The 224,981-nt window shown below is 64.5% G+C and carries 215 protein-coding genes, 1 tRNA gene, 1 other RNA gene, 6 pseudogenes and 1 riboswitch (1 of these 224 running past the window's edge); of the genes and pseudogenes, 125 read left to right on the top strand and 98 right to left on the bottom strand.

From position 1 onward, the window contains the following. Together KZZ07_RS07995 and KZZ07_RS07990 are read left to right on the top strand one after the other, a co-directional pair. Nucleotides 1-336, top strand: the end of a protein-coding gene (locus tag KZZ07_RS07995) for a circularly permuted type 2 ATP-grasp protein (RefSeq protein WP_219513379.1). 2,064 nt of this gene lie to the left of the window's left edge; the window shows 336 of its 2,400 coding nt (coding positions 2,065-2,400); the start codon falls outside the window, past its left edge; it ends in the stop codon at nt 334-336. Between the two features lie 3 nt (nt 337-339). Then, nucleotides 340-1,257, top strand: coding sequence for a transglutaminase family protein (locus tag KZZ07_RS07990; protein ID WP_219513378.1), 918 nt, complete (start codon nt 340-342; stop codon nt 1,255-1,257). Between the two features lie 18 nt (nt 1,258-1,275). On the opposite strand, the gene KZZ07_RS07985 is transcribed toward KZZ07_RS07990, so the two are convergent. Both KZZ07_RS07985 and KZZ07_RS07980 read right to left on the bottom strand, forming a co-directional pair. Then, nucleotides 1,276-3,444: a M10 family metallopeptidase C-terminal domain-containing protein gene (locus tag KZZ07_RS07985; RefSeq protein WP_219513377.1), complete on the bottom strand. Its 2,169-nt coding sequence runs from the start codon at nt 3,442-3,444 to the stop codon at nt 1,276-1,278. A 17-nt stretch (nt 3,445-3,461) separates the two neighbouring features. After that, on the bottom strand, nt 3,462-3,752 hold the full coding sequence (locus tag KZZ07_RS07980; protein WP_219513375.1) for a hypothetical protein: 291 nt from the start codon (nt 3,750-3,752) through the stop codon (nt 3,462-3,464). A 367-nt stretch (nt 3,753-4,119) separates the two neighbouring features. Between KZZ07_RS07980 and KZZ07_RS07975 the strand changes: the two genes are divergently transcribed. The 17 genes from KZZ07_RS07975 to KZZ07_RS07895 all read left to right on the top strand — a co-directional run bounded on the left by KZZ07_RS07975 (nt 4,120) and on the right by KZZ07_RS07895 (nt 21,818). Then, entirely contained in the window at nt 4,120-5,211 is a 1,092-nt protein-coding gene (locus tag KZZ07_RS07975; RefSeq protein ID WP_300532183.1) for an MHYT domain-containing protein, read from the top strand. 212 nt (nt 5,212-5,423) lie between these two features. Next, nucleotides 5,424-6,269 (top strand): FAD binding domain-containing protein, encoded by an 846-nt coding sequence (locus tag KZZ07_RS07970; protein ID WP_219513373.1) that lies wholly within the window; start codon nt 5,424-5,426, stop codon nt 6,267-6,269. Then, on the top strand, nt 6,266-6,799 hold the full coding sequence (locus KZZ07_RS07965) for a (2Fe-2S)-binding protein (protein WP_219513371.1): 534 nt from the start codon (nt 6,266-6,268) through the stop codon (nt 6,797-6,799). Before KZZ07_RS07970 ends, KZZ07_RS07965 begins: the two co-directional genes overlap by 4 nt. Then, nucleotides 6,796-9,213: an aerobic carbon-monoxide dehydrogenase large subunit gene (locus KZZ07_RS07960; protein WP_219513369.1), complete on the top strand. Its 2,418-nt coding sequence runs from the start codon at nt 6,796-6,798 to the stop codon at nt 9,211-9,213. Before KZZ07_RS07965 ends, KZZ07_RS07960 begins: the two co-directional genes overlap by 4 nt. A gap of 84 nt (nt 9,214-9,297) precedes the next feature. After that, on the top strand, nt 9,298-9,777 hold the full coding sequence (locus KZZ07_RS07955) for a RidA family protein (protein WP_219513367.1): 480 nt from the start codon (nt 9,298-9,300) through the stop codon (nt 9,775-9,777). Next, on the top strand, nt 9,774-10,634 hold the full coding sequence (locus KZZ07_RS07950; protein ID WP_219513365.1) for an AAA family ATPase: 861 nt from the start codon (nt 9,774-9,776) through the stop codon (nt 10,632-10,634). The genes KZZ07_RS07955 and KZZ07_RS07950 overlap by 4 nt, the downstream gene beginning before the upstream one ends. Continuing rightward, nucleotides 10,631-11,818 (top strand): vWA domain-containing protein, encoded by a 1,188-nt coding sequence (locus tag KZZ07_RS07945; protein ID WP_219513363.1) that lies wholly within the window; start codon nt 10,631-10,633, stop codon nt 11,816-11,818. Before KZZ07_RS07950 ends, KZZ07_RS07945 begins: the two co-directional genes overlap by 4 nt. Nucleotides 11,819-11,829: 11 nt before the next feature. After that, complete coding sequence (locus KZZ07_RS07940) at nt 11,830-12,639, top strand: XdhC family protein (protein WP_219513360.1); 810 nt, start codon at nt 11,830-11,832, stop codon at nt 12,637-12,639. A 319-nt stretch (nt 12,640-12,958) separates the two neighbouring features. After that, nucleotides 12,959-13,690, top strand: coding sequence for a PIG-L deacetylase family protein (locus tag KZZ07_RS07935; protein WP_219513358.1), 732 nt, complete (start codon nt 12,959-12,961; stop codon nt 13,688-13,690). A gap of 8 nt (nt 13,691-13,698) precedes the next feature. Then, the gene (locus tag KZZ07_RS07930) at nt 13,699-14,664 is read left to right on the top strand and encodes a VOC family protein (RefSeq protein WP_219513356.1); all 966 of its coding nucleotides are present in this window, start codon (nt 13,699-13,701) and stop codon (nt 14,662-14,664) included. 59 nt (nt 14,665-14,723) lie between these two features. Then, nucleotides 14,724-15,395, top strand: a complete 672-nt coding sequence (locus tag KZZ07_RS07925; protein WP_219513354.1) for a 4-carboxy-4-hydroxy-2-oxoadipate aldolase/oxaloacetate decarboxylase — start codon at nt 14,724-14,726, stop codon at nt 15,393-15,395. After that, on the top strand, nt 15,388-16,455 hold the full coding sequence (locus KZZ07_RS07920; RefSeq protein ID WP_219513348.1) for a 4-oxalomesaconate tautomerase: 1,068 nt from the start codon (nt 15,388-15,390) through the stop codon (nt 16,453-16,455). Before KZZ07_RS07925 ends, KZZ07_RS07920 begins: the two co-directional genes overlap by 8 nt. Continuing rightward, nucleotides 16,452-17,339, top strand: coding sequence for an amidohydrolase family protein (locus KZZ07_RS07915; protein WP_255564220.1), 888 nt, complete (start codon nt 16,452-16,454; stop codon nt 17,337-17,339). Before KZZ07_RS07920 ends, KZZ07_RS07915 begins: the two co-directional genes overlap by 4 nt. Further along, on the top strand, nt 17,336-19,252 hold the full coding sequence (locus KZZ07_RS07910; protein WP_219513346.1) for a TRAP transporter permease: 1,917 nt from the start codon (nt 17,336-17,338) through the stop codon (nt 19,250-19,252). Before KZZ07_RS07915 ends, KZZ07_RS07910 begins: the two co-directional genes overlap by 4 nt. Continuing rightward, complete coding sequence (locus KZZ07_RS07905; RefSeq protein ID WP_219513345.1) at nt 19,249-20,223, top strand: TAXI family TRAP transporter solute-binding subunit; 975 nt, start codon at nt 19,249-19,251, stop codon at nt 20,221-20,223. The genes KZZ07_RS07910 and KZZ07_RS07905 overlap by 4 nt, the downstream gene beginning before the upstream one ends. Before the next feature lie 55 nt (nt 20,224-20,278). Beyond that, nucleotides 20,279-20,938: a dienelactone hydrolase family protein gene (locus KZZ07_RS07900; protein WP_219513344.1), complete on the top strand. Its 660-nt coding sequence runs from the start codon at nt 20,279-20,281 to the stop codon at nt 20,936-20,938. After that, a complete protein-coding gene (locus KZZ07_RS07895) occupies nt 20,931-21,818 on the top strand; it encodes an NAD(P)-dependent oxidoreductase (RefSeq protein WP_219513343.1) in 888 nt (295 codons plus the stop codon). Before KZZ07_RS07900 ends, KZZ07_RS07895 begins: the two co-directional genes overlap by 8 nt. A 33-nt stretch (nt 21,819-21,851) precedes the next feature. On the opposite strand, the gene KZZ07_RS07890 is transcribed toward KZZ07_RS07895, so the two are convergent. Next, on the bottom strand, nt 21,852-23,420 hold the full coding sequence (locus KZZ07_RS07890; protein WP_219513342.1) for a 4-hydroxyphenylacetate 3-hydroxylase N-terminal domain-containing protein: 1,569 nt from the start codon (nt 23,418-23,420) through the stop codon (nt 21,852-21,854). A 216-nt stretch (nt 23,421-23,636) separates the two neighbouring features. Between KZZ07_RS07890 and KZZ07_RS07885 the strand changes: the two genes are divergently transcribed. From KZZ07_RS07885 to KZZ07_RS07865, 5 genes are read left to right on the top strand one after another with little or no spacing between them, the layout of a single operon-like run. Continuing rightward, nucleotides 23,637-24,206, top strand: coding sequence for an FAD synthetase family protein (locus KZZ07_RS07885; RefSeq protein WP_219513341.1), 570 nt, complete (start codon nt 23,637-23,639; stop codon nt 24,204-24,206). Further along, nucleotides 24,203-24,724, top strand: coding sequence for a flavin reductase family protein (locus KZZ07_RS07880; protein ID WP_219513340.1), 522 nt, complete (start codon nt 24,203-24,205; stop codon nt 24,722-24,724). Before KZZ07_RS07885 ends, KZZ07_RS07880 begins: the two co-directional genes overlap by 4 nt. Before the next feature lie 39 nt (nt 24,725-24,763). Continuing rightward, nucleotides 24,764-25,633 carry a dioxygenase family protein gene (locus KZZ07_RS07875; protein ID WP_219513338.1) on the top strand — a complete coding sequence of 290 codons (870 nt, stop codon included), beginning with the start codon at nt 24,764-24,766 and terminating at the stop codon, nt 25,631-25,633. Between the two features lie 60 nt (nt 25,634-25,693). Next, nucleotides 25,694-26,872: a muconate/chloromuconate family cycloisomerase gene (locus KZZ07_RS07870; protein WP_219513337.1), complete on the top strand. Its 1,179-nt coding sequence runs from the start codon at nt 25,694-25,696 to the stop codon at nt 26,870-26,872. Between the two features lie 55 nt (nt 26,873-26,927). Then, nucleotides 26,928-27,830 carry a LysR family transcriptional regulator gene (locus KZZ07_RS07865; protein ID WP_219513336.1) on the top strand — a complete coding sequence of 301 codons (903 nt, stop codon included), beginning with the start codon at nt 26,928-26,930 and terminating at the stop codon, nt 27,828-27,830. 5 nt (nt 27,831-27,835) lie between these two features. Here KZZ07_RS07865 and KZZ07_RS07860 read toward each other — a convergent pair whose 3' ends face one another. Continuing rightward, a complete protein-coding gene (locus KZZ07_RS07860; protein WP_219513335.1) occupies nt 27,836-28,693 on the bottom strand; it encodes an alpha/beta fold hydrolase in 858 nt (285 codons plus the stop codon). Continuing rightward, nucleotides 28,690-29,064 (bottom strand): hypothetical protein, encoded by a 375-nt coding sequence (locus tag KZZ07_RS07855; protein WP_219513334.1) that lies wholly within the window; start codon nt 29,062-29,064, stop codon nt 28,690-28,692. Before KZZ07_RS07855 ends, KZZ07_RS07860 begins: the two co-directional genes overlap by 4 nt. A 267-nt stretch (nt 29,065-29,331) precedes the next feature. Here KZZ07_RS07855 and KZZ07_RS07850 point away from each other — a divergent pair, with 267 nt between their 5' ends. Continuing rightward, nucleotides 29,332-29,805 (top strand): M10 family metallopeptidase C-terminal domain-containing protein, encoded by a 474-nt coding sequence (locus KZZ07_RS07850; protein WP_219513333.1) that lies wholly within the window; start codon nt 29,332-29,334, stop codon nt 29,803-29,805. 23 nt (nt 29,806-29,828) lie between these two features. Here the strand turns inward: KZZ07_RS07850 and KZZ07_RS07845 are convergent, their stop codons facing one another. The 9 genes from KZZ07_RS07845 to KZZ07_RS07805 all read right to left on the bottom strand — a co-directional run bounded on the left by KZZ07_RS07845 (nt 29,829) and on the right by KZZ07_RS07805 (nt 40,038). Further along, nucleotides 29,829-30,224, bottom strand: coding sequence for a hypothetical protein (locus KZZ07_RS07845; protein WP_219513332.1), 396 nt, complete (start codon nt 30,222-30,224; stop codon nt 29,829-29,831). A 173-nt stretch (nt 30,225-30,397) separates the two neighbouring features. Beyond that, on the bottom strand, nt 30,398-31,276 hold the full coding sequence (locus KZZ07_RS07840) for a 2-oxo acid dehydrogenase subunit E2 (RefSeq protein ID WP_219513331.1): 879 nt from the start codon (nt 31,274-31,276) through the stop codon (nt 30,398-30,400). A gap of 11 nt (nt 31,277-31,287) precedes the next feature. After that, nucleotides 31,288-32,718, bottom strand: coding sequence for an NAD-dependent succinate-semialdehyde dehydrogenase (locus KZZ07_RS07835; protein WP_219513330.1), 1,431 nt, complete (start codon nt 32,716-32,718; stop codon nt 31,288-31,290). A gap of 15 nt (nt 32,719-32,733) precedes the next feature. Continuing rightward, nucleotides 32,734-34,029: a biotin/lipoyl-containing protein gene (locus KZZ07_RS07830; RefSeq protein WP_219513329.1), complete on the bottom strand. Its 1,296-nt coding sequence runs from the start codon at nt 34,027-34,029 to the stop codon at nt 32,734-32,736. Next, a complete protein-coding gene (locus KZZ07_RS07825; RefSeq protein WP_219513328.1) occupies nt 34,019-35,014 on the bottom strand; it encodes an alpha-ketoacid dehydrogenase subunit beta in 996 nt (331 codons plus the stop codon). Before KZZ07_RS07825 ends, KZZ07_RS07830 begins: the two co-directional genes overlap by 11 nt. A gap of 12 nt (nt 35,015-35,026) precedes the next feature. Continuing rightward, on the bottom strand, nt 35,027-36,022 hold the full coding sequence (locus KZZ07_RS07820; RefSeq protein ID WP_219513327.1) for a thiamine pyrophosphate-dependent dehydrogenase E1 component subunit alpha: 996 nt from the start codon (nt 36,020-36,022) through the stop codon (nt 35,027-35,029). A 73-nt stretch (nt 36,023-36,095) separates the two neighbouring features. Next, nucleotides 36,096-37,394, bottom strand: a complete 1,299-nt coding sequence (locus tag KZZ07_RS07815) for a M24 family metallopeptidase (RefSeq protein WP_219513326.1) — start codon at nt 37,392-37,394, stop codon at nt 36,096-36,098. Between the two features lie 67 nt (nt 37,395-37,461). After that, complete coding sequence (locus KZZ07_RS07810; RefSeq protein WP_219513325.1) at nt 37,462-38,271, bottom strand: SDR family NAD(P)-dependent oxidoreductase; 810 nt, start codon at nt 38,269-38,271, stop codon at nt 37,462-37,464. 33 nt (nt 38,272-38,304) lie between these two features. Continuing rightward, nucleotides 38,305-40,038, bottom strand: a complete 1,734-nt coding sequence (locus KZZ07_RS07805; protein WP_219513425.1) for an ABC transporter substrate-binding protein — start codon at nt 40,036-40,038, stop codon at nt 38,305-38,307. Nucleotides 40,039-40,332: 294 nt separating this feature from the next. Here KZZ07_RS07805 and KZZ07_RS07800 point away from each other — a divergent pair, with 294 nt between their 5' ends. The 5 genes from KZZ07_RS07800 (at nt 40,333) to KZZ07_RS07780 (ending at nt 45,739) form a co-directional block, all read left to right on the top strand. Next, the gene (locus tag KZZ07_RS07800; RefSeq protein ID WP_219513324.1) at nt 40,333-41,283 is read left to right on the top strand and encodes a sugar ABC transporter substrate-binding protein; all 951 of its coding nucleotides are present in this window, start codon (nt 40,333-40,335) and stop codon (nt 41,281-41,283) included. A gap of 76 nt (nt 41,284-41,359) precedes the next feature. Next, complete coding sequence (locus tag KZZ07_RS07795) at nt 41,360-42,157, top strand: SDR family oxidoreductase (RefSeq protein ID WP_219513322.1); 798 nt, start codon at nt 41,360-41,362, stop codon at nt 42,155-42,157. Between the two features lie 82 nt (nt 42,158-42,239). Further along, nucleotides 42,240-43,214 carry an ABC transporter permease gene (locus tag KZZ07_RS07790; RefSeq protein WP_219513320.1) on the top strand — a complete coding sequence of 325 codons (975 nt, stop codon included), beginning with the start codon at nt 42,240-42,242 and terminating at the stop codon, nt 43,212-43,214. Nucleotides 43,215-43,226: 12 nt separating this feature from the next. Then, the gene (locus tag KZZ07_RS07785) at nt 43,227-44,228 is read left to right on the top strand and encodes an ABC transporter permease (RefSeq protein ID WP_219513318.1); all 1,002 of its coding nucleotides are present in this window, start codon (nt 43,227-43,229) and stop codon (nt 44,226-44,228) included. Then, nucleotides 44,225-45,739 carry a sugar ABC transporter ATP-binding protein gene (locus tag KZZ07_RS07780; RefSeq protein ID WP_219513317.1) on the top strand — a complete coding sequence of 505 codons (1,515 nt, stop codon included), beginning with the start codon at nt 44,225-44,227 and terminating at the stop codon, nt 45,737-45,739. The genes KZZ07_RS07785 and KZZ07_RS07780 overlap by 4 nt, the downstream gene beginning before the upstream one ends. Nucleotides 45,740-45,751: 12 nt before the next feature. Here KZZ07_RS07780 and KZZ07_RS07775 read toward each other — a convergent pair whose 3' ends face one another. Beyond that, entirely contained in the window at nt 45,752-47,584 is a 1,833-nt protein-coding gene (locus tag KZZ07_RS07775) for a tetratricopeptide repeat-containing sulfotransferase family protein (protein WP_219513316.1), read from the bottom strand. Between the two features lie 108 nt (nt 47,585-47,692). Then, nucleotides 47,693-48,754, bottom strand: coding sequence for a Hint domain-containing protein (locus KZZ07_RS07770; protein WP_219513315.1), 1,062 nt, complete (start codon nt 48,752-48,754; stop codon nt 47,693-47,695). Nucleotides 48,755-48,905: 151 nt separating this feature from the next. Between KZZ07_RS07770 and KZZ07_RS07765 the strand changes: the two genes are divergently transcribed. Further along, the gene (locus KZZ07_RS07765; RefSeq protein ID WP_219513314.1) at nt 48,906-49,202 is read left to right on the top strand and encodes a DUF6916 family protein; all 297 of its coding nucleotides are present in this window, start codon (nt 48,906-48,908) and stop codon (nt 49,200-49,202) included. Here KZZ07_RS07765 and KZZ07_RS07760 read toward each other — a convergent pair. The 4 genes from KZZ07_RS07760 to KZZ07_RS07745 form a co-directional block, all read right to left on the bottom strand. Next, nucleotides 49,195-49,662, bottom strand: coding sequence for a GNAT family N-acetyltransferase (locus KZZ07_RS07760; protein WP_219513313.1), 468 nt, complete (start codon nt 49,660-49,662; stop codon nt 49,195-49,197). The genes KZZ07_RS07765 and KZZ07_RS07760 overlap by 8 nt on opposite strands. A 23-nt stretch (nt 49,663-49,685) precedes the next feature. Beyond that, the gene (locus KZZ07_RS07755; RefSeq protein WP_219513312.1) at nt 49,686-50,171 is read right to left on the bottom strand and encodes a DUF6916 family protein; all 486 of its coding nucleotides are present in this window, start codon (nt 50,169-50,171) and stop codon (nt 49,686-49,688) included. Between the two features lie 28 nt (nt 50,172-50,199). Next, the gene (locus KZZ07_RS07750) at nt 50,200-50,742 is read right to left on the bottom strand and encodes a phage tail protein (RefSeq protein ID WP_219513311.1); all 543 of its coding nucleotides are present in this window, start codon (nt 50,740-50,742) and stop codon (nt 50,200-50,202) included. Nucleotides 50,743-51,003: 261 nt separating this feature from the next. Next, the gene (locus KZZ07_RS07745) at nt 51,004-52,194 is read right to left on the bottom strand and encodes a benzoate/H(+) symporter BenE family transporter (RefSeq protein ID WP_219513310.1); all 1,191 of its coding nucleotides are present in this window, start codon (nt 52,192-52,194) and stop codon (nt 51,004-51,006) included. Nucleotides 52,195-52,400: 206 nt separating this feature from the next. Then, nucleotides 52,401-52,612: riboswitch (cobalamin riboswitch) on the top strand. Between the two features lie 91 nt (nt 52,613-52,703). Here KZZ07_RS07745 and KZZ07_RS07740 point away from each other — a divergent pair. The 4 genes from KZZ07_RS07740 to KZZ07_RS07725 are packed head-to-tail and all read left to right on the top strand — an operon-like array spanning nt 52,704 to nt 56,104. Next, on the top strand, nt 52,704-53,423 hold the full coding sequence (locus tag KZZ07_RS07740) for a (2Fe-2S) ferredoxin domain-containing protein (RefSeq protein ID WP_219513309.1): 720 nt from the start codon (nt 52,704-52,706) through the stop codon (nt 53,421-53,423). Continuing rightward, a complete protein-coding gene (locus KZZ07_RS07735; protein ID WP_219513308.1) occupies nt 53,410-54,342 on the top strand; it encodes an ABC transporter substrate-binding protein in 933 nt (310 codons plus the stop codon). Before KZZ07_RS07740 ends, KZZ07_RS07735 begins: the two co-directional genes overlap by 14 nt. Then, nucleotides 54,343-55,350: a FecCD family ABC transporter permease gene (locus KZZ07_RS07730; protein ID WP_219513307.1), complete on the top strand. Its 1,008-nt coding sequence runs from the start codon at nt 54,343-54,345 to the stop codon at nt 55,348-55,350. Beyond that, nucleotides 55,340-56,104 (top strand): ABC transporter ATP-binding protein, encoded by a 765-nt coding sequence (locus KZZ07_RS07725; protein WP_370631082.1) that lies wholly within the window; start codon nt 55,340-55,342, stop codon nt 56,102-56,104. The genes KZZ07_RS07730 and KZZ07_RS07725 overlap by 11 nt, the downstream gene beginning before the upstream one ends. Before the next feature lie 222 nt (nt 56,105-56,326). On the opposite strand, the gene KZZ07_RS07720 is transcribed toward KZZ07_RS07725, so the two are convergent. The 6 genes from KZZ07_RS07720 to KZZ07_RS07695 form a co-directional block, all read right to left on the bottom strand. Continuing rightward, entirely contained in the window at nt 56,327-58,573 is a 2,247-nt protein-coding gene (locus KZZ07_RS07720) for a molybdopterin-dependent oxidoreductase (RefSeq protein WP_219513306.1), read from the bottom strand. Between the two features lie 492 nt (nt 58,574-59,065). Continuing rightward, on the bottom strand, nt 59,066-59,644 hold the full coding sequence (locus KZZ07_RS07715; protein ID WP_255564232.1) for a LysR family transcriptional regulator: 579 nt from the start codon (nt 59,642-59,644) through the stop codon (nt 59,066-59,068). A 433-nt stretch (nt 59,645-60,077) separates the two neighbouring features. Then, nucleotides 60,078-62,078, bottom strand: coding sequence for a hypothetical protein (locus KZZ07_RS07710; RefSeq protein ID WP_219513304.1), 2,001 nt, complete (start codon nt 62,076-62,078; stop codon nt 60,078-60,080). A gap of 200 nt (nt 62,079-62,278) precedes the next feature. Further along, on the bottom strand, nt 62,279-64,216 hold the full coding sequence (locus KZZ07_RS07705) for a GSCFA domain-containing protein (protein WP_219513303.1): 1,938 nt from the start codon (nt 64,214-64,216) through the stop codon (nt 62,279-62,281). Nucleotides 64,217-65,124: 908 nt separating this feature from the next. Beyond that, nucleotides 65,125-65,316 carry a hypothetical protein gene (locus KZZ07_RS07700; RefSeq protein WP_219513302.1) on the bottom strand — a complete coding sequence of 64 codons (192 nt, stop codon included), beginning with the start codon at nt 65,314-65,316 and terminating at the stop codon, nt 65,125-65,127. 395 nt (nt 65,317-65,711) lie between these two features. Further along, nucleotides 65,712-65,801 (bottom strand) — tRNA-Ser (locus tag KZZ07_RS07695). Nucleotides 65,802-66,002: 201 nt separating this feature from the next. On the opposite strand from KZZ07_RS07695, the gene KZZ07_RS07690 reads away from it, so the two are divergent. The 7 genes from KZZ07_RS07690 to KZZ07_RS07660 all read left to right on the top strand — a co-directional run bounded on the left by KZZ07_RS07690 (nt 66,003) and on the right by KZZ07_RS07660 (nt 72,223). Next, a complete protein-coding gene (locus KZZ07_RS07690) occupies nt 66,003-66,857 on the top strand; it encodes a DUF2059 domain-containing protein (protein WP_219513301.1) in 855 nt (284 codons plus the stop codon). A gap of 213 nt (nt 66,858-67,070) precedes the next feature. Then, nucleotides 67,071-67,658: a 50S ribosomal protein L21 gene (locus tag KZZ07_RS07685; protein ID WP_219513300.1), complete on the top strand. Its 588-nt coding sequence runs from the start codon at nt 67,071-67,073 to the stop codon at nt 67,656-67,658. A 21-nt stretch (nt 67,659-67,679) separates the two neighbouring features. Further along, on the top strand, nt 67,680-67,949 hold the full coding sequence (rpmA, locus tag KZZ07_RS07680; RefSeq protein ID WP_219513299.1) for a 50S ribosomal protein L27: 270 nt from the start codon (nt 67,680-67,682) through the stop codon (nt 67,947-67,949). Nucleotides 67,950-68,132: 183 nt separating this feature from the next. Then, nucleotides 68,133-68,672 carry a GNAT family N-acetyltransferase gene (locus KZZ07_RS07675; RefSeq protein ID WP_219513298.1) on the top strand — a complete coding sequence of 180 codons (540 nt, stop codon included), beginning with the start codon at nt 68,133-68,135 and terminating at the stop codon, nt 68,670-68,672. Between the two features lie 78 nt (nt 68,673-68,750). Next, the gene (gene obgE, locus KZZ07_RS07670; RefSeq protein ID WP_219513297.1) at nt 68,751-69,791 is read left to right on the top strand and encodes a GTPase ObgE; all 1,041 of its coding nucleotides are present in this window, start codon (nt 68,751-68,753) and stop codon (nt 69,789-69,791) included. After that, nucleotides 69,779-70,885, top strand: a complete 1,107-nt coding sequence (gene proB, locus KZZ07_RS07665) for a glutamate 5-kinase (RefSeq protein ID WP_219513296.1) — start codon at nt 69,779-69,781, stop codon at nt 70,883-70,885. Before obgE ends, proB begins: the two co-directional genes overlap by 13 nt. Nucleotides 70,886-70,957: 72 nt before the next feature. After that, a complete protein-coding gene (locus KZZ07_RS07660; RefSeq protein WP_219513295.1) occupies nt 70,958-72,223 on the top strand; it encodes a glutamate-5-semialdehyde dehydrogenase in 1,266 nt (421 codons plus the stop codon). 21 nt (nt 72,224-72,244) lie between these two features. On the opposite strand, the gene KZZ07_RS07655 is transcribed toward KZZ07_RS07660, so the two are convergent. Further along, on the bottom strand, nt 72,245-72,850 hold the full coding sequence (locus tag KZZ07_RS07655; RefSeq protein WP_219513294.1) for a histidine phosphotransferase family protein: 606 nt from the start codon (nt 72,848-72,850) through the stop codon (nt 72,245-72,247). 28 nt (nt 72,851-72,878) lie between these two features. Here KZZ07_RS07655 and KZZ07_RS07650 point away from each other — a divergent pair, with 28 nt between their 5' ends. The 3 genes from KZZ07_RS07650 to olsA all read left to right on the top strand — a co-directional run bounded on the left by KZZ07_RS07650 (nt 72,879) and on the right by olsA (nt 74,805). Next, nucleotides 72,879-73,061, top strand: coding sequence for a DUF3553 domain-containing protein (locus KZZ07_RS07650; protein ID WP_219513293.1), 183 nt, complete (start codon nt 72,879-72,881; stop codon nt 73,059-73,061). A 120-nt stretch (nt 73,062-73,181) separates the two neighbouring features. Then, complete coding sequence (gene olsB, locus KZZ07_RS07645; protein ID WP_219513292.1) at nt 73,182-73,940, top strand: L-ornithine N(alpha)-acyltransferase; 759 nt, start codon at nt 73,182-73,184, stop codon at nt 73,938-73,940. A gap of 7 nt (nt 73,941-73,947) precedes the next feature. Then, nucleotides 73,948-74,805: a lyso-ornithine lipid O-acyltransferase gene (gene olsA / locus KZZ07_RS07640; protein ID WP_219513291.1), complete on the top strand. Its 858-nt coding sequence runs from the start codon at nt 73,948-73,950 to the stop codon at nt 74,803-74,805. Nucleotides 74,806-74,962: 157 nt separating this feature from the next. Here the strand turns inward: olsA and KZZ07_RS07635 are convergent, their stop codons facing one another. After that, nucleotides 74,963-75,589: a thiamine phosphate synthase gene (locus KZZ07_RS07635; RefSeq protein WP_219513289.1), complete on the bottom strand. Its 627-nt coding sequence runs from the start codon at nt 75,587-75,589 to the stop codon at nt 74,963-74,965. A gap of 134 nt (nt 75,590-75,723) precedes the next feature. Between KZZ07_RS07635 and KZZ07_RS07630 the strand changes: the two genes are divergently transcribed. Further along, the gene (locus KZZ07_RS07630) at nt 75,724-76,473 is read left to right on the top strand and encodes an RNA methyltransferase (protein ID WP_219513287.1); all 750 of its coding nucleotides are present in this window, start codon (nt 75,724-75,726) and stop codon (nt 76,471-76,473) included. A 71-nt stretch (nt 76,474-76,544) separates the two neighbouring features. Here the strand turns inward: KZZ07_RS07630 and KZZ07_RS07625 are convergent, their stop codons facing one another. The 3 genes from KZZ07_RS07625 to KZZ07_RS07615 form a co-directional block, all read right to left on the bottom strand. After that, complete coding sequence (locus tag KZZ07_RS07625) at nt 76,545-76,904, bottom strand: SH3 domain-containing protein (RefSeq protein ID WP_219513285.1); 360 nt, start codon at nt 76,902-76,904, stop codon at nt 76,545-76,547. 247 nt (nt 76,905-77,151) lie between these two features. Further along, nucleotides 77,152-77,466, bottom strand: coding sequence for an SH3 domain-containing protein (locus KZZ07_RS07620; protein ID WP_219513283.1), 315 nt, complete (start codon nt 77,464-77,466; stop codon nt 77,152-77,154). 283 nt (nt 77,467-77,749) lie between these two features. Beyond that, complete coding sequence (locus KZZ07_RS07615; protein WP_219513282.1) at nt 77,750-78,100, bottom strand: SH3 domain-containing protein; 351 nt, start codon at nt 78,098-78,100, stop codon at nt 77,750-77,752. A gap of 201 nt (nt 78,101-78,301) precedes the next feature. On the opposite strand from KZZ07_RS07615, the gene ctaA reads away from it, so the two are divergent. The 3 genes from ctaA to KZZ07_RS07600 all read left to right on the top strand — a co-directional run bounded on the left by ctaA (nt 78,302) and on the right by KZZ07_RS07600 (nt 81,392). Further along, nucleotides 78,302-79,447 (top strand): heme A synthase, encoded by a 1,146-nt coding sequence (gene ctaA, locus KZZ07_RS07610; RefSeq protein ID WP_219513281.1) that lies wholly within the window; start codon nt 78,302-78,304, stop codon nt 79,445-79,447. Then, on the top strand, nt 79,448-80,923 hold the full coding sequence (locus tag KZZ07_RS07605) for a carboxypeptidase M32 (protein ID WP_219513280.1): 1,476 nt from the start codon (nt 79,448-79,450) through the stop codon (nt 80,921-80,923). A gap of 145 nt (nt 80,924-81,068) precedes the next feature. Then, a complete protein-coding gene (locus KZZ07_RS07600) occupies nt 81,069-81,392 on the top strand; it encodes a hypothetical protein (protein WP_219513278.1) in 324 nt (107 codons plus the stop codon). Between the two features lie 69 nt (nt 81,393-81,461). On the opposite strand, the gene KZZ07_RS07595 is transcribed toward KZZ07_RS07600, so the two are convergent. Next, nucleotides 81,462-82,037, bottom strand: a complete 576-nt coding sequence (locus tag KZZ07_RS07595) for a hypothetical protein (RefSeq protein ID WP_219513277.1) — start codon at nt 82,035-82,037, stop codon at nt 81,462-81,464. A gap of 24 nt (nt 82,038-82,061) precedes the next feature. Beyond that, nucleotides 82,062-84,791: a DNA gyrase subunit A gene (gyrA, locus tag KZZ07_RS07590; protein ID WP_219513269.1), complete on the bottom strand. Its 2,730-nt coding sequence runs from the start codon at nt 84,789-84,791 to the stop codon at nt 82,062-82,064. A gap of 196 nt (nt 84,792-84,987) precedes the next feature. On the opposite strand from gyrA, the gene KZZ07_RS07585 reads away from it, so the two are divergent. Further along, entirely contained in the window at nt 84,988-85,257 is a 270-nt protein-coding gene (locus KZZ07_RS07585; RefSeq protein ID WP_219513268.1) for an usg protein, read from the top strand. Nucleotides 85,258-85,397: 140 nt separating this feature from the next. Here KZZ07_RS07585 and KZZ07_RS07580 read toward each other — a convergent pair whose 3' ends face one another. Continuing rightward, complete coding sequence (locus KZZ07_RS07580; RefSeq protein ID WP_219513267.1) at nt 85,398-85,949, bottom strand: lipid-binding SYLF domain-containing protein; 552 nt, start codon at nt 85,947-85,949, stop codon at nt 85,398-85,400. 147 nt (nt 85,950-86,096) lie between these two features. Continuing rightward, on the bottom strand, nt 86,097-87,095 hold the full coding sequence (gene hemB, locus KZZ07_RS07575; protein ID WP_219513422.1) for a porphobilinogen synthase: 999 nt from the start codon (nt 87,093-87,095) through the stop codon (nt 86,097-86,099). Between the two features lie 120 nt (nt 87,096-87,215). On the opposite strand from hemB, the gene KZZ07_RS07570 reads away from it, so the two are divergent. The 4 genes from KZZ07_RS07570 (at nt 87,216) to KZZ07_RS07555 (ending at nt 93,407) form a co-directional block, all read left to right on the top strand. Beyond that, nucleotides 87,216-87,743 carry a component of SufBCD complex gene (locus KZZ07_RS07570; protein ID WP_219513266.1) on the top strand — a complete coding sequence of 176 codons (528 nt, stop codon included), beginning with the start codon at nt 87,216-87,218 and terminating at the stop codon, nt 87,741-87,743. A gap of 67 nt (nt 87,744-87,810) precedes the next feature. After that, the gene (gene mfd / locus KZZ07_RS07565; RefSeq protein ID WP_219513265.1) at nt 87,811-91,290 is read left to right on the top strand and encodes a transcription-repair coupling factor; all 3,480 of its coding nucleotides are present in this window, start codon (nt 87,811-87,813) and stop codon (nt 91,288-91,290) included. A gap of 175 nt (nt 91,291-91,465) precedes the next feature. After that, nucleotides 91,466-91,918: a TadE/TadG family type IV pilus assembly protein gene (locus tag KZZ07_RS07560; RefSeq protein WP_219513264.1), complete on the top strand. Its 453-nt coding sequence runs from the start codon at nt 91,466-91,468 to the stop codon at nt 91,916-91,918. Between the two features lies 1 nt (nt 91,919). Then, the gene (locus tag KZZ07_RS07555; RefSeq protein WP_219513263.1) at nt 91,920-93,407 is read left to right on the top strand and encodes a pilus assembly protein TadG-related protein; all 1,488 of its coding nucleotides are present in this window, start codon (nt 91,920-91,922) and stop codon (nt 93,405-93,407) included. Between the two features lie 53 nt (nt 93,408-93,460). Here KZZ07_RS07555 and KZZ07_RS07550 read toward each other — a convergent pair whose 3' ends face one another. Next, nucleotides 93,461-94,462 carry a COG3904 family protein gene (locus KZZ07_RS07550; protein ID WP_219513262.1) on the bottom strand — a complete coding sequence of 334 codons (1,002 nt, stop codon included), beginning with the start codon at nt 94,460-94,462 and terminating at the stop codon, nt 93,461-93,463. A 110-nt stretch (nt 94,463-94,572) separates the two neighbouring features. On the opposite strand from KZZ07_RS07550, the gene KZZ07_RS07545 reads away from it, so the two are divergent. Both KZZ07_RS07545 and KZZ07_RS07540 read left to right on the top strand, forming a co-directional pair. Then, the gene (locus tag KZZ07_RS07545) at nt 94,573-95,487 is read left to right on the top strand and encodes an endonuclease/exonuclease/phosphatase family protein (protein WP_219513261.1); all 915 of its coding nucleotides are present in this window, start codon (nt 94,573-94,575) and stop codon (nt 95,485-95,487) included. A gap of 406 nt (nt 95,488-95,893) precedes the next feature. Next, nucleotides 95,894-96,448, top strand: a complete 555-nt coding sequence (locus tag KZZ07_RS07540) for a hypothetical protein (protein ID WP_219513259.1) — start codon at nt 95,894-95,896, stop codon at nt 96,446-96,448. Nucleotides 96,449-96,851: 403 nt separating this feature from the next. On the opposite strand, the gene KZZ07_RS07530 is transcribed toward KZZ07_RS07540, so the two are convergent. Genes KZZ07_RS07530 through KZZ07_RS07515 form a run of 4 tightly spaced genes read right to left on the bottom strand, consistent with a single transcriptional unit; the run spans nt 96,852 to nt 99,865 of the window. After that, nucleotides 96,852-97,934: a methyltetrahydrofolate cobalamin methyltransferase gene (locus tag KZZ07_RS07530; RefSeq protein ID WP_219513257.1), complete on the bottom strand. Its 1,083-nt coding sequence runs from the start codon at nt 97,932-97,934 to the stop codon at nt 96,852-96,854. Further along, complete coding sequence (locus KZZ07_RS07525) at nt 97,931-98,599, bottom strand: HAD family hydrolase (protein ID WP_219513256.1); 669 nt, start codon at nt 98,597-98,599, stop codon at nt 97,931-97,933. Before KZZ07_RS07525 ends, KZZ07_RS07530 begins: the two co-directional genes overlap by 4 nt. 3 nt (nt 98,600-98,602) lie before the next feature. Next, nucleotides 98,603-99,532: a methylenetetrahydrofolate reductase gene (locus KZZ07_RS07520; RefSeq protein WP_219513255.1), complete on the bottom strand. Its 930-nt coding sequence runs from the start codon at nt 99,530-99,532 to the stop codon at nt 98,603-98,605. Nucleotides 99,533-99,568: 36 nt separating this feature from the next. Then, nucleotides 99,569-99,865, bottom strand: a complete 297-nt coding sequence (locus KZZ07_RS07515) for a virulence factor (RefSeq protein ID WP_219513254.1) — start codon at nt 99,863-99,865, stop codon at nt 99,569-99,571. A 234-nt stretch (nt 99,866-100,099) separates the two neighbouring features. Between KZZ07_RS07515 and KZZ07_RS07510 the strand changes: the two genes are divergently transcribed. After that, the gene (locus KZZ07_RS07510) at nt 100,100-100,792 is read left to right on the top strand and encodes a sulfotransferase family 2 domain-containing protein (RefSeq protein WP_219513253.1); all 693 of its coding nucleotides are present in this window, start codon (nt 100,100-100,102) and stop codon (nt 100,790-100,792) included. A gap of 32 nt (nt 100,793-100,824) precedes the next feature. Then, on the top strand, nt 100,825-101,937 hold the full coding sequence (locus KZZ07_RS07505) for a Ppx/GppA phosphatase family protein (protein WP_219513252.1): 1,113 nt from the start codon (nt 100,825-100,827) through the stop codon (nt 101,935-101,937). Between the two features lie 10 nt (nt 101,938-101,947). Here the strand turns inward: KZZ07_RS07505 and KZZ07_RS07500 are convergent, their stop codons facing one another. After that, nucleotides 101,948-102,295: a DUF1428 domain-containing protein gene (locus KZZ07_RS07500; RefSeq protein WP_219513251.1), complete on the bottom strand. Its 348-nt coding sequence runs from the start codon at nt 102,293-102,295 to the stop codon at nt 101,948-101,950. Between the two features lie 143 nt (nt 102,296-102,438). Between KZZ07_RS07500 and KZZ07_RS07495 the strand changes: the two genes are divergently transcribed. Beyond that, nucleotides 102,439-103,170 (top strand): RlmE family RNA methyltransferase, encoded by a 732-nt coding sequence (locus KZZ07_RS07495; protein ID WP_219513250.1) that lies wholly within the window; start codon nt 102,439-102,441, stop codon nt 103,168-103,170. Here KZZ07_RS07495 and KZZ07_RS07490 read toward each other — a convergent pair. Next, a complete protein-coding gene (locus KZZ07_RS07490; protein WP_219513248.1) occupies nt 103,103-103,345 on the bottom strand; it encodes a hypothetical protein in 243 nt (80 codons plus the stop codon). The genes KZZ07_RS07495 and KZZ07_RS07490 overlap by 68 nt on opposite strands. A 159-nt stretch (nt 103,346-103,504) precedes the next feature. Here KZZ07_RS07490 and KZZ07_RS07485 point away from each other — a divergent pair, with 159 nt between their 5' ends. From KZZ07_RS07485 to KZZ07_RS07465, 5 genes are all read left to right on the top strand, one after another. Beyond that, complete coding sequence (locus KZZ07_RS07485; RefSeq protein WP_219513246.1) at nt 103,505-104,131, top strand: SGNH/GDSL hydrolase family protein; 627 nt, start codon at nt 103,505-103,507, stop codon at nt 104,129-104,131. 23 nt (nt 104,132-104,154) lie between these two features. Further along, entirely contained in the window at nt 104,155-104,568 is a 414-nt protein-coding gene (locus KZZ07_RS07480) for a lipocalin family protein (protein ID WP_255564219.1), read from the top strand. Then, complete coding sequence (locus tag KZZ07_RS07475) at nt 104,565-105,326, top strand: SDR family oxidoreductase (RefSeq protein ID WP_219513243.1); 762 nt, start codon at nt 104,565-104,567, stop codon at nt 105,324-105,326. The genes KZZ07_RS07480 and KZZ07_RS07475 overlap by 4 nt, the downstream gene beginning before the upstream one ends. A 74-nt stretch (nt 105,327-105,400) precedes the next feature. Next, nucleotides 105,401-106,810, top strand: coding sequence for a carnitine 3-dehydrogenase (locus KZZ07_RS07470; RefSeq protein ID WP_219513240.1), 1,410 nt, complete (start codon nt 105,401-105,403; stop codon nt 106,808-106,810). Between the two features lie 58 nt (nt 106,811-106,868). Next, complete coding sequence (locus tag KZZ07_RS07465; protein WP_219513238.1) at nt 106,869-108,137, top strand: glycerate kinase type-2 family protein; 1,269 nt, start codon at nt 106,869-106,871, stop codon at nt 108,135-108,137. Here the strand turns inward: KZZ07_RS07465 and KZZ07_RS07460 are convergent. Continuing rightward, nucleotides 108,128-108,877: a hypothetical protein gene (locus KZZ07_RS07460; protein ID WP_219513237.1), complete on the bottom strand. Its 750-nt coding sequence runs from the start codon at nt 108,875-108,877 to the stop codon at nt 108,128-108,130. The genes KZZ07_RS07465 and KZZ07_RS07460 overlap by 10 nt on opposite strands. A gap of 118 nt (nt 108,878-108,995) precedes the next feature. Here KZZ07_RS07460 and KZZ07_RS07455 point away from each other — a divergent pair, with 118 nt between their 5' ends. Next, nucleotides 108,996-109,871 carry a glycosyltransferase family protein gene (locus KZZ07_RS07455; RefSeq protein ID WP_219513236.1) on the top strand — a complete coding sequence of 292 codons (876 nt, stop codon included), beginning with the start codon at nt 108,996-108,998 and terminating at the stop codon, nt 109,869-109,871. Nucleotide 109,872: 1 nt separating this feature from the next. Here KZZ07_RS07455 and KZZ07_RS07450 read toward each other — a convergent pair whose 3' ends face one another. The 4 genes from KZZ07_RS07450 to KZZ07_RS07435 form a co-directional block, all read right to left on the bottom strand. Continuing rightward, a complete protein-coding gene (locus KZZ07_RS07450) occupies nt 109,873-110,412 on the bottom strand; it encodes a hypothetical protein (RefSeq protein WP_219513235.1) in 540 nt (179 codons plus the stop codon). A 147-nt stretch (nt 110,413-110,559) separates the two neighbouring features. After that, a complete protein-coding gene (locus tag KZZ07_RS07445; protein WP_219513234.1) occupies nt 110,560-111,930 on the bottom strand; it encodes a M20/M25/M40 family metallo-hydrolase in 1,371 nt (456 codons plus the stop codon). Between the two features lie 56 nt (nt 111,931-111,986). Further along, entirely contained in the window at nt 111,987-112,661 is a 675-nt protein-coding gene (locus tag KZZ07_RS07440) for an anti-sigma factor (RefSeq protein WP_219513233.1), read from the bottom strand. Beyond that, nucleotides 112,658-113,206 carry a sigma-70 family RNA polymerase sigma factor gene (locus KZZ07_RS07435; protein WP_219513232.1) on the bottom strand — a complete coding sequence of 183 codons (549 nt, stop codon included), beginning with the start codon at nt 113,204-113,206 and terminating at the stop codon, nt 112,658-112,660. Before KZZ07_RS07435 ends, KZZ07_RS07440 begins: the two co-directional genes overlap by 4 nt. 266 nt (nt 113,207-113,472) lie before the next feature. Here KZZ07_RS07435 and hemA point away from each other — a divergent pair, with 266 nt between their 5' ends. The 3 genes from hemA to ispG all read left to right on the top strand — a co-directional run bounded on the left by hemA (nt 113,473) and on the right by ispG (nt 117,865). After that, nucleotides 113,473-114,696, top strand: a complete 1,224-nt coding sequence (gene hemA, locus KZZ07_RS07430; RefSeq protein WP_219513231.1) for a 5-aminolevulinate synthase — start codon at nt 113,473-113,475, stop codon at nt 114,694-114,696. A 125-nt stretch (nt 114,697-114,821) separates the two neighbouring features. Then, on the top strand, nt 114,822-116,648 hold the full coding sequence (locus KZZ07_RS07425) for a helix-turn-helix domain-containing protein (protein WP_219513229.1): 1,827 nt from the start codon (nt 114,822-114,824) through the stop codon (nt 116,646-116,648). A gap of 92 nt (nt 116,649-116,740) precedes the next feature. Then, nucleotides 116,741-117,865 (top strand): flavodoxin-dependent (E)-4-hydroxy-3-methylbut-2-enyl-diphosphate synthase, encoded by a 1,125-nt coding sequence (gene ispG, locus KZZ07_RS07420; protein WP_219513228.1) that lies wholly within the window; start codon nt 116,741-116,743, stop codon nt 117,863-117,865. A gap of 6 nt (nt 117,866-117,871) precedes the next feature. On the opposite strand, the gene KZZ07_RS07415 is transcribed toward ispG, so the two are convergent. The 3 genes from KZZ07_RS07415 to KZZ07_RS07405 are packed head-to-tail and all read right to left on the bottom strand — an operon-like array spanning nt 117,872 to nt 120,427. After that, entirely contained in the window at nt 117,872-118,297 is a 426-nt protein-coding gene (locus KZZ07_RS07415) for a hypothetical protein (RefSeq protein ID WP_219513227.1), read from the bottom strand. After that, complete coding sequence (locus KZZ07_RS07410; protein ID WP_219513226.1) at nt 118,294-119,073, bottom strand: DsbA family protein; 780 nt, start codon at nt 119,071-119,073, stop codon at nt 118,294-118,296. Before KZZ07_RS07410 ends, KZZ07_RS07415 begins: the two co-directional genes overlap by 4 nt. A gap of 25 nt (nt 119,074-119,098) precedes the next feature. After that, on the bottom strand, nt 119,099-120,427 hold the full coding sequence (locus KZZ07_RS07405) for a M48 family metalloprotease (RefSeq protein WP_219513225.1): 1,329 nt from the start codon (nt 120,425-120,427) through the stop codon (nt 119,099-119,101). Between the two features lie 57 nt (nt 120,428-120,484). On the opposite strand from KZZ07_RS07405, the gene KZZ07_RS07400 reads away from it, so the two are divergent. From KZZ07_RS07400 to KZZ07_RS07390, 3 genes are all read left to right on the top strand, one after another. Continuing rightward, nucleotides 120,485-121,642: a pyridoxal phosphate-dependent aminotransferase gene (locus KZZ07_RS07400; protein WP_219513224.1), complete on the top strand. Its 1,158-nt coding sequence runs from the start codon at nt 120,485-120,487 to the stop codon at nt 121,640-121,642. A 72-nt stretch (nt 121,643-121,714) separates the two neighbouring features. Continuing rightward, nucleotides 121,715-122,920: an N-acetylmuramoyl-L-alanine amidase gene (locus tag KZZ07_RS07395; protein WP_219513223.1), complete on the top strand. Its 1,206-nt coding sequence runs from the start codon at nt 121,715-121,717 to the stop codon at nt 122,918-122,920. A gap of 102 nt (nt 122,921-123,022) precedes the next feature. Continuing rightward, nucleotides 123,023-125,551, top strand: a complete 2,529-nt coding sequence (locus KZZ07_RS07390; protein ID WP_219513222.1) for a penicillin-binding protein 1A — start codon at nt 123,023-123,025, stop codon at nt 125,549-125,551. On the opposite strand, the gene KZZ07_RS07385 is transcribed toward KZZ07_RS07390, so the two are convergent. Continuing rightward, nucleotides 125,545-126,384 carry an aminoglycoside phosphotransferase family protein gene (locus KZZ07_RS07385; RefSeq protein WP_219513221.1) on the bottom strand — a complete coding sequence of 280 codons (840 nt, stop codon included), beginning with the start codon at nt 126,382-126,384 and terminating at the stop codon, nt 125,545-125,547. The genes KZZ07_RS07390 and KZZ07_RS07385 overlap by 7 nt on opposite strands. Before the next feature lie 78 nt (nt 126,385-126,462). Here KZZ07_RS07385 and prfB point away from each other — a divergent pair, with 78 nt between their 5' ends. Together prfB and KZZ07_RS07375 are read left to right on the top strand one after the other, a co-directional pair. Continuing rightward, nucleotides 126,463-127,587 carry a peptide chain release factor 2 gene (gene prfB, locus KZZ07_RS07380; RefSeq protein WP_219513220.1) on the top strand — a complete coding sequence of 375 codons (1,125 nt, stop codon included), beginning with the start codon at nt 126,463-126,465 and terminating at the stop codon, nt 127,585-127,587. Between the two features lie 325 nt (nt 127,588-127,912). Further along, nucleotides 127,913-128,716: a DUF2189 domain-containing protein gene (locus KZZ07_RS07375; RefSeq protein ID WP_219513219.1), complete on the top strand. Its 804-nt coding sequence runs from the start codon at nt 127,913-127,915 to the stop codon at nt 128,714-128,716. Nucleotides 128,717-128,748: 32 nt separating this feature from the next. Here KZZ07_RS07375 and KZZ07_RS07370 read toward each other — a convergent pair whose 3' ends face one another. From KZZ07_RS07370 to KZZ07_RS07360, 3 genes are all read right to left on the bottom strand, one after another. Beyond that, the gene (locus KZZ07_RS07370; protein WP_219513218.1) at nt 128,749-128,961 is read right to left on the bottom strand and encodes a hypothetical protein; all 213 of its coding nucleotides are present in this window, start codon (nt 128,959-128,961) and stop codon (nt 128,749-128,751) included. After that, nucleotides 128,958-130,118: an aromatic ring-hydroxylating oxygenase subunit alpha gene (locus KZZ07_RS07365; RefSeq protein ID WP_219513217.1), complete on the bottom strand. Its 1,161-nt coding sequence runs from the start codon at nt 130,116-130,118 to the stop codon at nt 128,958-128,960. Before KZZ07_RS07365 ends, KZZ07_RS07370 begins: the two co-directional genes overlap by 4 nt. A gap of 117 nt (nt 130,119-130,235) precedes the next feature. Then, nucleotides 130,236-130,997, bottom strand: coding sequence for a helix-turn-helix domain-containing protein (locus KZZ07_RS07360; protein WP_219513216.1), 762 nt, complete (start codon nt 130,995-130,997; stop codon nt 130,236-130,238). 286 nt (nt 130,998-131,283) lie between these two features. Here KZZ07_RS07360 and KZZ07_RS07355 point away from each other — a divergent pair, with 286 nt between their 5' ends. Next, a complete protein-coding gene (locus KZZ07_RS07355) occupies nt 131,284-131,604 on the top strand; it encodes a hypothetical protein (protein ID WP_219513215.1) in 321 nt (106 codons plus the stop codon). Nucleotides 131,605-131,652: 48 nt separating this feature from the next. Here the strand turns inward: KZZ07_RS07355 and ilvN are convergent, their stop codons facing one another. After that, the gene (gene ilvN / locus KZZ07_RS07350; RefSeq protein WP_219513213.1) at nt 131,653-132,213 is read right to left on the bottom strand and encodes an acetolactate synthase small subunit; all 561 of its coding nucleotides are present in this window, start codon (nt 132,211-132,213) and stop codon (nt 131,653-131,655) included. A gap of 192 nt (nt 132,214-132,405) precedes the next feature. Between ilvN and KZZ07_RS07345 the strand changes: the two genes are divergently transcribed. Then, entirely contained in the window at nt 132,406-134,445 is a 2,040-nt protein-coding gene (locus KZZ07_RS07345; protein WP_219513211.1) for an ATP-binding protein, read from the top strand. Nucleotides 134,446-134,457: 12 nt separating this feature from the next. On the opposite strand, the gene KZZ07_RS07340 is transcribed toward KZZ07_RS07345, so the two are convergent. After that, complete coding sequence (locus KZZ07_RS07340; protein WP_219513209.1) at nt 134,458-135,438, bottom strand: acyltransferase family protein; 981 nt, start codon at nt 135,436-135,438, stop codon at nt 134,458-134,460. A gap of 276 nt (nt 135,439-135,714) precedes the next feature. Beyond that, nucleotides 135,715-137,469, bottom strand: coding sequence for an acetolactate synthase 3 large subunit (locus KZZ07_RS07335; RefSeq protein ID WP_219513207.1), 1,755 nt, complete (start codon nt 137,467-137,469; stop codon nt 135,715-135,717). Nucleotides 137,470-138,107: 638 nt separating this feature from the next. On the opposite strand from KZZ07_RS07335, the gene KZZ07_RS07330 reads away from it, so the two are divergent. Beyond that, nucleotides 138,108-138,317 (top strand): hypothetical protein, encoded by a 210-nt coding sequence (locus tag KZZ07_RS07330; protein ID WP_219513205.1) that lies wholly within the window; start codon nt 138,108-138,110, stop codon nt 138,315-138,317. Nucleotides 138,318-138,356: 39 nt separating this feature from the next. Here KZZ07_RS07330 and KZZ07_RS07325 read toward each other — a convergent pair whose 3' ends face one another. Continuing rightward, a complete protein-coding gene (locus KZZ07_RS07325) occupies nt 138,357-139,001 on the bottom strand; it encodes a response regulator transcription factor (protein ID WP_219513203.1) in 645 nt (214 codons plus the stop codon). Beyond that, nucleotides 138,998-140,407 (bottom strand): cache domain-containing protein, encoded by a 1,410-nt coding sequence (locus KZZ07_RS07320; protein ID WP_219513201.1) that lies wholly within the window; start codon nt 140,405-140,407, stop codon nt 138,998-139,000. The genes KZZ07_RS07325 and KZZ07_RS07320 overlap by 4 nt, the downstream gene beginning before the upstream one ends. A 241-nt stretch (nt 140,408-140,648) precedes the next feature. Between KZZ07_RS07320 and KZZ07_RS07315 the strand changes: the two are divergent. The 3 genes and pseudogenes from KZZ07_RS07315 to KZZ07_RS07305 all read left to right on the top strand — a co-directional run bounded on the left by KZZ07_RS07315 (nt 140,649) and on the right by KZZ07_RS07305 (nt 145,207). Next, a pseudogene (locus KZZ07_RS07315) lies at nt 140,649-141,731 on the top strand (TRAP transporter substrate-binding protein). 156 nt (nt 141,732-141,887) lie between these two features. Beyond that, a complete protein-coding gene (locus KZZ07_RS07310) occupies nt 141,888-142,841 on the top strand; it encodes a TRAP transporter small permease subunit (protein WP_219513420.1) in 954 nt (317 codons plus the stop codon). Between the two features lie 11 nt (nt 142,842-142,852). Next, the gene (locus tag KZZ07_RS07305) at nt 142,853-145,207 is read left to right on the top strand and encodes a TRAP transporter large permease subunit (RefSeq protein ID WP_219513200.1); all 2,355 of its coding nucleotides are present in this window, start codon (nt 142,853-142,855) and stop codon (nt 145,205-145,207) included. Between the two features lie 87 nt (nt 145,208-145,294). Here the strand turns inward: KZZ07_RS07305 and KZZ07_RS07300 are convergent, their stop codons facing one another. The 5 genes from KZZ07_RS07300 to KZZ07_RS07280 all read right to left on the bottom strand — a co-directional run bounded on the left by KZZ07_RS07300 (nt 145,295) and on the right by KZZ07_RS07280 (nt 148,299). Continuing rightward, complete coding sequence (locus KZZ07_RS07300) at nt 145,295-145,528, bottom strand: hypothetical protein (protein ID WP_219513199.1); 234 nt, start codon at nt 145,526-145,528, stop codon at nt 145,295-145,297. A 166-nt stretch (nt 145,529-145,694) separates the two neighbouring features. Next, nucleotides 145,695-146,507 carry an arginyltransferase gene (locus KZZ07_RS07295; RefSeq protein ID WP_219513198.1) on the bottom strand — a complete coding sequence of 271 codons (813 nt, stop codon included), beginning with the start codon at nt 146,505-146,507 and terminating at the stop codon, nt 145,695-145,697. Between the two features lie 164 nt (nt 146,508-146,671). Beyond that, nucleotides 146,672-147,115 carry an RDD family protein gene (locus KZZ07_RS07290; protein WP_255564218.1) on the bottom strand — a complete coding sequence of 148 codons (444 nt, stop codon included), beginning with the start codon at nt 147,113-147,115 and terminating at the stop codon, nt 146,672-146,674. Between the two features lie 59 nt (nt 147,116-147,174). Next, entirely contained in the window at nt 147,175-147,612 is a 438-nt protein-coding gene (locus KZZ07_RS07285) for a DUF2852 domain-containing protein (protein WP_219513197.1), read from the bottom strand. A gap of 219 nt (nt 147,613-147,831) precedes the next feature. Then, on the bottom strand, nt 147,832-148,299 hold the full coding sequence (locus KZZ07_RS07280) for a YbaK/EbsC family protein (RefSeq protein WP_219513196.1): 468 nt from the start codon (nt 148,297-148,299) through the stop codon (nt 147,832-147,834). A 97-nt stretch (nt 148,300-148,396) separates the two neighbouring features. Between KZZ07_RS07280 and KZZ07_RS07275 the strand changes: the two genes are divergently transcribed. Continuing rightward, nucleotides 148,397-151,174: a [protein-PII] uridylyltransferase family protein gene (locus tag KZZ07_RS07275; RefSeq protein ID WP_219513195.1), complete on the top strand. Its 2,778-nt coding sequence runs from the start codon at nt 148,397-148,399 to the stop codon at nt 151,172-151,174. Beyond that, on the top strand, nt 151,171-151,443 hold the full coding sequence (locus tag KZZ07_RS07270) for a hypothetical protein (RefSeq protein ID WP_219513194.1): 273 nt from the start codon (nt 151,171-151,173) through the stop codon (nt 151,441-151,443). Before KZZ07_RS07275 ends, KZZ07_RS07270 begins: the two co-directional genes overlap by 4 nt. Before the next feature lie 18 nt (nt 151,444-151,461). Here KZZ07_RS07270 and KZZ07_RS07265 read toward each other — a convergent pair whose 3' ends face one another. Both KZZ07_RS07265 and edd read right to left on the bottom strand, forming a co-directional pair. Beyond that, the gene (locus tag KZZ07_RS07265; protein ID WP_219513193.1) at nt 151,462-152,106 is read right to left on the bottom strand and encodes a bifunctional 4-hydroxy-2-oxoglutarate aldolase/2-dehydro-3-deoxy-phosphogluconate aldolase; all 645 of its coding nucleotides are present in this window, start codon (nt 152,104-152,106) and stop codon (nt 151,462-151,464) included. Between the two features lie 58 nt (nt 152,107-152,164). Beyond that, nucleotides 152,165-153,970 carry a phosphogluconate dehydratase gene (gene edd, locus KZZ07_RS07260; protein WP_219513191.1) on the bottom strand — a complete coding sequence of 602 codons (1,806 nt, stop codon included), beginning with the start codon at nt 153,968-153,970 and terminating at the stop codon, nt 152,165-152,167. 162 nt (nt 153,971-154,132) lie between these two features. On the opposite strand from edd, the gene KZZ07_RS07255 reads away from it, so the two are divergent. From KZZ07_RS07255 to KZZ07_RS07245, 3 genes are all read left to right on the top strand, one after another. Further along, complete coding sequence (locus KZZ07_RS07255) at nt 154,133-155,341, top strand: RSP_2647 family RNA methyltransferase (protein WP_219513189.1); 1,209 nt, start codon at nt 154,133-154,135, stop codon at nt 155,339-155,341. Next, on the top strand, nt 155,338-155,880 hold the full coding sequence (locus KZZ07_RS07250; protein WP_219513188.1) for an RSP_2648 family PIN domain-containing protein: 543 nt from the start codon (nt 155,338-155,340) through the stop codon (nt 155,878-155,880). Before KZZ07_RS07255 ends, KZZ07_RS07250 begins: the two co-directional genes overlap by 4 nt. 78 nt (nt 155,881-155,958) lie before the next feature. After that, nucleotides 155,959-157,035, top strand: coding sequence for an ABC transporter ATP-binding protein (locus KZZ07_RS07245; protein ID WP_370631081.1), 1,077 nt, complete (start codon nt 155,959-155,961; stop codon nt 157,033-157,035). A 29-nt stretch (nt 157,036-157,064) separates the two neighbouring features. On the opposite strand, the gene KZZ07_RS07240 is transcribed toward KZZ07_RS07245, so the two are convergent. From KZZ07_RS07240 to chrA, 6 genes are all read right to left on the bottom strand, one after another. Then, nucleotides 157,065-157,292, bottom strand: coding sequence for a ribbon-helix-helix domain-containing protein (locus tag KZZ07_RS07240; RefSeq protein WP_219513184.1), 228 nt, complete (start codon nt 157,290-157,292; stop codon nt 157,065-157,067). Continuing rightward, complete coding sequence (locus KZZ07_RS07235) at nt 157,289-157,462, bottom strand: DUF4169 family protein (RefSeq protein ID WP_219513182.1); 174 nt, start codon at nt 157,460-157,462, stop codon at nt 157,289-157,291. The genes KZZ07_RS07240 and KZZ07_RS07235 overlap by 4 nt, the downstream gene beginning before the upstream one ends. A gap of 72 nt (nt 157,463-157,534) precedes the next feature. Then, the gene (locus KZZ07_RS07230; protein WP_219513180.1) at nt 157,535-158,137 is read right to left on the bottom strand and encodes a protein-methionine-sulfoxide reductase heme-binding subunit MsrQ; all 603 of its coding nucleotides are present in this window, start codon (nt 158,135-158,137) and stop codon (nt 157,535-157,537) included. A gap of 180 nt (nt 158,138-158,317) precedes the next feature. Continuing rightward, nucleotides 158,318-159,712, bottom strand: a complete 1,395-nt coding sequence (gene fumC, locus KZZ07_RS07225; RefSeq protein ID WP_219513179.1) for a class II fumarate hydratase — start codon at nt 159,710-159,712, stop codon at nt 158,318-158,320. 156 nt (nt 159,713-159,868) lie between these two features. Then, a complete protein-coding gene (locus KZZ07_RS07220; RefSeq protein WP_219513178.1) occupies nt 159,869-160,339 on the bottom strand; it encodes an SspB family protein in 471 nt (156 codons plus the stop codon). Between the two features lie 64 nt (nt 160,340-160,403). Then, entirely contained in the window at nt 160,404-161,648 is a 1,245-nt protein-coding gene (gene chrA / locus KZZ07_RS07215; RefSeq protein WP_219513177.1) for a chromate efflux transporter, read from the bottom strand. A 127-nt stretch (nt 161,649-161,775) separates the two neighbouring features. Between chrA and KZZ07_RS07210 the strand changes: the two genes are divergently transcribed. Beyond that, nucleotides 161,776-163,407, top strand: a complete 1,632-nt coding sequence (locus KZZ07_RS07210; RefSeq protein ID WP_219513176.1) for a tryptophan halogenase family protein — start codon at nt 161,776-161,778, stop codon at nt 163,405-163,407. A 181-nt stretch (nt 163,408-163,588) separates the two neighbouring features. On the opposite strand, the gene ssrA is transcribed toward KZZ07_RS07210, so the two are convergent. The 4 genes from ssrA to KZZ07_RS07190 all read right to left on the bottom strand — a co-directional run bounded on the left by ssrA (nt 163,589) and on the right by KZZ07_RS07190 (nt 168,190). Beyond that, nucleotides 163,589-163,938: a transfer-messenger RNA gene (gene ssrA, locus KZZ07_RS07205) on the bottom strand. A 66-nt stretch (nt 163,939-164,004) separates the two neighbouring features. Beyond that, on the bottom strand, nt 164,005-166,620 hold the full coding sequence (locus KZZ07_RS07200) for an AAA family ATPase (RefSeq protein ID WP_219513175.1): 2,616 nt from the start codon (nt 166,618-166,620) through the stop codon (nt 164,005-164,007). Beyond that, complete coding sequence (locus tag KZZ07_RS07195) at nt 166,617-167,750, bottom strand: metallophosphoesterase family protein (protein WP_219513174.1); 1,134 nt, start codon at nt 167,748-167,750, stop codon at nt 166,617-166,619. The genes KZZ07_RS07200 and KZZ07_RS07195 overlap by 4 nt, the downstream gene beginning before the upstream one ends. Before the next feature lie 53 nt (nt 167,751-167,803). Continuing rightward, on the bottom strand, nt 167,804-168,190 hold the full coding sequence (locus KZZ07_RS07190) for a RidA family protein (protein WP_219513172.1): 387 nt from the start codon (nt 168,188-168,190) through the stop codon (nt 167,804-167,806). Nucleotides 168,191-168,425: 235 nt separating this feature from the next. Here KZZ07_RS07190 and KZZ07_RS07185 point away from each other — a divergent pair, with 235 nt between their 5' ends. The 9 genes from KZZ07_RS07185 to KZZ07_RS07145 all read left to right on the top strand — a co-directional run bounded on the left by KZZ07_RS07185 (nt 168,426) and on the right by KZZ07_RS07145 (nt 176,916). Beyond that, nucleotides 168,426-169,415: an ABC transporter substrate-binding protein gene (locus KZZ07_RS07185; protein ID WP_219513171.1), complete on the top strand. Its 990-nt coding sequence runs from the start codon at nt 168,426-168,428 to the stop codon at nt 169,413-169,415. Nucleotides 169,416-169,510: 95 nt separating this feature from the next. Continuing rightward, a complete protein-coding gene (locus KZZ07_RS07180) occupies nt 169,511-170,248 on the top strand; it encodes an ABC transporter ATP-binding protein (RefSeq protein WP_219513418.1) in 738 nt (245 codons plus the stop codon). A gap of 178 nt (nt 170,249-170,426) precedes the next feature. Continuing rightward, the gene (locus KZZ07_RS07175; protein ID WP_219513170.1) at nt 170,427-171,278 is read left to right on the top strand and encodes an ABC transporter permease; all 852 of its coding nucleotides are present in this window, start codon (nt 170,427-170,429) and stop codon (nt 171,276-171,278) included. After that, the gene (locus KZZ07_RS07170) at nt 171,278-172,534 is read left to right on the top strand and encodes a cytosine deaminase (RefSeq protein WP_219513169.1); all 1,257 of its coding nucleotides are present in this window, start codon (nt 171,278-171,280) and stop codon (nt 172,532-172,534) included. Before KZZ07_RS07175 ends, KZZ07_RS07170 begins: the two co-directional genes overlap by 1 nt. After that, on the top strand, nt 172,531-173,928 hold the full coding sequence (locus tag KZZ07_RS07165) for an FAD-binding oxidoreductase (RefSeq protein ID WP_219513168.1): 1,398 nt from the start codon (nt 172,531-172,533) through the stop codon (nt 173,926-173,928). The genes KZZ07_RS07170 and KZZ07_RS07165 overlap by 4 nt, the downstream gene beginning before the upstream one ends. Before the next feature lie 99 nt (nt 173,929-174,027). Further along, nucleotides 174,028-174,606 carry an NAD(P)H-dependent oxidoreductase gene (locus tag KZZ07_RS07160; protein WP_219513167.1) on the top strand — a complete coding sequence of 193 codons (579 nt, stop codon included), beginning with the start codon at nt 174,028-174,030 and terminating at the stop codon, nt 174,604-174,606. 1 nt (nt 174,607) lies between these two features. Beyond that, the gene (locus KZZ07_RS07155; protein ID WP_219513166.1) at nt 174,608-175,204 is read left to right on the top strand and encodes an NAD(P)H-dependent oxidoreductase; all 597 of its coding nucleotides are present in this window, start codon (nt 174,608-174,610) and stop codon (nt 175,202-175,204) included. A gap of 14 nt (nt 175,205-175,218) precedes the next feature. Then, entirely contained in the window at nt 175,219-176,130 is a 912-nt protein-coding gene (locus KZZ07_RS07150) for an isopenicillin N synthase family dioxygenase (protein WP_219513165.1), read from the top strand. Nucleotides 176,131-176,133: 3 nt separating this feature from the next. Further along, complete coding sequence (locus KZZ07_RS07145; RefSeq protein ID WP_255564217.1) at nt 176,134-176,916, top strand: creatininase family protein; 783 nt, start codon at nt 176,134-176,136, stop codon at nt 176,914-176,916. Between the two features lie 42 nt (nt 176,917-176,958). Here the strand turns inward: KZZ07_RS07145 and KZZ07_RS07140 are convergent, their stop codons facing one another. The 5 genes from KZZ07_RS07140 to KZZ07_RS07120 all read right to left on the bottom strand — a co-directional run bounded on the left by KZZ07_RS07140 (nt 176,959) and on the right by KZZ07_RS07120 (nt 181,793). Beyond that, nucleotides 176,959-177,795, bottom strand: a complete 837-nt coding sequence (locus tag KZZ07_RS07140) for an amidohydrolase family protein (protein WP_219513163.1) — start codon at nt 177,793-177,795, stop codon at nt 176,959-176,961. 11 nt (nt 177,796-177,806) lie between these two features. Continuing rightward, on the bottom strand, nt 177,807-178,886 hold the full coding sequence (locus KZZ07_RS07135) for a Gfo/Idh/MocA family protein (RefSeq protein WP_219513161.1): 1,080 nt from the start codon (nt 178,884-178,886) through the stop codon (nt 177,807-177,809). 85 nt (nt 178,887-178,971) lie between these two features. Next, nucleotides 178,972-179,964 carry a sugar-binding protein gene (locus KZZ07_RS07130; RefSeq protein ID WP_219513159.1) on the bottom strand — a complete coding sequence of 331 codons (993 nt, stop codon included), beginning with the start codon at nt 179,962-179,964 and terminating at the stop codon, nt 178,972-178,974. Nucleotides 179,965-180,000: 36 nt separating this feature from the next. Next, entirely contained in the window at nt 180,001-181,056 is a 1,056-nt protein-coding gene (locus KZZ07_RS07125) for an ABC transporter permease (RefSeq protein ID WP_219513157.1), read from the bottom strand. Then, nucleotides 181,053-181,793: an ATP-binding cassette domain-containing protein gene (locus KZZ07_RS07120; protein ID WP_219513154.1), complete on the bottom strand. Its 741-nt coding sequence runs from the start codon at nt 181,791-181,793 to the stop codon at nt 181,053-181,055. Before KZZ07_RS07120 ends, KZZ07_RS07125 begins: the two co-directional genes overlap by 4 nt. 223 nt (nt 181,794-182,016) lie before the next feature. Here KZZ07_RS07120 and KZZ07_RS07115 point away from each other — a divergent pair, with 223 nt between their 5' ends. After that, nucleotides 182,017-183,099 carry a LacI family DNA-binding transcriptional regulator gene (locus tag KZZ07_RS07115; protein WP_219513152.1) on the top strand — a complete coding sequence of 361 codons (1,083 nt, stop codon included), beginning with the start codon at nt 182,017-182,019 and terminating at the stop codon, nt 183,097-183,099. A 226-nt stretch (nt 183,100-183,325) separates the two neighbouring features. Further along, nucleotides 183,326-186,403 (top strand): DUF4214 domain-containing protein, encoded by a 3,078-nt coding sequence (locus tag KZZ07_RS07110; RefSeq protein ID WP_219513150.1) that lies wholly within the window; start codon nt 183,326-183,328, stop codon nt 186,401-186,403. 133 nt (nt 186,404-186,536) lie between these two features. On the opposite strand, the gene KZZ07_RS07105 is transcribed toward KZZ07_RS07110, so the two are convergent. Beyond that, nucleotides 186,537-186,926 carry a winged helix-turn-helix transcriptional regulator gene (locus tag KZZ07_RS07105; RefSeq protein WP_219513149.1) on the bottom strand — a complete coding sequence of 130 codons (390 nt, stop codon included), beginning with the start codon at nt 186,924-186,926 and terminating at the stop codon, nt 186,537-186,539. 110 nt (nt 186,927-187,036) lie between these two features. On the opposite strand from KZZ07_RS07105, the gene KZZ07_RS07100 reads away from it, so the two are divergent. Next, a complete protein-coding gene (locus tag KZZ07_RS07100; RefSeq protein ID WP_219513148.1) occupies nt 187,037-187,894 on the top strand; it encodes an SDR family oxidoreductase in 858 nt (285 codons plus the stop codon). 40 nt (nt 187,895-187,934) lie between these two features. Here the strand turns inward: KZZ07_RS07100 and KZZ07_RS07095 are convergent, their stop codons facing one another. Continuing rightward, nucleotides 187,935-188,831 (bottom strand): LysR family transcriptional regulator, encoded by an 897-nt coding sequence (locus KZZ07_RS07095; RefSeq protein WP_219513147.1) that lies wholly within the window; start codon nt 188,829-188,831, stop codon nt 187,935-187,937. Nucleotides 188,832-188,977: 146 nt separating this feature from the next. On the opposite strand from KZZ07_RS07095, the gene KZZ07_RS07090 reads away from it, so the two are divergent. The 3 genes and pseudogenes from KZZ07_RS07090 to KZZ07_RS07080 all read left to right on the top strand — a co-directional run. Further along, entirely contained in the window at nt 188,978-189,394 is a 417-nt protein-coding gene (locus tag KZZ07_RS07090; protein ID WP_219513146.1) for a DoxX family protein, read from the top strand. A gap of 121 nt (nt 189,395-189,515) precedes the next feature. After that, a complete protein-coding gene (gene ygiD, locus KZZ07_RS07085; protein ID WP_219513145.1) occupies nt 189,516-190,346 on the top strand; it encodes a 4,5-DOPA-extradiol-dioxygenase in 831 nt (276 codons plus the stop codon). 88 nt (nt 190,347-190,434) lie between these two features. Further along, nucleotides 190,435-190,575, top strand: a pseudogene (locus tag KZZ07_RS07080) (IS3 family transposase); the annotation flags it as partial. Nucleotides 190,576-190,697: 122 nt separating this feature from the next. On the opposite strand, the gene KZZ07_RS07075 reads toward KZZ07_RS07080, so the two are convergent. Beyond that, complete coding sequence (locus KZZ07_RS07075) at nt 190,698-191,114, bottom strand: RrF2 family transcriptional regulator (protein ID WP_219513144.1); 417 nt, start codon at nt 191,112-191,114, stop codon at nt 190,698-190,700. Between the two features lie 127 nt (nt 191,115-191,241). Between KZZ07_RS07075 and KZZ07_RS07070 the strand changes: the two genes are divergently transcribed. Continuing rightward, complete coding sequence (locus KZZ07_RS07070; protein WP_219513143.1) at nt 191,242-191,946, top strand: 5-formyltetrahydrofolate cyclo-ligase; 705 nt, start codon at nt 191,242-191,244, stop codon at nt 191,944-191,946. 71 nt (nt 191,947-192,017) lie between these two features. Here KZZ07_RS07070 and KZZ07_RS07065 read toward each other — a convergent pair whose 3' ends face one another. After that, nucleotides 192,018-192,473 (bottom strand): group III truncated hemoglobin, encoded by a 456-nt coding sequence (locus KZZ07_RS07065; RefSeq protein ID WP_255564215.1) that lies wholly within the window; start codon nt 192,471-192,473, stop codon nt 192,018-192,020. Nucleotides 192,474-192,601: 128 nt separating this feature from the next. Here KZZ07_RS07065 and KZZ07_RS28055 point away from each other — a divergent pair, with 128 nt between their 5' ends. The 18 genes and pseudogenes from KZZ07_RS28055 (at nt 192,602) to KZZ07_RS06980 (ending at nt 208,835) form a co-directional block, all read left to right on the top strand. Next, nucleotides 192,602-192,751, top strand: a complete 150-nt coding sequence (locus tag KZZ07_RS28055) for a DUF6522 family protein (RefSeq protein WP_370631080.1) — start codon at nt 192,602-192,604, stop codon at nt 192,749-192,751. 13 nt (nt 192,752-192,764) lie between these two features. Continuing rightward, entirely contained in the window at nt 192,765-192,869 is a 105-nt protein-coding gene (locus KZZ07_RS27635) for a DUF6522 family protein (protein ID WP_255564214.1), read from the top strand. Between the two features lie 253 nt (nt 192,870-193,122). Further along, a complete protein-coding gene (gene napE / locus KZZ07_RS07055) occupies nt 193,123-193,314 on the top strand; it encodes a periplasmic nitrate reductase, NapE protein (protein ID WP_219513142.1) in 192 nt (63 codons plus the stop codon). 4 nt (nt 193,315-193,318) lie between these two features. Beyond that, a complete protein-coding gene (locus tag KZZ07_RS07050) occupies nt 193,319-193,810 on the top strand; it encodes a 4Fe-4S binding protein (RefSeq protein ID WP_219513141.1) in 492 nt (163 codons plus the stop codon). Then, the gene (locus KZZ07_RS07045; protein ID WP_219513139.1) at nt 193,803-194,093 is read left to right on the top strand and encodes a chaperone NapD; all 291 of its coding nucleotides are present in this window, start codon (nt 193,803-193,805) and stop codon (nt 194,091-194,093) included. The genes KZZ07_RS07050 and KZZ07_RS07045 overlap by 8 nt, the downstream gene beginning before the upstream one ends. Next, nucleotides 194,078-196,585: a periplasmic nitrate reductase subunit alpha gene (gene napA / locus KZZ07_RS07040; protein WP_219513137.1), complete on the top strand. Its 2,508-nt coding sequence runs from the start codon at nt 194,078-194,080 to the stop codon at nt 196,583-196,585. The genes KZZ07_RS07045 and napA overlap by 16 nt, the downstream gene beginning before the upstream one ends. Beyond that, the gene (locus KZZ07_RS07035) at nt 196,585-197,043 is read left to right on the top strand and encodes a nitrate reductase cytochrome c-type subunit (RefSeq protein WP_255564213.1); all 459 of its coding nucleotides are present in this window, start codon (nt 196,585-196,587) and stop codon (nt 197,041-197,043) included. Before napA ends, KZZ07_RS07035 begins: the two co-directional genes overlap by 1 nt. Nucleotide 197,044: 1 nt before the next feature. After that, nucleotides 197,045-197,725, top strand: a complete 681-nt coding sequence (locus KZZ07_RS07030) for a NapC/NirT family cytochrome c (RefSeq protein WP_219513135.1) — start codon at nt 197,045-197,047, stop codon at nt 197,723-197,725. Nucleotides 197,726-197,867: 142 nt separating this feature from the next. Beyond that, nucleotides 197,868-198,038 carry a twin-arginine translocase TatA/TatE family subunit gene (locus tag KZZ07_RS07025; RefSeq protein ID WP_219513133.1) on the top strand — a complete coding sequence of 57 codons (171 nt, stop codon included), beginning with the start codon at nt 197,868-197,870 and terminating at the stop codon, nt 198,036-198,038. A 185-nt stretch (nt 198,039-198,223) separates the two neighbouring features. Beyond that, nucleotides 198,224-200,404 carry a NosR/NirI family protein gene (locus tag KZZ07_RS07020; protein WP_219513132.1) on the top strand — a complete coding sequence of 727 codons (2,181 nt, stop codon included), beginning with the start codon at nt 198,224-198,226 and terminating at the stop codon, nt 200,402-200,404. 13 nt (nt 200,405-200,417) lie between these two features. Next, a complete protein-coding gene (nosZ, locus tag KZZ07_RS07015; protein WP_219513131.1) occupies nt 200,418-202,316 on the top strand; it encodes a TAT-dependent nitrous-oxide reductase in 1,899 nt (632 codons plus the stop codon). A 14-nt stretch (nt 202,317-202,330) separates the two neighbouring features. Then, nucleotides 202,331-203,584 carry a nitrous oxide reductase family maturation protein NosD gene (locus KZZ07_RS07010; protein ID WP_219513130.1) on the top strand — a complete coding sequence of 418 codons (1,254 nt, stop codon included), beginning with the start codon at nt 202,331-202,333 and terminating at the stop codon, nt 203,582-203,584. Continuing rightward, nucleotides 203,581-204,492: an ABC transporter ATP-binding protein gene (locus KZZ07_RS07005; protein WP_219513129.1), complete on the top strand. Its 912-nt coding sequence runs from the start codon at nt 203,581-203,583 to the stop codon at nt 204,490-204,492. Before KZZ07_RS07010 ends, KZZ07_RS07005 begins: the two co-directional genes overlap by 4 nt. Continuing rightward, a complete protein-coding gene (locus KZZ07_RS07000; RefSeq protein WP_219513128.1) occupies nt 204,489-205,316 on the top strand; it encodes an ABC transporter permease in 828 nt (275 codons plus the stop codon). Before KZZ07_RS07005 ends, KZZ07_RS07000 begins: the two co-directional genes overlap by 4 nt. Then, nucleotides 205,313-205,843, top strand: coding sequence for a nitrous oxide reductase accessory protein NosL (locus KZZ07_RS06995; protein ID WP_219513127.1), 531 nt, complete (start codon nt 205,313-205,315; stop codon nt 205,841-205,843). The genes KZZ07_RS07000 and KZZ07_RS06995 overlap by 4 nt, the downstream gene beginning before the upstream one ends. After that, entirely contained in the window at nt 205,840-206,763 is a 924-nt protein-coding gene (locus KZZ07_RS06990; RefSeq protein ID WP_255564212.1) for an FAD:protein FMN transferase, read from the top strand. The genes KZZ07_RS06995 and KZZ07_RS06990 overlap by 4 nt, the downstream gene beginning before the upstream one ends. A gap of 83 nt (nt 206,764-206,846) precedes the next feature. Beyond that, the gene (gene nirK / locus KZZ07_RS06985) at nt 206,847-207,968 is read left to right on the top strand and encodes a copper-containing nitrite reductase (RefSeq protein ID WP_219513126.1); all 1,122 of its coding nucleotides are present in this window, start codon (nt 206,847-206,849) and stop codon (nt 207,966-207,968) included. Nucleotides 207,969-208,046: 78 nt separating this feature from the next. Then, nucleotides 208,047-208,835, top strand: a pseudogene (locus KZZ07_RS06980) (formylglycine-generating enzyme family protein). Between the two features lie 15 nt (nt 208,836-208,850). Here the strand turns inward: KZZ07_RS06980 and KZZ07_RS06975 are convergent. The 8 genes from KZZ07_RS06975 to KZZ07_RS06940 form a co-directional block, all read right to left on the bottom strand. Beyond that, complete coding sequence (locus KZZ07_RS06975) at nt 208,851-208,994, bottom strand: hypothetical protein (protein ID WP_219513125.1); 144 nt, start codon at nt 208,992-208,994, stop codon at nt 208,851-208,853. Nucleotides 208,995-209,138: 144 nt separating this feature from the next. Further along, on the bottom strand, nt 209,139-209,831 hold the full coding sequence (locus tag KZZ07_RS06970; protein ID WP_219513123.1) for an NnrU family protein: 693 nt from the start codon (nt 209,829-209,831) through the stop codon (nt 209,139-209,141). Beyond that, nucleotides 209,828-210,046, bottom strand: coding sequence for an NnrT protein (locus KZZ07_RS06965; protein WP_219513121.1), 219 nt, complete (start codon nt 210,044-210,046; stop codon nt 209,828-209,830). The genes KZZ07_RS06970 and KZZ07_RS06965 overlap by 4 nt, the downstream gene beginning before the upstream one ends. Then, nucleotides 210,043-210,210 carry a hypothetical protein gene (locus KZZ07_RS06960; RefSeq protein WP_219513120.1) on the bottom strand — a complete coding sequence of 56 codons (168 nt, stop codon included), beginning with the start codon at nt 210,208-210,210 and terminating at the stop codon, nt 210,043-210,045. The genes KZZ07_RS06965 and KZZ07_RS06960 overlap by 4 nt, the downstream gene beginning before the upstream one ends. Nucleotide 210,211: 1 nt before the next feature. Continuing rightward, a complete protein-coding gene (locus tag KZZ07_RS06955) occupies nt 210,212-212,089 on the bottom strand; it encodes a nitric oxide reductase activation protein NorD (RefSeq protein ID WP_219513119.1) in 1,878 nt (625 codons plus the stop codon). Nucleotides 212,090-212,094: 5 nt separating this feature from the next. Next, nucleotides 212,095-212,889: a CbbQ/NirQ/NorQ/GpvN family protein gene (locus KZZ07_RS06950; RefSeq protein ID WP_219513118.1), complete on the bottom strand. Its 795-nt coding sequence runs from the start codon at nt 212,887-212,889 to the stop codon at nt 212,095-212,097. 3 nt (nt 212,890-212,892) lie between these two features. Next, on the bottom strand, nt 212,893-214,236 hold the full coding sequence (locus KZZ07_RS06945; protein WP_219513117.1) for a cbb3-type cytochrome c oxidase subunit I: 1,344 nt from the start codon (nt 214,234-214,236) through the stop codon (nt 212,893-212,895). 77 nt (nt 214,237-214,313) lie between these two features. Further along, on the bottom strand, nt 214,314-214,766 hold the full coding sequence (locus KZZ07_RS06940) for a c-type cytochrome (RefSeq protein WP_219513116.1): 453 nt from the start codon (nt 214,764-214,766) through the stop codon (nt 214,314-214,316). A 125-nt stretch (nt 214,767-214,891) separates the two neighbouring features. Between KZZ07_RS06940 and KZZ07_RS06935 the strand changes: the two genes are divergently transcribed. After that, nucleotides 214,892-215,155, top strand: a complete 264-nt coding sequence (locus KZZ07_RS06935; RefSeq protein ID WP_219513115.1) for a hypothetical protein — start codon at nt 214,892-214,894, stop codon at nt 215,153-215,155. Here KZZ07_RS06935 and KZZ07_RS06930 read toward each other — a convergent pair. Further along, nucleotides 215,146-215,841 (bottom strand): Crp/Fnr family transcriptional regulator, encoded by a 696-nt coding sequence (locus KZZ07_RS06930; RefSeq protein WP_219513114.1) that lies wholly within the window; start codon nt 215,839-215,841, stop codon nt 215,146-215,148. The two genes, KZZ07_RS06935 and KZZ07_RS06930, sit on opposite strands and share 10 nt — an antisense overlap. Before the next feature lie 101 nt (nt 215,842-215,942). Between KZZ07_RS06930 and KZZ07_RS06925 the strand changes: the two genes are divergently transcribed. From KZZ07_RS06925 to KZZ07_RS06915, 3 genes and pseudogenes are all read left to right on the top strand, one after another. Further along, complete coding sequence (locus KZZ07_RS06925) at nt 215,943-216,371, top strand: pseudoazurin (protein ID WP_219513112.1); 429 nt, start codon at nt 215,943-215,945, stop codon at nt 216,369-216,371. A gap of 81 nt (nt 216,372-216,452) precedes the next feature. Then, entirely contained in the window at nt 216,453-217,652 is a 1,200-nt protein-coding gene (locus tag KZZ07_RS06920; protein WP_219513111.1) for an NnrS family protein, read from the top strand. Between the two features lie 140 nt (nt 217,653-217,792). Then, a pseudogene (locus tag KZZ07_RS06915) lies at nt 217,793-218,759 on the top strand (transposase family protein). Here the strand turns inward: KZZ07_RS06915 and KZZ07_RS27630 are convergent. From KZZ07_RS27630 to KZZ07_RS27615, 4 genes and pseudogenes are all read right to left on the bottom strand, one after another. Next, complete coding sequence (locus tag KZZ07_RS27630; RefSeq protein WP_255564223.1) at nt 218,709-219,155, bottom strand: vitamin K epoxide reductase family protein; 447 nt, start codon at nt 219,153-219,155, stop codon at nt 218,709-218,711. The pseudogene KZZ07_RS06915 and the gene KZZ07_RS27630 overlap by 51 nt on opposite strands. A 309-nt stretch (nt 219,156-219,464) precedes the next feature. Next, nucleotides 219,465-220,232: pseudogene (locus KZZ07_RS27625) on the bottom strand (cbb3-type cytochrome c oxidase subunit I); the annotation flags it as partial. Between the two features lie 310 nt (nt 220,233-220,542). Then, nucleotides 220,543-220,593 (bottom strand): annotated as a pseudogene (locus KZZ07_RS27620) (hypothetical protein); the annotation flags it as partial. Between the two features lie 158 nt (nt 220,594-220,751). Then, entirely contained in the window at nt 220,752-221,078 is a 327-nt protein-coding gene (locus KZZ07_RS27615; protein WP_255564210.1) for a hypothetical protein, read from the bottom strand. Nucleotides 221,079-221,387: 309 nt separating this feature from the next. Between KZZ07_RS27615 and ku the strand changes: the two genes are divergently transcribed. Both ku and ligD read left to right on the top strand, forming a co-directional pair. Beyond that, entirely contained in the window at nt 221,388-222,215 is an 828-nt protein-coding gene (gene ku, locus KZZ07_RS06895) for a non-homologous end joining protein Ku (protein ID WP_219513110.1), read from the top strand. Further along, on the top strand, nt 222,212-224,656 hold the full coding sequence (gene ligD / locus KZZ07_RS06890) for a DNA ligase D (protein WP_219513109.1): 2,445 nt from the start codon (nt 222,212-222,214) through the stop codon (nt 224,654-224,656). Before ku ends, ligD begins: the two co-directional genes overlap by 4 nt. Nucleotides 224,657-224,981 lie beyond the last annotated feature (325 nt).

Raw genomic sequence — 224,981 nt, 5'->3', positions numbered from 1 at the left:
CTGGATGCGGCGCTGGAGATCGGCGACAGCGTCATGACCCACCGCCGCCGCTACTCGGTCGAGACCAACCGCAACACGGTTGTCGACCTGCTGGCGCTGGACCCGGAAAACCCGCGTTCGGTGATCTATCAGGCCGGCGTGCTGCTGGACCAACAGGGGAAACTGCCCCGGCAGGGCAAGTCCAGCCAGCTGACAGAGGTCGGGCGCCGTATCCTGCGGGTCCACACCGATCTTTCCGTCGCCACGCCCGAGGTGCTGGACAGCGCCGCGCTGGCGAAACTGGCGGATGATCTGCAGGCGGTGTCGGATGCGATCCACACCCAGTACATGGGGTAGGGGATGCTCTACGACGTCACGCTTTCGGTTCGCTACGCCTACGCGCTTTCCGCGGCGGCGGCGCGGATGCACCTGCGGATGATGCCCGGCAACGGGCCGGCACAGCGCCTGGTTTCAGGCCTCTTGCAGGCCGATCCCGCGCCGGCCTTTCGCCGCGACCGGGTGGATTTCTTTGGCAACGCGTTGACAGAGATAGCTTATGACGCGCCGCTGGACACGGTCGATTTCCGCTTTACCGGGCGTATCCGGCGCGACGACCTGCCCAAGGAGCTGGACCTCTCCTGCGCGCTAGCCGACATGCGCCGCGAACTGGCCGAGGTGCCCTCGCTGGCGCCCGAAGCCCCGCATCATTTCCTGGGTGCCTCGGACCGGGTGGTGCCCGTGCCCTCGATCACCGCATTTTCGCGGGGCATCACGCGGCTTGACCAGCCGGTACTGACGGTGGTCGAGGCGATTTCCCGGGCGCTGCACGAGGAAATCACCTTTGATTCCACCGCAACCGATGTGACCACCGATCCGGCCACGGCCTTTGCCAACCGGCGCGGGGTTTGCCAGGACATCAGCCATATCATGATCGCCGCGCTGCGCGGGATCGGCATTCCGGCGGGCTATGTCTCGGGCTTTCTGCGGACCGAACCGCCAGAGGGCCAGCCCCGACTTGCGGGGGCGGATGCGATGCACGCCTGGGTCCGTGCCTGGTGCGGCAACGAGGTCGGCTGGATCGAGATCGACCCGACCAACGACATGCGCGTTGGCGCCGACCATATCAGCGTGGCCATCGGGCGGGACTACGCGGATGTGGCCCCGGTCAAGGGATCGCTGCGCAGCTCGGGCTTTCACAGCACCCGCCATAGCGTCGACATGGTGCCGGTGGAAGAGCGCGCGCCGGTCGAGGCGGTCGGGCGCAGCAATATTGACTAGGCCGCGCCCGGATGCGGATCAGACCACCGGGCTGTCTCCATAGGTGACGACATCCTGGCTGCCGTCATCCCAGATCGTCACCCGCTCGACCAGCGTGCCGCTGGCGTCGTAGGTCTCTGTCGCGCTGGTCCAGGCATAGGCATCCTGCGTGTCGGTCAGGACCGAACTGCTGCGGATTCCGCCGGTGTAGTCGATCTCGTGCACGCGCCCGTCGTCATAGGTGTTTGTCTGACTGTCGAGGTTCCCCTCGGCATCCCAGGTGCGCGCGATCGAGGACCAGACGAAATCATCCGCCCCGTCTGTCAGCAGGTGCGAGACCATGCGCCCGCCGTCAAAGCCGACCTCGATCTCGCGCCCGTCGTCATATGTCATCTGCCGCGAGGTGCGGGCGCCCGTGGCGGTGTCGTAGAAATCGCTGTAGCTTGTCCAGCTTGTGACGTCGCCACCGTCGGTCATGTGGATCGCCGAGCGCGCGCCCCCGGTGTAGATAATCTGCTGGACGCCGCCATCGTCATAGGTGTTGATCTGGTCTGTCAGCACGCCCGCACCGTCGTAGACCCGTTCGATGGTGTGCCAGCCATAGACGTCGCCGCCATCCGTCACCAGCGAACTGGTGCGCGCGCCATTTTCGTCAAAATAGGTCTCGACCAGCTTGCCGCCGTCCCAGGTGATGCCATTGTAGATCCGCGCGCCGCTGGTGTCGTAGCCATCGGTATAGCTGTCCCAGGCATAGACATCGGCCCCGTCGGTCATGGTCGAGGAGTTGCGCAGCCCGTCCGAGTAGAAGATTTCCAGCACGCGGCCATTGTCATAGATGTTGGTCTGTTTCGCCCATTGGCCGGAGGCGGTGAAGTCGCGGGCAATCGACTCCCATTCGTGGGTGTTGTCGACGTCGATTTCCAGCGTCGCGGCGGTCAGGTTGCTGCCGGTCTGGTAGAGCCGGACAAGCGTGGTCGTGCCATTGGCCTGCACCGTCCCGAAGGCGCCATCGGTAAAGCTGAGCGTCTCGACCCCCAAAAGCGTGTCCGTGCCATCGTCGCCGCCGTCGGTCAGGTCGATGTCGGTGACCATCAACGCCCCGTTCCAGGACAGGGCAAAACCCTCGGAGGCGCCTTCAAAGACCACCACGTCCTCACCCGCGCCGGCGTCGATTGTGTCGTCGCCTTCGCCACCCTTGATGGTATCCGCGCCGGCGCCGCTCTGGATGTCGTTCGCGACGGCATTGCCGGTGATGTGGTCGTCGCCGGTGCCGGTGATGGCGTTCTCGATAATCGCGCCCCGGGCAATGGCAAAGTTCCAGGCATAGCCGTCCAAGTCCGACCAGGTTTCGTCCACCAGGCTGAGACGCTGGTCATGCCCGCGCGCGCCGAGGTCGATCAGGTCGACCCCCGAGCTGTCAAAGATCGTGACGGCGCGGCCCGGCGTCAGGTCCATGCCTGTTGCGGTCAGGGTGGTGTTGTCGCCGTAGACGGTGTTGCCCGTGTGGACATTGTCGGGCGTGCCGTAAAGGTTCTGGATCGCAAGGATATCCGCCATCTGCGGCGTCGCCAGATACATGCCCGAAGCGTCGATGTTCGGGTTCTCCCACTGGGCAAAGTAGGACATGATCGACATCTGCCAGCTGTCGTTGGCGTAATGCGCGTCCGTGCCGAAACTGGCGGCGCCGTTGTAATTCCCGCCGTGACCCAGCCCGAGGGCATGACCGATCTCATGGATGTAGGTCTGGTAATAGTAGTCACCGTAGCTTTGCCAGCTGGGGTTCACGTTGACGAAGGACTCTGCGATCTGGTTCAAGGACGTGTAGATGCTGGAATAGGCGTAGGCGCCGCTTTCGGTGTCGTCGAAGGTGATATCAGCGGTGCCCGAGGTCAGGGTGAACTGGAGGCCCGAGACGGCGGTCCATGCCTCCAGCGCGGCAAGCGCCGCGGCCTGTCCCGGCGCGTCCAGCGCGTCGATGTTGACGGTGATCTCTCCACCGGCCTGAACGTCGAAGGCGCGCCAGTCGCCGCCGCCGTCCTGCCAGTAGCCATGCGTCAGCTGATAGGCCACCTGGTCCAGCGTGAAGACCGGCAAGGCTGCGCTTGTGGTGCTGCCGTCACCGCCCGAGGGCGCCGCCGTCGGGCCGGTCAGACTGTGGCTGTCGTAGATTTCGATGGTCGGGTCGAGGCTTTGGCAGAGAAAGCACATAAGTCAGGTCCTGTCTGTCAGGTGCGACGGGGCGCGGGGCAGCGGTCGAGGAGGGCTTGGGCGAAGATGTCCAGCAGAGCTTCGGTGATGGCGGCATCGCTGACCGAGAATTCCAGCTTCGGACCGGCAAGGAAGGTCCCGTCGGCGGTCTGGTACAGAAGCTGCGCCCGCAGGGCCGATCGGCCATGAGCGGCAATCCGAGCCCTTGGACAGGGCACGCCCCGGTCCGCCGCGTGGTGGCGCAACCGCTCACGCAGGAGTTCGGCCAGATGCGTATCGCCGGAGGATGTGCGAGACCCGGAAGACAACGGTTTTCGCGCCGCCGAAGGGTGTGGGGGGAGGGCATGCAGATGCCTGGGGCGGGCGTTCATTGCGGTCTTCCTGTGGCAGTCTATCGGGCAGCGGACCAAGAGCAGATCGGTCGCATGCTCGACTGTGGCCCCGGGAATTGGAGGTCCGAAGGGCCGGAAAATGTTAATATCAGGTCATTGGTGCACGTTAAGAAACCGTCAACAATTGTGGCAGGAACTGTTTCCCGAAACGTCGTAGGGTGTCGTTACAACTTTCGGAAACTCTCCTTAAAATTGTATCACAGGGTGTCTCTCGACGCCATGCGCCCGCTTGCGCGACCGGGGGCCATGTGCCTAAATCCCGCCCATCTGAAGGAGCGGTGGCGTGCTTGAATTCTCGCATCACCCGGCGCTTGTGGCCGCATCTCTGGCAGTGGCGCTAATGGCCGGGTTCAGCGGGCTTTCCCTGACGCGGGGGGCCTCGGCGCTGCCGCTGGCCCGGCGCAAGCTGGTGGTGGCGATATCGGCGGTGGCGCTGGGGGGCGGCATCTGGTCGATGCATTTTGTGGCTATGCTGGGGCTGCAACTGCCGATCCTCTTCTACTACGACGGGCTGGTGACGCTGATCTCTGCGCTGATCGCGATCCTGATGGTCGGCCTGGCGCTGTTGATCCTGCATTTCCGCGATCGCGGCCCGCTGACGCTGACCCTGTCGGGCGGGATCGTCGGCTGCGGGATCGTGGCCATGCATTACGTCGGCATGAGCGGGATGGAACTGTGCCGCCCGGTCTACAGCATCGGTGGACTGGCAGTGGCCCTGGTCGCGGCGCTGGCCCTGTCGGTTGCGGCGATCTGGATCGCATATGGCGAGCGTACGCGGGGCAGCATCCTGCTGGGCACGCTGGTCTTTGGCCTCTCGGTCTTCGCGGTGCATTTCATCGCGATGGCGGGCACCGGGTTCATCGGGCTGGACGGGGGCGACAGCGCCGGCCCGGCCTTGTCGAACGAAACGCTGGCGATGGGCGTTGCGCTCAGCTCCTTTGCGATCTGCGGCGCCTTCCTGCTGAGCGGCGTGACCTTCTTTGCCGCCCCGGCGGACCAGGCCCCGGAGACCGAAGAGCCGGTGTCGGGAGCGACGCCTGGCCGGGTGCCGGTGCCCTATGAGAAAGAGGGGCGCACCCAGTTTGTCGACGCGGGGGCCATCGCGGCGGTCCGGGCCGAGGGACATTACACGGTCCTCTACTCTGGCGCGGACAAGCTGTTCTGTCCCTGGTCCATCTCCGAGGCGGCGCGGCGGCTGGCACCGGCGGGGCTGATCCGGGCGCATCGCAGCTACCTGGTCAATCCCGCCCTGGTGACGGAATTCCGCCGCACCAAGGATACGGGCGTCTGTCATTTCGACGGAGTCGCGGCCCTGGGCAAGGTGCCGGTCAGCCGGTCGCGCCTGGCAGAGGTCCGCAGCGTGCTGGGCGTCTGAGGCGCGGACGCCGGGACGGCGCTGGTGCCGGCCATGCGACCGTCGCCTCGCCCCGCCCACCGTCCCCGGCGACCGGGCGTTTCGCCACCCGTGCAGCCATTTCGCATTTCGTGCGCGAATGCCTGTCTTTTATGGCTCTGACGTTGGTTCCGACGCAAACGCGGGGAACCGTCCTGCCAGCGGCGCAAGACCGCGGGGGAGGACAATCACAGATGATACCGGCGGGATTCGACTATCACAGGCCAGCGGACCTGAGCGCGGCCATAGGGGTGTTGCAGGAACATGGCGACGAGGCGCGGGTGATCGCGGGCGGGCACAGCCTGGTCCCGATGATGAAGCTGCGCATGGCGGTGCTGTCGCATCTGGTTGATCTGCGGGACATCCCGGATCTGCGGGGGATCGAGATCGGGTCTGACAGTGTCTCGATGGGCGCGATGGTCACGCAGCATGAACTCATCTCGCACGAAGGACTGGCCCAGGCTGTCCCGCTCCTGCGGGAAGCAGCCTTGCAGATCGCGGACCCGCAGGTGCGCTACCTGGGGACACTGGGGGGCAATGTGGCCAATGGCGACCCAGGCAACGACATGCCGGGGCTGATGCAATGCCTCGACGCGACGTACCGGGTCACGGGACCGGAAGGCACTCGGGATATCCGGGCGCGGGACTTCTACGAAAGCGCCTATTTCACTGCCCGGGCCGATGACGAGATCCTGACACGGATCACGGTGCCCCTGCCCGCGACGGGCACGGGCTACGCCTACGAAAAGCAGAAACGCAAGATCGGCGACTATGCCACCGCGGCGGCGGCTGTGTTGGTCGGCGAGGGCTTTGCCTCGATTGCCATGACCAACCTGGCCGATGTGCCGGTCTGGTCGGCAGAGGCGGGCGCGGCGCTGGCGGCCGGAGACAGGGAGGGGGCCGTCAAAGCCGCGCTCGCAGCTATCGATCCGCAGGAGGACATGCGCGGGCCGGTGGAGTTCAAGACACATGTGGCGGGCGTGGTGCTGCGCCGCGCCATCGACCGCGCCTTGGCGCGCGTTGCAGGGGGGAACTCATGAGCAAGATGCATGTGAAATTGACGGTAAACGGCGAGGCGGTCGAAGGGCTGGCCGAACCGCGCACCCTGTTGATCCATTTCCTGCGGGAGAACCTGGGCGTGACCGGGCCGCACGTGGGCTGTGAGACCTCGCATTGCGGGGCGTGCACGGTCGACATGGACGGGCGGTCGGTCAAATCCTGCACGGTCTTCGTGGCGCAGGCGCAAGGCGCGGATGTGACCACGGTCGAAGGGCTGGTGAATGCCGACGGGTCCTTGTCCGTTCTGCAAGAGATGTTCCGCGAACATCACGGCCTTCAGTGCGGCTTTTGCACGCCGGGCATGATCACCCGCGCGCATCGCTTTCTGATGGAGAACCCGACGCCCACCGAGGAAGAGGTGCGCTTTGGCATGGCGGGTAACCTCTGTCGCTGCACTGGCTACCAGAACATCGTCAAGGCGATCCTCGCGGCCGCCGAGATGATGAAGGCTGAGGACACGCCCTCAAGTACCGAAGGGGTAGGGCAACAAAAGGTGGAGGCCGCGGAATGAAGGACGAGGTGCAAACCCCCGAAGAACGTTCCGCGGGCCTCAAGGGCATGGGCTGCTCGCGCAAGCGGGTGGAGGACGTGCGGTTCACGCAAGGCAAAGGCAATTACGTCGACGACATCAAGCTGCCGGGAATGCTGTTTGGCGATTTCGTCCGCTCTCCCTATGCCCATGCCAAGGTCGTCTCGATCAACACCGAGGAGGCCCTGAAGGTGCCCGGTGTGCTGGCGGTGCTGACGGCGGCGGATCTTGAGCCGCTGGGCCTGCACTGGATGCCGACGCTGGCCGGTGACAAGCAGATGGTGCTGGCGGACGGCAAGGTGCTGTTCCAGGGGCAGGAGGTGGCCTATGTCGTCGCCACCGACCGCTACGCCGCCGCCGATGGTGTCGAGGCGGTCGAGGTCGAATATGAAGACCTGCCGGTTCTGACCGACCCTTTCGAGGCGCTGCAATCGGACGTGGTGCTGCGCGAGGATCTGGCAGGCCAGACCGAAGGCGCGCATGGCCCCCGCAAGCATCACAACCACATCTTCACCTGGGAACAGGGTGACAAGGAGGCGACAGAGGCGGTGCTGTCCGAGGCCGATGTAGTGGCCGAGGAGATGGTCTATTACCACCGCACGCATCCCTGTCCGTTGGAGACCTGCGGCTGCGTCGCCAGCATGGACAAGGTGACGGGCAAGCTGACGCTGCACGGCACCTTTCAGGCGCCACATGCGATTCGCACCGTTGTCAGCCTGATTTCAGGGATTGCCGAGCACAATATCCGCGTGATCTCGCCTGATATCGGCGGCGGGTTCGGCAACAAGGTGGGGGCCTATTCCGGCTATGTCTGTTCGGTCGTGGCCTCCATCGTCACCGGCAAGCCGGTGAAATGGGTCGAGGACCGGATGGACAACCTCATGTCCACCGCATTCGCCCGCGATTACTGGATGCAGGGCAAGATCGCCGCAACGAAAGAGGGCAAGATCACCGGGCTGTGGTGCCATACCACGGCGGATCACGGCGGGTTTGACGCCTGCGCCGATCCGACGAAGTTCCCGGCGGGCTTCATGAACATCTGCACCGGGTCTTATGACATCCCGACGGCCTACCTCTCGGTGGACGGGGTTTATACCAACAAGGCACCGGGCGGCGTGGCCTATCGCTGTTCCTTCCGCGTGACAGAGGCCGCCTATTTCATCGAACGCATGATCGAGGTGCTGGCGATCAAGCTGAACATGGACGCCGCCGAGTTGCGGCGCATCAATTTCATCCGCAAGGACCAGTTCCCCTACCAGAGCGCGCTGGGGTGGGAGTATGACTCGGGCGACTATCACACCGCCTGGGACAAGGCGCTGGCCGCCGTGGGCTATGACGATCTTCGCAAGGAACAGGCGCAGCGGCTGGAAGATTTCAAGGCCGGCAAGACGCGAAAGCTCATGGGCATCGGTCTGACCCATTTCACAGAGATCGTCGGCGCCGGTCCGGTCAAGAATTGCGATATCCTTGGGCTCGGCATGTTCGACAGTTGCGAAATCCGCATCCACCCGACAGGCAGCGCCATTGCCCGGCTGGGCACCATCAGCCAGGGGCAGGGGCACGCGACGACCTTTGCCCAGATCATCGCGTCCGAGATTGGCCTGCCTGCGGATGACATCACGCTGGAAGAGGGCGACACCGATACCGCGCCTTACGGGCTGGGCACCTATGGGTCTCGCTCGACGCCGGTCGCCGGGGCGGCCACGGCGATGGCCGCGCGCAAGATCCGCGCCAAGGCCCAGATGATCGCCGCTTATCTGTTGGAGGTGCATGACGGCGACGTGGAATGGGACGTGGACCGTTTCGTGGTCAAGGGCGACGAGAGCCGTTTCAAGACCATGAAGGAAATCGCCTTTGCCTCTTATAACCAGGCGATCCCGGGTCTGGAACCGGGGCTGGAGGCGGTCAGCTACTACGACCCGCCCAACATGACCTATCCCTTTGGAGCCTATATCTGCGTGATGGAAATCGATGTCGACACCGGCGAACACGAGGTCCGCAAGTTCTACGCGCTGGACGATTGCGGCACCCGGATCAACCCGATGATCATCGAGGGGCAGGTGCACGGTGGCGCGACCGAGGGCTACGCCATCGCGATGGGGCAAGAGATTGCCTACGACGACATGGGCAACCACAAATCCGCGACGCTGATGGATTTCTTCCTGCCGACCTCGTGGGAGACACCGACCTACCAGACCGATCACACGGTCACGCCCAGTCCTCACCACCCGATCGGCGCCAAGGGCGTGGGCGAAAGCCCCAACGTCGGGTCCGTGCCCTGTTTCTCGAACGCCGTTCACGATGCCTTTCGGCCCTTTGGCCTGACGCAAAGCCACATGCCGCACGATCACTGGCGGGTATGGAAGATCGCGCGGGACCTTGGGCTGCACCGGTGAGCGAGGGGGCGGGGCGTCGGCCAACCATCTGGACCGGGTGGCGGGCGCCCTGCAGTTTTCTGCCAGCCACGGGGGTGATGCGGGATGACACCTGAAGACAGGCTGGCAGAGTTGGGATTGACGCTGCCAGCGCCGGTCAAGCTGCCCGAAGGGGTTCACCTGCCGTTCTCGCTGATCACGGTGCGCGGCGACCGGGTGCTGATCTCGGGCCATCCGGCGCAGGACCGGGCGGGACGGCTGATTGGCCCCTATGGCCAGTTGGGCCGGGATCTGACCACCGAACAGGGTTACGACGCCGCCCGGGCGGTTGCCCTGTCCGTCATGGCCAACCTGCGCGACAGCATCGGCCCGCTTGAGCAAGTGGCAGGCTGGACGCGGGTACTGGGGATGGTGAACTCGGTCCCGGGCTACACCGAACAGCATCTGGTGATGAACGGGTTCAGCGACCTGGTGCTGGATGTCTTCGGGCCGGAGGTCGGACGGCATTCGCGCTCGGCGATGGGGGCTGCGGGCATGCCGATGAATTTCGCCATCGAGGTCGAAGCCGAGGTGCTGTTGCGATGACCACGCCACAGGACAAGCTGGCTGCCGATCTGGCCGCGACCGGCTATGTCGCGGACGAGACGCTGGTCATGGCGCTGCACCTGGCCCGGACGCTGGGGCGACCGCTGCTGCTGGAAGGGCCGGCGGGCGTCGGCAAGACCGAGATCGCAAGGGCGCTGTCCGAGGTACTGAAGACCCGCCTGATCCGGTTGCAGTGTTATGAAGGGCTGGACGCAGGGCACGCCATCTACGAATGGAACTACCAGCGGCAACTGCTGGCGATCCGGGCCGAGGGGACGGGGGAAGAGGCGCTGTTCTCCGAGAAATACCTGCTGCAACGCCCCTTGCTCGAGGCGATCCGTCAGGAGGTGCCGCCGGTTCTGCTGATCGACGAGATCGACCGCGCGGATGAGGAATTCGAGGCGTACCTGCTGGAGATCCTGTCGGAGTTCCAGATCACCATCCCGGAACTCGGCACGATTTCCGCCCGGTCGCGGCCGCTTGTCATCCTGACCGCCAATGGCACGCGGGATCTGTCGGATGCGCTGCGGCGGCGCTGTCTTTATGCCTATGTCGACTATCCCGACCGTGACACCGAACTTGCGATCCTGTCGCGCCGGGCTCCGGGGATCGAGGCGCGGCTGGCTCGTCAGGTCATTGGCGTCGTGCAGGAATTGCGACGCGAGGACCTGGAAAAGAAGCCGGGCATCGCCGAAATGCTGGATTGGGCTGCGGCCCTGTCCGGGCTTGGGATAAACGACCTGGCCGCAGAGCCAGCGCAGGTTCAGGCGACGCTGGTCTGCCTGCTCAAGACCGCCGCAGACCGCGACGCGCTGCCGCCCGAAGTGCTGGCGCGCCTTTTGGGCAAGGTTGCATGAGCGCCGTCACAGGCTTTCCGGCGCGGGCAGAGGGGCTGGCCGACCGCATGGCCGGCTTCATCGCACATCTGCGCATGAACGGGTTGGCGCTTGGGCCGGCGGAAACGGCGGCGGCGCTGGCCGCCCTGGCGCAGGTGCGGGCCACCGATACGGCAGAGGCCCGGCGCGCGCTCAAGGTCGTTCTGGTCCCGGATGCCGAAGGCTGGCGGCGCTTCGACGATCTCTTTGACGGCTACTGGTTCAACACCGGCCGCACGGCGCGGCGCGACACCCCGGCCCATGTCCGGGTTCAAAGCGCGAAACCCGCGCTCTGGCAGGCACATCTTGGGGAGGATGGACCAGACGGCGGGCAGGATGGAGACAGCAGTCCTGACGACGATGGCACGGGCGAGGCCGAGGGCACAGAAGGGCGCTTGATCGCCACGCGGACAGAGGCGCTGAGCCGCCGCGACCTGCGCGACCTGATGGATGAGGACAGCCTACGCGCCGCCGAGCGTGTGGCGCGCGACCTGGCCCGGGCGATCCGCGACCGCCGCTCACGCCGCCGCAAGCGGGCGCTGCGGGGCCAGGAGCCGGACATGCGGCGGCTGATGCGCGCCAGCCTTGCGCGCGGCGGTGAACCGCTGGACCTGCCGCGTCGCAGCCGCCCGGATCGGCCCGTCAGGATCGTCGCGCTTTGCGATGTCAGCGGCTCGATGACGGTGGTCTCCCGGGTGTTCCTCGCCTTCCTCAAGGGCCTGATCGGCGCGGACTTGCGGGCAGAGGCCTATCTGTTTCACACCCGTCTGATGCGCATCACCGATGCGTTGCGCGACCGGGACACGCTGCGGGCGGCGGGGCGGCTCAGCCTCATGGCCGAGGGGTTTGGCGGCGGAACCGACATCGGCGGCGCGCTGCGGGCTTTCAACCAGGGGTACGGGGCGCGCGCCCTGAACGGGCGGACCGTCGTGCTGATCCTCAGCGACGGCTATTGCACCGGCCCGCCAGAGGCGGTGGCCGAGGGGTTGGCGAGGCTGCGGCGGCGGGCGCGCCGGATCGTCTGGCTGACGCCACTGCCCGGCTGGCGCGATCACGCGCCCGTGGCCCGTGCGATGGCGGCGGCGCGCCCGCACCTCGACGCGGTCTTGCCCGCAAATACCATCGCGGCGCTGGCGGCATTGGAACAGGACCTGGCTAGGCTTTAATGGAGGAGGCGATGGACGGTTTCGACATTTTCGACAGGATCGCGGATCTGCGGGCAACGGGGCGCCCCTTTTGCGTGGCGACCGTGGTGCGCACGGCAGAGGTGACATCGGCCCGGCCCGGCGCCAAGGCGGCGGTGACCGAGACGGGCGAGATGATCGGCCACCTCGGCGGGGCCTGCGTGACACGGGCGGTCCAAAAGGCCGCCCTGGTGGCCCTGGCCGAGGGCGACCCCCAGGTGATCCGGGTCAAGCCCAAGGACAAGGTCGTCGCGCTGCGCGATGCGGATGGCACCCAGGTTTACAAGAGCGGCTGTCCCTCTGGCGGCACCGTGGAACTGCTGATCGAACCCTATTCGCGTGCGCCGATGCTTTGCATCCTTGGGGACACGCCCATCGCGCGGGCGGTGGCGGCCCATGGCGCTTTGGCAGGCTTTCGGATCGCCCTGCACGAGGAGGTGCCCTTTGACGGCACCTGCCAGCGGTTCGAGGGGGCCGACCTGGATGCCCTGGACCTGGGAGAGCGCGACGTGATCGTGGTGGCCACGCAGGGGCAGGGCGATCTCACCTGTCTCAAGGCGGCTCTGCAAAGCGCGGCAGGCATCGTGACGATGGTGGCCTCGCGCCGAAAGGCCGCCGTGCTGTGCAAACGCCTGCTGGAAGAGGGGATGTCCGGCGAACGGGCCGGGCGGCTCAAGGCGCCGGCCGGGCTGGACATCGGCGCGGTCGAACCCGGCGAGATTGCACTGTCGATCCTGGCCGAGGTGGTCATGTGGCGAAACCGGCACCGGCTGGCGGGCTCTGCCCAGACTGGGCTGGCTTGACCCCAGCTGGTACCGGCTTTGGCCGCGTCCATCGGCAGGCCTGCTGACCTATCCGCCGTCAAGATGGCTGATGACCCTCTTTGGCGCTGGCCGCGCCGGCCCGACACCCTGCCGCCGGACCAGTCACATCTACTGGGCCACCGGGAACACACCCACGCGCCGGTCATCGACGATCTGCACCCTTGCAGGGGCGCCAAGTTCGGATCGCCGCGCGTCTTCATGCTATAGCAAAAATTCATGATCCCGCCGGCTTTCGAATTGGCGGTCCGTCCCAATTGGGGGCAGACTGTGCGCCACAAGCGGAGGAGGAACGGACGGCATGAGCGGGAAGAAGACGGCGCTGGTGATTTCGGCCCATGCGGCGGATTTTGTCTGGCGGTGTGGTGGCGCGATCGCCCTGCATGCAGAGATGGGCTACGAGGTGACGGTGGCCTGCCTATCCTTCGGCGAAAGGGGCGAAAGCGCCCGGCTCTGGAAGGAAGGCAAGAGCCTGCAGGAGGTCAAGGACATCCGCCGGGTCGAGGCCGAAGCCGCGGCAGAGGCGCTTGGGGCGCATGATCTGGTCTGCTACGATCTGGGCGACTATCCCCTTCACCTGGAGCGGGAGGACAAGTTCGCGCTTGTGGACCTGATCCGCAAGGTTCAGCCGAACTTCATGATGAGCCATTCGCAATACGACCCCTACAACACCGACCACATGTACATGACGCAGGTGGCGCTGGAGGCGCGCATGATTGCGCAGGCCTGGGGCCACAATCCGGGCGAAAAGGTGCTGGGTGCGCCGCAACTCTACCTGTTCGAACCTCATCAGACCGAGCAAATGGGATGGAAGCCCGATGTCTTTCTCGACATCACCCCGGTTTGGGCGAAAAAGCGCGCGGCGATGGAATGCATGCAGGGGCAGGTCCACCTGTGGGACTATTACACCCGCGTCGCGCAGCAGCGCGCCAATCATTTCAAGCGCAACTCGGGCGGGCAGTCCGGCGGGCGTGACTGCCAGTACGCGGAAGGGTTCCAGTCGATCTTTCCGCGCACCGTGGATGAATTGTGAGGCCCGCCATGACCCAGCCCACAAATCCGAATTTCGACATCGCCCATCTTGGGCATGTCGAGGTCTACACCGACAGGTTCGACGAGAGCCTTGATTTCTTCACCCGTGTCTTTGGCCTGAAACTCTCGGGACGCGAAGGCAATAGCGCTTACCTGCGCGCCTGGGACGATTACGAGTTCCACTCGATGAAGCTCACCGCGCATGAGACGACGGGCGTGGGCCATGTCGCCTATCGCTGTTCCTCGCCAGAGGCGCTGAAACGCCGGGTCGCGGCGATCGAGGCCTCGGAGTACAAGGTGCTGGGCTGGACCGAGGGCGATATGGGCCACGGGCCGTCCTTCCGGTTCGAGGATCCGTTCGGCCATGTCTTCGAGCTTTACTGGGAGACGGTGAAATACCAGGCCCCGCCCGAGGATGCATCGGCGCTCAAAAACCTGTCCAGCCGGTTTCATGCGCAAGGGATTTCGCCCCGGCGGATCGACCATGTGAACCTGCTGGGCGAGGACGTCAGCGAGTTTCGCCGCTTCGTCGAAACCTGCCTGGGCCATCGCGTGACCGAACTGATCCAGCTGGACAACGGGCGGATGGGCGGGTGCTGGTTCACCTGCAACAACAAGACCTACGATCTGGTCTGTTCCGAGGAACGCGGCGGTGGGCAGAAGCGGCTGCACCATGTCACCTATGCCACCGACCAGCGCGAGGACATCCTGCGCGCCGCCGACATCTACCTGGAAAACGGCGTGCACATCGAGACCGGCCCGCACAAGCACGCGATTCAGGGGTCGTTCTTCCTCTACGCCTGGGAGCCGGCGGGCAACCGGATCGAACTGGCCAATGCCGGGGCGCGGCTGATGCTGGCCCCCGACTGGGAGCCGGTGGTCTGGACCGAGGCGGACCGCAAGAAGGGCCAGGCCTGGGGGCTGAAGACGATCGAGACCTTCCACACGCATGGCACGCCGCCTGTCGAGCGGTGAGTCGGGGCTGCGCCCCGTTTTGAGTATTTTGAGAGAGAAGAAACAGGGAGGCGCGCGTCATGGGTGTCGTTGTGCAGAACGTCGAGCGGTGTGAGCCGGAGCTGATCGCGCGGTTGGGGGCGGCCGGTGTCGCCACGGTGCACGAGGCGATGGGGCGGCGGGGGCTGATGTCCTCGGCCATGCGGCCGATCCAGCAGGACAAGGGGACCGCCGGGTCGGCGGTGACGATCAGCGCGCCGCCCGGCGACAACTGGATGGTGCATGTGGCCATCGAGCAGTTGCGGGAGGGGAACGTGCTGGTGCTGGCGCCGACGGCCCCCTGCGACATGGGCTATTTCGGCGACCTGCTGGCGACGAGCGCGATGGCGCGGGGGTGCCGGGCGTTGGTGATCGACGCGGGCGTGCGGGACACGAAGGACCTGCGGGCGATGGGGTTTGCCGTCTGGTCGACGGCGGTCTCGGCGCAGGGGACGGTGAAGGAGACGGTCGGATCGGTGAATGTGCCGGTGGTCTGCGCGGGCGCGCTGGTGAACCCCGGCGACGTGGTGGTGGCCGACGATGACGGCGTCTGCGTCGTGCCGCGCGCCGAGGCGGCTGAGGTCATGCAGAAGGCGCAGGCGCGGCTGGACGCGGAAGAGGCCAAGCGGCAGCGCCTGGCCGCGGGCGAGCTGGGGCTGGACATCTACGACATGCGTGCCCGGCTGGCCGAGAAGGGCCTGCGCTATGAGTGAGGGCCTGCCGGTCATGTGGATGCGCGGCGGGACCTCGAAGGGGGGCTATTTCCTGGCCTCGGACTTGCCCCGGGACGTGTCGGCGCGGGACGCGGTTTTGCTGGGGGTCATGGGCTCTCCCGATCCGCGGCAGATCGACGGCATGGGCGGCGCTGATCCTTTGACCTCGAAGGTCGCTGTGCTTCGTCCCTCCGAGCGCGAGGGGATCGACGTGGAGTACCTGTTCCTGCAGGTTTTCGTGGATCGGGCGCTGGTCACGGATGCGCAGAACTGCGGCAATATCCTGGCCGGTGTCGGCCCTTTTGCCATCGAACGCGGGCTGGTGCCCGTGCGGGGCGCGGAGACGCCGGTGACGATCTGGATGGAGAACACCGGCCAGGTGGCGGTGGCGCGGGTGGCGACTCCGGGCGGGCGCGTGGACTATGCGGGAGATGCCCGGATCGACGGGGTGCCGGGAACAGCGGCGCCGGTGCCGATTGCCTTTCGCGACACCGCCGGGTCCAGTTGCGGGGCGTTGTTCCCCAGTGGCCGGGTCGCGGACGTGATCGACGGTGTCGAGGTGACATTGATCGACAACGGCATGCCCTGCGTCATGCTGCGGGCTGCGGACCTTGGGATCGCGGGCGACGAGGCGCCGGAGGCGCTGGAGGCGGACGAGGCCCTGCGCGCACGGCTGGAGGCGATCCGCCTGGCGGCGGGGCCGATGATGAGCCTTGGCGACGTGGCCGAGAAATCCGTGCCCAAGATGACGCTGGTGAGCGCGCCGCGCGCGGGCGGGGCGATTGCGACGCGGACCTTCATCCCGCACCGCTGCCACAAGGCGATTGGCGTGCTGGGGGCGGTCAGCGTTGCGACCGCCTGCCTGACAGAGGGGGCCGTGGGCCATGACCTGTCGGTCTTGCCCAAGGGCGACCCCAAGGCGCTGTCGGTGGAACACCCGACCGGCGAGATGACGGTGGTCGGGCATCTGGAAAACGGCGAGGTCGTGCGCGCCGAGGTGCTGCGCACCGCGCGCAAGCTGATGGATGGCATTGTCTTTCCAAAGGAGATCGAGGCATGAGCGAGATGACACCGGGTTACCTGCCGTTTCACCCGTCGCCGAAGCAGCCGGAGTATCACCCGCCCCAGGGGGCGGTGGACGCGCATTGCCATGTCTTCGGTCCCGGGGCGGAGTTTCCCTACGCGCCAGAGCGGAAGTACACGCCCTGCGACGCGCCCAAGGAAAAGCTGTTCGAGCTGCGCGATGACCTGGGATTCGCGCGCAATGTGATCGTTCAGGCCAGCTGCCACGGCAAGGACAACGCGGCGCTTGTCGATGCGCTTGAGGCCTCGGGCGGGCTGGCGCGCGGTGTTGCCATCGTGGGGGCCGATGTCCAGGACGCGGAATTGCAGGCGCTGCATGCGGCGGGTGTGCGCGGTGTGCGCTTCAATTTCGTCAAGCGGCTGGTCGATGCGACGCCGCACGAGGTCTTTGAACGGATCGCGGCCAAGGTCGCGCGGCTGGGCTGGCACATCGTGGTCTATTTCGAGGGACCGGACCTTGAAGAGGTGGCGCCGCTGGTGCGACGCCTGCCGGGGATCGTCGTTGTCGATCACATGGGCCGACCCGATGTCGCCGAAGGGATCGAGGGCGCGGGCTTTCGCGCCTTCATGGAATTTCTGGCAGAGGACACGCGGTACTGGGTCAAGGTGTCCTGCCCGGAGCGGCTGACCGTGGCGGGGCCGCCCTATGACGACGTGGTGCCCTTTGCGCGCGCACTGGTGGAACGGTTTCCGGACCGGGTGCTTTGGGGCACCGATTGGCCGCATCCCAACATGAAAAGCCATGTGCCCGACGATGGCGCGCTGGTCGATGTCATCCCGCGCATCGCGGTGACAGAGGGCCTGCGGCAGCGGTTGCTGGTGGACAACCCGATGCGGCTTTACTGGCCGGAAGAGGCATGATGCGCGCGACGGGCATCCGCGCGGCCCTTGTGGCAGGCCTGGCGACGGTGATGGTTGTGGCCTGCATCCTGTGGAACATCGAGGCGCCGACACGGCTGGGTTTCGCCGTCCTGACGCAGCAGTACATGGCGCTGCAACTGGGGCTGGCGCTGACCATCGCCTACCTGAACTTCGACTTTCGTGGGCAGGAAAAGGAGCGTGTGGGCTGGATCGACGGCGGCATCGCCCTGATCGCCTTCGGGGTGCTGATGTATGCCGCCTGGAATTTCGTCTGGCTGCTGAAGGAACAGCCCTACCGGCCCTGGCAGATCACGCTGGTCGGAACCGTCGTCGTGATCGCCGTGATGGAGGGCGTGCGGCGGCGGGCGGGCTGGATGCTCTTCGGGATCGTGGGCGTGTTTCTGGTGTATGCCCTGTTCGCGGACAAGGTGCCGGGGCGGCTGATCGGCAAGGAGCTGTCGCCGGTGCGACTGGTGCAATACGTCGGCTTTGACCCGAACGCGGTCTTTTCCACGCCGCTGGCGGTGGGGACGATCATCGTTCTGCTGTTTGTCTTTTTCGGCAAGCTGCTGTTCGCCGCCGGGGGTGGGGCCTTTTTCACGGATCTCGCGATGGCGGCCACGGGGCGGTCACGCGGGGGCAGCGCCAAGATCTCCGTGGTGGGCTCGGCGCTCTTTGGCTCGATCTCAGGGTCTGCGGTGTCCAACGTGGTGACGACCGGGGTCGTCACCATTCCCTTGATGCAGCGTGGCGGATACACGAAACGTGACGCGGGTGCGATCGAGGCGGTGGCCTCGACCGGCGGTCAGCTAACGCCGCCGATCATGGGGGCCGCGGCCTTTCTGATGGCCGAGTTCCTGGACATTTCCTATTTCACCGTGGCGGGAGCGGCCTTGTTGCCCGCGGCGCTGTATTATTTCAGCGTCTTCCTTCAGGTGGACCTGATTGCGGGACGTGACCGGATCGCGCCTTCGGACGTGGACGGGCTGACCGTGCGCCAGGTGCTGCGCGAGGGCTGGCATTTCGTGATCCCCTTTGGGGTGCTGCTGGGCGCACTGTTCTGGCGACGGATGGACCCGGCGGATTCCGCGTTGCTTTCTGCGGTGGCCATCGTGCTGGTCAGTTTCCTGCGCAGCTATCGCGGCCAGCGGCTGACGCTGAAAACCCTGGGTCAGACCTTCGTCGAAACCGGCACCGGCATTGTGGACCTGATCCTGGTGGTGGCGGCGGCGGGATTTGTCATCGGCATCCTGAACATCACGGGTCTGGGCTTTGCGCTGACATTGGTTCTTGTGGATGCGGTCGGGGCCAACGTGGTGCTGCTGCTCGGGATCTCGGCAGTGATCTGCATCGTGCTGGGCATGGGGATGCCGACTTCGGGTGTCTATGTCCTGCTGGCGGCGCTGGTGGCGCCCTCGCTGGTCGAGGCGGGGATCGACCAGATCGCGGCGCATCTGTTCATTCTGTATTTCGGCATGATGTCGATGATCACGCCCCCCGTGGCGCTGGCCGCCTTTGCGGCGGCGACGATCACCAAGGACGATCCGCTGGGCACCGGCCTGGCGGCGATGCGGGTGGGCTGGGCGGCCTTCATCCTGCCCTTTGTCTTTGTCGCCACGCCCGAGATCCTGATGCAGGGCAGTTGGACCGGGATCGTGCTGAACCTGGGGCTTGCGCTGATCGGGGTCGGGGCGGTGACGACCGGGATCGTGGGGTTCTGGGGCAACCGCCTGTCGGCGGTCCTGCGGCTGGGGGTGGTGGCGCTGGGGATCGTCACGCTGCCGCTGGGCTTTCTGCCCGGGGCGGCGGCCTGGCACATACCGGCGGCGCTGATGATCCTGGCGCTGGCCGTCATTCTGAGACTGCGCGCCCGCGCAGGTGAAAAAACAAATCAAGGGAGGAGAACGACATGACATGTCTCAAGGCAACGATCCTGGGTGGCGCGCTTGCGCTGACACTGGGGGCCGGGGCGGCGACAGCACAGGTGGTGACCGTGGCCAGCGGGGCACAAGGCTCGCTGGCCTACAACACCGGGCAGGCGGTGGCCAAGGTGGCGAACGAGGCGGGCATCATCGCCCGGACGCAGCCGCTGGTGGGCTACCTGCCGCTGATCAACTCGGGCGAGGTGGACTTCGGGTTCTCGAACGGGGTCGAGGCGGAATACGCCTATACGGGCACCGGCAATTATGACCGCGCCCATCCCAACATGCGGCTGGTGGGCACGATGTTCCCGCTGACCACCTCGATCATGGCGCCCTGCGACCTGGGCCTGACCTCTGTCGCCGAGTTGAAGGATAAGGCGGGGGACCTGCGCATCGCGTCGGAATACACCTCGTCCACCATCATTCCCTTCTACATCGCCGGAGGCCTCGCCAATGCTGGCCTCAGCTATGACGATTTCCAGAAGGTTCCGGTGGCCAGTTTCGTGGCGGGCATCAACGCGCTGGGGGATGAGCTGGTCGACGTGGCGCTGGTCAGCCTGAACTCCGGTGCCGGTCAGCAGGCGGCGGTCAAGCTGCAGGATCGCGGCGGGCTCTGCTACATCTCGCTGGACAATTCCGAGGCGGGGCAGGCGGCCTTCAAGGAGTTCCTGCCGGCGGGCAACATCGTGTCCCTGCCGCAGAACGACAAGATCAACGGGCTGCAGGACTATGGCGCCAACCTGATGGCGATCCCGTGGGTGCTGCTGACCAATGGCGACGTGGACGATGACCTTGTCTACGAGATGACCAAGGCCGTGGTCGAGGGCAAGGAGGCGCTCAAGGCCAGCTTTGGCGCCTTTGCCCGTGCCGATGCGGCGACGATGGCCCCGGCCTCGGAGGTGCCCTACCACCCCGGCGCGCTGAAATACTTCGAAGAAGCCGGGATCGCGGTCGGCCAATGAAGAGGGCGGCGCGCGGGCACGCCCCGCGCGCCGATCACAGAGGAAGGTGACGGGCATGATGACCCAAGTGACGGCCGGGGACGGCCATGTGCTGGAGTGCTGGCTGGCAGAGGCCGAGGGCCAGCGAAAGGGCGGGGTCGTGGTCCTGCAAGAGATCTTTGGCGTGACGGACCAGCTGAAGGCGGTTGCGGCGCGCTACGCGGCGCAGGGCTATGACGTGGCGGTGCCCGCGCTTTTCGACCGCCAGGCCAAGGGCATGGTGATCCCCTTTTCAGAGGCTCCCCGGGGGCGTGACCTGATGCTGGCCTCTGACCCCGAGCAGGTGATGATGGACGTCGAGGCAACCGTGGCGATGCTGGCGGCGCGTGGTGGCAAGGTGGCTGTGATCGGCTTTTGCTGGGGCGGCGGGCTGGCATTGCGCGTGGCGCAGGTCTTGCCCGTGGCCTGTGCGGTGTCCTTTTACGGCACCCGGCTGGATGCCTACCAGACCGCCCCCTTGGCGGCGCCGGTGCAGGGGCACTGGGGGACAGAGGACAGCCATGTCCCGCCCGAGATGCTGGAGGCCGCGCGGGCCTACTGGCCGGGGATGGAGGTCTTTACCTACGAGGACGCCGGCCATGCCTTTGCCAACGAGGCGCGGCCTGCCGATCATGTCCCCGAGGCCGCCGAGCTGGCCCATGACCGAACAGCGGAGTTCATTGCGCGCCATGTCTGAACGTATCGCCTTCATCGGGCTTGGAGAGGCGGCCACGGCTTTTGTCGAAGGTTGGGGCGCAGGGCGCGCGGCGTCGGTCCGGGCCTATGACATCAAGTCGGCCTCCGCCGACACCGCGCAGGAGATCACCGACCGTGCCGCACGGCTGGGTGTCACTGCCTGCGCGAGTGCCGCCGAGGCGCTGGAAGGGGCCGACCTGGTCTTTTGCACCGTGACCGCGGATCAGGCCGTCGCGGCGGCAGAGGCCTATGCGCCGGACCTGCCAAAGGGCACGCTTTGGTGCGATCTGAACAGCTGTGCGCCGGCCTCCAAGGCGCGCGCCTCCGAGGCCGTGATCGCGGCGGGCGGGCGTTATCTGGACGTGGCGGTCATGGCGCCGGTCTATCCCAAACGCAACACGGTGCCCTGCCTGCTGGCCGGGCCGGAGGCCGAGACGGTTGCCCCCATGCTGCAGGCCCTGCCGATGAACGTGAAGGTGGCGGGGGATACGGTCGGCCGGGCCTCCTCGATCAAGCTGGTGCGCTCGATCATGGTCAAGGGGATGGAGGCGCTGACGGCGGAATGCGTGCTGGCGGCGGTGGCCGCCGGGGTCGAGGACGAGGTCTTTCCCTCATTGAAGGAGGGGCATCCCCAGATCGACGTGCCCAGCCGCGCGGCCTACAATTTCGAACGCAGCCTGGTGCATGGCGTGCGGCGCGGGGCGGAAATGGACGAGGCGGCCCAGATGCTGTCCGACATGGGGCTGGACGGGGGCATGTCCGCCTCCGCGGCGAACTGGCAGCGGGCGCTGGCCACCACCGGTCTGGAACTGCCCGAGGGCGACATTCCGGATCACCTTTGGTTTGCGCGGGAATACCTGAAACGCTTGCAAAAGGGGTAGGTGCGGGCCGCGACGGCCCGCACCCCGTATGTATCAGCCGAAGCTCTGCGTCATGCCGCGCCCGACAAGGTTGATGTCATCGGGATTGATAAGGTCGTTGCCCGTCCAGCCGGACAGGTCGTATTCGCCCATGCATTCCGCGACAAAGCCTTGCAGGTTGGCCAGGTCGCCCGTGGCGGTGGCGGTCAACAGGGTTTCGATGCGGATATTCTCGTAGTTGCCGGCATAGTTGCGCTCATAGAGCTCGTGCCGCCCGCCGAACTCTGTCCCGATCGCGTCCCAGAGCAGTTTCAGCAGCTTGACCCGGTCGATGGCGGCATAGCCGTTCGATCCGCGCACGAAACGGTCCAGGTAGGGGCGGATCGCATCGCTTTCAAAGTCCGCCGCCGAGGAGGGCAGGTAAATCAGGCCAGAGGCCACGTGGCGTTCGATCAACTCCTTGATGCGGCCATAGGCCATCGGCGCAAAGACCCGGTAGGCCAGGCCGGTGTTGGTGTTGGGCAGGTTGTACCCATCCGTGCCGTCCCAGGGGATCGGCGATTTGACCATCGCATCGGACAGGCCGTGGAACAGGTTGCGCCAGGCCAAGACCTCGCCCACCGCCGTCTGCACGCCGCGAAAGTCCTTGGAGCCGGTCGCCTCGACCGCCATCGAAAAGAGCCCGGCGATGAAGTCCAGCTTGACCGACAGCCGGGTCAGACCGTGCAGGGTAAAGCGCGGGACAAAGCCCGAGGCCGGGAAGAAGTTGTTGATCTTGTCCGTGTCGCCGTAGACGAAAATGTTTTTCCAGGGCACCAGCACCTTGTCGAAAACCAGGATCGAGTCGTTCTCGTCCATCCGTGACGACAGCGGGTAGTCGAAGGGCGAGCCGGTGGCGGCGGCGTTGAATTCGTAGGAGGACCGGGCGATCAGCTTGACGCCTTCGGCATCCATCGGCGCGGTGAAGATCAGGGCGAATTCCTTGTCCTTCACCGGGATGCCGTAATGCGCGATAAAGTTGTAGTGCGTCAGGGCAGACCCTGTCGCCACCACCTTGGCGCCCGAGACCACCAGACCCGCGTCGGTTTCCTTTTCCACATGCATGAAGACGTCGCGCACCTCTTCGATGGCGCGGTCACGGTCGATGGGCGGGTTGACGATGGCGTGGTTCCAATAGTCCAGACGGTTCTGGGTCTTGTGATACCAGTTCAGCGCGTTCTGGGCATATTCCCCGTAAAAGCCGGAATTCGCCCCCAGCGTGCCGAGGAAGGAGGCCTTGTAATCCGGCGACCGGCCCATCCAGCCATAAGACACCTTTTGCAACTCGGCGATGGCGTCGCGGCTCTTGATCAGGTCGCCGCTGGTCTTGGACCCCAGAAAGAAGGGGTGCGTGACGTTTTCGGAGCCGTTGTCGGTCTGCACGCCGATCATGTCCCGCTTGGCGTGGAACGTGTCGTACCAGCGCGCTACCATCCGCGCCGAATTGCGGAAGGCGGGGTGTTCGGTGACGTTCCTGACCCGCTCTCCGTAGATGTAGATTTCGCGGCTGTCCTGGATGCTTTCCAGGAATTCCTGTCCGGTAAAGACCTCTGTTGCGCCTCCGGCGATGGCATCTCTGGGCATGGCGTTTCCTCCTCCAAATGCACCTGATGTGATCTGTGCAGGGCCGCGCGTCGATCGTGCCCTGCCGCACAGACAGCCTGCGCATCGCGGGGCCGACCGGCTAGGTATCACCGGATACCGGGCCGGGTATCGCCTGAACGAGGCTGGCGCGGCTAGGGTGGGATCAACGCGAAAGGGTGCGTGCCGGGGAGGACCGCACAGGAGGAGGAAACCAGGATGTTCGATCTGATCCCGACAACGCAGTGCCACACCGCGATGCCGTGCCTCGGGGCCAGCGTGGTCACCATCGGGGCCTTCGACGGGGTGCACGCGGGCCATCAACAGTTGATCACGGGCACGGTGCGGCGGGCGCAGGAACTGGGGGTTGCCTCTGTCGTCTGCACCTTCGATCCGCCGCCCAAGGTGTTTTTCGGGCGCGCCGCCCAGCTTTGCCCGCTGGAGGTAAAGCTGGCGCGGTTAACGTCGCTGGGCTCGGATCACCTTGTCGTCCTGCCCTTCGACGAAACGCTGCGCGGCCTGTCTGCGCAGGCCTTCATGGATTGTCTGGCCCGGCTTCGCCCGCTGGAAATCCGCGTCGGCGGCGACTTTCGCTTTGGCCGGAAGCAGGCCGGGGATGTGGGGCTGCTGGCTACCCGGTTCGACGTCCACCTGCAAACCCCTGTCCGCTGCGCGGCGGGAGAGGTTGTCTCCAGCACCCGTATCCGGGGCCTGCGCGCCGCGGGGGACAATGCCGCCGCCGAGACGCTGTTGCGCCCCATGTCGGCGCCGCGGGAGGTGCGGGCATGAGCGCGCTTGACCCCCGCCAGTTACGCGATGCCTGCGGTCTGTTCGGCACCGGCGTCAACGTCATCGCCACGCGGCACGCCGACGGCGACCACGGCATGACCGCCAATGCCTTCATGTCGATCTCGCTCGATCCGCCGCTGATCGCCATTTCCATCGGCGAGCGGGCCAGGATCCTGCCGCTGCTGCAGCAAGCAGGGCATTTCAGTGTCAGCACCCTGGCCGAGGGGCAGGAGCCTTTGGCCTGGCACTTTGCGGGCCGTCCCGCCACGGGTCTGGAAAATCCCTTTGACTCGCTGGGCGGGCTGCCGGTGATCCGTGGCGCGCTGGCCCATTACGCCTGTGAGATCGCCAACGAGATCCGGGCAGGGGACCACACGATTTTCCTGGGCCATGTCCGGCACCTCGCCACCGATGCCGGTGCGCGCCCGCTGATCTTTTACAAGGGGCGTTTCGGCGCCGTTGCCGGGCAGACCCCGGCGCCAGAGCTTTGCGACCCGGTGGCCGAGGCGATCTGGTGAGCAGGACTATGACTATCATCACGCAATGGGAGGACCGACATGCGTAATATCTCACTCGACAACATCACCGATGCCGTCACCGGGGCGATGAAGCCCGACATCCCCGACCGCAACCGCGAGATCATGGTGGCGGCGATCAAGCATTTTCACGCCTTCGCCAAGGAGGTGAACCTGACACATGGCGAGTGGCTGGAAGGCTGCGAATGGATGCGCCGCGCGGGCGAGATTTCCAGCGAGGCACGCAACGAATTCATCCTGATCAGCGACATCCTCGGGGTCGAGGTGCTGGTGGACATGCTGGACAACGCGGTGACGGATGGCGAAAGCGAATCCACCGTTCTGGGACCGTTCTACCGAGAAAATCCTCCGGTTCTGCCCAAGGGCGCCAGCATCATCCAGAAGGATTTCGACAACCAGAAGACGGTGCGCGTCTCTGGCCGGATCGTGGATGTTGCCGGAAACCCGATCGAGGGTGTGCAGATCGACGTCTGGGAGGACGCGCCGAACGGGCTTTACGAACAGCAGGACCCGGACCAGCCGGACTACAACCTGCGCGGCCGTTTCGTCACGGATGCCGATGGCAGCTATGAATTCGTGGGCCTGCGTCCGGAACCCTATCCGATCCCCTATGACGGCGCGGCGGGTGAGCTGCTCAATTACATGGGCCACCACCCGATGCGGCCCGGGCACATCCACTTCATGATCTCGAAAGAGGGCTACAAGCCGCTCATCAGCCAGATCTACGACAGCGAGACCGATTTCCTGGACAACGATGCGGTCTTTGCGGTCAAGGAAAGCCTGATCGGCGACATGACCCCGGCGCCCGAAGGCGCGGATACGGATCTGGTCATGCAGTTCGATTTCCGCCTGAAACCGGCGGCTGCGGTCAAGGCGGTTGCCGCCGAATGATCCTCCCCACCTCGGGCGCTCTGCGGAGCGCCCGTTTCTTGCCAGTAGAAGGAACCTGAAATGGCGCAAACCGCTGCCCAGATCGTCGACACTCTTGCCGCCGGGCGCGACCTGGCCCACGAGACGGCCATCCGCGAGATCCGGGCCGAGATCCTGGCCCTGCCCAGCATCCGCAAGCACCGCCTGTCCAACACCGAGTTCTCGACCCGGGAATTCGTGCTGGTCCGGGTGCGGCTGGAAAACGGCATCGAGGGGATCGGCGAGGCGGCGGTGCTGGGCGGGCCCCGTTGGGCCGAGGAGTCGGTGGAATCCATCCAGGCGGTGATCCTGCGCTATCTGGCCCCCGCGCTGGAGGGCTGTTCCGCATCGAACCCGGCAGAGGCGGCGGCGCGCATGGGACGTGCGGCCTTTCGCAACAATTCCGCCAAGGGCGCTTTGGAAACCGCCATTTTCGACGCGCTGGCCCGCACGCTGGATGTGCCGCTGGCCACGCTCTTTGGCGGTGCGCTGCGGTCGCGGGTGCCGGTGCTCTGGGCGCTGGCCTCGGGCGATGCCGATCAGGAGGTGGCCGAGGCGCAAGACAAGCTGGCCCGCCGCGAACACCGGGATTTCAAGATCAAGCTGGGGTTTGCCAGTCCCGAAGAGGACATGCGCCGCCTGACACATCTGCGCGAAGGCGTGCCGGGGATGCGGCGGCTGGTGGTCGATGTGAACCAGGGCTGGACCGAGGCCACCTTCCGCCGCTACCTGCCGCAGCTGCAGGAACTGGGGGTGGACCTGATCGAACAGCCCCTGCCGGGCGATGATTTCGAGGGCATGGCCCGGGTCGCGGCGCTGAGCCCGATTCCGCTGATGGTGGACGAGGCCGCCTTTACCCACCGTGAAATCGCGCGGGCGGGCAACATGGGCTGCGGCAGCGTCTATTCGCTGAAACTGGTCAAGAGCGGCGGGCTGATGGCGCTGGGGCAGGCCGCGCGTGTGGCCGAGGCCTCGGGGATGGAGCTGTATGGCGGATGCCTTCTCGAAGGGTCCATCGGGGCGGCGGCGCATCTGGCGGTCTTTGCCAGCCTGCCGCGCCTGCACTGGGGCTGCGAGCATTTCGGCCCGCGCCTGCATGTCTCCGAGATCGTGAGAGATCCGCTGAAATTCGAGAACTTTGAACTGTGCCTGCCCGAGGGGCCGGGCCTGGGCGTGCACCTGGACGAGGACCGCCTGCGCGAGGCGGTGCGCGCCGGATGATCCCTTGTCGGCACGCCCCGCCGGGCCGATGATGACGGTCCAAGGGGGGAGTGCCGTGGACTTCAAGCGTCTGACTTATTTCGTGGCCGTGGCCGAGGAACTGCACTTTGGCCGCGCCGCCACGCGGCTGGGCATCGCCCAACCGCCGCTGAGCCGCCAGATCGCCCAGCTGGAGGCGGAACTGGGCGTCACGCTGTTCGACCGGTCGCGCAGCGCTATCCGGCGCACTCAGGCGGGGGACGCGCTGCTGACCCGCGCGCGCGACATCCTCGACCGCATGGAACAGGCCGAACGCGAGGTGCGCCGCATCGGAGAGGGCGCGGCGGGCCGGTTGCGCATCGCCTTTATCGGGTCGGCCAGTCACGGTGTCCTGCCCGAGTTGATCCGCGAGTTCCGCAACCTTTACCCCGATATCGAACTGGCGCTCTCGGCGATGAACAACGCCGAGCTGAAGACCGCCCTGATCGAACGCCAGATCGACGTGGCCTTTGCCCGCCCGGCACTGGAGGACGACGAGATCCGCTGTTTCCCGATCCATGAAGAACCGCTGATCCTGGCCGTTCCGGCGGAATCCGACCTCGCCCGGCAGGACCGCATCGCCCTTGCAGAGCTCAAGCGCGAGACATTCGTCCTGTATCCGCGTCGCCCGAGGCCCAGCTTTGCCGACCACATCATCGAGATCTGCAAGAAAGAAGGGTTCATTCCCGCCGCCGAGGTGCTGGCGCAGGATTACCAGACGGCGGTGTCGCTGGTTTCGGTCGGGGTGGGGATCTCTGTCGTGCCGCGTTCGGTTTCGCAATCGGACCGGCATGGGGTGGTGTTTCGAAACTACGAGGGGTTCAACCCCGGGACGGCGATTTCCTTTGCCGTGCGCGGCGATAACCAGGGGGTGCATACCCGCAACTTCCAGACCCTGGCGCAGAAATTCGCGCGCAGGGTCCGGACCGATGCGGGCTGAGGGGATCAGGCGGCGTCGGTCTGCCGGGCCTTCATGCGGGCCAGCGCATCGACGAAGAAGGGGCGAAAGCCCTCGGGATGTTCGCTCATCGGGAAATGGCCCAGCTCTTCCATGACCTCTATCGTGGCGCCGGGGATGGAATCGGCCGTTCGGCGGGCATCCTCTGGTGTGCAGGTCAGATCATAGGCGCCGACCAGCAGGTGCACCGGCGTGCGCGCCGTGTCGATCCGGTCCAGCCGTCCGATCAGACTGTCGTCGCGGGTGTAAAAGCTCAGGTCGCCGCGAAAGACGCCGGGACCGCTCATCATGAACATCCACAGCGTGTTCCAGCGCTCTGATTTGGGCGCATGAGGAGAGATATTGGCCGAGACCAGCGCGGCCCCCATCTGCCCGCCGTGGGCGTCGGGCCGGTCGAACCAGTCGATGTCATACCAGGCCGGTTGAAAGTCCGAGGCCTCGATGGCGATGAAGCCGCCAAACCGCTCGCCATGCAGCGCCGCCAGTTGCAGCGCGATGCGCCCGCCCATCGAACAGCCGGCAAGGATCGGTCGGTCCAGACCCAGCGCCTCCATGAGGGCCAGAACGGTGTCGATATAGGTCTCTGTCGTCAGCAGGTATTCCTCGCGCTCGAACCCCTCGGGCGGCAGGGACTTGCCGTGCCAGGGCATGTCGAAGGCGATCAGGCGATGGGTGTCGGTCACGCCTGTGTCGGTCATCAGATGGCGCCACTGGCGCGTGTCGGCGCCTGCCGTGTGCAGGCACAGGACGGGTGTGCCCTGTCCGGCCTCTTCGAAATAGATCCGCTGGGGGCGGCCGGCGATGGTCACGGTGACATAGCGCCCGGTGATGGCCTCGATGCTCATGCTGCCACCTCCACCCGTCCGAGGGCCAGGAACTCCTTGAAGAAGCGCAGGTTCTTGACCAGCATCAGGATGTCTCCGTCGATCCGCGCACGCCCGATTTTGACCAGGCCAAAGATGTCGTGAAAGCCCGGGCGAGGGAGCGGTTCCCAGAAGGCGGCCAGCACCTCGGCATCGGTGCGCAGGGCAAAGCGCCAGGGGGTCTTGCGGCTGGGTCCGGGGGTGATCTCGGCCAGCTGGCCCTTGTCGAAGCTCAGGTAGTATTCCGCCGCGTCCACTTCCAGCAGCACGGTTTCCGAGAAGAGCGCACCCAGGCGCAAGAGATCGGGCCGCGCGGCCAGCTCTTGTCGCATGTGTTCCAGTTTGTCCTGCATCGTGACCCTCCTCTGCCGTTTGCGACTATGTCGGACCTTGGCGGGGAGAAGGCAATGCTGGCCGCGGTATGGCGCGATACCGGGGGTGGCCGAACCGCTTTGCCCCAAGGCGAAAACAGCATTGGCCATTTCCCAGAGCACTGGGGCGGATGGGCCATCCGCACATCACTTCCGACCGAGGCATTTTCGTTTCCGATGGCGGGCCAGTGCTGTGTTTGAAGAGTGAAAAAAGGAATTGATATCAGGTCTATCATTCTACCCAACAGCGTGAATTCCTCAGCCGATGACACGCTGGTCGGTCAGGATGGCGCCGACAACCTTGACGGCGGCGATGGCGCGGACACGCTGGACGGCGGTTCGGGCAACGACATCCTGCGCGGCCGTGCGGGGGAGGATGAGCTTGCCGGGGGTGCGGGAGGCGAGTTCCGGACCGGGGGCGAGGGCGCGGACCATGTCGTGTTCCGTGCGGCGGCCAACACCGCGCCGGGCGCGACCCGGAATCAGATCCTCGACTTCGAGCGGGGTGTCGACCTGATCGCGGTTGCCGGCCTAGCCCCCGGTGTCTTCGAGTTCCGCGGCACCAGGGCCTTTGCCCCCTCGGGCAACCCCGAGCTGCGCCTGGTCGAGACGTCCGCCGGCTGGACCATCGTGCAGTTCGATATCGACGGAAGCGGGTTGGTCGATGCAGAGATCCGCGTGGCCAATGTCACCGGTCTGACGGCGGATGACTTCACGCTCTGACCGGTCGCCTTCGCCGGGCGGGACTAGGCGGCGGCGCGCAGGGGCGCCGCTGCTTCGGGGCCGGTCGTCCGGGCCGCCCGCCTTGCACGGGCCTGCAGGCGCTCGATCTCGGCGTCCGCGTCCCAGAGGTCGATGGCCCAGGTGCGCCGGACCTCATCCTCGGTCGGCCTGTGCCAGGGCAGGATGGCCCGCAGAGAAGCGACGGGCAGCAGGGCGATCAGGATGGAAACACTGACCATGGTTGCGACCGCTCCGGCGGCGATGCCCACGGCCAGTGACCAGCCCCAGCTCATGCCGGTTGCATGCGCCCCCAGCGTGATACCGGCAACGCCGACGGCATCCAGCAGAATGACAAAAAGGGCATTCTTCAACGGGGCCTCTTCTTGAAGGATCGGGTCGGTATCCAGGACAACAGTCATCTCTCACCTCATGGTCTTTGGCAAACCGGCGTTTTGCCGTGTGAGCGGTCCGCTCATGAGCTGCCGTTCTGGCCTCTGACCTGCTGTACCATGTGGCGGCACATCGGGGCATCCAGACATCCGGACGGGCACCGGTCGTGAAGGGAGAGGAGGCCTATCCGTCGGGATAGGGGTCAGATCATCATGTGCCGGGGATCGGAGAGCAGCCGCACCAGGCAGGCCATGAAGCGCGCGGCATCCGCGCCATTGATGACCCGGTGGTCATAACTCAGGTCCAGCGGCAGCATCTGAACCGGGCGGGGGCTGTCGCCGTCCCAGGCTGTCGCAGTCTCGATCCGCGTGATCCCCAGGATGGCCAGTTCAGGCGGGTTGACGATGGGGGTGAAGCCGATGCCGCCGATCCCACCCAGTGAGGAAATCGTCATCGAGGCGCCGCCCATGTCGGCGGGCCCCAGCTTGCGGTCCTGCGCCCGCGCGGCGAGATCGGAGATCTCGGCCGCGATCTGCCAGAGCCCCTTCTTGTCCGCGTTCCGGATCACCGGCACCAGCAGCCCCTGTGCGGTGTCCACGGCGATGCCGACATGGACATAGTCCTTGAGGATCAGTCGCTTGCCATCGGCGCTGAGCGAGGCGTTGAAGCGGGGAAACTCCCGCAGGGCACGGGCCAGAGCCTTGACGTGAAAGGCCAGCGAGGTCAGCTTGACGCCCCGCGCCTGCGCCTCTGAGCGCAGGGTTTTGCGGAAGGCCTCCAGCGCGCCGATCTCGGCCCGGTCATGGTGCGTGACCTGCGGGATCAGGCTGTTGGCGGCGGCAAGATTGGCTGCCGCGACCTGGCCCATGCGGCTCATCGGCTCTTCCTCGACCGGGCCATACTGGCCGTGATCCACCTCCCAGTAGGCGCTGTTCCCGGCGGGCGCGGGCGCCGGGGCCTCCCGTTCCAGATCCTCGCGCGCGATGGTGGTCCGGCCCAAGTCGCGGGCCAGTTTCTCCAGGTCGATCCCCTTTTCCCCGGCAAGCGTACGTACCGAAGGGGCTGCGATCACATTGGTCATTCCTGTCCCCTTTACCAGCTTGCCGAGATGTACTGGGTTTCCATGAACTCCAGCATGCCTTCGTGCCCGCCTTCGCGGCCAAGGCCGGATTGCTTGGTGCCGCCAAAGGGCGCCGCCGGGTCCGAGACCAGCCCGCGGTTCAGACCGACCATGCCGTAATCCAGCCGCTCGCAGACCTGCAGGGCGCGTTTGAAATCCTCGGAAAACACATAGGCGACAAGCCCGTATTCGGTGTCGTTCGCGCGGCGGATCACCTCGTCCTGGTCGGTAAAGGTTTGCAGCGCGGCCACGGGGCCAAAGATCTCGTCATGGACGCAGTCGGCGGTCTCCGGCACGTTCGAAAGGACCGTGGGCGGGTAGTAATAGCCCGGTCCCTCGGGCGCCTCGCCGCCACATTCGATCCGCGCGCCTTTGGCGACGGCATCGGCGACGAAGGCGGCCACCTTGTCGCGGGTTTCGGCATTGACCAGCGGGCCGACATCGACTGAGGGATCGGTGCCGTCGCCCAGTTTCAGCGCGCTCATGGCGGCGGACAGGCGGCGGGTGAACTCCGCCGCGACGTTTTCGTGGACATAGATGCGGTTGGCGGCGGTGCAGGCCTCGCCCAGGTTGCGCATCTTGGCCAGCATCGTGCCCTCGACAGCCACATCGAGATCGGCATCGTCAAAGACGATCAGCGGCGCGTTGCCGCCCAGTTCCATCGCCGGTTTCAGCACCTGGTCGGCGGCAGAGTGCAGCAGCTTGCGCCCGACCCCGGTCGAGCCGGTAAAGCTGACCACGCGGACACGCGGATCGTGCAGCATGTGATCGACCAGCGCGCCGGTGCGTTTCGAGGGCAGGACATTGACCAGCCCGGGCGGCACGCCGGCCTCTTCCAGAAGCGGCATCAGCGCCAGCATCGTCAGTGGCGTTTCCGAGGCGGGCTTGATGATGACGGCACAGCCCGCAGCCAGGGCCGGGGCGATCTTGCGCGTGCCCATCGCCGCCGGGTAGTTCCAGGGTGTGACCAGCACCGCCAGCCCGGCGGGCTTGTGCTGGACCATGATCCGCGCGCCGCTGGCGGGCGCATGGGTGATCATCCCGTCCGCGCGCACGGCCTCTTCGGCGAACCAGCGAAAGAACTCGGCGGCATAGGTCGCCTCGCCCATCGCGTCGGCGCGGGCCTTGCCGTTTTCGAGCGTGATGAGATGGGCAAAGTGATCGAGCCGCGCGGTCATCAGCTCCCATGCCTTGCGCAGAACCTCTGAGCGCTGGCGCGGGGTGCGGGCGGCCCAGTCCTTCATGGCCGTCTCGGCGGCATCCAGTGCCGCATCCGCATCGGCGATCCCGGCAGAGGCCACGGTGGCGAGGGGGGCTTCGGTGGCGGGGTTGATCACCTCGAACCGCTCCTGGTCCGCGCCCTCGCGCCATGTGCCGTTGATATAAAGATTGGTGAATTCCATGAGGGTCTCCATGCGTCAGAGCAGGTGGCGGAGCGGTTGCTCCATCCGGCCCGCGAAACCGGAGAGCAGGGCGATGGCCTGCGGCGCGGTCAGCGCGTCTCCGGTGCATTCCAGGGTGAGGGTGAGGCCGCTTGCATGCGCGGTCAGGGTCAGGACCGGCTGGGCTTCGGCCCCAAGGACAAGGCTGCTGATCCGGGTCTGGCGCAGGTCGCGCAGGGTCAGGTCAACGGGCACATCGGTGTCCGCCCGGGTGATCCCACCCAGAGGCCCGGCGGGGACATGGTAGGTGGTGGCATTTGCCTCGGTTTCGACACGGATGGTGGTGGTGTCGTGGTCAAGGCTGGCGGCTGCAAGACCCGCCAGCAGGGCGTTGGTATCTGTCAGGCCCGCCTCGGCGGCGGCCCAGGCAGCAAACTCCGTGAACCCTTCGTCCGGCAGATCCGCCGTCAGGTGCCGCGTGGCCTGCGCCGGGGCTGTCGCCGCTTCATCGGGGAGGGCACGCAGCACCTCCAGGTCCGCCACATGATAGGGTTGCGGGTGCCCCGCCGCCACGAGGCGGTTCAGATCCAACCCCTGTTCCAGTGCCAGCCGTCGCGCCTTGGGTGAGGCCAGGATGCGCCCGTCTGCCCGCGCTTGTGGCGCGGCAGCGGTACGGGGCGCGGGTTTCTCGGGCTCGGGGGCCGGGGTCGTGGGTGGGGCGGCAGGGGCCGGGGCCGTCGCTCCGGACCGGCTTCTCCGGACCGGGGCCGCAGGTTTCTCGGCAGAGATCACGGCAATGGTTTCCCCCACCGGCGCCTCTTCGCCCGCCTCGGCCAGCACGGCGGCAAGATAGCCATCATGCCCGGCCTCGACCTCGACCGTGGACTTGTCGGTTTCGACCTCGAAGAGGATATCCGTGGAGGCAACGGCATCGCCCGGCGCCTTGTGCCAGGCGACGATCAATCCACTGTCCTGTGCCATGCCCAGGGCGGGCATGATCACGCCCGCGCCCTCCGGTATGGCATCGGTTTCCGTCGGGCTGTCGTTGTCCCCCGGCGCGGCCTCGCCGGGGGCGTCGTGGGGCACCTCCTCGGCGCTGTCGCCGATCACGGCGATCACGTTGCCCACGGGCACCTCTTCGCCCGCCTGCGCGCGCACGCCGTTCAGGAAACCGTCGGCCTGGGCCTCGACCTCCATCGTCGCCTTGTCGGTTTCGACCTCGAAGAGGACATCGCCCTTGGCCACCGCATCGCCCGCCGCCTTGTGCCAGGCGACGATCAGGCCGCTGTCCTGCGCCATGCCCAGGGCGGGCATGATGACGTCATGCCGCATGGATCATCTCCCCCGACATCAGCCGGCGCGCGTTTTCGGCCACGCCTTCGGGCGTCGGCACGGTGATATCCTCGAGCGCCGGCGAGAAAGGCACGGGCACGTCCATCGCCCCCATCCGCAGTGCCGGGGCGTCGAGGTGGTAAAAGGCCTTTTCGTTGATCCGGCTGGCGATTTCCCCGGTGATGCCAAAGCTCTGGTGACCCTCGTCCACGACGATGACGCGGCTGGTCTTTTTCGCGGAGGCCAGCAGCGTCGCCTCGTCCAGCGGCACGATGGTGCGCGGGTCGATGACCTCGGCGTCGATGCCTTCGCCCGACAGGATCTCGGCGGCCTTCTGGCAGACCTGAACCATCGAGGAGGTGCCGATCAAGGTGATGTCGCGCCCCTCGCGAAGGACATTCGCCTGGCCCAGCGGGATCAGGAAGTCCTCTTCGGGGACGGGCGCCTTGTCGTTGTACATCAGCTTGTCTTCGAAGATCACCACCGGGTTGTCGTCGCGGATGGCACTCTTCATCAGGCCCTTGGCCTCGTAGGCGGAGGATGGCATTGCAACCTTCAGTCCCGGGATATGGGCAACCAATGCATGCAGCGACTGTGAGTGCTGGGCGGCCGAGCGCCGAGTGGCGCCCAGGTTGGTGCGCAGCACCAGCGGCACCTTCAGCTTGCCGCCCGACATGTAGTGCGCCTTGGCCGCCTGGTTGCAGAGCTGGTCCATGATCAGGAAGATGAAATCGCCGAACATGAGATCGACAACGGGCCGCGCGCCGGTCAGGGCGGCGCCCACGGCCAGTCCCATGAAGCCGGGTTCGGCGATGGGTGTGTCGATCACGCGGTCCGTGCCGAATTCCTCGACAAGGCCGGACAGCACCTTGAAGGGCGTACCGGCCTCGGCCACGTCCTCGCCGATGATGAAGACGGTGTCGTCGCGGCGCATTTCCTCGGCCAGGGCCTCGTTGACGGCCTGCGACAGTGTGATGTTTCGCATCTCTCTTCTCCCTCAGGCGCAGGCGTGTTCGATGTCGGTAAAGACATGCATGTCCACTTCGGACACATCGGGGTATTTCGCCGCCAGCGCGTAATCGACGGCGGCAGAGGCATCCTCTGCGATCTCGGCATTCATCGCCTCGATCTCGTCCTCGCTCGCGATGCCCTCGCTGACCAGCCAGGCCCGGAACCGGGTGATCGGGTCGCGGTTCTCGCGCCAGTCCTTTTCCTCGTCCTTGGAACGGTAGTATTCGCGGTTGATGTCGCCGACATGGTGCCCGTGATAGCGATAGGTCATCAGTTCGACGAAGAAGGGGCCTTCGCCCTTGCGGGCCCGTGCGACCAGTTTCTGCGTCAGGTCGTTGACCGCCAGCACGTCCTGCCCATCGACCTGATGCGCCTCGATGCCAAAGGCCTCGGCCCGCGCGGTGATCGACCCGGCGGCGATCTCGTCGGTGCGCGTATACTCGGAATAGCCGTTGTTCTCACACGCGTAGATCACCGGCAGGTGCCACAGCGCGGCCATGTTCATGACCTCGTAGAGCAGCCCCTGTGCCGTGGCCCCGTCACCAAAGAAACAGACGGTCACGTCGTCCGCGCCCTGCAGCTTGGCCCGAAGCGCCGATCCGGTCGCGATGCCCATTGAGCCACCGACGATGGCATTGGCGCCCAGGTTGCCGTGGCCCTGGTCGGCAATATGCATCGAGCCACCCTTGCCCCGGCAATAGCCTTCCTCTTTCCCCAGGAGTTCGCAGAACATCTCCTTGAAATTGGCGCCCTTGGCGACGCAATGGCCGTGGCCACGATGGGTCGAGGTGATGCGGTCATCGTCAGTCAGCGCCTCGCAGATGCCCACGGCGACCGCCTCTTCGCCGGAATACATATGCGTCAGCCCCGGCATCTTGGCCGAAAGGTAAAGCTGGTTCGCGTTGTCCTCGAAGGTGCGGATGCGCACCATCTGGCGGTACATGCGCAGGTAGTCTTCGGTGTTTGTCTTGGTGTCGGCCATGATGTCCTCCGGGGACGGCGGGGTGAACCCCGCCCTACGTGAACCCGTAGGGCGGGGTTTGCCCCGCCGCGCCTCAATAACGGTTGGCGATGGGCAGGTCTTCGGCGGGGAAGAGGCTGATCACCTCGCAGCCGGTTTCCGTCACCACCACTTCCTCTTCGATCCGGGCGGCCGAATAGCCGTCCGTCGCCGGGCAGTAGGTTTCCAGCGCAAAGACCATGCCGGTCTTGATCTCCATCGGGTGATCCAGGCTAATCGCGCGGCTGATGATCGGGCGTTCGTGCAGCGCAAGCCCCAGGCCGTGGCCGAACTGCAGGCCAAAGGCGGCATCCTCATTCGGGAAGCCGAGCGATTCCGCCGTCGGCCAGACCGCGGCCACCTTGTCGGTGGTCACGCCCGGCTTGATCATCGCGATGGAGGCGTCGATCCATTCCCGCGCCTTCACGTAGGCGTCGTTCTGCGACGGCGTCGCGCGGCCCACGTTGAAGGTGCGGTAGTAGCAGGTGCGATAGCCCTGGTACGACTGCAGAATGTCAAAGAACGCCTGGTCCCCGGGCCGGATCAGCCGGTCGGTGAAGTTGTGCGGATGCGGGTTGCAGCGTTCGCCAGAGATGGCGTTGATCGCCTCGACGTCGTCCGAGCCCATCTCGTAGAGCATCTTGTTGGACAGGGCGACGATATCGTTCTCACGCACGCCCGGCTTCAGCTCTTCGTAGATCATGTGGTAGACGCCATCGACCATGCTGGCCGCCTGGGTCAGCAGCTGGATCTCGTCCCAGTTCTTGATCTCGCGCGCCGCCAGCATGATCTGCTGGCCGTCGACCACGTTGATGCCCTCTTCCTTGAGGGCGTGGAACATCGCGGTTTCGGCGTAATCGACCCCCACCGGCATGCCTGCCATGCCCGCATCCTTGATCAGCTGGGCGATCATCTTGGCGTATTTCTGCATCAGGCCGAAATCGGGCGGGATGGTGCCGCGCATGCCGACCACGCCGGCCAGGCAGTGATCGGGCTCCAGCCAGTCGGAGTGCCGCTTGTGGTGCACCGCGGCGGAGCCGAAATCCCAGACATAGGGGCTGTCGTCCCCGGTGAGCAGGCAGAAGCGGCACATCTTGTCCCGCTCCCATTCGCCGATCTTGGTGGCGGTGACGTAGCGAATGTTGTTCACGTCGAAGAGCAGCAGCGACCCGGCCTGCGAGTTCTGCAGCGATTGGCGCGTGCGGGCCAGGCGATAGCGGCGCAGGCGGTCATGGTCGATCCGACGTTCGAAATCCACCGAGGTGTGTCCCCAGGCGGGCAGGCGTTCGCGCCATTCCCAGTTGGGTTCAAGGTCCTTGGGGGTCAGCAGGTTCGGCATCAGGGCGCGTGACATGAGTGGCTCCTTCGGGTCGCGCGGGCGGCCCGTTCATCAGGGTGAAAATTGCTGGAAAAGGGTGGCGTTACTGGATGCACCAACCGCCGTCGACATGGACCATCTGGCCCGTCATGTAGTCGCTGTCGTCACTGGCAAGGAAGGATGCGGTGCCGGTGATGTCCTTGGGATAGGAGACGCGCTTGATCTGCAGGGCGTCGCGGACAATGTCATCGTAGGCCTGTCCTTCGCGCTGCTTGAAGCCGATATCGACAAGGTCCTTGTCCAGTTGCTCCCACAGCGGCGTGACCACGACGCCGGGCGCATAGCCGTTGACGGTGATATTGTGCTCGGCCAGCCCCAGTGCGCCGCAATGGGTCAGCGCAAGGCAGCCGTATTTCGAGGTGCAATAGACGGTCACATCGACCAGCGGTTTGCGCGAGGCGATGCTGCCGACGTTGATGATCTTGTAAGGGTGATCCTCCATCGGGCCCTGTGCGATCATCTGGCGGGCGGTTTCCTGCATGCCCAGCCACATCGCCTTGGTGTTCACGTTCATGATCATGTCCCAATTGTCTTCGTCGATATCCATGAAGAACCGGGGCTTGTTGAGGCCGGCGTTGAACAGGCCGACATTGATCGAGCCGAAGGCCTCGACCGTTGCGGCAACGGCAGCGGCGTTGTCCTCGCGCTTGGTCACGTCCATCCTGACGCCGATGGCCGTGCCGTTTCCTGCCGCGTTGATCTTGGCGGCCATGTCCTGCGCGGCGTCGCCGTCAAGGTCGCCCAGGCAGACGTTGGCGCCCTGGGCGGCAAAGGCTTCGGCATTGGCGGCACCCATGCCGCGCGCGGCGCCGGTGATCAGGATGTTCTTGCCCTTCAGGCGGTTGGGGTCCATGAGTCTCTCCTCCTCGGATCATGTTGTCCCGCGTCATGCAAACAGCGCCTCGGCCCTTTGCTGGGCCCGTTGCAACGCCTCGCGCGGGGGGATCAGACCGCGCAGCATGTCGTGGAATTCCTCGCCGCAGACCTGGATGATCCCGGTGATCTGGGGCACCGGCGGTCGCGGCCAGAACTGCAGCTCGTCGCGCCAGGACATGGCGTCCACCGCCTCGAAGATGGGCGAGGCGCGGCGCACCTCGGCATCGGCGGCGACGGAATAGCGCGGGTTGGTGCGGCTGCCGTTCTGAACGTAAAGCTTCTGTGCCTCGGCGCTGGTAAAGACGCGCAGCGCCTCGGCGGCGGCGGGCAGGCGGTCGGGCGCGATATTGGCGGGTATGCCCATGACATAGCCGCCAACGGGCGCCACGTTCGCGGCACCGGGCCCGTGCGGATGCGGCAGATAGCCGGTCTGGCCGAAGGCGGGCGAGGACGGGTCCAGTTCAAAGTAGGGCGCCAGCAGCGTATAACCGTAGGCCATCGCGATCTTGCCCGCTGCGAAGGGCCGGACCCGTTCGTACCAGGACATGGACAGGATGTCGGGCGGGGAATAGCGCAAGAGCTCTAGCAGGTATTCCGCGGCCATGAGCCCCTTGTCGGTGTCGATGGTGATCCGATACCGGCGTGTGGCCAGATCGTCTGTGTCAAAGCCACCCGCCACCTCTGGCAGGTCCAGCACCGGTTGGCCGAAATCGGCCAGCGTCATCAGAAAGGTATGTCCCAGCGCCGTGCCGCGTGCCGCGTTCCAGGCGATGCCATAGCGGCCCTTCTGCGGGTCGTGCATGTGGCGTGCGGCCTTCAGCAGCTGCTCGGTGTTGGCGGGCGGTTCCAGGCCGGCATCCGCGAACAGATCCTTGCGATAGAACAGCAGCTCCGGCGTGGTCTGGGCGGGCACACCATAGGGCCGTCCGCCCCAATGGGTCGCCTTCCAGCCGGCGGTGTGGAAATCCGCCGGGTCCAGCCGCTCGACATCCATCGCGTCGTCCAGCGGCATCAGAACACCCCTGGAGGCGAATTCGCCCACCCAGGGCAGGTCCAGCGCGATGATGTCGTACCGGCTGGCCTTGCGTTCGGCGTTCCGCAGGGCCTCTTCGCGCAGCCGGTCGATGGAAAACGCGCGTTGGTGGATGCCGGTGCCGATCACCTGTTCGAACTGCCGCTTGAGGTTTTCCATGACCATGAAGGTCGGGTCGCCATGCACCAGCACGCGGATGCCGCCGGGGATCTTCAGGGGTTCGGGCAGGATCTGGATCGGCTGGATCGACCGCGTGGTCATGTAGGAGCCGCCGAAATAATAGTCGCGGTCCTCGGCGGCCCCCTTGTCAGCGCCGAAATAGGTTTCCGTCAGCCGCCGCACCCGCCCCGAAAGCCGCGCCCACTGGTCCAGCAGCTTTTCGCTGGGATGCATCGAGAAACTCTTGCCGGTCTTGGTGCGCGGGCGCTGGTCGATCAGCCCGGCATCTATCATCTCCTTCAGACGCCGGTTCGCGGTGGCATAGGGCACGTTCGAGGCTGCGATGAGTGATGTCGGCGTGGTGATCTTGGCCTCGAGGTGGCCCTTGATCAGGTGCATCGCCATGCGAAAGATCGGGTTCGGAGCGCTGAGTTCGATGGTGGTTTCGCGCTCGTTCTCGCATTCTTCGAGATAGGCCAGGATGTGCAACATCTCGCCCGTGGCCAGCTGGGACTGCATCCGGTCTTCGGTATGTCCGTCCATCGCGTTCATCGGTCGGTTCGCGGCCTCTCGTGCCTTGCCCTCTGCGCCTGTCGCAGAATTGTTCAAATTGGATGGCCCTGGATGGCGCATCGCTTCTCCTCCGCAAGATGTTCAAATTGTGGGGGTCAGCGTACAGCCATTTTATCCAATCTGGACTTCACAATATTCAAACTGGATATTTTTGCCGGGGTCCGGGGCGGGCAAAAGCCCCACATTCAGTCCCAGTCGTCCGGTGCGCCGGATGACGATTCCCCCGGGAGGTGGGGAATCGGACAAGAATTGACAATTCGGGAGGAGACCCAGATGAAACTTCGTACCGTTCTCGCCGCGACTGCAGCCACGGTTGCATTTTCCGGGGCTGTACAGGCCGAGACCTACAGGATCGGCATCACCCAGAACAACGTCGGTGTGGACAGCTACCAGACCACCTATGAAAAGGCCTTTATCGCCGCGGCCGAGGCCAATCCCAACGTCGAGGTCGTCGTGCTGGACGGAGGTGGCGACGTCGCCCGCCAGATCGCCCAGATGGAAGACCTGATCCAGCAGGCGGTCGACGCGATCATCATCTGGCCGACCAACGGCGAGGCCGTGATCCCGGCGGTGCGCAAGGCCCACAAGGCCGGCATTCCGGTCATCGTGACCAATTCGAACATCGCCGACGCGGGGTTCGATTTCGTTGCGTCCTTCTCGGGTCCCGACAATATCACCCAGGGCGCCCGGGCCGCAGAGATCATGTGCGACAAGTTCAAGGAAATGGGCATCGAGAACGAGGCCAAGGTGGTCCATATCACCGGGCAGCCGGGCTATACCACCGCGATCGAACGCGCCAAGGGCTTTGACGACCGTCTGCCCGAGGTCTGCCCGAACGTGACCCAGATCGACAAGCAGCCGGGCGACTGGAACCGCGAAAAGTCGCAAAAGGTCATGGAGGCCTTCCTGGTCAAGTACGACGACATCGACGGCGTTTATGCCGGGGATGACAACATGGGTGTCGGCGCGCTGAACGCCGCCAAGGCCGCAGGCCGCGACGGCATCATCTTTGTCGGCGCCACCAACTTTGCCGTCGGATACGAGGCGATGGAACGCGGCGAATACTGGGGCTCGATCTACCAGTCGCCCGTGGATGACGCCGAGGCCGCGCTCAAGACCGCGCTCGACGTGCTGAACGGTGACGACGTGCCTTTCCTCAACTACTTCGACACGCCGAAGATCACCCAGGACAACATGGGCGATTTCACCAAGCCGGTCTTCTGAGACCGACCCTGTTCCGGGCACGCCGCGGCGTGCCCGGGCCTGACAGTTGCCTACAGGAAATGGTTGGGAGGTCGACATGGGCCGTGTGTCCGGACGATCCTGCATTGTCACAGGCGCCGCCCAGGGGATTGGACGCGCCATCGGCGAGGCCCTTCTGGACGAAGGGGCCGACGTTTGTTTTGCCGATATCAACGCGGGCAAGGTGGCCGAGGTTGCCGAGGCCAGCCAGAAGAGGGCCTCCGCCGCCGGCGGGCGCGCGATCCATGCGCCGGTCGACGTGACCGATAGGGCCACCGTCCAGGCCATGATCGCCCACACCGTGGATGCTTTCGGCAAGCTGGACGTCAAGTTCAACAACGCCGGCGTCAACAAGCCGATGAATTTCCTCGACGTGACCGAGGAGAACTGGAACTTTGTCATGGGGGTGAACGGGCTTGGATGCCTGATCGGCATGCAGGAAGCCGCCAAGCAGTTCATCCGGCAGGGGTCTTTCGGCAAGATCATCAACACGGCGTCTGTCGCCAGCCGGCAGGGCTATGACAACGTCGCGCCCTATTGCGCGTCGAAATGGGGGGTGGTTGCGCTGACGCAATCCGGGGCCCGCGACCTGGCCAGGCATGACATCACCGTCACGGGTTTTGCGCCGGGCGTCGTCGCGACCGAAATGTGGGAACAGGTGGACCGCGACCTGATGGACATCGGTGCGGCCCAGAGTCCGGGCCAGGCGATGGAGGAGTTTTCCTCGGTGATCCTGAAAGGCCGCGTCGCCACGCCGGCGGACGTGACCGGAACGACTACGTTCCTGGCCTCCAAGGAGAGCGACTACATGACCGGCCAGATCGTGATGATCGACGGCGGCATGACACTGGTTTGAACGACGCCCCGGAGGGAGGCGGAACGGTCGCGGGGCGCTAGGTCTCCGTGATGGGTCCGCATTGGGGCAAGAGGGGGGAGCAATGGCTCACATCATCAAGAGAGACCTGGGGGGGCAGCTTGCCCGTCAGGGCATTCTCATCGCTTTCGCATTGTTCATGATCGGCTTTTCGCTCGCCAACGGGCGCTTTCTCGATCCGGACAACATCATGGGGGTCGTGCGCTCTTCGGCCATCCTGGGGGTCATGGCGCTGGGGGTGACCTTTGTCGTCATCAGCGGCAACCTCGACCTCTCGGTGGGGTCGATGATGTCCTTTTCGACCATCGTGGTGCTGGACCTGCACGACAAGATCGGCCCGACACTGGCAATCCCGGCGATGTTCGCCATGACGCTTTGCCTGGGGGCCTTCATCGGCTTCCTCGTGGGATACCTGAAGCTCAACTCTCTGATCGTCACCCTTGGGATGCTTTCGGCCATCCACGGGCTGACCCTGACCTATTCCGGCGGCCAGAACATGGACATCGCCGACAAGGAAGGCACCTGGTTCAGCGTCTTCGGGCAGGGCGAGATGATAGGCATCCCGGTGCCCATCATCCTCTTTGCGCTGCTGGCCTCGATCCTTGGCATCGGACTGGCCAAGACGCCCTTTGGCCGCAAGGTCTATGCCGTGGGCGGCAACGGAACCGCCGCCACATTCTCGGGCATTCCCCGCGCCCGCGTTGTCTTTACATGCTACCTTGTCTCGGCCTTCTGCGTCGCCACCGCCGGGCTGATCCAGGCCAGCCGCTCTCTCGGGTCGCAAAACACCGTGGGGCAGGGGCTGGAGCTGGAGGTGCTGGCGGCGGTCATCCTTGGCGGCGCCTCGTTGATGGGCGGGTCGGGGACCATCTTCAAGACGGTGATCGGTGTCCTGATCCTGGGATTCATCCAGAACGGGCTGCTGCTGGTCGGATTGCAGTTCTACGTCCAGTACGTCGTGACCTGGGTTATCATCATTCTTGCCGTCTGGCTGGATATCGCGGCCAAGCGCGGCCGCCTCTGGTCGCCCATCGCCTGAGGAGAAGAGATCATGCAAGCAGGTACACTCAGCAGCTTCCTGAAGCGCGGCGCCATCTGGGGCTTCATCGCTCTGGAACTGGTCTTCTTCACCGTGGCGGGCGAATTCCTGTCGCTCAGCGAAAAGGCCTTCATGGATCTCGACAACATGCTGTTGCTGTTCAAGCAGTCTGCGCCGATCGGGATCATCGCGATGGGCATGACGATCATCATGGTCAATGGCAACATCGACCTGTCGGTGGGCGCAACCTACGCGCTCAGCGCCATCGTCCTGCTGGACAGCATGACATGGCCGATCTTCGGCGGCATGGGCGACTGGGCGATCCCGATGGCCTGGCTGGCGGCGCTGGCCACGGGCACGCTCTTGGGGGCGCTGAACGGGTTGGTCGTCTGGAAAACCGGGGTCGATGCCTTCATCGTCACCCTGGGGTCGATGCTGGGCTATCGCGGGCTGGTCTTCATGTACAACGGCGAACAGCCCACCAGCCACCTGAACTGGACGCTGGTGGATTTCGCCGAGGCGCAGTTCCTGGGCATCCACACGGCGACATGGTTCCTGGTCGCGGTCACCGCCGGGGTCTGGTTCCTGATGAACCGCACGGTGCATGGTCGCAACGCCTATGCCATCGGCGACAACCGCGAGGCGGCGGTCAATGCCGGGATCAAGGTGGGACCGCACATGATGATCAACTTCATGATCATCGGCTTCCTGGCGGCCCTGTCGGCGGTGGTGTTCTACTCCGAAAGCGGGTCGGTCAATCCCAATGACGGCGAGCTCTACGAGCTTTGGGTCATCACGGCCGTTGTCCTTGGCGGCACCAAGCTGACCGGCGGTGCGGGGTCGATCGTCTCGACCTTTGGCGGGGTGCTGGCGATCCAGCTCTTGCGCAAGGGGCTGTCCCACATCGGCGCGGATACCGAAACCGTCAACCTTGTGATCGGCCTGATCCTGATCGCGGTTCTCTTCCTGGACCGACAGCTGAACCTCAAGGGCAAAGAGGAGTTGAAGGTATGACCCAGAAAATCCCGGTTCTGCGACTGGAAGACATCGTAAAGACATTTCCCGGTGTGCGGGCCCTCGATGGTGTGTCGTTGTCCATCATGCCGGGCGAGGTTCATGCCCTCATGGGGGAAAACGGCGCCGGGAAATCCACCCTGATGAAGGTGCTTGGCGGCATTCACCAGCCCAACGAAGGCAAGATCTTCGTCGATGAGCAGCCGGTTGTCATGAACGGTCCGCTGGACGCGAAGGCAAAGGGCATCGTGTTCATCCACCAGGAACTCAGCCTGGCCGAGGAACTGAGCGTGGCCGAGAACATCTATCTTGGTGAATTGCCGCGCAAGCGGTTCGGGCTGGTCGACTGGGCCAAGCTGGAGGCCAAGACCAACGTGATCCTCGAAAAGCTCAAGGTCGGGTTCAGTGCCAAGACCCGCGTCGGCGACCTGTCCATCGCCAATCAGCAGATGGTCGAGATCGCCCGGGCGCTGACCGTGGATGCAAAGGCGGTGATCTTCGACGAGCCTACCGCCTCATTGACCGATGCGGAAAAGGTGGTTCTCTTCGAGGTGATCTCGGACTTGCAGGCACAGGGCGTGGGCATTGCCTATATCTCGCACCGGATGGAGGAGATCTTCAAGATTACCGACCGGATCAGCGTTCTGCGCGACGGGCAGTATCAGGGTACGGTCGTCACCGCCGAAACCAACGAGGAAGGCGTGACCCAGATGATGATCGGGCGCAAGCTCGACCTGTCGCGGAACGAAAGCCACCATGAGTTGGGCGACGTCGCGCTGGAAGTGCGCGGGTTGAGCTGTGGCAAGCTTTACCAGGATGTCAGCTTTGAGGTGCGCCGCGGCGAAGTCGTGGGGTTCTATGGCCTTGTCGGTGCCGGTCGCACCGAGATCGCGGAAACCCTGTTCGGCCTGCGCGATCCGTCGGCGGGCACGATCCTGATGGATGGCGAAGAGGTGCGGATTCATTCGCCGGTCGATGCCATCGCCAAGGGAATTTCTCTGGTGCCGGAGGACCGCAAGGGGCAGGGGCTGGTCCTGGGCATGAACTGTCGGGACAACATGACCCTGCCGCAGGTGGATGACCTGAAAGCGGGGCCCTTCGTTGCCGAAGGGTCGGAGATCGCGATCTTTGACCAGTACCGGGACAAGCTGGACATCCGGACACCGGGCTGGAAACAGACCGTGGGCAACCTGTCGGGTGGCAACCAGCAGAAGATCGTGATCGGAAAATGGCTGTCGATGCACCCCAATGTGCTGATCGTGGATGAACCGACACGGGGCATCGACGTCGGCAGCAAGTCAGAGATCCACAACCTGATCCGCGAACTGGCGGCGCAGGGCTATGCAGTGATCGTCATCTCTTCGGAAATGCCCGAGGTGCTGCACGTCAGCGACCGGATCATCGCCATGTACTCGGGCCGGATCATGCGCACCTTTTCCTCGGACGAGGTGACGGAAGACAACCTGATCCAGGCGATTTCCGGCATCGGGGCCGAGGGGCAGGTGGCCTAGCGCGCCACCTGATCAAAGCCCGCAGGCGGCGCGCTCTTCCTCTGTCAGGAGATCGCCCAGGGCCTCTGCCAGTGGGCGCAGATGTGCCCCGTAGCGGCGCCAGCGTGCAACCGAGGTGCCGTAGACCGGTTCGCGCACCTGCGCCACCGAGGCGGTGTTGACCTGCCGTGACGAGGCCGTGTGATCCAGCACCTGCGATGACCAGTCGAGGCCGAGAAAATCCAGCACGTCCCGCGCCATGCCCTCGGGATCGGCCACCAACGCCTCGTAGGACACGTCTCGGACGCGATCCGGGAGCAGGGCGGTCCAGCGTTTCGCGTTCAGGTCGAACTGTCGGTAGGCCTCGGCCAGGTCCACAAGGTCGGTCGAAACCGGTTGGTTGTGCCCAAAGTTCTGCACCCAGTTCGACAACAGGCAATCCAGCGGGTGCCGCCGCATGACCAGGAACTTCGCCTCTGGCAGCGCCAGCGCCAGCAGGCCGACATAAAGCTGGTTCCCCGGCAGCTTGTCCGTCACGCGGCGGCTGCGCAGGCCCTCGCGGTGCAGGAAGGCCTGGTATTCTTCGCCCAGCTTGGTGAAATCGTCATCCGTCAGGCTGTCGTCCGGTTCGCGTTCCTCCAGGACTGCGCGCAAGTGGGGGCTGGACTGGAACGACCGCTGTGCGGCGAGCATCTCGCCCCCGGCCTGAACCTCCGGGTGACGCGACAGCATCTGTTCCATCAAAGTTGTGCCGGACCGGGGCATACCGCAGACAAAGATCGGGGCGACGCCGCGCAGCCCGGCGCCCGCGTGGCGGTCCAGCAGCGCCGGCGTCACAAGGCTGCGCATCCGCTCGGCCCGTTCGGTTTGGGGCTGACGGTCATAGGGATGGGCCTTCCGCGTCAGGCGGTTGCCTTCGGCATAATGCGCAAAGGCCGTGCCGTGTTCTCCGAGGTCGTCAAACCCCTTGCCCAGGGCGAATTCCAGCGTGGCGCGCGCCTCGTCCGGCAGGGTGTCCGCCTGGTCCGCCAGGGTCTGTAGGTTCGTCCACTCTGGGCTGTCGACGCGGGTCTTGCGCAGGTGGACCAGCCGCGCCAGCGCCGACAGGCCCATGCCCGGCAGTCGGGCGGCGGTCGTCAGCGCCTCGGCGGCCTGGTCCATGCGGCCCGAAGCGGCGAGGATATTGCCAAGGTGCAGCCAGGCCTCGCCAGTCCGCGGGGCCAGTTCGATGGCGCGCCTTGCGTGATGTTCGGCGGTTTCATGGCGCTCCCGGCGATAGAGCGCGGCTGCGAGGTTCACATGCACCGCGACCGATTGGGGATCGACGGCCAACGCCCGGAACAGCGCATCCACCGAATGTTGGATGTTGCCAGTGCGCAGGTAGGCCTGTGCGAGGTTCAGATGCAGGTCCAGTACCGACCCGTCCAGCGCGATGGCGCGCTCCAGGCGGGGAATGGCGCGGGCATAGTCCTCGGCCAGAACAAGCGCCGCGCCGAGGTTCGCCTGGGCCAGGGCATAGTTCGGCGCCGCTTCGACGGCGGCTTCGAACTGCGCGCGCGCTTCTTCCATGCGACCGGCCTGCGCCAGCAGCGTCCCCAAGTCGACCAGCGCCACCGCGTCGTCGGGCTGATGGGCAACCACCTCCTGCAACAACGTCATTCCGGCCTGTGCGTCTCCCGATTGGGCCAGGTTCAGCGCCTTGAGATGGATCAGCCGGGGATGGCCGGGGTATTGGTCCAACAGGGTTTCCAGTGCCGCGCCGGCCTCGGTGAACCGCCCGGCGTTCTGGTGGCGGGAGATGCGGGCCAATTCGGCGTTGACGGCCTCCAGGGCGGCGGCATCGGTTGGCGCGGCGGTCCGGGTCATGGGGCGGCTGGGCTTTCTGTCAGGGGCGGGGCAAGGAAAAACGGCCCGGGGAGATCACTCCGCGGGCCGTCGGTGACTTGGTCGCAAGCGGGGCAGGTCCCGGTCGGCTCAGGCGGCGCGGGACAGCAGGCCAAGCGCCTCGGCTCGCCGGGCCAGGGCATCGCGAAGCGCGGGCGGCAGGTGGCGCGCGGCCGAGATGCGCGGCGCGGCCATTTCCGGGATCGCCGGTGCCTCGGTGCGTTCGGCGCCGTTCACGAACCCGTCCCGACCGATGAAATCGACATAGCTTTCCGCCGCGCAGCCTTCGGCCAGCAGCAGTTCATGCGTGCCGGTCTCGACGTGGAAATAGGTGAAGCCGTCCGTGGGCATCCGCGCCTCGCGCGTGATGCTGCTGCCGTTGATGAGCGCGGAGGCGTTCACCAGGTAGCCGTCGATGCCGATGGCGTGATCGGGCGACACCAGCAGGTCGCGTGCCGGCACGTTCTCGGCCAGGGCGCCGGCGCGGATGCGGATCGGGTTGACCTTGGAGGGATTGGACAACGAGGTCTCCACCGGTTGTTCACCCAGCCATTGCACGGTGCTGATCCCGCCATCGGCGGTCAGCACCCGGTCGCCCGCGCGCAGATCCTGAACGGCTTTTTCGCCCTCGGGCGTCGCGATCATCGTGCCTTCGAGGAAGCACAGCAGGTTGGCGGTTAGGTTGTCGATGGTGATCGTGTTGGTGCCGGGATTGCTGGCGGTGAACCGGATTTGGGAATAGACGGTCCCGCTGTCCGGCACCGTGATGACCTGGCTCGAGGCGTTCGCGTTGGTGACGACATAGTTGCTGCCGGGCAGAAGCGCGTTGCCGTTGTTCGGATCGACCGCGACAAAGGTGATGTTCCAGGTTCCGGACAGGTAGGTGCCGATGGTGAATTGCAGCCCGTTGCCCGAGAAATACTGGTTCGGCTCCGTCCCGGCGACGTTCAGCGTAAAGGCACCGCCTGTGGCGAAATCGGAGAGGCTCAGCTGTGCGAGCGAGTTGGGAGCATAGGCCACGGTTTCCGTGCCCGGGTTCCCGGCTGCCGAACTCAGGACAAAGGTGATCCCTTCTTCGTCGAAGGTGATGCTGGGGGTCGCCCCGTTCGAGGCGACAAGCGCGCCGCCGTCGTTGAAATCGAATACCGCCATCAGATCCACCTTCTGTTTCGAGCAACAATTTATAAGAGATTACGGGTTCTTTTATTCCCGTATTATTATGCGGTTCCGGGACGCTTGAAAAGCCCCCATAAGGTTGCAAGAACAGGAGTGTATTCGCCTTTGACCCCGGAGCCGCCCCGACATGGACATTGCCACGCTGACGCCTGAGAGTTTTGAACCGCTGATCGGAGAGCCGGTCACGGTGACAACGACCGAAGGTTCGATCGAGCTGCGGATCACGCGGGTCGAGCCCAGGGGCGATGCCCCGGAGGAGGGCATGCGCGCGCCTTTCACACTGACCCTTGTCGGGCCTGTTGCGCCCATTCTGGAGCAGGGGGCCTGGCCGATGTCGCTGCCCGGTCTTGGAGAGACGGCGCTGTTCCTCTCGCCTTTCGCGCAGGTCGGGGACGAGACGCGCTACGAGATCAACTTCAGCTAGGGGCATCCTGCGGGGACCATTCCATCGCCAGATGCACCCCCAGGTCCGCGCCGGGGGCAAAGCCCAACCGCTGGTAGAGAGCCCGGGCGCGGGTGTTGCCGTGTTCGACGCTCAATCTCAGCGGCAAGGCGGCGGTGCGGGCCTCTTGCTGAAGGATGTGCAAGAGGTGGCTGCCGATGCCCTGGCCACGGATCCCGGCCACAAGCGACAGGTCGATGACACGGATTTCACCCGGCGCGCGCAGGACCCGAAATTGGCCCACAGGGGTGCCTTGCATCTGGATGATGTCCCAGCTGTGGTCAGGATAGCTCTGCGCGTAGGACTGTGCCTGCGCGTCGAATTGCAGTTCCAGCATCTGTGTCAGCGCCGGAGGCGGTAGGGGCAGGGCGGCCAGGTCCTCGCGCGTTTCCGTGTAGAGGCGCAGCAGAAAGGCCCGGTCCGCATCGCGGACCGGGCGCAATCGGGGTTCTTGCGTGATCCCGCTCAGTTCAGCACGATCTCGATATCGGCACCGCCCGAACGGCGCGGTACGGCGGTCATGTAGAGCTCGGCGGCGCCCATGCGCGGATGCCAGACCCGGTGCAACCCGTCGCCATCGCTCACCAGCGGCGCGCTGTCAGGACTGTCGAAAACGGCTGTCACGCTTTCGCGGCGGGGCAGGTGCCCGGGACGGTCCATACCCGAATGGCCGGCTTCCACCGCCTTGAGCCGCAACACCAGGTCGCCATGCTGGGATGTGGAGATCCGGAACCTGTCGCCGATCAGCGGCATCAATTCCTCGGCGGTGGCGTCGTGCCAGCGCGGCGGGCGCAGCGCGCCGGAGGCCGTTGCTGCCGGTCCGCCGTGCAGGGTGTCAGGCCCCGTGGCGTCGCCGCGCGCAAATGCGGCGCCCGGCAGGGCTGCGAGCCCGGCCAGTGCGGCCTTGCCCGCCAGCACGGCCCGGCGCGAGACTGTCAACAGAACACTCATGGCGTTCTCCTTTCTGTTCCGGTCCGGTTCAGCTGCGCGAGGGGAAGATGCCCTGAAGCGCGATGATATAGTTGATCGCGAGATAGGGGTTCATGATGTTGAAGGACTGCTGTCCGCCATTGTTCTGAACCGCGACGCTCACCGATGCCGGATCCATGACGACATCTTCGGACGGCGAGTTGGGCCGGAAGATGTTGGTGCCCCCGGCCAGGATGTTGCCGGACGGATCGGAAACCGATCCGCTGCGGCTCTCGGCCCGCATCTGGGCCGTGGCACTGTGATTGTGCGACGGCATGTTGGCGATGGTCAGGGTCCGGGTCTCGGCACCGCCCTTCTGGCCTTCGCGATAGTCGGAAAGCCCGGGACCGTGGCGGGGGCCGATCGGCATCCGGCCACGCAGGTCGGGCAGGGCAAAGGTCGTGCGGCCGTCGCCGCCGTAGATGGTGCCCAGGAGCGAGAAAAGTGCACTGTACTGGCTGATGGGCAGCAGCTGCCCGTCGCAGAACGCCCAGCCGCGTGGAGCAAAGTTACCCGCGAAAATCGTGACCTGTGCGAGGAATGGATCCGCCATGAGAGTATGTCCCTGTTTTACGATGGTGGTTTTAATTGGTTGAAACTCTAGGAGGGAATGCAACTCTGTGTAAAGCTTTAACACAACTATGCGTTTTGCCGGTTGGGTCGGCCACACGTATTGGACAGGGGGCGGGTGCTGGTGAGCAGGGCCGCCGACCGCCAACTCACGTGGGGCCGGGGATGACGGCGGTCGGTGCCGCTGGTTGCCTGAGGGCCGGCACCGTCGTTTGGTGGCGAGTTTCGGCAAAGGTGACCCGGGTCACGCCCCGGGCGGCTGCTCACGCTGGAAAACCGCTTTCGCGCCCCAGATGGCCACGCCCGCCAGAACGCCCCAGAACGCGCCGCTGATCCCCAGCAGGGACATTCCGCTTCCGGCGATCAGAAAGGTCAGGGCAGGGGCCTCCAGCTGGTCCGCCCGAGAAAAGGCGGCGGTTGTCGCGGCGACAAAGGCCGGGATCAGCGCCAGACCGGCGACGGCAGTGATCACCGCTGTCGGCGCAAGGCTGGCCAGCGAGGTGACGGCGGTCGCGGCAAACGCCAGCGCCACATAGCAGATACCCGAGACGACGGCGGCCCAGTACCGGCCGGACGGGTCGCGCCCGGCGTCCTCTCCGGCCATCATGGACGCGGTGATGGCCGACATGTTGACCGGGATCGCGCCAAAGGGGGCAATGAGTAGACTGACAATCCCGGTGCTGCGCAGCAAGGAGGGACGGTTGACGCCATAACCGTTCAGCTCGAGCACCGCGAAGCCCGGAATGTTCTGCCCGGCCATCGTGATCAGGTAGAGCGGCAAGGCGACCGAGATCGCCGATTGCAGGGAAAAGCTGGGCGGCACGATATCAAGAACGGGTGCCCAGCTGACAGCGGTGGCGTCCGGATGTCCGGAAGGTTCGACCGCCAGGGCCAGCACCAGAACGAACGTGACCACGGCCAGGGGCATGGCCGCCAGTCGGTTCCAGGCCAAGCCCACCACCCAGGCCACGACGATGGGCAGAACCAATAGGGGCAGGGTCCCGAGTGCCAGCGCGGGGGCGAGACAGAGTTTCAGGAGAACCCCCGCCAGGAGCGCGCTGGCAATCGGTTTGGGGATCGCGGCGACGGCGCGGCCCAGGGCCGGGACGATCCCTGTCAGGACGATCAGCCCGGCGCAAATGATCAGGGCGCCCACCGCCTCGCCGAACCCTCCGGCCAGCATGGCCGTTGCCGCCAGGAAGGCGGCCCCCGGTGTCGACCAGGCAACGGCGGCAGGGGTGCGGGTGACAATGGGCAACCAGATGCTGCAGATCCCCATGCCGATGGTCGCGAAGAACAGTCCGGTGGCAGCCTGGGCGTCGGACGCGCCCATCGCCGTCAATCCGGCCAGAACGATTGCAAAGGAGGCCGCGTAGCCGACGAAGGCGGCCAACACCCCCATGTTGAGTGCCGAAAGTGAAAAGTCTTTGATCATGAGAGGGTCCACCGCTGACTGCCTTGGCCCCCTAATTGACCGAGGATGCCGCGAACCTCCAGATCGGACATTTCCGAGATGGAGGTCGTTTCATCCGCGAAATGACATTTTTGACAGCGGCCAACCTCGTGTCGGACACAATCGAACGGGGTCGGCCACTTTTTGCGCCCCGGCGGCAGTGGTTCTGGACACAGCCGATTTTCCATGCCACGTGTTGCCGCGATGGTGCCGTGCACGGGTCAATCCCGGGCCGGCTGAAAAGGGAATGCGGTGCGAGAGTTTTCTCTCAATTCCGCGACTGCCCCCGCAACTGTAAGCGGCGAGCAACCCGTCAATCCACTGGATCAACCACGATCCGGGAAGGGACGGTGCGCTTTGACCCGCGAGTCAGGAGACCTGCCATCACTTGATTGCAACCAACCGGGCGGAGGGCCCGAGGAGGATTAGATGACAGTTTCACAGGGTCCAGTCCCGTGCGCTTGCCTGTTTCCTCTTAACGAGGGCAGGGCATGGATGCACATGTATACCTGATTTCAGCCAGTTACGTCAGCGCCGCCCGGTTCCGCACGCTTGCCGATGCATTGGTCGACGCGGCTACGTGTCATGCGGTTGCCCTGCGTCTCGAAGGGGAGGGCGCAAGCCTCTGGCGGACTCTGGATTCCCTGGCCGCCGAGGGCGCCAGCCGGATCCAGCTGCGGCCCATCGGCTTGCCGTTCTCGCAAAGCCTCGAACGGTGGCTGCCCGGGGCGGCTGCAAGCTGGCTGCACAGGCGCGGTGACACCTCTCTCGAACTCTATTTCGCACGCCCGGCAGAGGAAGACACACGTATCCTCCGCAATGCGGCGCGGGCGCGGGTTCCGGCCACGCGCATCCACCCGGAGCCGGATGGTGAACTTGGCAAGGGCTGGGATGCTCCGCCGGACTTTCGCCATCACCTGCTGGTCTGCGCCGGTCCGCGCTGTCACCTCAAGGATGCGCCGCATCTGGCCGAGGTTCTCAAGGCAGAACTGGGCCGGGCAGGCGTCAGCGCCGCCTGTCTCGTGACCACGACCGGCTGCCTGTTTCCCTGCAACGCCGGCCCGGTGATCGTGCATTACCCCGAAGGCCATTGGTACCGCGTGACCGACGTGGCCGAGGTGCGCGCGGTCGTCTCTCAGGCGATCTGCGCCGGGACGACCCCCCGACATCTTTTGATTCACAAGACCGGAGAGACCCATGAATCCGCTTAAACTCTGTTTCGTCCTTGCCCTGGCTGCAGGGGCGGCCCAGGCCGAGCCAGTGACAATCGAAAGCTGCGGCATGTCTTTCACCTATGACACGCCGCCCAGCCGGGCAATCACGCTCAACCAGCAGGCCACCGAGGTCATGCTTGCGCTTGGCCTGCAGGACCGCATGGTCGGCACCGCCTACATGGACGACGCGATCCCCGAGCATTGGCGCGCTGCCTATGACACCGTGCCCGTGCTGGCCGAAAAATATCCCGCCGCCGAAGTTGTGCTGGCGCAAGAACCGGACTTCCTGTTCGCGGGGTTCGGCTCGGCCTTTTCCGAGGACAATCTGGGGGACGTGCAACAATGGCATGACCTGGGCATCGGCACCTATCTGGTCGATGCCTCCTGCAAGGCCGCGCACCCAAAGGACGTGCCCCTGACACAGGCCCCGATCCTGCGCGACATCGAGGTGATCGGCGACATCTTTGGCGTGGCGGATCGTGCCGACGTGCTGATCGCCGAAACGCGGGCACGTATCGACGCGGTGCAGAATGACCCGGCGGGCGGCGGTCGGACCGCCTTCATCTATGACAGCGGCACGGATACGCCCTATTCCATCGGCTGTTGCGGCGGTCCGGCGCTGCTGGCCCGCACCGCCGGGTTGCAGAGCATCAGCGCGGACGTGTCGGGCACCTGGATCGACCTTGCCTGGGAACGGGTCGTGGCCGCGGACCCTGACGTGATCCTGCTGATCGAGGCGGACTGGTCCACCGCGGCGGACAAGCGGGCGCACCTGGAAAACGATCCGGTGCTGGCCGAATTGTCGGCGGTCCGGAACGGCCGCTACGTCGTTGTGCCCTTTTCCGAGACCCTGCTTGGCATGCGGTTCGCCGATGGGGTCGAGCGTGTGAACGCGCAGCTCAAGGCGTTGGACTAAGTGCCGGCCCGGTTCCCGATCCTTCTTGTCGCGACCCTGGGGTGCCTGGTGGCCGTCGCCCTGGCCGGTGTTCTTTGGGGGACGGCCCAGATCTCCTGGGCAGACCGGCTGGCCATCCTGATGCGGGACGAGACCGCCCCGCGCGGGTTGTCCCTGATCGTCTGGCAGTGGCGGATCCCGCGTGTCCTGGCGGTGGGGCTGATCGGGGCCGGGCTGGCGCTGGCAGGGGCGTTGATGCAGACGGCCCTGCGCAATCCGATGGCGGATCCCTATCTGATGGGGCTGTCCTCCGGAGCCTCGGCTGCGGCGGTGGCCGCGATCATCTGGCTTCCGGCCAGTATGACCGATCGGCTTGGGGTGCCTCTGATCGCGTTTCTCGGGGCGGCGCTGGCCTTTGTCATGACCATTGGCCTGTCGCAGAGACGCGGCAGGATGCCGGACCCGCTGGTGGTGATCCTTGCAGGCGTCGCCGTATCGCTGATGTTCCAGTCGCTGACGGCCTTTTTCCTCTATGTCGGTGATCCGCACGCCACCCGCAGCGCGATGGGCTGGCTGATGGGGACGGCGGCAGGCACGCAATGGCAAGAGGTGCCGATGCTGGGATTGGGCCTTGTCGCGGTGGGAGCGGGTGCGCTGCGCCACGCAAACGCGCTGGACGCGACCCTTCTGGGTGAGGAACGGGCGCAGGCGCTTGGCTTTCGCACCGGGCGCATCCGGCTGCTGATCTTCTTGTCGACGGTGCTCTTGACCGGCCTCGCGGTGTCGGTGGCGGGGATCGTCGGCTTCATCGGCCTGATCGTGCCGCATATGGCCCGATTGCTGACCGGTGCCCGGCACCGGGTTCTGCTACCCCTGACGATGGCCCTGGGCGCAGTGGTCCTGATCGCGGTCGATCTGCTGTGCCGGGTGCTGCTGGCGCCCGAGGAACTGCCGCTTGGAGTGCTTTTGGCGCTCTTCGCGGCGCCGCCTTTCATCCTTATCCTGCGGGGGATCCGTCGTGCTGCATGAGCCCATTCGCGAAGAGGCCGCCCTGTGCATTCGCAACCTCAGCGTCGCTGTCGAGGGCAGGGGGGTCGTGCGGGACGCGTCGCTGAGTGTGCCCACGGGCGAAATCCACGGTTTGCTGGGTCCAAACGGGGCGGGCAAGACAACGCTCTTGCGCACCTTGTACCGCGCCAGCCGGCCGGCCTCTGGGCAGATCACCGCCTTTGGTCGGGACATGGACAGCTATAGCCCCGCCGAATGGGCGCACTTGCTGGGCGCATTGGTGCAAAGTGCAGGGTTGCTGGCCGGATTGACGCCCCGGGACATCGTGGAAATCGGGCTAGAGGCGCAGGGGTTGGAGCGCGGCGAGATCCGGGACCGCCGGGACGAGGCGCTTGGGATTGTCGGGTTGACCGACAAGGCGGACCAATCGGCTGACCGCCTTTCGGGTGGCGAGCTGCAACGCTGCTATTTCGCGCAACTCCTGGCCTGCGATCCCCGGGTCTACGTTCTAGACGAACCGACCAATCACCTGGATCTGCACTATCAACTGGTGCTGCTGGACGAGGTGCGACGCAGGGGCCGGACGGTGCTGATGTGCCTCCACGACCTGACGCTTGCGATGCGCTATTGCCACAAGGTTTACCTGATGCAGTCCGGCAGGATCGTGGCCAGCGGGCCCCCTGCGGAGCTGCTGAGCCGTGACATGTTGATGACCCATTACAGGGTGGATGCCGAGTTTCGCGGCAAGGCGCTGGAGGTCACCGGTCCGATCTGACCCCGTTGACCGGAGAGGGCGGGCGCCGGTTGGTCGGCGGGCTGGACCCGGTGTTCCTCTTTGCCGACGAGCCGACCTTTCGCCTCGATCCTCTGACGCAACATCCTCTGACGCATCGCAGGTCATGCGCCTGTTGACCGATCTGGCACTGACGAAAGAGAGTGCCGTCCTGCTGGTCAGTCACGATCCGGACCTGATCGCCAAGGCTCTTGCCCAGAGCCTTTACAGGTGCGCAACCTGCACCAATGCGGAATGGGCGCTGCATCCCTGACCAAGCCGGGAGGTTCCCACATCCAGTGTCAGCACGTTGGGGTTGCCGTCAGGATCTATATTGCCGCCCGGGTCCCCGAACCAGGCCCCTGTGGGCAGCGCCACGACGCCCGGATTGATGTCACTGGAGACCGATGCCCTTGCCCGGCAGACGCCACGTGCGTTGAAGACCCGCAGCAGATCGCCCGTGTTGATGTCGCGCGCCGCTGCATCGTCCGGGTGGATGACAAGTGTTTCGGGCCGTGCGCCCTCCACATCGGCAAGCGCGGCCTCAAGCTGGCTGTGCAGCTTGTCCCCCGGCTGAGGCGAAACAAGGTGCAAGGGCGCCGCCGCGGTTGCGCTGCCCAGCCATTCGGACGGCGGAAACCAGATCGGATGACCGGGGCAATCGTCGTAGCCGAAACTGTCGATCGTTTCGGAAAAGACCTCGATACGGCCAGACGGGGTGCCCAGCCGGAAGGCATCGGGATCCTCGCGGAACGGCGCGAAAAACGTACGGTTCGGTCCTTCGGCCTGGATGGGAAGCCTGACCCAGTTACGCTCTTTCAAGGCCTCCAGATCGGGCACGTCGATGCCGGTATCTGCCGCTGCGGTCCGATACCCTGCGTAGAGCTTTCCGATCCATTCTGCCGACGTCAGACCTTCCGTGAACTGGTCGCCCACGCCGCAGCGGTCCGCAAGACCGCCGAAGATGTCGTAGTCGTCCCGTGCCTGACCCACGGGCGGGATCAATCGGGGCATATGGAACAGGTAGTCGTCCAGATTGGTGCGGCCGATATCCTCGCGCTCGTAGGGGGTCGTGGCGGGAAAGACGATGTCGGCGCGCTTGGCTGTCGCTGTCCACCACGGCTCGTTGACGATGATCGTCTCTGGTCGCTGCCAAGCCTCGTGCAGGGCGTTGAGGTCCTGGTGATGGTGGTAGGGATTGCCCCCCGCCCAGTAGATCAACCGGATATCGGGGTAGGTCTTTCGCTGCCCGTCGAAATCGTAGGGCTGTCCGGGATTGCGGAGCATATCGCCGATGCGCGCCACCGGGATCGTTTCTGCGACCGGGTTGGTCAGTTGCGGGAAGGTCATGCCGCGCAGCCCGATGAGCGACTTGCCCACGCCGCCGATCGCGCCGTACCCATAGCCCACGCCGCCGCCCGGCAGGCCGATCTGGCCAAGCATCGCGGCCAGGACAACCGACATCCAGTAGGGTTGCTCGCCATGTTCGGCACGCTGGAGGGACCAGGCCACGGTGATCAGCGTGCGGGTCGTGGCCATGCGCCGCGCGAGAGAGCGGATCGCCTCGGGGGCCACGCCACACAGGGGCGCCGCCCAGTCCGGCGTCTTGGGCACGCCATCGGTGGCGCCTATCAGGTAGGGGCGAAAACGGTCGTAGCCCACCGTGTGGCTGGCCAGGAAGACGCGATCGACAAGTCCCTCTTCCTCAAGAACACAGGCAAGTGCCAGCATCAGAGCGGTATCCGATCCGGGGCGGACAGGCATCCAGTCGCAGCCTTCGGGCGCGTCTGTGCGTTGCGGTCCGATGTTCACGCAGCGCATGCCTTTGGCCGCAAACCTGTCGAACCAGCCGGCGGTCTGGTGTTCGGTGATGCCGCCCATGCTGACTTGCGAGTTCTTCGGGTTGATCCCGCCGAACATCACCAAGGTCTCGGTGTGGTCGTGGATTGTCTGCCATCCGTCCTGATGCTCGTAAAGCAACTGCAGGAAATCCACGCCCAGCACATGTGGCATGATGGATTGCGCACACCCGGTGGAGTAGCTGCCGAAGGACGCGACATAGCCCCCGATGCAATTCAGAAACCTGTGCACCTGGCTTTGGGCATGATGGAAACGCCCGGCCGAGCCCCAGCCATAGGACCCGCCAAAGATCGCCGTGTTGCCATGTTTCTGGCGTATGCGGTCAATCTCTGCGGCCGCGATGTCGAGCGCTTCATCCCAGGGCAGTTCGACAAAGTCCTGCTCGCCACGTCCACCGCGCTCTCGCGTTTCGAGCCAGCCGCGCCGGAACGAGGGGCGGGTGACGCGTGTCTTGTGATGGACAGCGGCCGGGAGAACATCCGGGATCCGCGAGGGATGCGGGTCTTCGGAGAAGCCCCTTGTTGCGGTGATCCGATCACCCTCCACATCGACCTCGAACGCCCCCCAATGGCTGGAGGTTACCTTTGTCGATGGCGCGGATTTGTCGGCCATTTGCCTTCTCCATACAGGTGCAGGATTCTTGCCCGCCCGGACGTGTTAACACGACGTGGGCGCAGTTGCCCTATACTCTGCCATAACCGCAGGGGCATCTGCACCCGGTCTTTCGATGCTGTTTTCTTGTCGGACGAGGTCCGCACATTCGATGGTATTCCGTCTTGGCAAGCGCAACGCATGATCTCTTCGACATGCTCCGGCGTGGACTGTGCTGGCGGGCGCGATCAAAAAGGGCTGCGTGGGCAGCGATGGAGATTGAGCATGCCCAGTATCAGTGAAATCGGCTATGTCTGCGTCCGGCACCAATCATAACGCCGGGCAACTCTCGGCGCAGGCATGGGCCGCCAGGGCTACGCCTCCGGGGCCGCCAGCCAAGCGCGAGGCCGGGTTGGCCGTCGAGATCCGCAGCCGATGCCCCGTCTCCACTATGTTACGCCAGCCCTGGGGCGCCGAAGGGGTGCGATGGGACGTCCCCGATGCGCCGTTGGATCAACCCGGAGTCGGGCAGCAACCGGACATGTCCCCGATAGCCAGCTCGATGCCGTCGCCGATCATGTCGGCTAAACCGTCGGAGGCCTGGAGCCGCGGGGGGACGCGCGGGTTTTCGGCAAGGAAACGCGGCAGAACACGGCTGAGCGCAAACTGCGCGACTCCGACCGAACAGGACAGGGTGACAGTGCCCTCCAGCGCGATCTCGTCCCGGCGCACCGCCGCTTCGGCGGCCTCCATGCATACCTGCGCTATCTTGGCGTGACGAAACGCGGCCGCGTCGGCCTCCGTCAGCGACATCAGTCTTGAATCCTGGTTCAGGCACCGCGCTCCAAGCGCCTCTTCGAGGCTTTTGACCTGCCGGCTGATACGCGACTTGGGAATATCCAGCGTTCGCGCGGCGACCGAGTCCCGCTGTTTCTCGACGACCTGGACCAGGCAACGGGCCGGATTGAGGTCCGTTGTCCGGTCCCTATTTGCGGCCCTCGTTCCAGATACGGAACGAAGCTTTCCGAAATCTACGAATTTTCGCAGCTTCGTCCTGATCGAAGATTTGCACCTATCAAGGCAGGCGAACATGACCGTGCAACACAGAGTTCCAGACCATACATCCCTGGCCGCGATCACAGAACTTACGCAGCCATTTCCAGTTTCACTGCAGGGGATGATGCCACCGATGCCCATGCGGGGGCGTCCGTTGTTGTAGGACCAGGGCCAAAGGCTTGCGACGCGCCTATGCGGATGAGGCGGCGCTAAAAGCGGACCGGGCCGCGCAGCCTATGGTGGGCAACATCCGGGACGAGGCTGGCAATCCTTTACGGCGCGGAACGTGATGCGGCTCGACCGGCAAGGAATTGGCAGAAAGACGGATGTAGACTTGGCGCTTACGGCTCTGGAAGATGGCGACCGCTTGCGCCGGTGGACATCCGCTCACCAGGACGGGCCACATCGAGTCTCTGGACGATAGGCGCATGCTATCGAATTGGGGCCGCCAAGGGCTGACTATTTCTCCCTAATCGACGAATATATGCTTGGAGGCTTCATTGTAGACGTCTTGCAGATCGCCGGAACCTGCGGGCAAATTCGCCAAGCCAAATTTCTTGTCCCAAGGGGACACTGTGCTTGTCGCCACATACTTGAGAACCGAAAAAGCCGCAGGGGTGGAAACATAGTCGATCCGATCTTTCGGATAGTCCGATTGAAGATAATCCAGATTGACACTGCCCTGAGAATAATAAAGCGGAGACCCAAATGCTTCGTCCATCCTTGATTTTGGTATCTCCACAAGGATGTAAAAGGCCAGATCCGCGGTTGGCGTTCCATCCAGCAGCGTCGCGCTAGCCGAAAGCATTTCACCATGTTCAACGATCAAATCCCCCCTGACAAAGCCGGGATCGAGTGACAGGCTCTCTGAATTACCGCCACAGGTCTGATCCATCAGACGGACTTCTTTGCCTGGAACCGGTGTGCCCTCGGCGTCCACCGCGAAGATCTTGACGTCTTTCAAGACTTGCAAGGTAGGTGGCCGCGGAGAGAAATAGGCCGAGAACCCACGAATGACCAGGGGTTCTTGCTCATCCCAGGCTTTATACCAAGGGCGCCCCTCGGGCAGCAGTCGTGGCGCCGCCGGATATTGATCCAGATAGGGGACCCTAATAAACTTGTGCAGCTTCTGATCCTCCGCGGCTGGACGATAACTTATGCGCACCCGGACCCTGGTTGAATCCATATCATCCTGTTTGATCTCGTGGGGGTGATGCCGGGCAAAGTGTTGCGGTATCGACATGATCTCCTGCTCACTGAGAAATAGGGGGAGATCGTCCGGAAAATCCACAGTGCGGTAGAAACTTGAACTTTCCCTCAGGGAAACCGCCGCGCAATGCGCTTCCGACGGGCCCGGCAACATCTTTCCCTTACGCGCTCGGCCGTTTCCCGAAAAGTACAGGCAGCCATCCCCAAGGAGGAACGGGTAGTTGTCGATCTGCAGGTCTCTCACTTGAACTGCGATCTCGTGAATTGCTACATTGCAATTCGGCTTGAATAGAAATTCTTTGAGCCGATCATTATCGCCCGATTTCCAATTCTCAAAATTCTGGTCGTTGAGCCTTTGCCAGTCTTGCGAATTATAGAAATCTTCAGGGTGGCTTGCCTCGATAGACCAATATTTGGAGATGGCTATATTTGGCCGCCCCTCCTTGTGCATGAAAGTACCTTCAAGCTCCATTGTCCTGAGCTCCGGCAAGTCCGGGGCTGGGTGGTCAAACGAAACCTCGTTTCCAAAGCGGTCTCGGGGTACATTGCGTTTGATCCGAGTGACTTCTATCGAAGCTTCCCATCTCAATCGTATCTCCCGGATGTGCTCTTCATCGTAGAACTTTCGGATCAATGGGCCGTGCAATGCCTGCCGAACATAGTCCTTGGGAAGTCCAGCCCCGGCGAGTTTCAGGAAAGTATCATCAGTGTCTATCTCATCCAAACCGGCCTGATCCAAAAGCGAAACGCTCAATCCTATCCGGTCGGACAACGCTTTTCTTGTGGCGTCTCCCAAAGTGTCCGTTGCGACAAAATAGACTTCTCCAAATTTGGAAGGTGCAAAGGCAAGACCATTCTGAATCCTTTCCACTTTGCCAGGATCAATGCCGAGTGCGTTAATTGCTTGGGAACCGATCCAATATTGGAAGCTTTTGGGAGGGATGCTGGAACAGAAGGTCGCCGTTTCTAGACCGTCTCTGTCAAGTCCCAAGCGGCGCGAACGCCAAGCGAAGAAGCGCAAGTTTCTCAGGATTGGATCGCACAGGAACACGATAATTTTCGAACTCTTTCCCAAAGGGACGCCGTTCGCTGTTTCGGGTAATCCGGAAACGGACTCTTCGGTCAGTTTATCAACCCGGAGTACAGGCATGTTCGTGTCGGTCTGAACGTGAATGCTGCTGGCTCCAACGCAGCCAAAATCGCACAATACCAAGGTGTCGGCGGCACTAGCGTCGGCCATTTCAGACGTCTTTGGTGTCATACCTGTATCATGCGTGTTTCTGTGTCGAACCTTGGCGCCAAATCGATTCCATACACGATCGTAAATCGCATCGATCCTCCGGCGACCAAGTAGCCTTACGGCAACTTTTTTCGACTTTTTTCTGACACTCATTACGTGAACTCGATCTGGTTTTCTATTTCGAAGACGTCGCCTGAATTTTCCGGGTCAGCAGTCAATCGTCACCTGTCTTTTTCATGCAACTCTTCATCGCAAATGATCGCCTTCTGTTCAGAAAGCTCTTCTATCATCTCGTTCATACGGGCGGTGTGAACCTCTCCAGCCGCCAAAGGCGCATCATCGCCAGTGCTTGCAGAGCCCCGCACAAGGCGCTTGAGAAACACCCGCATGACATGCGCAACGCCATCTGGCGTGACCTGGCGCAGATCCGGTGCGAAATAAGCGCCGCGATTATAGGCGCCTGTGATGATCTCGAACGACGGGAAGTACTGGACGTTGTGGAACTGCCTCGAAACGTCTTCGGCGGCGGCCCTCAGGACCGATTTGCTGTAGCAGGTCGCACTCAGAGCGTCGGCTTCGGAGTAGGTGGCGATAAGCGGCACCGGCGACACCGTGAAAATCACCTTTGCCTTTGGGTTGATTGTCTCCAGCGCCGCCAGGAAGGCGAGAAGATCATCTTTGACCTCGGCGTATCCCAGATTCCGAAACTCGAAATTGGCCGGGTTCGCAGCCGAGGTGACGCTGCCTGGCGTGACCGGAAATGCGGCCCCGTCGCGACGATCGAACCAGCCTTCGGTCAGGCCCAGGGTGAAAACGAAAACATCCAGGGTTTCCAGCATCTGGCGGACATGGGCCATGTGCGTTTCCCGCGCGGTCTCGACGGCGGCAACCGAGGCAAATGTTTCGCCGATGTTGGGGCGAAACGGATCTATGTAGCCGTCTTTGACGCGCCAGGCCGTCTCGATCGGGGTAAACCTTCCGTAGGCCCGATCGACCTGTTGTCTCAATTGGCGTGTAGAGTAGATATTGCCGTACCGGGCGCTGAAGAGACCATAGCCGCGCGCGTCGGCCGTTTCTTTGTCCATGCCGTCGGGCGCAGGCTCGGCAACGTAATAGGTCAGGCCACTCTTGACGAGCGCCTTGGCCACATGCTGTGCGAAACAACTACCTGCAGTGGCGACCCGACTCTTGGCATCGATTATGGGTGTCAGATCGTGACCCGGCGAGACGTCTGCAGGAGACAGTCGTGCGACAGAGCGTGACCAAAAGCGATGCGCCGGAATTTTGGTGTATGGATTGGTTGTTGGCTCTGGCTTGCGGTCCGACCACTCGCGAAGAGCCATGTCAAAACGCTCCAGGTCCCGCTGCGGAATTTCCACTGCGTCGCCGGCCTTCTGCAGCCGGTGATAGATACCGGCGACCATTTCAGGCAAGGTGCGCAATCGCGGGCCGACCTTGTAGATTTGGTCGGGACGGTCCAGGCGGTTGGTTGCCATCGGGTGGTTGAGGCTGGGCATCCGGTCATTCGCGGCCAGGGGGTCGGGGAGGAGGTCCGAGAGGCAGGCGGCGGGCAGCTCGAGTTCGAGCGGTTCAAGAACAGACCTCAGTATGTCTTCGACCACGAAGGACCTGGGGTGATTGCCGGTGAAGAAGAACACGCCGCGATCGAACCAATGCGCAAAGTGCGCCTCCGGATTGGTCATGTTCCTGGACAGGTCTTTCAGGAAGAGTTGTTTGAGCGCTGCGAATTCAGACCGATACCCCATCAGGTCGAGAAACTCGGGGTTGTAGAGCCGGCAGGTTTCCGCTTGCGGGAGCCCCCTTTTCCAAGCGGTTGCCATGATACGCGGGATATTGCCCCACCCGCCTCCCGCGGCGTGAGAGCTGGGCACAATGGCCAGGCGATCCGGTGTGAAGCCATTGAAAACGATGTAGGGGAAGATCAGGCAACGTGGATGCGCCGAGACCCTGTCCCAGAGTTGTGGCAGTCTGCGCTGGACCCCCTGTGCGAGAATGACATCGTACCGCTGGATGGCTTCTTCCGTAACGGTCTCGGCTGTCTGTGCGGTGGGAACGATATGATCCACCTCATGGCCAATGGCCTCAAGTACTTGCTTGATGACCAAGCCGTTGCAGTTTGCGAGAGCCAGGATTTTCACGAAAAAACATCCATTTGGTTGGGCGTGGGCAGGATCTGGATCCCGCGGGTTTATGGCGCGGGCTATCGTCCCATGACTGTTGGAAAGAGCGTGGGCGAAACCGTGACCGGTTCAGGCTTGACGCTTGCATTTTCAGCGATCCTTGCGGGCGAAAAAGGTCGAGCCATCACCATGTTGCACACCCTCACTTTTTCACTCAATGGAATTGAGATGTGTTTTCCAAGATCCCTCACGAACAGAGGGTTTGCAAGCAGGTCTTGGCCTTGTGTCATGCCCCAGCACAAGGTTCGCAAGGCAAGTGCATGATACGTCCTCAGGAAAAACGATCCTGGATAGAGGACAAGCCGAGCCAACCCGCCATAGGGGGTGCATCAAGCGATGAGAATCAGCGGCCACAAATGCCTATCCGCTCGCGGCGAAACCTCCTCGGAACAGGTGGCCCGCCAATTCAAACGGAGCCGTGCCGCCTCCGTCCAGCCGCTTCTGCAAAGCCTGACCGCCCTGGGGCCGGCGCGCATTGACGACAAGGGCCGCTTTGCGCTGTGACTGTGCGTTCGGTCAGAACATGCTATCCTTTGATATCAAGGCACTGACCCGGCTTTGGGTGCGCAATAAATCAAACGGATCAAGATGCCCGGACCCGAGCCGCACGCCTTCTGGATTGTCGATAGCGACCCACGACGCCCCCGCGCCAGCTATCATTCGTATCTTTGGACCGGCAACGGCGGGAACCGAAAAGCACGCGCGATTGCCATTCTGAAACGCCTGATGTGGCGGGACTGGTATTGCCGCTGCTGCGGTGACGATCTGCCCGACTATGTGCGCGCAGATGCCCGGTTTTGCCGCGAAGCCTGCCGCGAGTTTTAGAAGGTCCAGAGCCAAACCGTCACAAAGCAAGAGAGATTCACTCAGCAGCCTGCTTCTTCGACAATCTTTACAAGGTCTTTCATCACCGCTTCCTGCAGTCGCTTTAGACGCTCAACTTTCAAAGTAATCATGCCTAACGAGGCCGCTTCGGGGTAGGCAAGCTCTGCCTTGATGGTCGCTGACCTGATCTCAGTACCAAGTTTGATTGCAGCGCGCCCGGAAATGGCTGCCATCCGAGCTGCCTCTTCCACGGGTTCACAGTCCTGTGCAGCCACGGGAGCTGCTATCAGAGGAAGCACGAACGATATTCTCGTCATGAGGTTCCTTCCAGACACAAACCAACTTCTCAGATTGGGCCTACTTGTCCCTTGAGGGCAGTTTCTGAAATATCTTGAAAAACAATCAATTTTTTCTGCCGGGACCGGCGCTGACTTCAACTGCCCGGCAATCGAACCCGATTTTGTGGATGTGAGCAAAATGCTCCCCGCGCCGGTTCCTATGCCGAAAGCTGGCAGGATTGAGCCCCCCACGTGGCGCATCGCTTTGCGTTCAAGCGCAATTGGGATGGTGGTGCTTTGGCGGGTACGCCCGCCGGAGGCGGCTTTTTCTTTTTAAGTTCAGGGATTTATGGCGGAGAGACAGGGATTCGAACCCTGGGACCCCGTGAAGGGTCAACGGTTTTCGAGACCGCCCCGTTCGACCACTCCGGCACCTCTCCGCGGGGGTCTGGGTAGAGGGGCGTTTAGCCAATTCGCCAGCGGGGCGCAACAGCCAAATCACAAGTTTTTCCGATGCCGGTGAAAGACCTCGCGGGTGTCGTGATTGTGACGGCGTCATCCCGCCCGCAACCCGCGCAACAGTTGTTGTGGGCGCGGCTCTGCTCTACCACTGAAAGGGCTCAGACCCGCGCGAGGACAGAATGACCACAACCGCCCCGATTTCGAACGCTGTGACGGCCCGGCGCCTGTTCCCGGCGTTGCTGGCATGGCTCACCTGCCTTTGCATGGCGCTGCCGCTGCGGGCCGAACCGATCGACGAACTGGTCGAGGCGCTGCAGATCGACTCCATGATCGAGGTGATGCGGGTCGAGGGGATGGCCTACGGGGAGGAACTTGCCGAAGAGATGATCCCCGGTGGCAGCAACCTCGCCTGGCAGGACTTGCTGGAGCAGATCTATGATGCCGGAAAGATGCGCACGATTGTCCGCCAGGGCTTTGCCGAAGTCATCGAGGACAGCGACCCGGCGCCGCTGATCGCCTTTTTCTCCTCTGACCTGGGGCAGAAGATCATCACCCTGGAACTGGAAGCGCGGCGCGCGATGATCGATGACGAGGTCGAAGAGGCCGCGCGTCAGGCCTATCTGGATCTCAAGGGCAGCGAAGACCCGCGCCTGGATCAGCTGCGCCGCTTCGTCGTTGTGAACGACCTGCTTGAAACCAACGTGACCGGTGCGCTGAATGCCTCGTTCCGCTTCTATTCCGGGCTGGTCGACGGCGGCGGGCTGCAGATGGCCGAGGGCGATATCCTGGCCGATGTCTGGAGCCAAGAAGAGGAAACCCGCGAAGACACGCGCGAATGGCTGTTCGCCTATCTGCTGCTGGCCTACGAACCGCTAGAGGACGACGAACTGGAGGCCTATATCGCCCTGTCCGAAACCACGCAGGGACGGGCCTTGAACCGCGCGTTGTTTGCCGGCTTCAACGACATGTATAACGAGATTTCCTACGCGCTGGGGCTGGCGGCCTCGCGGCAGATGCAGCAGCAGGATCTCTGAGGCCGCTCAACGCAACAATGCCTTGACAACCACGGGTGTTGCGGACCATAAGCCGCGCACGACAGGACGGGGCTTATGGCCCCGCCTTTTGTTTTTGTTCAATGATCGTCCATAAGGACGCGCTGTTCGAGGCGGGGCAGGGTCCCCATCAACGCCGGCACCGGGACGTCCCGGGCGGGGCCACAGAACGCGGCAGAAAAGGAATGACGCACCATGTTCGCGGTGATGAAAACCGGCGGCAAACAGTACAAGGTCCAGTCGGGCGATACGCTCCGGGTGGAAAAGCTGGCCGCAGACGCGGGTGAAACCGTGCAGTTCAACGACATCCTGATGCTGGGCGGCGACACCACCGTCGTGGGCGCGCCCTTCGTGGCCGGCGCCGCCGTGCAGGCCGAGGTCATCGACCAGGTCAAGGGTGACAAGCTGATCCACTTCGTGAAGCGCCGCCGTAAGCACAGCTCGCAGCGGACCAAAGGCCACCGCCAGAAGCTGACGCTGGTCCGCGTGACCGAGATCCTCGCCGAAGGCGCAGACGCCACGGGTGTCAAGGCCGCCCTGGGCGCCGGTTCGGCTCCGAAGGCAGCGGCCCCGGCCGCGGCCCCCAAGGCAGCAGCAGCCCCCGCAGCGGTTGAATCCGGCGACGACCTGACCCAGATCACTGGTGTCGGACCCGCCGCAGCCAAGAAACTGGCCGAAGCCGGTATCACCACTTTCGCCCAACTGGCGGCCGTTGACCCCGAGGCCTTCGAGGCCACCAAGGTCAAGCCCGAGTGGGTCGAACAGGCCAAGACCCTGGCCTGAGTCAGTTAAGGAGAGAAACGAATGGCACATAAAAAAGCAGGCGGTTCCTCCCGCAACGGTCGCGACTCTGCCGGACGCCGTCTTGGCGTCAAGCTGTACGGCGGTCAGGCCGCGATCCCGGGCAACATCATCGTGCGTCAGCGCGGCACCAAGTTCTGGCCGGGTGAAGGCGTGGGCATGGGCAAGGATCACACCATCTTTGCAACCTCCGAAGGCGCCGTGACCTTCCGCAAGGGCCTCAAGGGCCGCACCTTTATTTCGGTCCTGCCGGTGGCGGAAGCCGCGGAATAACGCCGAGATCAGTGTCACGGAAACGGACAGGGGATCGGCGGCACCGCCGGTCCCCTTCGCTGTTTCCGGGTGCTTGTTTCCCAGGCCCGGTGACGGGTCCCCGGATCGGTCACGCCAATGACAAATTGACCTGCGAGGAACAGGCAGAGCCGATCCCGTCCGCTGCACGAGAGGAGAGTGCACATGGGCCTAGATGCAACTCACGACCAGCCCGTCGTCAGGACCGACCGGTTCGATCTGCGCCCCGTGCGCCGGTCCGACATCGGCTTGATGGAGCTCTACACCGGCGATGAACGGGTCGCCCGGATGACAACCTCCATCCCGCATCCGCTGCCGCCAGGCGCGGCAGAGGCCTTTGTCACCCGTGTCACCGCCGCCGAAAGGCACGAAGACGTCTGGGCGATGGATGCCACCAAGGTGGGCGGGTCAGAACTGATGGGCGTGATCGCGCTGGAGCGGATGGACCGCAACCAGTCCGAGGTGGGGTACTGGGTGGCGCCGGCCTTCTGGAACACCGGTCTGGCCTCCGAGGCGGTCCGCGCCCTGGTCGAGGCCAACCCGATGGGCAATGCCACGATGTTTGCCAGCGTCTTCCAGGACAATGCCGCCTCGGCCCGTGTTCTGGTGAACTGCGGGTTCGAATACATCGGGGATGCCGAGGCCTATTCCGTGGCCCGCCAGGCCAAGGTGCCAACCTGGACCTATATCTGCAAGCTGGCCTGAGGCGTCCCGCAAGGCCCGCTTGAGCGCCGGGGGAAACCCCGGTAAACCGCCGCCTGTCTCTCGCCGAAAGCCCCAATCATGAAATTCCTCGATCTCTGCAAGGTCTACATCCGCTCCGGTTCCGGCGGGAACGGGTGCGTCAGCTTCCGCCGTGAAAAATTCATCGAATACGGCGGGCCGGACGGGGGCGACGGCGGCCGCGGCGGTTCTGTCTGGGCCGAGGCGGTGGACGGGCTGAACACGCTGATCGATTTCCGCTATCAGCAGCACTGGTTCGCCCAGAACGGCCAGGCGGGCAAGGGCCAGAACCGCACCGGCGCCGATGGCGACAACATCCTGTTGCGGGTGCCCGTGGGCACCGAAATCCTCGAAGAGGACGAAGAGACCGTCATCGCCGACCTGACGGAGCTGGGCCAGCGCGTGCAGCTGGCCAAGGGCGGCAATGGCGGCTGGGGTAACCTGCGGTTCAAGACCGCCACCAACCAGGCGCCCCGCAATGCCAACCCCGGCCAGGACGGGGTTGAACGGACGCTTTGGCTGCGGCTGAAACTGATCGCGGACGTCGGGCTTCTGGGTCTGCCCAATGCGGGCAAGAGTACCTTTCTGGCCGCGACGTCCAACGCCCGGCCAAAGATCGCGGATTACCCCTTTACCACGCTGCACCCGAACCTGGGCGTCGTCTCTGTCGACAATACCGAATTTGTCGTGGCCGATATCCCCGGGCTGATCGAGGGCGCGCATGAAGGCCGGGGCCTGGGGGACATCTTCCTGGGCCATGTCGAACGGTCGGCGGTTCTGCTGCATCTGGTCGATGGCACCTCGGGCAGTCTGATCGAGGATTACCAGACCATCTGCAACGAGCTGGACGCCTATGGCGCCGGTCTGTCCGACAAGCCTCGTGTGACCGTCCTGAACAAGATCGACGCGCTGGATGCCGAGGAACGCGAATTCCTCAAGGAGGAACTCGAGGCGGTGGGGGCTGAAAACGTCATGCTCATGTCCGGGGCCTCGGGCGAAGGCGTGACCGAGGTTCTGCGCGCGCTGCGTCCGCATGTCGAGGCCCGCCGCGCGGCGGACCGGCCCGCGGACCCCGAGGAGGACGGGACATGGCAGCCCTGACCGAGGCGCGCCGGGTCGTCATCAAGATCGGCTCGGCCCTGCTGGTGGATCGCGTCACCGGCGATCTGCGCCGCAGCTGGCTGGATGCCATCGCCGAGGATATCGCCGCGCTGAAAGCGCGCGGGGCCGATGTGGTTCTGGTGTCGTCCGGATCTATCGCGCTTGGCCGTGGCATCCTTCGGCTGCCGCCCAGCGTGCTGCCGCTGGAACAATCCCAGGCGGCCGCTGCCGTCGGCCAGATCCACCTGGCCCGTGCCTGGCAAGAGGCGCTGGCGCCGCATGGGCTGACCACGGCCCAGGTGCTGGTCACATTGGAAGACAGCGCCGACCGCCGTCGCTATCTCAATTCCCGCGCGACGCTGGAAACCCTTCTTGGGTTTGGCGCCGTGCCCATCGTGAACGAAAACGACACCGTGGCCACGGACGAGATCCGCTATGGCGACAATGACCGTCTGGCCGCGCAGGTGGCCGTGACCGTGGGCGCGGACCTGCTGGTGCTGCTGTCGGACGTCGACGGGCTTTACACAGGCAACCCGAACAGCGATCCCGAGGCGCAACGGCTTGATACCGTGTCCGAAATCACGCCCCAGATCGAGGCGATGGCGGGCGATGCGGGGTCCGGTCTGTCCAAGGGCGGGATGAAAACCAAGGTCATGGCGGCCAAGACGGCGACCGCCTCGGGCTGTGCCATGATCATCATGCACGGGGCCGAGCTGCATCCGCTGAAACGCCTGACCGATGGCGCGCCTTCGACGCTGTTCACACCGCATCTCGATCCGCATGCCGCGCGCAAACGCTGGATCGCGGCGATGAAACCGCAGGGCACGCTGCGCGTCGACGAGGGCGCGGCGCAGGCGCTGGCCTCGGGCAAATCGCTGCTGCCGGCGGGATTGCGCGCGGTCGAAGGCGATTTCGGGCGCGGTGAGCCGGTGACGATCCGGACCGTGAACGGCCTGACACTGGGGCAGGGGCTGACCCGCTACACTGCCTCTGAGGCCACGGCCATTGCCGGCCATCACAGCCGCGACATCGAGGGCATCCTGGGCTATCCAGGCCGCGCCGTGCTGATCCACCGCGACGACATGGCGGTGTGACGGGTTTCTTTGACCCGCCTCACCGATCTCACTAGTAAAGACGCAGACACTTCTGGCCAGAGGGTTCTTCCCATGAAAGATCTCGATAACATCCCCGCCCTGATGCAGGACATCGGTGAAAAGGCGCGTGCCGCCGCCGCGGAGTTGGCCTTTGCCCCAGCCGAGGCAAAGCGCAAGGCGCTGGAGATCGCGGCGGACAAACTGTGGGAGGCGCGCGCGCAGGTCATCGAGGCGAATGCCCGCGACCTAGATTTCGGTCAGGAAAAGGGCCTGAGCAAGGCCATGATGGACCGGCTGATGCTGGACGAGGCACGCATTCAGGGGATCTGCGACAGCCTGCGGTCCGTCGCGGCACAGGAGGATCCCGTGGGCAAGGTGCTGGAGGAATGGGACCGTCCCACCGGCCTGCACATCCAGCGCGTGCGTACGCCCCTGGGCGTGGTCGGCGTGATCTATGAATCGCGGCCCAACGTGACGGCGGATGCAGGCGCGCTCTGCCTCAAGGCGGGCAATGCCGTGATCTTGCGCGGCGGGTCCGAGAGTTTTCATTCCTCGGGGGCAATCCATGCTTGCCTGGTCGAGGGGCTGCGCGCCGCCGGCCTGCCGGAAGCAGCGATTCAGTTGGTGCCGACGCGCGACCGTGCCGCCGTCAGCGAGATGTTGAAGATGACCGACACCATCGACGTGATCGTGCCGCGCGGCGGCAAGGGACTGGTCGGCCTGGTTCAGCGCGAGGCGCGGGTGCCGGTCTTTGCCCATCTCGAGGGCATCGTGCATATCTACATCGACAAGGAGGCCGATCCGGTCAAGGCGCTGTCGGTCGTGCGGAATGCCAAGACGCGGCGTACGGGGATCTGCGGCGCAGCCGAATGCCTGCTGATCCACCGCGACGTGGCCGAGACCATCGGCCAGGGCGTGATCCGCGCGCTGCTGGACGCGGGTGTCGAAGTGCGTGCGGATGCCGAGTTGCAGACGATACCGGGCACCGTGCCTGCCGGGGCAGAGGATTGGGGCCAGGAATACCTGGACAGCATCATCGCCGCGCGCGTGGTCGACGATATCGATGACGCCATCGCCCATATCCGCAAGTACGGCTCGAACCACACCGACGCGATCCTGACCGAGGATGACGCGGCAGCCGCACGTTTCTTCGAGAGACTCGATTCGGCGATCCTGATGCGCAATGCCTCGACCCAGTTCGCCGATGGCGGCGAGTTTGGCATGGGCGCGGAAATCGGCATTGCCACTGGCAAGATGCACGCGCGCGGCCCTGTGGGTGCCGAGCAGCTGACCAGCTTCAAGTATCTTGTGACCGGTGACGGAACGGTGCGGGCCTGAGGCCCGCACGCTTGTGCAGGATCAGGCGATCTTGATCGTGATGGATTCGGTTGTCGGGGTGGCATAGACTTTCTGCCCCGCCGCGTCGGCCTGGATCGGCAAGAGCACGAAATGTACGCGGTCGGCCCCGGGCCATTCGGACGGGGCATTGCCGTTCAGGTGAGCCCAGAGCTGCGGGTCAGCGGCGACGCGCGGGCCGGTGGCATGGATTGTCCACCCCGCTGAATCACGATCGACACGCAGGGAGCCGCCATGCGGAAGCGCACTTTCGCAGCAGAGATAGGCGAGGAAGGCCAGTTGGACCTGGATCCGGGGCAGATCCTCCTGCGGGGTCCAGTCAACCTGCAGCCTGCCACCCTTGCCCAGGGCGGCCAGGGTGGACGCGATCTCTCTTTGGCCCATCATCTGCTGTTCACCGGCCTGACCAAAGGCGACACGAAAGAAGCGGATGCGCGCCGCGGCGCTTTCGCAGCTATCCTGGATCAGCGCCATTTCCGGGCTCAGATCGGTGGGCCCGGCAAGGGCGATCAGCTCCAGCCCGTTCTGGATGGCGCCGATGGGACTGATAAGGTCGTGGCACAGTCGCGATCCGACGAGGGCCGCGAGTTGGGCTTGGGACTGGGACATGGCAAACTCCGATCTGGAGGGTACAGGAATGAAAGAACTCAACTCTTTACTCGAACCCGGAATGCTGGTGCGGCATCCGGATCAGCCCGACTGGGGCACAGGGCAGGTGCAGTCCAACATCGGAGGCCGCATCACCGTGAACTTTCGGGAACAAGGCAAGGTCGTGCTGGACAGTGAGCGGGTCACGTTGCTCCCCGTTCATGATGGTTAACCTAGTCGGCCACAGGTTGATGAATGGTTAACCAAGGATAGGTCATGACCGCAAGCGTTGCACTCGTTGGCCCGCTTGCCTATGACCGTCCGGCAGGTCCGACCGCAGCGCTTGGGAGAGATGACAGTGACAGAGGCCTTCTCGGTCCGGCTGGCGAAAGATGCCGAGGATATCGCCGCGGCTCAACGCCTGCGCTACGAGGTCTTCGTGACCGAGCTGGGGGGCGACGGAGCGCTGGTCGATCACGAGGCGCGGCTGGAACGCGACCGGTTCGATCCCTTTTTCGATCATCTCCTGGTCTGCGATGACAGCAAGGGCGGCGCCGTGGTCGGTGTCTACCGCCTTTTGCGCGACGATCAGGCCGCCGAGGCCGGGCAGTTCTACTCCGAGGACGAGTACGACTTGACCGCGTTGCGCAACAGCGGCCGCCGCCTGCTGGAGCTGGGCCGCTCCTGCCTGCATCGTGACTACCGGGGCGGGGCAGCCATGTTCCACCTTTGGCAGGGGTTGGCGAGTTATGTTCTGGACCACGGGATCGAGGTTCTGTTCGGTGTCGCCAGTTTTCACGGTACGGATGTCGACAAGCTGGCCGAACCCCTGTCGCTCTTGCACCATCGCCACCTTGCACCGCCCGAACTGCGCCCGAGGGCGCGCGCCTTCCAGTCGATGAACTTGCTGGCCGAAGACCAGATCGACCGCCGCCGCGCCATGTTGCAGGTGCCGGCGCTGATAAAGGCCTACTTGCGGCTGGGAGGATGCGTGGGCGAGGGCGCCTTTGTCGATCATTCCTTCAACACGGTGGATGTCTGCCTGGTGATGGACACCGCACGGATGACCGACCGGCAGCGCGCGCTTTATACCCAGGAACGCGCCACGTGAGGCGGTCATGAGCCAGACCTGGAACGGCGCCGAGCCGCCGGACTGGCCCCCGATCGGCACGGCAGGATGGGTGCGCATCGCATGGCGGGCACCGCTCATGGCCCTGGTGATTTTTGGATGCCTCGGGATCCTGTTGCTCGTGCGCCTTGTCGAACGGCCGCTGTGCGGGGCTGGGCGGCCCGTGACGCCGCATATCACCCGGTTCGTCTGTCGCACCGTCCTGTTGATCATGGGATTGCCGGTCGAAATGCGCGGGCAGCGCATGAAAGGCCCGGGCGCCATCGTGGCCAACCATACGTCCTGGCTCGATATTTTTGTCCTGAACAGCCGCAAGACCATCTATTTCGTCTCCAAGGCCGAGGTGGCGGGATGGCCCGGCATCGGGTGGTTGGCACGGGCGACAGGCACGCTGTTCATCAACCGCGACCGGCGCGAAGCCCAGGCACAAGCGCGGGCTTTCGAGGACCGCCTGCTGAACGGGCACCGTTTGCTGTTCTTCCCCGAGGGCACCTCGACCGACGGGCTGCGGGTCCTGCCGTTCAAGACGACACTTTTCGCAGCCTTCTATTCCGAAAGGCTGCACCACAAATTGCAGGTTCAGCCGGTGAGCGTGGTCTATCATCCCCCCGAGGGCGCGCATCCCCGGTTCTATGGCTGGTGGGGCGACATGGAATTCGGTGCCTCGCTGCTGCAGATCCTGGCGGCGCCGCGACAGGGCCGGGTGGTGCTGAACTACCATCCGCCGGTCCGGGTGGATGATTTCCCCAATCGCAAGAGCCTGGCCCATGCGCTGGAGATCCGGGTGCGCGAGGGGCACATGGCGGAACTCGGGCCAGTGCCGCCGGATCTGTCGAGCGGAGAGTGAACGCGTCTCGGCGGGGCGTTCGGGACTCGGCCCCTATTCAGGGACCATCGCCCGCCCGCCACCCCTCGAATGAGGCGTCTGTCCCGGCTGTTCGGGAACACCGGAGAGTTGGGTAGGCTTCCGGACTCACCCGGAAACAGGCCCTTCGGCGTGGTGGTCAGCCTCGCATGGCGTCGCGCAGGGTCTTGAGCGCGGCGAGTGCGTCCTCCTCGCGCCAGATTTCCTCGCCGATGGCAAAGAAATCCGTGACCGGGGCGAGGCTGCGGACAAGCTCGGGCGTCAACCCGCCTTCGGCCACGACGGGCACCTCGATCATTTCGCTCCACCAGGCGAAAAGCTCGTGGTCGGCCACTTCACCATCACCCAGGGCGCCGGAGACCGGGCCGAAGGCAACGTAATCCGCGCCGTGTTCGCCGGCGGTCATGCCGTCATGGCGCGACTGGCGGCACCAGGCGCCGACGATGGCATCGGGGCCCAGCGTCTTGCGCGCCGTGCGCACCGAACGGGCGCCGTCGACAAGGTGAACGCCGTCGAGGCCCAGTCGATCGGCCAGCATGACATGGGTGTCGATCACCAATGCCACGTCGACCCGGTGTGCGACGTCACGCACGGCATCCGCGGCCCGCATCAGCCGGTCCTCGTCGCGGGTGGCGAGGCTCAGGCGCAGGCAGGCGGTCTCGACCCCGTCCAGCACACGGGACAACCGATCGGGAAATGTGCCCAGGTCGAACTCTGGCGGCGTGATCAGGTAGATCTGCGGGGCATCGGGGTCTTGGGTCGTCATGGTGCTCTCCTGAACCGAAGGTCCTCATAACGCGGCTTTGCCGCCATTGCACCCGGGTTTTTCACGTCCCGGCAAGGCTTGCCCCCGGCGCAGCGGGGCATTACCCCTCCGCCGATCCAGACGGAGAGAGCGACATGGCGACAGGCACCCCCCAACCGGCTTTCGTGCTGGTGCGGCCCCAGATGGGCGAGAACATCGGCGCGGCGGCGCGGGCGATGTGGAATTTCGGTCTGGACCGTATGCGGATCGTCGATCCGCGCGACGGCTGGCCCAACCAGAAGGCGGTGGCCATGTCGAGCGGTGCCGGGCGCCTGCTGGACGAGGCGCAGCTCTCCGACGGGCTGCCGGACGCCATCGGGGATTGCTCTTTCGTGCTGGCCACCACGGCCCGGCCCCGCGACCTGACCAAGACGATCTGGACGCCCGAGGCGGCGATGGCGGAATGCGCGCGCCGAATCGCGGGTGGCGAAAAGGTTGCGGTGATCTTTGGCCCGGAACGCGCCGGGCTGGAAAACGAGGACATTGCGCCCTGCAACGGGATCATCTCGGTGCCGGTGAACCCCGAGTTCGCCTCGCTCAACCTGGCACAATGTGTCCTGCTCTGTGCCTACGAGTGGCGGCGGGCCAGCGAGGACATGCCCGAGGTCGCCGAGTCCCTCGCCGGAACCGAGCTGGCCTTGCAGCACGAGGTTGCTCACCTTGCACGCCATTACGAGGAGCGGATGGAAGAGGCGGGTTTCTTCTATCCCGCGCACAAGGCCGAGAGCATGAAGGTCAACCTGCGCAACATGTGGTCGCGCCTGCCGCTGACCCGGGCCGAGGTGCAGATGCTGCACGGGATGATGCGCCAGGTGGTCCGCTGGAGAGACAAAAAAACGGACTGATCCGTGGGGGATCAGTCCGTCAGAAGGCCGAGCCGGCCAGGGAGGACAACCGGCGCCGGGGTGGGCCGCGGTCAGTAGTTGCCGCCGCCCGAATAGCCACCCGAGTAGCCCTTCTTCTTGGGCGGGGTGTAGGTGTTCTTCGGCGCGGTATAGGTGTTTTTCGGCGGCGTGTAGGTGCAGGCGTAGTTCAGAATGTAGTCGCCATGCACCCAGTAATACTGGCCCTGGTACTGGATCTGCACCCAGCCATACTGCGTGTCGTAGGTGTCGAGCGCCGTGCAGGGGCTGAAGGTGCCCGCGACCGGGTAGTTCTGGCCCGGACCGGTGCGGTAGTTCAGGTGGTTCTGGCCAACCCAGGCCTGCCCGGCCGAGGCGGCGGAGGCGGCGAGCGTTGCGGCGGCGACGGCGGCGGAGATGAGGAAGGTCTTCATGGGATAGGTCCTTTGGGGTCTATGGTCGTCTGAGAAGATCGGGTGATTGTTTATTCGTTAACCTGTGGACCCAACGTAAACCGTGCCCGCTTTCGCGATAAGTCAGGCATTCCTGACCGCCTTTGCAGCCTGCTCTGGAAGGCCGCTGTGGTCCCGAAACGAAAAAGACCGATCCGCGAGGGGATCGGTCCGGGAGGAGAGGCGCCGGTCCGGGAGGAGAAGACCGGCGCCGAGGGGGAGGAAGAGATCAGTAGTTGTAATAGTGGTTCTTCTTGTGACCCCAGGTCTTCTTCTTGGGCGCCCAGTGGCAGGATTGGTTGCTCAGATACTTGGACGAGACCCAGTAGTAGTTGTGCTGAAACTTCACCTTGGCCCAGCCGTGCTTGTAGGCGACGATGTGGACCGGCGTGCAGGGATTGAAGACGCCAAGCACCTGGTAATGCGTGCTGGGGCCCGAACGCGCGTTCAGGGGCGTGTGGCCGACCCAGGCCTGGGTGGCCGAAGCGGCCGAGGCGGTCATTGCGGTTGCGGCGACGATGGCGGAGAGAATGAGCTTTTTCATCGGTCTGGTCCTTTGAACTAAGTCTTTGATCTATGGTGCTTGCTTGTCTTGCTGGTCGTCTTGTTCCGTGACACCAACCTACGGCTTTCGCGGTTCCGGCATAAGTCAGGCATTCCTGACGGAGGTATTCCCGACCCTGTGATGCGGATGGCCTCGATCTATTGGCGCCTGAGAGCTTGCGGCGGTTCAGGCAAGAAAAAACGGACCGATCCGTGGGGGATCGGTCCGCGAGGGGAGGTGGCGCCGGACAGGGAGGAGGAACCGGCGCCCCGGGAGGAAGAGATCAATAGTTGTAGTAGTGGTTCTTGTGACCCCAATGCTGCTTCTTGTGCCCCCAGTGCTGTTTCTTGGGGGTCCAGTGGCAGGCGTGGCCCTGAACGTAGTCGGCTTTCACCCAGTAGTAGTTGTGGTTGAAGTAGACTTTGTACCAGGTCGGGTTGCCATAATAGTCGCGGGTGAACTTCACCACGTGCACCGGGGTGCAGGGCTTGAACACGCCCAGCTTGTGGTACTGGACACCGGGGCCCGAACGGGCGTTCAGATGGTTGTTGCCGATCCAGGCCTGGGTGGCCGAAGCGGCCGAGGCGGTCATTGCGGTTGCGGCGACGATGGCGGAAAGAATGAACTTTTTCATGGGTCTGGTCCTTTGGGTCGATGGTCTGGCGGGGTCTGTTGTCTTCGTTAACCTGTGCCATCAATTTACGGATCACCCCCGCGTTTCATAAGTCAGGCATTCCGGACGGAGGTATTCCGGACCCCGCGACATGCCGCAGGGGGGCCGCTTGAAGGCCCCGGTCGGGCGCTCTACTGTCCGGTCAAATTTCCGGAGGCTGGGATGGCAGAGAAACGCAAGCTGTTCGAAGAAGTGGGCGAGGGGGCGCAGAAACCGGCGGCCCCGGCGGGCGGCATGATCGACGCGGGAAAACGAGGGGCGCGCGGTGCCGTGCGCCTGTGGCTGATGCTGTTGTTCCTGCTCGTGATGGTGATGATCGCGGTCGGCGGGATGACACGGCTGACGGATTCCGGCCTGTCGATCACCGAATGGAAACCGCTCACCGGCGCGCTGCCCCCGATGAGCGCCGAGGTCTGGGACGCCGAGTTCGAGAAATACAAGCAGATCCCCGAGTACCAGCTGCAGAACAAGGGCATGTCCCTGTCAGAGTTCAAGGCGATCTACTGGTGGGAATGGGGCCACCGTCAGCTGGGCCGGGTCATCGGCCTTGTCTGGGCGCTGGGGTTCTTCGGCTTTCTTCTGGCCAAGGCGATCCCGCCGGGGTGGACGGGGCGCTTGCTGGGCCTCGGGGCCCTGGGCGGGCTGCAGGGCGCCATCGGCTGGTGGATGGTGTCCTCTGGCCTGGGCGGCGAGATGCTGGACGTGGCCTCTTATCGGCTTGCCACGCACCTGGGGCTGGCCTTTGTCATCCTCGGGCTGATCGCCTGGTATGTCTATCACCTGACCTACGAGGAACGCGCCCTGATGCAGGCCCGGCGCAGCGCCGAGCCCAAGCTGTTCTCGATGGCGACGGGGCTGATGCACTTCGCCTTTCTGCAGATCCTGCTGGGCGCTCTGGTGGCCGGGATCGACGCGGGCCGCAGCTACAATGACTGGCCTTTGATGGGCGGAGAGGTCTTCCCCTCGAATGCCTTCGATTTCGAACCGCTCTGGCGGAACTTCTTTGAAAATGCGGGTCTTGTGCAGTTCATGCACCGTGTCTCGGGCTATCTGCTGTTCGTCTTTGGCGTGGTGGTCTGGCTGCGCGCGCGGCGGTCGGCAAACCGCGACACGCGGTTCCGGTTCAACGCGGTTTTTGCGGTCTTGTTCCTGCAAGTTGTGCTGGGTATCGTCACGGTTGTGTATGCCGCGCCCTGGCACATCGCCATCGTGCACCAGCTGGGGGCGGTTGCACTATTGGCACTGATATTGCGGGCGCGGTTTGCCGCACGTTATCCCGCACCACAAAGTATAAGAGGCACGAGCTGAATGAGTGCATATGACGATTTGATGGCGTTCCAGCGCGACACAGAGGCGCTGGCGCAAGTGGCGGGCCGGTTGAGCTGGGACCAGGAGACCATGATGCCGCGGGGGGCGGCGGACCAGCGCAGCGACGAACGCGCGGCGATGGAGGCGATCCTGCACCAGCGACGCACCGACCCGCGCATCGGCGACTGGCTGGCGGCGATCGCCGAGGAAGGCCTTGATCCGGTCGCCCGCGCGCAGTTGCGCCACATCCGCCGCAGCCATGACCGCAGCGTTCGCGTGCCCGAACGGCTTGCATCGGAAATTGCCCGCATGGTCAGCCGCAGCCATGTGATCTGGGCCGAGGCGCGCGCGGATGACGATTTCGCGGCCTTTGCCCCGGCGCTGAAAGAGATCATCGCGCTGCGGCAAGAGGAAGGCGCGGCCCTGGCGGCAGGTGGTGATGTCTACGACGCCCTGCTGGACGACTATGAACCCGGCGCCAAGGCCGCGGATCTTGAGGCGATGTTCGGCGCCCTGCGGCCCCGACTGGTGGCACTGCGCGAGGCGGTTCTGGCCAAGCCCGCGCCAGAGGGCCTGTCTGGCGCCTTTGACGAGGCCGGGCAGATGAAACTGGCCCGGCTCTTGGCCAGAACCTTCGGCTATGACATGCGGCGGGGCAGGGTGGACAAGGCGGTGCACCCGTTCAGCTCTGGCTCGGGCGATGACGTGCGCATCACCACGCGCACCATGCCGCTGGAACCGTTCAACTGTTTCTACTCGACCATCCACGAGGTTGGCCACGGCAGCTATGAACAGAACATCGACCCGACCTATCGGCTGACGCCGCTGGGGGCGGGCGCCTCGATGGGGGTGCACGAAAGCCAGAGCCGGATCTACGAGAACCAGCTTGGCCGCTCGCGGGCCTTTACCGGCTGGCTCTATGGCCAGATGCGCGACACCTTCGGCGATATCGGAATCGCGGATGAAGACGGGTTTTACGCGGCGGTGAACAAGGTCCGCAACGGCTATATCCGGACCGAGGCGGACGAGTTGCAGTATAACCTGCACGTCCTTCTGCGCTTTGACCTGGAGCGCGCGCTGGTCTCTGGCGACCTGAAGGTCGATGACCTCGAGACCGCCTGGAATGACCGTTTCCTGGCCGATTTCGGGTTCGCGGTGGACAAGCCTTCGGATGGCGTCCTGCAGGATGTGCACTGGTCGGCGGGTCTGTTCGGCTATTTCCCGACCTATTCGCTGGGCAATGTCTATGCCGGCTGCCTCTACAAGGCGCTGCGCGGTGCGGTGCCGAAGCTGGACGATCAACTGGCGCAGGGCGACACATCTGGCGCAACGGATTGGCTTCGCAACAACCTCCAGCAACACGGCGGTCTCTACACGCCGCGCGAGGTGATCGAGAAGGCCAGTGGGACGCCGCCGTCAGAGGCGCCCCTGCTGGACTACCTCGAAGAGAAGTTCGGCGCCATCTACGGGCTGTAACCCGTGTAACCCGGGGCTGGGCCCAGTTGCGCGGATGTCTGCCGACGTCCGCGCATCCTGATCCATTCCGCAGGTTTTTCCCGTTTCTGCGCCAGCCCGGCTTTGGAACCATGTGATTGTTGAACCAGTGAATGGAGTAACGATCATGAAGCATGTTCTTTTGGCCGCCGGCCTCTGCGCCGGACTTGCACAGCCCGCCCTTGCACAGGCCACAACCGAGGCGAGGGTGATCGGCCCGTCCGGCGTGCCTGTCTATACGGTGCAGGTTCTGGGCGCCAACGGTCTCACCTACAATTGCCGCCCCGATACCGAAGAGCGCGACGGGCAGGTCTTGCGGTTTTGCCGCCGGGTCGAGGGCACGGCGGTCGCTGATGGCGACCCTTTTGCGCTTGCCCCCGCGGTTCTGGCGGGCGGGGTGCTGGCGGTGCTGGCGGTGCTGGCGGTCGGATCTGCCTCGGGCACGGATTGATCCCGGACAATGCAATTGGGCGGCGCCGTGATTGCGGCCCCGCCCTTTGACATTCTGTATGAACGCGGTTCAGCTGTTGGGATAGATAAACGCCTTGCGCGCGGATTCGAGATTGCCGAGGCCACGATTGATCGCCGGGATGGCCCGGTTGACCAATTGGGCCACCTGCGGACGCAGGGCCGACCGCGCGGCCTGGTCCGGCGCCGCGCTGAGGACACTGTAAGCCTTCGAGAAGTCATCCGACTGGCTGCGATAGGCCTCGATCAGGGCACGCGCCTCGGTCAGGAATGCCGTCCGGCCCGGTTGCGTTTCTTCCTTGGCCGCCAGCCGGTTGACCAGGTCGCTGGCCTCGTCTGCGCGTTTGACCATGCTCTCGCCGCAGGACTCGCTGAACATCAGCGCGGTCTTGGGTGTGGTCGTGGGCAGATCGAAACTGCCTGTGGTCAGCCCGACGAACCAGTCGGTGCAATCGCGCGACCGACCGTCAAACGAGTTGATCAGCTTGATAACCCGGTTGGCGTCGTTCTTGCGGTCGTTCTGGGCCTCGATTCTCTGGTTCTGCTGGTAGCGTTCGTACCGCGCGTACATGAAAAACACACCAGCGCCGAAAGCGACCAGCGTAATCAGGAGTGAAATGATGCGCATGGCGCCGGAAATCCTCAGTCTCTCTTAATCCTGCTCGGTCTCGTCCGCCTCGCCCTGATCGGCGATCCAGGCAACAGAAACCACTGTCTCACCCTTGCCGGTGTTGAAGACCTTCACCCCGCCTGCGCTGCGCGAGCGGAAGGAAATGCCATCCACCGGCACGCGGATCGACTGACCGTTCGACGTAGCAAGCATGATCTGGTCGTCAAGCTCGACCGGGAAGCTGGCGACGATTTCGCCGCCGCGCATGCTTTTCTCCCAAGCGGTGACGCCCATGCCGCCACGGCCCCTGACCGGGTAGTCATGGCTGGACGACAGCTTGCCCAGGCCTTTGGCGGTGATGGTCAGGATCAGGTTTTCCGCCGCCGACATCTGCGCATAGCGTTCCTGCGTGATGGCGCTGTCGGCATTGCCTTCCTCTTCCTCCGGGGCCTCTGCCTCGTCGGTCAGGCCGGCCATAGCGCGGCGCATCTTGAGGTAAGAGGCGCGTTCGTCCGAGGTGGCCTCGAAATGGCGGATCACCGACATCGACACGACCTCGTCACCATTGGACAGGCGGACGCCCCGGACGCCGGTGGAATTGCGCGAGTTGAAGACGCGGACCTCTGGCACGGGGAAGCGGATCGCCCGGCCGGAATTCGTCACCAGCATGACATCGTCGTCCTCGGAGCAGATGCGCGCGTTGATGAGACGCATGTCCTCATCCTCGAACTTCATCGCGATCTTGCCGTTGCGCATGACATTGGTGAAGTCCGACAGCTTGTTACGCCGCACGCTGCCCTTGTTGGTTGCAAAGACGATTTGCAGGTCGTCCCAGTCCGCCTCTGGCCGGTCAACCGGCATGATCGCGGCGATCGAGACACCCGAAGGGATCGGCAGGATGTTGACGATGGCCTTGCCCTTGGAGGTCCGCCCGCCCAGCGGCAGGCGCCAGGTCTTGAGCTTGTAGGCCATGCCGTCGGTGGTGAAGAACAGCAGTTGCGTGTGTGTATTGGCGACGAAGAGGGTGGTGACAACGTCGTCATCCTTGGTCGCCATGCCCGACAGGCCCTTGCCGCCGCGTTTCTGGGCGCGGAAATCGGCCAGGGCGGTGCGCTTGATATAACCGGACTGGGTCACGGTGACGACCATGTCCTCGCGCTCGATCAGGTCCTCGTCTTCCAGGTCGCCGGCCCATTCGGTGATCTCGGTCCGGCGCGGCACGGCGAATTCGTCGCGAATGGCGGTCATCTCGTCCCGGATGATGCCCATGATCCGCTCGCGGCTCGACAGGATGTCGAGGTAGTCCTTGATCTTGGCGGCCAGGTCTTCGAGTTCGTCGGTGACTTCCTTGACGCCCAGCTGGGTCAGGCGCTGCAGGCGCAGTTCCAGGATGGCGCGGGCCTGAGTTTCGGACAGGTTGTAGGTGCCGTCCTCGTTGGCCTTGTGGGTCGGATCGTCGATCAGAGCGATATAGGGCAGGATCTCTTCGGCGGGCCAACGGCGTTCCATCAGGCGCTGTCGCGCCTCGGGGGCGTCGGCGCTGGAGCGGATGGTGGCCACCACCTCGTCGACGTTCGAGACAGCCACAGCCAGGCCGCACAGGACGTGCGACCGTTCGCGTGCCTTGCGCAGCAGGTAGGCGGTGCGCCGCGCCACAACCTCTTCGCGGAAGTCGATGAAGGCCGACAGGAATCCGTAGAGAGTCAGTTGTTCAGGCTTGCCGCCGTTCAGCGCCAGCATGTTGCAGCCAAAGCTGACCTGCATGGGCGTGAAGCGGAACAGCTGGTTCAGCACCACCTCGGCGGTGGCGTCGCGCTTCAGCTCGACCACCACGCGCACGCCGTCACGGTCGGATTCGTCCTGGACGTGGGCGATGCCCTCGATCTTCTTGTCGCGCGCGGCCTCGGCGATGCGCTCGATCATCGTGGCCTTGTTCACCTGGTAGGGGATCTCGTCGATGACGATGGCGTAACGGTCCTTGCGCAGCTCCTCGATGCGGGTCTTGGCGCGGATGATCACGCTGCCGCGTTTTTCGAGGTAGGCCTTGCGTGCGCCGGAGCGGCCAAGGATCACGCCCCCGGTGGGGAAGTCAGGACCCGGGATGTATTCGATCAGGTCCTCTGTCGACAGGTCCGGGTTTTCCATCAGGGCCAATGTGGCGTTGATCACCTCACCCAGGTTGTGGGGCGGGATGCGGGTCGCCATGCCGACGGCAATACCCTCGGCCCCGTTCACCAGCACGTTGGGATAGCGCGCGGGCAGAACCGTGGGTTCGCGTTCCTTGCCGTCGTAGTTGTCCTGGAAATCGACGGTTTCCTTGTCGATGTCGGTCAGCAAGGCCAGCGCCGACTTGGCCAGCCGGCTTTCGGTGTACCGCATGGCGGCGGGCGGATCGCCGTCCATCGAGCCGAAGTTGCCCTGACCGTCGATCAGCGGCAGCGACATCGAGAAGTCCTGCGCCATCCGCACAAGCGCGTCGTAGATCGCGGAATCGCCGTGCGGGTGATAGTTGCCCATCACCTCGCCAACGGATTTCGCCGACTTCCGATAGGACTTGTCGGGCGTGTAATTGCCCTCGTACATGGCGTAGAGGATGCGCCGGTGCACAGGTTTTAACCCGTCGCGCAGATCCGGAATCGCGCGGCTGACGATGACCGACATGGCGTAGTCGAGATAGCTCGACTTCATCTCGTTTTCGATCGAGATCGAGGGGCCGCGCGGCGCCGGGCGATTTTCGTCTGTGTTTTCAGGTGGTTCGGGCGTATCGCTCACGTCAGGGGCCTGTCAGTTGATCTGCCATATCTTGTTGAGGGGTGTATATCAGAGACTATCTGTAGGGTGCAATGGCGGCCCGGGGGGCAGGTTTTGGCAGCCAGCGGGGGTGTCTGATAACACACTGTTTTTATTGATAAGTAAAGATTTGCTTGGCAGCATTTCCATACGAGTTGTCAAACGAGGTAAAAAACCGATGCAGGAGTCCGAAACGGAGCTGATGCTCAAGGGGTACGGCCTGACCACGGCCGAGTTCTTTTATCACATGCCCGACTATGCCCATGTCCTGAACACCTTTATCTGGCAGGACTACGACCTGGCGCCGGATCATCCCCGGCTGTTCGAGTTCATCGAGTTCTGGCAGGACGAGATCGAGGGGCCGTTGCACTCGGTCCGGTTCACCCATCGCAAGATGATCTCGCCCGGAGAGTGGCGCAACGTGGTCGGAGAATTCCGCTATCACTGAGCCAGCGCCGGTGCCCGTGAATTTTGTACAAAACGTACGTTTTGTACGTCGATTCCGGCAAAATGTACAACGCGTTAGGCTTTTGGAAGGAAATCGGAAAATGGGCGGTCCGCGATTGGACCGCCCCTGTCCCCGGGATGTCAGGGAATGATGCGGGTGTACTTCACGCCTTCCAGAGTCGCGCCCACGCGCAGCCCGGCCTGACCAAAGATCACCGCGATCACCGGCGCCAGCGAGGTGGTGGTTTCCGCCGCCAGCGTCTCGCCGCGTTCCAGCACCGCGTACTCCAGGTTCGCGCCCGCTGCAAAGCCGGGGGACCGGCGGAAGGTTTCCAGCGCGCTGTTGGTCATGAAGAACAGGACATGGGAATATTGCTGGGCGCCGATCTGCAGCCCGCCAGAGGCCTTGGCCACCGAGTAGTAATCCACCGAAGCGCCGTTGATCCGCAGCGCGCCGCGACCATAGCCGCCGCCGAACCCAAGGCCCGCCTCGGTCACCACCGGCATGACCAGCATGCCGACGGATTTCGCGGCAAGGTCGCGGGTGGCCGGGTAGTCGCTGTAAAGGCGCGCCAGGGTCTGGTCGACGCGCGCGTCGATGCGGGCATCGCCACCGCTGCCGATACCGTTGCATGCGCCCAGTGCCAGCGTGGCACCAAGCCCGAAGGTCACATTACGTCTGTTGAGTGTCATGGGTCCGCCTGTTCCTCAAAATAGCCTCAAATCCGGCTGTCTCGCCGGTTCCGGCGCAATATAGGCACGGTGGCAGGGGTTGTCACGACATGTTGCGGCTAATCGGCAAGAGACCGCAGGGAAGGCCCTTGCCGCAAAGTGGCGCGCTCACCCGTTCAACAGCCGCGCCGCCGACGGGGCGAAGTAGGTCAGCACCCCGTCGCAGCCCGCGCGCTTGAAGCTCATCAGGCTTTCCAGCATCACCTTTTCGCCATCGACCCAGCCGCGCTCGCCCGCGCCGGCCAGCATCGCGTATTCGCCCGACACCTGGTAGGCGAAAGTGGGGGCGCCGAACATCTCTTGCGCACGGCGGCAGATGTCGAGGTAGGGCATGCCGGGTTTCACCATGATCATGTCCGCGCCCTCGGCCAGGTCGCGGGCGATCAGGCGCATGGCCTCGTCGGAATTGCCCGGGTCCTGCTGATAGGTCTTCTTGTCACCCTGCAGTGCGCCCGAGGCGCCGACCGCGTCGCGGAACGGCCCGTAGAAAGCCGAGGCGTATTTCGCGGCGTAGCTCAGGAGCAGAACGTTCTGGTGGCCCGCACCTTCCAGCGCAGCCCGCAAGGCGCCGATGCGCCCGTCCATCATGTCCGAAGGGCCGACGATGTCGGCGCCCGCGTCGGCCTGCGAAAGGGCCTGTTTCACCAGCGCCTCGACAGTACGGTCGTTGACGATCTCGCCATCCTCGACAAAGCCGTCGTGCCCGTTGATGTTGTAGGGATCGAGCGCGACATCCGTCATCACCGCGATGTCCGGTGCCGCCGCCTTGATCGCCCGCGTGGCGCGGTTGCTGAGGTTTTCCGGGTTCCAGGCCTCGGCGCAATCCTCGGTTTTCAGCGAAGGATCGGTGTAGGGAAAGAGGCAGATCGCCGGGATCCCCAGCGCCTGCGCCTCGACCGCCGCCTCGGCCACCTTGTCTACCGACAATCGGTTGACCCCGGGCATGGAGTGGATCGGTTCGACCACGCCCTCGCCATCGCGCACGAAGACCGGCCAGATGAAATCCGCCGGGCTCAGCGTGGTTTCCTGCACCAGGGCGCGGATCGCGGGGGTGCGGCGCAGGCGGCGCAGGCGGGTGGCGGGGAAGGGGGCAAAGGTCGGCTGCATCGGGCGCTCCGTCATTGGTCGGTCAAAGGGATGCACCCGCGCGCCGCCGCTTGTCCAGCCCCCTCTGGGCATTTGGATTTGCCCGCGCTATGACGCGGGCCAGAGGCAAGGACAAGGCATATGGACTGGTACGATACCGTATTCGAGCTGATCGACCTTCGCAGCTTTTCGAACCTTTGGTTCTGGATCGTCCTTGCCGTGCTCTGGTCCTCGACCAGCCACTGGGTCATGGGCGTGCCCTATGACATGGTCGCACGCGCCCGCCGCAACGGAGGCCAGGCCGCGCAGGACCTTGAGGACCTTGTGCGCATCAATACCAACCGCCTGCTGTTCATCGCAGAGGAATCCGGCCTCTGGGTCGTGGCCATCGGCTCGGCCTTCCTGTCGGGTGTTGCGATCCTGGGGTTCTACCCGGGCTACTGGATCGAGTTCGCGCAGGCCGTGTTCCTTCTGACTTTTCCCATGACCCTGATAGGGCTGCTGAGCGTGCGGTCCGCCCGCCTGATCCGCGAAGGCGAGGGAGAGGGTGAGGCGCTGTGGCGGCGGCTGCGCATCCACCGGATGCTGACGCAACTCATCGGGATGGTGTCGATCTTTGTCACCGCGCTGTGGGGGATGTACATGAACCTGACGGTCTTGCCCTTCTGATCCGTCCAGACCGATCCACCCAAAGGGCAGGTTGACGCCGCCCGCGCAGCGCGCCATTTGAGCCCCCATGACAGAGCAGCGGATCATCATGGGCGGCGCGCCCGAAGGGTTTGACGCCCGGCTGGTGCTGCGCGAGGTGGAAAGGGCCAAGGGCCCGGTCATCCACATCGCGCGCGACGACAAGCGGTTGGCGGCCATGCGCGATGCGCTGGCCTTTTTCGCGCCGGACATGCCGGTGATGGTCTTTCCGGCCTGGGACTGTCTGCCCTATGACCGGGTGTCGCCCAATGCCGATATCTCTGCCGCCCGCATGGCGACTTTGGCGACGCTGGTGCACGGCGGACCGAAGCATTTTGTCCTGCTGACGACGCTCTCTGCGGCGATGCAGTATCTGCCCGCCCGCGACGTCCTGCGCGAGGCGGCCTTTACCGCGCGCGTGGGGGACCGCGTGGATGAGGCCGCGTTGCGCACCTTCCTTGTGCGCATGGGGTTCAGCCAGGCGCCGACCGTGACCGAACCGGGCGATTACGCGGTGCGTGGCGGCATCATCGACATCTACCCGCCGGGGGACGGCGGGCCGGTGCGGCTGGATTTCTTTGGCGATGTGCTGGACGGCGCGCGGCGTTTCGACCCTGTCAGCCAGCGCACAACAGAGAAACTGGACATGGTCGAGCTGGCGCCTGTCTCCGAGGTGATCCTCGACGAGGCGGCGATCACCCGATTCCGGCAGAACTACAGGATCGAATTCGGCGCGGCGGGCACCGACGATCCACTATACGAGGCGGTCAGCGCGGGCCGCAAGCACGCCGGTGTCGAACATTGGCTGCCTTTTTTCCATGCACGGCTGGAAACCCTGTTCGAGTATCTGCCGGACGCGCCGGTGCTGATGGATGACCAGCTGACCCCCTCGCGCCTGTCGCGCTGGGACAGCATCGCGGATCAATACGAGACGCGCCGCCACGCCCTGAGCCAGAAAAAGACCCTGGGCAGCACGGTCTACAAACCGATCCCGCCCGAGACGTTGTACCTGGACGACGGCGCCTGGGAAGCGGCGCTTGAGGGCAAGCGGCAGGTGCAGTTCCATCCGCTGCCACAGGCCAGCGGGCCCGGCGTGGTGGATGCGGGCGGGCGCATCGGGCGCAATTTCTCACCGGAGCGTCAACAGGAAAATATCAGCCTGTTCAAGACACTGGCCGACCATGTTCAGAAATGCCTTCAGGACGGGCCGGTGGTCGTCGCCTCTTATTCTGAGGGCGCGCGCGAACGGCTGACCGGGCTGATCGAGGATGAAGGCCTGGCCGAGGCGATCCCCATTTCCAATGGAACAAGGATCGACAAGCGCGGGCTGCACCTTGCCGTCTGGTCGTTGGAGGCGGGGTTCGTCGCGCCCTGGGAAAAGGCGGGGGACAAGGGGCGCCTGACCGTCATCTCGGAACAGGACGTCCTGGGCGACCGGCTGATCCGCCAGCCCAAGAAGCGCCGCAAGGCCGAGAATTTCATCACCGAGCACCAATCGCTGTCTCCCGGCGATCTGGTGGTGCATGTCGACCACGGCATCGGGCGCTACCTGGGGCTGGAGGTCGTGACCGCCGCTGGCGCCGCGCATGAATGCTTGACGCTGGAATATGCCGAAGCCGCCAAGCTGTATCTGCCGGTCGAGAATATCGAGCTGCTGTCCAAATATGGCCATGACGAGGGCCTTCTGGACAAGCTGGGCGGCGGCGCCTGGCAGGCCAAGAAGGCCAAGCTGAAGCAGCGCATCCGCGAGATGGCGGACCGCCTCATCCGGATTGCCGCCGAACGGGCCCTGCGCAAGGCGCCGATCATGGATCCGCCGGCAGGGGCCTATGAGAGCTTTGCCGCCCGTTTCCCTTACCAGGAAACCGACGATCAGTTGCGCGCCATCGAAGACGTGATGGAGGATATGCATTCGGGCCAGCCGATGGACCGGCTGATTTGCGGCGACGTGGGCTTTGGCAAGACAGAGGTCGCCATGCGTGCGGCCTTTGTGGCTGCCATGTCCGGGGTGCAGGTGGCGGTGATCGCGCCCACGACGCTCTTGGCGCGCCAGCACTACAACAGCTTTGCCGAACGGTTCCGGGGCTTTCCGCTGGAGGTCAATCCGCTGTCGCGTTTCGTCAGCCAGAGACAGGCGGCCCTGACACGCGACGGGATTTCCAAGGGCACCGTCGACATCGCCGTTGGCACGCACGCGCTGCTGGCCAAGGGCATCCGGTTTAACAACCTCGGCCTGCTGATCATCGACGAGGAACAGCGGTTCGGCGTCCAGCACAAGGAGCGCCTGAAGCAGTTGCGGTCCGACATCCACGTCCTGACCCTGACCGCGACACCGATCCCGCGCACGCTGCAACTGTCGCTGACCGGGGTGCGGGACCTGTCGGTCATCGGCACACCGCCCGTGGACCGGCTGTCGATCCGCACCTATGTGTCCGAGTTCGATCCGGTGACGATCCGTGAGGCGCTGTTGCGCGAGCATTACCGGGGTGGGCAGAGCTTTTTCGTCGTTCCGCGCCTCAGCGATCTGCCCGAGGTCGAGGAATTCCTGAAAGAACATGTGCCCGAGGTGTCCTACGTCGTGGCGCATGGCCAGATGGCGGCGGGCGAATTGGACGACCGCATGAACGCCTTCTATGACGGCAGGTACGATGTGCTGCTGGCCACGACCATCGTGGAATCCGGTCTGGATATTCCCACCGCCAATACGATGGTGGTGCATCGCGCCGACATGTTCGGCCTCAGCCAGCTCTACCAGATCCGGGGGCGCGTGGGCCGGTCCAAGACCCGCGCCTATGCCTACCTGACCACGAAACCCCGCATGAAGCTGACCCAGACGGCGGAAAAGCGGCTGCGTGTGCTGGGCAGCATCGACACGCTGGGCGCCGGGTTCAGCCTGGCCTCGCAGGACCTGGACATTCGCGGCGCAGGCAACCTGCTGGGCGAGGAACAGTCCGGCCAGATGCGCGACGTGGGCTACGAACTGTACCAGTCGATGCTGGAAGAGGCGATTGCCAAGATCCGCACCGGCGAGATGGACGGCCTGGCCGAGGCGGACGACCAATGGGCGCCGCAGATCAACCTGGGCGTCCCTGTGCTGATCCCCGAGGACTATGTGCCCGATCTGGATGTGCGCCTGGGCCTCTACCGGCGCCTGTCGTCGCTGACGACCAAGGTCGAGCTGGAAGGTTTTGCCGCCGAGTTGATTGACCGGTTCGGCAAGCTGCCGCGCGAGGTGAACACTCTGCTTCTGGTGGTGCGGATCAAGGCCATGTGCAAGAAGGCGGGTATCGCCAAGTTGGACGGCGGACCCAAGGGCGCCACGATCCAATTCCACAACGACAAGTTCGCCTCGCCCCAGGGGCTGGTCGAATTCATCAAGGCGCAGGACGGGCTTGCCAAGGTTCGCGACAACAAGATCGTGGTGCGCCGCGACTGGAAACGCGACAAGGACAAGATCCAGGGCGCCTTTGCCATAGCACGGGACCTGGCCGAAAAGGTCGTCGCCGAAAAGAAGAAGGCAAAGGCCTGATACAGGTCTTTGCCGAGGTTTGTCCGGGGGCGTCGCTAGCGCGAACCGCCATTGCGGCAAGGCCCAAAGATACATCCAGGATAACAATTCATATTTTCGCCACATTCGTGACGCCTGAAGGCCGCAATTTTCATACAACCTGAAATTGATGCTTCTCAAATTCAGGAAAAGCGGAATGTTGGTTTGCAGGTTGAAGTCGCGGGTCCATCGGCTCATCAAGGATGAGCAGGGCAGTTCCACGGTCGAGTTCTCGATCCTCTTTCCGGGGTTGATTTTCCTGATCGCCGGATGCGTCTGGCTGTCGGTCTATGTCATCACCATCGGCAACGTGCAGCAATTGACCTACGAGGTCGCGCGGCAGGCCCTGCAACATCGGGTCGCGGCGCCGGATCACCCCGCGCTCTGTCGCCGGGTGGGGGATGTCCTGGTCCCCGAGATGGTCACGACCCTGACTCTGATCGACCCGGACAAGATCACCGGATTGTCCTGTTCCCCCGCCGAGATACCGGGGTGGAGCCGGGTGACACTCACCTATGACGCCTCGACAATCGGGTTTTCCCCGCTGATCCGGGCGTTCAATGGCGGGTCGGACGTGATCATCGGCCGCGCGTTGATCATGGGGGGCTGAGATGCTCTGGCGGAACGAGTCCGGTTCGATCACCACGGCCACCTTGATGATCCTGCCCGCTTTGCTGCTGGGTGCGGCGATGACCGTCGACCTGCTCTACCTGAACGACCATCGCAGCCATGTGCAGGCACAGGCCGATTTCTCGGCGCTGGAGGCCGTGCGCCACGTGGACAACGACGAACGGGCCTTTGGGCAGGCATCCCGGTCCGTCGCATACAATGACCTGTTTCCCGCCCGCGCGCTGCAACCGGCGCAGGTGACGCTTGGCCGGTTCGAACAGGGAGTTTTCACGCCAGCCTCCATCGACCCCAGGCGGCCGAATGCGGCGCATGTCAAGGCGGTCGCCGATGCCCATATGCAGGTGGCCAGCTTTCTGGGCCGCGGCACGGATACGGTCATCACGCGCGAGGCCACCGCCGTGGCCCGCGAGAGGGTGAGTTTCAGCCTCGCCAACTGCCTGCTCTCGCTCAACCTGTTTCACGGTGCGCTAAAGCCGATCCTGGGGGCTGACCTAGACGCGATCTGTTCCGAGGGGGCGCTGTTCCTGCGCACCGATGCGCTTCTGGAAACGCTCTCTGCCGACCTGGATGCGCCGCTGACCTATGGCGAGGTGCTGGATGCGGAGATTGCCCTGTCGCGGATCCTGTCGCTGGCGGTCGGTGCCGATGTGAACGCGCCCGATGCAGTTCTGCGGCTGGGCGACATCCTGCACCTCGACTCCGAGACGCGTGGCATGGCGATCGGCACCCGTATCCCCGGCTCTTTCGTCGGCGGCAGCGATCTTGTCTTTGGCTCCGTCGAACTGCTGGGCGAACATGTGCTGGACCTGACCCTGCGCGCGGACCTCGGGCCGCTGGCCGATGTGCCGGTCTCGCTGACCATCGTCGAACCGCGCCGCATCGTCGCCAATGTCGAACCGGGCACGCCAGAGGCCTATGCCGAGACCGCCCAGATCCGGCTGGCGGTGCCGGGGTTGGACCTCTTGGGGCTGGTGACGCTGGACCTGTCGCTGCGGGTCGCCCATGCCGAGGCGCGCCTGACCGACCGTGCCTCCAGCTGTCATGCCACCGCGCGCCACGAGCCGGTGGCGATCTTCGATCCCGTGCAGGCGGGGCTGGTCGATCTTTACATCGACCTGACGGCTCTGGGCTTGACCGTGCGCGATGACATCGCGCTGGTGCAATCGGCCCCGCGGGAAATCGGGTTCACTGCGCGGGACATTGCCCGGCACCGGACGGCCGTTGTGGCGCCGCGGCTCGAAGGCACTTTGTCGGAACTGGACTCCGCTCTCCTGAGCTTGCTCGGGCAGTTGCCGCTGGCCAATCTGACGACCGGCCTTGTCGGCGGCCTGCTTTCGCCGATCCTGGACAGCCTGTCCCCGGTCGAGAACCTGCTGGCCGCAGTTGTTCATGACTTCGTCGGTCTGGCCATCGCGCCCGCCCGCCTGACCCCGCTGGGCGCGGACTGCAGGATCGCCCTGGTCCAATAATGCATGCGCCCTGGACCGATGACCGATGACCGATGAAACAGGACTGTGGCGGATCAATAGGGCAGCCGGTCAAGGCGCATTTCCGGATCCGTGGCCTTGAGGATCGAGAAATAGCCATACTGCACCTCTGAGAAAGGCACGCGCTTGGTGCGCGAGGCGCCCTTGGGAACCGAGAACTCGCAGCCTTCGCCGGTCATGTCGTTGGTGATGACTTCGACGGTTTCGCCCCATTGATCCGTCTTCCAGTTGACGAAATTCTGTTGCCAGTAGACATCCGCCGTGGCGCTTTCATCCGCGTCCCAGGCTTTCTGGTTGGCGCAGGCGCGGCGAAAATCCATCTCTGTCATCGTTCGCGACGTGGCGCGCAATGGCCCGATCAGGATGCCCCAGCGCCCGGCCTGGTCGACGGTTTCGACATGGAACATACGGTCGGGAGGGGTGCGCAACATGGAGGCGATCAGCGAGGGTTTCAGGTGCTCGCCGTCCTCGAAGCCCCGGTTCTGCATCAGGTCCTCGACGGTGCGGGCCAGCGTTTCCATCGCCAGCGCATAGGCCCGGGTCACGGTTGCCGCGTCGTAATCGCCGCGTCCGACCTGCAAAGAGGGCGCGTGAAATCCCAGCCGCGCCGTCGGATGCATCACCCGCCACTTGTAGTACCCGCTTTCATGGGCGTGAAAACTGCCGGCCATGAACAGTAGGGCGCAGGCGCTTTCGCAGCGCGCGCCTGCCTCCAGCTTGGTCCCGATGGCCATTTCGCGCAGCACCGCGCCCAGTTTCAGCGCTTCGGAAATGGCACCCCCGGGACTGTCCAGGCAGATCACCGAAACACCGTATTGCCCCTGGTTGCGCCAGCCTTCGATCGAGCTGCGCAGGCTCCGGGCCATGCGGTCGGCGTCACCGGGGACGAACTGGCCGGTGATCCGGTGGGTGCAGGCGATGGTCGGGTCCGGGGCCTGGATGTCGATGGCGTCATTGGTCATGCCGATCACGCGCAGCTCGGCGGCATGGGCGGGCAGGGCGAGCAGTCCGAAAAGTGCCAAGACAAGCTGTTTCATGCGAAATCTCCAAAAAATGCGTTGTCAGTATCCCGGCATAGGCGATTCCGGTCAAACCCGGCCGCGCAGGCGGGCTTGACCCCGGCACCGGACCGGTCTGACTGTGGGGCATGCGGATCGCGACCCTGAACATGCAGAACCTGCGGCTGATGCCGGATGGAACGCTTTTCGGGGCGCGTGACCGTGACGATGTCGAGGACCCGGCTCTGGATCAGGCGGACCGGCGTCTGACCGCGGCGCTGCTGGCACAGGCGAATGCGGATTTATTGGCCGTGCAAGAGGTCTTTGACCAGGCCAGCCTGGATGCCTTTCATGACCGCTACCTTACGCGGGTTTGTGCGCCCTATCCCTGGCGGTTGTGCCTGCCGGGCAATGATGGGCGCGGATTGGACGTGGCGGTGATGTCGCGCTTCCCTTGGGATCATGCCGCCAGCCATGCCGGGATGACAGCCGGGGACTTGGGGCTTGATCCGCCCCCTGGCATGAGCTGTGACCAGCCAATTTTTCGGCGCGACGGGCTGGAGGTGCGCTTTGGCGCGTTGACCCTCTTTGTCGTGCATTTCAAAGCGCCTTACCCGGATGCGGCGCGGGCCTGGGCGGTGCGCAGGTTGGAGGCGCAGGCCGTTGCGCAGCTACTGGCGGGGGCCGGGCCGATGTGGCTGGTGGCCGGGGACCTGAACGAACCCGGCGGCGCGTCTGAAAGGGCGGTGGCCCCGCTTGAGGCGCTTGGCGAAAACCTGATGCGGCGGTTGGCGGAGGCAGAGCGCTGGACCTATTTCCAACCCGATGAACGGAGGTATGGCGCGCCCGATGGATTGATCGCTTCCCCCGCTCTTGCCGCCCGGTTGGAGGGGGTCGTGCCGCAGGTCCTGCGTGCCGGAATGGGACGCGAGGCCGGCCCCGATGGCGCCGAACGGCTGCCCGAATCCGGACTTCACCGCCCGCATGCCAGCGATCACGCGGGGGTTGTGCTGGATCTTGAGCAGGTCAGATCGTCGATCATTGGGCGACGTTTGCGCGGATAAGCGTTTTGCGGGCAATGGTCGATGCCTTTGGGCAAGTTTCTGCCACCGCTCGGCAATTGTTCAAACTGCCTATATTCGGGCTTCATCGAACCGGTAGGAGGTTGCGTTTTGCATTAAGAAGACATAATAAAATAATGAAAAATAACATTTATATGGGTTTTGGATGGCGTCAAAGAAAAACACGATCTATCCCATGTCGGCCCGGGACCGCAATGCGGAAAAGGCGCGATAGCCCTTGCAGGACATAGGCGAAAAACGGCCTTCCGATCCGTACTTCTCTTGACCCAGAGGGCAGGGTTTGGGATCGTTTCCACACCGCTAAGTTGAAAGACCGGTAAGTTGGTAGCCGCTAACAGCCAGTAGTAACGAGAAGCCGGGCATTGGCCCGAAATGAGAGGTGTTTCCCGTGGGGACCAGATGCAAAGAACGCTGGACAGAAAGTGCAGAGGTTCATTTCCTTCGGACCCGCAGAGGCGCGGCGGCCCAGGCGGAACAGGCATTTGCCACCTATGACAGCCTGACCGACCTTGCCACTGGCGGACGGGCGCCGGAGATCTGGGACCTGGACCTGTTCATCCTGCAAGCCCCGCGAGACGGGATCGCAGATCAGCTTGGCAGGCTGGGGGATTGGGTGGCCTCGGTGACGGTCTTTGGCCAGGTCCGCGATGCGTTGCGGATCGCGGAACGCGTGGACGGTGATGGCGCGGCCTTTCTGGTGAACATCGATGTCTTCGGACCCTTGGAGCAGGCGGTCGACGTGCTGCTGTCTTTGCGCCGCACCAACCCGTCGCTCACCATTATTGTGTTGTCGTCCGATTTCGTGCGCGATGATACCTCCTTGGAACGTAGCGCCATCACGGACGCCTCCCTGCGGCTGCCCTGCACCCCGGAACGGATGCGAGACGGGCTGTTTTGTGCGGCCGAAAACACCAAGCTGCGCCAGATGGGACTGGCTCTCTGACTGCTTGTTTCGCCCGGCTGGTGGAACAGCAGGGGCGGCGACGATTTCCGTTGCCTTGCATGTCCGCCCACGCCAAAGGTTAACAATTCGTTAACGCTTGATGGTGGTGTTGTGGGGCGATTGCTTTTTTTGTCGGTGGTCTTTGTTGCAGGCTCTGCCCTTGCCGAGCCGGAAAACCCGACACCGACGCAGCGGCTGGATCAATTTCGGACGGCCCAGGCCTTTGATTGCCGGAACGTGAGCTGCAAGCGCCTGCGCTCTTGCGAAGAGGCGTGTTTCAAGCTGATCCAGTGCGGGCAAAAGGTGCGCGACGGGGACAATGACGGAATTCCCTGCGAGAACCTCTGTTCCCGACGCTGCTAAAAAAAGGCCCGGCGAAATGCCGGGCCTTTGATCGTTTCTCTTATGCCCGGCGGCGGCGACCGCCGGTCCGGCCTGCGCGACCGCGGCCTTCGTGGCCCGCCTTGGGGGCCTGGCGGTTGAACTCGATCCAGGCGGCGCCGCCATCGTCGTTGTTGGTCAGGAAGTTGGCGGCGCGGATGGCCTCCATCTCCTTGCCGGCGCGCGGCTTGGTCGACCCCATGCCGAAGAGCGTGGCAAAGGTCTCATCGTCGATGTCCTCGGGCAGGATGATGCCCGCGGCGGCGACTTCGGCCTTTTTCTCGGCGATCTTGGCCGCGTTCACCGGCAGCGCGACCGGGTTCATGATGGCCGAGGTCATGCCGGCGCCCATCGCCATCGGCAGGAAGGCATTGTTGATGCCGTGGCGGTTGGGCAGGCCGAAAGAGATGTTCGACGCGCCGCAGGTGGTGTTGACGCCCAGCTCCTCGCGCAGGCGGCGGACCAGGGTAAAGACCTGATGACCGGCGGTCGCCATTGCGCCGATGGGCATCACCAGAGGGTCGACCACGATGTCATGTGCGGGGATGCCGAAATCGGCGGCGCGCTCGACGATCTTCTTGGCCACGGCAAAGCGGACCTCGGGGTCTTCGGAGATGCCGGTGTCGTCGTTCGAGATTGCCACCACCGGCACGTTGTATTTCTTGACCAGCGGCAACACCAGTTCCAGGCGCTCTTCCTCACCCGTCACCGAGTTCAAGAGCGGGCGGCCCTCAGCGGCGGCCAGGCCGTTTTCCAGCGCGCCGGGGACGGAGCTGTCGATGCAAAGCGGGATGTCGACGACCTTCTGCACCACTTCGACCAGCTGGCGCATCAGCTCGGGCTCGACAAAGTTGTTGTCGGCGTAACGCGGGTCTTCGGCCATCTTGTTGGAAAAGACAGCGCCCGAGTTGATGTCCAGCACGTTGGCCCCGGCGGCGACCTGCGCGATGGCGTCAGCCTCGACACGGCTGAAATCGCCGGCTTCCAGCTCGACGTTCAGGATCTTACGGCCCGTGGGGTTGATCCGCTCGCCGATCACGCAGAACGGTTCGTCAAAGCCGATGACGGCGGTTTTGGTTTTCGACTCGACGATGGTGCGGGTCATTGAACAAACTCTCCTGTCAGGCGCCCGAGGATCACCTCAAGCGCGGGGTCGTTGAAATCTTGTATCGTGTCCTGTGCGCCGTGGGCGCGCAGGTCTGCATCCGCAAGCCCCGAACGGAGCCCCACGGTATAGGCACCCGAGGCGGCGGCGGCGCGCAGCCCCGAAGGGCTGTCCTCGAAGGCGACGGCATGGCCGGGCGCGATGTCCAGCGCGCGCATCGCCGCCAGGTAGGGCTCGGGGTCGGGTTTGCCCCGGGCACATTCCTCGCCGATCACCACAACTTCGAAGGCCGCGCGCAGGCCCACGGCCTCCAGCATGGCTTCGGCGTTCTGCCGGTTGGCATTGGTCACAACCGCCAGCGCCCAGCCTTCGGCGCGCGCCCGGTCGATCAGCCGTTCGGCCCCGGGCATGGCCGGGTAGGGGCGCGGCAGGCGTTCGCGGAACCGCGCCTCCTTGAGGTCCGACAGGCCCTGCGGATCTTCGAGATCCGGCAGGAACTCGGCAAAGAAATCCGTGTTCAGCCGTCCGTGCACATGGCTCATGTAAAAGTCCTCGGTGATCTCGATGCCATAGGGCACCATCAGATCGACAAAGACCTCCCGATGAATGTCATCGGTCATCAGCATTGTGCCGTCCAGATCGAACAGCAGGGCCGGTCGGGACATGCCTCAGCCGTGTGCCGCGGCGGGACGGCCCGAGGCGCCGCCGTTTGCGATGGCCCATTCGGCGTTGGTCTTGATGCCGCCCAGCGGGAAGAAGTGGACCTGTTCGATGTTGAAACCCGGGTTGGCCGCCTTGTGGGCCGCCAGCTGCGACAGGACCTCGGTGGGCTCGTAAGGCAGCAGCAGCTTGGACACGTCCATCGCACGCTTTTGCAGCACCTTGAGCGAGGGGCCAACGCCGCAGGCAATGGCGAACTTGATCAGCGTCTGCAGCTTGGCCGGGCCGGCGATGCCGATGTGCACGGGCAGGTCGATGCCCTCGGCCTTCAGGCGGTTGGCCCAGGTGATGATCGGACCGGCGTCAAAGGCGAACTGGGTGGCCAGGGCCATCTGCGCGTCGGTGCGTTCGCTGAACGACTGCTTCCAGCGCAGCGCCTCCATCACGGTGGCGTCGCCGCCGTTCGGGTCGATGTCCTTGTTGCCCTCCGGGTGACCGGCGACATGCAGGCGCTTGAAACCCGCCTTGTCGAAGAGGCCGGTTTCCATCAGCTGCATCGAGCTGTGAAAATCGCCGTGCGGCTCTGCCACGCCACCGGCCAGCAGCAGCGCCTGTTCGACGCCTGCCTCGCCCTGGTACATGGCGATCCAGTTTTCCAGCGTCGCGGCATCCTTGATGATACGGGCCGGGAAATGCGGCATCACGTTGTAGCCCTCGCCGGACAGGCGCTTGGCCGTCGCCACCATTTCCTCGATGGGCGTGCCTTCGATATGGGCGATGTAAACCCGCGTGCCCTCGGGCAGGAGCGCGCGGAAATCCTCGACCTTGGAGGCCGTGCGCGGCATGACCTCGATCGAGTAATTCTGGAGAAAGGACTCCATCTCGGGGGTGCCGGTTTTGGGGGCCTCGTCGCGCTTGCGGAAGTTCAAGAGGGCCATGAGCGTCTCCTTAAGGGTCATGTCGTGAACCGGGCCTCAAGCCCAGCCGTCGTTGGCAATAAGCGCCTTGATGCGCTCTTGATCGAACTCCGCCTCAAGCCGTGCGGCTTCGGCGTTTGCGGCTTCCTGCGGGTCTCCATCGACCTTGCCGGAGGCAACCTTGCGCCACTCTGCAAGATAGGCGTCCGTCTCTGCGGCGCCAGTCTTCATTGCGGCGCGGTCGATGGCCTGCTCGAACCGTTCGGGCAGCTGGACCTTGGCGCCACGACGGCCCTTGCCCACGATGACCTGGGCGGGGATGTCGCGCCAGTAGACGATGGTCAGCTCTGCCATAGGTCCGATTCCCTTGCTTCTTCGTGCTTCTTTACGCGCGGTACGACATGGGCACGGGTCGATTTTCGACTTGTCCCGCACCATGCGCGACAGCTTATGCCGGGTGCGTCCGGGTTCCAACCGCAACAAAGGTCAGAAGTTCTCACCATCTAGATGAGGAAAATTAAGGTTTGCGCCCGAATTCTGCCGCATGCCCCTGATAACGGCATGTCACGCAAGAGAAAGGAGAGCGCCTTGGTTATCGCAATCGACGCCTGGAAACTGGCCTATGCCGCCTTGCCGAAGGCGGGGTGTTCGTCGGTGAAGAAGGCGCTTGCGATGCTGGACCCCTGGGTCACCGTCCCGGACCAGCCCGATTTCCAGACCTGGCACCGGATCTACCAGACGCGGCGGTTCCACCCCCCGCTCTGGGCCGAGTACGCTGATTTCTTTCGCTTTTGTGTTGTGCGCGAGCCGGCCAAACGGCTGATGTCCTGTTACACTGATATTGTCGTCAAGCGCCGCGCGCTGAAGGACAGCCCAAGGGTGCGCGCCGCGGACGGCCTGCCGCTGAACCCCGATCCCGACACCTTCTTTTGCCGCTTGCCGCGCTACCGGCGCAAATCCTCGATCGTCAAACATCACGTCCTTGGGGCCGAATTGTTCCTGGGGCCGAACCTGCGCGACGATTATGACCGGGTCTATCGCACCGCCGAGCTGGACGACCTGGCCGTGGATCTGAGCCGCCGCACCGGCGAAATCGTCCGGATGCCGCATGCCAACTCCAGCGGCGGCAAACTGTCGATTTTTGACCTTGAGGGGCGCACGATCGACCGTCTGCGCCCGCTTTTGGACGCGCAATACGACTACCTTCGCGATTACTTTACCAATCCGCTGGGGCCGCGGATACATGATGCTTGCGCGATAGGGGAACGGCGCGTATCGTGAAGGCAAGTTGATCTCGGAAAAGGCGCGACGTCATGGCGCCAAAGCGTCCCAAGGCTGCGGGCGCTTTCCCGAAACCGGTCGAGAGCCCCGCGCCATCACGGCCAGATCCCAACGCGCTCTATGCGGCGCTGGATCTGGGTACAAACAGTTGCCGCATGCTGATTGCCCAGCCGAAGGGCAGCCAGTTTCATGTGGTCGACAGCTTCTCGAAGTCCGTCCAGCTTGGACACGGGCTCGAAAAGACTGGCCGTCTGAGCCGCGCCTCTATGGGGCGCACGGTGTCGGCTTTGCATGTCTGCCGTCAAAAGATCGAGCGCCACAAGGTCACGCGCATGCGTCTGGTGGCGACAGAGGCCTGCCGACGGGCGCGCAACGCGCGTGAATTCATCCGCCATATCCAGCGCGAGACCGGGCTGAAGATGGAAATCATCCAGCCCGAGGAAGAGGCGCGGCTGGCGGTGATTTCCTGCGCGCCGCTGGTCTCGACCAAGACGGAACAACTGCTGGTGGTGGATATCGGTGGCGGGTCGACGGAGCTGGTCTGGATCGACCTCAGCAAGGTCGCCCCCCGCGAACGGCCGCGCGCGATCATGCGTTTGCACGCCGGGTTTCATCCGCCGGATAGCCCCTTTCCCTCGGCCAAGGTTGTGGACTGGATCAGCGTGCCCCTGGGTGTGGCAACGCTGCGCGACCAGTTTTCCGACGTCATGGACGACGCCGCGCGCTATGCGCTGATGAGCTGGTATTTCGAGGAAAACCTGGCGGAATTCGCGCCTTACCAGGACGAACAGGCCCGCGAGGGGTTCCAGATCGTTGGCACCTCAGGCACGGTTACAACCGTCGCTGCCTCACACCTGGGGCTGCGCCGTTACGACCGGACCAAGGTGGACGGGCTGCGCATGTCCTCGGACCAGATCGAGTCGGTGATCCAGCGCTATCTTGCGATGGGTCCCGCAGGACGTCGCAAGGATCCGCGCATCGGCCCGGATCGGCATGCGCTTATCATGAGCGGATCGGCAATCCTGCAGGCGCTGCTCAGGCTCTGGCCGACCGATCGTCTGTCGGTGGCCGACCGGGGCCTGCGTGAGGGGCTTCTTTATGCCCAGATGTCCGCCGATGGCGTGCTGGAAGACGGCCCGCTCTGACACGCGCTGTTCAGGCGGTGGTTCGCAACAGTTCGTCGAACCCGCCAAAGATCATGCGCTTGCCGTCGAACGGCATGTCGAACGGTTCTTCATCGCTCATCATCTTGGCCCAACCGGCATCGCGTAGCTCTTTCGACGGCCAGACGATGTATCCGGCTGTGACGCTTTCACCCTCCTGCAGCTTGACCGCAAGCGGCAGCGACGTGACCTGACCATCCGGGACGTCGCTGGGCCAAAGATCTACGACGTCGGTTGCGCCAAGACCGATGAACATCTTCTGGGTGAATTTGACGAAATCGCCGTACTCGGCCTTCTTGGCATCCGGGATCGGGGCAAGGAAAATGTCGTAGTATGGCATCGGTCTCTCCTGTGGCGGTATCGCACCGGCATTTGGTCGCGTTTGCATTGAAAAGGCAACAGGTCGGTTGCCTTCGGGAACGGCCTTTCGAGCGGCGCCGCATTGGCGTATGCAAGGGGTTCCCAAAGCAAGGTCGCGTTGAGATGGCGAAGAAACCCACAGGCAGTAATTCCGGCGGCAAGAACAGCTCGGGGCGCGGGCAGCGTGACCTCAAGGTCAAGGTCAAGACCGCGCGCGGGCGCAAGCTGTCCTCGACGCGCTGGCTGCAACGGCAGTTGAACGATCCTTACGTCAAACGCGCCAAGGACGAGGGGTTTCGCGGGCGCGCGGCCTTCAAGATCCTCGAAATCGATGACAAGTACCGCTTTCTCGTGCCCGGCGCGCGGGTCGTCGATCTGGGCTGTGCGCCGGGGGGCTGGTGTCAGGTGGCGGTGCCGCGTGTCAACGCGCTGGGGGAAAAGCAGGACAAGGCGCAGGGCTTTGTCCTGGGCATCGACCTGCAAGAGGTCGACCGGATCCCGGGGGCCGAGATTCACCAGCTGGATTTCATGGAGGATGGCGCCGACGACAAGGTCAAGACCTGGCTGGGCGGCAAGGCGGATGTCGTGATGTCGGACATGGCGGCGTCCTCGTCCGGGCACAAGCAGACCGACCATTTGCGCATCATTGCGCTCTGCGAGGCGGCGGCTTACCTGGCCTTTGATGTGCTGGAAGAGGGCGGGACCTTTGTCGCCAAGGTGCTGCAAGGCGGGGCCGAAGGCAGCCTTCAGGCAGAGCTCAAGCGTCGCTTCGAAAAGGTCGCGAACTTCAAGCCGCCGGCGAGCCGTTCCGATTCAAGCGAAAAATTCGTTGTCGCCACGGGGTTTCGCGGCTGAGTGAGGCGATGGCCGTTTCCTGCAGGCGGCGGGCCTCGTCGGGGCTGAGCACCAGGTCGCGCGTGATCGGGTCAGGGCTTTCCTCCCCGGGCAAGGTTTCTTGCCGGTAGAGCGCGAACAGCCGCGCATGGCGTGCCCCGCGCAGGGGCGCCGTCTGGTCATCGCTGTCGCGCATGGGCCTCTCGTGTGGCAGCGGGCCTTGGGGTGCGGACGCAAGGTCAACGGTCAGTGTTTTGCAGCGTCGCGGCGCGAGAAACAAGGCGAAACCCTGCATTTGAGGGATTGACGCCCCGTCGCGATGTCGTCTGGATGGGCGCAAAACGGGGAGGGCGGCATGAAGACGATCCTGTGTTACGGCGACAGCAACACCCACGGCACGGCACCCCTGCCAGCGCCCGGCGTGGATCTGCGCCATCCGCCCGGGGATCGTTGGCCCGATGTCCTGGCGGCCGAGCTGGGGGAGGGTTTTCGTGTCATCGACGAGGGGTTGCCCGGGCGCACCACCGTCCATGACGACGTGGTCGAGGGCGGCATGCGCAACGGCGCAACGGTGCTGCCGGCCATCCTGCACAGTCACAAGCCGATTGACCTGATGGTGTTGATGCTGGGCACCAACGATCTCAAGATCCGTTTTTCGGTCAGCGCCTGGGAAATCGCGCGTTCGGTTGAACGTTTGGCGCTTATGGCGCGGGCCGAGGGCGTGGTGCGCGATATCGTCCTTGTCGCCCCTGTCCCGGTGCAGGAAACGGGCGCCTTGAAAGAGGTTTTTTCCGGGGCCGAGGCGCGGCAGATCGGGATGGAGGGGTTCATCGCGGCGGCAGCCGAGCGGCAAGGATGCGGATTCCTGCGTGCCGGAGATCACGTCACCGTCTCGCCAAAGGATGGCGTTCACTGGGAACCGGAGGCGCATCACCGCTTTGGCAAGACCCTGGCGGCGGTCCTGTCGGAGCGTTTGGCGTGAGGGCCTTGTGCCTTGTTCTTGCAATGGCCGGATGCGCTGCCGTCCCTCCGACAACCGATCTGCCGCTGCGCAATCCCACCGCGCGCGTGGCCTCGCAGGCGGATGCCGCGCTGGGGCGTCTCAGCGGGGACTGGCACGTGATCGAGGGCGCCGGCCTGCGGCCCGGCACGCGTTTGCGGTTCGGTGCTCAGGAGGTGGTGATCGGCGGGCGCGTGATGCCGGTCACGGATGACGGGCAAGGACGGCTGACGCTCGATGGTGGGCCGGTCTGGGTCTACTGGATCGACGCGGACAACAGGACGGCGGCGCTTGGCGATCCCGACGGGCGGCGGGTCTGGATCATGGACCGGACCGGCACCCCTGGCGAGCGGCTGCGCGCGGCGCGAGAGATCCTTGCCTGGTACGGCTATGACCTGGCGCGACTGGAGCAGGAATGAAACGGGTTCTGATCACGGCCGGGGCTGCCGGACTTGGCCGCGCGATGGCCGAAGGGTTCCTTGCCCGGGGCGACCGGGTGGCGGTGTGCGACATCGAACCGCGTGCGGTTAGGGATTTCCGCGTCGCACATCCGCAGGCCCTGGCAGAGGTTGTCGACGTGACCGACGAGACGGCCATGACCGGCTTTCTGTCCCGCGTGGAAGAGATGTTCGGCGGGGTGGACGTGGTTTGCGCCAATGCCGGCACGGGGGGACAGGCGGGCCGGATCGAGACACTGGACCTGGACGCCTGGCGAGCCTGCATCGACGTCAACCTGACGGGCGCTTTCCTGACCTGTCGTTGGGCGGCGCGTGTCATGCGGGCGCAGGGCGATGGGCTGATCGTGTTGACCAGTTCGACAGCCGGCCTGCATGGCTACCCGCTGCGTGCGCCCTATGCCTCGGCCAAATGGGCCATCGTCGGTTTGACCAAGACGCTGGCGATGGAGCTTGGTCCGACCGGTGTCCGCGTGAATGCGATCTGCCCCGGCGCGGTCGAAGGCGACCGGATGGACCGGGTTGTCGCGATGGAAAGCGCGGCCTCGGGTCTTGGCCCCGATGAGGTGCGCGCGCTCTACGTGCGCGGTGTCTCTCTGCGCAGCTGGGTCACGGCAGAGGAGGTGGCCGAGACGGTTCTCTGGCTCTCCTCGCCCGCAGCCCGCAAGATTTCCGGGCAGATCCTGGCGATCGATGGGCATACGGAAACACTCGCCCCCTGACGGCGGGCGTAGGGCACTTTCGGTCAGATTAAGGGCCGCTTAGGGTGGAAACGAAATCAACAAGGGAGTGTGACGTGGCAAGACGGGCAGCGATCATCGGCGGTGGAGTCATTGGCGGCGGCTGGGCGGCGCGCTTTGCGCTGATGGGCTGGGACGTGCGGATTTACGATCCCGACCCGGACGCCGAGCGCAAGATCGGCGAGGTCATGGACGGAGCCAAGCGGGCCCTGCCCATGCTCTTCGAGGCGCCGATGCCCGTGCCCGGTAGGATCAGTTTCCATGACAACCTGGCCGAGGCCGTCGAGGGGACCGAGTTCATCCAGGAAAGCGTGCCCGAACGGCTGGACCTGAAACACAAGGTCTATGCCGAGATCCAGGCCGCCTGCGATCCCGGCGCGGTTCTGGCCTCTTCGACCAGCGGGTTCAAACCCTCGCAGCTGCAGGAGGGAGCGGCGCGCCCCGACCAGATCGTTGTCGCTCATCCCTTCAACCCGGTCTACCTGCTGCCGCTGGTGGAACTGGTGCCGGGTGAGGGCGCCGCGCCCGAAACCGTCGAAAAGGCGCGCGAAATCCTGACCGGGATCGGCATGTACCCGCTGCATGTCCGGGCCGAGATCGACGCCCATATCGCCGACCGTTTTCTCGAAGCGGTCTGGCGCGAGGCGCTCTGGCTGGTCAAGGACGGCATCGCCACCACCGAGGAAATCGACAACGCGATCCGCTATGGCTTTGGCCTGCGGTGGGCGCAGATGGGCCTTTTCGAGACCTATCGCGTCGCGGGCGGCGAGGCCGGGATGCGTCACTTCATGGCGCAGTTCGGGCCGTGTCTGTCCTGGCCCTGGACCAAGCTGATGGATGTGCCCGAGTTCACCGACGAACTGGTCGACCTGATTGCGGATCAGTCGGATGCGCAATCCGGACACATGTCGATCCGGGAGCTGGAACGGCTGCGGGACGACAACCTTGTCGCGATTCTGCGGGCGCTCAAGATGCAGGGGGCGGCGGCGGGCAAGCTGATCCGGGAACAGGACGACCGGATGCGCGGGCCTTTGGAAGAAACCGTGCCGATGGTGACCGTGCGCCGTGTCGTGCCCGTGGATTGGACCGATCTGAACGGGCACATGAACGAGGGGCGCTATGGTCAGGTCTTTTCCGACGCGTCCGAGGAACTGATGACCCACGTTGGCGCCGACCAGGCCTATATCGACGCGGGCAACAGCTATTTCACCGCCGAAACCAACATCAAGTATCTCGCCGAAACACTTGCCGGAGAAGAGATTTTTGTCGAGACACGCGTGACCTTGGGCGAGGGAAAGAAGCTGCGCCTCTGGCACGAGATGAAACGTGCCTCGGACGGAGAGGCGCTGGCCACTTGTGACCAGTTCATGCTGCATGTCTCGCTGGAGACGCGGCGCAGTTGCCCGCCGCTGGATCATGTGCGCGAAAACGTCGAACGTCTGGCGCGGATGCATGCCGAGGCGTGAGGGGCCAGCACCTCACACTCCCCGGAGTATTTTGACCAAGAAGAAACAGGGACTGACTATGGATGAGCGGCGCTTTCTGACGGAACTGTTCGAGGTCGCGGTGGCGGCGGCGGACCCCAAAAAGGCGTTGGCCGGTGTTCTGCCGGACAAGCCGAAAGGCCGGACGGTGGTTGTGGCCTTGGGAAAGGGCGCCGCGCAACTGGCCGCCGCCTTCGAGGACCTCTGGCAGGAGCCTGTCGAGGGGGTGGTGGTCACGCGGTACGGCTATGCCACGCCCTGCCGTCACCTGCCGGTCATGGAAGCCGCGCACCCGGTCCCGGACGAGGCGGGATTGCGAGCGACGGAGGCGGTTTTTCGCGCGGTCGAGGGGCTGACGGAGGAGGATCTGGTGGTTGCGCTGGTCTGCGGCGGCGGCTCGGCGCTCTTGCCCGCGCCGCCGGATGGGCTGTCTCTGGAAGACGAGCAGGCGCTGAACCGGGCTCTCCTGGCATCCGGCGCGCCGATAGGCGTGATGAACGCGATCCGCAAACATGTCAGTGCGATCAAGGGTGGACGGCTGGCCGCTGCGGCGTATCCGGCAAGAGTGATTTCACTGGTGGTGTCGGACGTGCCGGGGGACGATCCTGCGCAGGTCGCTTCCGGGCCGACCGTTCCGGATGCGGTCACCCGCCAGGACGCGCTGGCCATGATATCGGCGCGGAATATCGTTCTTCCGGAAAAGGTTATGGCGCATATCTCAAGTGACTTGTCCGCCGCGCCACGGCCCGATGACGCCTGTTTCCAGGGGAATGTCGTGCGCGTTATCGCCTCGGCGCGTCTGTCGCTGGAGGCAGCGGCGGATCGGGTTGAGGCCGCTGGCCTGACGGCCGCGATCCTTTCTGACGCGATCGAGGGTGAGGCCTATGATGTTGGCCGTGTACATGCCGCTTTGGCCCGTGAAATTGCCCTGCGCAACCGGCCGTTCGGCGCGCCGGTGGTTCTGCTCTCCGGAGGGGAGACAACCGTGACCTTGGGGGACAACCCGGGGCGCGGCGGACGGAACACGGCCTTTTTGATGGGGTTCGCCGAGGGCATCGAAGGACTGACAGGGATCACCGCCCTGGCGGCGGACAGTGACGGCATCGATGGGACCGAGGACAACGCTGGGGCTTTTGCCGATGGCGGCAGCTTTGACCGGCTTCGAGCGCAGGGCAAGGACCCGATGGGCTATGTCCAGAGGCAGGACCCCTATAGCGCCTTCGAGGCCTTGGGCGACATTTTTGCGCCTGGGCCGACCGGAACGAATGTCAACGATTTCAGGGCTGTGCTGATCTTTCCTCAGGCGTAGTCATACCCAAGCGCGGTTTCGGTTGGCAGGTCCACTTCGGCGCGCAGAAAGGGCAATTCGGCCTCTGGAAAGCTGCGCGGGGTTTCGGGACGCTCGGGCACCGCGGGCAGGAATTTCGATCCCAGACGTTTGACCACCGGGCGGAACGGCTGCTCATGGACGGGCAGGGCGAAGTGCTCGGACAGGGCGGTGACAAAATGCTCTGGCGCGGCTTGCACGGCTTCCAACCGGCAGAAGAGCACCGAACAATCCCGCTCGAAAAAGGACAGCAGGGCCGAGAGCTTTGCTTGCCGCATGGCGAGGAGATTGGCAAAGGGCCGTCCGGTGAGAGGATGCCTGTCATGCTGCAGGGGCTGGCCGATGCCGCCAAGGGTCGCCACCTGGGGAAAATAGCGTTTGCGATCCGCGATGGTGGCCCATTCCGCGCGCAGGAACGCGGCAAAGGGCAAAAGCTGCATCGCGGGCGGACAATGCCAGGGTTTGGCATGCATCGACAGCGACCAGGCCTGCGCATCACGGACGCAGCAGATCACCAGCATGTCGGCCGGGATCGCGGTCATGTGGGGAAATCCGTGTTTCCAGCCCATGTCATCGGTCGGGGTCAGGGCGCTGTTGCGCGCCACCAGCCGCTTGACGAAATTCGTGCCCGAAGAGCGTTCGCCGAACACCTGGAAGCGCCGCGGCTGACGTGGCCCATCGGCCATCTGCCATCCCTTGTCCGCGAATGCCTGACCGATCATGTGCGCCTCGTCCTGATCCCCACGCAAACCTAACCGTCCGTTTCCCAAAATGCGATTCTCATATCGCGGGCGATGCTGTAGTCTGCCAAGCAAAACAACGACAAAGAGGCTAGGGCAGATGCAATCGGTGGCGGCGGCGCTGACAATGGTGCGCGGGGATGCCTTTTTCCTGAAGGCCTGGGTGCGGCACTACGGCGAAACCTTCGGGCGCGAGAATTGCTATATCGTCAATCACGGTCGCGGAAGCGATGTGGAGAAACTGGCAGAAGGATGCAATATCATTGGGATACCCGGCGATCCTCATCCAAATTTCGACATGAAGCGCTGGCGGTTTCTCAACAACTTTGTCCACGGCCTGCGCTGCTACTACACGCATGTGGTCGTGGGTGACGTGGATGAACTGGTGGTGGTGGATCCGGAACATGGCGGATCCTTGCTGGACTACCTGCGCGCAGAGAAGCCGCGGCGCGTTCTGACGCCCCTGGGCCTGGAGGTGATCCACCGGATCGATATCGAGCATGAGGAGATCACCGGCCCGATTCTCGGGCCGCGCCGCCACGTCCGGTTGGCGCCGCATTATTCCAAGCCATGCATCATCAGCCAGGGGGTCAAGATCGCGCGGGGCGGGCATTTCACCCAATACGACAAGCTGATTGCCCCGGATGAACTGTATCTCTTCCACCTGAAATTCTGCGATTTCGGCAACTACGTGCAGACCATGAACGCCCGCAATGCTGTCACGCAGGAGGTCGGAACCGGAGTGCAGGATACCGCGATCGGGCGTCACTGGTTCGCAGAGGCTCGGGGCGAAGACAGGGCAGTCTTCGACGCCTTTTCGGAATTGCCGATGAAAGAGGGGTTTGACCTGGCCTGGGTCCGCAAGCGCATGGCGCGCAGTTGGGGTCCGCGCGGTGAAACCGGGTTCTACGCCTTCAAGCGTCCGGACTATGAGCAACAGTACCTGTTGCCCGACCGGTTCACGGGGGTGATATGACCTAGAAACCGCGCGAGGAAGTAAAGCTGATCTGGTCTATGTTCAGCCCTGGAAAACTGTCCTCAAAGAAGGCGCCGGCGCTGGCAAGGGCGTTTTGTGACCGTCCGTCCAGCAGGTCAAAGCCGAACTGCCAGACCACATCCGGCGTGTAGAACAGTCCAAAGGCCAGCACAGCCCCCAGGAAATAAGCGCGGCCGTTCTTCCGGGCGACGCCAGCCGTCAGAGCCGCGCGCAGGATCTGGAAGGTCAGCATGACCAGGGTCGCGGCCAATGCCGCCGCGAGGGACGACAGGATCAGGTGTTGGGTGTCGGGGGCCAGCCCCTCTTGCCGAAGGGCAAGTTCGATCCGGTCGCGGTTGGTGGCGATGGCGGCGGTCGCATAGGCCGCGCCAAATCCTGTCAGAGCCGCGGTCAGCATCTTGGGCTGTGCACGACGCCGCGCGGCGGTGCCGTGGGCCTGTGCCTCGGGGTCGATACGGCGGACACGGCGGCTGAAGTCGCGGTGATCCTGCTTGCGGAAGACGGAGGGGCGATAGGGCATGGTCATACCCAAATTGTTAACCGGTCTTTCGGGCAAGATTGGCCTGAGAATGTGGCGCGAAACGGGCTTTCGCATTCAAATCTCAGGGCTTTTGTCGCAGATTCGGACTGCCGCGCCCCCGGATCTCTCGGGAGCGCGGGACGGGTGCTAGCGGATCGCGTCCAGGATACGGGCCCAGCTGCGGATGCCCTTGTGAAAGCTCTCGACGTCGTATTTTTCGTTCGGAGAGTGAATCTGGTCGTCGTCCTTGCCCCAGCCGACCAGCATCGTGTCCATGTCGAGGATCGACTTGAAATACCCGGCCACCGGGATCGAGCCGCCGCAGCCTGTAAAGGCCGCCTCGTGCCCCCATTCCGCGCCCAGCACGCTGCGCGCGGATTCGAAGGCGGGGTGGGTGGTCTGCATCTGGCTGGCGGGCGAGGCGCCGTGGCCGTGGAAGTCGACAGAGACATCCTCGGGCAGCTGCGCGCGGACCCAGGCGCGGAAGTGTTCACGCAGGGCGTGCGGATCCTGCTGGCCGACGAGGCGGAAACTGACTTTGGCCGTGGCCTTTGACGGCAGCACGGTCTTGAAGCCGTCACCGGTATAGCCGCCGATGATGCCGTTGATCTCGGCCGTGGGGCGCGACCAGATCATCTCCAGCGCGCTGCGGTCCTGTTCCCCGGCAGGTTTTGACAGACCCACGTCGCCCAGGAAGGTGCCGTGGTCGAAATTCAGCGCCTCCCACTGTGCCGTCATCTCGTCCGACAGCTCTGGCACGCCGTCATAGAAATGCGGCACCTGGATATGACCGTTGTCGTCGTGCAGGTTGGCGAGGATGCGGGACAGCACGCGGATCGGGTTGCGCGCGACGCCGCCATACATGCCGGAATGCAGGTCCTTGTCGGGGCCGGTGAGGGTGATTTCCTCACCCAGCAAGCCACGCAGCTGGGTCATGATCGCGGGCACACGGGATTCGAACAACCCGGTGTCGCAGATCAGGGCGATGTCGGCTTTCAGCTCTTCCTTGTTCTCCTTCAGGAAGGGGATCAGCGAGGGCGAGCCCGACTCTTCTTCCCCTTCAAAGAAGAAAGTGATGCGGCAGGGCATTGAGCCGTGTTCCGCCTTCCACGCGCGGCAGGCCTCGACAAAGGTCATCAGCTGGCCCTTGTCGTCCGAGGACCCGCGCCCACGGATGACCTTGCCCTTGGCGGTCTCCTCGATCGCGGGGTCAAAGGGATCGCGGTCCCAGAGGTCCAGCGGGTCGACCGGCTGCACGTCGTAATGGCCGTAGAACAGCACATGCGGGCCGTCGCCCTCGACATGGCCCACGACCATCGGGTGGCCCGGGGTGGCCCGGGCTTCCGCCGCGATGCCAAGGCTTTGCAGGTCCTCGACCAGCCAGTCTGCCGCCTGCTGACATTTGTCGGCATAGGCCGGGTCGGTCGAGATCGAGGGGATGCGCAAGAGCGCCATGAGGCGGTCCAGCGCGGCGGGAAGATCGGCGTCGATGCGCGCAAGTGTGGCGTCGAGAGACATGAGGACTCCTGATTTTTCGGCGAAGCTAACAGACCGCGAGGGACTGTCCAGCCGGATCAGAGCTCGACCAGCGGCGCGGCGGCCAGGACCTCCCCGGTTGGCGCTCCGGTGGGCGAACCGCCGGGCGGTTCGTCCGAAACGGCCAGGGTGCCGCCGGCCAGCCGGGCGGCCACCGCCGGCGCCAGGGTGATTTCCGCCATGTCCGCATCGGGCAGCACGCCCAGCGAGACCGGCGCGGGATCATCCTCTGCGATCAGCCAGAGTTCCAGCGCCCGGCCTTCGCGTGGCCCACCTTCGAGCCGCGCCAGAACCAGGTTTTCACCGCTCACCTGCGCCTCAAATCGCAGGGCGCCATCGGCAGAGGCCAGTTCCGCGCCAAGGTCCGGACCGCCGGTCAGGAAGGGCAGGGGGGCGACATAGGCCAGCGCGGCCAGCGTCGCGGCGCCAAGCCCGGCGGCCAGCCACCAGCGCCGTGCCCGCGATTCCGGCGCACCGCTGACAGAGGCCATGAGCGCGCGCCGCACGCGGGGCGAGGGTTTCACCTCGTCCAGTTCCTCGGCCAGGTCCGCCAGCCGGGATTCCCAATGGTGTACGCGGGCGGCAAATTCGGGGTCCTCGGCCACGCGGCGGGCCGCCACACCTTCAAGATCCGCCGAGAGCAGGCGCAGGACATATTCCGCTGCCAGCAGCTCGTCATCGTCATCGGGCATTTCGGGAAGATCAGCGCTCATCGGGACATGCACTCCCTGAGGCTCTGCAGACTCCGGCGCAGCCAGGTCCGCATGGTGTTGAGGGGCACTTCGAACCGGGCCGCGAGATCGGCGTAGCTGTCCCCTTCGAGATAGGCGCCGCGCACCGCCCTGGCGCGCTGGTCCGGCAGTTCATCGAGACAGTTCACGATGCGCTGGCTTTCGGAGGCGGCGATGGTCGAGGCCTCGGGGCCGGGGCGGGAATCGGGCAGGGTATCGGTTTCGGTTCCGTCCTGTCCGTTCTGCGCGCGCTGGCGGGCGCGCAGCCGGTCGATGGCGATGTTCCGGGCCAGAGTGATCAGCCAGGTCATCGGACTGTGGCCAGTGACGGCATAGCGGTCGGCCTTGTTCCAGATGCGCAGAAAGACTTCCTGCAGGGTGTCCTCGGCCTCTTCGCGGTCTTTCAGGACCGACAGGCAGATCGCCAGCAACTTGCCGCTGGTGGCATCGTAGAGGGCCCCGAAAGCGCCGCGGTCGCGCAAAGCGACGCGTGCGATCAGGGCCTCGATGTCGCTTCGGGTTGTCATGCCTGCTCCGGTTCTGCAAAGACGTCATGCAGGCTAGGGCGCGTGTGGGTCAAGGCAAGGAATCGTGTTTCCGATATGCGTCATTATGTACCTAAGATCAAAGTCGTAATGGTCAGCCCGTTGATTCAGATCAAGGATGCGACGGATGGTCCGGTTCTAAACGGTGGACACATCACCTCGCGGTCGTTAGTTATTCATGAAATTGAATAAGGTGTGACTGCAGCACCGGCCCCCTGGCGAGGGTCGAAAGTAGAAGGAGGAGCCCGGTGGACTACACCGCGAAACTGGATGACGCCCTGAACCGTCTGCACGAAGAAGGCCGTTATCGCACCTTCATCGACATCGAGCGCAAGAAGGGCCAGTTCCCGCATGCCACTTGGCGCAAGCCGGACGGAAGCGAAACGCCGATCACCGTCTGGTGCGGCAACGACTATCTGGGCATGGGTCAGCATCCCGTTGTCCTGTCTGCCATGCACGAGGCGATCGACGCCACCGGCGCCGGCTCGGGCGGCACGCGCAACATCTCGGGCACCACGGTCTATCACAAGCGGCTGGAGGCCGAGCTGGCCGACCTGCACGGCAAAGAGGCCGCGCTGCTGTTCACATCGGCCTATATCGCCAATGATGCAACGCTGAGCACGCTGCCCAAATTGTTCCCGGGCCTCATCATCTACTCGGACGAGCTGAACCACGCTTCGATGATCGAAGGCGTGCGCCGCAACGGCGGGGCCAAGCGCATCTTCAAGCACAATGATCTCGACGATCTGCGCGCCAAGCTGGAAGCCGACGATCCCGCCGCGCCCAAGCTCATCGCCTTTGAATCGATCTATTCGATGGACGGCGATTTCGGCCCGATCGAGGCGATCTGCGATCTGGCGAACGAATTCGGCGCACTGACCTATATCGACGAGGTGCACGCGGTCGGCATGTACGGCCCGCGCGGGGCAGGGGTCGCGGAACGCGACCGCCTCATGCACCGCATCGACATTATCAACGGCACCCTGGCCAAGGCCTATGGCGTCATGGGCGGCTACATCGCCGCATCTGCGAAAATGTGTGACGCCGTCCGCTCTTATGCGCCGGGGTTCATCTTTACCACCTCGCTGCCGCCGGCCGTGGCCGCCGGTGCCGCAGCCTCGGTTCGCCATCTCAAGACGGACCAGGAGTTGCGCGACAAACACCAGACCCAGGCCAAGATCCTCAAGACCCGGCTCAAGGGCATGGGCCTGCCGATCATCGACCACGGCACCCATATCGTGCCGGTGATCGTCGGCGACCCGGTCCACACCAAGCAGCTGAGCGACATGCTGCTTGAGGGCTATGGCATCTACGTCCAGCCGATCAACTTCCCCACGGTTCCGCGTGGCACCGAGCGTCTGCGGTTCACCCCCTCGCCTGTGCACGGCCCGGACGAGATGGATCGGCTGGTGCGCGCGATGGACGAATTGTGGAGCCATTGTGCGCTGAATCGCGCTGAACTGGCCGGCTAAACCCCGCCAATACCTGTCATATGGCTTGAGATGTGCTAGCCTTATCGCAATAACCGGGGTGCGCGAATCGTGCAGCCCGGACCGGGCAGGCACATAAATGATGGGTAGAATGGGGCAGTCTCGCAATGATCGGGCGCAAATCCCAGCACCGTGAAGAAAGCGGCGACGACACGTCGCCACAGAGCTTTGACGACTACGCCCTGAAGCTGGGCGACGTCATGCGCGGTGAACGGGCGACAATGGGCAAGTCGCTGCTGGATGTGCAGCGAGAGCTGCGCATCAAGGCAAGCTATATTGCCGCAATCGAGAATTGCGATCCTTCCGCCTTTGATACTCCGGGGTTCATCGCCGGCTACGTCCGCTCTTATGCGCGCTACCTGGGTATGGACCCGGATGAGGCATTCACGCATTTCTGCACGGAAAGCGGGTTTTCCGTCGCGCATGGCATGTCGCAAGAGGCCTCTGTCATCCGCAAGCCGCGGCAGGACGCGGCGCGGGCGCGCAATCGCGATTCCATCGTGGAACCGCGTATGCCCTTTGCCCCGGCCAATGACAGCCTGCTCTCGCGGATCGAACCCGGGGCGCTGGGATCGTCGCTGGTGCTGTTGGCCCTGATCGGTGGTATCGGATACGGCGGTTACCGCGTGTTGCAAGAGGTGCAGCGCGTGCAGGTGACGCCGGTCGATCAGACCCCCATCGTGCTGAGCGAGCTGGATCCGCTGCAAGCGGCCATTGCGCCAGCCGCGCGCGATGAAGGCGATGACATCACTCAGGCCGGTGTCTTTACCCCGCCGACGACCGAAGCCTTTGACCGCCTCTATCGTCCGCAGGCCCTGGATGTTCCGGTGCTGGTTGCGCGCGATGCGCCGATCTCGACGCTTGATCCCGAACGCGTCGGCGCCTTTGCCGGCAGAGGGCCGCGCGGTCTGCCGAATGTGCAGGACAGTTCGCTGGCTGCCGCCGCTCTGGCGAACAGACTGGTGGCCGAGGGCGTGATCCCCGAATCCGCTGTCGGGGCGGCGCCTGTCGGCGGGCTGGCCGGGGCCAGCGGTGTCACGGTCGTGGCCGTACGTCCCGCCTGGATCGAGGTGCGTTCCGAGACCGATGGCGTGCTGATCTCTCGCGTGTTGAACGCGGGCGAAACATTCGCCGTGCCGCGTGACGCCTCCAGCCCACGCATCCGGGTTGGCGAATCCGGCGCCGTCTATTTCAACGTCGATGGCCGGACCTACGGTCCCGCAGGGCAGCCCGGTCGCGTGACCGGCAATGTTTCGTTGGCCGGGGCTGACGTGGTGGATCGCTTTGACCTTGCGGATTCGACCAAGGACCGCGACCTTGCCTCGGTGCTCGTGGATCTGAACCTCGCCGCGCCGCAGGTGGCCCTTGCAGAACCGGTGCAGCGCGCCGCACAAACCCCGATCCCCACCGACCTGGCACGGAATGTTCCGAATACCCCGCCGGTCGCACGGCCCGACAGCATCGCGCTTGCGGCGGCCATTGCCGTGGCCCCGACGCCTTCGGTCCCGGCCCCGAAGCCGGTGGCTCCGGCACCTGTCGAAGTCGCCAAACCGGCGCTCGAACCCATACAGCCCAACGTTCCGCGCGTGACCGCCGAACCCGCGCCGGGCATCACCGTCGTCGCAGTGGCGGAAACCTGGGTCGAGATCACCTCGCCCTCTGGCAAGAAGCTGCTGGCACGGCTGCTGAAACCGGGCGACACCTACAAGGTGCCGCAGACCGACCAGGCACCGACGATCTTTTCGGGCAATGCGGGTGGTGTCTTTTTCGCCGTCAACGGCGAGACCTACGGTCCTTATGGCGCCAGCGGCCAGTTCGGACGTGACCTTGCCCTGTCGGCCGGGGACATCCAGCGCGAGATGCAGGTCGCCGACCTGACCCGGAACCAGACGCTGGCCAAGGTCGTCGCAGAGCTGCAGCTGCAAGGCCAGTAACGACACGCGGCGCGATGGCGCACGGGCTGGTCTGTGGCGCGCGCAGCGACTAGTGTCCGCACCAAGACCAACGCAAACACAGGACAGAGCGCATGAGCCTCAATCACGTCCGCCCGTGGCGCAATATCTATCGTCGCACATCCCGGCAAATCATGGTCGGCAATGTTCCCGTCGGGGGCGATGCGCCGATCAGCGTGCAGACCATGACCAACACGGTCACCACCGATATTCCCGGCACTATCAATCAGATACAGGCCGCAGCTGAAGCAGGCGCAGACATCGTGCGGGTGTCGGTCCCCGATGAGGACTCGTCCCGCGCGCTGAAGGAAATCGTGCGCGAAAGCCCGGTGCCGATCGTCGCCGACATCCATTTCCACTACAAGCGCGGGATCGAGGCTGCCGAAGCGGGCGCCGCCTGCCTGCGCATCAACCCGGGCAACATCGGCAGTCAGGACCGCGTGCGCGAGGTGATCCAGGCCGCGCGCGATCACAACTGCTCGATCCGGATCGGCGTGAACGCCGGCAGCCTCGAAAAACACCTGCTGGAGAAATACGGCGAGCCCTGCCCGGACGCGATGGTGGAAAGCGGACTGGATCACATCAAGATCCTGCAGGACAACGATTTCCACGAGTTCAAGATCAGCTGCAAAGCCTCGGATGTCTTTATGGCCGCCGCCGCCTACCAGCAGCTTGCCGAACAGACCGATGCGCCCATTCATCTGGGGATCACCGAGGCCGGTGGCCTGATGTCTGGCACGATCAAATCTGCCATCGGGTTGGGCAACCTGTTGTGGATGGGGATCGGCGACACGATCCGGGTGTCCCTGTCGGCGGACCCGGTCGAAGAGGTCAAGGTTGGCTACGAGATCCTGAAGTCGCTTGGCCTGCGCCATCGTGGCGTCAATATCATCTCATGCCCTTCCTGCGCGCGGCAGGGGTTCGACGTGATCAAGACCGTCGAAGTGCTTGAAAAGCGGCTGGAACACATCAAGACGCCCATGAGCCTGTCGATCATCGGCTGCGTCGTGAATGGCCCCGGCGAGGCGCTGATGACGGACGTCGGGTTTACCGGCGGCGGCGCAGGCAGCGGGATGGTCTACCTCGCGGGCAAGGCCAGCCACAAGATGTCCAACGACCAGATGATCGAGCACATCGTCGAAGAGGTCGAGAAGCGCGCAGAAGTCATCGAGGCAGAACAGGCGGAAGCGGCGGAGTAATCCGCCTCATTCCGCCAGGTATCGCACCAGGACAAAGGCGGGCATCTCTCCCCGGATCAGCCTGTCCCGCATGACATATGAGGGCAGGGTGTCCAGCGTAAGCGTGTCCATCAGCGTGGCGTTCCCGGGCTCAGCCGTATCCAGCAGGCGCACGGTCACGCCCTGCGCCTGTGCCATGTCCCGAAGATCGGCCCATGCCGCCGGGCAGGTGTCACAGCCCGGACCGGTGAACATGGCGATCACGGCGCCGTCCTCGCCGAACAGCGCGGGCGCGTGGCGTGCGATCAGATCCAGATCGCCCTGGCGTTCGTCTTCGTAGAAGTCGGTGGGCGCCGGCGCGCTCAGCGCCCGCAACCGTTCCGACAGACTCATCTCCTGCGCCAGCACGGGGCCGGCGCAGAAGACGAAAGACAGAAGCGCGGCCCGGATCACTCGGCGGCGCGCTGGTCTTCGATGATCTGGCGCATGGTCGGCAGAGGCGCGTAGCCGCGCACCATTTCCTCGCCAAAGACGAAGCTGGGCGTGCCGTTGATGTTCATCGCCAGCGCGAGTTCGCGGGTTTCCGCGATGCGGCGCGCGACCTCGTCGCTGTCCATCTCGGCCATGATCGCATCCGCATCCAGACCCAGCGTCTGCGCGATTCGGCGCAACGGTCCATTGCCGGGGTTGCCTTCAAGCGTGATCAGCGCGTCATGCACGGCCTTGTAGGCCTCGTCGCCTGCAAGGATATGTGTGGCCACGGCGAATTTCGACGAGATCATCGATGCCTCGCCCAGGATCGGGAATTCCTTGAGGATGTAGCGGATGTTGCCGTCGCTGGCGATCAGCTCCTCGACCTCGGGATGGGCGCGGCGGCAATAGCCACAGCGGTAATCCATGAACTCGATCACGGTCACGTCACCCTCGGGGTTTCCGCCGACCCAGGAAAACCCGTCATCCAGAAGGCGGGCCATGTTGTCGGTGACAAGGGCGTCGTCCTGTGCGGCCTGGGCCTGCTTTTCGCGGTCTTCAAGGACGGCAACCGCCTCCATGATGACCTGCGGGTTTTCCAGCAGGTATTCGCGCACCTGGGCCCCGAAGGCGGTGCGCTGCTCGGGCGTCATGGCGGAAAAGTCAAAGCCGCCGTCGTCCTGGGCCTGCACCATCGGTGCCGCCAGAAGACAGAGGGCAGCGGCGCTGCCGCGAAGGAATTTGGTCGAGGTGAACATGGGAACTCCCAAAAATTGTTGTCTGTTATTTGGCCTGTTTTGCCGCACTTAGCACATCCTGTGCCCTTTGCCACGGGGCAGAGCCCCGGGGCAGGGTCGCAACCGCGCGTTCCGCGTGCAGCTTTGCATCCTTGAGGCGCCCTTGCAGGGCATAGCGTTCCGCCGTCACGACGGTAGCCATGCCGGGCTGGCCGGTCTTGGCATAGGCCACGGCCAGGTCGCGCAACACGCGGGCATCGGTGAAATCGCGTCCACGCGCGGCCTCGAGCGCTTTGAGAGCCTGGCGGTGGTTGCCCGTTGCCAGCAGCGAGCGGCCCAGCCCGCCCAGGATCAGCGGTTCGCGCGGGGCACGGTTGGCGGCGGCCTGATAGACCTGAACTGCGGCGCCGAACTGGCGCGATTCCAGCAGGATCTGACCTTTGAGTTCCAGCAGGTAGGGATCTCCGGGGCGCAGGGCGATGGCGCGATCGATCGCGGCGAGGGATTTCTTCAGGTTCGACTGGCGGTGCCAGGCCACGGCTTCGCGCATGTGGGCGATATCCTGACTGCCGCTGTCTTTCAGACGCCGCAGCGTCCAGGAGGGCGCGCGCTTGAAGGCGGTCAGTTTGCCCTGGGCGCGCTTGAACCAGTACTGCGCCGTGGCATCGCGGGCCGGGCTTTTCTGCCCGGCGACCAGCGCCTCCAGCGCGCGCTGGCGGTCACGGGTCATCGGGTGGGTGCGCATGTAGGGGTCCTGTCGGCCCACCGACAGCGCCTCTTGCCCGCGAAAGAGCTTTTGCACCTCCAGCGCGCCGTGCGGGTCGACACCGGCACGCATCATGAACCGGACCGAAGAGATGTCGGCCGCGGATTCCTCGGCCCGTGTATGCGACATGAAAAGCCGCATGGCCGAGGATTGCGACCCGATGGCCGCGGCGGCGGCGGCCTGGCTGTTGGCACCTGCGGCGGCGGCCGCGGCCGCCAGGGCCATGCCGATGCCAGCGGCGGTGCGCGCGGCGCGCATGTTGCCAAGGCGGCGCGCGATATGGCCGTTGGCGATGTGGGCCGCCTCGTGCGCGATCACGGCCTGCAAGGCCTCGGCACTGTCCAGCCGCATGATCAGCCCGGAGTGCAGGAAGATATGCCGCGTGTCGGCGACAAAGGCGTTCAGCGACCCGTCGTCGATCACGATGATCTTGACCTGTTGCGGGCTGAGGCCAGCGGCGCTCAGGATGGGTGCGGCAAGCTGGCGCAGCGCGTATTCCATGTCCGCATCTCGCAGCAGCGTGGTGGCCGCCTGGGCCGGAGCTGCTGCCAGAATGGACAGAGCCATGACCAGGGCGGTCAGACGGGACAGGATCGTGTGGCGGATCATTGACGGGCTGCTCCTTGTGCTCGTAAGCCTCACTGGCGACACAGTAGAGAGGCAGGCATGCGGAATTCAAGGCGGGGCGCGGTTGATCCCTTTATCGTGATGGACGTGATGGAGGCGGCACGCCAGGCAGAGGCCGACGGGCGCAGCATCGTCCACATGGAACTGGGCCAGCCCGGCACCCCCGCGCCCGCCGCGGCCCGTGCTGCCCTGAGCCGCGACATGGAAAACGACCCGCTTGGATACACGGTGGCGCTTGGCCTGCCGGAATTGCGCGCGCGGATCGCGAAACTCTATGATGAGTGGTACGGGATCGACCTGGACCCGGGCCGCGTCGTGGTCACGCCGGGGTCTTCCGGGGGGTTCATCCTGGCCTTTACCGCGCTGTTCGATGCCGGGGACCGCGTGGCGCTGGGGGCGCCCGGCTATCCTTCGTATCGGCAGATCCTCAAGGCGCTGGACGTGACCCCGGTCGAGGTCCAGTGCTCGGCGGAAAACCGCTATCAGCCCACACCAGAGGACCTAGCGGGCATCGACTACCAGGGGCTGCTGGTCGCCAGCCCGGCGAATCCCAGCGGCACCATGCTGGAAAAGCCGGAACTGGCGGCGCTGATCGCGGATGCCCACGCGCGTGGGGCGGCCTTTTTGTCGGATGAGATCTATCACGGGATCGAGTACGAAAAGGACGCGGTCTCGGCGCTGGAAATCAGCGACGACGTCGTGGTGATCAACTCTTTTTCCAAGTATTTCTCGATGACCGGCTGGCGGATCGGCTGGCTGGTGGTGCCCGAAGACATGGTCCGCCAGTTCGAACGCCTGGCGCAGAACCTGTTCATCTGTCCGACCCATGCCGCCCAGGTCGCGGCCCTTGCGGCGCTGGACGCGCAGGACGAACTGGAAGGAAACCTGGCCGTCTATGCCCGCAATCGCCAGCTGATGCTGGAGGGGCTGCCGCGGATCGGGTTTGACCGGATCGCACCGCCCGATGGGGCTTTTTACGTCTACGCGGACGTCAGCCACCTGACCAGTGACAGCCGTGCCTTTGCCCGCGAGATCCTGGACAAGGCCGGGGTCGCCGTGACGCCGGGGCTGGACTTTGACCCGGTGCGGGGCGGCGGCACGCTGCGTTTCGCCTATGCCCAGTCGACCGAGGAGATCAAGGAAGGCCTCGCGCGGCTAGGCGCTTTCATGGCCGAGCGCGGGCAGGGCGCCGCCTGAGCGCGGCCTGTCGAGGATTGATTGACCTGACCGGATACCCATAGAGTGCGGCAAACACCGGAACCGGGGCAGATGAGCAGATTTCTTACTTTCCTGATGGCGCTGAGCCTCTGGGCCGGCGCTGCCTCCGCGCAAGATGCCGGTTTGGCCCGGCTGATCGACGGAGGCATCGAGGATCGCCGTTTCGGCGGCACCGAGTTGACCCTGACCCTGTCGCAGGGGGTGCCCTGGCGGGTGTTCACCCTGACCGATCCGGACCGGCTGGTGCTGGATTTCGCCGAGGTGGACTGGCAGGGTGCCGATCCCGCAGAGCTGAACCAGAGCGACAGGATCAGTGCCTTGCGCATGGGCCTGTTCCGCCCCGGCTGGTCGCGTCTCGTGGCCGAGCTGGCGGAACCGATGTTGGTACAAAGCGCCGGGATGCGCGTGTTGCCCGATGGCGCGGGGGCCGAACTGACCCTGCGGTTGCAACCGGGTGATGCCGCGAGTTTCGCAAAAACCGCCGGACCGCCGGCCGATCCCTCCTGGGTACGGACCCGCCCCCGGGCGCGCCGCACCGATCCCGACCCGGATCGCCCGCTGACCATTGTCCTTGATCCCGGGCATGGCGGCATCGACCCGGGCGCGCAACGGGACGGTGTGACAGAGGCGGACCTGGTGCTGACCTTCGCGCTGGAGCTGCGCGAAGTGTTGTTGCGCTCGGGCGACTACGATGTCCGGCTGACCCGGCAGGAGGACCGCTTTGTCTCGCTCGAAGGACGGGTAAAATACGCCCATGAGGTCGGCGCGGACCTGTTCATCTCCCTGCATGCGGATGCGCTGGAAGAGGGGGTGGCGCATGGGGCGGCGGTCTATACGCTGGCCGAAGAGGCCTCGGACGCGGCGTCGGCGGCGCTGGCGGAACGGCATGACCGCGACGACCTGCTGGCCGGGCTGGACCTGACCGGCACCGACGACCGGGTGGCCCAGATCCTGATGGATCTCGCGCGGCTGGACAACACGCCGCGCAGCCAGGCGTTGGCCGAACATATCGTCGCCGGAATCGATGCCTCGCTGGGCCATGTGCACAAGGACCCGCTGCGGCAGGCGGCGTTTTCAGTGCTGAAATCGGCTGACATCCCCTCTGTCCTTGTCGAACTGGGGTTTCTGTCCACGGAACAGGACCGGCGCAACCTGCAGGATCCGGTCTGGCGCACGGGTATGGCGCGCGGGCTGCGCGACGGGGTCGCCGCCTGGGCGCTGGAGGACGAGGCCCTGTCGCGCCTGCGCCGGCAATAGGGCGCCATTTCGGCAAACCGCCGCCCGGCATGCGCCGATGTGTTTTGACCCATACCTTTCTGCGCTATAAACACGGCTTCAGTCGAGTAGCGGGAGCCGCATGTGCTGCGTTTCATCTTTTCCTTCTTCGGGGCGATCTTCTCGGTCGTGACAATGGGCGCCATGATGGTGGCGCTGACCATCGGAGCCGTGTTCTGGATGTATGGGCGCGACCTGCCCAGCCACGAACACCTGGCGCAGTATTCGCCGCCCACGATCAGCCGGATCTATTCCGCCGAAGGCCGCGTGATCGACGAATTCGCGCAGGAACGGCGGCTGTTCACGCCCGCGCGCGAAATCCCGGACCTGGTGAAACACGCCTTCATCTCGGCCGAGGACAAGTCTTTCTATACCCATGACGGGTACGATCCGCGTGCCATCGTGTCAGCGGCCATCGACACGGCGCGTGGCAATACCCGTGGTGCGTCGACGATCACCCAGCAGGTGATGAAGAATTTCCTTCTGTCGGGCGACCGCCGCGTCGAACGCAAGATCAAGGAAATCATCCTGGCCTCCCGCGTCGACGGGGCGTTGTCCAAGGAAAAGATCCTGGAGCTCTACCTCAACGAAATCTTCCTGGGACAGAACGCCTATGGCGTCACGGCCGCGGCGCAGGTCTATTTCAACAAATCCCTGTCGGAACTGGCCCCGCATGAGGCGGCCACGCTGGCCTCTCTGCCCAAGGCGCCATCGGACTATCATCCTGTCCGCCGCAAGGAGCGCCTGAAGAACCGGCGTGACTTTGTGCTGAGGGAGATGTTTGAGAACAACTATATCGACGAGGCCACCTATGAGACCGAAGTCGCCATGCCGCTGCGGTCGGTGCAGAATGGCGATTTCGAGCCCTATTCGCGCTCGCTTCCACCGCGCGACTATTTCACCGACGAAATCCGTCGCCAGCTGAGCCGGGATTTCGGCGAGGAACAGTTCTTTGCCGGCGGTTATTCGGTGCGCGCGACTCTGGACCCGGACATGCAGACAAAGGCTGCCGAGGTTCTGCGCGCGGCGCTGGAAAAATACGACCGCAACCGGGGCAAATGGCGCGGGACGGGCAAGACGATCCCGGTGGATACCCTTGGCGACGAGGAGACGTGGCGCGAGGCGCTGGCGGATCTGCGCGTGGCTCGGGATATCGTGCTGGAGCACCCCTGGCATGTGGCGGTGGTACGCGAGGTGCGCGACGACTCGCTGCTGTTGGGAATCGAGGACGTCGCCCTGGACGACCCGCGCGGCATGACCGTGCCCCGCTCGGACACCGACTGGTTCAAGGGCAGCCTGCAGGACAATTTCGAGCGCGGTGACGTGATTCACGTCCGCCAGATGACCCAGGACAGCGACGGCGCCTTCATCCGCTGGAGCCTGCGGCAGGTTCCCGAGGTGCAGGGCGGCTTTATGGCGATGGACGCCCACACGGGGCGGGTGATCGCCATGCAGGGCGGGTTTTCCTACCAGAACTCGGTCTTCAACCGGGCGACGCAGGCGATGCGCCAGCCGGGGTCGAGCTTCAAGCCCTTCGTTTATGCCTCGGCGCTGGACTCGGGCTATTCCCCGGCGACCATCGTGGTCGACGCGCCCATCGAGGTGGACACAGGCGCCGGCATCTGGCGGCCCCAAAACGCCTCTCACCAGTATTATGGCCCGACGCCGCTGCGCACAGGGATCGAACGGTCGCGGAACCTGATGACGATCCGCCTGGCGCAGGAAGTGGGCATGGATATCGTCGCCAGCTACGCCGAGAAATTCGGCGTCTACGACCGCATGGGCCTGTCGATCGCGAACGCTCTGGGCGCGGATGAGACGACGCTGTTCCGTATGGTTGCCGCCTACGCGATGTTCGCCAATGGCGGCGAGCGGGTCGAACCGACACTGGTCGACCGGGTTCAGGACCGCTATGGCACCACCGTTTATTCGCATGAGTCCGTTTTCGGCAACAAACGGGTCTGCGTCGATTGCGACAACCCCGACCTGCCGCAGGGGCAGGCGCCCCGTATCGCCGACGAACGCGAAAGGGTGATGAACGCCGTCACCGCCTATCAGCTGACCTCGATGATGCGCGGCGTCGTCGAGCGCGGCACCGCATCGCGCACGGTCAACCTCAGCGTGCCGACCGCGGGCAAGACCGGCACGACAAACGATGCCAAGGACGTCTGGTTCGTGGGCTTCACCTCGAACATCGTGGCCGGCTGCTATATCGGGTACGACACGCCGCGCACGATGGGGCGCGGAGCGTCTGGCGGGGGCATGTGTGGCCCGGTCTTCAACGAATTCATGAAGGACGCGATCAAGAAATACGGGGGCGGCAACTTCAAGGTTCCCGAAGAGTGCCAGTTCATCAAGATCGACCGGTTCTCGGGCGCGCGCCTGCCGGACGATGCCAGCGGTCCCAACGTGGTGTCCGAGTGTTTCCGCCTCGGAGAAGAGCCGATCTTTGGCGTCATGTTCGATGGGGGCTTTGCGATCTCCGGCACCTTCGACGTGATCCAACCCGACGGGTCGACCGTCGCGCAGGAGGTCACGACCTCTACGGGCGACAAGGCCATCGTGGGCCCCAAGGCAGGCTTCGGCACGCTCAGCTCGGGCGGGCTTTACTGAACCTCTGCCTGCGCAAGGAGCAGGGCCAGGAGGTCTGCCTCGGCGTCCCGCTGCAACAGTCCGCCGCTGCGCCAGGCGATTGACAGCGCGCATTTCGCGGCCCCCCAACGGGCGAGCCGCGAGGGGCAGGTGCCGGAGTGCTCTGCCAGGATGTCCCGCCGGGCGCGCATGTGGCCGGGATCTCGCAGCTCCGCTGCGCACCCTTTCGGGTTGCGCAGCGCATTGGCAAGCTCATAGGCCGGATCGCCCAGCACCCCCTTGGCGTCGATCGCCACCGGTCCTTGCGGGGCCTCCAGGACATTGTCGTGATGCAGATCACCGTGCAGGGCGCGCGCGGGCGGACTGTCGTCCAAGAGGGTCCGGGCCAGGGCTGACGCCCGCCCCATGTCCCTTTTCAGCGCCTCGGCACAGCCGGGTGCCATACGCAGGGAAAAGAGCGCGTCGAACCAATCCTCGAGACGTGGCAGACCGGGCAGGGCGGGCAGGGGGCCCCGATGCAGGGTGGCCGCCAATTGGCCGAGGCGGGCGCAGGCGTCCAGGTCGGCTCCCGCGCGGCTGCGGGCACCCAGCAACGGCCCGTCGAGCCAGGGCATAAGCATCGCATCCTCACAGGTGTCCAGGACCTGCACGCAGGCGCCGGTGCCCGCCCATGCCCGTATCAGGGCAATCCCGCCCGCCTCGTTTCCGAAATGACCCTTGCGATAGATCTTGACGACCCGCAGGTTTCCGGACCGGTCACGGGCTGTCCAGAGGCCCGCAATGGCGGTTTCCGCCAAGGGGGCCGCGCCGGACAGCCCGAAGTGCTTCAGAACCCGCTGCAATCGGTTTTCCATAGTCTGCCCCGCCTTGCCCGTTGGCCTGCCCCTTGCTATCACGCATCACCCGAGAGGACCGACACAGGACCATAGAAAATGCGCGCAGAGACCCAGAACCACGTGGAAAAGATCGAGAAATCGCTCGACCTGCTGGCCCAGCGCATGGACTGGGGCACCGCTCAGCACCGGCTGGAAGAATTCAACGCCCGTGTCGAGGACCCGAACCTCTGGGACGACCCGGCGGCGGCGCAGAAGCTGATGCGCGAGCGTCAGCAGCTGGTCGATGCGATGGAAACCTACTCGGCCATGAAACAGGACCTCGCCGACCAGATCGAGCTGATCGAACTGGGCGAAATGGAAGAGGACGCCGAGGTGGTCGCCGACGCCGAGGCGGCGATTGCGTCGCTGGTGGACAAGGCCGCCAAGAAGGAACTCGAGGCGCTGCTGAACGGTGAGACCGACGGTAACGATGCCTTCCTGGAAATCAAGGCGGGCGCGGGCGGCACCGAGGCCTGCGACTGGGCCCAGATGCTGGCGCGGATGTACGTCCGCTGGGCCGAAAAACGCGGTTTCGAGGTCGACCTGCAGGAAGAGCAGGCCGGGGCCGAGGCGGGCATCAAATCCGCCACCTACCAGATCAAGGGGCCGAACGCCTATGGCTGGCTGAAGTCCGAGAGCGGCACGCACCGGCTCGTCCGCATCTCGCCTTTTGGCAAGGGCACGCGCGAGACGAGCTTTGCCGCCGTAGGGGCCTATCCGGTGATCGACGACAATATCGAAATCGAGGTGAACCCGGCGGACATCCGCATCGACACTTTCCGGTCGTCGGGCGCGGGCGGCCAGCACGTCAACACCACCGACTCGGCGGTGCGGATCACCCACGCGCCCACGGGGATCGTCGTGACCTCGTCCGAAAAGTCGCAACACCAGAACCGTGACATCGCCATGAAGGCGCTGAAATCGCGCCTCTACCAGCTGGAGCTGGACAAGCGGAACGCCGAGGTCAACGCGCTGCACGAGGCCAAGGGCGACGCAGGCTGGGGCAACCAGATCCGGTCCTATGTCTTGCAGCCTTACCAGATGGTCAAGGACCTGCGGACGAACTACGAGACCGCCGATACCTCGGGCGTGCTGGACGGTGACCTTGATCCTTTCATGGCGGCGACGCTGGCGCTGAACGTCGCGGGCAAGAGCCGCGCGGACGCCCAGGCCGAGGACTGATCGCGTGGCGGGGTGATACCCGCCAGACCATGATCACGCGGGCGCCTGGTGGCGCGGTTGGAGGGGGCTCTGCCCCCGCGCCTGCGGCGCCCCCCGGAGATATTTTGAGCCCAAAGAAACATGGGCGCGAGCCCTTTGGGCCGCATCACTGTGTCGGCTGGCGTGGCGGCTGACATGAGCCGGACCAGCGGCTGTCACCCTGGCTGGCAGTGGAGATGCGCGTGCGGAGGAGGTATTTCCGTCGTCTGTCTCCGTTGTTGACGCTGGCGATACATATACCGTTTACTGCATGTCGTGACGCAGGGCAGAGCCCGGGAGGAACGCCATGCCCGATACCCCCAAACCCGGTGTGCCCGAACTGGGTCCGGTCGACCCGGCGCTGTTGAAAGAGGCGCTGCGGCGCGGCTGGAGCGATCTGCGGCGCGCGCCGGGCTTTGCCGTGCTCTTTGCCTCTGTCTATTTCCTCGGCGGCTGGTTCATGACCTGGATCACCTGGATCACCGGACAAAGCTATTGGCTGGTCTTTGCGGCCATCGGCTTTCCGCTGATCGCGCCCTTTGCTGCCGTCGGGTTCTACGATGTCAGCCGCAGGATCGAGCAGGACCGGCCGCTGGACTGGATGCAGATCCTGAGCGTGGTGAAACGCTCTGGCGGGGGGCAGTTGCCCTGGCTGGGGGCGGTGGTGTTGGTGATCTTCCTGTTCTGGTTCTTTTTGGCGCACATGATCTTTGCGCTGTTCCTGGGTCTCTCGACGATGACCAATGTCTCCAGCTCGCTGGACATCTATTTCACTGCCAACGGGCTGACAATGCTGGCGGTGGGGACGGGCGTCGGTGCGGTCTTTTCGATCGTGCTCTACATGATCTCGGTTCTGTCGCTGCCCATGCTGCTGGACCGGGACATCGACTTCGTGACCGGCATGATCACCTCTTTCACCTACGTGCAGAAACACCCGGTGACGATGTTCGCCTGGGCGGTATTCGTGGCGGCGGTCACCTTGGTGTCGATGCTGCCGGGGTTCCTGGGGCTGTTTATCTCGCTGCCGCTCTTGGGGCACGCGACCTGGCACCTGTACGACATGATCGCCTATGGCACCCGGCACGAGGCCGGGGCGCATGTCGTGGCCTGAGAGGCGCCCTACAGCGCCTCTCTGCCCTGTCCTCAGGCCTCGCGCCCCTCGGCCTTGAGTCGCGCATGCAGCGCCGTGGCGCGCCTGTCTCCCAGCTCCAGCGCGAAGACATAGGCATGGGTGAGGTAGAAACAGGCGGCATCCATATCGTTGACCGTCTCTGCCGCCTGGGCATAGAGCCCCACCAGCGCCGGACGGTCGCCGGCCTCATGCGCCGCAAGCAGCATGTCGTCCAGCGCCTTCATTCGGCGGCGTCCGACAGGCTGCGATGGGTCTGGATCTTGGACGCCACCCAGTCATGGAAACAATGAGTGGGGCTGTCCATCGCCGGAGAAAAGCGGCCACCATCGAAACCCGAGGCGTAGCGCCCGCGCTGCATGCCCTCGACGACAAAGATGTCTTCCTCGAAGACGGTCTTCCAGAGTTGCGTGTTGCGTTGCCGCAATCCGCTGTCGGTCTTGGGCTGGGAGTAGTAGAGGTGGATGTGTTCGACCGTCTTGCCGGGCCCCTCGGGCAAGAGGACGATGGCAAAGGCCTGGTCGCGGTGCACACCCAAAAGGACGTTGGGATAGGCGGCGATGTATTCGGCGGCGGTGTCCCACTTGTCCGAGATGCCCTCGAAATCGGGGAAGGGGTCGCCGTTCTCGTTGGTCACCTGGCGATAGACCAGCGTGCCCTGGCCGGAATAGGCGCCGGGTTCCTCGATGTTGTAGTGATCCTCGAGCCGGGAATAGGAGTTCAGACCGGGGTGCACCCAGGGCAGGTGATAGCTCTCGCAGAAGTTTTCGACCGCGAGTTTCCAGTTGGTCTGGACCTCCATCGTGATCGTGCTGTCGGCGCCGCCGTGGTAGAGCGGCTTTTCGAATTCGGCCCAGCGGGTCATGACATCGCTCATGGCGTCTTCGAACTCTGGCGCGTCGCCAGAGACGTTGATCCAGACCACGTCGCGCCAGATGTGACTGCGCACCTCGATCAGGCCCAATGTGCTGCGGTCGATCGCCTCGTGGGTGTTGTGGCCGGGGCCGCCCACGTGCGGCGTGCTGACGAGGCGGCCATCGGATCCGTAGCACCATGAGTGATAGGGGCAGCGGATCGCGCCCTCGATCTTGCGGGCTTCCTCGACCAGGATCATGCCGCGGTGGCGGCAGATGTTCTGGAACACCCGAACGGCGCCGTCACGGCCCCGCAGCAGCAAGAGCGGCATCCCGAGGAAGGTGATCGGCTTGGCATCGCCGTTTTCCGGCACGTCCGCGGCCACGGCCAGACCGGCCCACTGGGAAAGCAGCAGAGCTTCGCGCTCTTCTGCAAAGACGGCCGGGTCGATGTAATGCGCATTGGGCAGGCCATTGGCCTGGGCGACGGGACGGCGGACGCTGTCAAGATCGGTTGGGGCAATGGTCATGGGAAAAGCCTTCTGCTGACGTGGATTGGAGTCCGCGTTAATTGCGGAATACGCTCTTGTCCCAATCAAAGCCGACACGGATTGTATCAAAACGACCTTGGATGGCGCAGACGGCCTCTAGACGAAGGGGGCGTCGGGTTTCAGCAGATTGCGCTGGTAGGTCAGCAGGTCGGATTCAAGGCAGAAGCCGGAACTGCGGGCCGCGGGCAGGACGTCCTTCATGCTGTTTCCGAGGTATTCATAGACCAGGCGCTCAACCCGGCGTCCGGCGACATTTTCGCGGACGGTGCGGGTCACATAACCGGCCCAGAAATTGTTTTCGAAAGAAGGGATGCGCGCAAGGTAATTGAAAGAGGAGGTGATCGAGCCGTGCCGGCTGACCAGGGCGGCAATCCCGTCTTCCTGGGGGATCACGGCGCCACGGAATTCGCGTGTGGCGGGGTCGGTGTGCAAGCCCTGCTGGCGCATGGCATCCTTGGCTTCGAACCCCTTGAGAAAGGTGCCCTGGCGGTTGCGGAAGACATAGATCAGTCCCCGCACGAACATGTTTTCGTCCAGGAAACTGCGCCGTGCGAACCGATAGAACCCGCTGGGAAAGTCCTCTTCGGAGACGGGCCGCGTGGCGCCGCCCAGGAAATCCGAGATAGCCGGGTTGTTGAAGATGCTGGCGTTGCTGTCACTGATGTCGCCAACGGGTTCCAGCAGGATGCGGGCGTCGACGTTGAAATAGGAGCAGATCCGATGCAGCACGTCCGGTCGCGGGAAGCTCTCGCCGGCCAGGTAGCGGTTGTACTGGGTCCGGTTGATCCCCAGCTCGCGGCAAAGCGCCGAAATCGACGGCGCGCGTTGTGACAGCTGTCTCAGGTTGGCGCCAAGCATACTACGGAGTTCGGACGGTGTTGGGCCTCGCTTGGTCGAATTTGTGGCAAGTTTCTCCGCCATGATGGTGCGATCCTGTCCCGTAGTGCCTTTGAAGTGCAGCATTTTAGCCTTTTGATCCGAACCTGTGACGCTACCTGGTGCGGTTTAGCGTCAGTAGTGATGCTCATTGGCGCCAAAAGTGACGTCTTGCGCCACAAAAATCAAGAAGGCGACACGGAAAATAATCTGTCGGCTTGGAAAGGATTCCTTCACCCTGAACAGGCGACCATCAGTGGGTGTACTTATGCAAGATCAGATGTTTGGCGTTGTTTTGTGGGCGGATGCCAGTGACAGCAAAGCTGTGATCTGGTGCGAAGACCACGGAAATCTCGCTTACTACACAGCAGCGGAGCAGAACGTGCACGACGGTCTGGGCCTCGATGCCGGGGACCTGATCCAGTTCGACCTGCGCGAAGAGCGGGACGTTCGCAGGGCACGTAACCTGCGTCGTGTCGATGCGGGCTTTGCCCCGGCCATCGTTCACGAGCTTAAAACCCGTGGCCCGGCCAAAACCGCGCCGGCGGGCAATGTTGTCAGTTTTCCGGAGGCGCGCCGCGCCAGCTGAAACGGCTGGCCGGGATCTGGGTGATCCGGGCCATGCCGAACAGGACCTTCAGATCCCGCGCGCCAAGGCGGCGACACCGGTCCGGGCGACCTCGGTCAGGCCAAGCGGCCGCATCAGGTCGGCAAAGGCGTCGATCTTGTCCGGCGTGCCGGTCAACTGAAAGACAAAACTTTCCAGCGTTGAATCGACGACATGGGCGCGGAAGATATCCGCGAGGCGCAGCGCCTCGACCCGCTTGTCCCCCGATCCGGCAACCTTGAGCAGCGCCAGTTCACGTTCGACGGATTTTCCCTCGACCGTCAGGTCGTGCACTTCGCGCACCGACACGATGCGGCCCAGCTGAGCCTTGATCTGTTCGATCACCTGCGGGGTGCCGCTGGTGACGATGGTGATCCGGCTCAGGTGGCCTTCGTGGTCGACCTCGGCCACGGTCAGGCTGTCGATGTTATAGCCACGGCCCGAAAACAGCCCGATCACGCGTGCCAGCACGCCCGGCTCGTTCTCTACAAGCACGGCGACGGTATGCGTCTCCTGCACGTCCGAGAAATTCGGGCGGAGGTTGTAGGCGGAGTGCTTGCTCGAGCCTTTCTTGATCTTGAGTGCTGACATCTCTGGGCCTTTCTGAGGAGTGCCGGCCCGCCGGGCGACGGGCCGCGAAAGGTGTAGCCAAGAACGACGGCTTTGACCAGAAGAGAGCGGCCCAAAACGCGGCGCCTCCGGCATTTAATGGCCTGTCAATCGTTTCACGCTACGCCGGTTTCGCCGCGCTGCGACTGTAATGCCCATCAGAAGGCCGACTTGATGCCGGACACGGACACCGACAGGGAGAAAGACGCCAGGATCTGGTCGGACGTGATCCACCTGATGCCGGCATGGACATGGCAGGCGGATGCCAATTTCAGGCTGCGCTACGTGAACATCCGCCATTCCGGCCTGCGCATGACCGCCGACGAATTGCTGGGCCTGCGCATCCTGTCGCCCGAAGGCCAGGATCAGGATCAGGCGGGGATCGACCGGCTGATGCAGGTCATGCGGGACCAGCAGGAGATCCGCAGCCTCAGCTACGAACGTGTGCTGGTCAACGGCAGCCGGGCGGTCCTGATGGACAGTGCCGTGCCGCTGCACGACGCCGACGGGGCGTTTGCCGGCTATCACGGCATCACGCTGAATATCAGCGATGTGCTGCAAAAGGCCGAGGTTGCCGATTCCCTGATTGCCGGATTGAACCGCCGGACCGCCGCTTTGGAACAAAGCCTTGTCGCCAAGGCTGCCGAACTGACCGAAACCAACCGCCTGCTGACGGAAATCGTCGAGGGCATGGGCGAGGGGTTGCTTGTCACCAGCGGCACCGGGATCGACGATCCGGAAAACCGCATTCTGCGGGTCAACGCCGCCTATCTGCGCCTGCACGGGCTGGGCAATGGCGATGTCCCCGTCGGGATGCGGATTCGCGATCACATCGACCAGCTGATCGGCTGGAACAAGGCAACGGGCGACGAACAGTTCCACCTTGAAGTGCAGGAAATGCTGGCCGCCGGGGAAAAGGTGATGCTGCGCATCCCGGATTCGGGGCGGAGCTTTTACCTGCAGGCCACGCCGCGCCCCTCGGGCGGGCATGTACTGGTCCACACGGACATCACCGATCTGCGCAACCAGAACGCGGCGCTGCGGGCGGCGCGGGATGCGGCGGATGTGGCGAACAAGGCGAAGTCCAGCTTTCTTGCCAACATGAGCCATGAGATCCGGACCCCGATGAACGGCATCGTCGGGATGGCGGACCTGCTGACCGAGACCGAGCTCAGCGTCGAACAGGCCGAGTATGTCGCCACGATCCGCAGCGCCGCACTGGCCCTGACTTCGCTGATCTCGGACATCCTTGATTTCTCCAAGGTCGAGGCCGGTCGGCTGGAGATCGAACAGGTCCCTTTTGCCCCGGCATCGCTGGTCGAGGACGTGCGTCACCTGCTGGTGCCGCTGGCCGGACAGAAAGGGTTGGGCCTGCGCTGCACCGTCGATGCGGATGTGCCCGGGGTTGTGGAGGGCGATGCGCTGCGGATCCGCCAGGTGCTGATGAACCTCATGGGCAATGCGATCAAGTTCACGGTGGCGGGCGAGGTGTCTCTGCGCCTGTCGCGGGTGACCACCAGTGGCGGCATGCTGCGCTTCGCCGTTTCCGACACGGGCATCGGTATCCCTGCGGGCCGGCTTGCCGCGATCTTTGACCCTTTCGAGCAGGTCCACCAGGGCCGTGATCGCGCCTTCGAGGGGACGGGGCTGGGCCTGAGCATTTCAAAACGGTTGATCGGCGCGATGGGCGGAGAGATTTCCGCGCGGTCGACCCTGGGGTTGGGATCAGTCTTTACCGTGGATCTGCCCTTGTCCGCGGTTGCCTCGGGCAAACCGCTGTCGGAACCACTGGCCCTTGCACAGATGCGGCTGGACGGGATTCGCGTGCTGGTGGCCGAGGACAACCGCACCAACCAAGCCGTCGCACAGAAACTGCTGGAGCGGCGGGGCGCCGAGGTCACGCTTGCTGACAACGGGCGCGCGGCGGTCGAACTCTTTCATCCCGACAGGTTTGATCTTGTCCTGATGGACCTGTCGATGCCGGTGATGAACGGGTTGGATGCCACCCGGATGATCCGCGAGACCGCCCGGTTGCGGGGTTGGCCCCATCGTCCGATCATCGCGCTGACTGGCAATGCCTTCGAGAAGGATCGCGAAGATGCCCGGGCGGTTGGCATGGACGGGTTCCTGAGCAAACCGGTGCGCGGCTCGACCCTGATGCAGGCCATCGCCAGGCAGCTTGATACCGGGGACGGGACCCGGGTCGCGGGCTGACCCCGGACCTCTTCAGAACCCAAGGAGCCGCGGCGAGGCAAAGCGGCGGAACGCATAATACAGAATGACAGGCCCGATCAGCCCCGCTAGCGTGCCCAGCACCAGGTGCACCGTCGCATCGGTGGTGAATTTGAACAGGACGATCCTTGTGGCCGCGGTAAACAGCGTATGCGCCAGGTAGATGGGCATCGAAAGCTGCCCCAGCCGTTCCAGTACCCGGCCCAGGCGACCGCCTTGGCCCTGCGGCCCATTCATCATGACAATGAAGCAGAGCGAGAGCAGTGCCGCGACCACCTGAAACCCCAGAACGGTTTCGGGCAGGGCAAAGCTGATCAGCTGCACCACGAGGAAGACGGTCAATGCCTTCAGCGCCATCGGCAGGCCCGAGGGCAACGGCGGTTGCCGCGCCAGCCAGACACCCAAGAGGAAAATCCCCAGGTGCAACGCGGCATTTACCGTCAACGGTCCCAATGGCAGGCCGGGCAGCGAGACCAGCCCGCCGGCACCCAGCGCGAGGACCAGCCAGAGCCAGGCCGGGCGGGGCTTTTCTCCGGGCACGGCGACAAGCAGGCCCAGCATCTGGATCAGGAAGAGCGCCCAGAGGAACCACAGGTGATCTCGCGGCGGCAGGGGCCAGACCAGCAGACCGGACAGCCCTTCCGGATTGTTCGCGGCCCCACCGGCCAGAAAGCGGAAGCCAGCAAAGATATAGGTCCAGAGAAGCAGCGGCCAAAGCAGGCGGATTGCCTTGTCCTTCATTCCACGGAGCAAGGGGCGGCGCCGGGCGGAGGCCTCGAAGGTGACGCCGGACAGCAGGAAGAAGAGCGGCATGTGGAAATTGTAGATCAGCGTTTCGACGGTGCGGAACTGGACGTCTGGGATCAGAATCCCCGCCGCCCGCGCCCCGATCCAGGCATGGCCAAAGACCACCAGGATGATCCCCGCCCCCTTGGCGCGGTCCAGCCAGTGCAGGCGGCGCGCCGCGTCGCTCATCCCGTCACCGGGGTGCGGGCGTTTGGCCCTGCCTGCCGCACAAGCCGTTTCCGGCAGGCAAGCCACCGGTGAGAAAATGCTCTGATGAAGGGTCGTGTCACGTCCATGATGGCCCGGGTATCGCCTGAAATTGTCGAAATTGCGCCGCGAAAACGCTCTGACGACGGTTTCGGCAAGCCGGTGTCGCCCTGGCAACCACAACGCAGGGGCAAGGCGCAAAGAAAAACGCGCCGGCCCCAAGGCCGACGCGTTTCTGTTCTGTCAGGCGATGCGGGATCAGACCAGCACCGCGCCCTTGCCGGCAATGGCATTGGTCGCATTGGCTTCGCCGAGCAGCATCTTGTTGTGCGGCTCGCCCGACGGGATCATCGGGAAGCAGTTTTCGTGCTTTTCGACGAGGCAATCCATGATCACCGGCCCGTCGTACTCGATCATTTCCATGATCGCATCGTCCAGGTCCGCCGGGTCCTGGCAATGGATGCCCTTGGCGCCAAAGGCCTCGGCCAGCTTGACGAAATCGGGCAGCGCTTCGGACCAGGAGTGCGAATACCGCTCACCATGCAGCAACTGTTGCCACTGGCGCACCATGCCAAGGCGTTCGTTGTTCAGGATGAACTGCTTGACCGGCAGGCGGTACTGCACCGCCGTGCCCATTTCCTGCATGTTCATCAGCCAGGACGCCTCGCCCGCGACGTTGATGACCAGCGCGTCCGGATGAGCCACCTGCACGCCGACAGAGGCCGGAAAGCCATAGCCCATGGTGCCCAGACCCCCGGAAGTCATCCAGCGGTTGGGATCCTCGAAGCCCAGGTACTGCGCGGCCCACATCTGGTGCTGACCGACCTCGGTGCAGATGTAGCGGTCATGGCCCTTGGTCAGCGCCTCCAGCCGGGCCAGCGCGTGCTGCGGCTTGATAGTGTTTTCCGAGGGCTTGAACTTCAGGCAATCGACCTTGCGCCATTCCTCGATCTGCGACCACCATTTCGACAGCGCCTCGCGGTTGACCTTGCGGCCGCGCGATTTCCAGATCTTCAGCACGTCTTCAAGCACATGGCCCACGTCGCCGATGATCGGGATGTCGGTCTTGATCACCTTGTTGATCGAGGACGGGTCGATGTCGATATGCGCCTTGTGCGAATTCGGGCTGAAGGCATCGATGCGGCCCGTGATCCGGTCGTCAAAGCGCGCACCCACGTTGATCATCAGGTCACAGCCGTGCATCGCGAGGTTGGCCTCGTAGAGGCCGTGCATGCCCAGCATCCCCAGCCAGTGACGGCCCGATGCGGGATAGGCGCCAAGGCCCATCAGCGTCGAGGTAATGGGAAAGCCGGTGGCATCCACCAGTTCGCGCAACAGCTGGCTGGCCGCGGGGCCAGAGTTGATGACGCCGCCGCCGGTATAGAACACCGGGCGCTCTGCCATCTCGATCGCCTCGACCAGGGCTTCGATCATCTCCATGTCGCCCTTGACCTGCGGCTGGTAGTGGCTGACCGAGGTCTTGGGAAGGCCCTGATACTCTGCGCTGGCGAACTGGACGTCCTTGGGAATATCGACCAGCACCGGGCCGGGACGGCCCGAGGTGGCGACATGGAACGCCTCGTGGATGGTCGACGACAGCCGCGCGGTGTCCTTCACCAGCCAGTTGTGCTTGGTGCAGGGACGGGTGATGCCGACCGTGTCCGCCTCCTGAAAGGCGTCAGAGCCGATCATGAAGGTCGGGACCTGCCCGGTCAGCACGACAATCGGGATCGAGTCCATCAGCGCATCGGTCAGGCCGGTCACCGCGTTGGTGGCGCCGGGGCCCGAGGTGACAAGGACAACACCGGGTTTGCCGGTGGCGCGGGCATAGCCCTCTGCGGCGTGAACCGCGCCCTGTTCGTGACGAACCAGGATGTGGCGGATGTCGTTCTGCTGAAAGACCTCATCATAGATGGGTAGTACAGCGCCGCCGGGATAGCCGAATACCGTGTCCACGCCCTGGTCCTTGAGGGCCTGAACCACCATTTTCGCTCCGGTCATCTGACGTGTCATCGCATTGTTCTCCGTTCACGACACTGTACGTTTGCGCACAAAAAAGCCCCCGAGGGTCAGTTCGGGGGCGCATGGGGTCCTGGAAGGGTTCCGGATTACCGGCCCATGCGCCTTTTTCCTACAATTACCACTAGCGTGGACATGCCCGAGGCTCCTTTGCATTGCGCGGGGACCCTATGGCGCGAAACTCGAGGCGTCAACCGCCGAAGTGGAAGAAAGCAAATTTCATCCTGGGGCGCGCGGACTTTGCGAAAATTTCCCGAAACGGATGGGCGCACATTTGGTGACCCATGCAGAAATGCGGTGCGCATATGCGCAAAACGGGAATTGTCGGTGGGGCAGGGCATCTGGCAAAGCGTCCCCGACAGATCAGTTCGGGTGAAGAAAGCCATGTTGCGATCACGGAAAGTCAGGAACTTCACTGCGGTCAAGGCCCTGTGTCTTGCGCTATGCATTGCCCTGGGGCTTGGCCTGCAGGGCGGGCACCACGACAAACGGACCAGCCTGACAGAGGCAGGCATGAGTGCGCACGGGACCGGTTGACGGAATTGCAACAATCGCGCGCGGCAACGTGAGTTGTGCAAAGCCGGGGCATCGGCGATGCTGAGGGCGCATCAGGAGGAGACGAGGGTCTCGACATGAAAAAGAACATTTTTTACCGCGATTTCACGATCTGCAAGGCCGTGGCCCTTGTGGCGCTGATGGGTCTTGCCGCGGCGCTTGGCGGCGTGCCTTCCAACCACGTCGCAGAGGCACAGCCAGAACTGTCCAAGCCGCAGGTCATCCCGGCGGCGGTCTACAAGTTCTGGGAGGAATGTGACCGCGAAAAGATTGGTGTCAGTCTCTGACACCACGGGTGGCTTCGTCTTGGATGAAACTTGGCACGATCACAGGTTCGCGCCCGTTCCCTGCAAGACCCCGTGTTCCAGAGCATAGCGCATCAGCGCGGCGGTACTGCTGACACCCAGCTTGCGCCGGATGTTCTTGCGGTGCGTCTCTACCGTGCGCACGGAAATATCCAGCGCGACCGCCACCTCCTTGTTCGATATGCCCTGCGCCAGTTGCAGCAGCACCATCTGTTCGCGGTTGGTCAGCTGCTCGCGTTCCTCGCCGCGCGGCGCCAGCGCGCCTTCGGCCCCAGGACAAAGGTATTGCGCGCCCCCCATGACAACGTCGATGGCGCGCTTGATCTCGTCGGTAGGCACGTCCTTCAGGACATAGCCCCGCGCGCCGTGGCTGAGCGCGGTCGAGATATATTCGGGCGAGTCGTGCATCGACAGGATCAGGATGCGCGTGGCCGGACGGCGTTCGAGGATCATTTCCGTCGCTGACAATCCGCCAAGGCCGGGCATGTTGAGATCCATCAGGATGACATCCGGCGACAGGCTGTCCAGCTGGTCGATCATGCTCTGACCGTCCGACAGCGTGGCGATCACGTCGATGTCGTCATAGCTTTCCAGGATCGCCTCGATCCCCTCGGCGACCATCGGGTGATCATCGACAACAACGACTCGGGTGGGGGCAGGGGTCATGCGCGGGCTTTCGGTTGGGGGGCGGCGCTTTCTTCGGGTGGCAGCAGGTGGGTCAGAGGCACCTGCGCCTCGATAACCGTGCCGTCGCGGGACGACAAGATACGCAGCGTTCCGTTCAACTGGTCCATGCGTTCCTGCATGTTGCGCAGCCCGATCCCCCGCGCGGTGCCGGGTGCGTCACGCATCCCCGTTCCGTTGTCGGCGACGCGCAGGGTGGCGCCGGCGCGGTGGCCCCGGATGTCGATGCTGACGTGGCTGGCGCCGGAATGGCGTTCGATGTTGGTCAGGGCCTCCTGCGCGATCCGGAACAGCGCGATCTTGGCCTCCTGGTCCAGCCGGTTGCGAAAGACGACGGTGGTGAATTCCGTCTCTATGCCGGTGCGCTGGCGGAATTCCTCGGCCAGCGCCTTGATGGCGGGGCCAAGCCCCAGGTCGTCCAGCACGCCGGGGCGCAGGTCGCGGCTGATGCGGCGGACCTCGTTGATGGCCTGGCCCAAGTGGTCGGCGCCCTTGGCCAGGGTTTCCTCGGCCCGGGGATCGCCTGCGGTCACGCGCCGCCGCGCGATGTCCAGTGCGTATTTCACGCCGACCAGGATCTGGCTGATCCCGTCGTGCAACTCGCGCGCCACGCGGCCGCGTTCCTCTTCCTGGGCATCCAGCACCCGCTGGGTCAGCTGTTTCAGCTTGGCATCCGCCAGCCGCCGCTCACGCAGGTTCAGAACCAGCCCCGAGACAAAGACCAGCAGCAGCGCCCCCAGCGTGATGGCCCCGATATAGATGAAGTTGCGCTGCACACGGGCCTCGACCTCGGCCCGCGAGGCGGCGACGCTGCCCAGGACATCGTCGATGAAGACGCCTGTCCCCACTGCCCAACGCCAATCCTGCAGGCCAAGCACATAGGTCACCATGCGGCCTTCTTCGCCGGTCGAGGGTTTGGGCCAGAGATGATCGACATAGCCCGCCCCCTGACGGGCCGTTTCGATGAACTCCTGCACGACAAAGGTGCCCTCGCTGTCGGTGAGGCTCCACTGGTTGGTGTTGATCATGTGCGTCTGGCGCGGGGACACGAGGTTCTGTCCGTCGTAGTCGTAGACAAAGAAGAAGCCCTCTTCGCCATAGATCATCGCGGCCAGGATCTGCAGCACCTGCGTCTTGGCATCTTCATCGTCGGGCGCGGCGGAGCCGTAGACAAAATAGAACCCGTTGCGTGCCTGGGTGACGTAATTGCGCAATTCGCGCTTCTTGGCCTCAAGAAGCTGCGTCTCCAGGCCGTGGATCTCGCGCTCGGCCAGGCTGCGGGCCTGCTGGGCCACCAATAGCGCAATGGCAGAGACCGCCAGCACCAGCGGCAGGCTGGCCAGCAGAAAGAGCTTTTGCCCGTAGGTCAGACGAAAGCGCGCGCGCATGGGCCCAGAAAACCACAAGCCCGGGGCAATGGGAACGCCCCGGATATGTGCCGCGCGCAGATGCGGGCGACGGGGGGCGTTCGCAACGCGCCCGCTTTCCGTACGGGAAGCCGTTTTTCCTGCCTGTCTCCGTAGCACTGGGTATTCCCAAGGTCAGAAACAGTCCCTAGGGTGCCCGCACTCAAACCGATCCGCGCGAGGTGGGGAGCCCCGTGCAGAAACAAAATCTGGGAGGATTTCAATGGATCGTCGTTCTTTCCTTCGCAACTCGACCCTTGGTGCCGGCGCTGCTGCCGCCTCGACGCTGGCCGCCCCGGCCTACGCGCAGGGCAAGCGGACCCTGACCATGGTCACCACCTGGAGCCGTGGCCTGGCCGGTGTGCATGACGCCGCCGAGCGTGTTGCGACCATCATCACCGAAATGACCGACGGCCAGCTGACCGTCGACCTCAAGGCCGCCGGCGAACTCGTGGGCGCATTCGAGGTCTTTGACGCCGTGACCGCGGGTCAGGCCGACATGTACCACGGTGCCGATTATTACTTTGTCGGTCAGCACCCGGGCTATGCCTTTTTCACCGCTGTGCCTTTCGGTCTGACCGCACAGGAACAGGTGAACTGGTACTACTTCGACGGCGGCATGGAGCTGCACGACGAACTGGGCTAGATCTTTGGTCTCAAGTCGTTCCTGGGCGGCAACACCGGCGCGCAATCCGGCGGCTGGTTCCGCAACGAGATCACCGGCCCCGAGGATTTCAACGGCCTCAAGTTCCGGATGCCCGGCCTTGGCGGCCAAGCCTTGGGCAAGCTGGGCGCGTCGGTCCAGAACATCCCCGGCGGCGAAGTCTACCAGGCGCTGTCCTCCGGCGCGATCGACGGCACCGAGTGGATCGGTCCCTGGGCGGACGAAAAGGCCGGTTTCCAGGAGATCACCAAGATCTACTACACCGCCGGTTTCCACGAGCCGGGCGCAAGCCTTTCGGTCGCCACCAACCGCGACGTCTTTGACAGCCTGTCGCCGGCGCACCAGAAGATCGTCGAGATCGCCTCTGCCGAAGCGCACCAGTGGAACCTGGGCCAGTTCCTGTCGGCCAACGGTGCGGCGCTGCAGCGTCTGCAATCCTCGGGCGTGACCATCCGCGAGTTCCCTGACAGCGTCTGGGACGCCTTCGGCAAGGCCTCGGCAGAGGTCCACGCAGAGAACATGGGCGACGACCTGTATAAGCGCATCCACGACAGCGCGATGGCCTCGATGAAGTCGTCCTCGGCCTGGATCAAGACCTCGTCGGGCACCTACGTCGCACAGCGCGACCGCGTGCTGGGCTGATCCCGCACCGATCACTGGAAAGGCCCTTGCTGCGCGGGGGCCTTTTCGGCATTGGCGGGCGGTTCTTACGACTGTCCCGCCGTCGCGCCGCGCAGGTGAGGCGTGGCGCCTGGTGATACCGGCCTGACAGCCGGACCGATAATTTTGGGGGACATGATGGAAGCAGAGGCCGCGACGGGCTCGTTCTTCGGCGCCATCGGCGGGTTCCTGGTCTGGGTGGCGGAAAACATCGCCCTGGCCTTCTGGAACCTTGGCTATGCGATCACGCATCCGATGGCCTGGCTGGACTGGTTGAGCTGGGAGAATACGACGGAAGACAAGCAAGCGGTGATGCGCTTCGTCTACTACGGCGCTTCGGTCGAGTTCTTCTTTGTGGTTTTCACCTTCTTCCTGGTGATCTTTCTGGCCGGGCTCTACAGCAACCGGTTCCTCTGGGGGACCGTGCGGGTGCTCGAGGGCATAGCCAATACCGTCGGGCGTTTCTTTGCCTGGGCCGGCCTGATCATGGTGCTGCAACAGGTTGTGATCGTCTTCATGCAGCGGATCTTTGCCCGGCCCGACATCTCGCTCGGCTTCGGCATCCCGGTGCAGTTCGATGTCTCGTGGTTCGCCGAAGAGCTGAAGCTGTACAACGCGATGGTGGTCGCGCTCTGCCTGACCTACACCTTCGTGCAGGGCGGGCATGTCCGTGTCGATCTGGTCTATTCGGCGGTCAGCCACCGGGTAAAGCGGATGATCGACATGTTCGGGTCGCTTTTCTTCATGCTTCCCGTGGCGACGCTGATCTGGATGTACGCCTGGTTCTTCATGTGGCGCCACCTGATCGTGCCCAATCCTTCGGCCTCGGACGGGCTGGACCGGCTGCTGCTCAAGGCACGCGCGGTGCGCTGGAACATCGAGACCATCGGTTTCAGCCCCAACGGCTTTAACGCCTACTTCCTGTTCAAGATCCTGGTTTCGGTCATGCTGGCGCTGATCTTCATCCAGGCCTGGACCTTTTTCTATCGCTCGTTCCTCGAGTGGAAGGAGGGCGAGGACTCGGCGGGAAAACACCTCGACTACGACCAGCTTGAAGCGGGCGAAGAGCCCTACGACCACGCGGAATTCTGAGAGGCAGGCGCATGTTGTTTGGATTGGATGGCGTCGAGATCGGCCTGATCATCGTCTTTCTGACGCTCTTTTCGGCGATCCTGTCGGGCTTTCCGGTGGCCTTTGCCATCGGCGGCGCGGGGATCATTTCCTTCGGGATCATCGCGGCCCTCGACAGCGGGGGGCTGCTGATACACCAGGCCATCGACACCAGTTCGGAGGCCTATAACGCGCTGCTTGCCAGCGGCGCCAATGAAAATGCGATCTCGATCTTCCGAAACCCGGAATTGCCAAGGGTCGAGGTGCCGGTTTTCCCGCAGGGCTGGGAAACCGCGATGGACAGGAACATCTCTTTCATCGTCAACCGGATCAACGAACGGGTGATCGCAGGCCAGTCGATCGAGACGCTGCTGGCGGTTCTGATGTTCGTCCTGATGGGCATCGTTCTGGAACGCTCGAAGATCGCCAACGACCTCCTGACCACGATGGCGCGCGTCTTTGGCCCGCTGCCCGGCGGCCTGGCCGTCAGCATCGTCGTCGTCGGCGCCTTCCTCGCGGCTTCGACCGGGATCGTTGGCGCCACCGTGGTGACGATGGGCCTGCTGGCCCTGCCCACCATGTTGCGCAACAACTACGCGCCGGAACTGGCGACCGGGGTCATCGCGGCCTCTGGCACGCTGGGCCAGATCATCCCGCCCTCGATCGTGATCGTGCTACTGGGTACGCTGGCAGGTGATCTCTATTCCGCGGCACAGGAAGACCGGGCACAACTGGCCGGCTGTTCCGACGCGCTGACCTTCCTGGGTGAGCCGGCGGTGGTTTCGGTGGGCACGTTGTTCCAGGCGGCCCTGTTGCCGGGTATCCTGCTCGCGCTGCTCTACGCGCTCTATGCCTTCGGCTACGCGATGCTGAACCCCTCCAAGGCGCCTGCGGTCTCGCTGGGCGAGGGCGAGGGCGAGCCCATCACCCGGGGCGAGGCCTTTACCTGGTTCCTGGGGGTTCCGATCGCACTGATCGCGGGCACGATCCTGCTGGCAGAGGTCGGCATCGTCGGCAGCCAGTCGGTCAAGGTCGATAGCTTCTCGGAATCCGGCGAGTCCGCTTCGCTGCGGACCAGTGTCTCTGACCAGTGCAAGGCGTCGATGATCGACCTGCACGGGCAGGCGGCCTGGGACAAGGCGGTGGCCGAACAAGCCGAGATCGACGCCCAGGGCGGGGCCCAGCAGAGCACCCGGTTGAGCGACGAGCGCATCGCCGAACTGCAAGTCGAAAAGATCGCCAACGCGGCTCCAATCGGCACCGGTATCGCGACGCTGGCGGTGATCTTCGGCCTGATCCTGGCCGTGGCGCGGGGCGTTTCACCCTCGTCGACCCCGCTGCCGCTGCAGATCGGGGCGGTGGGGATCATCCTGGGCCTGGTGGTGGACATCCTGCTGATCGGACCGACAAGTTCGTCCATGATGACCGTCGTGCTGATGGTCCTGCCCTGGGCGATCACGATCTACGGCTGTGTCTACGCGATGAAGCTCTTGTCCAAGAACGAGCTGTTGCGCGTGGTCTTTCCGCCGCTGGTCCTGATCGTCGCGGTTCTGGGCTCGATCCTGGGCGGCATCACCAACCCGACGCCTGCCGCGGCGCTGGGGGCGGCAGGGGCGATCATGCTGGCCGCCTACCGCAAGCTGTCGGAGGAGGACAAATCGCCCAAGATCATCATCTGGTCGACCCTCGCGGTGATCCTGATGATCCTGACCGGCGTCAACTTTGACCTGCGGGTCAACGTCGAAGAGGTCAGCGGCGCCACCTGGCTTGCCTTCCTCTTTGCCTATGCCTGCTGGCTTTATGCCTTCTTCGGGCTGCTGTTCAGCTGCTGGGTGCTGTTCCGTTCCGGGGTGCTGACACCGGCGGTGCGGGAAACGGCGAAGGTGACGTCGATGGTCTTTACCATTCTCGTTGCGTCGCAGCTGTTGAACCTGGTCGTGATCTCCTTCGGGGGTGAGGAATACATCCAGGACTTCCTGCGCAGCTACGACGATCCGCGCACGGCCTTCATCATCGTCATGATCATCCTGTTCATCCTGGGCTTCGTGCTCGACTTCCTCGAGATCATCTACATCGTGATCCCGATCGTCGGGCCGGTGATCTACGGCGCGCATTTCGATCCGAAATGGGTGACGATCATGATTGCGGTCAACCTGCAGACCTCCTTCCTGACACCGCCGTTCGGCTTCGCGCTGTTCTACCTGCGTGGTGTCGCCCCCAAGGAGGTCACGACGGGCCATATCTATCGCGGGGTCATCCCCTTCGTCCTGATCCAGGTCGTCGGTCTGGCGATTCTGGCGTTGTTCCCGGGGATCGTGACCATCGTGCCGTCGCTCCTCGGTCACTGACCAGGGACGACACGCCGAAACGGGAAAGGGCGGGCCATATGGCCCGCCCTTTCCCTGTCTGCTGGACTGCGCGGATGGGGGAGCCGTCTAGTCGCCATCCTCCGAGATCATGGTGCCGATCTTGGCCAGTCGCTTTTCCAGCTCCGCCGCCAGGATAAAGGCCGAAGAGGCCGCCGTCGCCGCTGCATCGCGCGCCAGCGAATAGCCCAGATGTTCCAGCAAGGGCACGGTCACCTCGCGCACGACATGGATTCGCGTTTCCAGGTCGTAGGCCTCCAGCGCGTGCAGGATATTGCGCAGCTGATCTTCGTGAGATGGCATCCGATCGGTCCTCTTGCAGCTTTTCCCGGGACGGGTTTTACCGCTTGGTCAAATTTGGGGGATGCACGCATTGCTAGGTTAGCGCAACCAGGATTTGCGTCTATCGGCGACATTTCCCGTCCACCAGCGAAGTGGAGGGATCAGATCACGAAAACTTGTCCGGATTTCAGCCGCGCGTATCGGGGAAAGAGATGTTCGCCACCTGCTCGGCAATGGGATCGGTCGACAGGGGATGCATGTCCGAGGAAAAATCGCTGGCATTCTCCAGCCGTTCCCAGACCCCGCGCCGGTAGATCTCGAGCGCGTCGAACTGAGCCTTGTACCCCATCTTGTCGCTGCCAGGCACCCAGTAGCCCAGGTAGACGTAGGGCAGGCCTGCCTCGCGGGCGATCTCGATATGGTCGAGGATCATCCACTTGCCCAGCGAGTGGCGCGGCATGTCCGGTTCATAGAAGGAATAGACCATCGAAAGCCCGTCATCGAGCATGTCGGTCAGGCAGGTTGCCACCAGCTTGTCACTTTCGGGATCGAAATACTCGATCACGCGGCTGCGGATCGGGGTTTCCTCGATCATGGCGGCAAATTCGAACACGTCCATGTCGGCCATGCCGCCATCGGCGTGGCGCGCATCCAGGTAGCGGCGGAACAGTTCGTATTGTTCCTCTGTCGCCCAGGGGCTGGTGGCACGGCGTTCCAGCGCCGCATTGCGCTTGATGACCTTGCGCTGGTTGCGCGTGGGCTGAAAGCGCGTGACGTCGATCCGGGCGGACAGGCAGGCGGCGCAATCGGCGCAGGAGGGCCGATAGAGCACGTTCTGCGACCGACGGAACCCTTGCTTGGACAGGGAATCGTTCAGTTTTTGCGCGGAATCCCCTTGCAGGGCAGTAAACAGCTTCCGTTCCATCCTGTCCGCAAGATACGGGCAGGGCTGGGGAGCAGTGACGTAGAACTGCGGTGCAAGCGGAAGCGAGTGACGCATCGAGCGGATACCTTCGAAAAATTTAACGAAACGGTAACAACGATCCCGCCGCGCGCCAAGCCTTTCGGCACGGCAAGGCCCCGCAGCAGCGAGGCTTTTCCGATTTCATAGTTAACCGCCCGCGAGACGGGAAAAGATCCGTGGTTTCGAGCGGCTCTGTTGCCTCAGGCGCGACGGTTCAGGGCGACGGTGCCCAGCACCATGTCGTGCAGGCCCTGGCCCCGTTCGCTGACGAACATCAGCACGATGGAGGCGATCTGCAGAATCACCGTGGCGGCGATCAGCGTGTAGCCCAGCGTGTGCAAAAACGCCTCGCCGCCGTCAAAGCGTGCGCCCCAGGCGTTGCGGAACTCGATATTCATCAGCCGCATCCCCGGGGTCGAGGATTTTCCGGCAATGCTCATCCAACGGTAAAGAAACCCGATCAGCAGGAACATCAGCGGCAGCATGAAGAGGCCGACGATGGAAAAGACGGCGACGGGCAGGGTAATCAGCGAAATCAGCACGGTGTCCACCACCCAGGCGAGGCCGCGTTTGACGGTCACGCCTTCGTAAAAAGCCGCCTGGCGGTCAGGATCGGGCAGATGGGACATGGTGTCGGAATACATCGTTGGCTCCAGCAAGGTAAAGGGCAGGGCGCCCCCGTTTGTCGGGGGCACCCGGATGGTCAGGCGTTTTCGGTTTCGCCGACCTCGGATTTGGCCCGACGCTCGCGGTCGTCCATGAACTGGTCGAACTCGGACTTGTCCTTGGCTTCGCGCAGGCGCTCCAGGAACTGTTCAAAGGCTTCCTGTTCGGCTTCGAGGCGGCGCAGGGTATCGGACTTGTAGGCGTCGAACGCGCTGTTGCCCGAGGGTTTCATCGCGGCCCAGGCGGCCTTACGGCCTTCGTGGTGACGCGAACCGTGACGGCAGGACTTGCTGAACATGCGTTTGCTCCAGATCATGTAGGCGAGAAGGGCGAGGCCAATGGGCCAGAAGAAGATGAAGCCCAGGACCATTGCCGCGATCCATGCGCCTTTCCCCTTGTTATCCAGCCATGCCTCGGCCCGTGTGAGCCAGCCGGCATTGGCGGGCAGCTGGGTCGTATATGCGGCGGTGGTCATTTCTCTCTCCGTTTCTGCATTATGTGAATGCCTTTCACATTACATCAGATCGGAGTTTGGAGGCGGGCTTTCAAGGGTCGATGTGAATGTTTTTTACATTAACTGGAAATGCGCGCCTTGTCGGTGGCTTGTGGCGCAAAGAGGCGCTGTTCCGTCTCCCGTCCGCCGCCTCCCGCCGAGGTGTTTTGGCAAAAAATATCCCCCCGGGGGGGGGGGCGTTCAAAGCGTAAACTCCGCCTCGACGGCCCCGGTCAGGCGCGGCAACTCTCGCGGGTCCATCGCCACGACATGCCGGGGTGTTCCGGCGGCGGCCCAGACCTCTTGAAATTCCATCAGGCGGGGATCGATCCAGGCGCGGATCGGGGTCAGGTGACCGACCGGAGACACACCACCGATGGCAAAGCCGGTCTGGGCGCGGATCAGCGCCGCATCCGCCTTGCCCAGCGGCTCACCCGCAAGGGCCGTGGCCTTGTCCGAGCAGACCTTGTTGCCGCCCGCGGTGAGGAAAAGCACCGCCTCGCCGCTGTTCTCGGCCCGAAAGATGATCGACTTGGCGATCTGGTCAAGGTGACAGCCGACGCTGTCGGCGGCCTCCTGTGCGGTGCGGGCCTGGCCGACCTCGCGGATCTCATGCGGCAGTCCCGCATCTTCGAGCGCTTTGCGGACACGTTTCAAACTCTTGCTCATCAATCGGATCCTCAGTGGTTCGCGGCGCAGACTGGGACAGGGGCGGGGCGGCTGCAAGGGAGTTGCGCTCGGTCGCGTTTGGTGGCCATCTGCCGCCATGACGCTGGAACAACGCATGACCCGCACGCCGCGCGCCTTCGAACCCGACCGGGGCGCGGAGGCGCTTGAAGAGTGTCCCTGGGCGACCGGGGGCCTGGCAGAGCTGATCGAAGGAACGGCCGGATCGAGCCCCTACCTGCGGGGCCTCATCGGCAAGGAGAGCGCCTGGCTGGAAGCTGCGGTTACGGACCCGGAGGGCGCGGTCAAGGCGGTGTATGCCGGTCTCGAAGAGGTCGCCCCGGCTCAGATCGGCGTCGCGCTGCGACAGGCCAAGCGGCGGATGGCGCTGTTGATCGCGCTGTGCGACCTGTCCGGCGCCTGGGAGCTGGAGCAGGTCACGGGGACGCTCAGCGATTTCGCGGATCTGTCGGTCTCGCTGGCCTTGCGGGCGGCGATCACACCCGAGATCACGCGCGGCAAGCTGCCGGGCAAGACCGAGGACGACATTGCCACGGCGGGCGGCATGGTGGCGCTGGCGATGGGCAAGATGGGCGCCGGAGAGCTGAACTATTCTTCGGACATCGACCTGATCTGCCTCTTCGACGAACAGCAGTACGACCCGGCAGACTATCACGAGGCCCGCGCCAGCCTTGTCCGGGCCACCCGCAAGATGGCGGCGACGCTGAACGACCTGACCGGCGATGGCTATGTCTTTCGCACCGATCTGCGGTTGCGGCCCGATCCGGCGGTGACACCCGTCTGCATGGCGATGGAAGCCGCAGAACGCTATTATGAGAGCGTCGGGCGCACATGGGAACGGGCCGCCTATATCAAGGCACGCCCCTCGGCAGGGGATCTGGAGGCTGGCGGGCGCTTTCTGGAGGTGCTGACCCCTTTCGTCTGGCGCAAGCACCTGGATTTCGCCGCCATTCAGGACGCGCATGACATGCGGTTGCGCATTCGCGAGCACAAGGGCCTGGGCGGCGGGATTACCCTGCCGGGCCACAACATGAAGCTGGGGCGCGGTGGCATCCGCGAGATCGAATTCTTTACCCAGACCCGGCAGCTGATCGCCGGCGGGCGGGACCCCGAATTGCGGGTGCGCGGCACGGTCGAAGGGTTGGCGCGACTGGCGGACAAGGGCTGGATCCCGGGCGATGTGGCCAGGGTGCTGAGCGGGCACTACCGGGCCCACCGCGAGGTTGAACACCGCATCCAGATGATCGGGGACGCGCAGACCCACAACCTGCCGAAATCGCCCGAGGGGATGGAACGGCTGGCCTGCCTGATGGGGCGCGATCTGGCAGAGGTCGAGCGTGAGCTGAGCGACCGCCTGACCGAGGTCCAGGACCTGACCGAAGGCTTCTTTGCCCCCGGGTCCGGCACCGACCAGGAGGTGCCCGAGGTCTTTGCCGACAGTCCTGTGCCGGGTCGCTGGCTCAACTATCCGTGCCTGCGCTCGCAGCGGGCCGTCACCATTTTCGAACGCCTGCGGCCCGAGATCCTGCGCAGGCTCGGCCAGACCGACCGGCCCGAGGAGGCGCTGAAGGCCTTTGACAGCTTCCTGGCCGGGCTGCCCGCCGGGGTGCAGCTTTTCTCGCTCTTCGAGGCCAACCATCAGCTGATCGACCTTCTGGTGGACATCGTTGGCACCTCGCCGGACCTGGCGCGCTACCTGTCCCGCAATGCCAGCGTCTTCGACGCGGTGATCGCCGGGGATTTCTTCAGCGACTGGCCGGGGTCGGATGCATTGCGCGCGGCGCTGGTCGCGCAGTTGGAAGAAGCGGGAGACTACGAGCGCAAACTGGACGCCGCCCGCCGCTGGGCCAAGGACTGGCATTTCCGCATCGGTGTGCACCTGTTGCGCGGGTTGATGGGACCAGAGGAGGCGGGCAAGGCTTATGCCGATCTTGCGGGGGCCTCGCTGGCCGCCGTCTGGCCCGAGGTGCAGACCATGTTCGCCGAGAAACACGGCCCCCCGCCGGGACGCGGCGCGGTTGTTCTGGGTATGGGATCGCTGGGCGCGCGGCGCCAGCACGCGCGGTCCGACCTGGACGTGATCGTGATCTACGATGCGCAGGGGGTCGAGGCCTCGGAGGGGCGCAAGCCGCTGGCCAGCCGGACCTATTACGCGCGGCTGACCCAGGCGCTGATCACCGCGATGACGGCGCCGATGGCCGAGGGCAAGCTTTATGAAATCGACATGCGTCTGCGCCCCTCTGGCAACCAGGGGCCGGTTGCGACGTCCTGGGCCTCTTTCCAGAGCTACCAGCGCGAAGAGGCCTGGGTCTGGGAACACCTGGCGCTGACGCGGGCGCGGGTGGTCGCGGGCCCGGGGAAACTGGCCGAGGATGTCGAGGCGCTGCGCAAGGAGGTCATCGGCAAGGCCCGCGACGTGCCCCAGATCCGGCGCGGCGTGGCCGAAATGCGCGCGCGTATCGCGGCGGCCAAGGGGCCGGGGGGGCCGCTGGATGCCAAGATCGGGCCGGGGCGGTTGCAGGACATCGAGCTCTTTGCGCAATTATGTGCGCTGGAGGCGGAGCGCCCCGTGCGCGAGGCGCCGAGGGCGCTGCGGCTGGCCACCTGGCTCGACGAGGACGACCGCAAGGCGCTGATTGCCGCCTACGAGCTGTTCTGGTCCTTGCAGATCGGCGCGCGGCTGGTCAGCGAAGACGCGATTGACCCGGAAAAGCTGGGCCTTGGCGGCTGCACCTTCCTGTTGCGCCTGGCCGAGGCCCCCGACATGGACAGCATGCGGTCGGACCTTGAGTCACGGGCCGGCCGCGCGGCAGAGATCATCGGCAAAGTGCTGCCGGAACCGGAGAACGAGACATGAGCAAGAAGGGTGACGCGACCGACCCCAAGGGCCTGATGGTGGAGGCCTACGCGATGGAGGGGCTGACGGCCGAGGAATGCCGGTCGATCTTTCTGGACTGGGCCCTGTCGGCGCCCGATGGCGTCGACATGCAGGCACAGATCGGGGCCTTGTTGGCGCGCTACGGCGAACACGCCGACCACCCGATGACACAGGTGCTGCGCGAGGGACTGGAACAGGCGCAAAAACCGCGCCGCCGGGGCGGTTGGAAATCGCGGCCGCGCCCGTAAGCGCGGCCCGGGAACGGTTCAACTCCGGGGCAGGGCGGCCGCTTCGCGGGCCAGTTGCTCGATCCGGGCCCAGTCGCGGTTTGTCACCGCATCCTTGGGCGCGACCCAGCTGCCACCGACGCAAAGCGTGTTGGACAGGGCCAGGTAGTCGGGCGCATTGGTGGGGCTGACGCCGCCGGTGGGGCAGAACCGCACCTGCGGGATCGGCGCGCCGATGGATTTCAGCGCGGGCACACCGCCATTGGCCTCGGCGGGAAAGAATTTCTGCACCGTGTAGCCGCGTTCCAGCAGGCGCATGGCCTCGGACGAGGTGGCGGCGCCCGGCAGCAGCGGCAGGTCGGCATCTTCGCAGGCCTGCAGCAACCGATCCGTCGCGCCGGGAGATACGCCAAATTTCGCACCGGCCTCCTTGGCGGCGGTCACGTCCTGCGGCGTCAGCAGGGTGCCCGCGCCGACTATGCCGCCCGCGACCTGTGCCATCTCGCGGATCGCGTCCAGCGCCACCGGCGTGCGCAGCGTCACCTCCAGCACCGGCAGGCCACCGGCCACCAGCGCCTCGGCCAGCGGGCGGGCGGTGGCGATATCATCGACCACCAGAACGGGGATCAAAGGGGCAAGACGGCAGAGCGCCTCGTTGCTCTGGCTGGCGGTCTGGGGGGTCATGGGCAAAGCTCCCTTGGGTCGTTGGGATTGAGTGATTTCTATAGCGAGGCGCGTCCGGTCACACCACCACGGCGGCACCGTTGGAGGCAAGGCCGACGTTCTGGCGGAAGGCTTCGAACAGCTCGCGCCCGACGCCGTGGCCATTGCCTGATAGGTCGGCTTGCACCGGCTCGCGGCTGTCGAAATCCTCGGCCAGGGTTTCGATCGTGCCTTTGACCGCATCCACGCGCACCACGTCACCGTCGCGCAGCCGCGCCAGCGGGCCGCCATTGGCTGCCTCGGGCGAGACATGGATGGCGGCGGGCACTTTGCCAGAGGCGCCCGACATGCGGCCATCGGTGACAAGCGCCACCTTCAGCCCCCGGTCCTGAAGCACCGCCAGCGTCGGTGTCAGCCCGTGCAGTTCCGGCATCCCGTTGGAGGACGGCCCCTGGAAACGGACGACAACAACGGTGTCCGAGGTAAACTCACCGGCCTTGAAGGCGGTCTTGACGCTCTCCTGATCGTGGAAGATGCGGGCCGGCGCCTCGATCACATGGCGCTCGGGCGCTACGGCAGAGACCTTGATCATCCCGTGCCCGAGGTTGCCGTACAGCTGTTTCAGCCCGCCGGTTTTCTGGAAAGGATCGCGGGCGGGGCGCAGGATCTTGTCATTCTGCGTTTCGCGCGGGCCGTCGCGGTAGGAGATTGCACCGTTATCCAGGACCGGCTCACGCGTGTAGAGCGACAGCCCGTCGCCCGCCACGGTCTTGACGTCGTCGTGCAGCAGGCCGGCGTCCAGCAGATCGCCGATCATGTATTGCAACCCGCCCGCCGCGTGGAAATGGTTCACGTCGGCAAGACCGTTTGGATAGACCTTGGCCATCAGCGGCGTGACGGAACTGATCTCGTCGAAATCCTCCAGCTCCAGCGCGATGCCCGCGGCGCGGGCCATCGCGGGCAAGTGCAGGACCAGGTTGGTCGAGCCACCCGTCGCCATCAACCCGACGATGCCGTTCACAAAGGCCTTGGCGTCCAGGACGTCGCAGACGGGGCGATAGGCATTCCCGAGGTTGGTGATCGACAGCGCGTGTTTGGCGGCCTTCGCCGTCAACGCCTCGCGCAGCGGGGTGCCCGGGTTGATAAAGCTGGTGCCCGGCATGTGCAGCCCCATGAACTCCATCAGCATCTGGTTGGAATTTGCAGTGCCGTAGAAGGTGCAGGTGCCCGGACCGTGGTACGAGGCCATCTCAGCCTCCATCAGCTTGTCCCGGCCCACTTCGCCGGTGGCGAACTGCTGACGCACTTTGGCCTTTTCGTCGTTGGGCAAGCCGCTGGTCATGGGACCGGCGGGGATGAAAAGGCCGGGGATATAGCCAAAGGTGGCGGCGGCGATCACCAGCCCCGGCACGATCTTGTCGCAAACGCCCAGATAGACGGCAGCGTCAAAAGTGTTGTGGCTGAGCGCCACGCCTGTGGCCAGCGCGATCACGTCGCGTGAGAACAGCGAAAGCTCCATGCCGACCTGTCCCTGGGTGACGCCATCGCACATGGCAGGCACGCCGCCCGCGACCTGCGCGGTGCCGCCTGCCTCTCGCGCGGCGGCGCGGATCACATCGGGGTAGGTCTCGAACGGCTGGTGAGCCGAGAGCATGTCGTTGTAGGCGGTCACGATACCGAGGTTCGGCGCGCGCCCTTCGGCCAGCGTATCCTTGTCGCCGGTCATGGCGGCATAGGCATGGGCCTGGTTGCCGCAGGTCAGGTGCGCCCGGCGCGGGCCTTCGTCTGCGGCGCGGCGCATGCGGTCAAGATAGGTGCTGCGCATCTGCTCGGAACGGGCTTCGATACGGGCGGTGACACGCGCGATGGTGGCATCAAGCGGCATTCGGGTCTCCCTCCGGGGATCGTCTCTGGCTTGGCTATGCGCCTCACATACGACAGTTAGCGCTAACGGTAAAGGCCGGATCGTATGCCGACCACGCGGGGTCGGGCATTTGCTTGCACGGCGGCGCTTTCCCAGGCGCGCAAATGCAGTTAAGCGAAACGCATGACGGATTCCAAGACCATACCCGACCGGCCGATCCTGCGGCTGAAACCCAAGGCCAACGCGCGCGCCATTCGCCGGGGCGCGCCCTGGGTCTTTGACAACGAGCTGGTCATGGACCGGCGCAGCAAGGCGCTGGCGCCGGGCAGCATCGCGACGCTGGAGGACGGCGAGCGCAAGCCCCTGGCCACGGTCGCGGTCAACCCGGGCTCGCGCATCGTGGCGCGGGTGCTGGACCGCGATGCGTCGGCACTGGTCGATTTCGACTGGTGCCATGCCCGGCTGGCCAAGGCGGTGTCGCTGCGCGAGGCCGTTTATGACGCGCCTTTTTACCGGCTGGTTCATGCCGAGGGTGACGGGCTGCCCGGCCTCGTGATCGACCGTTTCGGGGACACCTGCGTGATGCAGCCGAACGCCGCCTGGGCCGAGGCGCATCTTGAGATCCTGACAGAGGCGCTGGTTGCGGCCACAGGCGTGACCAACGTGCTGAAGAACGCCGCCGGGCGCGGCCGCACGCTGGAAGGCCTCGACGACGTGGACACGGTGTTGCGGGGGGCCGCGCCGGACGCGGCTGTGCCGGTCGAGATGAACGGCGCAACCTACATGGCCGATCTGACCGGCGGGCAGAAAACCGGCCTGTTCTATGACCAGCGCGAGAACCAGGCCTTTGTGGCCCGGCTGGCGCGGGGCCATTCCGTGCTGGATGTCTTTTCCCATGTCGGCGGCTTTGCCCTGGCGGCGCTGGCGGGCGGCGCCACCAGCGCGCTTGCGGTCGATGGATCGGCCCCGGCGCTTGCCCTGGCCGAAGAGGGCGCACAGCGCATGGGCGCGACTAATCGCTTTGCCACCCGGCAAGGTGATGCCTTTGACATGCTGGAGGCGCTGGCCGGTGAAGACGCGCGGTTCGACTTGGTGATCTGTGATCCGCCGGCTTTTGCCCCGAACAAGCCCGCGTTGGAAAAGGGATTGCGCGCCTATGAGCGCGTGGCGCGCCTGGCCGCGCCGCTGGTGGCCAAGGACGGTTATCTGGTGCTTTGTTCCTGCTCCCATGCGGCGGATCTGAACGCCTTTACCGGCGCCTGCCTCCGGGGGATCGGCCGTTCTGGACGCCGCGCGCAACTGCTGCACACGGGTTTTGCCGGGCCGGATCACCCGCTGCTGCCGCAACTGGCCGAATCCGGCTATCTCAAGGCGCTGGTCTTCCGCCTGTGAAGGTCCTGCTGGACACCTGCGTCCTGTATCCGACCGTGATGCGCGAGGTGCTTCTGGGCGCCGCCAGGGCGGGGTTCTATACACCGCTCTGGTCCGAACGCATCCTCGAGGAATGGGCCCGCGCCGCGCGCAAGCTGGGCCCGGACGGCGAGGCCCAGGCGCGGGCAGAGATCGCCCTGGTCCGTGCCGCCTGGCCCCGGGCCGAGGTCACATACCCGCCGTCGCTGGAAAAGCGCCTTTGGCTGCCGGATGCCAATGACACCCATGTGCTGGCTGCGGCCATTGCAGGCTATGCGGATGTCATCGTCACCATGAACGCCAGCGACTTTCCCCGCAACGTCCTTGCCGAAGAGGGGCTGAGCCGAGCCGATCCCGATGGCTTTCTGCTGGGATTCCATCAGGCTCGGCCAGAGGTCATGGCGCAGGTCGGCGAAACCGTCCGGGCCGAGGCGGACCGGCTTTCGGGCGAGACCTGGACCATGCGCGCCCTGATGAAAAAGGCCCGTTTGCCGCGCCTGGGCAAGGCCCTGGGCGGCTGACCTTGCGGGGCGGGGCTGTCCGCTTTATCTGTCTGTGAAAACCCGATGCTTTCCGTCGGACACGACAAAGGACACCCCGTGCAGGCACCCCGACTGGAGATCCGCGACATCATCCGCCGCTACGACGGCAAGGCGGTGGTGAACAACGTTTCGCTGAGTATTCAACCGGGCAAGGTGACCTGCCTTCTGGGGCCGTCCGGTTGCGGAAAATCGACGACCTTGCGCATCATCGCTGGGGTCGAGATGCAGGACGCGGGTTCGATCTACATCGACGGCAACCTGATCTGCGACACGGTATTCCGGGTGCCGCCGGAACGCCGCTCCGTCGGGTTGATGTTCCAGGATTTTGCGTTGTTTCCGCATCTTAGCGTGGGCGAAAACGTGGCCTTCGGGCTCAAGACCTCGGCCTCTGACAAGCGGGCCCGGGCCAAGGACTACCTCGAACGGGTGGGTCTGTCCGGTTACATCGACGATTATCCGCACCAGCTTTCGGGCGGCGAGCAACAGCGGGTGGCGCTGGCCCGCGCATTGGCGCCGAAACCGCGGCTGATGCTGATGGACGAGCCCTTCTCGGGCCTCGACAACCGGCTGCGGGACGGCATCCGGGACGAGACGCTGGAACTGCTCAAGGAAGAGGGCACATCGGTTCTGCTGGTCACGCATGAACCCGAAGAGGCCATGCGCATGGCCGACGAGATCGCGCTGATGCGGCAGGGGCATATCGTCCAGCACGGCGCGCCCTATAACATCTACAATGCCCCGGCAGACCGTGAGGCGGTGGCATTTTTTAGCGATATCAACATGATCCGAGGTGAAGTTAAAGGCGCTCTCGTGGCCACGCCCTTTGGGCAATTCCTGGCGCCGGGCTATGCCGATGGCAGCCATGTCGAGATCGTCTTTCGGCCCCAGCACGTCGGCATCGACTTTGACCGCGCGGGCAAGGGCCCCAGCCCCTCTGCCAAGACCGGCGCCCCGGCGCGGGGCGTGGTTCAGCGCGCGCGCTTCATGGGGTCGGAAAGCCTGGTGGAATTCCGAATGGACCATGACGGAGAAAAACTGCGCGCCACGGTGCCCAACGTCTTTCTGCCGAAACCGGGCACACCGATGTGGCTGAGCATCCGCCGTGATCGGTGTTTCGTCTTCCCGGCCTCGTGACCTGGTCACAGGTGTTTGTGGACAGGCCCTCAGGCATCACGTGAGGCGAGCGCCCTTTGCAAAACATACACCCGGATAGAAGAGGCCAGCCCGACGTCCGGATCCCTGGTCACATCAATATCCGTCGCCAAGGCATTGATTGTCAGGCCTTCTTCCCGCGCGATGCGACGAAACTCCTGCCAGAATTCCTCTTCCAGGGACACCGAGGTCCGGTGCCCCTTCAGTGTCAGGGAATGTTTGACCGGGCGGCCGCTCATTCCTTTTCGTGCCCGTCGAGATCGCGATCCGCCTTGTCTCGCCGGGCCTGGGCCAGGTCCTTTTGTGACTTGCTTACCCCGTGGCGCGCGGCATTCTCATCACCTTTGCGACGCTTGTCGTCGCGCGCCTTCTGCTTCTTGAAGCGGTTGAGATTGACCGGTTTGGACATGACCTGCGCTCCGCCGACACCTGTACGTTTTGTACAAAACGTACGCGGTTTCCGACGTTTTGTACAAGTCGATCAGGCGCCGCTTGTCCGCATCGGACGCGGACGCAGGTACCAGTACCAGATCCGGTAAGCCTCAAGCGCGATCAGCGGGCCGAAATGCACCAGAGCAGCCGCCGGATGGCCCCAGTTATGCAGGGAGGCCCAATGCACTAGGGTCAGCACGGCGGCGGGGTAGGTCCAGCGTTGCAGTGATTTCCAGCGCGGCCCCATGATGCGCAGGAAGTAGTCCATCGAGGTCACGGCCAGCGGAATGAAGATCGCGAAGGCCAGCCAGCCGGTCCAGATGTAAAGACGGGGCAGCTCGTCCACGATCCGCTCCAGCGTGGCCTTGTCGACGAGGTAGAACACCGTATGCGCCAGCGCGTAGGCAAAGGCTGCCACGCCGAAATAGCGGCGGTTCTTCCTGAGCCAGCGCGGCCCGCGCCAGCCCTTGAACAGCAGCATCAAGGGCGTTGCCAGCATGGCGATGATCAGGAACCGGGCGGCGAATTCGCCGGTGGGATGCACAAGGATATGGACAATGCGCGGGTTGGTCGAAGTGGCCAGATCATAAGCCATACCCAGACCGGGCAGGGACAGGGCCAGCCAAAGCCAATACGGAGAAAAACGGGACATCGGGGTCCTCCTTTCAATCGGAACACTGCTGATACGTCGCAGCGCAGCGATCCCGTCGGTGAAAACGCCCGTCATCACGAAGAAAGGGCGCCGGACACATGGCCCGGCGCCCCTGTTTCTTCTCTCTGAAAATACCTCCGGGGAGCGCGAGGGGCTGGCCCCTCGCACCCTCCGTCGACATCAGGCCTTCGGGCCGATCATCTGCTCGGGCCGCACCACCGCGTCGAATGTCGCCTCGTCGACAAAACCCAGCGCGACGGCCTCTTCCTTGAGCGTCGTGCCGTTCTTGTGCGCGGTCTTGGCGACCTTGGTGGCGTTGTCATATCCGATGGTCGGCGCCAGCGCGGTGACCAGCATCAGCGATTCCTTCATCAGCTTGTCGATGCGCGGCTCATTGGCCTGGATGCCCATCAGCATCCGCTCGGTAAAGCTGTCCGCCGCATCGCCAAGCAGCTGGATCGATTGCAGCAGGTTGTAGCTCATCATCGGGTTGTAGACGTTCAGCTCGAAGTGGCCCTGGGAACCTGCGAACTTGATGGCGGCGTCGTTGCCCATGACATGCGCGGCCACCTGGGTCAGCGCCTCGGCCTGGGTGGGGTTGACCTTGCCGGGCATGATCGACGAGCCCGGCTCGTTTTCGGGCAGGATCAGCTCGCCCAGGCCGGACCGGGGACCGGAGCCGAGGAAGCGGATGTCATTGGCGATCTTGTAGCAGCTGCCCGCAATCGTCGCCAAGGCGCCCGAGAGAAAGACCATCGCGTCATGCGCGGCCAGCGCTTCGAACTTGTTGGGGGCGGTGACGAAGGGCAGGCCGGTGATCTCTGCCATGTGGCCGGCGACAGCCTCACCCCAGCCGGGGACGGTGTTCAACCCGGTGCCGACGGCGGTGCCGCCCTGCGCCAGTTCATAGATGCCGGGCATCGCGGCCTCGACCCGTTTCAGGCCCTGGCGGATCTGGTGCGCGTAGCCCGAAAACTCCTGGCCCAGCGTCAGCGGCGTTGCATCCTGGGTGTGGGTGCGGCCGATCTTGATGATGTCCTTGAACTCTTCGGCCTTCTTCTCCAGCCCCTCGGCGAGTTTCGTCAGGCCGGGGATCAGAACGTCGCGCACGCTCATCGCGGTGGCGATATGCATGGCGGTGGGGAAAGTGTCGTTGGACGACTGGCCCATGTTGCAGTGATCGTTCGGATGCACCGGGTCCTTGGTGCCGATCGTGCCGCCGAGGATCTCGATCGCGCGGTTGGCGATGACCTCATTCGAGTTCATGTTCGACTGGGTGCCCGAGCCCGTCTGCCAGACCACCAGCGGGAAGTTGTCGTCGAACTTGCCCGCGATGACCTCACCGGCGGCCTGGATGATGGCATCGGCCAGCTTTGCGTCCAGCTTGCCGGTGGCCTTGTTCTGCATCGCGCAGGCCTGCTTGATCACGCCCAGCGCGCGCACGATGGCCACGGGCTGTTTTTCCCAGCCGATGGGAAAGTTCATGATCGAACGCTGGGTCTGCGCGCCCCAGTACTTGTCAGCGGGAACTTCGAGCGGGCCGAAGCTGTCGGATTCGGTGCGGGTCGCGGTCATGGACATGCCTCCTTGATGGGGTTGTCTTCCTCTTACCCCAGAAGCGGCGAAAGACAAGGCGGCATACCACGGGATACCGTTAACATGCGTCAGAATGCCGGTGCCTCATCGCCTGTGAGAGCGCGGCACCGGGAAATCCTCAGGATGGGTCGGGGATCACTTCCTGAAACGGTCCAGGCTCACGACTTCTGCGTCCTGGTGTTCCTCTTTCGGTTCACCGCCGGGGCCGTCGTCATCGGGCGGGGTCGGATCGTCCTCGCCGTCTTCCTCGTCCTCCTGGCTCTCAAAGCGCAGGCCGAATTCGACGGAGGGATCGACGAATGTCTTGATCGCGTCGTAGGGGATATACAGACGTTCCGGCGCATCGCCAAAGTTCAGCGTGACCGCGAATCCGTCATCGCCCACGTCCAATCCGTCATACCAGTGCTGCATCACCACCGTCATCTCCTCGGGATAGCGGTCGGCCAGCCAATCGGCCAGCTCGGCATCCGGATGACCGGTGTCGAACGTGATGAAAAAGTGGTGATCCCCGGGCAGTCCTTTTTCCTGAACATCCTCGAGAACCTGCTGAATCAACCCGCGCATGGCGCGGTGCATGAGTTTGCCGTAGTCGATGCCTTCGGACATTTCGGGACCTTTCTGAACGTGCCCTCACCATATTGTTTTTGACGTGGAGGAAAAGGGGTGATTGTCACACAAGCGTGAGCGCCCATCCCAGCCCCGCCGAGAGGGCAAGTGTGACAGGAACACCGCGTTTTGCCCAGACAAGCAGCAGCGTGGCAAGGGCGGTCAGCGGCAGAACCTCCCAGCGCAGCGTGTCTGGCCGGGGCAGATCGAGGGTCACGGGCCCCAGCGCGACCGGCGTCAGCGCGGCAAAGACAACGTGCAGCGCGAACCAGAGCGAGAGGTTCGGGATCACGCCGACCACGGCGGCGGTGATGGCGGCCAGGGCCGATTGCAGACGGGGTCGCGCCAGGAGGTTTTCGATGTAGGGCGCCCCCGCGAAGATCCAGAGAAAACAGGGCACGAAGGTCATCCAGAGCGTCAGCCCCCCCGCCGCCAGCGCCAGCCAGGGGCCGCCCTGGGCATGTCCGGTCAGCTGCCCCACGAATTGCGTCACCAGGATCAGCGGGCCGGGGGTGGTTTCGGCCAGGCCCAGGGCATCGACCATCTGCGCCGCGTCCAGCCAGGCGCGGGTCTCGACCACTTCCTGCGCCATGTAGGCCAGCACCGCATAGGCACCGCCAAAGGTGACCACGGCAAGCTTGGCAAAAAACAGCGCGAGGTCGAACAACAAGTCCTGTCCGGTCAACCAGAGGATCGGCAGGGGCATGAGCCAGAGCGCGGCCCAGAGGATAATCGTCGCCGGTCGGGTTTTGCGGGAGGCCGGTTCCGGGGGCGTTTCGCCGGGGGCCGCGGCGCGGCAGGCGCCCCAGAGTGCGGCCAGCGCGATGATCAGCGGAAAGGGCAGGCCAAGCAGGAAGATCGCCAGGAAGGACAGCCCGGCAACCAGGTAGTCCGGTGTTCCCTTGAGCGCCTTGCGCGACAGCCGCACCAGCGCCTGAGCCACGATCACCACGACGCAGGCCTTGACGCCCAGAAGCAGCGCCTCGGTTTCCGGGCGCGCACCGTATTGCGCGTAGAGCAGCGCCAGCAGGGCGATCACCACGGCGCCGGGCAACACGAAAAGCCCGCCCGCGATCAGCCCGCCGGGAATGCCGCGCAGGCGCCAGCCCGCATAGGTGGCCAATTGCATGGCCTCCGGCCCCGGCAGCAACATGCAGAAACTCAAGGACCGCAGGAATTGTTGTTCCGTCAGCCAGGGCCGTTCCTCGACCAGTTCGCGGTGCATCAGGGCGATTTGCGCGGCCGGACCGCCAAAGGACAGAAACCCGATACGGCCAAAGACTTGGATCAACGTGGAATAGGCGGTCATGGAGGCGTGGCCTAGCAGCGGTGGACGACGCGGGTGTGACAGGCCTGCGCGCGGGGTCAAGGGCCGGGATTGCTTTGTGCCCGGGCTGGGGTAGGCTGGTCCTCAAAGCCTGCGAGGGGGACTGGGCATGACGGCACCAATCCGCAACATCACCATTGTCGGGGGTGGCACGGCCGGCTGGCTGGCCGCCGCGCTGCTCAACAGTCTTCTGTGTGAGAAACGCCCGCAGCAGGACGCCATCGAGATCACGCTGATCGAATCGCCGGATATCCCGACGGTCGGCGTGGGTGAGGCGACGGTGCCCAACATGCCGCGCACGCTGGCCGACTGCGGGATATCGGAAGCGCAGTTCTTTCGCTGCTGCAACAGTTCGTTCAAGCTGGGCGTTCTGTTCGATCACTGGAACGTGGACGAGACCGGCGCGCCGATCCGCTACGTCAACCCGTTTGACCCGCCGCCGCCGATCGATGGGGTGCCGCTGGCGGCCTATTACCTCAAGTACGGCGCGGGAGATCTTGAATTCGCACAGCTTTTCTCGCCGTGCCTTGATCTGCGCGAGGAGATGCGCGGCCCGCGCCCTTTTCGGGCGGGCGAATATCCTCGTGGCCCCGGTTTTGCCTATCATCTCGACGCGGGGAAATTCGCGGCGCTTTTGCGTGAGACCTGCGTCGCGCGCGGTGTTCATCACGTCTACGACAACCTGCAAGAGGTCGAGCTGAGCGAAACGGGTGATGTCGCGGCGCTGCACCTGGAAAAGGGCGGGCGGCACGCGGTCGAGCTGGTGCTGGATTGCACCGGGTTTCGTGGACTGATCATCAATCAGGCACTGGGGAGCGAATTCCTCAGCTACTCCAAATACCTGGCCAACGACCGGGCGATGGCAGTGCAGGTGCCGCATCTGACCGACGATATCGAGCCGATGACGCGGTCGACGGCGCTTGGCGCGGGCTGGACCTGGCGGGTGCCGCTCTATAACCGCGTCGGCACCGGCTACGTCTATTCCAGCGCCCACCGGACGGACGAGGCGGCGCGGGATGAATTCATGCAATGGGTCGGTCCCGCGGGCGAGGGGCTGGAACCGCGGGTGATCCCCATGCGCGTCGGGCGCAACCGGCAGAACTGGGTTCGAAACTGCGTTGCCGTAGGCCTGTCGAGCGGGTTCATAGAGCCGCTGGAATCGACGGCCATTCACCTGGTCGACATGTCCGTGCGCCAGCTCATCACCTACTTTCCGGATACCAGCTATCCCGACCCGCTGCGCGCGCGATACAACCGCCAGATGGAACGGCTTTACGACGAGGTGCGTGATTTCATTTGCCTGCACTACGCGCTCGGCAACCGGACCGACAGCCAGTACTGGATCGACGCGCGCGAAGAGCTGAAAGTATCCGACGCGCTGGCCGAGAATCTGGCGCTTTGGCGCCACACCCTGCCGCAGGCGGGGGATCTCGACTCTGCCGTTCTGTTTTCGCCGCAGGTCTACCACGCTGTATTGCTGGGGAAACGTGTCTACGACATGGGCTTCAAGGCAGAGAATTTCGCGGCTGGCTATGCCCTGGACGAGGACCGTTGGTGGGATTTCGTCGCCAGGAACCGTGCGAAACTGGCGCAATTCACCAACCGGGCGGCCAACCATCGCCACCTGCTGCGTGAGATCCGGGGCGAGTTGATGGGACGGGAACGCCGCGCCGTCGAACGGGGCGAGACCGTGTCAGTCGCCCGCGCCGAAGCGGAATTGGCAGACAGCAGCTTGCTATAGGCGCGCGCGACGCTGAACCGCACTCATTGCCGACCTGAAGGCGGGTGGGCAAATGCCGGTGCGACGAGGCACGTGGCGGCGGCATCTCCGGAATGATCCGCTGCGGCGCCGGGTTGCTGCACGGTTGGCACCATCCACTCGGGGGCTGCGTCATCTGTGGGGATGTCTTCTGTGGGGATAAAGTGCAGGCTTCTGTTGCCAGGTGCCTGCGAACCCCGCCTTACGCTGCTAGGCGCAAGGGCTTAGATTTCGGTATTTCTAACTGCTTACGCAGCCAGAGCAACCGGAGCACGATTGTTGTTGGCAATTGTACTTTGTGAACCGATAACGGTGGTATCTCACCGGGACAAAGCTACATCTTTACGCGTTCGTCGATCCTGTTTCGGCCCCATGATCCTCCAACAAAGGATATATGGTGGAGCCGCCGGGTACCGCCCCCGGGTCCGATCCGTTTATTACATGCGCGTTTATGCCCATAGTCCCCGAAGGGACAGAACGAATATAGGGATGCCCGACCCGCTTGCAAAGGGGGATTCGTCTGTGTCCGGCGCGGCACCGCTGTTTTCTTTCAGAGATTTCCGGTCGGAGGCCGGGCGCTTATCGCTCGAGCAGGCTGTCGGGCGCGGGATCCATCGCGCGGATCTGCAATTGCTGCCCGCCGAGGTCGCGAAAGGCGCGCTGGCGGCAGGTCAGGACAAGGATCTGCACGTCCGAGGCCTGGCGGTGGAGCGCGTCGAACATGCGTTCGATCCGGTCATCGTCGGTATAGACCAGCGCATCGTCCAGGATTACCGGCGCCGCGCGTCCGTCCTGCGCCAGAAGCCGGGCAAAGGCCAGCCGGACCAGCAGCGCCAGTTGTTCCTGGGTGCCGCCGGAGAGGATGTCGATCGGTTCCTCTGCACCCTCCCGGATCAGGTGCCGGGGCAGCAGCTCGGCATCGTCCCAATCCAGTTGCGCCTCTGGCCAGAGAAGGTGAAGAAGGGGGCGCAAGGCATTGGCAACAGGGGTGAAATAGCGATCCCGAGCGGCGATCCGCGCGCTTTCCAGCGCGCTTTCGAGCCGGCGAAGCACCGCCACGTCCCGGGTGATCCGGGCAAGGTCGGCCTCTGCGGTCGCAAGATCCTGCACAAGATCGGCCAGTCGTTCCTCGACGGCGCCCTCGGCGCTGCGGCGCACCCGTTCGTCCAGCCGGGCAAGATCGAGGTTCAGCCGTGCGATGGCCTCTTGCGCGGAGGTCTCCGCCGATTGCGCGCGGGACAGCGCGGCCCGCGTGCTTTCAAGGTCGGGCGCTTCGGCGGCGGCCTTTGCGCGGGCCTCTTCGGCTTTTGATAGCTCGTCTTGCGCGGCGGCAAGCTCTGCCTCGGAGGTCTCGGGCGCCTGTGCCAGGGCGGTTTCGGCCCGGGTCAGGCGGTCGGTCGCGGCCTGAGCGCCGGCAAGGGCGCGGGCGGTTTCGGTGCGCGCGGCCTCAAGCGTGTCGCGGGCCGTCTCGGCCTGGATTTCCGCCTCTTGCCGGGTGGTGTCGGCCTGACGAAGCGCGGCTTCTGCTGCGTCCAAGGTGGGCGGTTCGGGCGCATCCTCTGGCAGCGGAGCGGGCAGGGCGGCGAGACGCTGGCGCAGGGCCTCTGCGCCGTCCGGGGCCAGCGCGTGCAGGGTGGCGGTGATCTCGGACAGGCGGCGCGCGGCCTCACTCCGCGCCCGGGCGGCCTGGCGGGCGGTCTCGATATCGGTCAGACCGTGTTGGCGAAGCGCACCCGCCAGAGCCTCGGCGGCGCTGTCCACGCCCGTGTCATCGCCGGTATCTCCGGGGGTGACGGTCAACCTGCCGAGACCGGGCAGATCCAGCGCCGTGACACGCAGAATCGGCAGCGCCTTGCCGCCGGGCAGGGGCTGGCCGTCCAGGGTGATCGCCCCTTCGCGGCCTGCCGCGTACGAGATTTCCAGTCGCGCGGCGCTGGCGGCCTGCAGGGCGCGGGCCTGTTCCAGCGCACGGGCAAGCCGTTCCAGTTGGTCGATGGCCTTGGCGTCGGGGCCTTGCCCGGCCTCGCGGCGGGTCGCGTCGGCCTGCTGGCGCAGGTCCTCGGCCTGGGCGATGCGCTGGGTCAGTTCCTTGCGCTGATGCTCTGCCTCGCGGGCGTGCCGGGCCTGCTGTGCGCTGCGCAGTTCGGTTTCCACCTTGGCCAGGCGGGCGCGGGCGGTTTTCAGGGCGTCTCTGGCCTGCAATGCGGCGCGCTCGGCCTCGGCCTGCGCTGTCTCGGCCTCTGCCTGTCGCGTCCCGGCGGCCTGCGTGGCCCGGGCCGCCTCGTCGCGTTCGGCCAGCGCGGCGGCACGCGCCTTGCGGCGGCTGTCCAGCCCGTCGAGCCGCAAGCGCGCCGTCTCGGCGGCTCGATTTAGCGTGTCGAGCCGGGCCGCGTGGCGTTCGGCATTGGCCTGCGCCGCCTGTGCCTCGGTCAGCCGGGACTGGCGGCGCGCGCTGGCCTCGGGATCGGTCAGCTCTGCCAGCTCAGACCGGGCGCGGGCGCGGGCGCTCAGGTCGTGCCGAAGCTCTGCCACAACCTGATCCAGCCTGTCGTGTTCGGCTTGCAGTTCCTCGACCCGGTCCTGCGCCGCTTTCCAGGGGCCGGTTTTCAGCGGCCGTCCGGTGGCGGTCGCATAGCGGCCCAGTTCCTCGCGGCAGCGTTTCAGCGCGGCGTCCATGCGCGCCCCCCCGGTCATCGTGTCGACCTCTCCGGCGATGGAGGACAGCAGGTCGCGCCGCGCCTCGCGGGCCATGTCCTGCGCCTTTTTCCCGCTTTCGTCGAAACCGGTCAGCCCCTGCCGCACCCAGAGCAATCCCGCAGGCCCGCCCGCATCGGCGGCGGCCAGTTGCGAAATCCAGGCCTCGGCGGCATCGGCCTGGGCGATCAGGCGCCCGTCCTGCCAGACATGGGCGCGGGGTTTCGACAGCCAGCGTTTGGCCAGGGTAAACCGCCCCTTGGGCGTCTCGATCTCTGCCAGCACCTCGGGCGCGCCCCTGGCATGGGGCTGAAGCGCCTTGATCTCCTTGCCGCTGCCGCCGTGCGGGGTAAAGAAAAGAGCCTGCAGTCCGTCAAAGAGAGTCGACTTGCCCTGTTCGTTCGGGGCGCTGAGCACGTTCAGCCCATCGGCCAGCCCCTCGATCTGGACGGGCGCGGTGAAGCGGCGCAGGTTCTGGACGGCGATCCGGCGGAGTTTCACGCGGGCTGCTCCGTCACATAGGCATACAGCCGGGCCAGCGCTTCGGCGGCAACGCCACGGTCCTCGGCAGAGAGGTCGGGGTTCTCGGCCTCGGTCTTGAGCGTCTCGGCGGCCTGTCGCAGGGCGCCCGCGTGGTCGATCGTATCAAGATCCACGTCATCCAGCAGCGCGCCCAGCGCTTCGGCGTTCAATGTCAGCCAGGCAAAATCCGGCGCGGCGGCATGGATCGCCCGGACGAGGTCGGCCCGCTGTGCAAGGCTGGCCCAGCCGGTGGCCCGCACCCGCATCAGCACGTCGCGGCGCCCGCTCGGGGGCAGAAGCCTGTCCAGCGCCGCCGCCGTATCCAGCCCGGCCTGCACCGGCAGGTCCGCCTCGGTCCACCAGAACTGGCCGGTCTCGACCTCCGTGACCTCTGGCGTGGCGCCGGGGATGTCAATGCTGACAGCAAGGCACAGGCCCCGCCGTCCGTGTTTGAACCGGTCCTGCTCGGGCGTGCCGGGGTAATGCGTGCGGGCGTCGATCTGCAACCGCCCGTGCCAGTCGCCCAACGCAAGGTAGTCCAGCCGTGCGCGTGCGGCGCGGTCGGGCGGGATATGGGCGCCGGTGTCCTCGAAATCGGTGACGCCGCCGTGCGCCAGCGCGATCCGAAATGCCCCATCGGGCGAGGGCATGGCACCAAGCCCTTCGGTCAGGTCGCGCCCCGGGGCGCGGTGCGTGACCGGGGCCGGCAGCAGGCAGGCGGTCTCGGTCATCATCCGGGGCGTGGCATCCAGCAGCGGGCGAACAGTCGCGGGCGCCTCGGCCGAAAGCCGTTCCCAGAGCGGTTCGGCATTGGTCAGGTTGTCGTGGTTGCCGGGCAGGAGCCACCATGTCAGGTCCAGGTCCTCGGCCATCGCGGTCAGCGCCTGGCGCAGAACCGAGGGCGAGGGCGTGGCCGTGTCGAAAGTGTCGCCTGCCAGCAGGACATGCGCCGCACCGTGGTCGCGCGCGGCCTGTGCCAGCCGCGCGATCACGCCGTGGCGCGCCTCCATCAGGCGCCCGCGGATGTTGCCATCCTCGGGCTGGGGGATGTTGGCGAACCGGCGGCCCAGGTGCAGGTCCGAGGCATGGATGAAACGGAAGGCGGTCATGGCACTCTCTTTGGGCGCCACTCTTTCAGGGCGGCTGGCAGAGTGCAATCGGATCAGGGGCGCAGGGCGGTGACTTCGACTTCGACCAGGAATTCGGGGCGGGTAAAACCCGAGACAATCATCAGGGTCGAGGCGGGCAGCACACGCGCGTCCGCCAACCAGGCGTCGCGGGCGGCCATGTAGCCCTGCATGTGATCCCGGTGCGTGACATAGGCGTTGATGCGCAGGGCGTGATGTTTGGATGTTCCGCCCGCTGCAAGGATGGCGTCGATATTGGCGAAACAGAGTGCGGCCTGCGCCTCGGGGTCCTCGGGGATCGTGCCGTCCGGGGCCAGCGGCAACTGACCGGATGTCAGAACGAGGGTTTCGGTCGCGACGCCGTGGGCATAGCGTGCGAAAGGGGCGGCGATCGTGTCGGGGATCAGGCTGTCGATGGGCATATCCGGCGCTCCGTTGTGCGGGGTCAGATTGGCCCCTGGGGTCCGGATTGACCAGTTCACCCGCGAGACACGCTTTCCGGGCGCTGCAAAATTCATCGCGCGGCCCGGGCCTGCACGAATTCTGTGCGCAGACCCGAGGGAATGGACCATCCGGTCAGCGATGCCGATTGCCCGGAGCGGGGCGCGCTCTCACGCTCTGCGCAACGACACAAAAACCGCGACAGAGAGGTCCCCCATGAAGTTCACTGCCCTTGCATGTGCCACGGCAGGCACTCTTGCCGCGCCCGCCTTTGCCGAAAGCCACATGACCGAGGTCGCCTTTGGCACCAATTGGCTGGCCCAGGCCGAGCACGGCGGCTTTTACCAGGCCGTGGCCGATGGCAGCTACGAGGCCTGCGGGCTGAAGGTTTCGATCCTGCCGGGCGGCCCGCAGGTGAACAACCGCGCGCTGCTTCTGGCCGGGCGGATCGACTATCACATGGGCGGCGACCTGCTGCAGGCCTTCAATGCCGTGCAGGAAGGCATCCCGGTGGTTTCCGTCGCGGCGATCTTTCAGAAGCACCCGCAGGTCATCGTGACCCATCCGGGCAAGGCCGAGAGCTTTGAGGATCTCAAGGCGCTGGACCTGCTGATCGGCGACAACGGCTATCAGTCCTACTACCAGTGGATGATGGCGGCCTACGGGTTCACCGCGGAGCAGCGCCAGCCCTATACCTTCAATCCCGGGCCGTTCCTGGCGAATGAGAATGCCGGGATGCAGGGCTACCTGTCGTCCGAGCCTTACCTGGTGGAAAAGGAGGGCGGCTTTGTGCCGGATGTCTTCCTGATCGCCGACGCGGGTTATTCCACCTATGCCACGACTGTCGAGGTCATGGCCGACACGATCGCCGAGAAACCCGAGGAGGTGAGCTGTTTCGTCGATGCCTCGATCAAGGGCTGGTACACCTATCTGTATGGCGACAATTCCGCCGCCAACGCGCTGATCAAGGCTGACAACCCCGAGATGACCGACGACAAGATCGCCTTTGCCATCGAGAAGATGAAGGAAAACGGCATCGTCGATTCCGGCGATACGCTGGAGGCGGGCATCGGCGTCATCACTGACGAGAAGGTGGGCGATTTCTACGCCAAGATGGTCGAAGCCGGGGTGATCGGCGAGGTCGACTGGAAATCAGCCTATACCACCGAATTCGTGGGCAAGGGCGTGGGGATGGACCTCAAGTAAGGAAAGGCCCGGGCCGCGCCCCAACCGCGACCCGGGACAGCGATGCGATGACACCGTCCCGCCAACCCTTGGGCCAACGCCCTGAACTGCTCAGGATGGCGCAGGTGGAAAAGACATTCCACGGCGGCGTCATCGCCTTGCGCAACATGAACCTGACCGTCAACGAAGGCGATTTCATCTCACTTCTGGGGCCGTCGGGCTGCGGCAAGTCGACGGCGCTGAAACTGGTGACGGGACTGATGCAGCCGACATCGGGCCGGATCGACTGGGCCAGCGACAATGGATCCGGGAACCTGGGCGTGGTGTTCCAGGAACCGACGCTGATGCCCTGGGCGCAGGTGATGGACAACGTCTACCTGCCGTTCCGCATCCGGGGTGTGCCCTTTGCCGAGGTACGCGACGAGGTGCTGGAGGTGCTCCGTCTTGTCGGGTTGGAGAAATTCCAGCGCGCCTTTCCGCGCGAACTGTCCGGCGGCATGAAGATGCGGGTCTCCATCGCCCGGGCGCTGGTCACGAAACCCCGGCTGATCCTGATGGACGAACCCTTTGCCGCGCTGGACGAAATCACGCGGTTCAAGCTGAACAACGACCTGTTGAGCCTGCGCGAAAAGATCGGCTGCACGGTGATCTTCGTCACCCATTCGGTCTTTGAAAGCGTCTTTCTGTCCGACCGGGTGGTCGTCATGGCAGCGCGCCCCGGGCGTGTGATCGAAGAACTGACCGTGGACGCCCCCTATCCGCGCAGCGAAGAGTTCCGCACCTCGGTGGAATACGCGCGCTATTGCCGGCTGGCATCGACTGCGTTGCACCGCGCCACCGGAGAAGCGGCATGAATCGTGATACCGGCTGGCAGGGGCGCAGCAAGGCGTTTCGAAACGCCTTCGCACCAGGTGGTGCCGGAGCGATCCTGCCCTGCGTGATGCCTGCAGCGATGGCGTGTCAGGGGCGAGGCGCCGGGGCCGGGCGGAACCAAGGCGTTTCGAAACGCCTTGCGCCGGACGGGAGGAACGGATGACAAACATCGAGACGGACATGACCCATGTCGATCAGGAGGAAGCGGCGCGCGCCCGGCGTGACCAGATCCTGAAGATCGCGAAATGGACGCTGCCGTCGCTGGTCATGGTGCTGACGCTGCTGGGCTGGCACCTTTACGTCACGCTGTGGGAGGTGCCGCACTACATCCTGCCCGGGCCTTTGCTGGTTCTGGAAAAGCTCATCAATGACTGGGACTTGCTCTGGGCCGCCACGCTGACCACTGGGCGGCTGACGCTGCTGGCGCTGGTCTTCGCGATCCTGGGCGGCGGGATGCTGGCCGTGGCCTTTACCCAGTCGAAATGGATCGAGATGTCCTTCTTTCCCTACGCGGTGATCTTGCAGGTGACGCCGGTGGTGGCGATTGCTCCGCTGTTGCAGATCTACCTGGACAGCCCCTTTGTCGCTGCACTGCTCTGTGCCTGGATCGTGGCCTTTTTCCCGATCCTGTCGAACACGACCGTCGGCCTGAAAAGCACCGACCGCAACCTCGAGGACCTCTTCACCATCTACGGGGCCAGCCGCTGGCAGCGGCTGCGCTATCTCGCGGCGCCCTCGGCCTTGCCCTATTTCCTGTCGGGCCTCAAGATCGCGGGCGGGCTGGCGCTGATCGGGGCCGTGGTGGCGGAATTCGTGATCGGGCGGGCCGGGACCGGACTGGGGCTTGCCTCGACGCTTCTGGAGGCCTCCTATCGGTTCAACTTCGGCAGGCTCTACGCGGCGCTGATCCTGATTTCCCTCATGGGGGTGACGATCTTTGCCGTGATGAGCCTGATCAGTCACCTCGCGCTGTTCCGCTGGCATGAAAGCGCGCTGAAAAAGGACGGTTGATGGATTTCACCTCTTTGCCGCACGGGGCCTTCACCCTGGCCAATGTCACAGTGCCCGCCTGTCTGGTCGGGCAGGAGGGCGACCTGGTCCGGACCGACATGGGAATCGAGGCGGGCCGAATCGCCGCGCCCGGCGGCGTGGCCGTGGACATGCGCGGGGCCATGGTGTTGCCCTGTTTCACCGACATGCACACGCATCTGGACAAGGGCCATATCTGGCCGCGCGCCTCGAACCCCGATGGCAGCTTCCTGGGCGCGCTGGAAACCGTGCGCGCCGATCACGTCAACTGGACAGAGGACGACCTGAAGACGCGCATGGGGTTCGCCCTGCGGTGTGCCTGGGCACACGGGACGAAACAGATCCGCACCCACCTGGATTCGATGAACGGGCAATACCTGCGCAGCTGGCCCGTCTTTGCCGAGTTGCGCGAAACATGGGCGGGCCGGATCGACCTGCAGGCCGCCAGCCTTGTGTCCTGTGAGGCCTACGGCACCGAGGAATACCCCGAGATCACCCGCACCGTTGCGGACCACGGCGGCGTGCTGGGTATGGTCACTTACCCGGTGCCGGACCTCAAGGACCGCCTGCTGGGACATTTCGCGGCCGCTGACACACATGGGCTCGACGTGGATTTCCACACTGACGAGACGATGGATGCCACATCCGAAACCCTGCGCATGATCGCCGAGACGGTTCTGGAAACAGGCTATCAGGGCCGTGTGGTGGTGGGGCACTGCTGTTCGCTGTCCACCCAGGACGAGGCACGGGCGCTGGACACGCTGGATCTTTGTGCCAAGGCCGGTCTGCATGTGGTCAGCCTGCCCATGTGCAACCTCTACCTGCAGGATCGCGGCCCGGGCACCCCGCGCCGACGCGGCGTGACGCTGGTGCACGAGATGCGGGCGCGGGGGATTCCGGTCAGCTTTGCCTCTGACAACACCCGGGACCCGTTCTATGCCTATGGCGACATGGACATGGTCGAGGTCCTGCGCGAGGCCACCCGCATCGCCCACCTCGATCATTGCGAAACGGACTGGATCAAGAGCTTTACCCTGACGCCTGAGGCGACCTGCGGCTTCGGCGTCAGTTCGCTGGAGCAGGGTTCGCCCGCCGACCTGGTGATCTTTCGCGCCCGCGACTGGACCGAGTTCTTTGCCCGCCCTCAGAGCGACCGCATCGTCTTGCGCGGCGGCGAGGCCATCGACCGCAAGCTGCCCGACTACTCCGATCTCGACAAACTCTGGAAGACCTCATGACCGCAGACATCACCGCCGCCAAGGCCGCCCTGGCGCATCTGGACCTGATCGATGCCGAAACCCCGGTGCGCGCCGCCTCGCGCGATTTCTTCTGGTATTCGCCGGTGCTGAAGGCGCGGCTGGATCACGTCACGGCGGATTTTGTTGTCCGCCCCCGGACCGAGGCCGAGGTAATCGAGGTGCTCAAGGCCTGCTATCAGCACGACGTGCCGGTGACGACACGGGGCGCGGGCACGGGCAACTACGGCCAGGCCATGCCCTTTGAAGGCGGCTGCGTCCTGCACCTGAACCGGATGACCGAGGTCAAGGAGATCGCGCCCGGCCGCGTGGTGGTGGAACCGGGTTGCCTGCTTAAGGACCTGGATGCCGCCTGCCGCGAAACCGGGCAGGAGATCCGCATGTTTTCCTCCACCTGGGCCACGGCGACGATCGGCGGGTTCATCGCGGGCGGCTCTGGCGGGGTGGGGTCCGTCACCTGGGGCAGTCTGCGCGACCTCGGCAATATCATCCGGCTGCGGGTGGTGACGATGGAAGCCGAACCTCGGGTGCTGGACTTCACCGGCGAGGAACTGGCGCGGGTCAGCCATGCCTATGGCACCAACGGTATCATCACCGAGATCGAGATGCCTCTGGCCCCCGCGTATGACTGGGTCGACATCTTTGTCGCCTCGGAGGATTTTGGCGCCGCGATGGGGTTTGCCGACGATCTGGCCAGTGAAGACGGCATCCTGATCAAGCTCGCCAGTGTTTACGAGGCGCCCACCGCCCATGCCTATTTCCAGCGCGTCCGCCCGCATGTGAATGAGGGCGATCACCTTGTGGGTTTGATGGTGGCCCCGCATGGGATGGACGGTTTTCTGACCTTCCTCGCGCGGCGGCCCGAAATGCGGATGATCTATCGCTCGGACGATCACGACTGGCCGCGCGGGCCCGGCCCGGTGTTCGAATACGGCTGGAATCACACCACCTTGCGCGCGCTCAAGGTCGATCCGTCGATCACCTACCTGCAGGTGCGCTATGGCTTTCCCGATCACCGGGCGCTGGTCGAGGAGATCCGCAGCACCTTCCCAGGCGAGTGCATCCAGCACCTGGAAGCGATCCGCGCGCATGGCAAGGTGGGCTTTGCCGGTCTGACGCTGGTGAAGTTCTCGACCGAGGAACGACTGGACGAGATCATTCGCATCCACGAGGAAAAAGGCGCTCTGGTCTTCAACCCGCACCGCTATACGCTGGAGGAAGGCGGGCGGCAGACGGTGGATGACGTTCAGCTGGCCTTCAAGCGCGAGGCGGACCCAAAGGGTCTTTTGAACCCCGGCAAGATGATCGCCTGGGACGATCCGGACTGGGGCTACGCGCGCATGTATGCCTATCCGCGCATGCAGGCGGCGGAATGAGCGGGACAGACGGGCAGGGGGCGCTGCCCCCCTGGCGCCTGCGGCGCCATTCCCCCCGGAGGTATTTGGACAGAGAAGAAACACGGGGCGCGCGCTGAGATGCGGGCGCTTGTGCTCTTTGCCCATCCCTGTCCGGAAAGCCTGTCGTCGGCGCTGCATGCCCGAGTGGTCGAGACGCTGGAGGCGCGCGGCTGGGAGGTGGATGACTGCGACCTGAATGCCGAAGGCTTTGATCCGGTCCTGAGCGAGGCGGAACGGCGCGGTTATCACGAGGTGCCCGCGAACCTGCAGCCGGTGGCGGACCATGTCGAACGGTTGCGCGCGGCGCAGGCGCTGGTTTTGGTCTTTCCGGTCTGGAACTTCGGTTTTCCGGCGATCCTGAAAGGCTACTTCGACCGGGTCTTTCTGCCCGGAGTGTCCTTTCGGCTGGAAGACGGGCGGGTCAAACCGAACCTGACGCAGATCACCCGGTTGGCGGCAGTCACGACCTATGGCGGGACCCGCTGGCGCGCTTTGATGGCGGGTGATCCCCCGCGCCGGATCGTGCGCCGCGCGGTTTGGCATGTCACCCGACCCGAAAAGATGCGGTATCTTGCGCTTTACGACATGAACCGGGCCACAGAGGCGCAGCGCGCGGGGTTCCTGGACCGGGTGGGGCGCGAGATGGAAAGGTTCTGAGGTGCGGGCACTGGTGGTTTTCTGTCATCCCTCGCCCGAGAGCTTTACCGCCGCGGTGCGGGACCTGGTGGTCGCGCGGCTGGGGGCCCGGGGGGCCGAGGTGCGCGAGCATGATCTTTATGCGCGGGGCTTCGACCCTGTGTTGTCGCCCGGCGAATGGGCGGGCTACCTGGACGAGCCGGGCAACCGCGCGCCCGTTGCCGAGGAGGCGGCGGACCTGGAATGGTGCGATACGCTGATCCTTGTCTATCCGACCTGGTGGTACGGGCTGCCGGCCTTGCTGAAGGGTTGGCTGGACCGTGTGATGCTGCCCGGCGTGGCCTTTGAGATGCCCAGGGCGCCGGGCGAGAACATCGCCCCGGGGTTGACGCAGATTACGCGGCTGGGGGTCTTTACCACCTGCGGGGCAAGCTGGTGGTTGACGCGCTGGATCGGTGCGCCGGGGCGGCGGACACTCTTGCGCGGGGTGCGCTTGTTGTGTGCCCCGCGCTGCCGCACGGCCTTTGCGGCGCATTACCTGATGGACAGTTCCACGCAGGCCAGCCGCGCCCGGCACCTGGCCCGGCTCACCCGTGTGCTGGACCGGTTCCTGGCATGACGACGGAGGCAGACATGATCCCGGTTCTGGACTGGTCGCTCTACGAGGACGACCCCGAGGGCGTGAGCGCCCGCTTGGGGGCCGCCTGCCGTGACAGCGGGTTCTTCTGCCTGACGGGCCACGGGGTGCCGGACGACGAGATCACGCAGGTCTTTGCCCAGGCCCACCGGTTCTTTGCCCTGCCAGAGGCAGAAAAGGCGGCGCTGGACATCGCGCATGCGCCGCATAACCGCGGCTGGGCCAGGATGGGCAGCGAACGCCTCGACGAGAGCTCGGGGCAGGTGGATCGCAAGGAGGCGTTCAACATCGGGCTGGACCTGGCCGAGGACGATCCCCGCGTGCTGCGCGGAGACCCGTTTCGGGGCGTGAACCTCTGGCCAGACCTGCCCGGGTTCCGCGAGGCACTGTTGAGCTATTATGACCGCGCCTGGCAGCTTGGCGTGGCGTTGCACGGGGCGATCGCGCGGGATTTCGGGCTGGACCCGGGCTATTTCGCCCCGCATTTCACCGCGCCGATGGCGACGCTGCGGCTGTTGTCCTATCCGCCCGCCAGCGGTGCGGAGGGTGAAATCGGGGCCGGCGCGCACAGCGATTACGGGTCCATTACCCTGCTTTTGACAGATGGCGAGCCCGGCCTGCAGGTGCAGGCCCTGTCCGGTGACTGGATCGACGTCCCGCATGTGCCCGGCGCCTTTATCGTCAATATCGGCGATTGCCTGATGCGCTGGTCGAACGACCAATACCGATCCACGCCGCATCGTGTCCTGCCACCGACACGGGCGCGCAGATCGGTGGCCTTTTTCCTCGATCCGAACCCGGACAGCGTGATCGCGGCGCTGCTTGGCACGGGCACGCCACGATACGCGCCGATCACCGGGGCCGATTACCTCCGGTCGCGGCTGGACGCCACATACAAGGGAGATTGACGCTTGAGACGACTGGACTGGACCGAACGGCGGGCGCCGGAATTCGACATGGTGGACCCGATGAAGACCATCGTCGTGCTGCCGACGGCAGCGGTGGAACAACATGGGCCGCACCTGCCCGTGGGGACCGATACGATGATCGCCGACTACATGCTGGACCTGCTGCGCGAGACCTGCCCCGAGGACCTCGACCTGGCGATCCTGCCCGTCATGGCGGTGGGCAAGTCGAACGAGCATCTCTGGGCGCGGGGCACCCTGACGCTGAGCGCCGCCACGGCCCTGGCCGCCTGGACCGAAATCGGCCTGTCCGTGGCGCGCGCGGGTGTGCGCAAGATTGTCATTGCCAATTCGCATGGCGGCAACCTGGACCTGATCTCGATCCTGTCGCGGGAACTGCGGGTGCAGGCCGGGATGTTGGCGGTGAAATGCCAATGGGGGAATTTCGGCCATCCAGAGGGGCTGTATTCCGACCATGAGCGACGCTTCGGCATTCATGGTGGGGATGTCGAAACCTCGATCATGCTGGCCTGTCAGCCGCAGTGTGTGGACATGAGCCGGGCGGAGAATTTCCGGTCCGCCGCCGAGACGGCCGCCATCCCGCCCACGGGACCGATCAGCCGGGGATGGATCGCCTCGGACCTGAACCCGGCGGGGACGGTGGGCGATGCCTCTGTCGCAACGGCCGAGAAGGGCGAGGCGACGGCACGGCACCAGGTTGCGGGGTTCATCGAGATGCTGCGGGAGGTGGAAGCGATGGAACTGCCAACAGCGCCCGCGAGCCTTTGATGCTTTTTAGTCCGGGGCTTGGAAGGTGAAGTTCACCTTCGGTCAGAGGCGGTAGAACCGTTCTGCAGTCCCACTGAAAACCTCGGCCCGCTGTGCTTCTGACAACCCGGCGGTCAACCGCAGGGCCTGCGCGTGCCAGTCGGCGTAGTCGCATCGCAGGCGCGCGACGGGCCAATCCGATCCCCACATGACCCGCTCCGGCCCGAAGACGGACAGGACATGATCGACGTAAGGTTGCAGAAGGTCGTCCGACGGCGGGTCGTCAGCCTCTGTCACGAGGCCCGAGAGCTTGCAGAAGGCGCCGCTCTCTGTGGCGAGGCGGGTCATGCCCTTGGCCCAGGTGCGGAAATTCTCCTGGGAATGGCTGCGCAGCTGGGGTTTCAGGCAATGGTCCAGAACCACTCGCATGCTCGGATAGCGTTTCAACAGTTCGAGAAAGGGCGCCTGGTGGCGTGGAAAGCCCAGGGCGTCGAATGTCAGGTCCTGTTCGATCAAGGCCTCATAGGCCCATTGCACCTCTGGTTTCAGCATCCATCGGTCATCGGGAATGTCCTGGATCATTGGTCGGACACCAGCGAATTTTGGATGTCTGGCAAGGCGTTGCAGGGTATTCTTTTGCCCCGGATCCTCGAAGTCGATCCAGCCGACGACCTTGGCCACATGCGGCGTGCAATCGGCGATGCCCAGCAGATACTCGGTTTCGGCAACCGTGGGCGCCGCCTGTACCAACACCGTCCGACTGACGCCGGCAGCCTGCAGCCCCGGGGCAAGGTCCACGGGGTGATAGGGACGGGTCAGAACGGGGTCGTCCTCGGGCATCCAGCCATAGTCACCGCGCGCGGGATGCCAGAAATGATGGTGTGAATCGATATGGGCCATCTGTGCCTCCGTCAGAGAACAAGCCGGTGATCGGTGCGCGGAACGCGGCGCAATGTGTCCGGTCCCGGATGTCGCGGGCGCGGGGGCAGGGTGAGTTGCTGCACCTGGCCGGTCTTCATGGCCTCTTCGATGGCGCGCATGATCGCCACGTCGGCCAGCCCCTCGGCGCCGTCATCCTCGGGCTTCTGTCCGGTCCGTATGCAATCCGAGAAATAGGCGGTCTGCGCACCGAAATGATCACATTCAGGCGCCACGACGCGGTCTTGCGGCACCCCGGCGGCGCGCTGTGTCAGGGCAAGGTCGATTTCGAACCGGAAGGCTGGAGAAACATCCAGCGCGCCTTTCGTGCCCAGAACCGTATAGCTGTCCTGATCATCCGTGCCGAAACTGGCAATGAACTGTGCCAGCCGCCCGCGCGGAAAACGCAGCGTGACGGCGACGCTTTCCTCGACCTCGGCAAAGCGCGGATCGCCGTCGCCGTGAGAGCCCAACGCGATGACCTCTGTCGGTTCATCGCCAAAGACATGACGGGCGGCGTTCAGGCAATAAACGCCAATGTCCTGCAGAGGGCCGCCCCAGTGTTCGGCCCTCAGGCGGTGGTTGTCCGGCGCCGACTGGAAGCCGAAGACAGAGGTAAAGACGCGCGGATCGCCGATCTCTCCGCGCCGGATACGGTCCAGCACCTCGACGGTGCCCGGTTCGTGGTGCAGCCGGTAGGCGGTCATGAGGAAAGCACCGGACGCCTCAGATGCCGCAATCATCGCCTGACATTCGGCAACGGTGGGCGCCAGCGGCTTTTCCACCAGCGCATGTTTGCCCGCCTTCAGTGCCCGTATGGTGTAATCGGCATGCAGTGAATTCGGCAGCGCGATATAGACAGCGTCGATCCGGTCCGAGGCCAGCAGAGCCTCGTATTCATCGTAAGACACCACCTCGGGGATGCCGTGGAAATCTGCCAGTTTCCGCGCCGCGTCCACGCTGCCGCTGACGATGGCCGCGACCTCGGAATTATCGGTTTGGGCCACTGCCGGCAGAAAGGCGATCTGAGAAATCCAGCCAGCGCCGACAACCGCGTAACGTACTCGTTCCAATCACTTTCTCCCCTGTGCCGGGGGGCGCCCCCCGTGAAAACGGCGGCGCATCGCTGCGCCGCCGTCCAGTCTCAACACCCGGCGATCACTTTACGCAGGTGTCGATGTTTTCGTTGTTGCAGACGTCCAGCCCGGTAAAGATCGGGTCGTCCACGTCCTTGCCCTCGACGATATCCTTGAGGATATACATCGCCTTGTAGCCCATCTCGTAGGGACGCTGACCGACCAGGCCATTGCCCAGCCCGTCCTTGGTCTGCGCGATCTGCATCGGCAGCGTGTCGGCCACGACGATGGTCATCTCGCCGCTGTCCATCTCTGCCTTGTAGGGCTCGGCGGCGTTCCGGTAGGCATTGTCGAACCACTGGGTAAAGGCGCCGGTCGACAGGAAGGCCGTCAGGTCCGGGTTTGCGGCCAGAATGTCGGTCAGGCCCTGCACGGCGACGTTGCCGTCGTCGTTGGTGATCAGCGGGCAGCCGGCGATCTCGGTCCAGCCGTTGTCACCGTCCAGCGGGCGGCCCGGCGGGTCGCCAAGATCCATGCCCGACAGGGTTTCACGCGCGCCCAGCAGGCGTTCGTTGTGGTTGGCCGCCGCGGCGCCGCCGGTCTGCAGGCAGATGGTGCCGCCGTCGGGGTGACGCGCCATGACCAGTTCCGCCAGGTGCACGCCGATGTTGTAGTTGTTGGTGCCGACGTAGGTGGTGCGCAGTTCTTGATCCTCGGGCAGCAGGTCCGAGTCCCAGGTCATCACGGGGATGCCTGCATCCGCCGCGGCGCGCAGGACCTTGGCCATCGCGGGCGCGTTGGAGGGCGCCACGGCGATCCCGTCGACACCCTTGGTGATGAGATCCTGCACGATCTGGATCTGCTCCAGCTCTGTGTGTTCGCCGGGGCCGATGTATTCGCAGGTGACGTCGTCCAGCTCTTCCTGAGCGGCGTAACAGCCGTCGCGGGCAAGGTCGAAGAACGGGTTGTTCATCGCCTTGGGTACGAGGGCAAAGGTGTAGCCCCCGTGGCTTTCTGCGAAGGCCGGTGCGGCAAGCGCTCCGATCAGCGCGGTCGCGGTCAGCAGTTTCTTCATGTCTTTCTCCTCCCTGAGTTTCATGAAGTGTGGGGCTTATTTGCCCCCTCGATTGCGGAGCTGTTCCAGCAGGACTGCAAGAATGAGGAACAGGCCGACAAAGAATTGCTGCCAGAGCGCCGGGATTCCGGCGAGCAGCAGCGAGTTCCGGATCAGTTCGACCAAGGCGGCGCCGATGGGCGCGCCAAGCGCGTAGACGATGCCGCCCATCAGGTTGGCGCCGCCGATCACCGTGGCCGCGATGACGTTCAGTTCATAGGTGGCGCCCATGCCGTTGGTGGCAGAGCCCGTGTAGCCGATGAACATGAAGGCCGCGATGCCGGTGCAGATCGAGCAGACCATGTAGACAGAGACGATCACGCGTTCGACCGGGATGCCCGAGAGTTTCGCCGCATGGGCGTTGCCACCGATGGCGATGACCCAGCGGCCCCATTCGGAAAACCGCCAGACCCAGAGAAAGAACAGCGTCATGACGGTCAAAACCCAGACGACATTGGGCACACCGCCAAGGCTGCCACCGCCGATCCATTCAAAGGTGTCCTGGTCGGGGCCGAACTCGTAAACCATCTTGTTGTTGGAAATCACCATCGCGATGGACCGCGCCATCGCCAGCATCCCCAGCGTGACCACAAAGGGCGCAAGCCGCACGTAGGCGATCAGAACGCCGTTGATGAACCCCACCAGCGCGGCGGTGCCGATACAGGCGATAAAGCCGATCTCGACGCTCCAGCCGGCATTCAGCACCAGTGCGAGGTTGATCCCGCAGAGCCCTAGCAAAGAGCCGACAGACAGGTCGATGCCGGCGGTGCAGATCACCGCCGACATGCCCAGGGCCATGATGCCGAAAAAGGCCATGTTGCGGGTGATGTTGAACATGTTGCGTTCGGTCAGGAAGGCGTCAGAGACGAAGGTCATGACGAAACCGATCGCCATGATCGCCACGAAGACCCAGAAAGGCTGGGTGCGGATGATGGCGCCGATGCTCGACACCTCGCGCCGCGACGTGATGCTGTCGTCGATTGCGGCGTGATCGACCGGCGTTTGCGCGGTCTTGTCATGGGCGTCTTGCGGGGTCTGGGTACTGTCGGTCATGCTGCCTCGATTGCTCCGATGATGAGGCCGGTGACTTCCTCGGGGCTGGTGTCGTCGATGCGCTTGTCGGCCACCTTGGTGCCACGACGCAGGACGGCTACCCGGTCGCAGACCTCGAAAACGTCGGGCATCCGGTGGCTGACAAGGATCACCGCGTGGCCGGTGGATTTCAGCCGCTTGATAAGGTTCAGGACCTCTGCAACCTGGCGGACGGAAATGGCGGCCGTGGGTTCGTCCATCAGCACCAGTTTCGGATCGCTGAGCCGTGTGCGCGCGATGGCGACCGCCTGCCGCTGGCCGCCGGACATCTGTTTGACCAGGTCGCGGGGGCGGGTTTCCGATTTCAGCTCGGAAAACAGCTCTCCGGCCTTTTGGTACATGGCGTTGTAGTTGAGGCTGCGGAACGGCCAGACGCCGGACTTGATCTCACGCCCCAGAAAGACGTTTGCCGCCGCCGTCAGGTTGTCGCAAAGCGCGAGGTCCTGGTAGACGATCTCGATCCCGTTTTCGCGTGCATCGATGGGTTTGTGGAAGTGCACCGGGCTGCCGTCGATGCGGATCTCTCCGGTCGTCGGGGGAAAGTTCCCCGCGATGATCTTCATCAGCGTGGATTTCCCGGCCCCGTTGTCGCCCATAAGGCCGATTGCCTCGCCGGGGGCAATGCTCAGATCGACCCCGTTCAACGCGTGGATGGCGCCGAAACTCTTGGTGACCTGTCTGAGCTCCATCAGGCTCATGCTCAGCTTCCTCCCTTGTCCGCACGACTTTCGGACCGCCATCAAAGCTGGCGGGCAAGTCCTTGTCCGGGAAGGGGAAAACCGACCCGGCAGGCGCCGCCCGTCAGGGCGCGTCGATGTCTGTGCGTATGTGCCGCCTTTGCGGCGGCATCCTCCCGTTTGTGTACGGGAGTATGCCCAGTTACCGCTAAAGCTCAAACCCTCTAGACAGGCAAAAAATGATGTGAAAACCATCAAGAATGGCCTGTGCGGGGTAGGCCGTGCTTGGATAGGAGGTCGGGACATTACGCGCGAGGACACGAAGGGGACCTGGAAGGGGCCGACGATCCAGGAGGTCGCCGAGGTTTCGGGGGTGGGCATCGCCACCGTCGACCGTGTCCTGAACAACCGCCCCGGCGTCCGGGAAAAGACCCGCGAGCGCGTGCGCGCGGCCTTTGACAAGCTGCGGCTGGAACGGCTGAACACGCCTGCGCTGCGCATCGCCCTGCACTGCGAGTCCGGCGAAAGCTTCAACGAGGCAATTGAAACCGCGGTGCAAAGGCTGCACCGCAAGCAGCCCGGCATTACCCTGACCAGCACCTACGCCGTGCCGAATGACCTGGATGCGAATGTCTTTGCAGCCGACCTGCTGGACCGGGGCAGGACAGCGGACGCCAGCATCGTCGTCGCCCGCGAGCACCCGGCCATCAACAGCGCGATCCGCCAGTTGCGCCGCCTGGGCAAGCCGGTGGTCTGCCTGACCACGGACCTGCCCAGTTCGCGCCGCAGCGCCTATGTCGGCAATGACCAGTCAGAGGCCGGCGCCGTCGCCGCCCAGGTCATCGGGCGGGCTATGCCGCGTGCGCCGGGTCAGATCCTGCTGATCATGAGCGTCGCCTACCGCTGCCAGAAAGAACGCGAAATGGGCTTTCGCCGGGTGTTGCGCGCGCGCTTTCCCCACCTGCGGATCGAGGAGCGGCTGTTCACGGACGAACGCCCGGAGACCATGCGCAGCCAGCTGGTCAGTCACTTCGAAGCCAACGGTGTGCCGCCGGCGATCTACAACGTGGCCGGCGCCAATCGCGGCGTGGCACAGGCCCTGGATGTGACTGGCGAGGCCCCCGCGACGCTGTTCGTCGGGCACGAGTTGACGCCGGTCACGCAGCGGCTCTTGAAGGCGGGGACGATGGATTTCGTGGTGGCCCATGACTTCCAGGCGGAACTGACCCAGGCCGCGCGCTGGATCTCCGATTCCCTCAATGGCGTCGAGAGCGAGCCCGCGCCCTCACAGATCATGCTGCACACCCGGTTCAATTGCAGCGTTTGATCGGTTTCGGTTGTTTCGTTTTTTTGATTTTTTGGTTGCGATGCATGCGTTTACGCGCCTCATGGCCAAAGGTGTTGCGCAAAAACATGCATTTTTTGCCGTTCTTTGACCTAAATCAAGACTCTTTCCGAAGAACTGACGATATATCGTAAGAGGACAATATGTAACTCGTGGAATATGTTCCGATTGTTCCCGCCCTGCCACCCCTCCGGAAGAGAGTTCAATTATGGCCGACACCCCGACCATCACCAACCCGACGTATACCACTACTCATGTATTCAGCACCGATGACATTACCGGCACTTTCGACGGCCTGACACAGGCCGACATCCTGCCCGGCGAGGCGCCGATCGTGGACTTCACGGCGGCGCCGATGGTCACCAAGGAAGGGGTCATGCTGTACCCCGTCGACAGCGAATTCGGGTTCTATGTCACCGACTTTGTCGGCGCCGAGCAAAAGATCCGCGACTACGACTATGCCGAAGGCTGGGTCGGCGACCTGACCGGCCCGGCGGGTGAACAACTGGGTCTCGTGGTTTCTGACGCGCCGACCGACACTTTCCGCACCCCTGCGGTGCTGGGCACCTGGCTTTCCGGCCTGGGCTTCAACACGGTCAAGGCCTCGACCGAGCATTACTCGGTCATGCAGAACATCCTGTCCGACCAGATGTTCCCGGACGATCCCGACGCGGTCTATCAATTGGATGACAATCTGATCCTGCTCAGCCAGAACCCGGCATGGGACGGGCAGTACGTGGCCGATGTGCTGGCCGATCCGGCGACCTATGGCGTGACCGACCGCAACGATGATGGCGTCCTGGACATCCGCGACCTGCTCAACCCCAACGAATCCACCATCGAATACGACATTGCCTATGGCGACGACTACTCGGTGACGCTCAAGGACGATGGCAAGCTGTTGTACCGCTGGGGCAACACGGTCAAGCGTCCGAACGACGTCCGCCTGGAGGCGACGATGGACCTGCCGGACGAGTGGAGCGACACCGATCCGGACACCGGACTGCGCCCGCTTTACAAGGTGACGGCCGCGGAACTGGTGACCAACCACACGATCACCAACAACCCCAACGACCAGATCCGCCCGGAGGACTTCGAGAACGAGGCCGCAATCGGCACGCTGCCGACCTACACGATCATCTCGGACTACAACCTCGACGGCAACGGCCCGCGCGAGGTCTGGGTGACAACAGACGACTACTACGCCGGTGACGGCACACTGTACCCGGCGGGCACGATCCTCAAGGACGAATGGCTGGCCCAACAGGCGGCGGCTTCGGCTCTGGTGGCAGGCGGGCTTGGCTCCGAGGACCTGCTCGAGGGCTATACCAACGCCTGGTACACCACGATGGATCGCGAACCCTTCGAGGCGTCGTTCGATACCAACGGAGAATATATCTCTGGCCCGCGCTGGCGTCTGCAGACCGACAAGTACGGCCAGGACCTGCCCGGTGTGGTGATCCCGATCGATCCCAGCGATCCGCTGCCGATCACCAGCGACGAAGTGAAGTACGAAGTGGGCGAGGATGACACGACCGTCATCAACCTGCTCGATTGGGGGCTTCCCGTTTCGCCGCTGTCGATCAGCGCCGGCTGGCAGAACAACTCGGGCCTGGTCACGGCAAACGGCGTGAACATGACCGACGGCTTCGACGTGGCCTTTTACATCAAGGGCGACATCAAGCCGGCGACGCTCTATGACACCACGCTGCTGATGGAATACGAGGAAATCCAGATCAACGACGAGGCCGTCGCAATCAATGGCACCGCCGAGGCGGATTACCTCGTGGGGCAGGGTGGCAACACCTTCACCGGCGGCGATGGCGAAGACCTTTTTGTCCTGTCCTACGGCAAGGACGGCAACACCATCTTCGCCACCAGCACGATCAACGACTTCATCGATGGCGAGGACGTGATCGGCCTGATCGACTTGGGCGTGAACGACGTCAACTTCGACTCCAAGATCACCCAGACAGTCGTGGGCGGGAACCTCGAAATCTCGATCGACGGCAACCGCATCGCGGTTCTGGCGGGCGTCACCGAGGAACTGACCATCGAGGACTTCCTGTTGATCAACCGCACGCCGGATGTACCGGTGGACGGCACCAGCGGCGACGACCTGCTGGTCGGAACGCCGGGTGACAATGTCATCGACGGCATGGAAGGCAACGACACCATCCTGGGCCAGGGGGGCGAGGATGACCTTCTGGGCGGTGCCGGCGATGACGAATTGCTGGCAGAGCCGGTGGATCCCGTCTTTGACGCGGCGGCCGACCAAGTGTTCCGCATGTATCAGACCGCCTTCGACCGCCTGCCGGATCGTCCCGGCCACTTTGGCTGGACCACGGCCGTCGTTGCCGGAACACTCGACCTCACGGACATGGCGCAGGCCTTCCTCAACTCGGCAGAAGGCATTTCGACCTACAGCGCGCTGACCAACACCGAGTTCGTGACCGCCATGTACGAAAATGGACTGGATCGCGCACCGGATGGCGGTCTGGCGGGATGGGTTGCCTTGCTGGACGGCGGCACCTGGACCCGTGCGGACGTCATGGCCTTCTTCGCGGACAGCCCCGAGGCGATTGCCAAGACCAGCCCGGTGGCGCTGGAGTACTCGCAGGCGGGCTATCAGCAGGACTACACGGACGAGGCCTACCGCCTCTTCGTCGGGGTCACAGGCGAGGAACCCTCTGCAACGGTCATTGAATCGCTGACGATGGACCTGGCCGAGGGCGCAACGATGTTGGAGGTGGCGACAGAGCTCTTTACCTCGGACGCGGCAACTGCGCTCTACGGCGGAACCACGAATGTCGAGTTCGTCGAGCTGGTCTACCAGACCTTGCTGGAGCGGGGCGCCGACCCGGTGGCGCTGAGCCTCTGGCCGGCGCAGCTGGACGCGGGCACCATGACCCGTCCGCAGGTGATCTCGATCCTTGCCAAGGGCGCGGGCGCGGTCAATGCGCAGGCGGACGACCTGCTGGCCCACATGCGGTCGCTGGGCCAGGACGACCTGCTGGTTGGCGGTGCGGACGACGACCTGCTGTTCGGCGGCGTCCTCTCCGATACCTTCCAGTTCGACGCGACCGAAACCGGCAGCGATCAGGTGGTCGGTGTCGAAGCTTGGGACGTGATGGAATTCGTGGGCTTCGGCTATGGCAGCGCGGCAGAGGTCCAAGCCAACATGAGCCAGGTGGGCGACGACGTGGTGTTCACCGACCAGGGTGAAACGATCGTCTTCATGCACACCGCCTTGGGCGAGATCACAGATGACATGATCCTGGTCTGAGGGTCCCCATCTGAAAAACCTGAAGTGCCGCGCATCTGCGCGGCACTTTTTCGTTCAGCGCCTTGGCCCGATCTCGGCATGGGACGTGTCGGCGGATCAAGCCGGACAAGGCCGGGATCGTCCCGGAAACCTGTCACACCGCGTCGAACCGCTGCCGCGCGGCAACGATATTGGGCATGCCGTTTTCGGCCCAGTCCACCAGTGCCAGAAGGTGCGGCAGAAACCCCTCTCCGAGCTCTGACAGACTGTAGGTCACGCTGGGCGGCTTGGTGTCGAAGACCTCGCGGCGCAGGATGCCATCCCGTTCGAGATTGCGCAGGGACTGGGTCAGCATCCGCTTGGAGATGTCGGGCAAGGCGCGCAGCAACTCGTTGAACCGCATGGGTTTTCGGCCAAGTTCCAGCAGGATCAGGACGGGCCACTTGGCCGACACGTGGTCGAGGACCTGACGCACGGGGCAATTGCCCGGTTCGAACCCCTGGTCCTTCCAGTCCTGCAGTTTCTGCGCGCTCACCGGGGGCATGGGCAAGTTCCCTTTTTGTGACCTTGTTCCAAAAACCTGCCTCCTTACGCGTCGGCTATTAAGTCTCTAATTGGGACCAGTATTCGATTCGAGACCTGAAAGGAACGACAATGACGACTTACCTTGTTACCGGCGCATCGGGGCAACTGGGCCAACGCGTGGTGGATCACCTGCGCAGCCTTGTCCCTGCGCAGGACATCATCGCGCTGGTACGCTCCGACGCAGCCCGCGAGGGGTTTCAGACCAGCGGCATCGCCACTCGGCACGGCGACTACGAGGATCTCGACAGCCTGCGCACGGCATTCGACGGGGTGGACCGGCTTTTGCTGATTTCCTCTTCGGAGGTCGGCAAACGCGCGGACCAGCATCGCAACGTGCTGGCGGCGGCCAAATCTGCGGGTGTGGGGTTCGTGGCCTATACCTCGATCCTGAACGCCGACAGCGGCGGCATGGCGCTTGCAGAGGAACATGTCGCGACCGAGGCGGCGCTGCGGGACAGCGGTTTGCCCCATGCGATCCTGCGCAACGGCTGGTACTCCGAGAACATCGCCGGGACTGCGCCGCAGGCGGTGGAGATGGGTCAGCATTTCGGCGCCGCAAGCGAGGGGCGGTTTGCCACTGCGTCGCGGCAGGATTTCGCAGAGGCGGCGGCAATTGTGCTGGCCCAAGAGGGACACGAGGGCAAGACCTATGAACTTGGCGGCGACACGGACTTCGACCTGTCCGATTATGCGGCGCTCCTGAGCGAGGTGGCGAACAAGCCGGTGGCCTATGTGGACCTCGACGAGGCAAGCTATGCTGCTGCCCTTGTGGGCGCGGGTCTGCCCGAAGGCTTTGCCGCGATCCTGGCCGACAGCGACGCGCGGGCCGCGACCGGCGCGTTGACCACCCAAAGCCGCGACCTGTCGCGCCTGATCGGGCGTCCGACGACACCGATGCGCGATACCCTCAAGACCGTGCTGGGCTAGGCCCTGGCGAACCCGGGATGGTCTGTCGCCATCCCGGAGTTCACAGATTGCCGTTGAGGCGTATATCCTCGGCGGCAAAGTCGATCAAAGCCCGGATCTTGCGCGGCAGGGCCCGGCCTTCGAGGTAGATCGCGCTGACGGGGACGGTTTCGCCCGGGGTTCGCTGCAGGACCGGCACCAGACGACCGGCGTCCAGCGCCGCACGCAAGGCAAACCGCGGCCCATAGCAGACGCCCAGCCCCTCCGCCGCCAGTTGCACCGCCGCGCTGGCGGAGTTCACCTGGAACCGGCCTTGCACCTCGACCACCTCTTCGACGCCATTGGGGCGGAATACCCAACGACGCGGGGCGCGGCGGTTGGTGTCCAGGATGCAGGCGTGCTGACGCAGGTCTTCCAGCGTCTCGGGCGTGCCATGCCGGGCGAGGTAGTCCGGGCTTGCCGCCGCGACAGAATGGATCTCACCCAGTTTGCGGGACTTGAGGGATAGCATGCCGGGCCGCCCGATGCGAAAGGCCAGGTCGATCCCCTCGCTGGCCAGATCGACAAAGTCGTCGCGCAGGCGCAGGTCAAAGCTCAGCCCGGAATTTCCCTCGGCAAAGCGCGACAGGAGACCGGCGACATAGATCTCACCGAAGGTCACAGGGGCCGAGATCCGGATCAGCCCGGTGAACCCGCGTGACCCTTCAGACACTTCGGCCAGCAGATCGTCCAGGTCATCCAGCAGCGCAGGCGCGCGGGCCAGCAGGTCTTCGCCGGCGGGTGTCAGCCCGACCTTGCGGGTGGTGCGTTGCAGCAGCCGCACACCCAACCGGCTTTCCAGCTCCGCGACATACTTCGACGTCAGCCGGTTCGAGACCCCCAACTGATCGGCGGCGGCGGTGAATGAGCCGGTCTTGGCCGTGGCCACGAAGGCCCTGATTTCGTCGACAACGTCCATGCGCCACCCATTCGGAACATTTTGGGGATAGTCATTCCACAATGTCGCCATTTCATGGGAAAGCCGCAAGGCCTAGGTAGCGGTCAGAGCAACAACCCGCCCCAACAGCCTTACCACGGGGCAGGGCGCATGAATGGAGATATGATATGACCACGTCGACCGACTATGCCGCCACGCTGCTGCGCGTTTCCAGCGGTGTTCTTTTCCTGGCCCACGGGCTGCTCAAGGTGAACGTCTTCACCATCGCGGGCACCGTCGGCTATTTCGAAAGCCTCGGCCTGCCGGGCTTTCTGGCCTACCTGACCATTGCCGCCGAACTGGCTGGAGGCCTGGCGCTGATCCTGGGTGTCGCGGTGCGGCTGGTGTCGCTGGCGCTTATCCCCGTCCTGCTGGGCGCGACCTGGGTGCATGTCGGCAACGGCTGGCTATTCTCTGGTGAAGGCGGCGGCTGGGAATTCCCGCTGTTCTGGACCGTCGCACAACTGGCGGTGGCCCTTCTGGGGGCGGGCGCCTTTGCCCTGCGCATTCCGGCGCTGCAACGCTCTCTCGGGCAGTTTGCCTGAAGCGGTTCACTGACTGAAACGCTGGCGTCACATCCAGCACATCGGGTCAAACTCCCCGTATGACGCGCCCGGTCACACGGCCGGGCGCGTCGCCGCAACCAAACGATGAAAGGCCAAGGATATGCCCGCCACGCGCACGCTAGACGACCTGAAAAACAGCTTGTCGCCGTCTGACCGGATGCCGCTGGTCTTTCTCGGTCACGGCAGTCCGATGAACGCCATCGAAGACACGGCCTACAGCCTTGCCTGGAAGGAACTGGGCAAGTCGCTGCCGCGCCCGAAGGCGATCCTCGTCGTCTCGGCCCATTGGATGACCCGGGGCACGACACTGGTCGACGTTTCGGCCATGCCGAAGACGATTCACGATTTCTACGGCTTCCCCGAGGCACTCTATGCCCAGCAGTACCCGGCACCGGGGGACCCCGATCTTGCGCGCGAGGTGGTCAGCCTGCTGGCCAGCCACCACGCCGAGGAAGATGACACCTGGGGGTTGGACCACGGCGCCTGGACCGTGCTGAAGTTCCTCTATCCCGGCGCGGATGTGCCGGTCTTCCAGGTCTCCATCGACATGAGCCGAGGTCTCGACCACCAGCTGGAGATCGGGAAGACTCTTTCGGCGCTGCGCGACCGGGGTGTGCTGATCCTGGGCTCCGGCAACGTGGTTCATAATCTGCGCGCCATCGAATGGGGCAAGAACGCCGCCCCGCATGACTTCGCGCTGGAGTTCGACCAACTCTTTGCCGACAAGCTGACGGAACGGGACTTCACCGCGCTGGCTGACCGTGCGGGACTGGGGACCCTGTTAAAGATGGCCCACCCCTCGGTCGATCACTACCTGCCCGCGCTGACCGTCGCCGGCGCTTCGGATGCGCGCGACGAGCTGACTTTCATGACGGATGCCATCGACCTCGCCTCGGTCTCGATGCGGTCATTCGTGTTCCACGCAGGATAGGGGCCGGTGCGCAGTGGTGGCAAATGGGCCTCGGACTGGCAGCCGTGCCAGCGCTGCGCGGCGGTCCATCTAATTCCGCGACAAGACCAAGCCACACTTGTCGCTCGGCAACCAGACACCGCAGCAAGCGCGCAGAAGGCCTGAGCAAATCGAGGGCTTCGCGCCCGGCGCGCTTGCGATAGAGGGAGACCCCGAATACCCAAATCCAACCTGCGGACTATCGTTGTGAATGAGCGGACAGCAGGGGGCAGGATCACCGCGACGCAGAGAGCCACTGTTGCGGTGACGGACGACCGTCTGGCTGCAACCTCGACCGGGATAAGGCAAGATGGTCTGCCGTTATGGCAGAACTCAGACGACTTCGGGCGCGGGCAGCGCGATGTCGGCCAGGGTCGACCGGTTCAAGGTCTCGACAAAGGACATTTCGGCCACGCGAAGCCGCGCTTTCAGGCGGCAGCTGCCGTCAATCGTGCAATCACCGCCGCCGGATTGGAAGCAGTCGACCAGAGCCTGCCCCTGTTCGAGCATCAGCACCACGTCGCCGAGGCGGATCTCTGCCGGAGAGCGCGCCAGCGTCGCCCCACCACCGCCACCCCGGCGGGTCTGCACCAGACCTCCCTTGCCGAGGGTTTGCATGATCTTGGTCAGATGGTTTCGCGATAGCTGGAATTCCTGCGCCAGATCCGCCGTGGAAAAGGCGCGGTCCGGGGCGCTTGCCATCCGCATCAGCATTCGCAAACCGTAGTCGGTAAAGGACGTAAGCCGCATCGGCCCTCCGCATGAATTGGTATTTACAGGGTCTATTAGCGGGCGTAGCCATAAAACGGAACAGCCCAGGCGCGGCACGGCTGCAAATTCCGGGCATGTCCGGGTTAAAGCAGTGCGGAGGACACCCATGACAAGCGATTTTGAAGCCTCACGGCGTCCCGGCGGGGGCTCGTCGTCCCCATGCATGGCGGATGAGGTCGATCCGCAGTATTTTGACCCAATGGCCGTGGACCCCGAACAGGCGCGAGACGTTGCCCGTTGGAGGCAGTCAGAGCGCAAGGCCCTTCGCGATGCCCGCAAGACCCTGACATCCCACCAGCGGCAGACCGTGGCGACCGCCTTGATGGCCGCCCTCGGGAACGTCCTTGACCGACGAGCCTTCGAAGGCTCTGTCCGAACCGTCGCCTTCTACTGGCCGATCAAGGATGAGCCGGATTTGCGGCCCCTGATGTCAGACCTCATCGCGGACGGGACAAGGGTTGCGCTGCCCGTGGTCGAGACAAGGGCTGCGCCGCTTGTCTTTCGGGTGTGGACACCGGAAACGCGCATGGAGCGCGGGCACTGGAACATCCCTGTTCCGCCGGAGGACGCGCCCGCCGTTCATCCGGACATCGTGCTTGCGCCTTTGGTGGGCTGGGACGGCGAAGGCTTTCGTCTTGGGTATGGTGGCGGCTATTTTGACCGGACTTTGGCGGATCTGTCGCCGCGCCCGTTCAGCATCGGCATCGGCCTTGCTTCGGCGCGGCTCTCGACGATATTCCCGCAGCCGCATGACATTCCGATGGACGTGATCCTGACCGAACAGGGCGCCGTTTTCGAGGCGAAACGATAGGTCCGAGAGCAGCCTTGGTGAACGGCGCTGGGACAGGCGTGACGTCAATGGGGCAGGCTAGGCTTTAGGTCTCACCTCAGTGTCGGCACCTCGGGCGCGCGCGCATCCTGAACAGCGATGTTCAGCGAACGGGCGATACGCTCGGCGCGTTCGATGACGTGATCGGCGCCCGCGGGATCGCAGACGTCATGTGCTGTCTGGCGGAACAGTTCCAGCCATCTTTCGAAATGCGCCCACTGGATCGGCAGCCCTTCATGCTGTGGCACCGGGGCGCCGTGGTAGCGTCCGGTCATCAGCGCAACAGACGACCAGAATGCCGTCATTCGTTCCAGATGCGGCGCCCAGTCCACGATGCGTTTCGCAAAGATCGGCCCAAGGATCGGGTCCTCTTGAACCTTGCCGTAGAAGCAGTGGACGAGGTTGCGAATAACGGTCTCGTCCAGTCCGGTTCTGGCTTGGATCTCGGCCGTCAGTTCGGGCCTGCGGGAGGGGATGGGCGGCGCGATTTTTTGTGCCTCGGTCATCATGGCCTCTCTCTCCTTGGCATTGCAGCCAAGGGGTAGATGCCTTAATTGGTATTGTAAATGCCAATTAATATGTCGGCGACCGGCTGTGCACGCTCCGGTGAAACGCCGCAGCAAAAGAGGGGAAGACCGTGGGGGATGTATCGATATCCGAAGACGGCATTGTTATTGAGGCCGCCGTCATTGCGCAGGCGTTCCGCATCCCGGCGGAGCGTGTACGCGAGGACATGCGCGCCGGCCGGATCACCAGCCGGTGTGAAACCGGAACAAGGAGCGGATGAAGGGCGCTGGCGGATGACCTTTCTTCGCGATGGCCGGGCCTTCCGGCTTGTCGTCGACAGCGACGGAAACGTCCTGTCCCGCAGTAGCTTTCCGGCGAAATCGCGAGCGGCTGGATGACTTTGACAGGTCTGGCCGGGAAGGGTGCCGGGTGGGCGGCGAAAAACCATCGAAAAGGCTGGTCGTCTTCCGCGCAGCTTTTAACGGGCCTCCTTTCGGGGCGCTGAGGGTTTCATATTTCGCCCAATAAATGTGCGAATCTCTGCCTTGCCGACAGCGCATCAGTTGAAAATCTCGCTAAGAGTGTGCTAACGAATGAGTGTTCTGATCGTGAAAAACCGATCTGTTCGATTGAAGGCGAGGGGAGGATGCATTGTCTCATCGACAGGCCACCGAACCGGACCCGGCACCCCAAGGGGCGGGTCGGCGCAGAGAGTTGGCGCACTTTCTGATCCTGGCGTTCGGCGTCTGGCCCGTGGTGGCCATTGGGGTCGTCGGCGGCTATGGCTTTCTGATCTGGATGTATCAGCTGATCGCTGGCCCGCCCGGGCCGCCGGGACATTAAGCCCGTGTCGGCGCGTGACCGGATATCCCGTCGCGATCTGTTGAAGGGCACCCCCTCCGCGGCGCCGTTTCGCGCCCGCCCGCCGGGGGTGTCGCGGCACACCTTGGCGGCCTGCACAGGCTGCGGGATCTGTGTCGAGGCTTGCCCCGAGACGGTCCTGCTGGTGGCACCGGATGGCGTCGCGCTGGATCCGGACGCCGGTGAATGCAATTTCTGCGGAAAATGCGCCGAGGTTTGCCCCGAAGAGGTGTTCACCCCGCCGTTCCGCATGGCGCATGTGATGGAGATCACCGGGGACTGTTTTGTTCACGCGGGCATCACCTGCATGACCTGCCGGGATGTGTGCCCGGAAGAGGCGATCTCGATGCAGCCCAGGATCGGCGCGCCCTTTTTGCCGATACTCGATGCGGCAGCCTGCACCGGCTGCGCGGCCTGTTCATCAGCCTGTCCCGCCAAGGCAATCCGCGCCATTGAGAAGGAGACCCGGAATGACTGACGCGCGTTGGCACATGTCCTCGGCCGTGGTGAATGTCGCCCCGGGCGACTGCGACGCGGTGCGATCCCGGGTCGAGGCCCTGAGCGGGGTCGAGGTGCATGGCGGCGACGCCACGCGCCTGATCATCACGATCGAGGGAACCAGCACTGGCCAACTCGGCGACCGCCTGACCGAGATCAACCTGATGCCCGGCGTTCTGGTGGCCAACATGGTCTTTGAGCACGCCGAAGACCCCGACGAGACGCCCAAAGAGAGGAAGGAGCCCCCATGCCACTCGACGTGACCCGACGCGAGCTTCTGAAAGCACAGGCTGCCGCACTGGCCGCCACTGCCGCCGGCATTCCGCAGGACGCCCTGGCGCAGCCGGTGCCCGGCGGGGTCGATGCGCTGAAGATCAAGTGGTCCAAGGCGCCCTGCCGGTTCTGCGGCACCGGTTGCGGCGTCATGGTCGGTGTCAAGGAAGGCAAGGTCGTGGCCACGCATGGCGACATGCAGCACGAGGTCAACCGGGGCCTGAACTGCGTGAAGGGCTATTTCCTGTCCAAGATCATGTATGGCGAGGACCGCCTGACCACGCCGTTGATGCGCAAGTCGAATGGCGCGTTCGACAAGAACGGCGAATTCGAGCCGGTCAGCTGGGACGAGGCCTTTGACGTCATGGCCGCGCGGGTCAAGCAGGTGCTGGCCGAGAAAGGGCCGGAAAGCATCGGCATGTTCGGCTCGGGCCAGTGGACGGTGCTGGAAGGCTACGCCGCGACCAAGCTGATGCGGGCGGGCTTTCGGTCGAACAACCTGGACCCCAACGCGCGGCACTGCATGGCCTCGGCCGCCGCGGCCTTCATGCGCAGTTTCGGCATCGACGAGCCGATGGGCTGTTACGACGACTTCGAACACGCCGACGCCTTCGTGCTGTGGGGGTCGAACATGGCCGAGATGCACCCGATCCTCTGGACCCGGCTGGCGGACCGCCGTTTGGGGACGCCGGGGGTGAAATGCGCGGTGCTGTCGACCTTCACGCATCGCTCGATGGACCTTGCCGATATCCCGATGGTATTCAAGCCGGGCACCGACCTGGCGATCCTGAACTATATCGCCAACCATATCATCCAGACGGGCCGGGTGAACGAGGACTTCGTCAGCAAACACACCACCTTCAAGACAGGCGCGACCGACATCGGTTATGGCCTGCGCCCCGAGCACGATCTGGAGATGGCGGCAAGCGGCGCGGGCAATCCCGGCCTGATGGAGGACAGCACCTTCGAGGCGTTCAAGGAGCATGTCTCGACCTACACCCTGGAGTACGTCAGCGAGTTGTCGGGGGTCGAGCCCGGGTTCCTCGAGGAATTGGCCGAGCTTTACGCCGATCCGGACACCAAGGTGATGTCGCTCTGGACCATGGGCTTTAACCAGCACGTCCGGGGCGTCTGGGCAAACCAGATGGTCTATAACATTCACCTGTTGACCGGGAAGATCTCCGAGCCGGGCAATTCGCCTTTCTCGTTGACCGGCCAGCCCTCGGCGTGCGGCACCGCGCGCGAGGTCGGCACCTTTGCCCATCGTCTGCCCGCCGACATGGTGGTGACGAACCCCGAGCATGTGAAACATGCCGAGGAGATCTGGAAACTGCCGCATGGGCTGCTGAACACCAAGCCGGGGTTTCACGCGGTGCTTCAGGACAGGATGCTGAAGGATGGCGTGCTCAATTTCTACTGGGTGCAGGTGAACAACAACCTGCAGGCCGCGCCGAATTCGAAGAACGAAACCTACCAGGGCTACCGCAACCCGGACAACATGATCGTCGTGTCCGACGCCTATCCCACGGTCACGGCGATGGCCGCCGACATCATCCTGCCTGCGGCGATGTGGGTGGAAAAGGAGGGTGTCTACGGCAATGCCGAACGCCGCACCCATGCCTGGCACCAACTGGTCGACGCACCGGGCGAGTCGCGCTCGGACCTGTGGCAGCTGGCGGAATTCTCGAAACGCTTCACCACCGACGAAGTCTGGCCGGCCGAGATCCTCGACGCCCATCCCGAGTACAAGGGCAAGACGCTGTTCGACGTCTGCTATGCCAACGGGCAGGTCGACGCCTATCCGCTGGAAGAGCTGCGCGAGGATTACGAGAACCACGAGGCCCGCGACTTCGGGTTCTACATCCAGAAGGGGCTGTTCGAGGAATACGCCAGCTTTGGGCGTGGTCACGGTCACGACCTTGCCCCTTATGACACCTACCAAAGCGACGAGGTGCGCGGGCTGCGCTGGCCCGTGGTCGACGGTGAAGAAACCAAATGGCGGTTTCGCGAAGGCCACGATCCTTACGTGACGCCCGGTGCGGGGGTGGAATTCTACGGCAAGCCCGACGGACGCGCGGTGATCCTGGCGGTGCCCTACGAGCCGCCCGCCGAAAGCCCCGATGACGCGTTCGACATGTGGCTGGTGACCGGTCGGGTGCTGGAACATTGGCATTCCGGATCCATGACCATGCGGGTGCCGGAACTCTACAAGGCCTTCCCGGGGGCAAAGGTCTTCATGAACGCGATTGACGCGCGCAATAGGGGCCTCAATCAGGGCATGGAGGTGCGCGTTGTGTCGCGCCGGGGCGAGATCCGCAGCCGGGTCGAGACGCGCGGGCGCAACCGGATGCCGCCCGGGGTCATCTTTGTCCCGTGGTTCGATGCCAGCCAGCTCATCAATACGGTGACGCTGGACGCGACCGACCCGATCTCGAAGCAGACCGACTTCAAGAAATGCGCGGTGCGCGTGGAGGCAGTGTGATGGGACAGCTTCGATTTGCCGCCGTTTTCGCCACCTGCCTGGCTGCAACCTTCGCCATTGCCCAAGGCGTCCCCGAACTGTCCGGACCCTCGCCCGATCCGATGAAGCCGGTGCCTGCCGAGCCGCTTGAACGCTACGTCACCGATGACGTGCGCCAGATGCGCGCCTACCCGGAACAGCCGCCGATCATCCCGCATTCGATCGAGGGCTATCAGCTTTCGGTCAACGCCAACCGCTGCATGACCTGCCACAAGCGCGAGCATGTCCAGGGCTCGGGCGCGCCGATGATCTCGATCACCCATTACATGACCCGCGAGGGGCAAATGCTGGCCGACGTGTCGCCCCGGCGCTATTTCTGCACCCAGTGCCATGTGCCGCAGGCCGATACCGCCCCGCTTGTCAGGAACACCTTCACCGACATGGCCGATATGGGTGCGACCGGTCCGGAGAGCGAGTGACATGCGCTGGCTACTGACACCTTTCCGCTGGTTCTGGAACGCGCTGTGGACACCGGCGGCGACGCTTGGCCTGGGCTTTCTGACCCTTGGCGGGTTCATCGGCGGCGTGGTCTTCTGGGGCGGGTTCAACACGGCGCTGGAGTACACAAACACCGAGGATTTTTGCGTCTCGTGCCACGAGATGCGCGACAACGTCTATGAAGAGCTGTCGCACACGGTTCATTTTTCGAATCGGTCCGGGGTGCGGGCAGGTTGCCCGGACTGCCATGTTCCGCATGAATGGACCGACAAGATCGCGCGCAAGATGCAAGCCTCCAAGGAGGTCTGGGGCAAGGTCTTTGGCACCATCAACACGCGGGAGAAATTCCTGGAACACAGGCTGGTCATGGCCAAACGCGAATGGTCACGGCTGAAGGCAAACGACAGCCTGGAATGCCGCAATTGCCATTCGGAGGTGGCGATGGACCTCAGCCGGCAGTCCCCGCGCGCCGCCGATATCCATACCCAGTACCTGCTGTCCGGTGAACGAACCTGCATCGACTGCCATAAGGGCATCGCCCACCAATTGCCGGACATGACAGGCATCGAGCCGGGCTGGACGGTGCCGGAAGGTCTGCGTGGAGAGGAGCTGCCCGGGCCTGCCGACGCCGAGGAGATCCAGAGCTTTCTGTTGCAGCAATGATCGCGCTCGAGATCCAACAGATGTTTGTCGGATCGCAAGGACGCCCGCCGCGCGATCCGGCAAGCGGGTGGTCGTTCCCCGAGCGGGACGAAAAGTCTTCCTCTGCCCGGCCCCTGCGCCGGATACCATAAGGACCCCCACCATGCTGAACAATATCGGTCTGCCCGGACTCGCACTCATCCTTGTCGTTGTTCTCGTCCTCTTCGGACGGGGCAGGATTGCGTCGATCATGGGAGAGCTCGGACAAGGTCTGACCGCCTATCGTCGCGGTCTGAAAGACGGACAGGAGGCCGACGACACGAATACCGTCTGATCTGCCACAGACGGCAGAACGTTTGAATGCGACGGGGTCCTTCGGGACCCCGTTTTCGTTCCGGGACCACGCGGTTCTTCCAAGAAGGTTGTGCAATCGCAAACTCGGCCGGGCCGTCCAACGCTACTCCTCCTCCGAACGATGACATTCGGACCTGAGGGGCAGACGGAACGATGCGAACGACGATGACCCGGATTGCACTTGTGCTGGTCTTTCTTCTGGGGCTGACCCTGCAGGGGGCGGCCGAGCCGCTGCTCGGCAAATTCCTCAACGACTTCGAGGCGTCCGAGGTGGTGCCCGGCGCCACCGCGCTCGGGCCGCTGCGCGAAGACGGTCTGGCGCCCGCGCTGCGTGACGGCGAGACGATCGGCTGGGTCTTCCTGACGTCTGACTTCGTTCCCACCACGGGCTACTCGGGCAAGCCGATCCATGTCGTCGCGGGCATCTCGCCCGACGCCGTCCTGACGGGGGCAAAACTGCTCAAGCACTCCGAGCCGATCGTGCTGGTCGGGATCCCCGAAGAGAAGATTCGCGCCGTGATCCGCCACTATTCCGGGTTCGACCTGCATGCTGTTTCCGGGCCGCGCGACGGCGGCGACCTTGAGATCGTCTCGGGCGCGACGGTGACGATCATGGTGATCGACGATTCCATCCTGCGGGCCGGGGTCAAGGCCGCGCGCGCTTTGGGGCTCGACGGGTTCGCCGCCCCGAAAGCCTCCGGTCCGACCCGGGAGATCGACCGCGAGGCCGGAGAGATCGCCGATTGGCCCACCCTTGCCGGAAACGGTGCGCTGCGCCGCCTGACAGTGGATGTTGCCACGATCAATGCGGATTTCGCAGCACTTGGCGATCCCCGCACCGAAAAGAACGCTGAACCGGCACCCGATACCGATGCGCATGTGGATGTCTGGACAGCGCTGGTCAGCCAGCCGGCCATCGGGCGGTCGCTGCTGGGCGATGCCGCCTGGGAAAACCTGTCGAAACGGCTGAACCCCGGTGACGAGGCGATCGCCGTCTTCGGCGCGGGGCGGTGGTCCTTCAAGGGATCGGGCTATGTGCGCGGCGGGATCTTCGACCGGTTCCAGCTGATCCAGGGCGAGATGTCGGTCCGCTTTCATGACCGCAACCACAGCCGCATCGTGCGCGCGGCGGCCGAGGGCGCGCCGGATCTGCCCGAGATGGACCTTTTCATCATTCCCGCCGATGCCGGTTTCGACCCGGCCGCGCAATTCCGACTGCAATTCCTGGTCAGCCGGGCCGTGGGGCCGATCGACAAGGTCTTTCTGACCTACGATCTGGGCTACGAATTGCCGGACGCCTATACGCGCACGGTGGCCGCGGCTCCGGTCCAGGCGCAGCCCGAAGCGACGGACGGCGACGCGCGCGACGCCCTGTGGAAACGAATCTGGCAGACCAAGCGCACGCAAGTGGTGGTTCTTTGCACTGCACTGGTGCTGTTGTCCGGCATCTTCTTCTTCCAGGGGTTTGCCACGAAAAACGCGCGCACCTTCGCCATGCTGCGCAATGCCTATCTGGTCTTCACGCTGGTCTTTGTCGGCTGGATCGCGAACGCGCAGCTCTCTGTGGTCAACATCCTTGCCGTGGTGAACGCGCTGTTCAGCAACTTTTCCTGGGACACCTTCCTGATGGACCCGCTGATCTTCATCCTGTGGTTCTCGGTGGCGGTTGCGTTGCTGTTCTGGGCACGCGGGGCCTATTGCGGCTGGCTCTGCCCCTTTGGCGCGTTGCAGGAATTGTCCAACAAGCTTGCCCGGCGTCTGGGCGTGCCGCAGGTGACGCTGCCCTGGGGCCTGCATGAACGGCTCTGGGCGGTGAAATACATCATCTTCCTGGGTCTCTTCGGCCTGTCGCTCTATTCGCTGGAGCTGGCGGAACGGTTTGCCGAGGTCGAACCCTTCAAGACCGCGATCATCCTGAAATTCGCGCGCCCGTTGCCCTATGTGCTGATCGCCATCGCCTTCCTGCTGCCGGGCCTGTTCATCGAGCGGTTCTATTGCCGCTACGTCTGCCCGCTGGGCGGTGGGCTGGCGATCCCCGCGCGCCTTCACATGTTTCGCTGGCTGAAACGCTACAAGGAGTGCGGCAACCCCTGTCAGCTTTGCGCCACGGACTGCCCGGTCAAGGCGATCCACCCGACCGGCGAGATCAATCCGAACGAGTGCATCTCCTGCCTGAACTGCCAGGTGCTCTACCAGGATCACGACCGCTGCCCGGTTGTCATCAAATTCGACAAGCGGCGCGCAAAGGACGTCGCGTCGGCGGCGGCGCTCGATGCGCACCGACCGGCCGATGAGGCCGAACGCCCGAACCTGGGCCATCCCAACCAACTTTCCAGAACCAGATGAAGGAGGAAAGACAATGACCGAAGAAACCAAGGGAGTCTCCCGCAGGGGCTTGTTCAAGAGCACGGCAGGCGTTGCCGCGCTGGCAACCGTCGCCGGGTCAAGCGGCCTTGGCCTGCTGGCCTCGGCGCGCAAGGCGCATGCGGCAGGCACGGCACCGGAAATCGCGCCGGGCCAACTCGACAGCTATTACGGCTTCTGGTCCTCGGGCCAATCGGGCGAGGTACGCATCATGGGCGTGCCCTCGATGCGCGAATTGGTGCGGATCCCGGTGTTCAACCGCTGCTCGGCCACCGGCTGGGGGTCGACCAACGAAAGCCTGAAGATCCTGACCGAGGGCCTGCTGCCCGAAACGAAGGAGTTCCTGGCGAAGCGCGGCCGTGTCACCTATGACAACGGCGACCTGCACCACCCGCACATGTCCTTCACCGAGGGCACCTATGACGGGCGCTACATCTTCGTCAACGACAAGGCGAACACCCGGGTCGCGCGGATTCGCTGCGACATCATGAAGACCGACAAGATCATCGAGATCCCGAACACCTCGGACATCCACGGTCTTCGGCCGCAGAAATACCCGCGCACCGGCTATGTCTTCGCCAATGGCGAGCACCGGATTCCGCTGCCCAACGATGGGTCCATCCTCGACGATCCGACGCAGTATCACTCGATCTTCTCGGCCGTCGACGGTGACAGCATGGAGGTCGCATGGCAGGTCATCGTCGACGGCAACCTCGACAATTGCGATGCCGATTACGAGGGCAAATGGGCTTTCTCGACCTCTTACAACTCCGAAGAGGGCGTGACCCTGGCCGAGATGACCGAAAACGAACAGGACTGGGTGGTCGTGTTCAACATCGCGGCGATCGAGGCGGGCATCAAGGCCGGGGACTTCAAGGAATACAAGGGCGTCAAGGTTCTCGACGGGCGGCACGGGTCGAAATACACCGCCTATATCCCGGTTTCCAACAGCCCGCACGGCTGCAATATGGCGCCCGACAAGGTGCACCTGTGCATCAACGGCAAGCTGTCGCCCACCGTCACCGTGATCGACGTGACCAAGCTGCAGGCGGTTTTCGACGGGGCCGAGCCGCGCTCTGCCGTTACGGCCGAGCCGCAATTGGGCCTTGGTCCGCTCCACACCGCGTTCGACGGCAAGGGCAATGCCTACACGACGCTGTTCCTCGACAGCCAGGTCGCCATGTGGAACATCGAAGATGCGGTACGTGCCTTCAATGGCGAGGACGTGGACCCGATCCTGAAAAAGATCGACGTGCATTACCAGCCCGGTCACAACCACACCACGATGGGCGAGACACTGGAGGCGGACGGGCAATACCTGATCTCGCTCAACAAGTTCTCGAAAGACCGGTTCCTGAACGTCGGGCCGCTGAAGCCCGAGAACGACCAGCTGATCGACATCTCGGGCGGCGGGATGGAGCTTGTCCACGATGGCCCGACCTTCGCCGAGCCGCATGACTGCATCATGGTGCGCGCCGACAAGGTGAACCCGGCGTCGATCTACGACCGCAACGACCCGTTGTGGGAAGAGGCCCGCATCCAGGCCGAAAAGGACGGTGTGGACCTCGACTGGGGGGCCGACGTGATCCGCGATGGCAACAAGGTGCGCGTCTACATGCACTCGGTCGCGCCGGTGTTCAGCCTCGACAGTTTCGAGGTCAACCAGGGCGACGAGGTGACGATCTACGTCACCAACATGGACGACGTGGACGACCTGACCCACGGCTTTACCCTGGGCAATCACGGGGTGGCGATGGAGGTCGGGCCGCAGGCCACCGCCTCTGTCACCTTTACCGCCGATCGACCGGGCGTGCACTGGTACTACTGCCAGTGGTTCTGCCACGCGCTCCACATGGAGATGCGCGGCCGGATGCTCGTGAAACCCGTCGCGTAAGAGGAGGGTCCGCCATGCGCATTCCGGCTTTGGCACTGATGCTGATCCTTGCTCCGCTTGTAGCGCTTGCGGAACAGGTCGCGGTGCGGCCCGGGCCGGATGCGCTGGCGCGGGCCCTCGCGGCGGCCCGGCCCGGCGATGAACTGGTGCTTTCCGAGGGCACCTACACCGGACCGGTTCAGATCCAGACCCCGCTCAAACTGACAGGCCCCCTTGCCCGGATCGAAAGTCCGGGCAAGGGAACCGTCGTCACGGTCACGGCGCCGGATGTCACCATCTCCGGCGTCACCATCTCCGGCGCTGGCGCCCGGCTGGACCGGCTGGACAGTGGCATACGCCTGCTGAAGGGCGCCGACCGGGCGCTGGTCACGGGCGTCACTCTGGACGGCAACCTGATCGGCGTTGACGTGCATGGCGCAAAGGACGCCACGATCCGCGGCAACCGGATCACCGGGCGCAACGACTTGCGCGTCGCCGAACGGGGCCCCGGTATCTACGTCTGGAACGCCCCCGGCCTGACGGTCGAGGAAAATACAATCACCAAGGGTCGCGATGGCGTGTTCATCACCACGTCGAACGAGGCCATCTACCGGCGCAACCGGTTCAGCGATCTGCGCTTCGCCTTTCACTCGATGTACGCCAACCGGATCGAGGTGACGGACAACGTCAGCCACGGCAATGACATGGGGTTCGCCTTCATGTATTCGACCCGGCTGGTTGTGGCACGCAACCTGTCGATCGGTGACAGGAACCACGGGTTTTTCATGAATTTCGCCAACCGCGCCCATCTGCTGGGCAACGAGGTGCGAAACGGCGGCGAAAAGTGCCTGTTCATCTACAATTCGAACAACAACCGCTTTGAGCGCAACCGTTTCGAAGGCTGCGGGATCGGCGTGCACTTTACCGCCGGAAGCCAGGGCAACATCCTGACGCGCAACGCCTTTGTAGGGAACCGCACGCAGGTCAAACATGTGGGCACGCGGTGGCTGGAATGGTCCGACGCGGGTGTCGGCAACTACTGGTCCGATCACGCGGCTTTTGACGTGAACGGCGACGGTATCGCCGACAGCCCCTACAGGCCCAACGACAGCATAGATCGGCTCATCTGGTCGCAACCGGCAGCGAAACTGCTGATGGGCGCGCCAGCCATGCAGCTCATTCGATGGTCTCAATCCCGCTTTCCGGACCTGCTGCCCGGCGGCGTGATCGACAGTTTTCCGCTGGCGTCCCCGGGGGACGCAGGCGTCACGGAAGGAGAGGGATCATGACATCCCCCATTCTCGATATCAGCTCTGTCAGCCTGTCTTTCGGTCGGTTGAAGGCACTGGACGGCGTATCCTTTGCGGTCAGCGCCGGTGAGCGGCTGGCGCTGCTCGGGCACAACGGCGCGGGCAAGTCCACGCTCTTCAAGGCGATCCTCGGGTTCCTGGCGCCGCAGGCCGGGCATATTTCGGTGACGGGCCACGCGCCGGGCACCGACCCTGCGCGCATCGCCGTCAACTACCTGCCAGAGGTCGTGTCCTTCCCGCGCAACCTGACGGGCCGCGAGGTGCTGGACTATTTCTCGGGACTGCGCGGGGCGCCCCGGCGCGACGTGGCCGATCTGCTGTCGCGGGTCGGACTGGCGGATGCGGCGGACCGCGCCGTTGGCGCCTATTCAAAGGGGATGCGGCAGCGACTGGGGCTGGCGCAGGCGCTGATCGGCGCCCCCCGCCTGCTGCTGCTGGACGAACCGACCAGCGGGCTCGACCCGGTGTCGCGCGAAGATTTCTACGAGGTGATCGCCGAGGCGGCGGGCCGCGGCTCTGCCGTCCTGCTGTCGTCGCACAGCCTGGAAGAGGTGCAGAACCGAACGGACCGCGTTGCCATCCTCGCCCAGGGACGTCTGTGCGCCGAGGGTACGGTTGCCCAGCTTGCGGCGCGCGCGTCTTTGCCAACCACGATCCGGATCACCGCCCATGCGGGCGCGGCGGATGACCTGCACGCGGCGTTCGGTGGGCGACGCATCAACGGCTGCCGGCTGGAAATCGACTGTGACGCCGCCACCAAGCTTTCGGTGCTGGCCCGCCTTGGGCAGCATCGGCAGGCGCTGAGCGACATCGACGTCGCTGCGCCGGGGCTCAACGATATCTACCGGCACTTCTCTGGCCGGGACAGGGCGGAGGACCGGACATGAACAGCCGCATCGCAACCGTTTTCGCGCAGGAGTTCCGCCAGGCCCGCCGGAACCTCTGGGTCATGCTGGCGACCGGGGCGCTCGGGCTCTTCGCGCTGGCACTTGGCCTGTTCGGGGCCGGGCAGGGCGCGGCGCTCAAGGCTGACGTGCTGACCCTGACCGCCGCCAGTCTTGCGACGCTGTCGGTCTACCTGATCCCGCTGATCGCCCTTCTGATGTCCTACGACTCGCTCGCCGGCGAGGTCGAGCGCGGCTCGCTGGCGCTGACGCTGGCAACGCCGGTCCGCCGGTGGGAGGTCTTTGTCGGGAAATTCGCGGCCCAGGCGGCGGCGGTGGGCCTCGCCATCGTGATGGCCTTTGGTCTGGCGGGACTGGTGGTGGGCCTGCTGGCGGGAACCGGCATCGACGGCATCGTCGCCTGGCTGCGCCTGATCGCGACCTCCGTGCTGCTGGGCGCGGTCTTCGTGGGAATCGGGCTCTTGCTGTCGGCGCTCACGGGCCGCACGGCGCGCGCTGCTGCCGCCGCTGTCGGCACATGGCTGTTGCTGGTCGTGCTGTACGATCTCGCGTTGCTTGGCGCCATCATGACAGCGGGCGAGGGCGTCTTTGCGGGGCAGGTGTTTCCCTGGCTCGTCGTCGCGAATCCGGCGGACGCCTTCCGGCTCTACAACCTCGCCATGATCGACACGGCGCCAGTCGCCGGGATCGACGGTCTGGCGCGCACGCTTCCCTTTCCGCCCATTGCGGCGCTTGTGGCACTGGGGGGCTGGCTGGCCGTGGTGCTGGCCCTGGGCGTTCAACGTACCAAGAGGATCATTCCATGAAACGCATCGCCATCTGCCTCACCGTCGCCCTGACCCTTGCCGCCTGCAAGGAAGACGTCACCGATGCGATCACACCGACCGAAATGACCGACGAGGCGCTTGGCCACTATTGCCAGATGTTCGTGGCGGATCATCCCGGGCCAAAGGCGCAGGTGCATCTCAAGGGTCACACAGCGCCCTTGTGGTTCAGCCAGGTGTCCGACGCCGTGGCCTATGTCCATGATCCTGAACGCGAGGCCGAGATTACCGGCATTTTCGTCTCGGACATGAGCCGGGCGCAAAGCTGGGCCATCCCCGGTGAAGGCAACTGGATTCCTGCAGAGGCGGCGCTTCTGGTGATCGAAAGCCGCCAGCCCGGCGGCATGGGCGTCCCCGAGGCGATCCCTTTCGGCAACACCGAGGACGCCCTGGCCTTCGTCGCCGATAACGGCGGCAATGTCGTGGCCTGGACCGACGTGCCAGACGCCTATGTGCGGCCCGATTTCTCCGACCCGCAGGACCACGCGATGCAAAAGGGATTGAAATGATGCCAAACCTGTCCAGACGCCGTTTCATCGCAGTCGCCGCGTCCGCCTGTGCAGCCACGCAGGTGTCCGCCGCCAGCCGCAGCGTTGCGACCTGGCGGGGCCATGCGCTTGGCGCGCGTGCGGATCTTGCCATCGCGGGCCTCTCGCAGGCGGAGGCCACGCCGCTTTTTCACGCTGTCGAGGCAGAGCTGTCGCGGATGGAGGATCTGTTTTCGCTTTACCGATCCGACAGCGCCCTTTCCCGCCTCAATCGCCATCAGGTGTTGCCCGATCCGCCGCCGGAATTGCTGCAACTTCTCACGCTTGCGGCGAGTGTCCACAGGCTTTCGGGCGGCGCGTTTGATCCGACCGTGCAACCGCTTTTTGCGCTGCACGCCGAAGCGCAGGCACGGGGACAGTGCGCATCGCCCGACGCCATCCACGAGGTGCGCCGCCGCATCGGGTTCCAGCGGGTGTTGCTGGGGACAAACGTCGTGCGCCTGCACGGTAACGGCGCCGGGTTGACCCTGAACGGAATAGCGCAGGGTTTCGCCACGGACAGGATCGCGGCGCTGCTGTCGCGCGAGGGCTTGCACGATGTGCTGGTGAACGCGGGCGAGATCCGCGCCGTTGGCGATTTCAAAGGGCAGGGCTGGCCCGTGTCCGCGCCGGGCGGCCGGACGATCCGCTTGGCGGACCGCAGCGTAGCGACCTCCAGCGCCTCGGGCACGCTGGTCGATACCCGCGCCGGTGTGGGCCATATCTTCGATCCGCGGGGCGAAGAGGGCACCCCGCGAATTGCCCCGGTGACGGTTCTGCATGAAAGCGCCGCAATTGCTGACGCGGTGTCGACGGCTGCGGTCGTCATGAGCGACGGCGACCTGTCGGCGCTGCGGTCTCTGGGCGCTGAAATCTGGTCAAACGCAAGGCGCTTGGCCTGAACGTTGCGTTTGCACAACGATCTCACCTCACGGTTTTGTTATCCTTTTCTCAACCAGCATTCAGACCATGAAGGAGAGCAAAAATGCTGACGAGAAGAGCCGCACTGATGGGCGCCGCCGGGGTTGCGTCGCTTCCGATCCTGGCACAGGCGGCGCAGGCCGAAACCCTGGTCGTGCCGCTGTCCACCCCCGCCGATATGGCCAACCTCAAGCGTATCCGCCGCGAGTTGGTGGCACCGCCCTTTGTGCACGAGCACGAGCAGGTCGCGCCCGGTGCACCGCGTATCGTCGAGTTCGAGATGACCATTGTCGAGAAGGAGGTTGAGGTCGATGACGGGGCATACCTGCAGGGCATGACCTTCAACGGTTCGATCCCCGGGCCGATGATGGTGGTGCACGAAGGCGACTACCTGGAACTGACGCTGATCAACCCTGCCGACAACCTGATGCCGCACAACATCGACTTTCACGCCGCGACCGGGGCATTGGGCGGCGGTGCGCTGACACATGTCAGCCCCGGCCAGAAGACCATCCTGCGGTTCAAGGCGACGCGACCCGGCACCTTTGTCTACCACTGCGCGCCGGGCGGACCAATGATCCCCTGGCATGTGGCTGCGGGTATGGCCGGATCTGTCATGGTGCTGCCGCGGGACGGGTTGAAAGACCACGAAGGCAACCCGGTGCGCTATGACCGCATCTACTATATCGGCGAGAACGAGTTCTACATTCCCAAGGACGAGAACGGCGACTACAAGCGCTACGCTGACGTCGGCGACAGCTATCCCGACACCGAAGAGATGATGAATGGCCTGATCCCCAGCCACGTCGTATTCAACGGCCGCGTGGGCGCCCTGACCGGCGAGAACGCCATGACGGCAAAGGTGGGCGAGCGGGTGCTATTCGTGCACAGCCAGGCCAACCGCGACACGCGCCCCCACCTGATCGGCGGGCATGGCGATCTTGTCTGGGAGCACGGCAAGTTCAACAACCGGCCCGACCGCGACATGGAGACATGGTTCATCCGGGGCGGGTCTGCCGGGGCGGCGCTGTACACCTTCCTGCAACCGGGGGTCTATGCCTACGTCAACCACAACCTGATCGAGGCGGTGAACCTGGGCGCCACGGCCCATGTAAAGGTCGAAGGTGAGTGGAACAACGACCTGATGGAACAGATCCTTGCGCCAAGCGACCTGGCGGCGATCTGATCTGGCCGTGACAGCGACGAAACAAAAGGAGGGCGGTCGCGGAATGCGGCCGCCTTTCCTGTATTCGAGAGATAGCCCATGAAAATTGTTCTTCTTCTGACCGTCGGGGCGGTCGCCGGGACGCTGGCAGTGATGAAAGACTCACCGGTGGTGCCGCCCTTCGCCCCGCCCGAGACGGTTGCCGTCGAGACGGGTGAGATCCAGTTCCGCCCTCTGGGGAATTTCTCGCAAGGCGGCAAGACGCGCAGGCCCCGGCGGCTGAGGATGACAGTGCGCGGCTTTGACATCATGAAATACCAGGTGACGGGCGGGCAATACGCGGCTTGTGTCGCTGATGGTGCCTGGGCGCCCGCGCGCGTGGTCGCCAAGGACATGCCGCAGACCGGGGTGAACTGGAAAGACGCCAGCGACTTTGCCGCCTGGTATTCCCGGCGGACCGGGACGCACTGGCGCCTGCCGACCGAGGCGGAATGGCAACTGGCCGCCGCCGAACGCTATGGCGACAGCGGGGCCGAGTACGAGGCCGCCGATCCGGGTCAACAGATGCTGGCCACCTATTAAAAAGGTGTATCTCTGCGCCGCGCGGCCGATCCGGCGCTCTATGCGGCGGGCGCGTTCGGTCTCAACTCTCGGGGGCTGGCGGATGTGTCCGGCAATGTCTGGGAGTGGACGGACGGCTGCATGCAAAACGGTCGGTTGGCCGCGGACGGCACGGTGGCGGACGCCGAACCCTATTGTGGGGTGCGCGTCGCGGGTGGTGTTCACCGGGCCGCCGTGATCGACTTTGTCCGCGATGCAAGTGTTGGCGGCTGCGCCGTGGGGTTGCCGCCGGATCACCTGGGCTTTCGGCTGGTGCGGGGTGATTGATCACCCCGCGCGCGGTCAAGACGCCTCGCTATCGCGGTCGCCCTCGGGGACATGCGGGTCAATGGCGCAGGCACTGGTGACGTCGAAGGGGGGCAGCCGCCCGATGGATTGCTGCACCTGCGGGCCGAAATCCTGGGTGCCCATGCTGGCGCGGTGCATGCCCTCTGCGGCAAGGGCCGGGGCTCGTTTGGCTGCGCCGACCTCGGCGGCAAAGGCCGGAACGGTGGGATAAGAGGCGGTCGACCTGTTTCATGCACCTGCCTTGTCTCTTTCCCGGGTCGCGCTCTTTGCGCCGGATCACCTTCAGGCCGGAAACGGCGATACCCCGATGACAAGGCCATGCGAGAGAAGCAGGCACAGCCAGAGCGCCAGCCCGATCGACACGCGGACCGCCAGTCCGCCGGCATTGGCGCGCAGCCAGGGCGCACGCGTCAGCGGGGCGACGGACAGGATCGCGGTCCGGTCAAAGAATGCTTCGGCTGCGGGGCCCAGGCCGCGGCGCGCCCGCGCATCGAAGGCCGGTATGGCAGCCAGAGCCATGACGAGGAACGACCCGAACAGGATGACATGCGCCATATCTCCGTTCGGCAGCAAATGTGTCCCGGACCAAAGCGCAAGCGCGAGGAACAGCGGATGACGCGAAACCGCGGCAAGCCCGGGATGAGCGGGGTCAAAGGCGCTGTTACGCTTGCCGCCAAGGGTAAACGGCTGCGGCAGGCCGATACCGCAGGTCACCAGGACAACAGCCAGCGGCATGACGAGATTGGGCACCCAGCGGGTCCAGGGCACCTGCGGCCACAGCGCGACATAAGGCGCGCGCCCGGCGGCGACGATCACCCAGACCAGCAGGGCGATGGACATCACGCCGTAGACGCTGAAATAGACCCGCCGCCCCGCCGTGCCGATCAGCCGTTCGCGCAGCCCGCCGAGGCGGGGCACAAAGTGGCTGAGCACGAAGAGGCCCAGCGCAAGGGCGTATTCCGTCCAGCCTGTCATCTGTCGTCTGCCTTTTGCATCAGTCCTGCGATATGGCAGGCAAAGGCATAGGTCGCGGGCAGGCCGATAACCAGCCCCCCGGCAACAGCCTGCCAGGGTGTCAACACCGGCCACCCCACCCAGGACCCGATCAGCGAGGCAAAGAACAGGTTCACCGCCATCGCGCCTGCTCCGAATGGATAGAGCCCGGCCAGGAGGTTCCATGACGGTTTCATCGGCGGCTGACCAACATATGCACGGCGATCAGCGCGGCGATCAGCGCGACAGAGGCCGCAAGGAACCAGACCTCGGCGGCCTCGGTCTGCGGCTTCGGGATGGGCCGCTCAAAGGCGGCAGCGGGCAAAGGCGCGGTCAGCAAGAGTACGAGAAGGCGTTTCATGTCAGCTCTCCATTGTCAGGGTTTGGTAAATCTCGGGCAGGGCACGGGGCAGGCGTTCGGGGCGCGGCAGCAGGGTAAAGCCCGCGCGGCCGAAGATCCGGGCGACCCAGTCCTGTCCGTCCTGGTCGACGATCACCCCGTGTACCGCCTGTCCCAGCGCGCGGGCCTCGCGGACGGCCATTTGGCTGTCCTCGATCCCGTGTTGTCCCTCGTAGTGGTCCAGATCGTTGGGCTTGCCGTCCGTCAGCACCAGCAGCAGGCGGCGCGTCGCGCCCTCGTCGGCCAGTTGGGCCGAGACATGGCGGATCGCAGCACCAAGGCGTGTGTAGTGGCCGGGGCGCAGCCCGCCGATGCGTGCGGTGACGTCGGGGGACATTTGTTCTTCGAACGTCTTGCAGCGGTGCAGGAACACCCGGTCCCGCCGCAGCGAAGAGAACCCCCAGATCCCCAGCCGGTCGCCCGCCGTGTCGATGCCTTCCGCCAGCGACGAAAGCGCCTCGCGTGCGACATCGATCACCGAGGTGTCGCCAAGTGCGGCCTCGGTCGAGCGGGAGCAATCCATCAGGATTGCGACCGACAGGTCGCGCGCCATCGGACGGTTCGATTGCCAGACGCGGTCGCTCCCCTCGTGCCCACAGGCGACATCGGTGCGTGACGTCACGACCGCGTCAAGGTCAAGGTCGTCGCCGTCAATCTGGCGGGGCAGGACCACGCGGCGGGGATGCAGCGGCGCGAACTGGCGCTTTACCCGCGCCACAAGTCGGGGGTCGGGGGCGTATTCGGCGCGCGGGGAGGCGTCGGCTTCCAACACGCGCACGTGGTCGGGCATGTAATCGCCCGTGCGGCGGTTCCATTCGGGATAGGTGAATTTGCCGGCCAAACGTTCGTGGTCGGCATCCTGCGGCGCCAGATCCAGTGACAGGCGCAGGCGGGTGGCGGCACGTTTCATGTTTTGCGACAAGGTCAGGTGGTCCTGATCCTCGGCGGCCTTGGCGGCGTTGTCCTGATCGTCGTCGTCCACCATGCGGTTGATATTCAGGCTCTCGGCCCAGGACATGATCGACTCGAACCGATGCACGATGAAACTGTCGCGCCGGTTGGCCTGGTCGCGGTCCTCGCGACGGGCCTCCTTGCGGGTGGGCACGCCCTGGGCCGGGGCAGGGGCCTCGGTGTTGTCGGGCGCGGCTTTGTCGGCCTTGCCTTGCGGACGCAGGCGCAGCCAGATCGGTAGCGGTGCATAGGTGCGATAGCCGCGCGAGGCGGGACAGGTCACGCATTCCTCGCTACGGGCCTGGCCGCAGATCTGGTCAAGGACCAGCCGTTCGATCCCGGCTTCGCAGCGCGGCAAGCCGCTACGCTGCCGGTGCGTAACGATGTGAGCGCACAGCCGCGTATGGGCCGCCCGCAACCCCGGACAGGCGGCATAGGCGCGGTCCGAGGCCTTGGCCAGGGCCGCGATCTCGGCCCGGTCGGCGGCCAGCGGATCGGCCACGGGCGCCGGTATCTCGATGAAGGCGGCCAGGGCGGCCAGCCAGAGATAGCAGGCGCGGTTCAAATCCCCTGTCGGAAAAGTGTCGATTTGCGGCGGCAGACGCAGGCGGTCACCGTCGAAATCGGCGACATGGGCCCGTTCGCGCGGCGTGCCGATCCGGCGGACCCGGTCGGGCCGGTGGTCCGAGGTGGCCAGCGGGGCAGGGACGACCTCCACCCCCGCCGCGCCGCCAAGCGCCCGGAACAGGGCGGCGACCGAGGGCCGCATTGCGTCGAACGTGACGGCGCGCTCTGCATCCGTTTGCGCCGATCCCCAGCGCGAGGCCATGTCGTGCCAGAGGTTACCGACGGTCTCCTCTGGCTCCATCAGCTCAAGAACATGCAACATGGCACTCACCCGTAGATCACGGCGGCAAGATCGCGCAGCGCCTGTTGCGTGTCGGGCTCGTCGCTGAGCGGCTCGATGATGGCCGCCTCGATGGCGCGGTCCACGGCCATGCCGCGTGCGATCATAGTCGCGGCATAGATCAACAGGCGGGTCGAGACACCTTCCTCCAGATCCATGCCCGACAGGCTGCGGATCTTGCCCGCCAGCCGCACCAGCGCCGTGGCGCGCCCCTCGTCCAGCCCGCTTTCGCGCATGACCACGGGGGTTTCCACCTCGGGTGCCGGAAAGTCGAAGCCGATCGAGACAAAGCGCTGCCGGGTCGAGGGCTTCAGCTTTTTCAGGATGTTCTGGTAGCCGGGGTTGTAGCTGGCCACCAGCATGAAGCTGGGCGGCGCCACCAGCTCCTCACCCGTCCGGTCGATGACCAGGCGGCGGCGGTCGTCGGTCAGCGGGTGCAGGACAACCGTGACGTCCTTGCGCGCCTCGACCACCTCGTCGAGGTAGCAGATGCCGCCCGTCCGCACCGCGCGGGTCAGCGGGCCGTCGACCCAGACGGTTTCGCCGCCCTTCAGAAGGTAGCGCCCGATCAGGTCGGCCGCCGACAGGTCGTCGTGGCAGGCGACGGTGTGCAGCGGCAGGCCCAGACGCGCCGCCATGTGTTCGACGAAACGGGTCTTGCCGCAGCCGGTGGGCCCCTTCAGAAGAAGGGGCAGACCGTTGGCATGGGCCGTCTCAAACACCGCGCATTCATCTGCGACGGGTTGATAGAACGGCAAGGCGGGGGTTTGCAGGTCACGCATGGATCACTCTCCCGGTACGGCCGCGGGGCCGGGTTTGACAACCTCGCGGCGCACCACGAGCATGGAGTAGATGAAGAGCAGGGCACCCAGCACGACCGCGATACCGGAGCCGAAGCGCATGATGTAGAACAGGCCAAGCTGGTCCTGCACGTCCATGTAGTAGTCGCCCACGATCCGCTGCATATGCGTCTGGATGGTTCCGGCGAAGGTCAGCGTGAAAGTCATGAAGGCCATCCCGCCAGTCATCAGCCAGAAGCTGGCCATGTTGAGCACCTGGTTGTAAGGGTCGCGATTGCGCAGCTGCGGCATCGCGTAGGTGAACATGGCCAGGTTCAGCGCCACATAGGCCCCATAGAACGACAGGTGGCCGTGGGCTGCGGTGATCTGCGTGCCGTGGGTGTAGTAGTTCACCCCGTGAAGCGTGTGCAGGAACCCCCAGACGCCCGCGCCGAAGAAGGCGACGGTGGAGGACCCCAGCGACCACAGCAGCGCGGCCTTGTTGGGGTGGTTCTTGCGGCCTTTCCAGACCATGACAAAGGCAAAGGACATCATCGCAAAGAACGGCACCACCTCGAAGGTCGAGAAGATCGAGCCGACCCATTGCCAATAACCCGGCGCGCCGATCCAGTAAAAGTGGTGGCCGGTCCCGAGGATGCCGGAGAACAGCGCGGTGGCGACGATGACGTAAAGCCACTTCTCGATCACCTCGCGGTCGACACCGGTGAGTTTCAGCATCAGGAAGCCGAGGATCGCGGCCATGACCAACTCCCACGTGGCTTCGACCCAGAGGTGCACGACGAACCACCAGTACATCTTGTCCAGGCTCAGGTTGTCGGGGTTGATGAAGGCAAAGACCCAGAGCAGGCAGAGCAGCCATAGGCCCATCAGCAGGATGTTGGTGATCGCCGTCTTGCGGCCCGCGAGGAAGGTCAGCGAGACGTTGACGAGAAAGATCACCGCCGCCACCAGGATGCCGAACTTGACCCACAAGGGCTGTTCGAGGAACTCGCGCCCGCCGTGGATGCCGACAAGGTAGGAGCCGACGGCACCCAGCGTGCCGACCACGAGGATGGCCAACTGGATATAGGCCAGCTTCACCGAGAAGATCTCGCGCTCGGATTCCTCGGGGACGAGGTAGTAGGCGGCACCAAAGAAGCCCAGCAGCAGCCAGACGATCAGCGCGTTTGTGTGAATCATGCGCACGATGTTGAAGGGCAGAACCTCGCTCAGCGTGTTGGGTGAGACATAGATCCAGCCCAGCAGCAGCCCGCCCAGCACCTGGATGCCGAACAGGCCCATCGCGGCGATGAAATAGGCGTAAGCCACCTTTTGCGATTGGTATTTCATTGCGTTTCTCTCTGTTTTCTGGCGCGCAATCCGGTCCGGAAATCGTGTTCGCCTTTCGGAGTGCGCGTATCCCTGTCTCAGCCCGCGTCGTTCGGCGGCCAGTTCTGGGTGTCGGTCTGATCGGCCCAACGGAGGAATTCGGCGAGCCCGCGCATCTCCTCTTCGGTGATCTCGAAATGCGGCATCTGGCGGCGGCCCTCGATGCCCGAGGGCTGCGCGGCCATCCAGCCATCCAGCATCTGGTAGGCGCCCTCGGGATCGTCGGCGACACCCCAGCGGGTCATCACGTTGCCGACCTCGGGCGCGAAATAGGCGCCTTCGCCGTGCAGCGTGTGGCAGTTGATGCAGGAGTTGCGTTCCCACACGTGCTTGCCCAGTTTCACGGCTTCGGTGATGGGCGCCCCGGAGGTCGAGGTCTTGACGATGTAACGATGGCTTTGCGCCGTCAGGGCCACGAACACGACGACGAAGAATATGGATCCTCCGTAGAACACGTTCCTTGCCCGCGATTTGGTTAGGAATTCAGACATGTCGCGGTCCTGTCGAATTGTTTCGGATAACCGCTGTGTATCGGGGGCCGACAGGCCGCTTGTTGTGCAAACGCAAAGACGCACGCGAAAGGTGCGGGCAACATGTGGCTATGAAAGGACTGCCCATGCGACGCCCGGATCTCGACGACCCCGATCTGCCCTTGTCCATCCTGTTCGCCGAATGGCCCCAGGCGATCGGGGCCTTTCTGGACCAAAAGATGCTATGCCCCGGTTGTCCGATCGCGCCGTTTCACGCCATCACGGATGCTTGTCTGGAATACAGCCTGGACGAAGACGCCTTTCGCGCTGAAATCCGCCGCCGGGTCGAAGCCGGAAGCACCGAACGCGCGCACGCCTTGTCAAAATGGCACCGGGTCTTCTATCCCTGAAGATCGCTCAGCACGACCAGCCGGTGCGGGTCGGTGACGACGATGCGTTTGCGCGACGATTCGACGATCCCGTCCTTTTGCCAGGCCGACAACAGTCGGCTGACAGTGTGCAGTGTCGTGCCCGTCATGTCCGAGATGTTCTGCCGGGTGACTGGAAAGGCGATTTCGATACCGGTGTCCACCTTTCGCCCGCTCTGGTGCACCATCCGCAGCAGGGCCGAGGCGACCCGTTTTTCCACCGCTTGGGTGGCCATCTCGGTCAAGGTTTCCTGGATCTGACCCAGCCGCTGGCCCAGTGTCTTGTAGCTTTCGGTGGCAAATCCGGGATAGTTCGCCGTGAACTCGGACCACAGACGCACCGGCCATGACAAGGCGAGCGATTCCGCCGCCGCGATGGATGTTGCTGGATAGGTGTCGCGTTGCAGCGCAGGCGCGATTCCGAAAAGCTGGCCCGGAGAGATATGCAACACGATGATCTGATCCCCGCCGGGGGTCGATCGGATCACCCTGAGATACCCGTCAAGCAGCAGAAAGAACCGGTCGGCATCGTGGCCTTCGCGGAAGATGGCCGTGCCTTCGTCGTACCGGCGCGAAACCGCCTGGTCCAGGATTTCGCGGATCTGCGACCGCGCCAGCAGGGAAAAGGGCGGCAGTCCGATCAGAAGGCTTTCGTCGAGCTTGGGCAAGGTTTCGCGCCGGGAGTTTGTTTCAGAGCAACGTTTGGACGGACGTTCTACGGCAAGTCCGGGGCAGACGAAACAACCGGATTTGCAGAAAGGATGCTCCGATGTTCAAAACCGTGATGATGACTGCTGCCCTTGCCCTGATTGCTGGCACGGCGACTGCCGAAACGATCGAAGTCAAGATGCTCAACAAGGGCGAGGCCGGCGTGATGGTGTTCGAGCCCGCCTTTGTAAAGGCGCAGCCCGGTGACACGATCCGCTTTGTGGCCACCGACAAGGGGCACAATGCCGAAAGCATCGACGGGATGCTCCCCGCCGGGGTCGACAGCTTCAAGAGCAAGCCCAGCAAGGACTTCGAGCTGACCGTGGCGCAGGAAGGGATCTATGGTGTCAAGTGTACGCCCCATTACGGCATGGGCATGGTGGCGCTGATCCAGGCGGGCGACCCTGTCAATCTCGATGACGCCGCGGGTGTGAAACAACCCGGCAAATCCAAAAGCCGCATGGCCGATCTGATCGCTCAGGTAAACTGAGGGCGGTCTCGCTCTGGCATTGCCCTAATCCGGGCGGCGCCGCTGGCGGCGCCCGATCCCTTTCCCGACAGGAGATGACCGATGACCAAGAGAGACACCTATAAAGGCCCCGCGCTCTTTTCCTACGGTTTCCGTCCGTTCTTTCTGTCGGCCTGCCTGTTCGCCCTGGTCGTGATTCCCGTCTGGTGGCTGATCTGGCGCGGAGAGGTGACGCTTGCCGGCCCCTTGTCGCCCGTCGATTGGCACATTCACGAGATGGTTTTTGGCTATGGCGCGGCGGTTGTGGCCGGGTTCCTGTTCACCGCCGTGCCGAACTGGACGGGACGGCTGCCCACGCGGGGCAGGCCGCTGGCGCTGTTGCTGGCGCTCTGGGTGGCTGGCCGCGTTGCCGTGGGCGGCCTGACAGGTCTCGGGCCGGTCGCCGTGGCGCTGATCGACCAGGCCTTCCTGCTGGCGGTCGTCGCGATGATCGCGCGCGAGATCGTGGCGGGCCGGAACTGGCGCAACCTCAAGGTGCTGGTCCCGGTCACCCTGCTTTGGCTGGCCAATATCCTGTTTTACGCCGAGGCGATGACGCAGGGCAGCGCAGAGCATGGCCGTCGCCTGGGGATTGCGCTGCTGGTCTTTCTGATCCTGTTGATCGGCGGGCGCATCGTGCCCAGCTTCACCCGCAACTGGCTGGCCCAGCGGGGCGCGACCCGTCTGCCGGTCGCGTTTGACCGGTTCGACATGCTCTGTCTTGCCGGTGGCGCAGCGGCGCTGATCGCGTGGGTGCTGGCGCCCCTTCATCCTGTCAGCGCATGGCTGGCCGGTGCCGCGGCGCTGCTTCATCTTGTGCGCCTCTTGCGCTGGCGAGGGCTGGCGACCTGGCGCTCTCCGCTGCTGCTGATGCTGCATCTTGCCTACCTTTTGGCCCCGCTCGGCTTTGCCGCGCTTGCGGCTGCGGCCGCCGGGCTGGCAAGCACGGCGAGCGGCACCCATATCCTCGGGATCGGAGCGGTCGGGGGGATGACCGTTGCCGTGATGATGCGGGCCACGATGGGACATACTGGTCGCGGTCTGGTGGCGGGTCCGACCCTTACGGCGGCCTTTGGTCTTGTCTTGATTGCGGCGGCCGTCCGCGCGGGGGCGCAGGCACTGTCCTATGCGGGGCTCGACGGGATCGACCTGGCGGCGGGTCTCTGGACGGTCGCGTTCGGACTGCTTGCGTGGCGCATCGGCCCCTGGTTGATCCAGCCCAAGGTGGCCCGCAAGGCGCCATCTGCGCTCGCGGGACGATAGTCAACGCAATCGCGGCCTCGTGGCTTGGACCGCTGCCGCAATAGACCTGTTGCAGCGTGCCGTCCCTCGTCAGGGAGTGGACCAGTCGCGGTTTGGCGCGACTTCTTTGATCACGTGATGTGCAGCAAAGGAGCGGCAGCATGGGCACGGGAAGAACGGAAGAACTTGGCAAAGAAGCGGTGCGGATCGCGTTGACCAGCGGGCTTTCGTGGCGTCAGGTTGCGGATGATCCCGGGGCGGCCTGTCGACGTTGAACAAGGGAGTGAAGGCGGACCGCGACACGGATGTGGTCTCTGCTGAGGATCGGGAGCTGGCGCGTGATCCGCATCCTCAGGGAGCAGAGGGATATACCAGAAAGCCACCCGGTCCTTCGCGAGCCAAAAGCCGTGAGGTTCAGGTTCGCAGAAGAACAGCGAGGGGCCTGCCCGGTCGACCCACTGTGCCGGGGGATGCATGTCGGCCCCCGCGGGTTGCGGGCCTTGCGCAGTCGCGGCTGAGCCCGGGCGGCCACGGCCGCCCCGGGATGACCGAAGAGCTGAAGGAGGTCGGCGTCGACCTGGGGCCGTCGGTGAAAGAGCACGCAAATTCAAAGCGATGACGGACAGCGACCACACGTCCCTCAGTGCGCCAAACCTGCTGGACCGTGACTTCACGCCGGATCGGTGCAATCAGAAATGGGCGGGTGATCGGCCGGGCCGTCAGCAAACGCTTGAAGCGCGATCTGGCGATCCGGGCGCTGAAGCCTCTCGGGACATTGTTTCGCAATGCCTTGCCGGTCAGTGAATGGCTATTGCCCTGCGGTCACCGTCCAGGGGCGGCATAGTCCACAGCGCTCGCGGTGGCCGATACTTTTCGCACGACGACAGAAGGTCCTGCGCGCACATGGCCTGAAGGCCTCCCCTCTCGTGCATGCAGACATGCACCGCCGGGCAGTGGATGAGCAGCAAGGGCACTTGCCATGGCAACGCTTCCGTCGAGACAGTCTTCAAGACGATCAAGGCCGAGACGGTCATCTTCTGCTACATCAACGGCTTCCATAACCCGCGCCGTCGGCATTCAGCATCCGGAGGCAAAAGCCACTTGGCCTTCGAACGCCAAGTGGCCTGATAGAGCACTCGGAGCGGCACAAAACCGCGACAGGTCATGTGGACGTCGACCACATCGTGGCCTTTGGATGATGATGAAGGTGATCGAGACGACGCCCAGCGGGACGATCGTGATGCCGAAGATCAGCACCAGCCAGGGCATCGTTCGCCAGCGCCGGGACGAGCCGATGAAGCCGATCAGGATCTCCAACAGGTAGGTGAGGGCGCCGAGGCCGGCGTCTGGCACCGGCCAGGCCTCCGAGACATCGGAGGTGATGATCTCCTCGGTGCCGTTCTGCGGGTTCTGCGGCATGCCCAGGAAGAACGGCTCCCACACGCCGGCCACGTGCCCCATCTGGTAGACTGCGAGGTAACGCGAGACGAAGAGCCCGATGAAGGCAAGCCCGATCACCGGCATCCGCTGGGTCCAGGTGGAGGAGGAGTAGTCCCAGCCGGGCGGGATCGTCGGCCCGGTGGTCGCCGCCATTGTGCCCACCCCCGGCGATGGACGGGTGCAGACCGCGAGAGCGAAGATCACCGCCCCCGCGAGCGAGCCGTTGAGATAGGCCGCGGCGCTTTCAGCCCAGACCAGAAGCGGCGCGATCATGATCCAGGCGGCGACCGCGGCCACGCCCCAGCGCACAAGCGCCGCACGCCAGGACAGCGCGAGGAAGCTGCCGATCATCACCAGGACCCCTGCGGCGATGTCGCTCACCAGCATGCCGGTCAGGTCGGGGTCGCGGGTCAGCGGCTCGGGGCCCGAGACCTGCGGCAGGCTGGCGAAATTGTAGGCCGGCGGCGGCAGCATCATCGCCCATTCCAGCGTTCCGGCCTTCCAGGGGTCGCGCGGCCCGCGCACCGCCGTCATGACGTTGATGACGATGTCGAGCAGCACCATGACAAGGCCGATCGCCAGAACGAAACTCCCGATCGACGACACCAGGTTGATCGCGGTCTAGCCGTCCTCGGGCGCATAGGTCGGAATACGCCGGCGCTGGCCCAGAAGGCCGACCCAGTGCATCGCCGGAAAGGTCACGTGGAAGCCGATGAAGACAAGCGCAAAGGTGAATTCCCCCAGGCGGAAGAACCGTTTGCGCCCGGTGTCGTGCGCCTGCCAGTCGAAGGGCACCATGGCGACCATGACGCCGGTCAGCCCGCCGATCACGAAGGTCACGAAGAAGCCAAGGATGTGCAGCATCGGCAAGTGCAGCTCTGGCCGGCCCTTCCACATCGTCCCGATCCAGGCAAAGATCTGCACCGCCGTCGGCACCGCCACCAGCGTCGAGGCCGCCGAGAAGAAGGCCAGCCCCATATGCGGGATGCCGGTGGTGAACATGTGGTGCACCCGCAGCCCGACGGACAGGAAGGCCAGCGCCACGAAAAGGAGCTTGGCATAAAGCCACGGCACGAAAACCTCGCGCAGGACGATCAGCCAGGTTCCCGCGATGACAGTCAGCACTGCGGCGGGCGTGACGACCATCGTATAGGTCATGTGGGTGGCGTGACGGATGATGCGGTAATCCTCGGCCACCACGGCGGGGTCGTGGCGGGCCAGCATGATGGGCAGAACCAGAAGCCCGCCACACCACAGGCTCAGCCCGGCGATGTGCACCAGTTTGACCACTGGCACGGTCGAGAGGATCCAGTCGATCATCATGCCGGACCGGCCGCCAGGCGCGTCCAGTTGCGGCGTGCGATGAAAGCGGCGGCGACTGCATAGGGCAAGCCGGCCGGCACCCACATGAGCCCCCCCCCAGCTGCTGGTCCTGAAGCGGCGTGAGGCCCCACAGGACCGGCGCCACGGCATGGGCCGCGTAAAGCGGCGCGGGGGCAAAGGTCAGGATGGCACCCAGCATTCCCATCTGCGCAAAGCCCGCGACCACGAAAACCAGCCGGTGATCGGCGCGCTATCCTTGGCAAAGATGACCCGCCAGAACCAGACGGCGCTACCCAGCAGCGTCAGCCACTAGACGGCCACGTTGGACAGCGCCAGATCATAGGCCACCGGGAGGTGTCATATCCACAGGACCGCCGTCGAGATCACGAAGGGCAGGGCGGCCGCGCCGGGTCGGCGCGCGGGCAGGGCCGCTGCCAGCAGCGGCGCCGCGACCGCGACCAGAAGCACGTGATGCGCGACCCGCGCCGAGAACAACGCGGAGGACAGAGCGCAGAGCGGCGAGACGACGGCCACGAATATCACCGCCACCGCCGCCAGCCCCGCAGGTTCGCGCCGCAGCAGCACTGTCAGCCCCACCAGCGCCGCGAGGACAACCGGATCCAGGTTCCAGCTTGCCCATAGCTCCGTCGGCGGCGGTGGTGGCCCGCAGTAGATCCTGTCCATACCCAGAAAGCTCCCGGTCCTGTCAGTAGCTTCGATGCGCGCGGCGACAAGGCGAGGCTGTCCCCCAACGCATCCCTATCGGTCTTAAACCCGCAATCCCGCGGAACGCTTCCGCAGCCGCCCCTGCGCCGCTCCGAGATCTGATCGGATCCGATGGAACAAGCGGAAGGGCAGGGTGCGTCCTGGGACCTCACCCGGCCCCGGCCAGCCCGGTCGCAGCAGACCTGCCGGATCGAAATTGAACCCCTGAGCGGGGTCGGGCGTTATATCATTGACGGTGGACGTTTCGTTGCAGGAAGGGCAAGCACCATGGCATCACGTGCTCTTTGGAAAGGACAGCTTCGCCTGTCGCTGGTTTCCATTCCGGTGGAAATCCATTCGGCACGCAACTCTTCCTCGCGGGTGTCGTTCCGCCAGATCCACCGGCCCTCGGGCAAGCCTGTCCGCTACCAGAAGACGGTGCAGGGGGTCGGACCCGTCGAGAACGACGACATCATGAAGGGCTACGAGACCGATGACGGCGAGTACATCCTGCTCGACAAGGACGAGATTGACGCGATCAAGCTGGAAACCAGGAAAACGCTGGAACTGGTCCAGTTTGTCGAGACCTCGGAAATCGCGCCCATCTGGTTCGACCGGCCCTACTACGTCGTGCCCTCCGACGAACTGGCGGAAGATGCCTATCGTGTGGTTCGCGATGCGCTGCGGCAAACGAAGAAGACGGGCCTGGGGCAACTGACCATGCGCGGCAAGGAATACCTTTGCGCCATCCGTCCCTGCGGTGACGGGCTGTTGATGGAGACGCTGCACTGCGAGGACGACATCCGCGACGCCGACCCGCTGTTTTCGGGGATTGAGGATGATGCATCGGACGCCGAGCTGCTGGAGGTCGCCACCCAGCTTATCCACAAGAAAACCGCTCCTTTCGATGCCTCGGCTTTCGATGATCACTATGCAGAGGCTCTCCGTGACCTGATCACGGACAAGATGAAATCCAGGAACACGCCCCGCGCCAAGGCCCCCGGTGACCGGGGCGGCGCCGAGGCCGAAAACGTCGTCGACCTGATGGATGCGCTGAAGAAGAGCCTCAAGCAGAGCAAGGGCGGCAAGTCCGCCCACCGCAAGAAAGCCTCATGAGATCCTTGGACGCATATGAAAAGAAGCGGGATTTCGACGTCACGCCCGAGCCCCGCGCCGAGCTTGTCGAGGCCGGAGGAGACCGTCTGTCCTTCGTGGTCCAGAAACACGACGCCAGCCGCCTGCATTATGATTTTCGCCTCGAATGGGGTGGTGTGCTGCTCTCCTGGGCTGTCACCAAGGGCCCCTCCGCCGACCCGTCGCAAAAGCGACTCGCCGTGCGGACCGAGGATCACCCTGTCTCTTACGCCGATTTCGAGGGCACCATCCCCGAGGATGAATATGGCGGCGGCACCGTCATGCTGTGGGACAACGGATGGTGGGAGCCGCTGCACGACCCCGAAGAGGGGCTGAAGGAAGGCAAGCTGCATTTCCGCCTGCACGGCGCGCGCATGAAAGGCGGCTGGGCGCTTGTGCGGATGCGCGGCAAGTCAGGCGAGAAACGCAAGAACTGGCTGTTGATCAAGGAGCGCGACGATTGCGCCGGGCGCTCTCCGGACGCGCTGATCAACAAGCACCGCACCTCCGTGACGACGGGCCGGGCGATGCGCGCCATTGCCTCCGACAAACCCGCCGTGATACCCGCGAAACACGACATGCCGCTGCCCCGTTTCCGCAAGGTGCAACTCGCCACCCTCCGCGACGCCCCGCCCGACGGCGAGGGCTGGCAGCACGAGGCCAAGTTCGACGGCTACCGCTGCCTGATCGCGCTGGGAAAGGGCGGCGTGCGGCTCTACTCGCGCAACGGCCAGGACTGGTCGGACCGGTTCGGCGCCCTCTGCGAACCGGCGGCGGCGCTGGTGTGCGGCTCGGCCTTGATCGACGGTGAAGTGATCGCCGGGGCAGGGGACGGCGACTTCTCGACGCTCCAGAAGGCGCTGAAATCTGGCGATCCGCTGACATGTTATGTCTTCGACATCCTCGCTCTCGATGGCGAGGACCTGACCGGCAAGCCGCTCTCGGACCGGCGCAAGGCGCTGGAAACGCTTATGGATGGGCAGCCGCCCCGCGGGCCGCTCCGTCTCAGCCCGGTGATCGATGGCGACGGGGCCGCCGCGCTGGACGCCATGTGCGAGGCGGATGGTGAAGGCATCATCTCCAAGCGCACCGACGCGCCCTATCGCAGCGGGCGCAGCAAGAACTGGATCAAGGTTAAATGCATCCGGCGGGCAGAGTTCGTGATCGCCGGCTGGTCGCCGTCCGACAAGAAAGGAAGGGCGTTTTCCTCCCTGATCCTCGGGAGTTACGAGAAAGGTGGGCTGGTCTACCGGGGTCGAGTGGGCATAGGATTCGACGGCGACGACATGGCGGCGCTGATGGCGTCAATGAAGCCGCTTGCCCGCAAGACCACACCGTTCGATGAAGTTTTGCCCGACGAGGCGCAAGGGGCCCGCTGGGTGACGCCAAAGCTGGTGGTGGAGATCGAATATGCCGAGTTCACCAGAGAAGGCCGGATACGCCACGGCGTCTACAAGGGCCTGCGCGAAGACAAGGAGGCCAAGGACGTGAGTGCCCGCGCCGAAGCAAAGGCCGACAGCGGCGACGACGAGAAAACCATAGGCGGCGTCCGCATCTCCAGTCCCACGCGCAAGGTCTATCCCGATGCCGGGCTGACGAAGGGCGACGTGGCGGAACACTACGCCCGAGTGGCGGAGAGGATGCTCGATCAGACCGTCGACCGCCCGCTGGCGCTGCTGCGGTGTCCGGACGGCATCTCGGGCGACTGTTTCTTCCAGAAACACCCGGGCAAGGGGTTTCCCGAGGGTGTCAAATCCCTGCCGATCGAGGAAAAGGACGGCGATACGGCGGATTACATGTATGTCTCCGGCTCCAAGGGAATCCTCGGCGCGGCGCAGATGGGCACGCTGGAATTTCACGTCTGGGGCGCCCGCCGCGACCGGATCGAGCGCCCCGACCGCATGGTCTTCGATCTCGATCCGGACGAGGACCTCGGCTTTGATGCGGTGAAGTCAGCGGCGGAAGAGGTGCGCGCCGGCCTGCGGCACTGTGGGCTCGACAGCCGTCCCATGGTGACGGGCGGCAAGGGCGTGCACGTCATCGTGCCACTGCGCCGCATCAGCGAATGGGAGACGGTGAAATACTTCGCCAAGACCTTCGCTACCGTCCTCGCGGAGCGCTACCCGGAGCGCTACACCGCCACCATGTCCAAGACCAAACGCAAGGGGCGCGTGTTCATCGACTGGCTGCGCAACGAGCGCGGCGCCACCGCCATTGCCCCGTATTCCCTCCGCGCGCGCCCCGGCGCGGCGGTCGCGGTGCCGGTCACCTGGGCCGAGTTGCAAGACCTGAGCCGTCCCGACGGCTTCCATGTCGGCGATATGGCGGCACGTCTGAAACGCCCGTGTCCGCTGCGGTCGGCCAAGGCGCGCGGCATCGGGGCGAAGGTCGTCGACGCGCTGGAAGACTGGTCTCGCAGCTGACATCCATCCCACGGTATGCCCGGGCAATGGGTCTTTGGCGTGCCCCGACAGAACGCCTGCTCTGCGGAGCCGCGTATTGCACGCCCTGACCTGATGCCTGTCCCGATCGGACTTCGGCCGGTCGTATGTTGACCGCCCGGTTTCGGAACTGACGCCCCGCGGGGGCGTTGTTGACCCAAGGATTCCAAGAATCGAGAGACCCATGACCTACGTCCGCTTCGCCCTAATGATAGTGACCTCGACAGTCGTGTGAATCCCGGAGACAAAATGGACATCGGAAACGGTCGGGTGATCTGACCGTCGCGGAGTAAAAGTCCGCATCTTG

This window comes from Mameliella sp. CS4 (genome assembly GCF_019392335.1).
Lineage (GTDB): Bacteria > Pseudomonadota > Alphaproteobacteria > Rhodobacterales > Rhodobacteraceae > Antarctobacter.
This window is presented reverse-complemented; position numbering and strand designations above follow the sequence as displayed.

Coding starts and splice junctions, on each gene's coding strand:
- KZZ07_RS07485 (WP_219513246.1), top strand. CDS start 103,505: ATGAAGACGATCCTGTGTTACGGCGACAGCAACACCCACGGCACGGCA.
- KZZ07_RS07030 (WP_219513135.1), top strand. CDS start 197,045: ATGCGCTGGCTACTGACACCTTTCCGCTGGTTCTGGAACGCGCTGTGG.
- napA (WP_219513137.1), top strand. CDS start 194,078: ATGCCACTCGACGTGACCCGACGCGAGCTTCTGAAAGCACAGGCTGCC.
- olsB (WP_219513292.1), top strand. CDS start 73,182: ATGACAGTGACAGAGGCCTTCTCGGTCCGGCTGGCGAAAGATGCCGAG.
- KZZ07_RS07595 (WP_219513277.1), bottom strand. CDS start 82,037: ATGCGCATCATTTCACTCCTGATTACGCTGGTCGCTTTCGGCGCTGGT.
- KZZ07_RS07360 (WP_219513216.1), bottom strand. CDS start 130,997: ATGCTTGGCGCCAACCTGAGACAGCTGTCACAACGCGCGCCGTCGATT.
- KZZ07_RS07235 (WP_219513182.1), bottom strand. CDS start 157,462: ATGTCCAAACCGGTCAATCTCAACCGCTTCAAGAAGCAGAAGGCGCGC.
- olsA (WP_219513291.1), top strand. CDS start 73,948: ATGAGCCAGACCTGGAACGGCGCCGAGCCGCCGGACTGGCCCCCGATC.
- obgE (WP_219513297.1), top strand. CDS start 68,751: ATGAAATTCCTCGATCTCTGCAAGGTCTACATCCGCTCCGGTTCCGGC.
- KZZ07_RS07875 (WP_219513338.1), top strand. CDS start 24,764: ATGCGTAATATCTCACTCGACAACATCACCGATGCCGTCACCGGGGCG.
- KZZ07_RS07550 (WP_219513262.1), bottom strand. CDS start 94,462: ATGAAACAGCTTGTCTTGGCACTTTTCGGACTGCTCGCCCTGCCCGCC.
- KZZ07_RS07805 (WP_219513425.1), bottom strand. CDS start 40,038: ATGAACGCGATGGACGGACATACCGAAGACCGGATGCAGTCCCAGCTG.
- KZZ07_RS07545 (WP_219513261.1), top strand. CDS start 94,573: ATGCGGATCGCGACCCTGAACATGCAGAACCTGCGGCTGATGCCGGAT.
- KZZ07_RS07425 (WP_219513229.1), top strand. CDS start 114,822: ATGATCGGGCGCAAATCCCAGCACCGTGAAGAAAGCGGCGACGACACG.
- nosZ (WP_219513131.1), top strand. CDS start 200,418: ATGACCGAAGAAACCAAGGGAGTCTCCCGCAGGGGCTTGTTCAAGAGC.
- KZZ07_RS06975 (WP_219513125.1), bottom strand. CDS start 208,994: ATGCACCGCGCCAGCATGGGCACCCAGGATTTCGGCCCGCAGGTGCAG.
- KZZ07_RS07035 (WP_255564213.1), top strand. CDS start 196,585: ATGGGACAGCTTCGATTTGCCGCCGTTTTCGCCACCTGCCTGGCTGCA.
- KZZ07_RS07650 (WP_219513293.1), top strand. CDS start 72,879: ATGAAAGAACTCAACTCTTTACTCGAACCCGGAATGCTGGTGCGGCAT.
- KZZ07_RS07020 (WP_219513132.1), top strand. CDS start 198,224: ATGACCCGGATTGCACTTGTGCTGGTCTTTCTTCTGGGGCTGACCCTG.
- KZZ07_RS07735 (WP_219513308.1), top strand. CDS start 53,410: ATGAATCCGCTTAAACTCTGTTTCGTCCTTGCCCTGGCTGCAGGGGCG.
- KZZ07_RS07740 (WP_219513309.1), top strand. CDS start 52,704: ATGGATGCACATGTATACCTGATTTCAGCCAGTTACGTCAGCGCCGCC.
- KZZ07_RS07065 (WP_255564215.1), bottom strand. CDS start 192,473: ATGATGACCGAGGCACAAAAAATCGCGCCGCCCATCCCCTCCCGCAGG.
- KZZ07_RS07010 (WP_219513130.1), top strand. CDS start 202,331: ATGCGCATTCCGGCTTTGGCACTGATGCTGATCCTTGCTCCGCTTGTA.
- KZZ07_RS07660 (WP_219513295.1), top strand. CDS start 70,958: ATGAAAGATCTCGATAACATCCCCGCCCTGATGCAGGACATCGGTGAA.
- KZZ07_RS07180 (WP_219513418.1), top strand. CDS start 169,511: ATGGCGCAGGTGGAAAAGACATTCCACGGCGGCGTCATCGCCTTGCGC.
- KZZ07_RS07465 (WP_219513238.1), top strand. CDS start 106,869: ATGGATGAGCGGCGCTTTCTGACGGAACTGTTCGAGGTCGCGGTGGCG.
- KZZ07_RS07885 (WP_219513341.1), top strand. CDS start 23,637: ATGTTCGATCTGATCCCGACAACGCAGTGCCACACCGCGATGCCGTGC.
- KZZ07_RS07105 (WP_219513149.1), bottom strand. CDS start 186,926: ATGCCCCCGGTGAGCGCGCAGAAACTGCAGGACTGGAAGGACCAGGGG.
- KZZ07_RS06920 (WP_219513111.1), top strand. CDS start 216,453: ATGACCAAGAGAGACACCTATAAAGGCCCCGCGCTCTTTTCCTACGGT.
- KZZ07_RS07765 (WP_219513314.1), top strand. CDS start 48,906: ATGGACATTGCCACGCTGACGCCTGAGAGTTTTGAACCGCTGATCGGA.
- KZZ07_RS07840 (WP_219513331.1), bottom strand. CDS start 31,276: ATGACCAATGTGATCGCAGCCCCTTCGGTACGTACGCTTGCCGGGGAA.
- KZZ07_RS07515 (WP_219513254.1), bottom strand. CDS start 99,865: ATGGCAGAGCTGACCATCGTCTACTGGCGCGACATCCCCGCCCAGGTC.
- KZZ07_RS07285 (WP_219513197.1), bottom strand. CDS start 147,612: ATGACCACCGCCGCATATACGACCCAGCTGCCCGCCAATGCCGGCTGG.
- KZZ07_RS07475 (WP_219513243.1), top strand. CDS start 104,565: ATGAAACGGGTTCTGATCACGGCCGGGGCTGCCGGACTTGGCCGCGCG.
- KZZ07_RS07795 (WP_219513322.1), top strand. CDS start 41,360: ATGGGCCGTGTGTCCGGACGATCCTGCATTGTCACAGGCGCCGCCCAG.
- KZZ07_RS07175 (WP_219513170.1), top strand. CDS start 170,427: ATGACAAACATCGAGACGGACATGACCCATGTCGATCAGGAGGAAGCG.
- KZZ07_RS07330 (WP_219513205.1), top strand. CDS start 138,108: ATGAAAAAGAACATTTTTTACCGCGATTTCACGATCTGCAAGGCCGTG.
- KZZ07_RS07365 (WP_219513217.1), bottom strand. CDS start 130,118: ATGACCATTGCCCCAACCGATCTTGACAGCGTCCGCCGTCCCGTCGCC.
- KZZ07_RS07910 (WP_219513346.1), top strand. CDS start 17,336: ATGATGCGCGCGACGGGCATCCGCGCGGCCCTTGTGGCAGGCCTGGCG.
- KZZ07_RS07615 (WP_219513282.1), bottom strand. CDS start 78,100: ATGAAAAAGTTCATTCTTTCCGCCATCGTCGCCGCAACCGCAATGACC.
- KZZ07_RS07990 (WP_219513378.1), top strand. CDS start 340: ATGCTCTACGACGTCACGCTTTCGGTTCGCTACGCCTACGCGCTTTCC.
- KZZ07_RS07210 (WP_219513176.1), top strand. CDS start 161,776: ATGACGGCACCAATCCGCAACATCACCATTGTCGGGGGTGGCACGGCC.
- KZZ07_RS07005 (WP_219513129.1), top strand. CDS start 203,581: ATGACATCCCCCATTCTCGATATCAGCTCTGTCAGCCTGTCTTTCGGT.
- KZZ07_RS07520 (WP_219513255.1), bottom strand. CDS start 99,532: ATGGCCCTCTTGAACTTCCGCAAGCGCGACGAGGCCCCCAAAACCGGC.
- KZZ07_RS07305 (WP_219513200.1), top strand. CDS start 142,853: ATGTTGTTTGGATTGGATGGCGTCGAGATCGGCCTGATCATCGTCTTT.
- KZZ07_RS07870 (WP_219513337.1), top strand. CDS start 25,694: ATGGCGCAAACCGCTGCCCAGATCGTCGACACTCTTGCCGCCGGGCGC.
- KZZ07_RS07290 (WP_255564218.1), bottom strand. CDS start 147,115: ATGTATTCCGACACCATGTCCCATCTGCCCGATCCTGACCGCCAGGCG.
- KZZ07_RS07395 (WP_219513223.1), top strand. CDS start 121,715: ATGAGCAGATTTCTTACTTTCCTGATGGCGCTGAGCCTCTGGGCCGGC.
- KZZ07_RS07355 (WP_219513215.1), top strand. CDS start 131,284: ATGCAAGATCAGATGTTTGGCGTTGTTTTGTGGGCGGATGCCAGTGAC.
- KZZ07_RS07120 (WP_219513154.1), bottom strand. CDS start 181,793: ATGAGCCTGATGGAGCTCAGACAGGTCACCAAGAGTTTCGGCGCCATC.
- KZZ07_RS07965 (WP_219513371.1), top strand. CDS start 6,266: ATGAGCAAGATGCATGTGAAATTGACGGTAAACGGCGAGGCGGTCGAA.
- KZZ07_RS06945 (WP_219513117.1), bottom strand. CDS start 214,236: ATGAAATACCAATCGCAAAAGGTGGCTTACGCCTATTTCATCGCCGCG.
- KZZ07_RS07130 (WP_219513159.1), bottom strand. CDS start 179,964: ATGAAGAAACTGCTGACCGCGACCGCGCTGATCGGAGCGCTTGCCGCA.
- KZZ07_RS07310 (WP_219513420.1), top strand. CDS start 141,888: ATGGAAGCAGAGGCCGCGACGGGCTCGTTCTTCGGCGCCATCGGCGGG.
- KZZ07_RS06925 (WP_219513112.1), top strand. CDS start 215,943: ATGTTCAAAACCGTGATGATGACTGCTGCCCTTGCCCTGATTGCTGGC.
- KZZ07_RS07070 (WP_219513143.1), top strand. CDS start 191,242: ATGACAAGCGATTTTGAAGCCTCACGGCGTCCCGGCGGGGGCTCGTCG.
- KZZ07_RS07525 (WP_219513256.1), bottom strand. CDS start 98,599: ATGTCCCGACCGGCCCTGCTGTTCGATCTGGACGGCACAATGCTGATG.
- KZZ07_RS07455 (WP_219513236.1), top strand. CDS start 108,996: ATGCAATCGGTGGCGGCGGCGCTGACAATGGTGCGCGGGGATGCCTTT.
- fumC (WP_219513179.1), bottom strand. CDS start 159,712: ATGACCGCGACCCGCACCGAATCCGACAGCTTCGGCCCGCTCGAAGTT.
- KZZ07_RS07790 (WP_219513320.1), top strand. CDS start 42,240: ATGGCTCACATCATCAAGAGAGACCTGGGGGGGCAGCTTGCCCGTCAG.
- KZZ07_RS07505 (WP_219513252.1), top strand. CDS start 100,825: ATGGCGCCAAAGCGTCCCAAGGCTGCGGGCGCTTTCCCGAAACCGGTC.
- KZZ07_RS07845 (WP_219513332.1), bottom strand. CDS start 30,224: ATGACTGTTGTCCTGGATACCGACCCGATCCTTCAAGAAGAGGCCCCG.
- KZZ07_RS07825 (WP_219513328.1), bottom strand. CDS start 35,014: ATGCGAAACATCACACTGTCGCAGGCCGTCAACGAGGCCCTGGCCGAG.
- ispG (WP_219513228.1), top strand. CDS start 116,741: ATGAGCCTCAATCACGTCCGCCCGTGGCGCAATATCTATCGTCGCACA.
- KZZ07_RS07335 (WP_219513207.1), bottom strand. CDS start 137,469: ATGACACGTCAGATGACCGGAGCGAAAATGGTGGTTCAGGCCCTCAAG.
- hemB (WP_219513422.1), bottom strand. CDS start 87,095: ATGCAGCCGACCTTTGCCCCCTTCCCCGCCACCCGCCTGCGCCGCCTG.
- KZZ07_RS07220 (WP_219513178.1), bottom strand. CDS start 160,339: ATGTCCGAAGGCATCGACTACGGCAAACTCATGCACCGCGCCATGCGC.
- proB (WP_219513296.1), top strand. CDS start 69,779: ATGGCAGCCCTGACCGAGGCGCGCCGGGTCGTCATCAAGATCGGCTCG.
- KZZ07_RS07830 (WP_219513329.1), bottom strand. CDS start 34,029: ATGCGGCATGACGTCATCATGCCCGCCCTGGGCATGGCGCAGGACAGC.
- KZZ07_RS07945 (WP_219513363.1), top strand. CDS start 10,631: ATGAGCGCCGTCACAGGCTTTCCGGCGCGGGCAGAGGGGCTGGCCGAC.
- KZZ07_RS07810 (WP_219513325.1), bottom strand. CDS start 38,271: ATGGACCCCAACCGCCTGAAGGGCAAGAACATCCTGATCACCGGCGCC.
- KZZ07_RS07530 (WP_219513257.1), bottom strand. CDS start 97,934: ATGACCCGCACCATCGTCGAGTCGAAAACCAAAACCGCCGTCATCGGC.
- KZZ07_RS07490 (WP_219513248.1), bottom strand. CDS start 103,345: ATGCGCGACAGCGATGACCAGACGGCGCCCCTGCGCGGGGCACGCCAT.
- KZZ07_RS07780 (WP_219513317.1), top strand. CDS start 44,225: ATGACCCAGAAAATCCCGGTTCTGCGACTGGAAGACATCGTAAAGACA.
- KZZ07_RS06955 (WP_219513119.1), bottom strand. CDS start 212,089: ATGTTGCATGTTCTTGAGCTGATGGAGCCAGAGGAGACCGTCGGTAAC.
- KZZ07_RS07930 (WP_219513356.1), top strand. CDS start 13,699: ATGACCCAGCCCACAAATCCGAATTTCGACATCGCCCATCTTGGGCAT.
- KZZ07_RS07460 (WP_219513237.1), bottom strand. CDS start 108,877: ATGATCGGTCAGGCATTCGCGGACAAGGGATGGCAGATGGCCGATGGG.
- KZZ07_RS07265 (WP_219513193.1), bottom strand. CDS start 152,106: ATGACCCCCCAGACCGCCAGCCAGAGCAACGAGGCGCTCTGCCGTCTT.
- KZZ07_RS07905 (WP_219513345.1), top strand. CDS start 19,249: ATGACATGTCTCAAGGCAACGATCCTGGGTGGCGCGCTTGCGCTGACA.
- KZZ07_RS07900 (WP_219513344.1), top strand. CDS start 20,279: ATGATGACCCAAGTGACGGCCGGGGACGGCCATGTGCTGGAGTGCTGG.
- KZZ07_RS07960 (WP_219513369.1), top strand. CDS start 6,796: ATGAAGGACGAGGTGCAAACCCCCGAAGAACGTTCCGCGGGCCTCAAG.
- chrA (WP_219513177.1), bottom strand. CDS start 161,648: ATGACCGCCTATTCCACGTTGATCCAAGTCTTTGGCCGTATCGGGTTT.
- KZZ07_RS07620 (WP_219513283.1), bottom strand. CDS start 77,466: ATGAAAAAGCTCATTCTCTCCGCCATCGTCGCCGCAACCGCAATGACC.
- KZZ07_RS07075 (WP_219513144.1), bottom strand. CDS start 191,114: ATGCGGCTTACGTCCTTTACCGACTACGGTTTGCGAATGCTGATGCGG.
- KZZ07_RS07715 (WP_255564232.1), bottom strand. CDS start 59,644: ATGTTCGCCTGCCTTGATAGGTGCAAATCTTCGATCAGGACGAAGCTG.
- KZZ07_RS07630 (WP_219513287.1), top strand. CDS start 75,724: ATGGCGACAGGCACCCCCCAACCGGCTTTCGTGCTGGTGCGGCCCCAG.
- KZZ07_RS27630 (WP_255564223.1), bottom strand. CDS start 219,155: ATGCCGGTGATCGGGCTTGCCTTCATCGGGCTCTTCGTCTCGCGTTAC.
- KZZ07_RS07025 (WP_219513133.1), top strand. CDS start 197,868: ATGCTGAACAATATCGGTCTGCCCGGACTCGCACTCATCCTTGTCGTT.
- KZZ07_RS07195 (WP_219513174.1), bottom strand. CDS start 167,750: ATGACCGCCTTCCGTTTCATCCATGCCTCGGACCTGCACCTGGGCCGC.
- KZZ07_RS07340 (WP_219513209.1), bottom strand. CDS start 135,438: ATGAGCGACGCGGCGCGCCGCCTGCACTGGCTGGACCGCGCCAAGGGG.
- KZZ07_RS07935 (WP_219513358.1), top strand. CDS start 12,959: ATGAGCGGGAAGAAGACGGCGCTGGTGATTTCGGCCCATGCGGCGGAT.
- KZZ07_RS06940 (WP_219513116.1), bottom strand. CDS start 214,766: ATGTCTGAATTCCTAACCAAATCGCGGGCAAGGAACGTGTTCTACGGA.
- KZZ07_RS07625 (WP_219513285.1), bottom strand. CDS start 76,904: ATGAAGACCTTCCTCATCTCCGCCGCCGTCGCCGCCGCAACGCTCGCC.
- rpmA (WP_219513299.1), top strand. CDS start 67,680: ATGGCACATAAAAAAGCAGGCGGTTCCTCCCGCAACGGTCGCGACTCT.
- nirK (WP_219513126.1), top strand. CDS start 206,847: ATGCTGACGAGAAGAGCCGCACTGATGGGCGCCGCCGGGGTTGCGTCG.
- KZZ07_RS07855 (WP_219513334.1), bottom strand. CDS start 29,064: ATGCAGGACAAACTGGAACACATGCGACAAGAGCTGGCCGCGCGGCCC.
- KZZ07_RS06935 (WP_219513115.1), top strand. CDS start 214,892: ATGCGACGCCCGGATCTCGACGACCCCGATCTGCCCTTGTCCATCCTG.
- KZZ07_RS07675 (WP_219513298.1), top strand. CDS start 68,133: ATGGGCCTAGATGCAACTCACGACCAGCCCGTCGTCAGGACCGACCGG.
- KZZ07_RS07230 (WP_219513180.1), bottom strand. CDS start 158,137: ATGTCCCGTTTTTCTCCGTATTGGCTTTGGCTGGCCCTGTCCCTGCCC.
- KZZ07_RS07095 (WP_219513147.1), bottom strand. CDS start 188,831: ATGGACGTTGTCGACGAAATCAGGGCCTTCGTGGCCACGGCCAAGACC.
- KZZ07_RS07140 (WP_219513163.1), bottom strand. CDS start 177,795: ATGGCCCATATCGATTCACACCATCATTTCTGGCATCCCGCGCGCGGT.
- KZZ07_RS07150 (WP_219513165.1), top strand. CDS start 175,219: ATGATCCCGGTTCTGGACTGGTCGCTCTACGAGGACGACCCCGAGGGC.
- KZZ07_RS07325 (WP_219513203.1), bottom strand. CDS start 139,001: ATGACCCCTGCCCCCACCCGAGTCGTTGTTGTCGATGATCACCCGATG.
- ctaA (WP_219513281.1), top strand. CDS start 78,302: ATGGCAGAGAAACGCAAGCTGTTCGAAGAAGTGGGCGAGGGGGCGCAG.
- edd (WP_219513191.1), bottom strand. CDS start 153,970: ATGCCGCTTGATGCCACCATCGCGCGTGTCACCGCCCGTATCGAAGCC.
- KZZ07_RS06950 (WP_219513118.1), bottom strand. CDS start 212,889: ATGCGTGACCTGCAAACCCCCGCCTTGCCGTTCTATCAACCCGTCGCA.
- KZZ07_RS07605 (WP_219513280.1), top strand. CDS start 79,448: ATGAGTGCATATGACGATTTGATGGCGTTCCAGCGCGACACAGAGGCG.
- KZZ07_RS06995 (WP_219513127.1), top strand. CDS start 205,313: ATGAAACGCATCGCCATCTGCCTCACCGTCGCCCTGACCCTTGCCGCC.
- KZZ07_RS07445 (WP_219513234.1), bottom strand. CDS start 111,930: ATGTCTCTCGACGCCACACTTGCGCGCATCGACGCCGATCTTCCCGCC.
- mfd (WP_219513265.1), top strand. CDS start 87,811: ATGACAGAGCAGCGGATCATCATGGGCGGCGCGCCCGAAGGGTTTGAC.
- KZZ07_RS07560 (WP_219513264.1), top strand. CDS start 91,466: ATGTTGGTTTGCAGGTTGAAGTCGCGGGTCCATCGGCTCATCAAGGAT.
- KZZ07_RS07785 (WP_219513318.1), top strand. CDS start 43,227: ATGCAAGCAGGTACACTCAGCAGCTTCCTGAAGCGCGGCGCCATCTGG.
- KZZ07_RS07880 (WP_219513340.1), top strand. CDS start 24,203: ATGAGCGCGCTTGACCCCCGCCAGTTACGCGATGCCTGCGGTCTGTTC.
- KZZ07_RS07580 (WP_219513267.1), bottom strand. CDS start 85,949: ATGACACTCAACAGACGTAATGTGACCTTCGGGCTTGGTGCCACGCTG.
- KZZ07_RS07440 (WP_219513233.1), bottom strand. CDS start 112,661: ATGAGCGCTGATCTTCCCGAAATGCCCGATGACGATGACGAGCTGCTG.
- KZZ07_RS07345 (WP_219513211.1), top strand. CDS start 132,406: ATGCCGGACACGGACACCGACAGGGAGAAAGACGCCAGGATCTGGTCG.
- KZZ07_RS07750 (WP_219513311.1), bottom strand. CDS start 50,742: ATGGCGGATCCATTCCTCGCACAGGTCACGATTTTCGCGGGTAACTTT.
- KZZ07_RS07775 (WP_219513316.1), bottom strand. CDS start 47,584: ATGACCCGGACCGCCGCGCCAACCGATGCCGCCGCCCTGGAGGCCGTC.
- KZZ07_RS07755 (WP_219513312.1), bottom strand. CDS start 50,171: ATGAGTGTTCTGTTGACAGTCTCGCGCCGGGCCGTGCTGGCGGGCAAG.
- KZZ07_RS06965 (WP_219513121.1), bottom strand. CDS start 210,046: ATGAAACCGTCATGGAACCTCCTGGCCGGGCTCTATCCATTCGGAGCA.
- KZZ07_RS07405 (WP_219513225.1), bottom strand. CDS start 120,427: ATGATCCGCCACACGATCCTGTCCCGTCTGACCGCCCTGGTCATGGCT.
- KZZ07_RS07920 (WP_219513348.1), top strand. CDS start 15,388: ATGAGTGAGGGCCTGCCGGTCATGTGGATGCGCGGCGGGACCTCGAAG.
- KZZ07_RS07895 (WP_219513343.1), top strand. CDS start 20,931: ATGTCTGAACGTATCGCCTTCATCGGGCTTGGAGAGGCGGCCACGGCT.
- KZZ07_RS07190 (WP_219513172.1), bottom strand. CDS start 168,190: ATGCCCATCGACAGCCTGATCCCCGACACGATCGCCGCCCCTTTCGCA.
- KZZ07_RS07585 (WP_219513268.1), top strand. CDS start 84,988: ATGCAGGAGTCCGAAACGGAGCTGATGCTCAAGGGGTACGGCCTGACC.
- KZZ07_RS07300 (WP_219513199.1), bottom strand. CDS start 145,528: ATGCCATCTCACGAAGATCAGCTGCGCAATATCCTGCACGCGCTGGAG.
- KZZ07_RS07160 (WP_219513167.1), top strand. CDS start 174,028: ATGCGGGCGCTTGTGCTCTTTGCCCATCCCTGTCCGGAAAGCCTGTCG.
- KZZ07_RS07940 (WP_219513360.1), top strand. CDS start 11,830: ATGGACGGTTTCGACATTTTCGACAGGATCGCGGATCTGCGGGCAACG.
- KZZ07_RS07000 (WP_219513128.1), top strand. CDS start 204,489: ATGAACAGCCGCATCGCAACCGTTTTCGCGCAGGAGTTCCGCCAGGCC.
- KZZ07_RS07090 (WP_219513146.1), top strand. CDS start 188,978: ATGACCACGTCGACCGACTATGCCGCCACGCTGCTGCGCGTTTCCAGC.
- KZZ07_RS07950 (WP_219513365.1), top strand. CDS start 9,774: ATGACCACGCCACAGGACAAGCTGGCTGCCGATCTGGCCGCGACCGGC.
- KZZ07_RS06970 (WP_219513123.1), bottom strand. CDS start 209,831: ATGACAGGCTGGACGGAATACGCCCTTGCGCTGGGCCTCTTCGTGCTC.
- KZZ07_RS07985 (WP_219513377.1), bottom strand. CDS start 3,444: ATGTGCTTTCTCTGCCAAAGCCTCGACCCGACCATCGAAATCTACGAC.
- KZZ07_RS07710 (WP_219513304.1), bottom strand. CDS start 62,078: ATGACACCAAAGACGTCTGAAATGGCCGACGCTAGTGCCGCCGACACC.
- KZZ07_RS07815 (WP_219513326.1), bottom strand. CDS start 37,394: ATGTCACGCGCCCTGATGCCGAACCTGCTGACCCCCAAGGACCTTGAA.
- KZZ07_RS27635 (WP_255564214.1), top strand. CDS start 192,765: ATGACCTTTCTTCGCGATGGCCGGGCCTTCCGGCTTGTCGTCGACAGC.
- KZZ07_RS07720 (WP_219513306.1), bottom strand. CDS start 58,573: ATGGCCGACAAATCCGCGCCATCGACAAAGGTAACCTCCAGCCATTGG.
- ku (WP_219513110.1), top strand. CDS start 221,388: ATGGCATCACGTGCTCTTTGGAAAGGACAGCTTCGCCTGTCGCTGGTT.
- KZZ07_RS07400 (WP_219513224.1), top strand. CDS start 120,485: ATGCGGAATTCAAGGCGGGGCGCGGTTGATCCCTTTATCGTGATGGAC.
- KZZ07_RS07375 (WP_219513219.1), top strand. CDS start 127,913: ATGCCCGATACCCCCAAACCCGGTGTGCCCGAACTGGGTCCGGTCGAC.
- KZZ07_RS07970 (WP_219513373.1), top strand. CDS start 5,424: ATGATACCGGCGGGATTCGACTATCACAGGCCAGCGGACCTGAGCGCG.
- KZZ07_RS07275 (WP_219513195.1), top strand. CDS start 148,397: ATGACGCTGGAACAACGCATGACCCGCACGCCGCGCGCCTTCGAACCC.
- KZZ07_RS07125 (WP_219513157.1), bottom strand. CDS start 181,056: ATGACCGACAGTACCCAGACCCCGCAAGACGCCCATGACAAGACCGCG.
- prfB (WP_219513220.1), top strand. CDS start 126,463: ATGCGCGCAGAGACCCAGAACCACGTGGAAAAGATCGAGAAATCGCTC.
- KZZ07_RS07320 (WP_219513201.1), bottom strand. CDS start 140,407: ATGCGCGCGCGCTTTCGTCTGACCTACGGGCAAAAGCTCTTTCTGCTG.
- KZZ07_RS07925 (WP_219513354.1), top strand. CDS start 14,724: ATGGGTGTCGTTGTGCAGAACGTCGAGCGGTGTGAGCCGGAGCTGATC.
- KZZ07_RS07450 (WP_219513235.1), bottom strand. CDS start 110,412: ATGCCCTATCGCCCCTCCGTCTTCCGCAAGCAGGATCACCGCGACTTC.
- KZZ07_RS07255 (WP_219513189.1), top strand. CDS start 154,133: ATGACGGATTCCAAGACCATACCCGACCGGCCGATCCTGCGGCTGAAA.
- KZZ07_RS07370 (WP_219513218.1), bottom strand. CDS start 128,961: ATGAAGGCGCTGGACGACATGCTGCTTGCGGCGCATGAGGCCGGCGAC.
- KZZ07_RS07655 (WP_219513294.1), bottom strand. CDS start 72,850: ATGTCCCAGTCCCAAGCCCAACTCGCGGCCCTCGTCGGATCGCGACTG.
- KZZ07_RS07110 (WP_219513150.1), top strand. CDS start 183,326: ATGGCCGACACCCCGACCATCACCAACCCGACGTATACCACTACTCAT.
- KZZ07_RS07770 (WP_219513315.1), bottom strand. CDS start 48,754: ATGGCGGTATTCGATTTCAACGACGGCGGCGCGCTTGTCGCCTCGAAC.
- KZZ07_RS07295 (WP_219513198.1), bottom strand. CDS start 146,507: ATGCGTCACTCGCTTCCGCTTGCACCGCAGTTCTACGTCACTGCTCCC.
- KZZ07_RS07860 (WP_219513335.1), bottom strand. CDS start 28,693: ATGAGCATCGAGGCCATCACCGGGCGCTATGTCACCGTGACCATCGCC.
- KZZ07_RS07500 (WP_219513251.1), bottom strand. CDS start 102,295: ATGCCATACTACGACATTTTCCTTGCCCCGATCCCGGATGCCAAGAAG.
- KZZ07_RS07690 (WP_219513301.1), top strand. CDS start 66,003: ATGACCACAACCGCCCCGATTTCGAACGCTGTGACGGCCCGGCGCCTG.
- KZZ07_RS07240 (WP_219513184.1), bottom strand. CDS start 157,292: ATGAGCGGCCGCCCGGTCAAACATTCCCTGACACTGAAGGGGCACCGG.
- KZZ07_RS07495 (WP_219513250.1), top strand. CDS start 102,439: ATGGCGAAGAAACCCACAGGCAGTAATTCCGGCGGCAAGAACAGCTCG.
- KZZ07_RS07270 (WP_219513194.1), top strand. CDS start 151,171: ATGAGCAAGAAGGGTGACGCGACCGACCCCAAGGGCCTGATGGTGGAG.
- KZZ07_RS07955 (WP_219513367.1), top strand. CDS start 9,298: ATGACACCTGAAGACAGGCTGGCAGAGTTGGGATTGACGCTGCCAGCG.
- KZZ07_RS27615 (WP_255564210.1), bottom strand. CDS start 221,078: ATGGACAGGATCTACTGCGGGCCACCACCGCCGCCGACGGAGCTATGG.
- KZZ07_RS07165 (WP_219513168.1), top strand. CDS start 172,531: ATGACCGCAGACATCACCGCCGCCAAGGCCGCCCTGGCGCATCTGGAC.
- KZZ07_RS07685 (WP_219513300.1), top strand. CDS start 67,071: ATGTTCGCGGTGATGAAAACCGGCGGCAAACAGTACAAGGTCCAGTCG.
- KZZ07_RS06960 (WP_219513120.1), bottom strand. CDS start 210,210: ATGAAACGCCTTCTCGTACTCTTGCTGACCGCGCCTTTGCCCGCTGCC.
- KZZ07_RS07635 (WP_219513289.1), bottom strand. CDS start 75,589: ATGACGACCCAAGACCCCGATGCCCCGCAGATCTACCTGATCACGCCG.
- KZZ07_RS07700 (WP_219513302.1), bottom strand. CDS start 65,316: ATGGCAGCCATTTCCGGGCGCGCTGCAATCAAACTTGGTACTGAGATC.
- KZZ07_RS07045 (WP_219513139.1), top strand. CDS start 193,803: ATGACTGACGCGCGTTGGCACATGTCCTCGGCCGTGGTGAATGTCGCC.
- KZZ07_RS07185 (WP_219513171.1), top strand. CDS start 168,426: ATGAAGTTCACTGCCCTTGCATGTGCCACGGCAGGCACTCTTGCCGCG.
- KZZ07_RS07800 (WP_219513324.1), top strand. CDS start 40,333: ATGAAACTTCGTACCGTTCTCGCCGCGACTGCAGCCACGGTTGCATTT.
- KZZ07_RS07410 (WP_219513226.1), bottom strand. CDS start 119,073: ATGTTCACCTCGACCAAATTCCTTCGCGGCAGCGCCGCTGCCCTCTGT.
- KZZ07_RS07890 (WP_219513342.1), bottom strand. CDS start 23,420: ATGCCCAGAGATGCCATCGCCGGAGGCGCAACAGAGGTCTTTACCGGA.
- KZZ07_RS07555 (WP_219513263.1), top strand. CDS start 91,920: ATGCTCTGGCGGAACGAGTCCGGTTCGATCACCACGGCCACCTTGATG.
- KZZ07_RS07435 (WP_219513232.1), bottom strand. CDS start 113,206: ATGACAACCCGAAGCGACATCGAGGCCCTGATCGCACGCGTCGCTTTG.
- KZZ07_RS07820 (WP_219513327.1), bottom strand. CDS start 36,022: ATGGCCGACACCAAGACAAACACCGAAGACTACCTGCGCATGTACCGC.
- KZZ07_RS07480 (WP_255564219.1), top strand. CDS start 104,155: ATGGCCGGATGCGCTGCCGTCCCTCCGACAACCGATCTGCCGCTGCGC.
- ilvN (WP_219513213.1), bottom strand. CDS start 132,213: ATGTCAGCACTCAAGATCAAGAAAGGCTCGAGCAAGCACTCCGCCTAC.
- KZZ07_RS07100 (WP_219513148.1), top strand. CDS start 187,037: ATGACGACTTACCTTGTTACCGGCGCATCGGGGCAACTGGGCCAACGC.
- KZZ07_RS07385 (WP_219513221.1), bottom strand. CDS start 126,384: ATGGAAAACCGATTGCAGCGGGTTCTGAAGCACTTCGGGCTGTCCGGC.
- KZZ07_RS07745 (WP_219513310.1), bottom strand. CDS start 52,194: ATGATCAAAGACTTTTCACTTTCGGCACTCAACATGGGGGTGTTGGCC.
- KZZ07_RS07570 (WP_219513266.1), top strand. CDS start 87,216: ATGGACTGGTACGATACCGTATTCGAGCTGATCGACCTTCGCAGCTTT.
- KZZ07_RS07170 (WP_219513169.1), top strand. CDS start 171,278: ATGGATTTCACCTCTTTGCCGCACGGGGCCTTCACCCTGGCCAATGTC.
- KZZ07_RS07600 (WP_219513278.1), top strand. CDS start 81,069: ATGAAGCATGTTCTTTTGGCCGCCGGCCTCTGCGCCGGACTTGCACAG.
- ygiD (WP_219513145.1), top strand. CDS start 189,516: ATGCCCGCCACGCGCACGCTAGACGACCTGAAAAACAGCTTGTCGCCG.
- KZZ07_RS07915 (WP_255564220.1), top strand. CDS start 16,452: ATGAGCGAGATGACACCGGGTTACCTGCCGTTTCACCCGTCGCCGAAG.
- KZZ07_RS07835 (WP_219513330.1), bottom strand. CDS start 32,718: ATGGAATTCACCAATCTTTATATCAACGGCACATGGCGCGAGGGCGCG.
- KZZ07_RS06990 (WP_255564212.1), top strand. CDS start 205,840: ATGATGCCAAACCTGTCCAGACGCCGTTTCATCGCAGTCGCCGCGTCC.
- ligD (WP_219513109.1), top strand. CDS start 222,212: ATGAGATCCTTGGACGCATATGAAAAGAAGCGGGATTTCGACGTCACG.
- KZZ07_RS07280 (WP_219513196.1), bottom strand. CDS start 148,299: ATGAGCAAGAGTTTGAAACGTGTCCGCAAAGCGCTCGAAGATGCGGGA.